We start from the raw sequence: 228,140 nt of genomic DNA on the forward strand, positions 1-228,140 counted from the left end.
ACAACCCGCCTGACGAGCAGGCATACCTCAAGCTTGTGCGCAGCCAATTAGAGCTGATCATCAACAAGCTCGGTGGCAATGGGAGGGTGAGAACCGTGGCTGGCAGTCTGGACACCAAGGAAAACGCCCGACAACTCACCGTCCGCATCCTGGAGCAGTTGCCGTGATCAAGATCAATGAGGGGCTGGCAGCGCTCTACGTTTCCCAAGAACCCGGGGTTCCCGGCTTTCTGTGGTGGCAAGGGGAGGTGGTACCCGAAAGCGACTTTCAGACGCGATATGACATGCATCAACTGTTCGCGGAGATCGTCCAGAGCTCTCGCTGCGACCGCCGGTTCAGCGGGGTCCGATACGCCCGAAACCATCGGAGGCTTCTGGTGGAGACGAATTTGAAGGGGTTCGACAGCGCGGTGGAACGCCCTCTGTTGGCGACTATGGTCATCGGTTTGCGGAAGGGCGCCGACCGGCTGGCAGGGGCCACCGACGACGCGGCTTTGGTGTTGCGCGACAACGACATCCCGCTTCCTGAGGTGCCGCTTCCGTACGCCCTCGGCCAAGCCGAGTGGAAGTCCAGGAACCCCTTCGATCGGCTCGTCGGGTGGGCGCGCGGCCAAGGCCCGCCGCGTCTCCCTGCCTAGGCGGGGTCACACGAGAAGGCAGGAGAGGAGAACCATGAGGCAGACCCCAGAGCTCAAACCGCGTCTTGTAGTCCTTGACCGAGACGACGAGATTCAGGCACGGCGTGACAACCCCGAGCTGCTCGCCGATAAGGACACCACTGTGGTCCCCCTGCCTCTCCGGCACCCTTATAGCGGCCTGGAGGAACTGCAACGGCTGGGCCCGGCCTTGCGGGAGGGGGCGGTTTTCGTACGCAATCCCTTTGACCAGAACCACTACACAGAGGTGAGCGACGCCTACGCGAGCATCGCCAAGGCGAAGTTCTATGCGTTCTCGCGCGTCTGCCAGCTCCTTGGAGCCGTCAGACTGGAAGTACTTGAGCTGCGCGAGTTGTCCGAGACCGGAGAACGGGCCGCCAGCGTCAAGATGTCAGCCGGTTCGGTCAGCGGTGGGCTCACCAAAGGAGCCAAGCAGCTTAAGGAGGTGGCCGAGAAGTTATTCGGCAGTTGGACCTGGGAAACTGGAGAGCCTGATCAGGAACTGGCAGAGCAAATGGCCATGAAAAGCGGGCTGCACACGGACATAACAGTCAACTCGCTTCTCGAGCAGCGCAGATACCGCACCAATCCTCTGAAAAGTCACGAGTTGCTTCTGGACATCTCCTCCGAGGCTCAGAAAGAGATCACGTTCGCTGCGGACCTGAATGCTCTCCTCGGGGGATTCATCAAGCCCAAGTTCGAGGCAAAGATGAATAGCCTCAAAGGACAGATGCACAATCTTCAATTGGAACTGTCGGTGGATTTCTGAGCAGGGCGGTCCTCGGGCGCGGCGGCGGCCGGGCAGGCGAGGGGAGTGACCGATGACGCCCGACCAGTGGGCCACGATCCGGCGGCTCGTGGACTGGCTGGACGCCGCCAACGGCGACGGCGAGCAGGAGACCGCGATGCGGCTGATGAAGCTCGCGGAGGAGTCGGGCGAGGTGATGCAGGCGTATATCGGTGCCATGGGGCAGAACCCGCGCAAGGGCCGTACCCACACCCCGGACGACGTCGCCGCCGAGCTGTGCGATGTCATCCTGACCGCCGCGGTCGCGCTGCACCGCTTCACGGACGACCCGGCGGGCGCACTCGATGCGAAGATCCGCGAGGTGGCCCGGCGTTCCCTGCCGCCGGGGCCGCGTACCGCCCGGGACGAGCGGAAGTAGCGGCCGATGGCAGCGGCCGGGTCCGCTCTTACGTAAAACGAGCAGGGCCGTAGGGCTCGGAGGAGCGGAGGGCCCACAGCGCGGCCGAACCGCGGCCGGGACGATGACCGGGGCGACGGCCGAACCGCGGCCGGGACAAGGGCGGGGACGACGACCGGGACGGCTCGCCGCCGCATGCCCCCGCAGTCGCCCGCGTTGACGGACGAGTCCCGCCTGTCTAGCTTTCGCCGAGACGGCCCGCCCGTTTCGTCCGAAGGAGAGCCACATGCGCCAGGGGAACCCGACGGCAGCGGGCACCGGCTCGGCGACGGGCTCGGTCACGGGCAGGGCGCTGCGCGTGCTGGAGGCGTTCTCGCCAGCGGCGCCGGTGCTGACGCTCACGGAGATGTCCCGGATTACGGGGCTGCCGCTCACCACCACACACCGCCTGGTCGGCGAACTGGCCGGGTGGGGCGCCCTGGAGCGCGACCCGGGCGGCGGCTACCGCATCGGGCTGCGCCTGTGGGAGATCGCCGCGCTCGCACCGCGCGGCCTGGGCCTGCGCGAGGTCGCCCTCCCCCATCTGTCCGACCTGGCACGAGTCACCGGGGAGAACGTACAACTCGCGGTGCGCGAAGGGCTGTCGGTGGTCTACGTGGAGCGGCTGGCCGGATGCGCCTCGGTGCCGGTGCTCACCCGCGTCGGCGGCCGTTTCGCGCTCACGCCGACCAGCGTCGGCCGCGTACTGCTGGCACACGCGCCCGCGGACGTACAGGAGCGTGCGCTGGCGCAGCAGCCGGTGCGCTACACCGAGCGGACCGAGTGCGATCCGGTGAGGCTGCGGCAGGCGCTCGCCGAGGTGCGGCAGACCGGGGTCGCGGTGTGCGAGCGGCAGGTCACGATGGACAGCGTCTCGGTGGCAGCGCCCGTGACCGGGCCGGGTGCCCGCCCCGGCGAGGTCGTCGCGGCGGTCTCGGTGGTCGCGCATGTGGAGACGGTCCCGGCGCACACACTGATTCCGCTGGTGCAGGTCGCCGCGGCCGGGATCTCACGTGCGCTCGGCGCACCTCACACGCCTCACGCACCTCACACGGCCCACGCGCCTCACTCTCCCCGGCAGGCTGCTCGGGCCCCTCACTCGGAGCCGGAACCTCGCGCCGCCGACTGCCCGCCGGGCGCGGGCAGTTCACGCAGCCGTACCGACAGGCAGGTCACGCAGCCCTCCAGCTTCTCGAACTCGCCGATGTCGACCAGGACCGGCTCATAGCCCAGCGACGCCAGGAGTTCCGCGCTGCGCGGCGCGCTCGACGCCATCAGCAACCGCTCGCCGCCGAGCAGCACGACGTGGGCGCCCGGCTCCTCCGGCACACCGCGGAACCGGGGGAAGTACGAAGGGTCCGGAGCGAGCGGCGCATGACCGATGACCGTGCCGTCGGGCAGCGCGGTGACGGCGGACTTCAGATGAAGCACCTCCGTGACGGGCACGGGCACCACCCGGGCCCCCGACGGCTCGAAGGCGGCGCGCAGTTGGCGGACGCCCTCGTCATTGGTGCGTCCCCCGGTCCCCACGTACACGGTGCCGCCGCTCTTGAGCACGTCGCCGCCGTCGAGGGTGCCGGGGGCCTCGACGCGGTGGACGGCGTAGCCGAGCGCACGCACCGTCTCCTCGACGGCCTGTGTCTCGGGCCGCCGGGAGGGCGCTCCCGGGCGGCAGATCAGCGCCCTGCCGCCCAGCACGACCACGGCGTCCTCCACGAACACGCTGTCGGGGCAGCCCTCTTCGGGCGCCACCTCGACCGTCTGCCAGCCGTTGTCCCGCAACGCCCTTACGTATCCGTCCCATTGGCGCACGGCGAGTTCACGGTCGACCGGCACCCGTTCGACGTGGGTGACCAGACCCTCCGCGAGGCGTGACGCGGGCGGTCTCACCAGGGCCTTCGGCTGCGTCTGCACGGCATGCCCTCTCTCGTCGTGCGGGATGTACGGGTCTCGTCGTACGGGATGTCTCGTCGGAGTACGGGTGAACCGGGCCGGTGCCGGGGCGCGTTCACCCCGGTGGTGTGGCCGCATGCCCTACGGCGGTGTGATCGCGCCCAGCAGTGCCCGCGCGCACAGATCGCGTACCTGGTCCCGGGGCATGCGGGGCTCCTCCTTCAGCCACTCCAGGCACACGGTCACCATGAACGACAGCCAGCCGCGCACGGCGATGCGGAGCGCCGGCACGTCCGTGGCGATACTGGCCGCCTCCGGGTCCGCGGCGAGTGCGTCCAGGATCTGGCGCTCCTGTGCCGCCAGACCCTGCTGGTAGACCCTGCGGACGGCCGGGTCGCCCGCGGCCTCCGCGCGGTGGAAGGCGCGGAAACCCTGCGCATGGCTCTCGACGTATTCGAGGAAGCAGTCGAGCCCGCTGGTCAGTTGGTCCCGTACGGGCACGTCGGGCACGGCGGCCGTCAGCCGCAGCATCCGGCGGCTCTCACGCTCGACGACGGCGGCGAAGAAGTCGTTCTTGGTCGGGAAGTAGTGGTACAGCAGTCCCCGCGAGACACCGGCGATCTCGGCGACGCGGTCGATGGAGACGTCCTCGTGCGCACTGCCGGCGAACAGCCGCGCGCCCACGGCCAGCAGCTCCTCGCGGCGCTCCTCGGTGCTGAGCCGGCGGCGGGTCCGCTCGCGGGCGCGCCCGCCCTGACTCTCGCCCATGGCCGTCACCTTACTTGCTGCATGACGCCTCACTTGACGCCCGTACGGCGGTCTGCTCAGACTGGGAGCCTTATTGAACCCATGTACAACAAGCCCACGGCAAGCCATGCGGCCGTACGGCGCGGGGAGTTGAGGCGGATGGCCCGGACCCAGTCACGGGAGACTCAGGCCGAGGCGGGGGCCGAACGCGCCACCGTGATCAAGGGGTTCCGCAGCGCCCGTCTCGGCTGGCCCGAACTGCACCGCATTCCGCACCCGCCGCGCCGCATACCGCTGCTGGGCGACATCGCGGGCGCGAGCGTGCGGTCGCCGGTGCAGGACTCGATGCGCATCGGCCGCGAGCTGGGGCCGATCTTCCGCCGCAAGGCGTTCGAGAAGGAGATCGTCTTCGTATGGGGGGCGGACCTCGCGGCGGAACTGGCCGACGAGTCCCGCTTCGCCAAGCACGTCGGACTCGGGGTCGCCAATCTCCGCCCGCTCGCCGGCGACGGCCTCTTCACCGCCTACAACCACGAGCCCAACTGGCAGCTCGCGCACGACATACTCGCCCCGGGCTTCAGCCGTGCGGCCATGGAGGGCTATCACCCGCTGATGCTCGACGTGGCCCGTCAGCTCGCCGCCCACTGGGACGAGCGCAGCCGCGCCGGTGACGACGTCGACGTGCCGGGCGACATGACGAAGCTGACCCTGGAGACCATCGCCCGCACCGGCTTCGGCCACGACTTCGGGTCCTTCGAGCGCTCACGGCCGCATCCGTTCGTGACGGCCATGGTCGGGGCGCTGTCGTACGCGCAGCGCCGCAACACCGTGCCGCCGCTGCTGGGGCCGCTGCTCCAGCCCGGCGCCGCGAAGCGCAACGCCGCCGACCGCGCATACCTCGACGGCACCGTCGACAAGGTCGTGGAGGCCCGCCGCAAGGCCGGTGCCACGGGCGCACACGGCGACCTGCTGGACCGCATGCTGGAGACCGCCCATCCCACCACCGGCGAGCGGCTGTCCGCCGAGAACATCCGCCGCCAGGTCGTCACCTTCCTCGTCGCCGGGCACGAGACCACCTCCGGCGCGCTCTCGTTCGCCCTCCACTACCTCTCCCGCAACCCCGGCGTCATGGCACGAGCGCAGGCCGAAGTGGCGGAGGTCTGGGGCGACGTGGAGGAACCGGCGTACGAACAGGTCGCACGGCTGCGCTACGTGCGGCGCGTGCTGGACGAGTCGCTGCGGTTGTGGCCCACCGCGCCCGCCTTCGCCCGCGAGGCGCTGCACGACACGACGCTCGGCGGCGTCCACCCGATGAACAAGGGCGCCTGGGCACTCGTACTGATCATGCTGCTGCACCGCGATCCCTCCGTGTGGGGCGAGGACGCGGAGGTCTTCGACCCGGACCGCTTCGAGCCGAAGGCCGTACGGGGCCGCCCGCCGCACGTCTTCAAGCCGTTCGGCACGGGCGCACGGGCGTGCATAGGGCGGCAGTTCGCGCTTCATGAGGCGACGCTCGTGCTGGGGCTGCTGCTGCGGCGCTACGACTTCAGCGCCGACCCGGACTACCGGCTGCGCGTGGCCGAGCGGCTGACGCTGATGCCGAGCGGACTGCGACTGCACCTCACGAGGCGTTCACCGGCGGCCCGTACGGCTGCGGCGGTAGGGGCCTGAGACGGGCGGTACGGGCCCTGACGCCGGGCGGTACGGGCCTGACGCGGCGCCGGAACGCGGGTCGTGTACGCGGGCGGGCCGCCGGGCCCCGGAGGGCCTCAACCGCCTTGCACGGCAGGCGAATCGTCGGGCAGCGGCGTGTCCCAGTCGAGCTGGAGCGCGAGTTCCTCGTCTCCGGCGGACGCGGACGAGGGGGGACCGGCCGCGCCGTTGCGGCTCTTCCATCTGGCGCGGTAGTTGTCGAGCGTCCGCTGCATGCGGCTGGGTGCGCGGCGGGGCGTCAGCCGTGCGCTGTTGACGATGTTGCGTTCCACTCGTGGTCTGCGCAGCCGCTCGTAGCGCTCCAGCGCCGTGGCCGTATCGGGCGAGTCACGCAGGGACTTGGCCAGCACCACCGCGTCCTCCAAGGCCATGGACGCTCCCTGCCCGGTCGCGGGCGAGGCGGCGTGCGCGGCGTCGCCGACGAGGAGCATGCGCGCCGTACGCCACCTTGTGACGGTCGACAGATCACGGGCGTTGGTCACCATCAGCCTGCCGTCCGTGGCCGCGACGATGTCGGCCGCGGGCGTCGAGTCCGGCCGCAGCAGCGGCAGTAGCTGATCGCGCCACTCCGCGGGCGTGGTGCCGGAGATCTCGGCGTCGCTCAGCTCCTCGGCCGAGACCCGTGCGAACCAGAAGGTCTCGCCCGCCGGGGAGACCGCGTACCCCATCGCGGAGGAGCTGCCGCGCAGCATCTCGATGCGGCCGGGTTCGTTCGGCGGCGCCGCCTCGGTGGTGTAGCCGTAGAAGACGCGCTGCCCCGCATAGCGCGGACGCGCGGCGTCCGGATCGGTCAACGGCCTTACGACGGAGTGGATTCCGTCCGCGCCGAGCAGCAGATCGCCGCGTTCGGTGCTGCCGTCGGCGAAGCGTGCGGTGACTCCGTCCTCGTCCTCGGTGGCCCATACGAACCGCTCTCCGTAGCGGACGGGAATGCCGCGTGAGGCGGCCTCCTGCCGCAGTACGGCGCCCAGTTCGGCTCGGCGCAGACAGCGGAACCGCCGGAGCGGGTCGCCGGTCTCGCCGAGCGGAACGGTGGAGACCACGGACCCCTTGTCGCCGGTGAGGCGCATCGCCGTCAGCTCGAAACCGGCACCGGCCACGGCCTCCGCTGCGCCGAACTGGGCCAGCGCCAGCATGCCGTTGCTCGCGAGAGTCAGAAATGCGCCGATGTCGGCACCGCTGCCGGGATGGGCCTCGTGGACGCTGACCTCGATGCCGGCCTTGTCCAGGGCGAGCGCCGCGGCGGTTCCGGCGATGCCGCCACCGATGATCAGGATCCGCATCTTCGAAGCCCTCATTCGCTGGTCGGTGCGCCGGCCGCCGCCGGTCGCGGTGCCGTCCCGGCGGTGCGTGCCGTCCGTGTCCGGGTGAACGGTACCCGTCGCGCCCCTTCTCCGCCCGGGAGCCCGGAGGTCTGACGGCTTCCGGCCGTTGTCCCGTCGTGTACGGCTGGTGCACGGCGGTCGTCGGCGCACGCCGGGCTCGCCGGACGAGCGCCCGCCCCCGCCCGTACTGCGTCACCGGACGGCCGGTTTTCGCGAGCCGGTATACCAGGGTGCCGCGGCGCACGGGCAGTAGTTCTGCACCTCGCACCAGAGCGGGGCTCCGGCGCTGTGTGCGGCGAGCCCGACTCGGCGCGGCAGAACGGCTGTTGAGAGCCGCGGAGGCAAGCACGGGTGGCCGTAGCTCCGCCGTCGAGCCGACGGGAGGCCGCTTGAGTCGAGCGTGCCGGGACGACACGGACTCGCGGCGGCGGCCCGACTCCCCGTGCACAAGCGGAGGTTACGGGCCTCATGCGCCGGTGGTGGCAGTTGTCGGCAGGAAGCCGCACGCCCCGGCGGCCGACGGGCCGCCGCTCCCGGACTGTCTTCGCAGGCCGCAGCAAAGCAGCCCGGGAGCGGCGCCCTTCGCGGGCCGGATAGCGCTTGGACGACGCCGCACTGCCCGCAGTACGACACCGCACCCCCCAAGCCCGGCCCTGCCCCGGCAGGTTGGCGGGCCGAACACCGGGCACCCGGTGTTCAGCATCACGTTGACACTATGTCGTTGTGGGCTTCAAGCCGCAAGCATCGTTCTGATAATTTCAAAGCAAGTCGCAAGGAAAACGCTTGTGCTGACGCTCATACAGCAGCGCCGTGCGGTCTGTCCTGCCGGGCGGCCGGGGTCAGGGGCCGGCCCTCTGGAAGCGCTCACATGTGTCTCGTTGCCGGCGCACCACGCGTACGTGCCTCGACCTGCACGTACTGATCAACCCGCGTAAGGAGTTCGGAAGATGAACCCTGATGCTGTAACCCCCTGCACCGGACACCTCCGTAACGGAATGCCCGCGCGTGAACTGGGCAGCGAGGGCTGGCACAAGCCATGGAGCGGGCAGAACGGCGGTGCCTGTGTGGAAGCGAAGAAGCTTCCCGACGGGCGGGTCGCGCTGCGGCAGTCCACCGATCCGGAAGGGCCGGTGCTGCTCTACACCCCTGAGGAGATCACCGCTTTCATCGAGGGAGCCAAGGCAGGCGAGGCCGACTTCCTCACCGTCTGAGACCGTCTGAGACCGTCTGAGACCGTCGAAGACGCTCAACTGCCTTCCGGTCCGGTGCCGTTCGGTGTCGCCGTGCGGTGCCGGACCGGAGGCGTTCATAGGAGGGCCGTTCACAGGAGGGCCCGTTCACACGAGGGTGCGGTGCGAGTGGACTTCCGGGAACAAAGGCGGAGGGCGCGAGGCGTACCGGCTCGTCGTTTGCGCTGGAGCGCACTCCAATTCGTAGCGTTCGCTCCATGACCCGATCTGCTTCTTCACCTGCTTCATCCGATTCATCCGCGCCGACCCCGCAGCGCGGCATCGGTTCGGGCTTCGGCGCCCGCACCACCGCCTCGGAGGTTCTCCGCGGTATCGATCTGACCGGACGGCTCGCACTCGTCACCGGCGGCTACTCGGGGCTCGGCCTGGAGACGACGCGGGCGCTCGCCGCGGCGGGGGCCGATGTCGTGGTGCCCGCCCGCCGTCCCGAGGCCGCGCGGAAGGCGCTTGAGGGGATCAGCCGAGTCGAGACCGACGTGCTCGACCTCGCCGACCTCGACAGCGTCCGTTCGTTCGCCGAGCGCTTCCTCGCCACCGAGCGCGGCATCGACATCATGATCGACAGTGCCGCGATCATGGCCTGCCCCGAGACACGCGTCGGGCCGGGCTGGGAGGCCCAGTTCGCCACCAACCACCTGGGGCACTTCGCCCTCGTCAACCGCCTGTGGCCCGCTCTCGTACGAGGCGGCGGCGCACGTGTGGTCTCCGTGTCCTCGCGGGGACACCACCGTTCCGCGATCCGCTGGGACGACGTCCACTTCGAGCACGGCTACGACAAGTGGCAGGCGTACGGGCAGGCGAAGACGGCCAACGCACTGTTCGCCGTCCAACTCGACGCGCTGGGCCGCGAGTCGGGCGTACGGGCCTTCTCGCTGCACCCGGGGGGCATCCTCACGCCCCTCCAACGCCACCTGCACACCGAGGAGATGGTCGAGGCCGGGTGGATCGACGAGGACGGCAACCCGCTGCAACCGTCGTTCAAGTCTCCCGAGGAGGGCGCCGCCACACAGGTCTGGGCTGCGACGTCGCCGCAGCTCGACGGCCTGGGCGGCGTCTACTGCGAGGACTGCGACATCGCCCCGGTCGCACCCGGCGACCAGACGTCCGTCACCACGCCGGGCTCGGCCTCTGGCGTACGGGAGTACGCGACGGACCCGCAGGAGGCGGCCCGGCTCTGGGCGCTCTCCGCCGAACTCACCGGTGTGGACGCCTTCTCGGAGGCAGCCGGGGCCGGGGGCAGGTGAGCGGCCGACAGGTGCCCGACGGGCGGCGGCACCGGCACCGGGCGCCGCCCGGCCCCGGGGCGTCGGCTGCCGCTCGCACGGGCGCAGGTCCTCGGAACCCCGTGCGCCGGCGCACCGTCCGATCCCCAGTACGCGGCCGCGCCCCGCTCCCCTTCCGCACTGAGCGGGGCGCCCCGCGTGCCGACGCGGCCCGGCCGCCCCTCCGGCCGGGCCGACCGGACGACGGGAAGCCGAGGGCACGAGAGACGTCTGGCGGGCGGCGACGCGGGGGAGAGAACTGGCAGGGAGTCAGCTGACACTCCGCCAGCCCGTCCCCCTGACGCGCCGCAGCGTGCTTCCAGAGGGCCGACCACAGGAGGCGGAGCCCGGTTCGCTCTGCTACAGGTGATTCGTGGCCCGCGTTTCTTTCAGAACTCCCAGAAAGTGACAACGCGTTGGACCGATGGGGTTGTCGCGTTCATGGCGTGCTGCTTTTACTGGCGAAGCGCGGAATCCGATTTCAGCCCGCGCGGGGCGACGGCGTCAGCCGTCTCCCCGCGCGGGTCCCCCCACGCATCGGTGACCGAACTCCGAGCGCGGGAGTCACCGTTCCTTCCTACTCCCGAAGGAGACCGAGATGGCCGCACAGCCAGGCTTCGACCGTCGTGCGCTGCTGCGCGGCGGCGTGGCCGCCACGGCCGCCGGTGCCATCGGCCTCGGCACCGCCGGTACCGCGCACGCCGCACATGCCGCTCCCGCCGCCGGTACGGCGCATACGAGGGCGTCCCGTGCCAGGGCCGCCGAGCCGCGCATCTACACCACGGAGGAGTGGGGCGCGCGTCCCGCCTCCGAAGAGATCGTCATCGAGGACCACGTGCCGACGTTCATCGTCGTGCACCACACCGCCGACCCCGGCAACAGCGAGGACTACTCGCTGGAGCACGCCAAGCAGATCTGCCGGGACATCCAGAACCACCACATGGACGACAACGGCTGGTCCGACACGGGCCAGCAGTTCACCAACTCCCGCGGCGGCTTCCGCCTGGAGGGCCGCCACCAGAGCCTCGCCGTCGTACGCGGCGGCACCCAGCACGTGCAGGGCGCCAACGTCGGCGGCCACAACAGCGAAGTCATCGGTATCGAGAACGAGGGCCTCTACACCGACGTCGACGTGCCCGCCGCGCTGTGGGACTCCCTCGTCCAGCTCGTCGCGTGGATCGCCTACCAGTACGGCACGGACCTGAAGAACATCCAGGGCCACCGCGACTTCAACTCCACCGAGTGCCCCGGCAACGTCCTCTACGGCCGCCTCCAGGAGCTGCGTGACGCCGTCGGCGGCGTCCTCGGCGTCTCCTCCCCCTCCGCCGACGACGTACTGGCGTGGCCGCTGCTGAAGCCCGGTGCCGCCGGCGCACATGTGCGGGCCGCCCAGCATCTGCTTCGCGGCAAGGGCTACAGGGTGCCCGTCGACGGCGTCTTCGGTACGGACACCAAGCGCGCCGTGGCCGAACTCGCCGACCGGCACGGCGTCGAGCGCCACACCTGCTCGGCCGCGCTACACCGCACGAATGACGAGACGGGCTATCTGGGCTCCGACATCTGGCCCCTGATCACCCCGTCCTCCCGCACGGACGGGGGCGAGGACACCGGCGAGGCGGTCAGCACGCTGCTGCGCAAGTCCCGCCGCCGCACGAAGCTCCCCACGGACGGGAAGCTCACACAGACCGACTGGAAACGGCTGCTGTCCTGACGCGGCAGCCCTGAAGAGGGATGCGGCCGGGTCGCGCTCCCCGGCCGCATCCCTCGCTTTCTCTGCCCGCTGCCGTCTCTCTGCGCGCTGTCGCCTGTGCGCTCCCCGGCGCCGGGCGGTCGCCGCCCCTCTGCGATCCTGACCGGGTGCCGCACTCGTCGCGCGAACCGCAGCCCGTCACACCGGACCCGCCGAGCGTTGCCGGGGCCGCAGGCTCCGCCGGAGGGCCCGATCGGTCCGGCTCCCGCGGGCCCTTCGGCGCCTCGGGCCGTTCCGGCTCTCGGGAGCGGACGCCGATGCCGCTGCTCACCCAGTCCTGGCTGGATCTGGCGTTCGTACACTGGGCGGCCGACCCCCGCGACGTGGCGCCCCTGCTGCCGCCCGGCACCGCCCCCGACGTGCTGCACGGCACGACATACGTGGGGCTCGTGGCGTTCCGCATGCATCGGGTCGGCTGGTTCCGGCTGCCGGGCGTGCCCTATCTGGGCAGCTTCCCCGAGACGAACGTACGGCTGTACTCGGTGGACGAACACGGCCGTCGCGGCGTGGTGTTCCGCTCGCTGGACGCCTCGCGGCTGATCCCCGTCACCGTGGCGCTCGCGGCGTTCCGCATGCCCTACAGGTGGGCGCGGATGTCCGTACGCAGGCACGGCTCGGAGATCACCTACACCAGCCGCCGCCGCTGGCCCGGCCCCCGGGGCGCGCACTGCCGTATGACCGTGCGCGTCGGCGACCGGATCGAGGAGCCCACGGAGCTCGAACACTTTCTGACCGCACGCTGGGGGATGCACAACGCCTTCTTCAACCGGCCGGTGTATCTGCCCAACGACCATCCGCGCTGGCCGCTGCACCGGGCCGAACTCCTCGAGTGCGAGGAGGACTTGGTGCGGTCCGCCGGTCTCCCCGCCCCGGACGGGGAGCCGTTGAGCGTGCTGTATTCGCCGGGTGTGGCCGTGCGGTTCTCGCGTCCGGCGCGCCCGGCGGGTGTGCCGACTCCGTGAGCGGCCGCCTTGTGGGGCGCCAAGTCGCCTGCGTAGAGACCGGGTTCGGGGGAGGCAGTCGAACTCCCCGCCTCTCAGGGCAGGTTGAACTTGCGCCGCCTTCCGCCCTCAGAGCGGGCCGCGCCGCAGCCGCACCCTGTAGGAGTACTGCTCCGGCAGGAAGTGGCTCACCGCCAGCTCTACGCGCTCCCCGTCGCCCGTCGCATACAGGCGGTCGATGCGCAGCAGCGGGCGGCCCGCCTCACATCGCAGCTCCGCCGCGACCTGTCCGGGTGCCTCCGCCACCGTGATGCTCTGCTCGGCGTCGGTGACGGGCGAGGGCAGCCGCTCGTCCAGCAGCCCGATGACGGTGACGTCGCCGACGGCGCCGTGCTCGGTGAGTTCGGGCACGGAGTTGAGCAACTCCCCCACGCGGGGCGGCAGCCAGACGGCCGTGTGGCAGAACGGCACCTCGTCGTGCAGCCGCAGCAATGCGGCCGTGTGCACCACATCGCTGTCCAGCCGCAGCCTGCCCGACGCGTCCAGGTCGACGCGTCGCCGCAGCGGCGCCGTCAGCCGCATCGTGGTGTCGGCGGACAGGCTCATCAGGTCGTCCACGGAGCCGAATTGACGCAGATAGCGGCTCCCGCGCGGTGCCGCGAAGGTTCCGCTCCCCGGCACCCGGCGCACCAGCCCCTCCGCGACGAGATCCTGGAACGCGCGCCGCACGGTCTGCCTGCTGACGTCGTAGGTGCGGGCCAGCTCGGCCTCCGTCGGCAGGCGGGCCCCCTCGGGATAGCGCTGAGAGAGCAGACCGGCACGCAGATCGTCGGCGAGACCGCGGTACGCGATGCGCGGGCGGCCCTCGCCGGGGGCGGCGTCGCGGCTCGTCATGCGAGCGTCACCTCCGCCGTGGCGTGCGCCGCCTCGCGCGAACTCGCCACCCACAGCCGCATGTCGGTGCCGTCTCCCCCGCCCGCTCCTTCCTCACCGTCGCCGCCGGCACCGCCCCCCGGGCCCGCCGGTCCGCCGTCCCCGCACGTCAGCAGCCGCTCACCGCAGAAGACGGGCCTGCGCAGCCGGTACGACAGCGAGCGCACCGTACGCCCGTGGGCCTCGCGCCGTACCAGCTCCAGCATCGAGAGCACCAGCAGCGGTCCGTGCACGACGAGGCCCGGGTAGCCCTCGGTGTCCATGGCGTACGGGGCGTCGTAGTGGATGCGGTGGGCGTTGGCGGTGAGGGCGCTGAAGCGGAAGAGCAGAGCCGGGCCGGTGGTCCAGGGCGACCGCAGGGGCGCTTCGTCGCTCGGCGCGTTCGCCGTGTCCGGGACGGTTCCGGCGGGGACGGGCGCTCCGCCTCCGCTGCGGTAGACCAGGTCCTGCTCCTCCGTCACGCACAGCTCGCCGCCCTGCCGGTACTCGCCGCGTACGGTCACGAACAGCAGCGGTCCCGAGCGGCCCTCCTTGGCCTCGACTCCGCTTACGTGGCTGGTGAGTTCGGCGCTGCGGCCCAGCGTCAGCGGCGACCGTACGTCCAGCCGGCCGCCCGCGAACATCCGGCGCCGCTGCGGGATCGGCGGCAGGAAGTGCCCGTCGCGGGGGTGTCCGTCGGTGCCGAGTTCCTGCTGCGGCGGCCAGCGCAGGAAGTGCAGCCAGTGCCACAGCGGCGGCAGCGGCTCCCCGGCGGTCGCCGCCGGTCCCGGCAGGCCGAGCACCGCGGACAGCGCGGCCGAGGGGCCCGGGTCGAGTGCGTCGGTGGCCCGCTGGGGCGCGGGGCGCCAGTTGCGCGCGGTCTCCCGCAGCACCTCCGCCGCGCCGGGCCCCTCGGACTCGTCGCGCGGACCGGACCCTACGGACGCTTCATCGCTCGGCTGGGGCACGGCATCCCTCGCTCTCGGGCTCGCGCCGAGTGCCCGGGCCTCGCGGCCCGTTCCCGGACCGTGCCGCGGAACACCGCGCGAATCGGTACGTACAAATTCGGCGGACATTCTCCGCAGGCCGCACCGGGCCGTCAATCCGACCGTCAATCAGTCCGTCCACCGACCTGGCCAGACCTGTTCAAGACCTGTTCAGACCTGGCCAGCCGCCAAAACCCCGCGGTTCACAGCGCCATTGACAGCTTCCGAGATATGGCCGTACAAATCGTGGGCGTACGGCTGACGGCCGGAGAACCGCGCCACCGGCCGCGACGGCACCCGGCCGGTGCACCCGGCCGGCCGCGACCGGCGCACCGGAACGAACGGAGAGGGCCCCATGACCGACGTCCGGCCGCTGGACGGCATCACCGTCGTCAGTCTCGAACAGGCCGTGGCCGCACCCTTCGCCACCCGCCAACTGGCCGATCTGGGCGCCCGGGTCATCAAGATCGAGCGGCCGGGCGGCGGGGACTTCGCCCGCCGCTACGACACGGCCGTGCACGGGCAGTCCAGCTATTTCGTCTGGCTGAACCGCTCCAAGGAGTCGCTGACCCTCGACGTCAAGGACGAGCGTGGCCGCGCCGTGCTCGATGAACTCCTCGGCCGCGCCGATGTGTTCGTCAGCAATCTCGCTCCCGGCGCCGCCGGCAGGCTGGGCCTCTCCCCCGCCGAACTCACCGCCGCCCACCCGCGTCTGATCCCCTGCACCGTCACCGGCTACGGCACGACCGGCCCATGGGCCGACCGCAAGGCGTACGACCTGCTAGTCCAGTGCCAGACCGGCCTGGTGTCGCTCACCGGCAGCGGCGACGAGTCCGCACGCGCCGGGGTGTCGGTCGCGGACATCGCCGCCGGAATGTACGCCTACAGCGGCGTGCTCACGGCCCTCTTCACGCGTGCGACGACCGGCGTGGCCCGTCCCGTCGAGGTCTCCCTCTTCGAGGCGCTGGCCGAGTGGATGGGCCAGCCCGCGTTCTACACCGCGCACACGGGCACCCAGCCGCCGCGGCTCGGCACCCAGCACCCCACCATCGCCCCGTACGGCGCCTACACCGCGGCCGACGGCAGGGAAGTGCTCTTCTCCATCCAGAACGAACGCGAATGGGCCGCGCTCTGCGAGCAGTTCCTGGAGGACCCCGGGCTGACCGGCGATCCGCGCTTCGCCACCTCCTCCGCCCGCGTGGCACACCGGCGGGAGCTGGACGCCGTCGTCGCCGAACGCTTCGCGCGCTCCTCCTCCGAGGAGGTCATCGCCGTACTGGACCGGATCGGGGTCGCGTGCGCGGGGGTCAACTCCGTAGCCGAGTTCCTCGCGCATCCCGTGCTCGAAGGGCGGGACCGCTGGCGCGAAGTGGCCGTCCCGGGCGGTGAGTCCGTGCGGGCGCTGCTGCCGCCCGTGGACATCGCGGGGACCGCGGCCCGCATGGACCCGGTGCCGGCGCCGGGCGGGCACACCGCGTCCATACTGGGCGAACTCGGCCGCTCCGAGGCGGAGTTGGAGGAGCTGCGGGCCGACGGGGTGGTCTGACACCGGCCTGATCGGGACCGCGAACCGGTGCCGGGAACCGGTGCCGAACCGAAGCCGGCCAACCGTTGCCGCGAACCCGGTGCGGCGAGCAGCCGGGCGGCGGACCGCGCGGCCCGGCGCCCGGTCGCCCTCGTACTCCTGCTCCTTCCCCTCAGCCGCCCTGGACCGGCGCCGGACGGTCCGGCAGCCCCGCCTTCGCGGCCTCGTGCCCGTCTGCCCGCACCAGCGTCGGAATGACCTCCTCCGAGAGCGGGCCCTCCTGGCGCCTCCCCGCGGAACGCACGTAATAGATGCCGCCGGAGAGCAGCAGCCCGAAGACCCAGGCGAACGGCGCCACATCGGAGAACGCGGGCACGAGCGCCAGCACCGCGGACACGGTCGCCGACGGCACGAACGCGACGATCGCCTCCGGGTTGAAGCCGCGCCGGAAGTGGTAGGCACCGCTGCGCTCGGCGCTGAAGAGGGCGTCGACGTCGATCCTGCCGCGGCGGATCAGGTAGTAGTCGGTGAGCAGTACGGCCACCATCGGCCCGAGGAAGGCGCCCAGCCCGCCCAGGAAGTACTGGATGATCACGGGGCTGGAGTAGAGCTTCCACGGCAGCACGACGATCGCCAGCAGCGCCGTGACCATGCCGCCGCGCTTGAAGTCCAGGTACTTCGGCAGCAGGTTGGCGAAGTCGTAGGCGGGCGAGACGAAGTTGGCGACGACGTTGATGCCGATGGTGGCGATCATGAAGGAGATCGCGCCGATGACCGTCACCCACGGATTGTCGATGCGGTGGATGACCTCGACCGGGTCGGAGACGGCCTCGCCGAAGACCGAGACGGTGCCCGCGGTCATCAGCACGGCGGCCACGGCGAACGCGGTGAAGTTCACCGGCAGCCCCCACAGATTGCCGCGCCTGTAGGCCCGGTGGTCCGGTGTGAAGCGGGCGAAGTCGGCGTAGTTGAGGACCAGCGTGAGGAAGGTGGTGACGGTCAGCGAGACCGCGACGGCGCTCTCGTGGAACTGCTCGCCCGCGCTCAGCCCCGTCACGGACTTCGTCAGCGAGATGTCGCCGCCCGCCTTCACCAGCAGCCACGCGGCGAGGGCCAGCATCACGATCCACACCACGGGGCCGGTGGCGATGTCCTGGACCTTGCGGATGAACTCCATGCCGCGGGTGAGCAGTACGGCCTGCGCACCCCACATCACGAGGAACGAGATCCAGCCCAGCCTCGTCTGCCCCAGCAGCCCGCCGGTGTCGAGGCTCTCCAGGCCGGGCGATATCTGGACGGCGAGCAGCACCAGCGCCTTGGATGCGAGCCAGGTCTGGATGCCGTACCAGGCGACGGCCATGATCGCCCGGAGCAGCGCGGGGATGTTGGCGCCGTAGACGCCCCAGCTCGCACGGGCGAGCACGGGGAAGGGGACCCCGGTGCGGTGCCCGGCGTGTCCCATTCTGTTCATCATCCACTGGAGGATGCAGACGCCCGCCAGGAGCGAGAGGAAAACCTCCCAGGGCGGCAGCCCGAGCACGAACAGGCTCGCGGCAAAGGCGTAGTTGCTGATGGCGTGGGTGTCGGACATCCACAGCGCGAAGATGGAGTACGCGCCCCACTTGCGTTCCGACGCGGGCGCGAGGTCCGCGTTGCACAGGCGGGGGTCCGGGGAGGGCGAGGGGGGATTCGTCACGTGCGGGCCTTCCGTCGAGCCGGCGCTCCGGTAAGCGGAAAACGGTTTCCGCCAGACCGCGTTCGGGGCGCACCCTACGGTCCACGCCCCTCGTGACGACATGCCCGCGACGCGTTCGTCGCGCCGGCATCGGCATCCATCGGAAGGGAAGTCCGCTCAGTTTCCGCCGGGACCCGGAAGGTGCCTGCTCAGCGGCCACGACGTGATGGTCTTCGGCCTCGGCGGAGCGAAGCCGCGCACCTTGCTGGTGGACAGTCCGAGGCCCACGACCGCCTCGGCGAAGCCGACGGCGGCGGCCACTCCGTCCACGACGGGGACCCCGAGTTCCGCCTCGACGCGTTCCCGCAGCCCGGCCATTCCGCCGCAGCCGAGGCAGATCACCTCGGCGTGGTCCTCCTCCACGGCCGCACGCGCCTGCGTGAGGATCTCCCGCACGGTCCGCTCCGTGTCCTCCTCCAACTCCAGTACGCCCAGGCCCGTACCGCGTACGGACGCACAGCGCTGGAGCAGCCCCGCGGTCAGCAGCCGGTCCTGGATCTGCGGCACGGCACGGTCGAGGGTCGTGACGACGGCGTAGGAGTGGCCGAGCATCATCGCCATCTGGGCGGCGCACTCGGTGATGTCGAAGACGGGGACGTCGAGCAGTTCCTGGGCGGCCTCCCTGCCCGGTTCGCCGAATCCCGCCATCACCAGCGCGTCGAACTGCTCCTGGAACGTGGCGAGTCGGTCGAGCACGGCGACCGCGCTGAGCTGCCCCTCGAAGTGCCCCTCGATCGACTCGGGGCCCCAGAGGGGCTGGGTGGCGGTGATCTCGGTGCCGGGGCGGGCGCTCTCCTCGGCGAGCGCCCTGATCGTCGCGGTCATGGAGGCGGTGGTGTTGGGGTTGAGAACGAGGATGCGCACGGCCGCTCCAGACGTCGGGTGATCCGGCGGACGACGGCGAGACTACCGGCGGGCTCGGGGCCTCTGCCGCGGCCCTGCGGGACCCGGCTGCCGGGGTCTCGTGCGCAGCCCGTCGGGCCCGGCAAGCCGCCGCCGCTGCGCAGGCGGCCCGCCACCGCCGGGTCTATCGTCGAAGGCATGCGTCCCGGAGAGCCCAGCTACGAAATCCTCCTCCAGCCGCAGACGGCCGACTTCGAGGGCCACCCGGAACACGGCCCGGTGCTGCGGGTGATCACCGTTCATGCCACGGGCGCGGTGGGCGAGAGCGGCTATCCGCGCTACGCGGGCGAAGGGGTCGAGGCGGACATCGATCCCCGCACCCGCACCGTCGAGGCGATCACGGTCGACAACGAGGAACTGCCTTACGGATGGGTGGCGTCGGTGGCCGAACCGGGCCACGAGGCCGAGGCGAGCTGACCGGGCCCTGCGCCCGCCCGCAAGCCGTGCGGGCCTCTCATGGACGCCACGGGGCAGCGCCCCGCTCATGAGCACACCCCGGCCAGTGCTCGTCCTCTCCGCGCTAGTGCCCCATCCTGTCCGCCCGGAGCCGCACCTGCTCCGCCAGCCTGTCGAGGCTCTCGTCGAGCGCCGCGTCCACCTCGCTACCGGGCGGCGCCTGCCGCTCGTCGAAGAAGGAGAGATGCACGGTGACCGCGCTCGCACCGCCGCCGATGCCCTCGACCTGGAGCCAGCCCGCGTAGCGCCCGTCGCCGCGGGTGCCCCACTCCAGCCGCAGCCGGTCCCGGTGGGCCCGCAGCAGCGCCTGGCTGTCCCTGCCGGTCTCGTCGTCGTGCACGGTGACGGCGGGCGGTTCCCCGCTGCACACATGCAGCTCACGAGGGATCCATGTCTCGATCTGGCCGACGTCGCGAGCCTGCGCGAAGACCTCCTCGGGAAGGGCGGCCACGGTGCGGGAACGCTCGTGTTCGCTCATCGGCTCCAGGTTCCCGCCCGTATCGGGGCGAAACAGACGCCGTAGGGGCGCGGAGCCTACGCCGGCACCTCCGTCAGCCCGCCCGCACTCCCGCGACCGTCAGCTCCGTGATCCGCCGCGCGGCATCCGTGCGGAAGAGCGCGCGTCCCCGCTCGACAAGCCGGTCACGCACCGGGCCCTGCCTTACGGCACTCCCCAGTGCGGCCGTCAACTCCCGCCCGTCGCGTGCGAGTTCGGCCACCCCGGCCGCGGCCATCGCCCGCAGCCCCTCGGCGCCGTGACCTGGAAGCGGGCGGTAGCCGACCACGGGAACGCCCGCGGCGAGCGCCTGCGCGGCGGTCTGCCCCGCCGCGTTGTCGACGAGCGCGTGCGCGGACGCCATCAGGCCCGCCATGTCCTCGACCCAGCCGAGCGCGAGTGTCCCGGGAAGCGGCGCCGCCCGTCTGCGCAGCCGCTCGTCCCGGCCGCACAGCACTACGGGGCAGAACCCGGAGCCCGCCAACTCCCGCGCCGTACGCACCAGTCGGGACCCCACGCCCCACGCGCCGGCGGAGAGCAGCACCACCGGCCTTCCGGGCGCCACACGTTCGAACTCCGCTCGCCACCAGCCGGAGGCGGCAGTCCCCTCGCGCCCCGCCTGGGCCAAGCGTGCGAAGCGCTCCGCCACCACCGGCCCGGCAGCTTCCGCGGTGCTGCCCGTGACGGCCGCCGCCGTACGGGCCGCCTCCCCGGTCACGCACAGATACACGTCGTTGCCCGTATGGAGCCAGCCGCGGTGCGCCGCGAAGTCGACGACCGTCACCACGCTCGGCACCCGCAGCACTCCGCGGCGGCGCAGCCTCCCCGTCACCTGCGCCGACAGATGGAACGTGGAGATCACGGCGTCCGCCCGCCAGCGGTCGACGACGTTCATCAACTCCCGCTCGGCGAGCGCCGCCAGGGGGGCGCTGCCCGGTCTCGGCACCACCACCCCGTCCGCCGCACCCGGCTCGCGGCCTCCCGTCCCCTGGGGCCCGGACGTTCCCCGGGGACCGGACGCGAGGAAGGCCGCGTAGATCCATGCGTAGAGCCCGGGTGCGTGCCGTACCGCTCCCCGATAGCCCGCCCTCAGCGCGGGCCCCACCCCCGAGGGGAGCAGTGCCAGAACATCCTGGACGCGGGCCTCGTGGCCCTGTGAGCGCAGCCGCTCGGCGAGTTCGCCCGCGACGGCGTCGTGGCCCGCGCCCATGCTCGCGCTCAGCAGCAGAAACCGTCGGCGCACAGTGCTCCCCCAGGTCCGAGGATCGACGCCGGCCCCCGGACCAGACGTTCTTACGGAATGGCTGGGTGCCGCGCCGGGGCCCGGCGAACCGGGCCCGATCGAGTGACGCGGGCTGCTGTGCGCGGGAACCCCCACAGGCGGCCCGCGCCGATAGCCAGCATTCTGAGAGTCCTGCCCCTGATCACCCGGAGGGTGTCATGTTCGAGGGTTCTGGGCGGCTCCCGGCGCGCGGCACACAGCGCCCGGTGGCGCTCATCACCGGTGCCTCCTCGGGCATCGGGACGGCGCTCGCCGAGCTGCTCGCGACGGAAGGAAGCTGGCGGCTGCTGCTGAACGGACGTGACGAGGAACGGCTGAGCGACGTCGCGGTCCGTACCCGGGGCACGTCCCTGCCCGCCGACGTCACCGATCCGCAGGCCCGCGCACGCCTCGCCCGCGAGGCCGTCGCGCACGGCGGCCGGGTCGACGCTCTCGTCGCGGGCGCCGGCATCGGCTGGGCGGGACCCTTCACGGCGCAGCCCGTCGAGTCCATCGACAGGCTGCTGGCGGTCAACCTCTCCGCCGTGGTGCATCTGGTGCGGCTGCTGCTGCCCGGAATGGTCGCCCGCCGCATGGGCCGCATCGTCCTCATCGGCTCCATGGCGGGCAGCGTGGGCGTACGCGGCGAGGCCGTCTACGCCGCGACCAAGGGCGGTCTGATGGCCTTCGCGGACAGCCTGCGCTACGAGCTGGCCTCCACCGGCGTACGGGTGTCGATCGTGCTGCCGGGTGCCGTGGACACGCCGTTCTTCGGACGGCGCGGAGCCCCGTACCACCGCACGAGACCGAGGCCGGTACCGCCGGCGCAGGTCGCGGAGGCGGTGCGCAGGGCCATGGTCCGCGGGCGGCCCGACTCCTATGTGCCGGGCTGGCTGGGGATGCCCGCCCGGCTGCACGGCGCCGCCCCCGGCGTCTTCCGTTCTCTCGCCCAGCGCTTCGGCTAGGAGTCGTACCACGTGTGGCTGTTGGTGCTGTCCGTCGCGCTCGCCCTGCTGGCGGCCCTGGCGAACGCCGCCGCGTCCGTGCTCCAGCGGCGTGCGGCGGCGGCGGAACGGCTCGCCCCGAGCGGCGGGAGGTTCTCCTGGCTCACTCACCTGCTGCACCGGCCGGTGTGGATGTGGGGCTCGGCGATGCTGATCTTCTCGGGGATCTTCCAGGCGGGGGCGCTGGCCGCGGGCCCGCTGGCCGTGGTGCAGCCGGTGATGGCGACGGAGCTGCTGTTCACGCTGGTCGTGGGCAGCGTCTTCTTCCATCGCCGCCCGGACACCCGCGCGTGGTGGGCGTTCCTGTCGATGGTGACGGGCCTGGGCGCCTTCCTGGTCCTCATCGACCCGACGGCCGGTACGACCCGGGTCCCGGTCGGGCGGTGGCTGGCCGTGGGCGCGGTGCTGGTGGTCGTGATGGTCCTGCTGGTGCTGCTCGCGACTCGGCTGCCTTCCTCGCCGCGCGCCACCGTGCTGGGCGCGGCCACGGCCTTCGGCTTCTCCGCCACGGCGGCGCTGATGAAGGACGCCGTGGCCCGGCTCTCCGACGGGCTGGTGGCGCTGCTCACGGCATGGCAGACCTACGGCGTGGGCGTGGTGGGGCTCGGCAGCTTCCTGCTGCTTCAAATGGCGCTGCGCGCGGGGACGTTGGTGGCCTCCCAGCCCGCGCTCACCCTGGGCGACTCCCTGATGAGCGTCGTACTGGGCGCGGTCCTCTTCGACGAGCATCTGCGGGTGGGGCTGCTGGCCCTGCCGGAGCTGGGCGCGCTGGCCCTGGTGGGCGCGGGCAGCTATCAGCTGGCCAGGACCCCTGAGGTCTCAGGCGATGAGCAGGGACAGGCGTGGTGAGCACGGGAGCGTTCCGGCGCGTGCGCATGGAGCGAGCCGCCCGCGCCGCCCACGCCGCTCATCTCGCCCGTGCCGCTCGTGCCGCCCGTGCGGTGCGGGAGGGCCTGCTGGGCGCGGGGACCGCCGCGTTCACGGCCGCCGCCTGGCACATGGCTCCGGCGGCGAGCTGGCTGCCCGGCGTACGCAGGGTCGTCAGCCCGGGGCTGGACGGCCGCGGCGACCCCGGTCATGTGGCGCTCACCTTCGACGACGGGCCGGACCCGCTCAGCACCCCGTACTTCCTGGAGGAGCTGGACCGGCTGGAGGCCCGCGCCACCTTCTTCGTCCTGGGGAACCGGCTGGAGCGCTACCCGCACCTGGGGCGGCGCATCGTCGCCGAGGGCCATGAACTGGCCGTACACGGCTGGCGGCACGAGAGGTTCTGGCGCCCGAGGCCGCGCGGCGACGTGCGCGATCTGGCACGTGCGGCGGGGACGGTGCAGCGGATCGCCGGTACGAGGCCGCTCTGGTACCGGCCGCCCTACGGCGTGCTCACCGCGACCCGCCTCGCGGCGGCACGGCGGCTGGGCCTGCGCCCGGTGCTGTGGACGGCGTGGGGCCGCGACTGGACGGCGAAGGCCGACGCGGAGAGCGTCCTGCTGGAGCTGGCGAGGCGGATGGGCGGCGGCGCGACCGTGCTGCTGCACGACTCCGACCACGCCTGCGCTCCCGGCGCCTGGCACTCGGGCCTTGAGGCGCTCCCGCACCTGGTGATGCGCTGCCGTGCCGAAGGCTGGACTGTGGGGCCGCTCGCCGAGCACGGGCTGCGGTCGGCGTGAACTCCGCGTGAACTCCCTTGCCGGGTAAGGCCTTTGGCCTCGCCGAAGGCAGCGAACGCAGAGCGCCGCCCGCCCCTCCTTCCGTGCCGGGAGGCCGTTGATGCGTCCTCGTAAGGGGACGATGCGACGGTCGTACGGAGAAGGAGGCGGCGGGCGGCGGGGGCGGTGCCGAGGGCGGCGGGCGGGCGGCGGCGTCAACTGGCGTGCCGCCGCGGCCCGTTCAGCAGATGCGCGGCAGTTGCTCCCCCAACGGCAGGTCCACCACACGTGTGCCGCCGAGTCCGGTACGGGCGACCACCATGCCGGGATGTGCCTCGACGCACTCCCCGACCACCGCGGCCTCTGCTCCCAGCGGGTGGGCCCTCATCGAATCCAGGACCGCCTCGGCGTGTTCGCGCGGCACGAAGGCGACGAGCTTGCCCTCGTTCGCCACGTACATCGGATCGAGGCCGAGCACCGCGCAGGCGTTGGCCACGGGCGGCGGCACCGGCACCGCCTTCTCGTTCACCACGACCCCGACGGCCGCCGCCACCGCGATCTCGTTGAGCGCCGCGGCGAGCCCGCCCCTCGTCGGGTCGCGCAGTACATGCACATCCGGCGTGACGGCGAGCATCGCCTGCACGAGGCCCCCGAGCGCCGCGCAGTCGCTCTCGATCTCCACGCCGAACTCCAGCCCGTCCCGCACGCTCATGACGGCGACCCCGTGCGCGCCGATGGCACCGCTGACGATGACGACGTCGCCCGGCACGGCACGCTGCGGCCGGATGTCCACGCCTTCCGGGATGAGCCCGATGCCCGCGGTGTTCAGGTAGACGCCGTCGCCTCGTCCGGCCTCGACGACCTTGGTGTCTCCGGTGGCCACCTCGACTCCCGCCGTACGCGCCGCCGCGCCCAGCGCCTCGGCGACCCGGGAGACCAGCGGCACCTCGACGCCCTCCTCCAGGATGAATCCGCAGGAGAGGTACGCGGCTTGAGCCCCGCTCATGGCCAGGTCGTTGACCGTTCCGTTGACGGCGAGGTCGCCGATGCTGCCGCCGGGGAAGAACAACGGCCGTACGACGAAGGAGTCGGTGGAGAAGGCCAGCCGGGTGCCGCCGAGCGTGAGAGCCGCCGAGTCCGGCATTCCGGCGAGCAGTTCGCCGCCGAAGGCGGGCGCGAAGATGTGCTGCACGAGTTCCGAGGAGAGCGCTCCCCCGCCGCCGTGTCCCATCACCACACGTGGCTGATCGCGCAGGGGGGCGGGGCATGTCCAGCCGGAGAAGTCGGGCGCTGCGGGTTCGGTGCCCGGCTGTGCCAGGCCGGTGGTCTCAGACAACGGGGCTCCCCTCCAGCGATACGGACGCGGACTCGGCACGCTCGGCGGCCTCGGCATGCTCGGCATGCTCGGGTTCAGCCGCGGGATCGGGCTCGGCTCCCTGCCCGGGTCCGGATTCGGGTGCGGATTCGGGTGCGGACACGGGCTCCGGCACGCGCCTGGGACCGGAGACGGCTGTGTGCGCCGAATCCCGTTCACGCTTCGAACCGGGCCCGGACGCAGGCGAGTTCGCCCCCGCGGACGCGGCGTTCGTACCACCCGCGCCACCGCCCAGCCGCCGGTACAGGTAGTACGCCGCGCAGGCCCCCTCGCTGGAGACCATCGTGGCGCCCAGCGGCGTACGAGGAGTGCACACGGTGCCGAACGCCTCGCACTCATGCGGCTTCAGCAGCCCCTGAAGCACCTCGCCGCTACGGCACTCCGCAGGCTCACGGGTGTCGATGCCGCTCACCTGGAAGCGGTGCTCGGCGTCGAACTCCCGGTAGCGGGCGGCGAGTCGCCATCCGCTGCCGGGGATCACGCCGATGCCGCGCCAGGAGCGGTCGGTGACCTCGAAGATGTCGGCGAGCATCGCCTTCGCCGCCGGGTTCCCCTCAGGCGGCACCACACGTGCGTAGGCGTTGTCCACGGTGTGCTCATCGCGTTCGAGCTGCCGCACCGCGCGCCGTACGCCCTCCAGCACGTCCAGCGGCTCGAAGCCCGTCACCACGATCGGCACCCCGAACCGCTCGGCCAGCGCCGGATATTCGCCCGTGCCCATCACGCTGCACACATGCCCCGCGGCGAGAAATCCCTGCACCCGGCAGGACTCGGAGCGCATGATCGCCTCGATGGCCGGGGGCACGCGTACGTGCGAGACGAGCATGCTGAAGTTGCGGATGCCCAGCTTGCGCGCCTGATGCACCGTCATGGCGTTGGGCGGTGCGGTCGTCTCGAACCCGATGCCGAAGAACACCACTTCACGTCCGGGGTTGTCCTGCGCGAGGCGCAGCGCGTCCAACGGCGAGTAGACGACGCGCACATCGCCGCCCTCGCCGCGCACCTGGAACAGGTCTCGCCCGCTGCCGGGCACCCGCAGCATGTCGCCGTAGCTGCAGAAGATCACCTCCGGGCGGGAGGCGATCTCCAGAGCCTTGTCGATGACCTCCAGCGGTGTGACACATACCGGGCATCCGGGCCCGTGGATCAACTCCACCTCGCCGGGCAGAAGTTGGTCGATGCCGTGCCGGATGATCGAGTGCGTCTGACCGCCGCAGACCTCCATCAGCGCCCAGGGGCGGGTGACGGTGGCGTGGATGTCCTCCACCAGCCGCCGCGCCAGCTCCGGGTCCTGGAACTCGTCGATGTACTTCACTTCGCCGCCTCCTTGGCCGCCGACTCCCAGGGGTCGCCGAACTCCTCCTCCAGCAGACCGAGTTCCTCGAACAGCGCGAGCGTCTGCCGCGCCGACTCCTCGTCCAGCCGCTGCAACGCGAAGCCGACGTGGACGATCGCGTACTCCCCGGGCCTCAGGTCCGGCAGGTACTCGCAGCACACCTCCTTGGCCACGCCGCCGAAATCGACGGTGGCCATGCGGGTGCCGTCCCGCTCCTTGATCTCCAGCACCTTGCCGGGTACCGCCAGGCACATGGTGTTCTCCTCGCTCTTACGGGGTGGGGGTGGTCGGAGGGCGTCCGGTCCCGGCCGCGACGTCAACGGGCGGAGCTTGTACGGGTGTTCGCGGCCGGTGCGCTCATGTCCGCGTACGGCCCGTGGACGGTCCGGCGTCCGGGGGCCCGTCCGCCCCGGCGCGCGCCGCGATCATCAACTGGCCCAGCGCGAGCCCTCCGTCGTTGGGCGGTACGAGGCGGTGACGCAGCACCGTGAAGCCGTCCTCGCGCAGGCGCCTCGCACAGTCCGCCGACAGCAGGGAGTTGGCGAAGACGCCGCCGCTGAGCGCGACCGTGCCGAGGCGGTGGCGCTCCCTTGCGATACGGCACACACGCAGTACGAGCGCCGCCACGGACCGGTGGAAGCGCAAGGCGGTCGCCCCGGCCGGGACACCCGCCCGTACGTCCGCGACGATGCCCTCCAGCACCGGCGCCGGATCGCAGGCGAGGGCTTCCCCCGCGGTCGTCGCGATCCTGAACGCCCAGTCGTGGCCGCCCAGTTCGCCACCGTGGCCGCAAGGTCCGCCGGGCTCGCCGTTCGCGCTCTGCCCCCCGTGCCTGTCGTGCTCGCCGTGCTCGTAGCGGGACGCCGCCGCCTCCAGCTCCATGGCCGCCTGCGCCTCGTAACCGGCGTGGTGGCACACGCCCGCGAGCGAGGCGGCCGAGTCGAAGAGGCGCCCCATGCTGGAGGTCGGCACACAACTGGTGCCGCGCTCCAACTGCACGGCCAGCGCCTTCAGTTCGTCGTCCGGGCAGGCGGCCACCGGAGGCAGATCCGCGTCCCACGGCATGCCTGCCGCATGGAGATGGGCGAGCGCCATCCGGTACGGGCGGCGCACCGCCGCGTCGCCGCCGGGCAGCGGCACCGGGCTGAGATGCGCCAGCCGCCGGTAGCCGTCGTAGTCGGCGAGCAGGAACTCACCGCCCCATACGCTCGCGTCGTCCCCGTAGCCCGTACCGTCGAAGGCGACGCCGATGACGGGCGCACTGCCGTCCAGACCGTGCTCCGCCATCACCGAGGCGACATGGGCGTGATGGTGCTGCACCCGGCTCAACTGCCGTCCGCCCGCGTTGCGTTCGGCCCAGCCCACGGAGCGGTATCCGGGGTGCCTGTCGGTGACCAGCAGCGACGGCGACACCCCCGTGATGTCCGCCAGTTGGCGTGCCGCACCGTCGAACGCCGTCAGCGTCGCCAGGTCGTCCATGTCGCCGATGTGCGCGGAGAGCCATGCGTGGTGGCCCTCGCCGACGCAGAAGGTGTTCTTCAGATCTCCGCCCACCGCGAGCGCCGGCACCACTGGCCGGGGCAGATTGACGGGGAACGGCGCATAGCCGCGTGAGCGCCGCACGGGCAGTTGCTCCCCGTCGGTGATCCGGACGACCGAGTCGTCACAGGGCACTTGAATCGGCCGGTCGTGCGTCAGCCAGGCGTCGGCGAGGGGAGCGAGCCGCTCCATGGCGTCGTCGTCGCGGGTGACGATCGGCTCACCGCCGAGGTTGCCGCTGGTCATCACCAGCAGCCGCGGTCCCCCTTCGTCGCCGGGAAGACCGAGCAGCAGATGGTGCAGCGGCGTGTACGGCAGCATCACCCCCAAGTCGGCACTGCGCGGCGCCACTTCGCCGGCGACGGCGAGACCGGGCGCATCTGCCGCGGGTACGTCCAGGCGACGGCGCAGCAGCACGATCGGGCGGCGGCCTCCACTGAGCAGACCTCGTGCGACGGCGTCGAGGTGCACCAGCCGCTCCACGTCGTCCAGATCGCGCGCCATCAGTGCGAACGGCTTGTCACCGCGCTGCTTGCGCCGCCGCAGCAGCCGTACGGCATCGGGGTTCGAGGCGTCGCAGGCCAGGTGGTAGCCGCCGAGTCCCTTGACGGCGACGACCGCGCCCTCGGCGAGCAACTGCCGTGCGGCGGCGACCGGTTCGGCGTTCGCGGAGGGCCCGCCGTGGCGCGAGCCCGAGTCCGCGCTCCCGGCTGCCTCCCGCCCACGCATGCGCAGCCGCAGCCGCGGCCCGCAGTCATGGCACGAGACGGGCTGCGCATGGAAACGCCGGTCACCGGGGTCCGCGTACTCGCGTGCACAGCGCTCGCACATCGCAAAGCGGTCCATGGTGGTGTGGGCACGGTCGTAGGGCAGCCCCGTGACGATCGTGAAGCGCGGCCCGCAGTGCGTACATGTGATGAAGGGGTGCCGGTAGCGCCGGTCGGCCGGATCGCTCATCTCGGCGAGGCAGTCGGCACAGGTCGCGGTGTCGGGAGCGACGAGAGTGCGGGCGGTGCCGCCGCTGCCTCGCGACTCCGCGATGCTGAAGCCGCGCCCTCCTGCCGGCTCCATGGGCTCGTGGGTCACCGACTGGACCACGGCCAGCGGCGGAGCGTCCGCCGTCACGCGGCCGCAGAACGCGGCGAGCGCATCGGGCACGCCCTCGACCTCGGCGACGACGCCGTCCCCGGTGTTGGCGACGTGCCCGGTGAGCCCCAGCTCCCCGGCCAGCGCGTAGACGAACGGCCGGAATCCGACGCCCTGTACCACTCCGCGCACGGTCACCTTGCGCCGCTCCACTCCGCGCCGGCGCCCACTCTGCGGGCGTTCCGTACGGGCACCCGCGGCGCGATCAGCGCCCGTCGCGCCTGCTGCGCCCGCCGCGTCTCCCGCACCGATGCGCGCGTCCGTCGCCGTGCCCTGCCGCGGGTTCACGAGCGTCCGCGGACCGGCACGCCGCCCGCCATCGCGTCGTCCACGCCGCCGGGTTCGACGCCCGTACCGCCGCCGGCCACGGAATCGCCCACGCCGTCGGACCCGTTCCGTGCCATGACCGGCCGGTGCACCGCCCCGCCCGCGGCGACGGCCAGCGCCCGCTCCAGTACGAGCCCCACGCCCGTCCCTCTCCGCGCCGAGGTGACCGCCACCTCGACCCCCGGGTTGACCTGGCGGACGTTGGCACGGAAGGCGTCCTCGTCGAACCCGGCGGCCTCGGCGATGTCGTCCTTCGTGACGACCACCAGGTGCGCCAGCCCGAACGCCGTCGGGTACTTCAGCGGCTTGTCCTCGCCCTCCGTCACCGACGCCAGTACGACACGCAGCGACTCCCCCAGGTCGTAGGAGGCGGGGCAGACGAGGTTGCCGACGTTCTCCACGAACAGCAGCCGCGTCCCGTCCGGCAGCCAGCCGTCCAACTGCGCCCGCAGCATGTCGGCCTCCATATGGCAAAGCCCGTCCGTGAGCACCTGCTTGACGGGCACACCGGCACGTGCCAGCCGTTCCGCGTCGTGCTCGGTGGCCAGATCCGCCGTCAGCGCCGCCACCGGCACTCCGCGCGACGCGGCGAGCGCCAGTTCCGCTTCGAGCAGCGCCGTCTTCCCGCTTCCGGGGCTTGAGAGCAGATTGACGACCGTGGTTCCGCGCGCCGCCAGTTCGGTGCGCAGCGCCCCGGCGCGCTCGTCGTTCTTCACGAGCACCGCCTGATGCAGATCGACGACTCGGCACATGGGTCTCAGCTCTCCTCGGCCTGTACGGATGCGGGGTGTGCGGTGCGGGCGGGCGGTTCGCCGTCCGCGTGGCGGAGCCCGGTGATCTGCAACTCGCGTCCGGCGACGAGTTCTGTCCTGCCGCCTTCGCACTGTGGGCAGCACAACTGGGGCGGCATTCCCGTGGCCCATTCCGCTCCGCACGGTTCGCAGCGGGCGCGGCCCGGCACGAAGTCGATGAGGAGCGAGGCGCCGTCGAGCGGGGTGCCGGCACAGGCGAGTGAGAAGCAGAAGCGCAGCGAGTCGGCCACCACACCGGCGAGTTCGCCGAGCCGGAGCCGTACGGCGGTCACCTTTTCGTGCCCCTTCGCAGCGGGGGCCTCCGTCGCCTGCTCCACCATCGCGACCGCGATGGACATCTCGTGCATCTCATCCCTCCGCTTCGCGGTTCATTACAGGCACGGGCCCGGGGGCCCTTTCCTGACACGCCGCCCTCCCGGGACAAGGTGATCCGTTCGGCCCCCTTGTCCCGGCGCGCTTACGTTGTGGCCTATCTATGCATATGTCAGATTTTTCTACGGCTCTGCTCTGAGAGCCGTACGGGCGGTCGGCGACGGTGCGAAGGGATCGGTCCCATGAGCGACGAGGCGGCAACGGCGACCACGGCCACGGCGGTAGCGGGGACGGGGACGGAGGGGGAAGCGCTCGACGAGATCCACATTCTCTGGACCTCGGAGGGCATGAGCTGCGACGGCGACACCGTGTCGGTGACGGCGGCCTCGCTGCCCAGCCTCGAGGACGTCGTGCTCGGCGCGATCCCCGGTCTGCCCAAGGTCCATCTGCACAACAAGGTCCTGGCGTACGAGACCGGCGAGGACTTCATGACGGCGTTCCGCAAGGGCGCCGCGGGCGAACTCGGCCCGTTCATCCTCGTCGTCGAGGGGTCCGTACCGAACGAGAACATCAACGGCGACGGCTACTGGACGTCGATGGGCAACGACCCGCACACCGGCGAGCCGATCACCTTCAACACCTGGATCGACCGCCTCGCCCCGCAGGCATGGGCCGTCGTCGCCATCGGCACCTGTGCGACGTACGGCGGGATCCACGCGATGGCTGGCAATCCCACGGGCTGCATGGGGCTGGTGGACTACCTCGGCTCCGAGTACCGCTCCCGTGCGGGCCTGCCGGTCGTCAACGTCCCCGGCTGCCCGGTCCAGCCGGACAACTTCATGGAGACGCTGCTGTGGGTGCTGCACCAGGCGGCGGGGCTCGCACCGACCATCCCGCTGGACGAACAGCTGCGGCCCACCTGGCTGTTCGGCAAGACCGTCCACGAGGGCTGCGACCGAGGCTCCTACTACGAGCAGGGCGACTTCGCCAAGGACTACAACTCCCCCAAGTGCCTGGTGAAGGTGGGCTGTTGGGGCCCGGTCGTCAACTGCAACGTCACCAAGCGCGGGTGGATGGACGGCATCGGCGGCTGCCCCAACGTGGGCGGCGTCTGCATCGGCTGCACCATGCCGGGCTTCCCCGACAAGTTCATGCCGTTCATGGACGAGCCTCCCGGGGGCTCGCTCTCGTCTGCGCTGGTGAGCCTCTACGGGCCGTTCATCCGCAGCATGCGGTCGATCACCAACCGGTCCGCGGACCGGGAACCGAAGTGGCGGCACAACGAGCCCGCCCTCACCTCCGGCTACCAGCCCCGCTGGACCGGCCGCGAGTAGTCAGCGAAGCGACCTGCGAGAGGAACGAGAAGTGGCCACCGCCCAGCAGTCCGCCAAGAAGCCCGCCAGCGGGGAACGTGAACTGACCGACGTGGCCTTCGATCCCATCACCCGGATCGTCGGCAACCTCGGCATCTACACGAAGATCGACTTCCCGGGCCGGCAGGTGGCGGAGTGCCGCAGCACCTCGTCGATCTTCCGCGGATACAGCGTCTTCATGAAGGGCAAGGACCCGCGCGACTCGCACTTCATCACCAGCCGCATCTGCGGCATCTGCGGCGACAACCACGCCACTTGCTCGGTCTACGCCCAGAACATGGCCTACGGCGTGAAGCCGCCGCCGCTCGCCGACTGGATCATCAACCTCGGCGAAGCGGCCGAGTTCATGTTCGACCACACGATCTTCCAGGACAACATGGTCTTCGTCGACTACTGCGAGCGCATGGTCAGGGAGACCAACCCGGGCGTCTGGGAGCGTGCCGAGCGCACCCCCGCGCCCCGCGCCGGGGCCCACGGCCACCGCACGATCGGCGACATCATGCGCTCGTTCAACCCGTTCGAGGGCGAGACGTACAAGCAGGCGCTGGTGATGAGCCGGCTGACCCGTGAGATGTGCTGCCTGATGGAGGGCCGCCACGTACATCCGTCGACGCTCTACCCGGGCGGCGTCGGCACGGTGGCCACACCGCAGCTCTTCACCGACTACCTGGTGCGGCTGATGCGCTGCCTGGACTTCGTCAAGCGCGCGGTCGCGATGAACGACGACGTCTTCGACTTCTTCTACGAGGCACTGCCCGGCTACGAGGAGGTCGGCCGCAGGCGCACGCTGCTCGCCTGCTGGGGCTGCTTCCAGGACCCCGAGGTCGTCGACTACGACTACCGCACGATGAACACCTGGGGTAACTCGATGTTCGTCACCCCGGGCATCGTCGTCGACAACGAGCTGGTCACCACCGACCTCGTCGACATCAACCTCGGCATGCGCATCCTGCTGGGCAGCAGCTACTACGAGGACTGGGCCGCCGAGGAGACCTACGTGGACCGTGACCCGCTCGGCAACCCCGTCGACCGGCGCCATCCCTGGAACCAGACGACGCTGCCGCAGCCCCAGAAGCGCGACCTGGAGGGCGGCAACTACAGCTGGGTGATGAGCCCCCGCTGGTACGACAGACGCACGGGCGACCACCTCGCCCTCGACACCGGCGGCGGCCCCATCGCACGCCTGTGGGCGACGGCCCTGGCGGGCAAGGTCAGGACCCCGCACGTGCGTTCCACCGGGCGCAGCGTCCAGATCGACCTGCCGAAGACGCCCTCGACGCCCGAGACCCGGCTGGAGTGGAAGCCGCCGGCCTTCCCCAACACCCTGGAGCGCAACCGGGCGCGGATGTACTTCGTGGCGTACGCCGCGGGCATGGCGCTGTATTTCGTAGACCGCGCGCTGGCGGAGGTACGCGCCGGACGCACCAAGGTCTTCGAGGACTTCAAGGTGCCGGAGGAGGCCATCGGCGTCGGCTTCCACGAGGCGGTACGCGGAGTCCTCTCCCACCACCTCGTCATCCGCGACCGCAAGATCGCCAACTACCACCCGTATCCGCCGACTCCGTGGAACGCCAGCCCCCGCGACCACTTCGGCACGCCCGGCCCGTACGAGGACGCCGTGCAGGGGATGCCCCTGTTCGAGGAGAACGGCCGGGAGAACTTCAAGGGCATCGACATCATGCGTACCGTCCGCAGCTTCGACCCTTGCCTGCCGTGCGGCGTGCACATGTATCTCGGCGGTGGGCGGACCGTGCGGGAGAGCCACTCGCCGACCTTCGGCGCACTCGCGTGACGGCGGCGGGCATGGGATGGAACGAGCGTGAGGCACGTCGACACGTCGCCCGCACCGAGGAGTTGCTCTCCGGGCTGGACGCCCTCGCCGACACCGCCGCACGCGAGCAGGCACTCGACGCCCTGCACGCACTCGCGGAGATGTACGGGGAGTGCCTGGCCCGGGTGATGAACCTGCTGGACGAGTCGGCACGTTCGGCCCTCGCGGACGACGAACTGGTGGGACGGCTGCTGCTCGTGCACGAGTTGCACCCCGAGACGGCGGAGCAGCGCGTGCGCAGGGCGCTCGCCGACGTGCCGGGTGTGACGGTGGTGTCCGCCGGCGAGGCGGAGGTGAGGGTGCGCCTCGCCCCGCAGGGCTGCGGCTCCCCGCCCGTGGAGGAACTCGCGCGGAACGTACGGGAAGCGGTGGCCTGTGCGGCGCCCGAGGTGGACCGGGTGGAGACGGAGGAGGCGCGGCCGGAGCCTTCCGTGATTCCGGTGGACGCCCTGTTCCGGGGAACGTCCCCTGCGGCCTCGCCGCAGCCCGCCGGGTACCGGTGACGGGCGTGACGTCCGCAACGCCCTTGGGGGCGACGGAGGTTGAGGCCACGGAGCTCGGTGGCGGGCCCGGCGGCGGGCTTCGCGCGCTGCTGCGCCGCCCCGCCGCCGAGAGGCCGGCACCGGGAGAGGCAGCGGAACGGGACACGGCCGAGCGCTGCGATCTGTGCGCCGAGCCGCTGCCGGAGGGCCACCGCCACATGCTCGACGTACAGCGGGGCGCGGTGCTGTGCGCCTGCGGACCGTGCGGGCTGCTCTTCCCGCAGTCCACGGCGGGCGGCAGGCATTACAAGCCGCTGCCGGAGCGCAGGCTGCCGCTGCCGGACCTGCGGATGGACGCGATGCTCTGGGCCCGGCTGGGTGTGCCCGTGGGCCTGGCCTTCTTCGTACGCGACGGGGCGAGCGGCGAGATCCGCGCGGGGTATCCCAGTCCGCTGGGCGTGACCGCCTCATCCGTGGAAGCGGAGGTCTGGGAAGAGCTCGCACGGGGGTACCCGGAGCTGGCAGAACTCGCGGACGACGTGGAGGCACTGCTGGTGCACCGCACGGACGGCCCGGCACCGGGCCAGGAGGGCACGAGGACGGGCCGGGGCGCCGAGCCCGGTGACGGCGGAACGGCCGCCGACAGCGGCGCGACCGGGCTGGACCGTCCGCGCCCGGCGGGCACCGCGCACGCCCCCTGCCGGCAGTGGATCGTCCCGCTGGACGACTGCTACCGGCTCGCCGCGCTCGTCCGTACGCACTGGCGGGGCCTGTCCGGCGGCCCCGAGGTACGCGAGCACATCGACGCGTTCTTCGCGGGACTCGCATGCCCGTCCCGCACCGCAGACGAACCGAGGAGTGAGCATGGCTGAGATCGAGGTCGGCAAGCCCCATGTACGGATCGACAAGGCCGCACATGTGAGGGGCGTGCGGCAGGGCAACCACGAGGGCGCCTACAAGAAGCAGCCGGGGCATCTGCCCGACGACACCTCCACCGCGCGCAGGTCGACGGGCGTCCACTCGAAGTCGAAGGACCCGATCGTGCCCGGCATGCCCAACCTCTCTCTCCCCCGCGTGAGCGCGCGGACCATGCCCGGCGCCGGTACGCGTACCGGCGCCGGGCGGCGTATGGACCTGCCGGACCTGGAGTTCGCCGTCACCGGGGCCCGCGCGCTGCGTGACGCTGCCGTGCCGACGCTGGTCTTCCGGCTGGCGGTCCGGCGTACCGGAGGCGGCGTGATCCGCTCGGTCTCCCTCGCCACGGACGTGAGGATCGCGGCCGCCCGGCGCGGCTACGAGCATGCCGATCCCCTGGTCATGGCCCGCCTGTTCGGCCAGCCGGAACAGTGGGCGACGAGCATGCGTCCGCTGACGTGGGCCCGTCTCACCACGGTCGTCCCGGCCTTCGACGAGCACACCGAGACGGAGCTGCCGGTGCCGTGCAGCCGCGACATGGACCTCGCCGTCACCTCGTACTTCCATGGCGTACGCGACGGCGAGGTCCCGCTGGAGTTCCTCTTCAGCGGGACCGTCTTCCACGACGGGCCCGACGGACGGCTGCGCACCGCGCAGATCTCCTGGTCCAAGGACGCCTCCTGGCGGCTGCCCGCCGCCCTCTGGCACGAGACGACCGGCCGCTACGACGGCGGCACGAGCTGGCTGCCGCTCTCCCCCGGCGCCTACGGCGGGCTCGCCGCACACCGGGACCGGCACGCGCTCACCGGCTGGGACGAGACGGTCGCCGATCTGCTTGCCCGCGCGGGCGGCGGCACCGCCGTGGGAGGTGCGTCGTAGTGGACGCCGTGGAGAAGATCGCGAGGGCGTGCCTCTACGAGGGGTACCTGCTGTGGCCGTACCGCAGGGGCGCGTTGAAGAACGCACGGCGCTGGACCTTCGGCGGGGTCTATCCGAGGCGCTGCGCCGAGGCGATCGGCGAGCCGTCGCGCATGCGGGCGCAGGTGCTGCTGCGCGGCGGCCCGGCGGCGAAGCTGCGGGTGCACGTGCGGTTCCTGCATGTCGTGGACCGTCAGGTGTACCGGAACGGGCCGACCGGTCCGGCGCCGGTGGACGAGCTGCGCGTCGAGGGGCACAGCCATCTGACGTGGCAGGAGGCGACCGAGCGCCGCTGGGTGTGCCCTCCGTGGTCGCCGCGGCGCGGGCCTCGCACCACGACGATCGACATCGCGGCGGGCGCGGACCGTGAGGCGCTGCGCGCGGAGTCGGGCAGCGTCGCCGGAACACTCGTACGTAGCTGGCAGCGCCTGAGCGGCAGTGTGCGGCTCAGCTCCGAGCCCGTCACGGACACGGTGATGCGCGTGACGGCGGACATCCAGAACACCTCTCCGTGTCCGGTTCCGGCGGCGGGGGCGCGGGGCGCACGTGACGCACTGGCGCCGTACGCCTTCGCCTCGACGCACATCGTGCTGCACACGGACGCCGGTGAGTTCGTGTCGCTGACCGACCCTCCGGAGGAGCTGAGGGAGCCCGCCGCGGCCTGCGAGAACGTGGGCGTATGGCCCGTACTGGTGTCGGAGGACCCGGACGCCGCGGTACGCAGCCCGCACTACTCGACGGGAGTGCTCTGCTCGCCGATCACGCTCTACGACTATCCGGCGGTCGCGCCCGAGTCGCCCGGCGACCTCTTCGACGGCGGTGAGATCGACCAGTTGCTGATCCTCAGCGTCCTGAGCCTGACCCCGCAGGAGCAGGAGGAGGCCAGGGCCAGCGATCCGAGGGCGCGGGAGATCCTGGACCGCTGCGCGTCGCTGGAGCCGGAGGAGCTTTCGGCCCTGCACGGCACGATCCGCGCCTTCGGGCCGACTGCGGAGATCCGATGAGCACGGGCGGCGAGCGGACGAGCCGGGGGACGGACCGCGGACGGGCAGGAAACGGACGGGCGGACAACAGGCCGCCGGCAGGCGGCGAACCGGCGGACAGTGAGCGCACGGTCGGCGCCTCGCGCACGGTTGTCGCCGGAGGCGTACGGATCGGCCGCGGCAGCCGGGTGCGGCTGCGCCCCGGGCGGTCTGCCGACGTGCTCGATCTGGCGCTCACGGGCCGCACTGCCGAGGTCGTCGCCGTCGAGGAGGATCTGGAGGGCCGGGTCCAGGTGGTGGTCACGGTCGACGGGGACGAGGGCCGGGACTTCCGAACGGGACTTGGGCACCGGTTCTTCTTCACCCCCGCCGAAGTGGAGCCCGTAGAGCCGGGCACGCGGGGGCCACGCATCCTGGTCGCGGGCATCGGCAATATGTTCATGGCCGACGACGCCTTCGGGCCCGAGGTCGTGGCCGCGATGCGCGGCCGGTCTCTCCCGGACGGCGTGCACATCGCGGACTTCGGAATCCGCGGAATGGATCTCGCCTACCGGCTTCTGGACGGTTACGACGCGGCGGTGCTCGTCGACGCCGCGCCGCGCGGCCGTGAGCCCGGCACGGTCCAGGTCATCGACCCGGGCCCGATGCCCGCCGCGTCCGGGTCCGCCCGGCGCGCGCTTCCGCAGGCGCACGGCATGGACCCGGTGCAGGTGCTGGCGCTCGCGCGTCAGCTCGGCGAGGGGACTGACCGGCCGCAGCCGCTGCCCCGTGTGCTCGTGCTGGGCTGTGAGCCGTCGGTTCGGATGCGCGGCGACGAGCCGGATGTGGTGGTCGGGCTGAGCAGGCCGGTACGGGAGGCGGTGCCGCGGGCCGCCGGGATGCTGGAGTCGCTGGTCGGCGAGCTGCTGCTCGATCCGCACCGCGACCTGAGCCTGCCGGTCGGCCGTACCGGGTCTCCGGCAGCCGGTGCCGAGCCGAGGAGGGAGGTGAGGAGATGAGGAGAGGGATCTTCGTTCCGGCGGTCGCGGTGCGAGTGGCCGTCGGCGCCGTGGTCGTGGCGGTGGCGGCGATGGCCGCCGTGAGCGCTCCGGACGCGGTGCGCTACTTCAAGATGAAGACGATGTGAGCGAGGGGGCGCGCGGGACTCGCCACCGCACGGCGGGGTATGCCGGGGGCGGCCGGTCACCTCATCCGTGAGTGCACGGTGAACAGGCCGCCCTCGGGGTCGAACAGCCCGGCCGTCCGCCCGAAGGGATTGTCGGCGGGACCGGTGGCGACGGCGCCGCCCGCCGCGACAGCGCTCTTGACGGCGTCGTCGACGTCGTCCACGGAGAACGAGGCGTGCCAGCGGGGACGGATGTGCGGGTCGGGCGCCGACTCGATGGCGCCGCCCCGGATGGTGGCCACCGCTCGCCCGTCGACCCTTACGACGACCGCCTCGTGCTGGTAGTCCACCTCGCAGCGTCCGGACTCGGACGCCCAGTCGAAGACCTCGGCGTAGAAGATGGCAGCCGCGAAGGCGTCCCTGGTGCGCAGTTCGAGCCGGGCCGGGAGGTCTCGGTTCGCGGCGTCCCAGCTTGAGAGCACTCCCCCTCCCAGAAACCGAAGGTCGCACCGGCGAGGTCGGCCGCCAGCGCGGTACGGCCCTCGCCCATGCGGATCGGGCCGACCGCGACGGTCGCGCTCCGCTCACGTACGCGTGCGGCGGCGGTGTCGGCGTCCGTTACGGAGAAGAACGGCGTCCACTGGACGGCGACGCCCATGGTGCGGGCGATGGCGCCGAGCCCGGCAACGGGCACACCGTCGGCGTAGGCGACGCTGAACTCCTCGCCCATGCTGCCCGGCCGGAAGGACCAGCCCAGCACCTCTCCGTAGAAGCGCTGGGCGCCCTCCAGCCCGCCGGTCGCCAGGCTCACCCAGCACGGCGCTCCGTGGACCGGTGGCGCTTCGCGGGCCATGCCCGTCCTCCTCGCTGCCCCGGCCGCGTATCCGATCAGCGGCCCAGTGCCTTCTGAAGCTGGCGCTTGTTCATCGAGGAGCGGCCCTCGATGCCGCGCTGACGGGCCTCGTTGTAGAGCTGGTCGCGGGTGGGACCGGACTTGGGGCCCATGCCCCTGCCGGAGCGGGTGCCGCCGCGTGCCGCCGCCGACTTGCCCTGGGTGGACGTGCGGCTGGCGCGCTGCGCCTCGCCCGTACGGGCACGCTCCTTGTTGACGGTACGGGAGGCGATCTCCTTCGCCCTGCCCTGGGAGGCGCCGCGCTTCTTGGCGCCCTCCTTGATGTGCTCGTACTGCCGTTCACGCTTGGCGTTCGACCCTGCGGGCATGACTCCTCCAATTTCGCGTTGGAATCAGTGGCCCGGTTACCCCTCCACCAGGATTGCTAACAACTACGGGCGAAACGCATCGGACGTCTGCTCGAATGCCCGACCGGGCGCCACGGGGCGCAAGCGGGCCTCCGGGCCGGTCAGGGCTTGCGGGCGACCGCTCCGTAGCAGGCCGCTTCGACGTCGGTGACCTGGGAGAGGTCGTGCTCCGGGTCGGGGCGCCAGCGGTGGGTGACGGTGATCCCCGGGTCGAGCAGTTCCCATCCGTCGAAGAAGCGCGTGAACTCCTCGTGCGTACGGGCCTGTACGGGCGTGCCCGCCGCCTCGTAGGCGGCGAGGGCGCGTGCCAGGCCCCCGGGGTCGAAGTCCGGCGTGACATGGCTGATCGTGAGGGTGCTGCCGGAGGGCAGGGCCTCCTTGAAGTACTCGACGACGCCGTGCGCGGTGTGCTCGCCGGGGATGAAGTGGAGCAGCGCGATCAGGCTGAGCGCGACCGGGCGGCCGAGGTCGAGCGTCTCGCGCACTTCCGGTGAGTTCAGCAGGGCCTCGGGGTCACGGGCGTCGCCATGGGAGTAGGCGGTGCGGCCCTCGGGGCGGCTGCGCAGCAGGGCGTGGGCGTGGGTGAGGACGATGGGGTCGTTGTCGGTGTAGACGACGCGGGCGTCCGGGGCGGTGGCCTGGGCGATCTCGTGCAGGTTCGGCGAGGTGGGTATGCCGGTGCCCACGTCGAGGAACTGGCGCATTCCGAGCTGTGACAGATGCCTCACGGAGCGGTGCATGAACTGCCGGTTGGCGCGGGCGGCGACGAGCACCTGGGGGAAGACGGCCATGGCCTTGCCGGCGCTCTCGCGGTCGGCGGGGAAGTTCGTGGTGCCGCCGAGGAAGTAGTCGTACATCCTCGCCGAGTGGGCCCGGTCCAGCTCCAGATCCAGTTCCACTGCGCCCTCGTCAACGGCCACCGGTTTCCCGCCTTTCTCCGATTCGTCGGCGTGTGCGCACGCCGTGGCGGCTATCGTGCGCCACTTGTGCGAACTTGCCCAGGGCACATGGGATTTGGGGGCGCGGACCGGCCATGGGGCGGCGTGAAGGCGCCGGCGCGGATGGCCGTGGCAGGGGGCGCACAGGGGAGGGCGAACGGGGCACGGTAGCGGGGCTTTCACTCTGTGTAGTATTTTGGCCGGACTTCCGTGGACACGGGCCGCTGCGGCCTGTTCGCGCCTTCTGACCGATGCACTCCCACGAGAGGCTCCTCGATGAGCGCCGAGGACCACCGACCGCCGGGCACGGGAAGTCTCAAAGCCCGGCTCGCGAGCACGACCGCTTCCACGACCTCTGCCAGGGCCGCTGCCGCGGCGGCTGCCGCCGGCGACGCCCCGGACGTCGCCGACAGGGCGGGCGGGGAAGTGCCGTACAGCACTGAGGAGTTACGCGAGGGCGAGCACGCGCACCAGATGCACGGGGGCGAGGCGCAGGACGAGGACGCCCGGCGGCGGCTGATGCTCTCCTTCGACGCTTTCGACGCCTCCCACCACCGGCTGTGGCTGCGCTACGCGCACACCCAGGCCGGAAGCCGGGAGGCGGCGCGGCAGATCGTCGAGGACGCCTGCCGCCATCTGCTGGAGCACTGGGAGCACGCGCTGCGTCAGGAGTCGCTCACCGAGTACGCGTGGACGGTGCTCAAGGAGCACGTCGCGCACTGGCTCAAGGAGCGGGGGCTGCGGCCCCGGCTGGCGGAGACGGCGGCCTTCCACGCGGCCGTCCGCAAGGCGCTGCTGCATGAACTGCGGGACGAATTCGCCGTGCTGGAAGGCGAGATGGGGCTCTACGCGGCGATCGGGCGTCTGCCGGAGCGGCAGTACGACGTGGTCGTGCTGCGGTACGTCCTGGGCTGCTCCGAGGAGGAGGTCGCGGGGTTTCTCGGTTTCGAGACCGCCTCCGTGCGCTCGCACATACGCTATGCGAAACGGAAGCTCGCCCGGGAGCTGCGTACGGCGCCGGGGCCCGGCACAGGGGACGGCTGATGCGGGGGAGGTTCGAACACCGCACCATCGACGCGCTGTTGAGTGACGCGGAGGTTCTGACCGAGGACTACGACGACGGCGACGTGGACGCGGTGCGCCGCCGGTTGCTCGCGGGCGCGGACCCGGGGGCGGACCCAGGGGCGGCCGAGGCCGGTGAATGTGCGGCGGGTCCTGCGGCGGCGTCTGCGGTGCCGGCCGGAGGTGTGCCTCCCGCGGTTTCGGCCCGTACGGGCGTACGGGCGCGGCCGTATCCGACCGAGTGCGAACAGGCGGCGCACGACCTCGACTTGGCGGTGAGCCTCGTCGTCAACGCCCCGGAGGCGGCGGCCGGTCTCGCGCGGCTCGTCGACGACCAGGACTCCATCGCACCCGAGGGCGCACTCGTCTTCGGCTGTCTGCTGCATCTGGCGCGCTATCGCGAAGCGGCGCAGTTCTGGTGGCAGTTCGCCGCCGGCGGCGGTTCCAGGACCGCCGCCTTCTGTCTGTGTCTGCACCATCGGCGGCACGGGGAGTTCCGGGACGCCGACTACTGGCGTGCCCAGTCGGCGAGGCTGGCACAGCGGGCCCATACGCCGGGAGTTGCCCCTCCCCGGCGGCAGCGGCCGACGGCCAGGCCCCTCCTTCCCGACGGGGTGCGGCACGGTCTGCTCAGCCAGTGCCACGGCGGCGGGCATCCACGGCTGCCGCATGCGCTGGAGGCGGTGATCCACCGGCTCCCCGTCCTGGACGACGACGAGGACTTCGGTGAGATCCCGCAGCCCGCAAGGGACTTGGCGGGACATCTCACAGCCCTGTGACCTGACTCGGCTCACGAGGCGAGGCTGAGGCACGCGCAACGCGGTGGCCTGCGCAGAACGCTTCGGGGCGCTGATGGATGTGCCCGCTTGCCGGACGGCGATCAGGGATCTGCGGTGGCGCACGAGCGGGCGTTCAAGTCCGTGCTGACCGAGGTCCGTCACCGCCGTGGCCGGTGCCAGTGCCGGTGCCGGTGCCGGTGCCGGTGCCGGTGCCGGTGCCGGGATGATCTCCGAGCCCGCCCGTGAAGGCATCGAGGGCGCCGGACCCTTGAGCCGACTCAGATCACAAGAGCCACGATCATCACCTGACAGGACCCGCCTGAGCTTTGACGCATGCCGATATGGGCATATGATGAGCCCATGGCACGAGCAGCGACGACGTCGGACGTCTTCAACGCGATCGCCGAGCCGCGGCGCCGGGAGATCCTGGTGCTGTTGCGGGCAGGTGAGCGGCCGGTGACCGACCTGGCCCGGGAGCTGGGGATGGACCAGCCGCGCGCGTCCAAACACCTGCGGGTACTCCGGGAGGTCGGGCTGGTGCGGGACCGCAAGGCAGGCAAGCAGCGCCTCTACGGCCTTGACGCCCGCGGGCTGCGGCCGGTCCACGAGTGGACCGGCGGATTCGAGCGGTTCTGGAACGAGAGCTTCGACCGGCTGGACACATACGTGCGGGACCTGAAGCAGGCAAGGCAGGAGGAGTAGCCGATGAGCGCGACGGGACGAGGAACGCCGGGGCAGTCCGCGACGGCCGACCGCGAGATCGTCATCTCCCGGGTCATCGACGCCCCACGAGAGCTGGTGTTCGAGGCGTTCACCGAGGTCCCGCATCTGTCGATGTGGTGGGGGCCGGAGGGGTTCACCACCACCACGCGGGCTTTCGAGTTCCGCGTCGGCGGCGAGTGGGACTTCGTGATGCACGGACCGGACGGGACGGACTACCGGGAGTGGATCTCCTGGACCGAGATCGCTCCGCCGGAGCGGATCGCGCTGCTCCACGGCGAGTCCCGCGGCGACCCGGACGCCTTCGAGTCGGTCCTGACGTTCGAGCCCGACGGCGCGGCGACCCGGATCGAGATGCGCACGGTGTTCCCCACCAAGGAACTGCGCGACGAGGCGGTCGAGAAGTACCACGCGATCAAGGGCGGCGAGCAGACCCTGGGCAACCTGGCTGCCTACGTCACCGAGACCCTTCGGAAGGGAGCCGAGAGCTGATGGCCGGGAAGGTGTTCTTCAGCGTGTCCATGTCGCTGGACGGCTTCATCGCGCCCGAGTCCCCCGAGGAGTTGATGGGGCAGCAGTGGATGGAACTGCAGCAGTGGATCTTCCCGCAGCGCTTCATGCGGGAGAACCTGAAGCTCGGCGAGGGCGGCGAGGAAGGGCGCGACAACGACATCGTGCGGGAGACGTTCGAGCGCACCGGAGCGAGCGTGATGGGCAAGCGCATGTTCGACGCAGGCGAGCACGCGTGGCCGGAGGAGGCGCCGTTCCACACGCCGGTCTTCGTCCTGACGCACGAGAGGCGTGACCCCTGGGAGCGGCCGGGCGGCACGACCTTCCACTTCGTCGACGACGGCATCGAGGCCGCGCTCGACCGGGCCCGCGAGGCCGCCGGCGACCGGGACGTGCGCATCGCGGGCGGCGGAGCGACGATCCTTGAGTACGTGAACGCCGGGCTGATCGACGAGTTCTCGATCGCGCTCTCACCCGTGCTGTTCGGCTCCGGCATCCGCCTGTTCGAGGGCGTGGACGCGGGACGCGTGGCCCTGGAGCAGGTCCGCGCCGAGCCCACCCCCAGGGTGGCGCACCTGACCTACGCCGTCCGGGAACGGTAGGCGCGGCGGACGACACACGGCGGACGCTGGGGGCGATTCGCGCGGCGCAGGCAGGGCGTCGGGGAACGCATTCGGCAGGTGCCCGCCTGCCCTGCCGGGCACCTGCCGAATGCCGCCTTCATCGCGAGGCACGCCCGCGCACGTACCCCCCACGGATATGCATGGGGCGCAACCACCGGGGTCCGAGGCCGAGTTGAGGAGCGGGAGCAGGGTCGTGGACCCGGAACTACAGGCGTCCGCCGGTCCGCCGGGTGAGCGGCCCGTTCTTACGCCTGACCGAATAGCGGCCTGCCGCGAAGGACGCGGCGACGGCGGTGAGCGCGCCGGAGCCGAGACCGGCGACGACTCCCTTGCGGTTCTTCACGGCCGTCCACGTCGCGCCGGCGGCGGTCGCGGCGGTGCTGGACGCGGAGGCGAGCTTCTGGCGTCCCACTTCGGCGCCCCGGCTCGCGGCGTGCCCCGCACGCTTGGTGGCGTCGCCGAAGCTCCTGCCGCCGTTCTCCACCGCGTCACCGACCGCGTGAGTGGCCGAACCGGCCTTCGTGGCGGCCTTCTTGACCCCGCGGTCCGCCGTGTCGGCCGCCGCGACGGGCTTCTTGGTGCTGCTTGCTGCCTTTCCTGCGGTGCTTGAGGTCTTGCCGTTCTCAGTCATGGCCAACGGGTTGCCCTGTGCCGGGGCTTGAAACATTCGGTGTACGGGGTGTGGAGGCGTGACAGAAGTCCCTCCGGAAGGGGCGGACAGCACTTCGCCGGCTGGGGTCGTGGGCCGGTTCGCCAACTCGGTTCTCACGGCGCCGAGTTCGGCACTCCGGGCTTGTCGGCGGTTCCGTACGGGCGTACGGGCGTACGGGCGCGTGCTATCCGTCCTGGCGGGGCAGCAGCGAACCGAGCGGTCCCAGATCGAGGTTGAGGTCCTCCATCGTCAACCCGTAGCGCTCACACAGCTCGTTCATGCGGTCGTGGAGGATCATCAGCGTCATGCCGATGCGTTCCTCCTGGTCGTCGGTGAGATCGCCCTGGTCGACCCTGTTGAGCGCGGTGCGTTCCATGAGCTGACGCAGCAACTCCACGATGGTCAGGACGAGTTTCATCAGATCGCGTTCGACGGTGTCCGGATCGGTGCGCAGTCGCTGGGCCAGTCCGCCGTCCCGGCGTGAGCCCGCCTCGTCCGGGCCCGCGGGCAGCAGATCGAAGGCGCGGGCCGCCGAACGTGCCACCTCGTCCAGTCGGGCCTGGTTCGGGGGCCCCTGATTCGGGGGCCGGCGCTGCGACTGGCTCCGGGGCATGCCCTGGGGTTTGTCTTCTTCGGTCGTCTCCGGCCGCATCCAAAACTCCTGTCCTGCTCACCACGGCGCCGGGTCGTCGGCCGTGACCGCGTGGATGACGGCACGCAGATTGACGCGTACGAGATCCACGTCGGCGATGGAGAGCACGAGGTCGCCGGTCAGCACCGCGCCTCCCGACAGCAGCCTGTCCAGCAGGTCGACGAGGGCGACTTGGCGGCCCGCGAGCCCGCTCTCCTCCGCGATGCCCTCGGGGAATCCGTCGGCGAAGCCGTTGGCGAAGCCGTCTCCGGAATCGCCCGGGAACACGTTCAAAGGACCGTTCGCGAGGCCGTTGCCGGGACCCTTCCCGGGGCCTTTCGGGCAGCGGTCCTCGCGGCCGTCCTTACGGGGCGGTTCAGACATCGTCCGCGGTTCCCGCGTACTGGACCTGCCGTGCCTGTCGTTCCTGCGGCTCCCGCGCGGCGGACGGTGGCGTGGCGAAGGAGTACGGCGCCCATGGCCCGGTCAGCTCCACGCGTACGCCGGGCACGTCCTCGGCCAGACCGCTGATCGCCGCCCTGAAGTCCTCGCTGCGGTCCTCGGGCACGAGATACGCGTCGTTGGCGATGTTCTCGCCGGGTCCGGCGGCGAGTTCGCCCTGCTGAGGGCGGTGGGCGACCTTGGCCGCGGCGATGCCGCCGGCGAGTGCCGTCACACGTTCGGCCACGGCACCGGCGGCACGGTAGGTGTCACGGTGTGTGCTGCGCTGCTGCTGCCGCCGCCGTAGATACGCGCGGCCGGGGCCGCCGCCTGTCCGCGCCGCACCGTCGGAGGGCTGGGCGGAGGACTGGCCGGAGGGCTGCGGGGCGGAGCCGACGGCCGCCTCGCGGGGGTCGGCATAGACCTTCACCCCCCATTCGACATGGCCCTCAAGTCGCGAGAGCAGAGCGTCGAATTCGCCCTGCCGCTGCTCCAGCATGGCCATGACGCGACTGTCGTCGAGGTAGACGGTGGCCAGCCGCATGGGCAGCACCGTCGCATGCTCGTACGCGGCGGCTACGACGGAGTGGTGGCAGCGGGCCAGCGCCTCCAGCCTTTCCAGATCCTCCAGTTGGGCCTTCAGCCCGGACTCGTCGTACAGCCCGGCCGGTACGTCCGACACGAGCGCGCTGAGCCCGGGGCCGTCGACGGTACGTACGGGCGCACCGGAGGGGCCGCACAGCCCTGCGGCGGCCGCCTCCAAGTCCCCGCCCGTAGCGCCGTGTCCGTTCGGGCCGCCCGCCCTGCCGACCGCGAAGACGTAGCAGACCCGTTCACGCTGCTGCTCCGCGTCCGCCGAGGGCTTCTCCTGCGCCGAGGGTGCCGTCGGCGTCAACGACCGTGACTGCTCAGGGCGTTGAGGGTGCTCCGTGTGCTCCGTGCCCGCCGGGGTCGGGGCCTCGGGCTCGGTCCCGGGAATCGGCATCAGTCTTTCCGCCTTCCTGCGCGCTTTGTCGTGCCGTCGCCGCCGGAACCGCCGTCCACCGCGGCCCTTGGGGCGGACTTGCCCTGCTTGCCGTCGACTGCCCCTGTGTCCGCGGGGAGTTCGGCCGCCGAACGCAGCCGCTCGATCTCCCGGCGCAGCCGCTCGTTCTCCTCGGCCAGGGCAGAGCCCCGGCCTTCGGGCGCGGCGCCTTCACGGTTGCCGTCGCCGATGCCGTTGCCGTTGCCGTCGGCGAGCGCCGGGCCGCGCTGCTGTGCGCGTGCCGACGCACGGGAGGAGAGCGACGGGTCGTTCTCCCACCAGTCGATCCCCATCTCCTTCGCCTTGTCGACGGAGACGACGAGCAGCCGGAGCTTGATCGTCAGCAGTTCGATGTCGAGCAGATTGATCTGGATGTCGCCCGCGATGACGACGCCCTTGTCGAGCACGCGCTCGAGAATGTCCGCCAGGTTGGCGGAAGAGCCCTGCTGTCCGTACGGGACCGCCCTGTTCGGGGACGGACCCATACGGGCGGCCAGTGAATCGGACACGTGGAATCAGCCTTGCCTGTCGATGGTCGTCGGTCGGGAACCACCCGGTACGCATGGGCACTTGGGCCGGCACCGGGCGGCGGCGCTCTCAACGCCGGGCGGCGGCACGGGAGTTGCGGCGACGGCCGGAGTCCCGGTCGGCGTCGTCGGCCTCGTCTACCTCGTCGGGTTCGTCGTCGTACTCGGGCGGCTCGTCGTAACCGTCGGCTTCCTCCTCCGGCTCGTCGTCCTCGTCCTCGTACTCGTACTCGTCCTCGTACTCGCCCTCGTAGTCGCCCCCGGCGTCGGCCTCGGCCCCGTCCCGGTCCTCGGGGACGTCCTCTTCCGCGTATCCCTCGCGGTCGGCGTACGCCACCTCCGCCTCGTCACGGACGTCCCCGGCATCCTCGAAGTCCTCGAACTCCCCCGAGTCCTCCAAGTCCCCCGAGTCCTCGAACTCGCCCGCATCCGTGGCCTCTTGGGCCTGCTCGGCGGCCTCCTCGGCGGCCTGCTCCTCCTCCACGGCCTCGTCGTGGCCGACGACCACCTCGCCGTCGCGTATCTCCCCGCGCCAGCCGTCGGTCGCCTCGCCGCGCATCGTGATGAACCTGCGGTAGAGCTTCAGGTCCAGCCGCGCCCGGCGGCCCTGGGCACGCCAGATGTTGCCGGTCTTCTCGAAGAAGCCGACCGGGAAGTACTCCAGGACGAGCAGCACCCGGGTCAGGTCGTCGGTGAGGCGGTGGAAGGTCACCACGCCCTTCACCGAGCCCTTGGCACCCTCGGTGGTCCATGCGATGCGCCGGTCGGGGATCTGTTCGGTGACGGCGGCCTTCCAACTGCGGGTGGACTTGGCGACCTTGACCCTCCAGTCGGTGCTGACCTCGTCGGACTTATCGACGCTTACGACGCCCTTGGCGAAGGTGCTGAACTCCTGGAACTGCGTCCACTGGTCGTAGGCCACACGCACCGGCACACCCACGTCGATGTCCTCGACGATCGTCACGCTCTTGGACTTGCCGCCGCCGCTCTTGGCCTTGCCGCCCATGCCGAACAGTCCCTTGACCTTGTCCTTGAACATCTCCTTCACATGCGCGGTGCCTGCGCTCATCGCCGCCTGCGCGGGCGACTTGCCCTCGCTCAGGGCCTCTCCGCCCTTCGCCAGGCTCTGGGCCAGCCCGCCCGCGCGGCCCTCACGCGGGTCGGCGAGCTTCTCCAGACCCTCGCCGATCCTGCTGCCGAGGCCGGTCACCGCATGGTGGGCCCGCGCCTGGAGGTAGTCGCGCAGCTCGTCCTTGAGACGGTCGGCGGCCGGGCTGTTCGCCACCTCGTCCCTGAACCTGCTCAGGGTGGACTCAGCCATCGCCGCCTCCTCGTGCCGGTGCCTTACGGGTACGGGCGGGGGCGCGCCCGGCCGAACTTCCGGACTTCTTCGACGCGTTGGTCACGGCCTTGGTCGCAGCGCCCGTCGCCTTCCCGGCCGAGCCGGTCGTCTTCCCGGCCGAGCCGGTCGCCTTCCTCGCACCGGCCGCCGCCTTGTTCGTGCCGACCGCCTTCCTTGCACCGGAGGTCTTCCTCTCGGCCGGTTTCCGTGTCCGGGCCGCCGGGGCACCGCCCGTGCCGCCGCCCGAACGCCGGGTGTCCGCCGGGGACTTGGCGGGTTCCGCTGCCTCGCGGTCCTCGTCGTCGTCCTCGTCGTGCCGACCGCCGCCCCGGCCCTCGTCACCGCGCTCGTCATCGGGCTCGTCACCGGGCTCGTCACCGCTCAGCGCCGCCGTACGCCGGTGCAGGGAGTCGGCCAGGCCGTCGGCGCGCTTGGTGACAGCCGAGGTCAGGGCCGACTTCGTACCGTCGAGGAGCTGTCGGCGCACCTGATCGCTGAGGCCGGCCAGTGCCGGGGAGTCCGCCGCGAGCTTCGCGAGCCGCTGAGGGCTGAGGTCGAATTTCCTTCCGGCCAGGAACATGCCCAGGCCGATGGCCAGTCTGGCCTTCTTCGTACGCCCGAGGAGGTAGCCCCCCACGAGCGCCAGGCCGGTTCTGCTGTTGCTGTTCATCTCCGGGTCACCTCGATCTCCCGGCGCCCGTGGCGCGGGACGGTGTGCGGGTGTTCATGTGCGTGTCCGTGCGCGTGCGCAAGCGCGTGTTCGTCAGGGCGCCCGAAGCTGCCGCTGGTACGCCTGACGCCATTCCAGTTCGTCCAGCAATTCGTCCTCACGCCGGTCGAACTCCTCCTCCGTGATGCGGCCGTCGAGCAACTCCCGCTCCAGTTCGGCAAGTTGCAGACGCACCGGTTCCGGGTCGCAGTACTGCTGCTCCGCGGTCAGCACGAGCTGGTCCATGACCCACACCGCCCCGCGTACCGGCGCGAGCGGCAGGGTGAGCAGCTGGGTGATGAGGCCCATGCGAAGGCCCTCCGATCAGGGCCGTCCGTACGGACGGCCGTCGTGTACGCCCGGCCTGTACGGACGCCCGTCGCGGACGCCGTACGCCGATGTCAGACGAAGCTGTACGGCGGCAGCGGCCCGTTGAGGCTGAAGGTGTAGGCGTCTCCGCACCGCTCCGACTCCTCGTGCACGGTCTGGGCGAACGCAGCGGCGTCCTCCCGCCGTACGAGGAACGAGGCGTTGAGGAAGTGCGACTGCGTCGGCTCGGCGACCGTGTGCCGCCGTGCGCCGGGCGCCAGCCGGTCCGCGACCTCTTGTGCCTCGGCCTGTCCGCGGGCGTGGACCTCGCCGGAGACCAGCTCGCCCAGCCGCACCTTCTCGTCCTGCGCCTCGGGGTGCTGCCTGGTGGTCTCGCGCAGGCGCTGGATCTCCTCCGAGCCCGCGACGATCTCGCGGAGCAGGTCGTCCTCGTCCCTCGCGACCTTGAGGTTGTATTCGAGGCAGTCCTCGAGTTCGGAGAGGCGCTGCGCGTAGGCCTCCTGGTTCTCCTCCAGCACCGTCTCCACGGCTCGGTCGTCGGGGCCGACCAGGCCGAAGCGCATCGGCAAGGTCGCGCCGTCCTCCATCACCTGCTCCAACACGGCCTGGTGCGCGGCGAGATCGCGGCGCTTCGCGCGCAGGTTCTCCGGCGCGTCGCTGACGACGGCGCTCAGCTTCCCTGCCTCGACCGTACGGAGCGGGCCGCCGGGCTCCCCCACGCCGCTGAGCCCTTCGAGGTTCCGCGGGTGGTCCGCGGCCGTGATCGCGTAGATGTACGTGGGCATGTGTCAGTCCTCCTTGCGGCGGGTGGTGCGGCGGCTGCCGGAGGAGGCGGACGCCTTCCTCGGTTCACGCTCCCGCTCCTCCTCGTCGCCGTCGCGCCCGCGCTGGAGGGATTCGCTGAACGCCTCGACGGCGCCGGTGAGCGCGCCCTTGGACTTGCCCTTCGCGCCGTTCTCGGTGACGTCGCCCACGATCTCGGTGAGCTGGGTGGGGGCCTTGCGTCCGGCTTCGAGGTCAAGCCTGTTGCACGCCTCGGCGAAGCGCAGATACGTGTCGACGCTCGCGACGACCACGCGCACGTCGATCTTGAGTATCTCGATGCCGACGAGGGAGACGCGCACGAACGCGTCGATCACCAGGCCGCGGTCCAGGATCAGTTCGAGGATGTCGTAGAGGTTTCCGCCGCCGGAACCGGCGGTCGGCTGGCTGCTGGTCTGCGGGACTACCGTCACGTTCTTCGTCCTTTCGTAGAGCTTCGGACGCGTTCATGAGAGTTCGGAAGAGTCGGAAGGTGCAGAAGAGTCGGAAGGTTCATCGAAGGTGCAGTGATTCAGGGGCAGTTCGAGATGCTTGGACGTCGTTCGAGGACCTGGGAAGTGTCCGTATGGATCGGCCGATCCAGGCGGATCAGGCGGATCAGGCGGATTCAGCAGTCCGCCCGGGCGGCGGCGACGACGCGTGACCGCTTCCGCGGGTCACGCCGCGCTCATTTCCGCTGGTCGATCTGGCCGCGTGCGTAGCGGCGGGTCCGCTCGTAGCCGAGCAGGTTTCCCTGGCCGTCGAGTTGTACGCGGTAGGAAGCCATCACGCTGGTGGTGTCGGGGACTCGCTCGACCTCTACGACCTCGATGTCGGCGGTCCAGCCGTCGCCGGACGCCTTGAGCGAGGACACGGAGGCCGGTTCGCGTTGCAGGAGTTCGGCGAGCTGCCCGGCGGCGAGACGCATGGCCTCGGCTATCGGAACGCGTGCCGTGTGCGTCCCGTCGCCCCGGTGCCGCTTCGGATCGCCTTGCCTCTGCTGCGAGTTGCTCTCGTCGCCCGGCCGGTCTCCGCTGTCGTGGCCGCTGCTCTCGCGGGTCTCCCGGCCCTTGCTTTCGCGGCTCTTGCTCTCTTGGCCCTCTTCATACCGTCTGGCCTGTTTGTCACCAGTTGTCGCCATGCCCTCACCCCTTTCCCGGCAAGCGGTTCGTAGACCTGTGTTCCGGGTCTCACCCGCATTCCGCGGAGGGTGTGTTGGGTGCCCCGACGGTGAAGACCTATGCGCAGCGGTTTACTTCGCCGCCACGACCGCCCTGTTCCACCAGGTCCTTGGTGACGAGGCTCACGCCCGGGCGCTCTCCCGTACGACGAGCCGGTGGGCCACGGTGACGCGCCTGGCGGGGAGATGGCCCAGGCGTCCGTAGACGCGGTCCGCGAGGCACTGGAGGGCGCGCTCGGCGATCTGCTCCTTGTCCGGGGCGACGGTCGCCAGTGAGGGCACCGAGTAGCGCCCGTCCTCGATGTCGTCGAAGCCGACGACCGCGACATCATGGGGCACCCGCAGCCCGCGGTCGCACGCCGCACGGATCGCACCGAGGGCGAGTTCGTCGCTGAAACAGAAGACGGCGTCCGGGACTTCGCCCGCGTCCAGCAGGTCGCGCATCGCCCGGTGGCCCTCCTCGCGGTGGAGCGTCGCCACGGAGCGGGTCGAGCTCTCCGCCATGGGCAGCCCGGCGGCGGCCAGCGCCTCGCGGTAGCCCTGGGCGCGCTGTTCGGCGGTGCCGTTGGAGAGCTGGGGCTGTAGGCCGATGGCGGCGACGCGGCGGCGGCCGAGGGAGATCAGATGGGCCGTCGCCTCACGTGCGGCGGCGACGTTGTCGATGGCGACGTGGTCCGCGATGCCGCCGGTCTCCTGTTCGCCGAGCACGACGAGGGGCAACGTGGCGCTGTGGCGGCCGAGTTCCTCCGGTGTGAGCGACCAGGGGCTCATGATCATGCCGTCGACGGTGTGCCGTTCGGAGCCTTCGAGCAGCCGGCGTTCCCGCTCGGCGGCGCCGTCCGTACGGTCGATGAGCACCGTCCAGCCGCGGTGCCGGGCGGCGTCGATGAGCAGTTCGGCGATCTCGCCGAAGTAGGGCGAGCGGACCTCGGGGACGGCGAGGCCGATCAGTCCGGTACGGCCCTGGCGCAGGTTGCGGGCGGCGAGATTCGGGCGGTACTGAAGCTCCTCTATCGCGGCGAGCACCCGCTCCCGGGTGGCGGGGGCGACGGCGGGCGCGTTGTTGACGACGTTGGAGACCGTGCGCACGGAGACGCCCGCCCGTGCCGCCACGTCCTTGAGCTTCGTCGCCACCTCGAACCTTTCCGCTCGGCTGCCGCAGGTCTGCCACCCGCTGTTCGCGGGGCCGATCATCCCATGCCGCCGGGGGCGGGGGAGAAAATCCCGCGCACCTGTTGCGACGCTGCATGCAACGTTGCAAAGTGGCAGGCCGAAACGACAGTACTAGCGAAGGGATTCCGCCAGTGGCCACAGTGAGCACTCCGTCGTCGTACGACAGCGACACCGGGACCGGCGTCGGCGCCGGTCATGCGGCGGATCAGGGCGGGAAGGCCGCCCCCGTCGACTTCGCGACCGTCGGCGCCGTGGTACGGGACCTCTACACCGACGGCATCAGCGCACTGCGGGGCGCGTTCAGCACCGAGTGGGCCGACCGCATGCGCGAGGACATCGAGGCGGCCTTCGAGGAAGCGCGTCATCGCCCCGGCGGCGCCGTGGGGCGCGGCCCGAGCCGCTACTACGTGGAGATACACCCCGAGCAGTTCCGCGGCTTCGTCGAACTCGTCGACCACCCATGGGTGCGGGCGGTGTGCGAGGCCGTGCTCGGTCCGCGCTACTCCATCGTCGAGCTGGGCTTCGACATCCCCTTCGAGGGCGCGGTGCATCAGCCCTGGCACCGGGACTTCCCGATGCCCGACGTCACACGGGACAGGCACCACCTCAACTCGCTGGCCTTCAACCTCACCGGTGTCGACACCACCGAGGACATGGGGCCCTTCGAGATCGCGCCGGGCACTCAGTGGGACGACGGCACCCACTTCGAGCACGAGATGTTCCCGCCGCGTGAGGACTACGACCGCTACCGCGAGCTGGGCGTGAAGAAGTATCCGCAGCGCGGCGACATCTCCGTACGCTCGGCACTCACGATCCACCGGGGCACCGCCAACCACTCCGCGCTGTCCCGGCCGGTGCTGGTGCTGGGGGTCGACGCCCCCGGGGCGGGCAACGACGGGCACCACGACATGGCCGTGACCCACGGCTACTGGGAGAGGCTGCCCGAGCGGGTGAGGGCGCACCTGAACTGCCCCGTCGTCGACTCGCTGACCCCGATCGTGCAGAAGCACACCATCGAGGGCCTCGTCATGGGCGACGCCGATCCGGACGGCGACGCCGGGTCCGCCTCCCCCGCCGCCGGGATGGCAGGCGCCGCTCCGGAGTGAGAGCCGGAGCGGGAAACCCCCGGAGAGAGAACCGGAGAGAGAGCCCGAATGACAAGTCGCTCCGCCCCGTAGTGAGGGGCGCGGCGAGCGGCCTCGTGCGCCCGCGACCCGCAGTGAGCGCCGGCGACGCCGGACGAGCGCATCAACGCCATACGACCTCGGGCGAGCGACCGCAGCGGGCGGCCGAACTGTCCCGTCCCGCTTCTCCGGCGAGCCCGAAATCCGGGCACCGGCCACCAGACGACCCCCGAAACCACCCCCGGATCGACCGAGTTCCCCCGGCCGAGGCGACATCGGCCCAGGCGGACCACCAAGGAAAGGCGCCACGTGACCACCTCAGCTCCAGCGCGGACGGCCCAGGCCGCCGCACCCCTACGCCAGCCCCCGCTGCTCTACGCCGTCGCCGCGATCTCCGCGCTCGGCGGCCTGCTCTTCGGCTACGACACCGGCATCATCTCCAGCGCGCTGCTCGACCTCGGACGCGATCTCCAACTCTCCTCCCGCGCACAGGAGATCGTGGTCAGCGCGATCCTCGTGGGCGCCATGGCGGGCGCGCCGGTCTCCGGCACGCTCGTCGCCCGCCACGGCCGCAAGCCGGTGGTGACAGGTGTCGCCGTGCTCTTCGCCGCGGGGGCGGTGGCGGCGGCCGTCGCGCCCGGCACGGGCACGCTCATCGCGGCGCGCTTCGTGCTGGGTCTGGCGGTCGGCGCGGCGTCCAACACCGTGCCCGTCTATATCGCCGAGACCGCGCCCGCCGCGATACGCGGGCGGCTCATGGTGCTCTTCCAGCTCATGGTGGCGATCGGGCAGCTCATCTCCTACCTCGTGGGCTACGCCCTCGCCGGACCCGGAGGCTGGCGGTGGATGTTCGCGCTGGCGGCGGTGCCCGCCGTGGTTCTCGTCCTCGGGATGCTGCCGCTGCCGGAGAGCCCGCGCTGGCTCGTGGGGCAGGGTCGTACGGAGGAGGCGGCCGGAGTGCTGCGCAGGCTGCGGCGGCCCGGCTCGGACATCGCCGGTGAGATCGCGGACATCCAGGCCGTACGCACCGAGGAGCGCGGCGCGGGCTGGCGGGCGCTGCGCGGCTCGTGGGTGCGTCCCGCGCTGGTCGTCGCCCTGGGCATCGCGGCGTTCTCGCAGCTCACCGGCATCAACGCGATGGTCTACTACGCGCCGAAGCTGCTCACGGACGCCGGGTTCGGCGACTCCACGGCGCTGCTGACGGGCGTCGGGATCGGCGTGATGCTGGTGGCCGCCGGGATCGCCGGGACGCTGCTCGTCGACCGTACGGGGCGGCGGCGTCTGCTGCTGTGGCTGCTGCCCGGGTCGGGGCTGGCGATGGCGGTGCTGGCGCTGGCGTTCCTCGGCAGCGGCGGGTCCGGGGCGCAGAAGTGGACGGTGATCATCGCGCTGTTCGCGTACATCTTCCTCAACGGGGCCGGCATGCAGGCGGTCGTCTGGCTGATCGGCCCCGAGGTGCTGCCGCTGGCGGTGCGCGGACCGGCGATGAGCGTGGCCACGACGGCCGTCTGGGGCTTCGATCTGCTGATCGCGCTCACGGCGCTGACCGCCGTCGACACCTTCGGCCGCACCGCCACGTTCCTCGTCTACGCGCTGATGAACGCCGCGTGCTGGGTCTTCGTGCTGCGGCGGGTGCCGGAGACGCGGGGGCGCACGCTGGAGGAGATCGAGCAGGCGCTGCGCCGTCCCGCGCGCAGGAGGAAGGAACCGGCGGGCGTCTAGGGCGACTTGGCGGGCTCAGACAGCTCAGCGGATTCGACCCGCGCGGCCGGGGCGAGCGCGCCCGTCCCGGCCGCGGCCACGGACCCGTCCGCGTCCGCCCGGCCGCTCACTCCTTGACGGCGCCCGTCAGCATCCCCTCGATGAACCGCCGTTGCAGCGCCACGTACACCACCACGACCGGCAGCGCGATCAGCACGGACGCGGCTGCCAGCAGTGCCGTGTCGGAGCTGTACTGCCCCTGGAAGAAGGCGAGTCCGAGCGGCACGGTGCGGTGGGCCTCGTCGCTGACCATCACCAGGGCCATCAGGAACTCGTTCCACGTCCACATGAAGACGATCACGGCCATCGTCGACAGGGCGGGGCGTCCCATCGGAACGAGCACGCGCCACAGCGTCGTCCAGCTCGACGCCCCGTCGATACGGGCGGCCTCGATGACGGAGCGGGAGCTGTTGCGGAAGTAGGTGCGCATCCAGAACACGCCGAACGCCAGCGACTGCGCCGTCTGCGGCAGGATCAACGCCCAGTAGGAGTCGGTCAGTTGCCAGTAGCGCAGATCGAAGTAGAGCGGCACGACGAGAGCTTCCTCCGGAAGCGTCAGACCGAGCACGAAGAGGTAGAAGAGCAGGTTCGAGCCGGGGAAGCGCATCACGCCGAAGGCGTAGGCGGCGAGCACGGCGAGCACCGTCGTGGCCGCGACCACGGCCACGGCGACCAGGACGGAGTTCGTCAGATACGAGCCGAAGTGCCCTCGGCTCCAAGCCTCGGCGAAATTGCCCCAGTTGAGGCCGTCCGGCAGTGAGAAGCCCGTGTCCAGGGAGGAGCGGCTGCCGAAGGCGGTGGACAGCACGCCCACCACGGGCGTGAGGCTGATTACGGCGAAGAGGGCGAGAACGCCGTAGGTGGCGCTGCGTTCGAGGCGGCCGGTCATGAGTCGTCTCCTCCTCGTTCCCGGCGCTCGTCGCCGCGTCCTCCGCGTGCTCCGGGTTTGTCCCGTCCTCCGCGTCCGCCTTCGACGAGCCGGGCCACAGTGACCGTCAGCGCGAAGATCAGCACCGTCAGGGCGATGCCCATGGCCGCCGCCGAGCCGACCTCGTTCGTCTCGAAGGCTCGGTGGTAGACCTCGTAGGCGGGTACGGAGGTGGCGTTGCCGGGGCCGCCGCTGGTGGTGATGTAGATCAGGTCGAAGTTGCGCAGTCCGGCGACGATGGTGAGCGTCAGCGCGACGGCGATCTCGGCACGCAGCGCGGGCAGCGTGACGGCGAGGAACTCCCTTAGCGGGCCCGCCCCGTCGACCCGCGCCGCCTCGTACAGCTCACGCGGGATGCGCTGCGCCCCGGCGAGGAAGAGCACGACGCACAGACCCGTCTCCACCCAGGTGCCGACGGTGCCGACGGCGGGCAGCGCCCACGTCTGGTCACCGAGCCACGAGCGGGCGAGGGAGTCGAGCCCGACGGCGCGGAGGGTGTCGTTGAGCAGGCCGTCGGTGCCGAGGATGGAACGCCAGGCGACGCCCACGACGACCATCGCCAGCACCTGTGGCAGGAAGAGCACCGTGCGGAAGAACGTCATGCCGCGCACCCGGAAGCGCGAGAGCGCCGAGGCCAGCAGCAGCCCCAGCGCCACGGGCAGCGCGGCGTAGAACAGCAGCAGCGCGAGGGCGTGCAGGAACGGGCCGCGCAGCGACGGATCGGCGAGCAGCGCGCGGTAGTTGTCCGCTCCCGCCCAGGTGGCGACGGTCAGCCCGTCCCAGTGGAGCAGCGACAGCCACGCCGTCTGTCCGAGGGGGAAGAGGAGGAAGACGGCGTAGAGCAGCAGGGCGGGCAGCACGTAGAGATAGCCGACGGCGCGCGGCTGGCCCGGCGCCTGGCGGCGGTAGCGGTCGCCCGCGCGGCGCCGCAGCACGCCCCTTACGCCCTGGGGCCCGGCGGCGGCCCGGCCGTTCCCGGTCTCCGTCGCGTCCGTCCCGCCGGGTCCGTAGGCGCCGGGTGCCGTGGGTGCGGCGCTCACCGCTCCGGCTTCCCTTCGCTGCGCTTCTTCTCCTGGAAGCCGCTGTAGGAGCGCTGCATCTTCGAGGAGAGTTCGCCGGGCGTGAGCGAGCCGTCGATGACGCCCTGGAGGTCGGCGGAGAGCGAGTCGTAGAAGTCGGGCGTGGTGTAGTCTAGATACGGCACGAGGCCGTCGGCCGCGTTGAGCTGCTCCCAGCCCTTCACCATCTGTGCGTCGACGCTGCCTTCGGGGATGTCGCGGGCGGCCTTGCCGGGCACGGCGGGCAGCACGCCCTCCTCGGTCATCACGTCGGCCGCGTGCCTGCTGGTGATGAAGTCGAGGTAGGCGGCGGCCACTTCGGGGTGGCGGGACTTGGACGTGACCGACCAGGCGAGGCCCTGGCCGCCGGTGGTGACGGGCTCGGCGTCCTTCTCGACGGGCGGCGGCGGCATGAAGCCGAGCTTGTCGCCCATGGACTTCTTCAGGTCCGGGAGCTGCCAGGTGCCGGTGATGAGGAACGCTCCCTTGCCGTCGGCGAACTTCTTAGCCGCGTCGTCGTATCCCGTTCCGTTGGCGCCCTTGGGTATGTAGCCCTGCTTCCTCCAGTCGGCGAGGGTGCGTGCGGCCTCCTTCGTGGGCTCGTTGTCGAAGCCGTCGCCGCGTCCGAAGACGCTCTCGCGGGTCTCCTCCGCACCGCCGGCCTGGTTCTGGAGGACTCCGAAGGTGTGGATCGCGGGGTACTTGTCCAAGTTGCCGAACTGGACGGGGAGTTCGCCCTCGTCCTTGAGGCGCGGCAGCGCGTCCGTCAGCTCGCCCCAGGTCTCCGGGGGCTCCACTGAGGCCTTCTCCAGTACGTCCTTGTTGTAGTAGACGCCGATGTACTCGCCGGTCTGTGAGATGCCGTACAGGCGTCCGGTGCCGAAGTCGCGGGCGTCGGCGGAGACCCGGTTGAGGTTGAGCAGCGTCGACGGATACCGGGTGTTCCAGGCGTAGATGCCCGCGTAATTGTCGAGCGGCGTGAGCAGACCGGCCTTCACGAAGGCCACCATGTCGGGGTAGCCCTGGTTGGCCTGGATGACGTCCGGCGGCTTGTTGCCCGATATGGCGAGCTTCAGCGTCGTCTTGAGGTCGGAGAAGCTGCGGGCGACGCGCTTGATGCGGACGTTGGGGTACTTCTTCTCGAACTCGGCGTTCAGGCGCTCCAGTTCCTCGTTCTGGCCGCCGCGTACCTCCTGGTCCCAGACGGTCAGTGTGGCCTTCCCCGCCTTGGACGGGTCGGGCTTCGACGTGGCCGCCGCTCCGGGCACGCCCGCGCCCGCCGCGCCGGAGCCGTCGGTCCCGGGCACGCAGGCCGAGGCCGAAAGGGCGGTGCCGAGGGCCAGTACGAGCAGGGCCGTCCGGCGTGGGCGGGCCCTGCGGGAGGGCGCCGGTGCCGATCTCGGTGCCGGTGCCCTGCGGCGTGCCGGAGGGCTGTGCGGGCTCGTGCCCCTCACTCGCTCAGAGCGCATGGAAGTCTCCTCTCGGCGTCCACCGCCGACTCGGCCCGCCTCCGCACGGGGGCGTCGGTCATGGCGCACGGAATCCGATGGTGGGCGTGGCCCGGCGCAGCGCCGAGCCACGGTTGGCCCCGGGAAGCAGATCGGACAGGAAGGCGTAACGGCGCATCACGTCCTCGCTCTGTCCGCCGCAGCGGGTGGCGTACTGCCACCACGCGGACACCTCCGGCCAGCCCGGCGCGGACAGCGAGCCCCCGAAGTGCTGTACGGAGAGCGCCGCCGTGAGGTTGGCGAAGGCGAGCCGGTCGGCGAGCGGCCAGCCCGCGAGCGTCCCTGTGATGAAACCGGCGACGAACACGTCGCCCGCGCCCGTGGGGTCGAGGGCCTCCACGGGCAGTGCGGGAAGGTCGGCGCTCTCGCCGCTCAGCGAGTCGACGGCGACGGCACCGCCGGAGCCCTTGGTGACCACGGCGATGGGCACCAGTTCGGCCAGCGCCCGTACGGCCTCCTCGGGACTGGCGGTACGGGTGTAGTGCTGCGCCTCGGCCGCGTTGGGCAGAAAGGCGTGGCAGTAGGAGAGGTCGGCGAGGGTGTCGGGGTCCCAGGCGCCGGTGTCGTCCCAGCCGACGTCGGCGAAGATCTTGCTGCCCTCGTCGTGGGCCTCGCGTACCCAGCTCTCCAGCCGTCCGGGTGCCAGATCGGTGAAGCAGGCGCGGGAGCGCGGGCGTTGGGCGGACCGCACGCAGGGGGCGGGGGCCTCGTGGCCGTGCGAGACCATCGTGCGCTCGCCCTCGTAGGCCATGGAGACGGTGACGGGCGAGTGCCAGCCCTGTGCGCGGTGGGACGGGGCGAGGTCGATGCCCTCGCTGTCGGCCAGCGACTCCCAGCAGTAGTCGCCGTAGACGTCGTCGCCGAAGGCCGCGGCGAGCGAGGTGCGAAGTCCCAGGCGGCGCAGGGCGGTTGCCATGTTGGCGACGCCGCCGGGTGATGAACCCATGCCGCGCGCCCAGGACTCGGTACCGCGCACGGGTGCGTGGTCGAGCCCGGTGAAGATGATGTCGAGGAAGACGGTGCCGGTCAGGAAGACGTCCTGCTCGGGTCCGCCGTCGCCGCGCAGGGCCGACAGCGGGTCCAGAGCCGCTGAAGTCGGCGCCGGCTGCGCGCTCCCGGTCGTGCTCACTGCTGATCTTCCCGCCCCTTCTGCGGTCCCACGGCTCTGCCCTGCCGTCGGCGCAGCGCCGCACGGCAGCCGTGGAACCCTCGATTCTTTGAGCGACACCTTGCACGTCAGAGGCGTTGAGTGCAAGACCCCGGTCACACTCGCGCAAAGACGCTCAGTCGCGCTACATTGCCCGGCATGTTGCGCGACACCCGGCACGAGCAGTTGCTGAGACTGCTCCGCGAAGAGGGCGTGCTGCCCGTCGGGCAGATCGCACAGCGCCTCGGCGTCAGCGAGGCCACCGCGCGCCGCGACCTCAACGACCTCGGCAACGCCGGCCTGTTGACCCGCGTCTACGGCGGCGCCGTCGCCCGCGGCCCCGTCGAGCGGCCCTTCGCGGAGGAGGAGGTCGACGACCGCGAGGACAAGGACGCGATCGCCCGGCGGGCGGCGGCGACCGTCGAGGACGGGGAGGTCGTGCTGCTCGACATCGGCACCACGACTCTTCAGCTCGCCCGGCGGCTGCACGGCCGCGCCATCACCGTGGTGACGAGCAACCTCGCGGTGTACGAGGAGCTGAAGGACGACCCGGAGGTGGCGCTCGTGCTCCTCGGCGGCCAGGTGCGCCGCAACTACCGTTCGCTGGTGGGAAATCTGACCCGGTCGAGCCTGACCCAGCTCTACGCCGACCGGCTCTTCCTCGGCACCAGCGGCGTACTGCCCGACGGACGCGTGCTGGACACCACCGACGTCGAAGTGCCCGTGAAGCAGGCCATGCTGGGCTCGGCACGGCACGTGGCGCTGCTGGCCACCGCGCGGAAGTTCCCCGGCAAAGGCACGGCCCGCATCTGCGGGCCCGGGGACGTCGACACCCTGATCACCAATCGCACCTCCGATCCCGGGACGCTCGCGCTCTTCCGCGAGGCCGGGGTGGAGGTGGAGACGGCCGCGGAGACGACGGCCGCGGAGGCGAAAGCTGAGATGGAGGGCCGATGAGGCTGACCGTGCTGGGTGGCGGCGGATTCCGGGTGCCGCTGGTGTACCGGGCGCTGCTGGAGGACGAGGGCGACGAGGCGGGCCGCATCACCGAACTCGTCCTCCACGACACCGACTCGGGCCGCCTCCGCGCGGTGACGGCGGTACTCGCGCATCAGACGGCACGCCACAGGGGCCGCCCCGCCCCCGCCGTACAGGCCACGACGGATCTCGACGAGGCCCTGCGCGGCGCCGACTTCGTCTTCTCCGCGATCCGCGTCGGCGGCCTGGAGGGACGTACGCGCGACGAACGGATTCCGCTCGCCGAGGGCGTGCTCGGCCAGGAGACGGTGGGCGCCGGCGGTGTCCTCTACGGGCTGCGTACGCTGCCCGTCGCCGTGCACATCGCCGAACGCGTCGCCGAACTCGCCCCGGACGCCTGGGTCATCAACTTCACCAACCCGGCCGGAATGGTCACCGAGGCGATGAGCCGCGTCTTCCGCGAACGGGGCCTGGGCGAGCGGGTGATCGGCATCTGCGACTCCCCCGTGGGCCTGTGCCGCCGTGCGGCCCGCGCGGTGGGCGCAGACCCGGAGCGGGCCGACTACGACTACGTGGGGCTCAACCACCTCGGCTGGCTGCGACGCGTCGTCGTCGACGGGCGTGACGTCCTCCCCGCGCTGCTGGCCGACCCCGCGCGGCTGGAGTCGTTCGAGGAGGGCAAGCTCTTCGGCGCCGGCTGGCTGCGCGCCCTGGGCGCGCTGCCCAACGAGTATCTGCACTACTACTACTTCAACCGCGAGGCCGTCGACGCGGTGCGTGGATCGCGGGCCACGCGCGGGGAGTTCCTGCACGAGCAGCAGTCGCGGTTCTACGAGGAGTCCCGATCGGCCGAGGCAGCCGCCGCGTACGCCGCCTGGGACCGTACTCGCAGGGAACGCGAGGAGACCTATATGGCCGAGAGCCGTGAGGCCACCGGCGGCTGGCAGCGCGACAGTTGCGACCTGGACGGCGGCGGCTACGACAGGGTGGCGCTGGCGCTGATGCGCGCGGTCTCCCGCAACGAGCGCACCACGCTGATCCTCAACGTGCCCAACCGCACGGCGGTTTCGGGCCTGGACGCCGAGGCGGTGGTGGAGGTGCCGTGCCTGGTCGACGCGGGCGGTGCCCGTCCCCTCTCCGCGGGCGCGGTGTCACCGGACCAACTGGGCCTGATGCTCCAGCTCAAGGCGGTCGAACGCTCGGCGATCGAGGCGGCGGCCGACGGCTCGCGCCCGGCGGCGCTTCGGGCGCTGGCGCTTCATCCGCTGGTGGATTCGGTACGGGTCGCGGAACGCATCCTGGACGCGGCGGGCGGTCTCTGAACCGGACTGACACCCGGGCGACGGGGACCAGGACGGAGCAAGCGGCCGTCGTCCGGGGGCAGTCGGCAAGCAGAGGGCGGCGTCGGGCTGCCGTGGCCCGAAGGTGCCCGTACGGCGTGCGCGGGCGTGGACCCCGGGCGTCGGCAGTCGTACTTTGATTGCACGAAGCCGCCTCGCGGGCACGCCCGGCAGCGAAGAGCCTCCGAACATCAGGCCGGTGGTGATTCCCATGGTGCTGAAGGATCTCTGGCGAAGACTCCATGAGTTCCACGAGGAGCAGATCGAGATCTGGGAGCGGATCAACCTGCTCAACCGCCCATGGGAGGAGGAGATCCTCCACTGGGCACGTGCCGAGGAGGGGTGGGTGCTGCACGGCCGCATCCCGCCGCCCGCCCGTGGACACCGGACGAGCGTGACCCGCAGGGGCTGGTGCCCGGGGCTGAGGCCCCGAGGGGGCGCCGGGCAGCCGCCCTCCGCGTCCAGTTAGCGACGCCGGGGCGGCCGCCCATGGACGGCCGCCCGCGCTCAGATCCGGCGGCCCCTTCGGGCCAAGGCCGGGTCAGGCCCGTGGACAGGCGTTGGCGAGCGGTTCCCCGCTGGCGTAGCGGCGCACCTGGTCGACGATGAGACGTTCGGCGCGCGGACGGAACAGGCCCGAGCCGCCCGCGACATGGGGAGTGATCAGCACGCCTGACTGCTGCCTCAACGGGTGGTCGCCCGGCAGCGGTTCGGGATCGGTCACGTCGAGCGCGGCACGCAGCCGCCCCGCGCGTACCTCCTCCAGCAGCGGCCCGGTCTGAAGGGTCACGCCCCTGCCGACGTTGACGACGAGCGCGCCGTCGGGCAGCGCCGCCAGTTCGTCCTTGCCGAACAGGCCCGCCGTGGCGGGGGTTTCGGGCAGTACGAGGACGGCGATGTCCACCTCCGGCAGCAACTCGCGCAGCCGGGTGACGGGATGGACGTCCTCCTCGGGCCGTGCCCGCCTGGCGACGCGTACGACCTCCGCCTCGCACGCCAGCAGCCGCCGCTCCAGCGCCTGCCCGATCGATCCGTAGCCGACGACCGCCACCCGTGAGCCGGCGAGCGAGCGTGTGAAGTGCGGTTCCCAGCGCCCGGCCCGCTGGTCCTCGGCCCAGCGCGGCAGCTCACGCTGGGCGGCGAGGATCAGTCCGAGGGCGTGCTCGGCGGTCCCGGCGTCGTGCAGGCCACGGCCGTTGTAGAGGCACGCGGTCTCGGGCATCAGCGGCAGCAGCTTCTCCACGCCCGCGCTGAGCGACTGCACGGCGCGTACGGAGGTGAGCTCCGGCAGCAGTCGTTCCGCGCCCGGCACCGCGTAGGGCATCACCCACAGTTCGGCCGACTCCCTTGTCTCGGCGGGCAGTTCGTCGACGGGGGTGTGCCCGTCCCAGATGTGCACCCGTACGTTCGCGGGCCACGGCCCGTGCCGTACGTCGAGGCCCGCCCAGGGCAGCAGCACATGGACGGCGGGCCCGGCGGACTCGGCGGCGCCGGTCGCCGGGGTCGTGGCCGTGGTCTCGGTCGTCGAGGGCATCGGCGGACCTCTCCTTCGAATCGTCCTTCGTCCGTGCGTCGGTCTTCGTCCGTGGCCATGCCATTGACCCGGCAAGCACGCACTCGTAGTGTCCTTCCCGCCTAGTGAAACACTTTCCATCTCACGGAAACACCTCATCTCACTGAAAAAAAGGGGGGTCGGGAATGACAGCGGCGTCTCCCTCCCGCGCCGGAAGCGTCGGCTTCTGGTCGTCCACCCGCGCCCGGTATCTGATGCCGATCGCGTTCATCACGTACTCGCTCGCCTATCTCGACAAGTCCAACTACGCGATCGCCTCGGCCGGAGGCATGGCCGAGGAACTGCATCTGTCCGCGGGCCTCGACTCCCTGATCGCCGCCTCCTTCTTCCTCGGCTACTTCTTCTTCCAGATCCCCGGCACGATCTACGCCGAGCAGCGCAGCGTGCGCCGCATGGTCGCCGGTTCCACCGTCGCGTGGGGTCTGCTCGCGACCGCGCAGGGCGTGCTCAGCAGCCCGGGGCAGCTCATCGCGGTGCGCTTCGCGCTCGGCGTGGTGGAGGGCGCGGTGCTGCCGTCGCTCGTGCTGCTGCTGAGCCGCTGGTTCACCAAGGGCGAGCGCAGCCGGGCCAACACCCTGCTGATCCTGGGCAATCCGATCACGGTCATGTGGCTCTCGGTGCTCTCCGGCTGGCTGATCGAGGTCTCGGACTGGCGGACGATGTTCGTCGTCGAGGGGCTGCCGTCCGTCGTCTGGGGTCTGCTGTGCCTGAAGCTCATCAAGGACCGCCCGGACGAGGCCCGTTGGATGAGCGCCCATGACCGCGAGGAGCTGCGTGCGGCGCTCGCCGCCGAGCAGCGGGCGACCGCCGAGTCACCCGGATCGGCCCTGACCGGCGCCGAGATCGCCGCCGCTGCGGACGGTTCGCAGGGTCCGGGCGTACCGGGCGGCACCGGCGCCCCTGCCACCACCGCCGACGCGCCGCGGGCCGGCGCGGCTGACTACAAGAAGGTGCTGCGCTCCCGTCCGGTCGTCGTGCTGGCGGCGCAGTACTTCTTCTGGTCGTTCGGCATGTACGGCTTCATCTTCTGGCTGCCTTCCATCGTGAAGAAGGCCTCCGGCGAGGGCATCGGCGCGACCGGGCTGATCTCGGCGATCCCCTACGCCTTCGCCGTCGTCGCGATGCTGGTCAACTCCCGTATGTCCGACCGCACCGGGCGCCGCCGCGCGGCCGTGTGGCCGTGGCTGGCCACGGGCGCGCTCGCGCTGTTCGCCTCGTATCTGGCGGGCGCGAACTTCCCCCTCGCGCTGACGCTGCTCACCGTCGCCGGGCTGTGCATGTACGCGCCCTACGGCCCGTACTTCGCGTTCGTCTCGGAGCTGGCACCGGCCGGTGTCGCGGGCGCGGCCGTCGCCGCCGTCAACTCCTTCGGTGCGCTGGGGTCGTTCGCGGGCACCTATCTCGTGGGCTGGGTGCGCGGCACGCCGCTCGGCGACGCGGGCGCCTTCGGCTTCATGGCGGCGTGCACGCTGGTCTCCGCCGCGTTGATGTTCGGCGTACGGGAGCCGAAGGTGACGCCGTCCGCTACCGGTACGGTGAGCGGGCGTCCGCACACCGCCGCCCCCACGGCGGCGAGCGGCGGCGGACGCGGCTGACGACCGGCGACGGGCCGCCGAGCGAGGGGCCGCACAGGGGCCGGACGGTTACGCCCGGGGCGGCCCCGGCCCCGAACGGCCCTGCCGCACACGACACTTCGAGGGAGCACGACGGTGACCGCACCGCCCGGCGACGACATGCTCGGCCGGGGCCTGCGCCTGCTGACCGTACTGGCGGACCACCCTTCGGGCATGGGCGTCAGTGCCGCCGCACGCGGCGCGGGCCTGCCGGTCAGCAGCGCACACCGGCTGCTGGGACGGCTGGCCGCCGAGCGCTTCGTCGCCTACGACGAGGACACCCGCCGCTACTCGCTGGGCGTACGCGTCCTGGAGTTCTCCCGCGGCTTCCAGCGCTCCCCCGCGGGCTACTCGGCTGCCGCCGCGCCGATGCGGCGCCTCGCCGCCCGTACGGGACTGCCCGCCATCGCCGGAATCCTCGACGGCAGCGAGGTGCTGCTGGTGCTCAGCGCGGAGGGCACCCAGCACCTCCAACTGCGCAGCGCCGAGGGCACCCGCAACCCCTGGCACGCCACGTCCATGGGCCAGGCCCTCGCCTCGCTGCTCCCCGAGGAGGAGCTGGCGGCGCTGCTCGGCGCCGGGCTGCCCTCGCCCACGAAGCACACGGTCACCGATCCGGAGGCGCTGCGCGAGCGGCTCGCCCTCGTAAGGGAGCGGGGCTGGGCGGAGGTCGACGAGGAGAACGAGGTCGGGGTGCGCTCCATCGCCACCGTCGTCCCCGATCTCAACGGCGGTCTGCGTCCCCGGCTCGCGGTATCGCTCGGCGCCACCGTCGTGCTCACCACGTGGGACGAACTCCACGGCCACGTACCGGCGTTGCGGGCCTGCGCGGAGGAGATCGCGTCACTGCTGGGGTGACGGCGCCCGCCGGACGGGGCGAGCGCTCCACTCGTCTCCCCGGTCCGCCTGGGCACCCTCGTCCGCCTGGTCCCCGTGATCTCCCTGGCCTCCCTGATCTCGCCCAGCTCACTGACGAGGTGACTCCACCACGCGGACGACCGCCCCGCGACCCCTTCGTGTGATCACGAGCGATACCGGGACGCCCGGTGCCCGCGAAGGTGAGACTGGTGGCGATCAGTAGCCGAACGGCCCGCCGCGGCGGACGGGCCGAGGGGGAGGAGACCACCGTGCGGACGGGCATCAAGACCCTGACCTTCGTCGTCGGCACCGGGCGCAGCGGCTCGACGGCGCTGTCACAGGTGCTGCGGCTGCATCCCGACGTGCTCAGCCTCAACGAGCTGTACGCCTCCATCGACGGCCCGCCCGCCCTGTCCGAACAGCCGCTGACGGGCGAGGAGTTCTGGCGATGCCTGCGCGAGCCGATGCCGGTCTTCGACACGATGGTGCGCAGCGGCACCCCGCTGCCCGAGTTCATCTACAGCCGCCACCCCGAGTGGCGCTACGACGCCGAGACGACCGGCATCCCCGCGATCAGCATGATGGCGCTGCCGCATCTCAGCGACGATCCGGACGCCTTCCTCGACGCGCTGGAGCCGGAGGTGCGCGGCTGGCCCGAGCGGCCCGCGCCCCAGCAGTGGCACGCCCTCTTCGGCGCCATCGCCTCCCGGATCGGCGGTAGGGAGGCCGCCGTCGAGCGCTCCGGATACTCGCTGCACCGCGTCGGACTGCTGCACAGGCTCTTCCCCGAGGCCCGCTTCGTGCATCTGTACCGCCACGGCCCGGATTGCGCCCTGTCGATGAGCCGCCACAACGGCTACCGGATGATCTCCCTGCTGCGTGAGATCGTCCGCCGCTCCGGCGTGGAGTCCGCGTCCGAGCTGACTGACGACCACATCAAGCAACTCCCGGACGATCTGGCCCCGTTGCTCAGCCCCCGTTACGATCCGTCGCTCGTGCTGGACCGGGAGATGCCCGTGCCGGAGTTCGGCACCCTGTGGTCCGAACTCGTCTGCGAGGGCGTGGAATCGCTCTCGGAGATCCCCGCCGGGCAGCGCACGTCGCTCTCCTACGAGCGTCTGCTGGACGCGCCCCGGCAGGAGCTGGCACGGCTGGCCGACTTCATCGGCGTGCAGCCGTTCGCGGAGTGGCTTGAGGAAGGCGACGAACTGCTCGACGGCACGGGCCGCCTGGGCTCCTCGCTGCGCCTGCCCGAGCGGGTACTCGCCGAACTGCGGGAGAACTGCGCACGCGGCGAGGAGGCGTTGGGCGTCAGCGGCTCCGACTCCCCTCGCCTGCCGCAGAGTTGACGCTCTGTCCACCGCGTAGGAAAGCTGTCGACGGCGAACGAGCCCCCGGCCGGCCGGCGTCCCCGCGCGGGACACCGGCCGGCCGCCCCCTCCAACGGGCCCCCGTAGGCCCGCAAGTCCTCTTACGCCCCCGCCCTCGTCGGTCGGTCCCGTCCCAAGTCCCGCCCCGCCCGGCCGCGTTGAGCCGTCTTACTCCGCCGCCGCGTCCACCGGCAGCGCCGCCGCCGGCACGCTCACCGTGCCCCGCTCACCTGCGGTGAAGCACCCGGTCGAGGACCGCGCCCAGGACGTGCGCCGCCGACGAGGGCGCGGCCCGGTCAGTACGCCAGGCGACATGGCCGTCCGGACGTATGAGACAGGCACCCGAGGGACCGGTGCCGTAGGCCGCCTCCCATGTGACGGGTCCAGCAGCGGCCTCCACCGCGGGCCCCGCCCCGAGGTCCGCAGCGACACCCACCGCGAGATCCGCCAACTCCCCGTCGGGCGCGATCCGTCGGCAGCCGAGCGGCAGCCGCCGCTCCGCCGCCGCCTCGCGCGCCGCCCGTACCCAGCCGCCCCCGTCGGAGGCCGCGAGCAGCACGAACGAGTCGCCGAACAGATCGAGCGTGGACAGCGCCCGCCCGTCGCGGTGCAGCACATGGTGCGGCGCACGGAAGCCCGGCCCGGCCAGCGCCGTGAAGCGAAGCTGCCGCTCCTCGGCGGACGGCACCGGCACGCCGTCGGGGACCAGCGCCCCCTCTTCGTAGCGGAAGCCGAGGTCCTGACCGAGCGCGTCGAACTGGGAGAGCTGCCTGGGCAGCGCCGCACGGATGCGCCGCCGTGCCTCCCGTGCCGACTCATCGTCGGCGCTCTCCAGTTCGGCGGCGACGTCGTAGACGCCGGGCCCGAAGCCGGTCTCGGCGAGCGTCGCCGCGTTCTGGCTGCTCTGCCTGCTGTTGAACTCCGCGATCGGCCGCCGCTCCTGCTCATAGGTGTCCAGCAGTCCGGGCCCGGCCCGCCCCTCCAGTACGAGGTGGAGCTTCCACGCCAGGTTGTGCGCGTCCTGGATGCCGGAGTTCATGCCGAAGCCGCCAGTCGGCGGGAAGCGGTGCGCGGCGTCCCCGGCCAGGAACAGATCCCCCCTGCGGAAGACCCCGGCGACCTGTGACTTCATCCGCCACGGCAGCACCCTGCGAATGCGTACGTCCAGATCGTCGACGCCGACCGCGTCCCCTTACGAGCCTTACGCAGCGGTCCTCGCCGTGCGGACCCGCGGTCGGCTGGGCCGCCTGCAACAGCCACCGGTGACGGCCGTCGAGGGTGATCAGGCCGCCGCTGGAACGGGAGTTGAGTATCCAGTGCAGCATCGGCGGCGTCGCACCGACCCACGGACGAAGATCCGCCTCGAAGTAGACGCTGAGGAACTCCGCCGCCAGGTCGGAGCCCTCCATGGCGATGCCCGCCGAGGTCCGTGCGGGGCTTCCCGCGCCGTCGCACGCCACGGCGTAGCGTGCGCGCAGCCGCCGCACCGCGCCGGTGCGCACATCGCGCAGCGTCGCTGTGACACCGCCCTCTTCGTGGATCTCCAGTCCGGTGACCTCCGTGCCGAGGCGCACGCCCACGGAGGGCTGCGCGCGGACCGCGTCGAGCATCACCGGCTCGATGCGGTCCTGCGGGCAGAAGACCGTACGGGTCGGGGAGGCGCGGAGACGGGACAGCCGGTCGTCGAGGCCGCCTCCGACGACCAGCCGCCCGATCTCCTCCCCCGCTACCGTGTGCACCCAGGCGAACTCCGGGCCGTCCGGCGACGGAAGAGCCTGCTGCTGCACGGCGGTCTCGATGCCCCACTGACGGAAAAGCTCCATCGTCCGGGTGCGCACTCCCGTGGCCCTGGGGTGGCCGCCGACCTCGGAACGTGCCTCCACGAGCACGCACGCGGTGCCGTGGCGGCCCAGTGCGAGGGCGGTGGCGAGCCCGGCCGGTCCGGCGCCGACGACCAGCACCGGGACCCCCGTCACGCCGCTCATGTCTGTCACGCCGCTCATGTCTCCCACGCCGCTCACCGGGCCGGGAGGCCCACGCCGCCAAGCTGCTCGAAGAGCGTCATGCGGTCCCAGTAGAGCTGCTCCCCGGCGATGAGGCCGTCCCTGAGCGTCACGAAGATCGCGACGGGCAGCTCCAGTTCACGGTACGTCGCGGGGAGGCCGAGGAACGTCTTGACGTGCAGGCCCCGCCACCAGGTACGTGCCACCGCCCTCCCGGAAGACGTGAAGCGCAGATCCTCGGCACTCACCTGTACGTCGAAGGCGTCCCACCACATCGCGTAGTACTCGGCGGCCCCGCCGTGGCCCTCGTAGACCCTCCCGAGCGCACGGTCGTCGAAGCGGCAGTCCTCCGTCAGCGTCGCCAGCGTCTCCTCCAGCCGGTGGGCGTTCTCGACGTCCATGTGCCGCCGCAGCAGCTTCGCGTAGTGGTCCTCGTCGGGCATCGGGCGCAACCTCCCTGTGTGTTCGCCGCGTTCAGTGTCGGGGGAGGCGGCCGCTCGCGTCGTTGCCGCTGGACGTACACCGGTTGCGCGCCCGCGCACTCACGGGCACGGCAACGTCACGGGAGTCCGGTGCGGCGGCGGGGCTCAGAACGGCGTCGTCTCGGACAGGCGTCATCTCGGACAGGCGAGGGCTCGGACCGCCGGGCGCTCAGACCACCGGGCCTGCGCGCTCCAGCCGGTACCGGCCGGGCGGCACGTCGTAGGCGTCGCGGAAGAGCCTGCTGAAGTGTGCCGCGTTGGGCAGCCCCCAGCGCGCGGCGATCGCACCGACCGGCCTGTGGGCCAGCGACGGATCGAGCAGGTCACGACGGCAGCTTTCGAGGCGGCGGCGTCTGATCCACTCCGAGACGGTGGTGCCTTCGGGCTCGAAGAGCTTGTAGAGGTAGCGGACGGAGATGTGGTGTGCCGCGGCGATCACCGCCGGGGTCAGCTCCGGGTCGCCCAGCCGCCGCTCGATGAAGGCGTAGACGTCGGCCAGCAGCGCGCGCTGCCGCGGCTCCAGGGGCACACGCCGTACGTCCTCCCCCAGCCTGGCCGCCATCGCCACCGACAGCAGATCGAGCACGGCGCCGCCCAGCCTGGCCCCGTCCGCGGCTTGGTGCTCGACGTGCTGGGGCAACTGCCGTACGAGAGCGGACAGCAGCGCACCCGTGCCTTCGTCGCCGGGGATGCGCAGGGCCGTCAGCCGCGTGAGGTCCCTGGGCGGCAGCCTCAGCATCGACCTGGGGAACATCACGGCGACGCCCTGGCTCATCGAGGCGTTGGACCAGCCGCACGGCCGCGACAGGTCGACGAAGGCGAAGTCTCCGGGGCCCAACGAGGCTTCCCGGCCGCCCTGTTCGACGACGAGCCGCCCCCGTACGACCAGGTCGATCTTGCACAGTTCGGGGTCTGAGCGGCGGATCAGCCGTGGCGTGCGCAGCGCGCTGCCCGGTGAGAGGGTCGCGGCTACGACGCGCAGCGAGCCGATCTCCTTCATCAGTATGCGGTCGGCGATCTCACCGTCGTCCAGCGAGGGCCGTACGTCGATGGGCGCGACGGTGTCGCCGACGGCGTGCCGCAGGCGCTCCACACGCGACGCGGCCGGCTCTTCGTCCGCCCGGAAGACGAGGCTCATCGAAACCGCCCTGGCTCGGCATCCCCCTGACGTCTTCCAGGCTAGCGATCCCGGCGCGGTCAGGACCCTGCTCCGTGGCCCGCCGAGGGCGTTCGTGCAGCGTCGGACATGGGTCGTGCAGCCCTGTGCAACGCCTCCGCGTCCTGTCTGCCGCAGCCTCGTCGGCAGAGCGAAGGGAGCACGGAAATGACCGTCCACGACCGGCTGTTCATCGACGGTGACTGGACCGAGTCCACGGGCACGGCCACGCTGGAGGTGATCTCGCCGCACACCGAGGAGGTCGTCGGCCGCACACCGGCCGGGACGCGCAAGGACATCGACCGTGCGGTGGCCGCCGCCCGCCGGGCCTTCGACCAGGGGCCCTGGCCGCACACGGACCCCGGGGAGCGGGCCGCCGCCGTGGGACGGATCGCCGGACTCCTCGCGCAGCGCCGCGACGAGGTCGCTGAGCTGATCACCGAGGAGATGGGCTGCCCCGTCACCGTCTCCCGTCTGGGGCAGGTCGGCGAGGCGCAGGCCGTATGGAGCTGGTTCGCGGAGCTGGGCGCGGGCTTCACGTGGGAGGACGAGCGGGCGGCGCCCATGGGCACGGTCACCGTGCGTCGCGAGCCGGTGGGCGTGGTGGCGGCTGTCGTGCCGTGGAACGGGCCGCAGATCGTCGTCGCGGGCAAGCTCGCGGCGGCACTGGTGGCCGGGTGCACGGCCGTGGTGAAGCCGTCGCCGCTCGCGCCGCTCGACTGCTATCCGCTGGCGGAGATGATCCAGGAGGCGGGGATACCGCCGGGGGTCGTCAACATCGTTCCCGGAGGCGCCGACGCCGGGGCACACCTCGTGGCGCACCCCGGCGTCGACATGGTCTCGTTCACCGGCTCGGTGGCCACGGGCCGCCGCATCGGCGCGGTCTGCGGCGAGCACCTCAAGCGCTGCACGCTCGAACTCGGCGGCAAGTCCGCCGCGATCGTCCTCGACGACGCCGAACTGACCGCCACCATGGGCTCGTTGCGGACGGCGGCGCTGATCAACAGCGGCCAGACATGTGTGGCGCAGACCCGCGTCCTCGCCTCCCGTGCCCGCTACGACGAGGTGGTCGACGCCCTCGCGGAGACGGCACGCGCCATGCGCACCGGTGACCCCTCCGACCCGGCGACCGAACTGGGGCCGCTGGTCAGCGAGTCGCAGCGGGAACGCGTCGAGGGCTATGTGGAACTCGGCCGCAAGGAGGGCGCCCGCCTGGTCACGGGCGGCGAACGCCCCTTCCCCCGCGGCTGGTACGTCACGCCGGCGGTCTTCGCCGACGTCGCCAACGACATGCGCATCGCCCGTGAGGAGATCTTCGGGCCGGTGCTGTCGGTCATCCCCTACGACGACGAGGACGACGCCGTACGCATCGCGAACGACAGCGAGTTCGGCCTGGCCGGCTCGGTGTGGACGGCGGACAGGGAACGCGGCCTCGCCGTCGCACGCCGCGTCCGCACCGGCACATACGGCGTCAACACCTACGGCGTCCAGGCGTGCGCGCCGCTCGGCGGCTACAAGTGCAGCGGTGTGGGACGGGAGTTGGGGCCGGAGGGCCTGGAGTCCTATCTGGAGTGCAAGTCGATCCTGCACGAGGGGACAGCGTGTACGACTACGTGATCGTCGGCGCCGGGAGCGCCGGTTGCGTGCTGGCGGCACGGCTGAGCGAGGACCCCTCGACGCGGGTGCTGCTGCTGGAGGCCGGGCCGCCCGACGACGCCAGGGAGATCGCGGTGCCCGGCGCGATGTTCGCGCTGTTCAAGTCCGAGCGCGACTGGGACTACTCCACCACCGGCACACGGGCCCTCTACTATCCGCGCGGACGCACCCTCGGAGGCAGCTCCTCCGTCAACGGCACGCTGTACGTCCGCGGTCACCGTGCCGGATACGACGGTTGGCGCGACGACCACGGCTGCACCGGGTGGGGCTACGACGACCTCCTCCCGTACTTCCGCAAGGCGGAGGACGGGCCGCTGAGCGTCGAACCCCAGCGTCATGTACATCCCCTGCACCACGCCTGGGTGGCTGCCGCCAGGGCACAGGGACTGGCACCCGCCGACGACTTCGACGCGGCCGAACCGGACGGCGGCGCCGGGCTGTTCCGTACCACTCAGCGCCGCGGCAGGCGCTGGTCCACCGCCGACGCCTATCTGCGGCCCGCCGCCGGGCGCGGCAACCTCACCGTCACCACCGGTGCGTTCGTGACCCGCGTCGACTTCGAAGGCCGCCGGGCGCGCGGCGTGCGCTACCTGCACGAAGGACGGGAGCTGCGGGCGGAGGCCGCCAGGGAGGTCGTGCTGTGCGGCGGCGCCGTCAACTCGCCCCATCTGCTGATGCTTTCGGGCATCGGCCCGCCCGCCGCGCTGCGCGCTCACGGCATCGGCGTGGTCGCCGCCTCGCCGAACGTCGGCGCGAACCTCCAGGACCATCCGCTGTGCACCCCGATGTGGCACCTGCCGCACACCCGCAACCTCTGGGAACAGGCGACGTTTCGGAACATGCTGGCCTGGCTGCTGCTGCGCCGCGGTCCGCTCGCGTCCAACGGCGGCGGTTCCCTGGCCCTCACTCGCAGCCGAGACGGCCTCGCCGCGCCCGATCTGCTGCTCGGCGCCATGCCGACTCCCGTGATCGACCAGGGACTTCGGATGCCCACGGAGCGCCGGATGACGATGCTCGTCGCGGCCCTGGCGCCCCGAAGCCGCGGCGGCGTCTCACTGCGCTCGCCCGACCCGGCGGTGCCTCCCGCGATCGACCCCGGGTTCCTCTCCGACGAGAGGGATCTGGACGTGCTGGTGACCGGCGTACGGCTGGCCCGGCGGATCGCCGCGCGTGAACCGCTCGCGGGGCTGACGCCCGGCGAGGACGTCCCCGGAGACCGGGACGTCGCCGAGTGGGTCCGCTCGACGGTGCACACCCTCTTCCACCCGACGAGCAGTTGCGCCATGAGCTCTTCCCCGGCGTCGGTCTGCGACCCGCTGCTGCGCGTACGAGGCGTGGACGGCTTGCGGATCGTGGATGCCTCCGTGCTGCCCGCCGTACCGCACGCGCCTCCCAACGCGGCCGTCATCGCGGTCGCCGAACGGGCCGCCGACCTCATACGGGGCGCGGTCCCGCTGAGCGTCTGACATGCGACGGGCAGCGGCAGGCTGCCTCAACGGCCGTGCGGGGCAGCGGCGTTGGGAGGCGCGTGCGCCCATGTCCTGCGGTCCCTGTGCACGACGCGCATCCGTCCGTGTCATCTGCGGTAGACCAGCAGATAGCGCCAGAAGAGAAGCCTGCGGACCGTGGACCCGGGCAGCAGCTCGGCCGCCTGCTGCCGGATCTGCTTCAGCGGCACCTCGGGCCGTGCGACGGGAGCCCGTACGCGGGGCGGTACGCCAGGCGACAGGCGGGGCAGTACGGACCGGCCGCCGGCGCACCGCTCCCGTACGGCGACCGCGGCACGCGCCACCGCGTTCACCGGGATCGCCGCCCCGCTCCATGCGTAGTCCACGGGCGACCGCTCGGGGTAGCAGCCCAGGACGACGAGGGTGCCGCCGGGGGCGAGCGCGCCGCGCAGAGCCTCGACGGCGGGGCGGAACGGCATGTGGTGAACGCTCGCCAGGCAGGAGACGAAGTCATAGCGCCCCTGCGGCAGTTGGGCGCTGGTGACGTCGGCCAGGCGGAAACGCGGGCGGTTCCCGGCCTCGTCGTCCGGCGCGGCGGACACGGCCGCCTCGATCACCTGCGCCGACCGGTCCACCGCGTCCACCTCGATCCCCCGCTGTGCGAGCCTCCGCGCGAACCGGCCCGTACCGCAGCCGACGTCCAGCGCCGTGCGGCAGCCGTACGGGACATGGCGCAGCAGCAGCCGGTGGTAGTGGTCGTTGTGGTCGAACGGCATGAGCGGACGATGCCATCACCACCGTAGGGAAAACCACCAACACCCCTTTGCAAAGGACTCTTTGCAAAGAACTCTCCGGCTTCTAGGCTTCCAGCCATGACCGGCATGGATCGCGGCGCCGAGAGGGACGCCGTCGTACTCGACGCCAAGGGGCTGCGTGCACTCGCACATCCCGTACGCGTGCAGCTCGTCGGACTGCTGCGCAAGCACGGGCCGTCCACGGCCACACGCCTCGCCGAGCGGCTGGGGGTCAACTCCGGTACGGCCAGCTACCACTTGCGCCAGCTCGACGCCGCGGGCTTCGTGGAGGAGGACGCCGAACGCGGCAACGCCCGGGAGCGGTGGTGGCGTTCGGTCCACCGCTCGACACGGTTCGACGACATCGACCTGGCCGAGCAGGAGCCGGAGGCGACGCTGACGTATCTCCACTCCGTCGCCGCCGCATACACGCTTCGGGCGCAGCGGGCGGTGAACGAGTACCACACGCTGCCGCGCGCCTGGCGCGCCGTCGCCGACATGAGCGACTGGGCGCTGCGGCTGACACCGGCCGAAAGCCGTTCCCTTTACGAGGAGTTGGCCGAGGTCATCGGCCGCTACCGGCGCGACTCCCCCGGGACCCCGGCCCCGGACGGCGCCGAACGCGTCATGCTCGTCACGCAGTTGTTCCCCGAACTGGACACCGCCCCGGAGGGGCCCGAAGACACCGCCCCGGCGGGGCTCGCAGAACGCATCCCGGACGGGCCGGACGCCGCCCCGGCGGGCCCGGAGTGACGGCGACGGCGACGCGGTCCCTGCGCCCCCTCGCGGGTGTGCTCACCGCGATGGCGCTGGCCCTCACCGGCACCCGCATATCGGTCATCGCCCTGCCCTGGTTCGTGCTCGTCACCACCGGCAGCGCGACACGCACCGGACTGGTGGCCTTCTGCGAGATGGCCCCCTACGTCCTGGTCAAGGCGCTCATCGGCCCGCTGCTGGACCGCAGTTCACCGAGAACGGTCTCCTGGTCGGCGGACGCCGTCAGCGCCACGGCCGCGCTGACGATCCCCGCGCTCCACACCGCGGACCTGCTGTCCTTCCCCGTCCTGCTGGCGCTCGTAGCCGTCATAGGGACGGCACGCTCCCCCGGCGACCTCGCCAAGGAGGTGATGATCCCGGAGGCGGCGGAACGCGGCCGGATACCGCTGGAGCGCGCCACGGGGCTCGCCGGAGTCACCGAGCGGCTGGCCTTCACCGTCGGCCCCGCCGCGGGCGGCTCGCTCGTCGCACTCCTCGGTCCGCTGGCCGGACTGGCCGTCAACGCGGCCTGTTTCGCGGCCGGTTCGGTCGTCATCGCCCTCGTCGTCCCGCGCGGCATAGGCCGCGGCGCCGAACACCCCGGACACGACGAGGACGCCCCCGGCTACTGGAGACGCCTCGGCGAAGGCATGCGCTTCCTGCGGCGCGACCCGCTGCTCCTCACCGTCACCGCGATGATCGCGATCACCAATCTGCTGGACGCGGCCTTCTCCTCGGTCCTGCTGCCGGTATGGGCGAAGGAGTCCGGCAACGGCCCCGCCGCCGTCGGCCTCATCGGCACCGTCTGGGGACTCTCGGCGGTCGCCGGGAGCCTGGTGGCGGCGGCCGTCGCCCACCGGCTCAAGCGCCGCATCGTCTTCTTCGCGGGTTTCCTGCTGGCCGGTGCGCCCCGTTTCCTGATACTCGCCTTCGACATACCGGTATGGGCGATGCTGACGGTCTTCTTCCCCAGCGGCTTCGGCGCCGGATTCCTCAACCCGATACTGGGCGCCGTCCTCTACGAACGCATACCGCGCCGACTCCTCGGCCGTGTCCGGGGGTTGGGCACCTCGCTGGCATGGATGGGCATACCACTCGGCGGCCTGGTTGCCGGAGCGGCGGTCTCCTCCTTCGGCCTCCTGCCCGCACTGGTGACGGCGGGCGTCACCTACTTCCTCACCACGAACCTCGCCGGGCTCCGCCCGGAATGGCGCCAGATGGACCGCAAGCACACCCAGGGAAGGAACCTCCCAGAAGAGCAGGTTCCGGCCCGTAAGGACACCGCGGACACATAAGCTTTCCGCGACAGATCCAGCACTCTGGGTGAGGCACAGCCATGACCGACATCGACGACCTCGACACCGAGGCGAACACATCGGACCCCGTACACAAGATCCTCGGCAAACAGATCAAGCACCTGCGCGAGCAAGCGGGCCTGACCCAGGCGGAGTTCGGCAAAAAGGCGGGCTACGGCACGGACCAGGTCTCCTCGGTCGAACGCGGACGACGCCCCGCGAAGCCGCAGTTCATCGCGGCAGCGGAACGGCTCCTGGACGCGCGGGGGTTGCTGAAGGCCGTCGAGGACGAAGTGGACAAGGCCCGCCTTCGATACCCGGCGTTCTTCCGCGAGTTCGCGAGGCTGGAGTCTGAAGCGGTCGAACTCCACGAGTACGAGACCATGGTCGTTCCCGGACTTCTCCAGACCGAGGACTATGCGCGGGCGGTGTTCACGCTGCGCCGCCCGCTTCTCGACGAGGAGACAATCGAAGCGCGGGTCGCAGCCCGTCTCGCCAGGCAGGAGATTTTCAACCGCTGGCCACCGCCGACCCTGAGCTTCGTGCTGGAGGAAGTCATCCTCCACAGGCCGTTCGGCGGTGCGACGGTCCTCCGAGAGCAACTTCAACAACTGGTGCGGTTGGCAAAATTGCGCCACGTCGAGCTTCAAGTGATGCCGACCCACCGCACCGATCACCCGGGGCAGGCCGGGCCGCTGATCCTGCTTGAGACCGACGACCAGCCCAAGGTCGCCTACGGTGAAATCCAGGACCGCAATGTCTGGTTCACAAAGAGGGAAGCCGTGCGCGCTGTCGAGGCCCGTTATGGAATCATCCGGGCGCAGGCGCTCACGCCTGACGAATCCCTGGGTCTCATCGAGAAGTTGCTTGGAGAAGCATGAACACGACGCGGCACTGGTTCAAAAGCAGCTACAGCAGCGGCGAAGGCGGCGCCTGCCTCGAAGTCGCCCTGGACTGGCGCAAGTCCACGTACAGCAGCCCCGAGGGCGGCAACTGCGTAGAGGTCGCCGACTGCCCGAGCACCGTGCACGTCCGGGACTCCAAGAACATAGCCGGGCCCCAACTCGCCTTCCCCGCAACGCAATGGGAAGCGTTCATCGCGTACGCAACACGCTGACAGGCCGGGCGGCCCAACGAGGAACGAGAAACGCGCAACCGGGGGCGGGACGCCCGAAGTCCCGCCCCCGCCGCGCGACTTACGCCTTCATGTCGGCGAACGACGGCGCCTTGTCCACCAGCTTGCTCTCCTGGTGGAACCGCCGCGCCGTCTCGTAAGGCCGCTTCTCGACCGTGGGCGACTGCGGCATCTCCCTGCGCAGCATCGGCACGAGCGCGTTCAGTGCCTTCGGCGAGGTGTCCTTGAGATACTTCTCCAGCAGCTCCCGCACCTTGTCCGGGTCGCCCTGCACGTCCTGCTGAGCGCGCTTGATCGCGTTCTGGAACGCGTCGGTCTCCTTCTGCTTCTTCTTCAGCAGCTTCTGCGTGGAGAAGACGACGCCGTGCAACGCGCCCATCATGTCGGCCACATCGCCACGCGCGGGCGAGATGAGGATGCGCCCCGACCCGTCCGCCTCGGCCTGCTGGCCGATCGGCTGGAAGAACGAAAGCGCGTCGACCCGGCCGGACTTGAGCGCGCCGATCGCGGACGTCGCGGCGCTGCCCAGGTTGACCAGCGTCGCATCGGTCTTCGCCTTCTTGCCGATGCGGTCGAAGAGGTAGTTGACGAGGGCTTCGGTGCCGCTGCCCGGCCCGGTGATGCCGATCTTCTTGCCGACCAGCGCCTTCACACGGGACTCCACGCTGGCCGCCTCGCTGGGCGCCTTGAGCGACTTGCCGACGACTATGTCGACGTAGTACTCGGTGACGAGGCTGGAGAGGACCTTCGTACCGCCGGGCTCGGAGGACTTCGCGAGGTTGAACGCGTCGGTGAGGACCCCGCCGCCCAGGTCTATGGAGCCGGACTTCAGCGCCGCCGCCACCTTCGCGCCGGTGCCCAGGCGCGGGCGCTCGCCGAGCTTGAGCCCTTCGTCCTTGAAGTAGCCCTTCTCCTCCGCCACGAAGAGCGGGAAGAACGCCACCGAGTTGCTGATCTGGCCGACGTTGAGCGTGCCCGCCGACGTCGAGGACCCGTGCTGGGCGCATCCGGCAGCGAGGGGAGAGAGGAGGACGGGGGTCGCGGCGAGGGACTTCAGAAGGGTTCTGCGCTCGATGTGCTTGCCCATGGTTCAAGCTCCAGTTGCAGTTTTCCGCTTCGTCCGGGGCGGACGGGTGGAGGGTGAGCGGTGGGACGTGAAAGGGACTCAGATCGGGGACTCGAAGATCGGCGACGCGGAGGCTATCAACCCGCTCACCCCTGCGACTCCACGGGTTTCCACCGGTTGACCCGGCGCCCGATGAGGCCGACGAATACGTTCAGCAGGCCCGCGATGACGCTCAGCACGACGAGCGTCGCGAAGACCCCGGCGGTGTCGAACTGCGCCGCGGCGTCGTTGATCAGATAGCCGAGGCCCTGGTTGGAGGCGACCAGCTCGCCGATGACGGCACCGATCAGCGCGTAGGGAACGGCGACCTTCAACCCGGTGAGCACCCCCGTCATCGACGCGGGAAGCACGACCTTGCGGGCGATCTCCCTGCGGGAGCCGCCCATGAGCCGTACGGCGTCGATGAGTCCGCGGTCGACTTCCCGTACACCGGCGGCGGTGTTGAGGAAGACGAGGAAGAAGACGGTGGCGGCGGCGAGCAGCACCTTCATGTGCATCCCGATGCCGAACCAGACGATGAACAGCGGCGCCAGCGCCACCTTGGGGATCGAGTACAGCGCCATCACGAACGGGTCCAGCACCCGGTAGGCGAGCTGGGCCGACGCGAGTGCGAACCCGGCAAGCGCCCCGGCGACCGCTCCGAGCAGGAAGCCGTAGACGATCTCCTGGATGGTCACCCAGCTATGGGTCCAGAGGGTGCCGTCGGCCCACCACTCCCCGAGCCGTTCGAAGATGGCGCTGGGCTTGCTGGTGAAGGTGATGTCGAAGAGGGAGCCGCCTGTCAGCTCCCAGGTCGCGAGCAGCACGATCACGAGGAGCGCCCGCAGGCCCCAAACAGTCATCGTGGTGCCGTGCCGCTCCCGCCAGGTGCGGTTCAGCGGTATCCGTACGGGTCCGGAGGCCGGCGCGCCGCCCTCCCCCGGGGCGCCGCTGCCGTCGGACGCCTTGCGCCTGCGGCCGGACGACGGCGTCACGGTCTGCTCGGTCATGACGAGCCCTCCTTCAGCGCGGCGGCCATCGCGGTGTGCAGGCGCACGAACTCCGGGTCCACGCGCAGGGCGTCCACGTGCCGCGGGCGTGGCAGGTCGATCCTCTCGTCGGCGACGATGCGCCCGAGTCCGCCGAGCACGACGATCCGGTCGCCGAGCAGCAGCGCCTCTTCGATGTCGTGGGTGACGAACACGACGGTCTGCCCGCTGCCCTGCCACAACCGCAGCAGCTCCTCCTGGAGTTCGGTGCGTAGCTGGGCGTCGAGGGCGCCGAACGGTTCGTCCATCAGCAGCGTGCGGGGGGTGCCCGCGAGCATGCGCGCGAGGGACGCGCGCCTGCGCATGCCGCCGGAGAGTTCGCGCGGGTAGTGCTTCTCGAAGCCTTCGAGCCCGACGCGGCGCAGCAGCCCGGCGGCGGTCTTGCGGCGCTCGCGGGCCTTCACTCCGCGGATCTCCAGAGGCATCTCGACGTTGCGCCGTACGTCGCGCCACGGCATGAGCGTGTCGGACTGGGTGAGGTAGCCGATGTCGATGTCCGGCCCCTCCAGCTTCCTGCCGCGGTGGGAGACGGTCCCCTCGGTGGGTTCGGTGAGCCCGGCGAGGAGGTTGAGCATCGTGGACTTGCCGCATCCGCTGCGTCCGAGGACGGTGAGGAAGCTGCCCTCCTCGACGCTGAGGGCGAAGTCGCGCAGGGCGACGATGGCGCTGTCGTCCTTGGTGAACTGCTTGGTCAGCCGCTCTGCGCTCAGCACGGCGGTCATGTCCCCACCCCCGGTCGCGGGTTCTCGTCGGCCTCGCGCAGGCCGTAGGCGTCGTAGCTGAATTCGCCGGCGGCCCAGCGTGCGCGCAGGCCGTTCTCGTTGGCGATGCGGCGGCGCACGGCCTCGACGGTGGCGGTGACGTCGGCCGCGGCGACGGCGGTGGCCCCGTCGTCGTCGAGGACGACCACGTCGCCGGGTGCGACGGTCGTGCCGCCGACCTCGACGCGGACGTTCACGCTTCCGCGCTCGTCCTTGGTGGCTCCGCGGGCGCGGCGCCAGCGCGTCCACACCCCGTAGTCGAGGCGTGCCAGGTCGGCGCTGTCTCGTACCGCGGCGTCGACGAGGACCGCCGCGGCGCCGCAGGCCGCGGCCTGGGTGGCGAGGAGGTCCCCGAAGAGGGCCACTGGTTCCGGTTCGGGCATGGTCAGCACGAGGACCTCGCCGGGCAGCAGATGCGTCATCACCTCGTGCACCGCCCGGTTGTCGCCCTGTCCGCAGCGGGCGATACGGGCCGGTCCGGCGGCACGGCGGCCCGGCTGGAGCGGTATCCACTCCGCGTCGAGCAGGCCGCGGCGTCCGTACGCCTCGTAGACGGTGGCCACGCCCGCGGTGGCCAGCTCCTCCAGTGCCGACGCGGCCGGTGCCGGGGGCTTCGCCGCGCTCACAGCGCGTCCACGACGTTGGGCAGCAGCCGCTGGAAGGCCTCCGCCTGACGGATGCCGTCGTCGCCGGTGACCTTGCGGGCGTGGTTGCCGCGCTGGTCGGCGCGCTGTGCGTAGTACTCCTGGAGATACTGCTGAGCAGCCATGCAGCTCATGGCCTCGACCTTACGAGCGAATACGGGCGTGATGTCCACGTAGACGGTCGGTGTGAAACCGCACAGTTCCGGCTGGTGCGGCTCGAAGGCCAGGAACTGCGAGGGGGGCGCGGTGCGGAAGCCGCTGGCGACTCCGGCGCCCGAGGTCAGCAGCCGCGCCTTGGCGACCGCCTCGTGTGCGACGGGGTGGTCGGGGTTGAACGGGTCCTTCTCGGGGTGGGTGAGGACCACGTGGGGCGCGAAGTCGCGCATCAGCTCCGCGAGCCTGCCGACGGACTCCGCGGAGACGTGCAGCGGGTAGTCGCCGAGGTCGAAGGCGCGGAAGTCGGCGCCCACTGCGGCGGCGGCCTTGCTCGCCTCCTCGTGGCGTATTCGCTTCACGTTCTCCTCGGTCTGGCCCTCCTGCTTCCACAGCACCCCGGACTCGCCTCGCTCGCCGTAGGAGAGGGCCACCACGAGGGCTTCGCCGCCCGCTGCCGTGTGGGCGGCGACCGTGCCGGCGGAGCGCCAGACGAAGTCGGCGCTGTGCGCGCCGACGACCAGCAGGCGCCTGTCGTCCTTGCCGTCGGCGCTCATGCCGTGCCCTCCTTCCGGTGCCGGGCGGGGGCGTCGGCGAGGGGTTCGGCGCCGACGAGCCACCGGCTGTTGTGGACCGTCATGGTGCGTACGTCCTCCTCGGTGAAGCCCTCGGCGAGGAGCCGGTCGGCGCAGATCGCCAGGCCGTCCTCGACGGGCGGGTTGAAGGGCTGGCCGAGGTCGCTGGAGATCACGGAGTTCTCCGGTCCTGCCTCGCGGATGGCGCGGTACCAGGTCTCCCACTCGACCTTGCCGGTGTAGGGCGTGGTGAAGCAGCGCTCCAACAGGGCGCCGTGTGCGGCCAGTTCGCGCTGGCGCTCGACGGCGACGCGCTGCGAGGTGAACTCCGGGTGCGTGACGACCATGCGCTCGACGCCCTCCTGGGCGGCGGCCTCGACGACGACGGCGATCTCGTCGGCGTGCAGATGGCCCGTGGCGAGGACCATGCCGTGCCGGGCGATCAGCCGGAAGACCTGGCGGGCGGCGGGCACGACGTCGCCGTCGGGCGTGAGGACGTCGACGGGGTCGGCGGCCATGCCGTCCGCACGCAGATCGTCCTGGAGCCTGGCCCACATCGGCGGGGTGGCGCCCTCGGGCTCCCGGGCCTGGCACTGGCGCTGGTTGGCGCTGTCGACGGTGGGCAGCCAGACGAACTTGGCGCCGCCGCGGCCCGCGATCTCGACGGCGATGGGGTTGAGGCCGCCGACGGAGGCGTTGAGGGTGACGGCGCCCAGGGCCTCCGCGCCGGGGGCGGCGCGGCGGACGACCGCGGCACGTTCGGCGGTGGGCGTGTAGTGCGACTTGAGCACGAAGCCCGCCATGCCGACGTCCGCGAAGCGCTCGGCGAGCGCCACGTCGTCGATGCGGCGGCGCATCACGTCGGGCGCCACGTGGATGTGTACGTCGTACGCGCCGCGCACCAGCTCTCTCGCCCGGCCGGACGGCTGGGGGTGCTCCGTCATGTCTCTCCTTCGCGACCCTTTGCAGCCATAATCTCAGCTCAGATTGTTAACAATCTTGGCTACAGAGGTCAAGAGGTGAGGTCGGACGGAAAGTGCGGAGAGGCCTGGGACCTGGAGTGCGGGGCGGCTGCGGGAGCCGCCGGAGCGCGGTTCCCGGCGGCGCAACGCACGGGGGCGCGAGCCGGGCGCTCAGCGACGCGGCCGGCCTGCCGCCTTGTCGACCTGCTTCAACGCCTCGATGACGCTGAGGAGATGGGCACGCGCGGCCTCCTCCGCCGCGTCCGCGTCGTGCGTGCAGATGGCCTCGATGATCGCGAGATGCTCCGGCAGCGACACCGAGGGCCGCCCCGGGTGCATCGCCAGCCGGAACTGGTGGCGTACGTTCTGGCCGCGCAGCCGCTCCAGCAGCCGCGACGCGGTCCCCTGGCCGCCGATCTCCCGTACGCGTCTGTGCAGCCGCTGGTTGAGCGAGGAGTAGCCCAGCAGATCGCCGTCGGCGACCGCCTCCCTCATCTCCGCCCCGATCGACTCCAGTTCGCGGATCTCCTCACCGGTGACGGACTGCGCCGCCTTCGCCGCGCAGAGCCCCTCCAGCACCATGCGGACCTCGGAGATCTCGACCGCCTCGTCGAGGGAGACGGCACGCACCCGGGCACCGCGATTCTGTATGCGCTCGACGAGTCCCTCGTTGGTCAGCTCCAGCAGCGCCGCCCGCACGCTCGCGCGGCTGGCCTCGAACTGCGTGGACAGATCGGCCTCGACGAGCCGCTGGTTGGGTACGAACTCGCCGCGGATGATCGCCTCGCGAATGGCTTCCACCAGGGGGACTCCTGTCCCGTTTCGCGTGCCGTCCTCTGCCACGTCCGCTCCGGTTCCTCTTCGCTCCACAGATGCACACCGATATTGTCAACAATTTTGTGCGAGCTTAGTGTAGCGGCATGGCCCCTGACACCAGCCCCGGTTCCGTCATCGCCGTACTCGGCCTCGGTGAGGCGGGCGGTGCCATCGCCGCCGGCCTCGCACGGGCAGGACGGGCAGGACGGGCAGGACGGGCAGGACGGGCAGGACGGGCAGGAACAGTCGTAAGAGGCTACGACCCCGCCCAGGTGCCCACACCCGAGGGCGTGACCCGTACGGGCAGCGAAGCGGAAGCAGCCGCCGGCGCCCGGATCGTGCTCAGCGTCAACAGCGCCTCCGCCGCGCACGACGCGCTGCGCTCCGCCGTGGAGTCGCTGCCCGCCGACTGCGTATGGGCCGACCTCAACACCGCCTCGCCCGGGGCGAAGAGGGCCCTCGGCGCCACGGCCGCCGAGCACGGGGTGGCCTTCGCGGACGTCGCGATCATGGCACCGGTGCCGGGACGCGGACTGGGCGTGCCGATGCTGGCGTGCGGCCCCGGTGCGGCACGTACCGCCGAACTCCTCGCCCCCTTCGGCGCCTCCGTGGACGTCACCGAGGGCGGAGCCGGTGCGGCGGCCGAACGGAAGCTGCTGCGCAGCGTGTTCTTCAAGGGGATGGCGGCTGCCGTGGTCGAGGCGCTGGCGGCCGCGCGTGCCGCGGGCTGCGAGGAGTGGCTGCGGGAGAACATCGCCGCCGAACTCGCGCGTGCCGACACCGGCACCGTCGACCGGCTCGTCGACGGCAGCCGACGCCATGCGGTCCGCCGCAGGGAGGAGATGGCCGCCGCCACGGACATGCTCTCCGAACTGGGCGTAGTCCCCGCGGTCTCCGCGGCCAGCCGCGATCTCCTGGGGCGGCTGGCCGCGGATCGGTAGCGGCCCGCTACGCAGGAAGCCGGGACTCGGGGGCCTGCGGGAGAGTGCGCCCGGGGCGGGCGTGGCCGATGTGCGCCACACAGCAGGACGTGGCCGGGATTCGTCGACTGACCCGGTACGCGGTCGGGTTGGGCCGCCCCTCCCCCGGTGCGCGGCCCCGGGCTCCCGCACGACAGCCAAGCGCGACGGTCCGGCCCCCGCCCGACGGCCAAGCGCGAGGGCCCGCCCGAAGGCCCCCTCCTACCCCACCGCCTTCGCCGCCGCCCTTCCCGCCGTACGCCCGGAGAAGATGCACCCGCCGAGGAACGTGCCCTCCAGCGACCGGTATCCGTGCACGCCGCCGCCACCGAAGCCCGCGGCCTCACCCGCCGCGTACACACCCGGAAGCGGCTCGCCGCCCTCGGCGAGGACCCTCGCGTCCAGGTCGGTCTCCAGCCCGCCGAGCGTCTTGCGCGTGAGGATGTTGAGCCGTACGGCGATCAGCGGCCCGGCCTTCGGGTCGAGGATGCGGTGCGGCGACGCCACACGGATCAGCTTGTCGCCGAGGTACCGGCGCGCACCGTGGATCGCCGTCACCTGGGAGTCCTTGGTGAAGGGGTTGCGGATCTCCCGGTCGCGAGCCTCGATCTCCCGCCGCAGCCCGGCCTCGTCGATGAGCTTGTCGCCGGTCAGTTCGTTCATCCGCCGTGCGAGAGCGCCCAGTTCACGCTCGATGACGAAGTCCACGCCGTGATCCATGAACGCCTGTACAGGGCCGGGCGCCCCGGAGCCGACACGGGCGAGGAGCAGACGCAGGTCCCGTCCCGTCAGGTCCGGGTTCTGCTCGGAGCCGGAGAGCGTGAACTCCTTCTCGATGATCTTCTGGCTGAGCACGAACCACGTGTAGTCGTGCCCGGTGTGCATGATGTGGTCGAGCGTGCCGAGCGTGTCGAAGCCCGGATAGAGCGGTACGGGCAGCCGCTTGCCGGTGGCGTCCAGCCACAGCGACGACGGGCCGGGCAGGATGCGGATGCCGTGCAGGTTCCAGATGGGGTTCCAGTTCTCGATGCCCTCGGTGTAGTGCCACATCCGGTCGCGGTTGATGACGCGCCCGCCCGCCCGCTCGGTGACACCGAGCATCAGGCCGTCGACGTGCGCGGGCACCCCGGAGAGCATCCGGGCGGGCGGAGTTCCCAGCCGCTGCGGCCAGTTGGCGCGTACGAGTTCGTGGTTGCCGCCGATGCCGCCGGAGGTGACGATCACCGCCTGCGCCCGCAGCTCGAAGGTGTCCGCCACGTCGCGGCTGCTCGCGGTGCCGCGCTCCGCGTCGCTGGGCACCAGCACCTCCCCGCTCACGGTGTCGACGCTGCCGCCGCTGCGCGAGAGACCCGTGACCCGGTGCCGGAAGCGCAGTTCGACATGGCCGCGTTCGACGCCCGCGCGCACCCGCCGCTCGAAGGGCTCGACGATCCCCGGGCCGGTGCCCCAGGTGATGTGGAAGCGCGGGACCGAATTGCCGTGCCCGGTCGCGCCGTAGCCGCCGCGCTCGGCCCAGCCGACCACGGGGAAGATCTTCAGGCCCTGCGCCCGCAGCCACGGCCTCTTCTCGCCCGCCGCGAAGTCGACGTACGCCTCGGCCCACCGCCGCGGCCAGTGGTCCTCGTCGCGGTCGAAGCCGGCGGTCCCGAGCCAGTCCTGCCAGGCCAGTTCGCGGCTGTCGCGTACGCGCATGCGGCGCTGCTCCGGCGAGTCGACGAAGAACAGGCCGCCGAAGGACCAGTGCGCCTGGCCGCCGAGCGACTGCTCCGGCTCCTGTTCGAGGAGGATCACCTTCCGTCCCGCGTCGGCCAGTTCGGCCGTCGCCGCGAGCCCGGCGAGCCCCGCTCCGATCACGATGACATCGGCGTCGTACGCCATGCGTCCCACCTGTTCCACGTCCGGTTCCGCGCCGGTCCGCATCGGTTCCCGTCCGGTCCCGCATCGGTTCCGCGCCCGGCCGTCCAGTCCGCCCTGAAGATCCGGTGACCGGAGAGTAGCCCTCTTTCGTGTCCCGGCGGCACCCCGGGCCGGTGGTGGAATGGGGCGCATGAGGGAGATCCGATGACCGAAGAGCCGCGCTCGGCGGAGGAGTTGATCGACGTGGTCGACGAGGAGGACCGCGTCGTCGGCCAGGCGCTGCGAGGGGACGCCACGGCACGGCGGCTGCGGCACCGCTGCACCTCCGTGCAGGTACGCGATCCGCTCGGCCGGATCTTCGTGCACCGCCGCACGCCGCAGAAGCTCGTCTTCCCGTCGATGTACGACGTGGTGGTCGGCGGCGTCGTCGGCGCGGGCGAGAGCTACGACGAGTGCGCGCGGCGCGAGGCCGAGGAGGAACTGGGCGTACAGGGGCTGCCCGCGCCCCAGCCGCGCTTCACGTTCCTGTACGAATCGCCGCGCCACACCTGGTTCCTGCGGGTCTACGAGCTGGAGTGCGAACTGCCCGTACGGCCGCAGCCCGAGGAGATCGACTGGTGGGACTTCCTCCCCGGGGCCGAGCTGGAACGGCGGCTGAGCCTGCCCGGGTGGGAGGTCGTGCCTGACGGCCTGGAATGCCACCGGCGGCTGCGTGCCTGGCACGAGCGCCACACGTGAGCGGGCACGGACACGGACACGGGCCTGGGCGCGGGCGGGCGGGCGCACGGTCACATGAACGCCTGCGGACCGCCGCACGTGAGGCGCCCGGCGCGAGGCAGCGGCGCCGTGGGCGGCGGCGCGTACCCGTAGGCTCGTGCGCATGATCGACCGGCTCAGGGCGACACTACGGCTGTGGTTCGCGCCGCAGCTCCTGCGGCGCGAGGGCAGCACGCCCGACTACCGCTTCTCGCTCGCCAACGAGCGCACCTTCCTGGCGTGGATCCGCACGGCGCTGGCGCTCGTCGCGGGCGGCATCGCCGTGGACCAGTTCCTGACGGGCCTGAGCTGGGGCGTGCGTACGGCGATCTCGGTGGCGGTGCTGGCCTGCGCGGCGCTGTGCGCGTTCCGCGCGGTCAACCACTGGATGCGCTGCGAGCGGGCGATGCGGCGCGGTGAGGATCTGCCCGCATCCCGCTTCCCGGTGCTGCTGGCGACGGCGACCGCGCTGGCCGCGGTGCTGGTCCTGATCGCGGTGGTGCTGGGGGGGCGGGCGGTGAACGGGCCCCAGGTGAACGGATCGCCGATGAACCGGTCCCCGGTGAACGGGTCCCATGTGAACGGGTCCCCCGCGAGCGGGTCCCCGGCGAACGGTGCCCGGCCGTGAGCGGGAGCGAAGGCACGGCCGGCAAGCGCACCGGAGACCAGGGCGCGCAGCCGGAACGTACGCGCTTCGCCTGGCGCCGCACCACCCTGACGTTCGCCGTCGCGGTGGCACTCGGCGTACGGGAGGCCCTGTACGGAAGCGGCGGCGTCTCCCCGACGGAGGCGGCGGCAGCGGCGGCCGGGGTGCTGTCGTGGCTGGCGTTCCTGGTGGTGGCACACCGGCGCATCACGGCCATGGAGGTGGACCGCCCGGCGGCGTTGGGGCCCGTGGCCGCCGGGACCGCGCTGCTGTGCACACTGGCGGTGGCGACGGTTGGAGTGGTGCTGCTGTGGTGAGCGAGGAACAAGGGCGCGAGGGCCGCGAACGCGCCCGGCGGGGACCGCTGGTCGTGGTGATGGGGGTCTCCGGCTCGGGCAAGTCCACCGTGGGCGAACTGCTCGCCGAGCGCCTGGACGTGGCGTACGCCGAGGCCGACTCGTTCCATCCGCCCGCCAACATAAGGAAGATGGCGGCCGGTACGCCCCTGGACGACGAGGACCGGCGCCCATGGCTGGACGCCATCGCACGCTGGCTCTCCGAACGCTCCGGGCAGGGCGGCGTCGTGAGCTGCTCCGCGCTGCGGCGCCGCTACCGCGACCGGCTGCGCGACAGCGGCGCGCCGCTGTTCTTCCTCCATCTCGACGGCTCCGAGGAGCTGATCGCCGGTCGGCTGAAGGACCGCAAGGGCCACTTCATGCCGCGTTCGCTGCTGCGCTCGCAGTTCGCGACGCTGGAGCCCCTCGAACCGGACGAGCACGGCGCGGCCGTCCCCATCGGCGGCACCCCCGCGGAGGTCACGGAAAGGGCACTGGCCGTTCTCGCACCGTAGCCGCGGGGCAGGACGCACTGACAAGCTTTGGGCGTCGCTGTACGCGGCCGCCGCCGACCGGCCCGCCGGGCCCGGCGGCGGGCGTGAGAACGAGGGAGAGATCCGCGCATGACCTCTGCGTCAGCGCCGGGGGCGGTCGAGGACATGCCGCCGTCGCGTGAGCCGTACACCGAGAAGGTCGCCGAGGGCGTGCACGCCTACATTCAGCCCGACGGAGGCTGGTGCCTCAACAACGCGGGCTGGATCAGCGACGGGCACGACACGCTGCTCGTGGACACCGCCGCCACGCACCGCAGGGCGAGAGCGCTGCGCGAGGCGCTGCTGGGCAGCGGCGTGCCCGCGCCGTCCTACGTCGTCAACACCCACCACCACGGCGACCACACCTACGGCAACTCCCTCTTCGCACACGGCGCGACCGTCATCGGGCACGAGGCGTGCCGCAGGGAGACACTCGCCGCGGGACGCCAACTCCACGCCCTCTGGCCGGAGGTGGACTTCGGCGACATCGACGTCACCGCGCCAGGACTGACCTACCGCGACGAACTGACCGTGCACATCGGGGAGTTCGAGGTACGTCTGCTGCACCCCGGCGTCGCGCACACCACCGGCGACACGGTGGTCTGGCTGCCGCAGCAGAGCGTGGTCTTCACGGGCGACATCGTCTTCCACCACGGCACACCGTTCATACCCATGGGGTCGCTCAGCGGTTCGCTGCACGCGCTGGACCGGCTGCGGGCGCTGGGCGCACGAACGGTGGTGCCCGGTCACGGACCGCTCGCCGGTCCTGATGTCTACGACACGGTGGAACGCTATCTGCGTTACGTCGACGCACTGGCACGCTCGGCTCGTGAGCGCGGGCTCACACCGCTGGAGGCGGCACGCGAGGCACGGTCCGGTGACCGCGCCGGGTTCGCCGAGTTCGCCGAACTGGCAGAGAGCGAACGGCTGGTGGCCAACCTCCACCGGGCCTACGCCGAACTCGACGGGCGTCCTCCCGGCGACCCGCTCCACATCCCCTCGGTGTGGGGAGACATGGAGCAGCTCAACGACGGCAGGCCGGTCGCGTGCCACGCGTGACGATCCGCCTCCGCCGCCCGGCGGCCCTCGGCCCTTCGGCAAGCGACGTGCGTGCGGGGCGTGACGCGCATGCGGTGCGTGACGCGCATGCGGTGCGTGACGCGCATGCGGCGAATTCGGCAGCGGCCGTGCGTGGGTCTCGTCACATGTGGGCCGTTCCGTGCGGTCCGGGGCCGTGCACCCCTAGACGCCATACCGACTAGTCGGCATGATCGTGCCGACAAGCGTTCCCGTCCCCTCAGTTCGAGATCCCTTCTGGTTCCCCGAGTCCTTCGAGCCCCTTCGAGTCCCTGTCAGTCCCTACGAGTTCCTGCGAGATCCGCACCCGTAGAGCCCGCCGGTCCGGGGCCCGTACCCCGTCAGAACCCGTCCGCCCCAGACCCGCCGCCCCTCCGACCCACGCTAAGGAGCGCGTACGCATGAGCATCGAGAATCCGCCCGGGCTCGATCCCGAGCGGCTCGCCGCACATCTCGACCGGGAGCGCCCCGGCCTGGTGCGGGGGCCGCTGCGGGCCGAGGTGATACAGGGCGGCCGGTCGAACCTGACGTACCGGGTGACCGACGGGGTCGGCCGCTGGGTCGTACGCCGCCCGCCCCTGGGCCATGTACTGGCCACGGCGCACGACATGGCCCGTGAGTACCGCGTGATCAGCGCGCTGCGCGGCACGGACGTGCCGGTGCCCGCGACGGTGCTGCTGTGCGAGGACGACGACGTGCTCGGCGCGCCCTTCTACGTCATGGAGCAGGTGGACGGCACTCCGTACCGCACCGCTGACGAACTGGCCGCGCTCGGACCGGAACGCACCCGTGCGCTGACGCTGGCGCTCCCGGACACGCTCGTAGCACTGCACTCGGTCGACCCGGCGAGCGTGGGGCTGGAGGACTTCGGACGCCCGGAGGGCTTCCTGGAGCGGCAGTTGCGCCGCTGGGGCAAGCAACTCGACGCCTCCCGCAGCAGGGAGCTGGACGGCATCGACGAACTGCACGCCATACTCGGGCAGCAGCTTCCCGTCTCGCCCGAACCGGCCGTCGTACACGGCGACTTCAGGCTGGACAACGTGCTGGCGGACGCCGACGACCGCATCGCCGCGGTGCTCGACTGGGAGATGTCCACGCTCGGCGATCCGCTCACCGACCTGGGCCTGCTGGTGATGTACAGCGAACCGCTCAACGTCCCCGGCGCACCGGTCAGTTCGACGGCCGAAGCCCCCGGGCACCCTTCGCCCGAGGAGCTGATCGAACGCTATGCCGCCGGATCGGGACGCGACGTGTCCCGGATCAACTGGTACACCGCCTTCGCCTGGTTCAAGCTCGCGGTGATCCTGGAGGGCATCCACTACCGCTACACGCTCGGGCAGACGGTCGGTCCGGGCTTCGACCGGATCGGCGGCCTCGTCCCGGTCTTCATCGACAACGGACTCACCACGCTGCGGAAGGGATGAGGTCTCAGTGGACTTCGCATTCGACGCCCGTACGGAAGAGCTGCGCAAGAAGCTCCAGTCCTTCATGGACGAGCACGTCTATCCGGCGGAGGCCGTCGCCGACGAGCAGCGCACCGAACTGGACTCGCCCTGGCAGACGCCGCCCGTGGTGGAGGAGTTGAAGAAGAAGGCCCGCAAGTACGGGCTGTGGAACCTCTTCCTTCCCGACCGCACCTATGGCGCGGGCCTGACGAACCTCCAGTACGCGCCGCTCGCCGAAATACTGGGCCGCAGCCCGAAGTTGGCGCCGACGGTGGTCAACTGCGCGGCACCCGACACCGGCAACATGGAAGTGCTCACCGAGTTCGGCAACGCCGAGCAGCGCAGGACGTGGCTGGAGCCGCTTCTCAGCGGCGAGATCCGCTCCGGCTTCGCCATGACCGAGCCCGATGTCGCCTCGTCCGACGCGACGAACATCGAGACCCGCATCAGGCGTGACGGCGACGACTACGTCATCTCGGGCCGCAAGTGGTTCATCTCCGGTGCGATGAACCCCGACTGCAAGATCTTCATCGTCATGGGCAAGACCGACCCGGACGCCCCCGACATCCGCCGCCAGCAGTCGATGGTGCTGGTGCCGCGGGACACCCCCGGTCTCGAAGTACGCCGCGCCATGCAGGTCTACGGATACGAGGACCACTACCACGGCGGCCATGCCGAGATCGTCTTCGACGGCGCCCGGGTGCCGCGCAGCAACCTCATCGGCGAGGAGGGCGGCGGCTTCGCCATCGCACAGGCACGGCTGGGCCCCGGGCGAATCCACCACTGCATGCGGCTGATCGGCATGGCCGAGCGTGCGGTTGAACTCATGTGCCGCCGTGCGCAGTCCCGTACGGCCTTCGGCAGGGAGCTCGGCGGACAGGGCCAGGTACGGGAGTGGATCGCCGACGCACGGGTGCAGATCGAGCAGTTGCGGCTGCTGGTGCTCAAGACGGCCTGGCTGATGGACACCGTGGGCAACAAGGGCGCGCACACGGAGATCCAGGCCATCAAGATCGCCACTCCGCGTGCCGTCGTCGGCATCCTCGACCGTGCGGTGCAGCTCCACGGTGCGGGCGGCGTCAGCCAGGACTTCCCACTGGCGGAGCTGTGGGCGGCGGCCCGTACGCTCCAGCTCGCCGACGGCCCGGACGAGGTGCACCAACGATCGCTGGCGCGGCGCGAGTTGAAGCGGCACACGTCGGGCGAGGAGTGAGCGGCCGCGTGCGCTGACGGCGGCCCGCACACGCTGACGGCGCCCCTGGGGCCGCGTTCCCGCGCCCGGTCCCCTCCGCGGCAGGAAGGGGCCGGGCGCAAGCGTGTGCGGTGTAATCTCACCGGCCATGACATCGCAAGCACGCAGCGCCGGGTCGGTGATCTGCATCGTTTTGGCGACGGTCAGCCTGCTCGCAGCGCTGATAACGGCCATCGTCGCAATCAACGCGACCTCTCACGTGTCGGACAAGCTGGAGCCGGGCCTCGCGCAGGGCTACTACGACCGGGCCGACGAAGGCACCGGCGGCTACGAGCCCTTCCAGCCTTCCGAGGTCGGCGACGAGTCGACGTGTCACGACGGTTCCGCGGACGACCAGCCCGATCAGGGCTTCTGGTCCTGCGTGCAGAAGGACTCGGCCGCGTGGTCCGCTCAAGTCGCGGCACGGCAGGCGGACGCTCAGGCGAAGGGCCAACTGGCCATCGTCCTCGGCCTGTTCGGGCTGACATTCGCGATCGGCGCCGTAGCGTCGAACGCAGGCGCGAGGTCCGCAGCACAGACCGCCGCCCCGCCGGCGGGCGATGGCCTCCGTGCCGAAGCCCGACCAGCCGCGAACACGCAGGACATGGGCTAAAGTCGTTCACATGACTGCCGGGTCGGCCATGTGCCGCACACAGAACGGACGCCCGGCCGGCGTTTGATCACCGCGCGGGCGAGAGGCCCGCCCCCGTTACGAGCAGCACACAGCGACATGTGCAGCGACTCGTAACGGAAGGAGGTGAATTCATGAGCTGGCAGGAATTCCTCGACCGCCACCGGGCCGGTGACGTCATCGAAGGCGTGGTCACCGGGGAAGTGCCGTTCGGTTCGTTCGTCGAATACGAAGGCGTCACGGGCCTCGCCTACCAGGAGTCCTGGCCCGTAGGCAGCCGCGTCTCGGTCCGCATCCTGGAGATCGACCCCGGCGGACAGCGGTTCAGCCTGGCCTCGGCCTCCGAGTGAAGCAAGCGCTGATGATCCAAGCGCTCATGTTTCAGCGCTGATCCGGGGGAAGAGGACTCCCCCGGATCAGCGCCTCACATTGTCCCTCCCGCGACACCGCGGGCGCGACCGCGCCGTTGCACACGCACCGCGTGCATCGAACGCCTGATGTCCCCGAGCCGTACTTGCCGACGGCGATTTCCAACGGCGCCGCTACGCACGGGAGTTAGCATGGGGGACCGAGTTTCGATGTACGGGGGAAAGTCTTGGGCGCCGACGGCATGGGGACGAGCGGCGAAGAGCGGCCGCGCCCGCACCCTCGGCTTCCGCGAACTCGCAGCCCTCGCCCGCCCCTTCGTCTCCGGCACTCGCACCGGCACCGAAGGAGTCCGGCACGGACGAGAAGGAGCCCGAATCCCGGAAGAGACGCCGAAGTCCTCGGCCCCGTCCGGCGATTCCGCACCGTCGCCGGGAACTCCGCAGCACACCACGGAAACCAAGACGGTGCCGCTCGGCCGGATCTACGACGAGCCGGGCAGCAAAGGGAATACCGCCTCGCCCAGAGCCGGAAGATGCTCTACGGGTGGGAGGACTCGCCTTCTTCTCATACTCCGCGCCTTGATGTGCCGACGTCCGCTGCGACGGCGAGCCGATGCCCGCGCACGCCGACCGCCACCGAGGAGGACCCATGGAACCCGAACTGATGACACTGGCGGCCTCCGGCGCCACCGCGCTGGTCGGCCTCATGGTCGACGAAGCCTGGACCGCGACGAAGTACCGGGTGGCCGCGCTCTTCGGGCGCGGCCGAGCCGACAGCGAGTCCGTGGAGGCCGAACTGGAGGAGTCGCGCGGCGAATTGGTCGCCGCGCGGGACGCCTCCGACGAGAACGCAGCGGCCGACGTCGAGGCCGGACTGCGTACGAGGCTGCGCAGGCTGCTTCGCGAAGACCCGGACGCCGCACAGGAGTTGAGGTCGCTGATCGCCGAGGCCGGACAGCACACCGCCCCTTCCGCGCCGGTGACCAACACCATCACCGACGCGGACATCCGGGGCCCCGTCATCCAGGCCGGAAGTATCGAGGGCGGCATCAACATCGGCGGAGACGGCAGGCGTTCCTCCTGACGCGGAAGGGACGCCGCCCTCGCCCTGTCCCCCGGCCGCTCAGGGCTGCACGACCACACGCCCCGTCGTGATGCCGTCGAAGACGCGCTGCACCGCGTTCGCGCCCTCCTCCAGCGGGACGCGTTCGCTGATGAGCGGCTTGACCGCGCCGTCCGCCGCGAGTGCCGTGAGTTCCTCGTGGCAGGCCTCGACGGCGGCCGGGTCCTTGGTGTTGTACAGGCCCCAATGCAGGCCCAGGATCGAGTAGTTCTTGATCAGCGCGTGGTTGAGGCCGGGTGTCGGGACGGCACCGCTCGCGAAGCCGACGACCACGATGCGGCCCTCGAAGGCGACGCACTTGACGGACTTGGCGTAGGCGTCGCCGCCGACCGGGTCGTAGATCACGTCCGCGCCGCGCCCGCCCGTGGCCTCCTTCACGGCGGCCACGATGTCGTCCTCGCGCCTGTCCACGACGACGTCGCAGCCCAGTTCGCGTGCCGTCTCCGCCTTCGCCTTGCCGCCGACGACGCCGATGACGCGTGCGCCCGCCGCCTTGCCGAGCTGTACGGCGGCGCTGCCGACGCCACCGGCAGCCGCGTGCACCAGCAGCGTCTCCCCCGGCTGGATGCGGGCACGGCGGTGCAGCCCGAACCAGCCCGTCTGATAGCCGATGTGGAGCGCGGCGGCCTCGGCGTCGTCCAGGGCGTCGGGGGCCTTACGTGCGCTCGCCGCGGTGACGAGCGTACGTTCGGCGAACCCGCCCATGGGAAGCGCGGGTTGGGCGATGACGCGGGAGCCCGGCACGAGGGCGGGGCCCTCGGTGCTCTCGGTGCCCTCGCCCACCGAGACGACCTCGCCGCACAGTTCCACGCCGGGTGTGAAGGGGAACGGCGGCTTGATCTGGTATTCGCCCCGGCACAGCAGCGCGTCGGGGAAGTTGACGGCGGCGGCGCGCACCCGCACGAGCACTTCGCCCGCGCCGGGTTCGGGGTCGGGGATCTCCTCCAGCCGCATGACCTCACGCGGCTCGCCGTTCTTGTGGACGCGCCATGCCTTCACCGGTGCTACCTCCGGAACGTAGTTGCCTGCTCTTCGCTTCGCTCGTCTCGTGACGGCCGGGGCCGCCGGGCTACGGGCGCCGCCCGGCGCTCGCCTTCCGCCGCGTGCGGTCTGCCGTCTCTGCCGGCTGCCGACCGCGGCCTGCCTGTCGCCTGCTTGCCAGTTGCCAGTTGCTTGTTGCCAGTTGGCGCCTGCCGATCGGCTCTTGCCTGTCGCCGCCTCCGTTCGGGGCCCGCCGCGTACGGACCCGGGTGCGGCTGCCTACCCAGCCGCGCAGGGACGCATGACCGTACGCACCCGCGTGTCCTTACGGCCGCGCGCCCCTCAAGTCGCCGTCCGCTCCTCGCCCTACGGGCGCAGCGCCCGCAGCAGCAGATCCGCGAGATGATCCGCGACCTCCTGCGGCGTGAGCTTCCCGTCGGGCCGGTACCAGGTGCTCAGGTGGTGGACCGAGCCGAAGTGGTAGTCGACGACGAGGTCCGCCGGAGTCGAGGTGGTGAAGACACCGGTGCGCTGCCCCTCCGCGACCAGGTCGCGGAAGCGTTCGTGGTACCGGCGCCGCTCGGCCCGTACCTGCTTCTGCTTCTCCGGGCTGAGCTGGTGCATGGAGCGGAAGAAGATCCGTGCGTCGTCGAGGTTGTCGATGGTGGTGACGACGACGTCGGCGGCGGCGCGGCGCAGCCGCTCCTCCACTGGCTGCTCCGCGTCCGCGTATGCGTCCAGCCGCTCCTGCTGGAGCCGCAGCAGCCGCCCGTAGATCTCGTGCAGGAGATCGTCCTTGGAGCCGAAGTAGTGGTAGAGGGCGCCCTTGGTGACGCCCGCGGCCTCGACTATCTCCTGCACGGACGTACGGTCGTAGCCGCGCTCGGAGAAGAGGCGCGTGGCCGCTGCCATCAGCCGCTGCGGTACGGGCGCCGGCGGCGGGGACGGCTGCCCCGCGGGTGCCGCCCTTCCGTGGGTACCGCTCTTCCTGCCCCCGCCGGTGCGGGACGCCGCTTCGGGTGTGGCCATCTGCCCTCACCTGCCTCTCTTCGTGCGCCCGCTCACCGCGTCACCGCGCCGACCGCCGCCGCTGTCTCATTCGCCGCTGTCACCGCGGGAACGCAGTTCCCGCCTGAGGATCTTCCCACTGGTCGTCTTGGGCAGGTCGTCCAGGATCTCGACCTGCCGCGGATACTTGTACGCCGCCAGCCGCTCCTTGCAGTGGCCGATCAGCTCGTCCGGCGCCGCCGGGGTGCCGGGCCGGAGGCTGACGTAGGCCCTGACCGTCTCGCCCCGGTAGGCGTCGCCGACGCCGACGACCGCTGCCTCCCGTACGGCGGGATGACTGTAGAGGACGTCCTCCACCTCGCGCGGCCACACCTTGAAGCCGGAGGCGTTGATCATGTCCTTCTTGCGGTCGACGACGTAGAGCCAGCCGTCCTCGTCCATGAACCCGATGTCGCCGGTGAGGAGTTCACCGTCGGGTATCGCCGCGGCGGACTCCTCGGGCCGCCGCCAGTAGCCGGGTACGACCTGCGGGCCGCGCACGGTGATCTCGCCCTGCTCCCCCAGCGGCACGGGCCTGCCCTCGTCGTCGACTATGCGCACCACCGTGTCCGGGCCCGGCACGCCCACCGCCAGCGTGCCCGAAGCGGGGTCGACGGGCGCCTGCTTCCCGGGCGGTACGGACGCGCACGGCGCGGTGCACTCCGTGAGCCCATAACCGTTGCGCAGATACGTACCGAAGGCGGCCCCCAGCTTCTCCACGAGCGCGGGCGGCAGGGGCGCCCCGCCGGAGGAGAGGACGTGGAAGGAGGCGAAGTGCTGCCGTGTCGCCGCCGGATGCGCGGCCAGCGCCATATAGGCGGTGGACGGGCCGACGGCGAAGGCCGGTTCGTGCTCCAGGAAGGCGTCCAGCACGACACCGGCCTCGAAGCGGTACGCGAGGGCGAGGGTGCCTGCTCCCGCGATGCACGCGGACAGTTCGCACACCATGCCGGTGATGTGGAAGAGCGGTGCGAGGGCGAAGATGCAGGCGCCTTCGGGGAGTTGCAGCCCGGTGTGCTGCCTCTCGGCGTTGTAGGCGATGTTGGCGTGGGTGTTCATCGCGCCCTTGGGGGCGCCGCTCGTGCCGGAGGTGTAGCTGATCAACGCTATGTCGCCGCCGGTCAGCTCGCGTCCTGCGGGGGCCGCGCCCCCGGCGCGTGCGACGGCGAGGAGGTCGTCGGCGTCCTCCGCGGGCTCCGTACGGGCGAAGTCCAGCACGCGCTCGTCGTCACGTGACTGGAGGTCGAGTTCGCAGACGGTCAGCGCGATGCGTACCGGCGAATCGGCCGCCGCCGCTCGCAGATACCCCTCCCAGGCCCGCTCGCCGCACACCAGCGCCGTCACCTCGGCGTCGTGGAGCACGTGGGCGACCTCCGCCGCCTTGTACATGGGGTTGACGGGCACCACCACCGCGCCCGCCTTCCATGCGCCGAGCAGCGCAAGGACGTAGTGCGGGGTGTTCTGGAGCATCAGCGCCAGCCGGTCGCCGTGCCCGAGGCCGCGTGAGGCGAGGTGGGCGGCTATGCCGTCGGAGAGGCCGTCGGCCTCGCGGTAGCTGATGCGGCCGTCGAAGTAGGCGAGGGCCGTGCGTTCGGGGACGGTGCGCACCGCCTCGCGGAAGGCGTGCAGCATCGTCTCCGGCGGCTGGACGGGAGCACGCTGGGCCTCGTCGAGCTGCTTCAGCCACGGCATGTCCTCGTACGTCACCGCGGGCGTCACCCTTCCTCCGCTTCGAGAAGGGCCTCCAGCTTGCGCTGCATCTTGTTCATGCCGCCGATCCAGTGGTCGGGCTCGGAGGCGCGTGCTGCGTAGAAGCCGGCGGTCTCGGGGTGGGGCAGCACGAGGAAGCGCTGCTTCTCCATCGCCTCGAACAGCGAGTCGGCCACGGCCTCCGGTTCGATGGCGGTCTCGGCGAGGATCAGATCGCCCGCGGTGCCGCTGCCGGCCAGCATGTCGGTGCGTACGCCCTGCGGGCACACGGCGTGCACCTCGATCCCGCGGTGCTTGTACGTCACGGCCAGCCACTCCGCGAACGCGAGCGCCGCGTGCTTGGTGACGCTGTAGGGGGCCGAGCCGAGCATCGTGAGCAGACCGGCGGCGGAGACCGTGGCGACGAACCGGCCGTGGCCCTGTTCCAGCCAGCCGGGCACCAGTTCGCGAGCGGCCCTCACATGCGCCATGAGGTTGACGTCCCAGGCCTTCTCCCACTGGTCCTCGCCCGCTTCGGGGCCGCCGGCGGTGCCGACGCCCGCGTTGGCGCAGAAGGTGTCGATGCGGCCGCCGAGGGCCTCGCGTGCGACCGGGACGATCTTGGAGGCGTCGCCGGGGACGGCGATGGCGCCGATCTCCTCCGCGACGGCCTGGGCCTTGGCCGCGTCGAGGTCGTTGACGGCCACACGGGCGCCCTCGGCCGCGAACCTCCGGGCCAGTGCGGCCCCGATGCCGCCGCCCCCGCCGGTGACGACCACTGTGCTGTCGCGCAAAGACTCCATCCCCGCAACTCCCCTTCGCTGTTCAGCGTCTCGGCTCATCCCGCGGCGGCAGACTAACCAGTCGGTATGGCGGTGGGAAGGGCCGGATCCGGCCCCGGGCAGGGGGTGGCCGGGCTCCATGGACCGCGCAGAAGGCCGGGCCGCGCTGGACACGGGACGGCCGCGCGGCGGCTGACCAGGGGATCTTCGAGGGGCGGCGCCCCCGCTCCCGGTCAGGTCTTGCGGCCCACGCCTCCGTACGTGGTGACGGGAGTCACCGGGAACGGCGTGTGGTCGGGACGCCACTGCGTCACCGGGACGAGTCCGGGCTCCAGCAGTTCGAGGCCGTCGAAGAGGTGCCCCAACTCCTCGGGGCTGCGCAGGTGGTACGGCACGGCGCCGCTGCTGTTGTACTTCTCGTGCGCGGCCTGGCGTGCGGCGCTGATGTCCGTGCCGTCGCTGAGCGTGAGATAGCTGCCGGACGGCAGTGCGTCCAGCAGCCGTCCCACGAGCGACCGGGCGAGTTCGTCGTCGGGGATGTGGCCCATGATCCCGAGCATCATCAGGCCGACGGGACGGCTGAAGTCCAGCGTGCGCGCTGCCGCTTCGATGATCGTGTCCGGATCGCGCACGTCGGCGTCGATGTAGTCGGTGGCGCCCTGGGGCGTGGAGGTCAGCAGCGCCTGTGCGTGCACGAGCACCAGCGGGTCGTTGTCCACGTAGACGATGCGGGAGTCGGGGGCGACGGACTGGGCGATCTCATGGGTGTTGTCGACGGTGGGCAGGCCCGTGCCCACATCGAGGAACTGCCGGATACCGGCCGGGCCCGCGAGATGCCGCACCGCACGCGCGAGGAAATACCTGGAGCCGCGGGCCGCGTCGACGATTCCGGGGAATGTCTTTGCGAACTCGTCGCCCGCTTCGGCGTCGACGGGATAGTTGTCCTTGCCACCGAGCCAGTAGTTCCAGATCCGGGCCGAATGAGGCACGGAAGTGTCGATCTTCGGCGGCACATCCGGTCGGGACTCGCCCTCGGCCATGCTGATCCTCTCCCCCTCGGCCCGTCGGTTTCGCTCCCCACCCTACGACCGGCCGCCGCACGCCGGGAGATGCGAGGGACACGGCGGAGCGGTCCCACGCCGGCCTGTGGCGTGATCTCGCGCCCTCAACTACGCGTGCTCCGGCGGGCGTTGACCCGTCCGGAGCGGATCATGTATCCGTGCGGGGAGGGAGTACGTTCCGCCGGGCAGTTACGCCGGGGATTTCACCGGTGTGCTCAAGGCGGGCCCAAGGGCGTGCTCGTGGGCCTATTACGCGCCGGTACTCGTGCTCGTCGGCGTATTCGGCGCCGTACTCTTGGCGTACCCACTGGGATACGCGGCGGTACTCACCGGTACTCATCGGTGCCGAGAAGCGGGACTCGTCGTCGCAAAGTGTTCACGTCCTGGTGACTGATGAGTGTTCTGTGAGAACTCATGAGAGCCGCGTGAGAATTCAAGCCGCCGAAGAGTGCGTACGCGTTGCCGGGGTAGCTCACGAGCCCGGGGAGCCCGACGAGCGGAACGCCCGGACAACCTGAAAGAAATGACTTCGCAACGGGGGGATCCGATTGCGCGGCACTTACGTCATATCGCCGACGAGTCGGGTCCACTCCGTCGGAGGTGGGATGATTGGCCGGTTTCAGAGCCCTCGCAGAACAGGTCCGCGACCCTGACAGGGCACCCTCCCAGCGTCGCCAGGCGCTGCGTAAGTGCCTTGAGCGCTTCGCCCCTTACGGACACCGCGCGACGTGGCAACACCTTTGCGCCCGCGCCGGGTTCCACCCGGACGACCGTGAGCCCGACCCGGCGCTGCTGGTCTCCGCGCTCGAAGAGCTGGAGGAGGCGCGCTCGGTGTGGCTTGAGTACGAGTCGCAGGTCGCGATGCGCCGCAGAGCCGAGAAGCGCCACGGAATCAGACAGCCGGCGCCGCACGACGAATGGCACCGACTGACGTGGGGCGGCAGGTCGCTGCTTCCCTGTGACCCTTCGACTCCGCCCACTCCGCGCCTCGCGGAAGTGCTGCGCCGGATGATCACGGCCATGGACAAGGACGTGGGCAAGGACGTCCTCCGCCTTGCCGGGCGCAGCCGCGGCGTACGCGGCGGACTCGGTTCGATGGCGGCATCGCAGAGCTGACGGCACCGGCCGGCAAGCGGGCCGCACGGGTCCGACGCACCCTCTGCGGCCCCGGTCCCGCGGCCCGGCCCGCTGCACGGCCGAGCGCACCGGCTGACGCCGAAGCACCGCCGTCACGCGCCTTACGGCCTCCGGGCGTTGACACGCGCGACAACACCGCAGCATGCTGAGCGAGCGCTTAGCATCGGCGGCGCGCGACACGTCTGCGGGAGGTTGTACGGATGGCGGAGCCCCGGGTCTTCACCTCGACCAGTGAGCTGTCGGCCGCGGTCGGCCAGGAACTGGGCGTCAGCGACTGGCTGGAGATCGACCAGAAGCGGATCGACCTGTTCGCGGACGCGACGGGCGACCACCAGTGGATTCACGTCGACCCTGCCCGCGCGAAGGACGGCCCCTTCGGCACGACCATCGCCCACGGCTATCTGACCCTCTCCCTGCTGCCCGATCTCGTACCGCAGATCATGCGCGTCGAGGGGGCCCGCATGGGCGTCAACTACGGCGTGAACAAGGTGCGTTTCCCCGCGCCGGTGCCCGTCGGCTCCCGGCTGCGCGCACGCGCGGAACTCGTCGACGTGAGCGAGGCGGGCGGCGGAGTGCAGGTCGCCGCCAAGGTCACCGTCGAACGGGAAGGCGGCGACAAGCCGGTGTGCGTAGCGGAGACCCTCAGCCGCTACTTCTGGTAGCGAGCGGCCCCCGGCGGGCGGTCAGCCGCCCCGCCGGGCCCTGGGGGCGACCATGCGCAGCACGAGATCCGCGTACAGGGCGCCGATCTCGTCCGGTGACCTGCGGCCCGAGGGGCTGTACCAGCGGGCCACGTCGATGCACAGCGACATCACCGCGAGCGTCGTGCCGCGCAGATCGGTCACCTCGAACTCGCCGGAGGCGTGGCCGCTTTCCAGCACGCCGCGCAGGATCTCCTCGCTGCGCCGGCGCAGCCCGACGATCTCCTCGTAGTGCTCCTCGCCCAGCGCCGCCAGTTCGTACTGCACCACGCGTGCGGTGGTGTGGTGCTCGGCATGCCAGCGGACGAAGAGCCGCACGGCGCGGGCCAGCCGCTCCGAGTCGCCGCCTCCGCCCTCGGCCGCTTCGGCGAGGACGCCGACGGAGCGCTCGTGGCCCACCTTGCTGATCTGGAAGAGCAGTTCTTCCTTGGTCTTGTAGTGGATGTAGAGCGCGGCCGGGCTCATGCCCGCGCGGCTTGCGATGTCGCGGGTCGTGGTGGCGTGGAAGCCGCGCTCCGCGAACGCTTCGACGGCGCCCAGCAGCAGCCTGCGGGCGGCGTCCGGGGATACCCCCTCGAAGGATTCGTCGGCTGTCGCGACCTGGGGTTCCGCCTCCGATGCCATTGCGCGTGCCCTTTCCCGTCGACCGGTCGAACACCATACATCGGTGGCTGAGCATCTGCTTAGAGCATGTGTTACGGGCACCGAAAAGCACGGCCTGCGGCACGGGCGTCGGCGGGGGCAGCGCTCTGCGGCTCGTTCCGCGCGTGGTGCGCCGTAAACGACCACTGCTAGTTTCCGCGTCCGGCCGCCGCTACCGTTTACGCATGGCCAGACCTTCCAGACCCCTGCTCAGCCGCGAGCGGATCGTCGCATGTGCGCTGGGACTCGTGGACGCGGAGGGCCTGCAAGCGGTCTCCACCCGGCGGCTCGCCGCCGAACTCGGCGTGAGCGGGCCGTCGTTGTACAACCATTTCCGCAACAAGGACGAGATCCTCGACGCCGTCGCCGACACCGTGTGCGCACAGGTCGAGGTGTCGATGTTCACCGACGGCACCGACTGGCGCCGGGCGCTGGTGGATTGGGCGCGCTCGTACCGTGCGGCGCTCAACGCGCATCCGAACATCGTGCCCTTTCTGGCGCAGGGGCCCGGCCGCCGGCCCAGCCAGCTCCGGATGGCCGACGCCGTCTTCGGCGGGATGACCCGTGCGGGCTGGCCCAATGCGCAGGCCACTCATATCGGCGCTCTGATGCGCTACTTCGTGGCCGGTTCGGCTCTCGGTTCGTTCGCCCGGGGCTTCGTCGGCGACGCGTCGCTGTACGAGGGCGACTATCCGCACCTCGACCAGGCGCATCTGCTGGCGCGGCACCAACGCTGGGTGGACGACGGGGCGTTCGAGACGGGCCTGGCGGCGATCGTCGACGGGCTCGCCGCCCGCTTTCCCGGCGAGGACGGCGGGTCTCCCGAGCGGCCTCCGTCTCCGGATCAGGCCCAGGCCCAGGCACCGTCTCAGGCTCAGGCACCGTCTCAGGCCCAGGCACCGTCTCAGGCTTAAGTTCAGGCTCCGTTCGGATGCGGGCTCATGCGCAGGCTCGGGCGGGTGCCCTCCATGCCGGTCACCCGCGCAGGAAGTACAGGACGGTCGTCGTCACGGCGGTGACAAGCAGGATGCCGCGCAGCAGCGGCGCGGGAAGACGCCGGGCGAGGTGCGCTCCGGCGAAGCCGCCGGCCACGGCGCCGCACAGCATCGCGACGAGCAGCAGCGGAGCGCTCAGGGCGTCCGAGGCGACGAGGAACAGCACGGTCGCGCTGAGAAACACGGCCGCGAGCTGTGCGACCCGCATGGGATTCGCGGCGGCCGCGTCGAGTCCCAGGCCGATGCTCCATAGCGCCAGCATCATGATGCCTACGGCACCGCCGAAGTAGCCGCCGTACACGGCGAGTACGAACTGTCCCGCGACGACCGCCCTGGCGCTCATGCTCAGCGGCCGTCCGAACGCGCTGCCCAACGCGCGGGACAGGCGCCGTCCGAAGGCGAGCACCACCGTGGCGAAGGCGAGCAGCCAGGGCGCAGCCGCCTCGAAGGACGACGCGGGCAGCATCAGCAGCAGTACCGCACCGACGCCGCCGCCCGTCGCGCTCGCCGCCGTCAGGGAGCTCATGGAGGCGGCGCCGACCGGGGCGAGTTCACGCCGGTAGACCCAGGCACCGGCGACGGCCCCCGGCACGAGGGCGATCCGCGACAGAGCGTTCGCGGTGACAGGCGGCAGTCCGAATGCGACGAGAGCGGGCAGCGCCACGAACGTGCCACCGCCGCCTATGGCGTTGAGCGCTCCGGCGGCGGCACCGGTCAGCATGACGAGCGGTATCTCCAGCACTGGTCGAGCATCCGGCCGCCAGGGGCGGTCCACAATGCGTCATCGACGTAGCCGGACTGAGGCTGTGCCTAAGGCACGGCGCCGATCGCTGTGCGTCCGGCGGCCGTTGGGCCGTCGAGCGGCGCGGCCCTGCCTGCGAAGGCCCTTGAACTGCTCGATCCGGGCGCTCGAACCAAGCGCCCGGCCCAGCTCGACCCAAGCGCTCGATCCGGCTCGATCCAGGTGCTCGATCCGGCTCGACGGCGGCGCCCCCTGTTTCGGGCTGGGCCGAATCGCCTGGAACCCGCGCATCGCGGTCGGCGAGCGTGGCGACGGCAGCGGCACACGCCCCTCCATACGGGCCGGGCGGACGCGCGCTGCTCGAAACGCGGAACGACAACGCAGAACGACAATGGGGGAACGAAATGCTCAAGATGCGTACAGCGGCGATCAGTGTCACTTCGCTGCTGCTGGCGACCGGGGGTCTCATCGCAGGGGGCATGCCTGCCGCCGCCCAGCCCGCCGGGAACGGCACCGCGGCGTCGGCTGCCGACGGCTCGCGGCCGGTCACCGGCACGGGAACCCGCGGGGAGTTCGAGCTCGGCTGCGACGCCCCGCTTCTCTTCGGCTACTACGGCGTCACCGAGACCTTCAAGCACAAGGGCCGCAAGACCCGGCTTGAGACCGAGAAGTCACCGGACTGGCACGCCATCACCACCGTGAAGGACGTCGCGTACGGGGACGCGATCTCGGTTCAGCGGAGCCTCAAGCCGTTCAAGATGGGCGACAAGCCCAAGCACCCGTCGACGGTCGAGGTCACAGGCGAGGGCGGTGGCATCAAGTCCTGCGTCCACGAGGTGAGTTGGTGGGAGGCAGGCGTCAAGGACAAGGCCAAGACCGACACGGTGTGGCTTCAGAGCAGCAGCACACGCAGCTACGCGGTGCGTGCCTGCGTCCACCCGTACGCGGAGCAGACGGAGTGCAGCCGCTGGTTCGTCGACCACAAGTAGGCCGGGGACAGGGGCCCCTCGAATCGGCGGATGCGCCCGAGCCGTGCCGGCGGATCGGCGAGACGGCGGCAAGGGGCAAAGGGCAGCAGGACAGAGGTGCAGCGCCCCCGTGGGCCTCTAGGCTGCGGCCGTGCGCTACGACTTGGACGACCTGCGGCTCTTCCTCCGCGTCGTGAACGAGGGATCGATCACGGCGGGCGCCCGGCGGATGCATCTCAGCCTGCCCTCGGCCAGTGCCAGGGTGCGTTCGCTGGAGCGCCAGGCCGGTGTGGCGCTGCTGGTCCGCGGTCGCCGCGGCGTGCGGCCCACACCGGCCGGGGCGACCCTCGCCCGCCATGCGCGCGACGTGCTCACGCGGACCGCGCTGCTGGAGAGCGCCGTCGCCGGTTACAGCCGGTCCCGGGTGGCCCAACTGACCCTGCTCGGCGGCGGTTCCGCGATGCACCGGCTCGTGCCGCGGGCCCTGGTCTCCTTCCTGCGGGCGCATCCGGACATCGACGTGACCGTGTCGGAGAGCCGTACACCTCACACGGTGCGGATGCTCGCGGACGGCGAGGCTCATCTCGGGGTCGTCCTCGACGGCGAGGCCCACGGCTGCGGCCTGCGCACGGAGCCGCTCGGCGACGACTCGCTCGTCGTCGTCGGCCAGGCCGGCGGAGTGCTCGCCGGGCGCGGCCCGCTCACCTACAGCGAGGTCGCCGAGCATCCTCTCGTCGGGCTCGACGCGGGCTCCTCGCTGCGCCGCTGGATGGAGAAGCACCTGGGGCCGCACGCCTCGGCGGCACGTCATCGCACCACGGTCGCCGACCTCGGCGTTCTGGTCTCCCTTGCCGCCGCCGGCGCGGGACTCGCCGTCGTTCCGCGGCGGGCCGTCGACCCGCGGCAGCCACTCGACATGTGCGAACTGCGGGAGCCCTGGGCCCGCCGCCGTCATCTGCTGGCCTGGGGCGTCCCGGACCCCTCCACGTCTGCGGCGACCGAGGAGCTGGCCGCCCGTCTCCGTGCGGCAGCGGCCTCGGACGGTTCAGCGTCGGACGGTGCGTCTTCGGACGGCGCGCCTTCCGACGGTGATTCGGAGGGGCCTGCGGACGGTGCTCCCCCGGAGGGTCAGGACGGTACGGCCTGATCGCCGAAGACGACCAGCGCGCGCCCGCCACGCCCCGCGAGCATCGCTTCGAAGGCCGCGGGGATGCCCTCCAGACCGATCCGTTCCGTCACCAACGCGCCCAGATCCAGGCGTCCTTCGCGTACATGCTCCGCAAGTACGGGCAGATCGCGCGCCGGGTCGCAGTTGCCGTAGACGCAGCCGGTGAGGGTGCGGGCGAAGTGGAAGATCTCCAGGGCCGAGAAGGTCACCTGCTCCTCCTTGCCGCCGATTCCCACGACCGTCGTACGGCCGCCGCGCCGCGTGGAGTTCCAGGCGGTGCGGATGGTCGCGCCACGGCCCACGCACTCCACGGCGACGTCCGCGCCGAGCCCGCCGGTGAGCTTGCGGATCTCCTTCGCGGTCGTGTCCGAGGCGACGACGAAGTCGCTCGCGCCCGCCGCCCGCGCCAACTCCTCCTTCTCCGGGGACACATCGACCGCGATCACCGCGCCGGCGCCCGCCAGCCTCGCCGACTGCACGGCCGCCAGACCGACGCCGCCCACTCCGAACACGGCCACCGACTCGCCCTGGCGCACCCTCGCGCTGTGGTGCACCGCGCCGTATCCGGTCAGCGCGGCACAGCCCAGCAGAGCGGCCTCGGTGAGCGGCACCCCCGCGGGCAGCGGCAGGACCGAGCGTGACGAGACGACGGTCTCCTCCGCGAAGACCGCCGAACTGAGCCCCGGATAGAGGTCTTCGCCCTCCTTCGTACGTGCATAGGGCACGGTCGTACCGGAGTTGGCGTCCACACACAGCCACGGTTCGCCGAGGGCGGCGCAGAAGTGGCATTCGCCGCACGAGGGCGCCCAGTTGAGTACGACCGGGTCGCCCGGCGCATGCCCCTGGACGCCCTCGCCTACGGAGACGACCGTGCCGGCGCCCTCGTGCCCCAGCACGGCGGGCACGGGCTGGCGCAGCGTGCCGTTGGACAGGGAGAGGTCGGAGTGGCAGACACCGGCGGCGGCCAGCCGCACCCGCACCTGGCCGGGGCCGGGCTCGGGCAGATCGATCTCGGTGACGTCGAGCGGCCTTCCTACGGCGGGGAGTACGGCTGCGCGGACCATGTCGGGCTCCTGGCTGGTGAGTCGGGACGGCGTGGAAGCGGCGGGCGGTGGAGCGCCCCGCGGTGTCATGCGCGCGGCGGGGCGGCCGGGCGCGGCGGGTCGCGTGGATTCGGGCCGTGAACGGCCTCAGAACTGGAGGGACTTGGTCTGGAGGTACTCCCCCAGACCGTGCGGACCCAGTTCCCTGCCGACGCCGGACTGCTTGTAACCACCGAACGGCGCAAGGGGGTTGAACCGTCCGCCGTTGATGTCGACCTGCCCCGTCTCCAGCCTGCGTGCGAAGGCGACGGCCTCCTCCTCGTCCTTCGCCCATACGGCACCGGCGAGCCCGTAGACGCTGTCGTTGGCGATGCGTACGGCGTCGTCGACGTCCTCGTACTTCAGGATCGACAGCACGGGCCCGAAGATCTCCTCCTGGGCGATGGTCATCTCCGGGGTCACGTCGCGGAAGACGGTGGGGCGCACATAGCAGCCGCCCTCGTAGCCCTCGGGTGCCTCCGGGCCGCCTGCCACGACCTCGGCGCCCTCCTCGACTCCCTTGGCGATGAAGCCTGTTACGCGTGAGTGCTGCTTGGCGTTGACGACAGGGCCGAGGCGGGTCGACTCCTCCTTCGGGTCGCCGGGGAGGTACTTGCCCACGGCCTCGGCGGCGATCCTCACCGCCTCGTCGTACTCGCCGGAGTGGACGAGCATGCGGGTCCAGGCGCTGCATGTCTGGCCGGAGTTGGCCATGACGTTGGCGACGCCCTTCTTGACCGCCTGCGTCAGATCGGCGCCCGGCAGGATCACGTTGGCGGACTTCCCGCCCAGTTCGAGCGCGACGCGCTTGACGGAGCCGCCCGCGGCGGCGCCGATCGAGCGGCCGACCGCGGTGGAGCCGGTGAACGACACCAGGTCGACGCCCTCATGAGCGGCGAGCGCCTGGCCCGCCACGGGGCCGAGGCCCGTCACGAGGTTGAACACGCCCGCGGGGAAGCCCGCTTCGTGTACGGCCTCGGCGAAGAGCTGGGCGACGAGCGGAGTGTCCTCGGCGGGCTTGAGCACCATGGTGCACCCGGCGGCGAAGGCGGGTGCGCCCTTGGCGACGATCTGATGCAGCGGATAGTTCCAGGGCGTGATCGCGCCCACGACGCCCACCGGCTCATGGAACACACGGGAGTTGCCGATCTGCTCCTCGAAGGGGTACTCGGCGGCGAGCTTCGCGTAGCTGCCGCAGACGGCGACCGGTACCGAGGCGTGCACCATCTTGGAGAAGCCCAGCGGCGAGCCGAGTTCGGCGGTGACCGTCTCGGCGATCTCCTGGTGGCGGTCCTTGAGCACGTCGTGCAACCGGCCCAGCAGCGCGGCCCGTTCGGCGGGCGGGGTCGCCGCCCAGCTCGGCAGCGCGGCGCGTGCCGCACCTACCGCGGCGGACACGTCCTCCTCGCCGCCGGCCGGCACCGTGCCGACCAGATCGCCTGTCGCGGGGTCGATGTCCTCGATCTTCTCCGCGGCTTTCGCGGGGCGCCAAGCGCCGTCGATGTACAAACCGTCGTGTGCCTGCATGGACCCAAACTAGCGCCGCTAGTTTGAGGTGTCAGTACGGCGTCGGGTGCCATGGGTCACGCGTGCCGACCGGGCGCCCCGGGCCACGCGTGCGACGCGAGCCACACGGCTCCTCACCACCCGGGCCCGAGTGCCTGGCGCATCGGTCTCCGTCGGCGTCTCTGTCTCCGTCGGATTCTGCGTCTCCGTCGGCGGCGTGCGCGGGCGTGCCTCGTCCGCGGGCCCCGCACGCGCGGCGGTGCCGGACGCGCCCAGCAGCAGCGCGCCCAACAGCACGAAGGGCGCTGCCGCTCCGGCGGCCCCCGCGAGCAGACCGGCGAAGGCGGGCGCGGCGACCTGCCCGAGCCGGTTGCCCGTCAGCCGCAGCGCCAGCGCCGTCGAGCGTGCGCTGCCGGGCGCCGCCTGTACGACGGTGCTCATCGTCAGCGGCTGGCCGACGCCGAGACAGAAGCCGAGCAGCACGAGTGCCGACGCCAGCGCCCACACCGGTACGGGCACGGCCAGCAGCACACACAGCGCGCCCGCCGTGAGGCAGCTCAGTACGAGCAACGGCTGTCTGCCCAGGCGTGCGCTCATCGCGGGCAGCGCCGCACGCGACAGCACGGACGCGGCGGCCCGAAGACTCAGCAGCAGGCCCACCACGCCCGGTGCGATGCCGCGTTCCTCACCGACGACCGGAAGGTAGGCGGTGAGCACGTCGGTCGTGGAGAGCACGGCGAGTGAGGCGAAGATGCCCGCGGGGACTCCGCGTGCGCGCAGTATCCGCGCGACCGGTACATGCGCGGAGGCGCCGGCGGAAGCACCCGCGGGCGGCTCGGCGGCGGACGGCGGGGACGCGGACGGCTCGGCGTCGGGCGACTCGAACGCGGACGGCTCGGGCCGCGCTTCCTCGACTCCCGGCCGCTCCCTGGGCGTTCGGCCTTCGATGCGCCAAAGCGTCGCGTACGAGCAGAGCGTCAGCGCGCCCGCCGCGAACAGGGCGACGGCGCTGCTGTGCTGGGCAGTCCCGTGCGGTCCGGACGGGTCGCCCGCACCGCCCACGACCCAGCCGGAGAGCAGGGGCCCGATGAGCTGGCCCATCGAGCCGCCGATGGTGAAGTAGCCGAAGTTGCGGTCGTGACGGTCGGGGCTGCTCTGCCGCGCCACCAGCGACTGCGCACCGATCATGAACACCAGATGGCCCAGCCCCAGCAGTGCGCTCCACACGGCGAGCAGTACGAGCGTCGGCGCCGTACCGGCAAGCGCACAGCCCGCCGCGATCAGCGCGGCACCGGCGGGCAGCAGCGGCCCGCAGCGCCGCCGGTCGGTGCGCCGCCCCAGCGGTACGGCGACTGCCAGCGGCAGCAGCGCGAAGACTGCACCGACTGCCCGCGGCCCGGCGCCCAGTTCGAGCGCGTGGTACGAGACGGCGGGCCTCGCCATGCTCACGGCGCCCTGTGCGAAGACGAACGAGGCGACCAGGCGCAGCAGCCAGCGGCGCGGAGGCGGCCAGGGCGAGACCGGCTCGCGTACCGCGTCCCCCTCCGGTACCGCGTCCGGACCCGGCGCCCGGCCACGGTCCGCAGCGCTCACCCCGAACCCGTGCCCGTCGTTCGCACCGGCGGAACGGCTGTCCCGTTGGAGGGCGCAGCCTCGGAGGGCCCCGCACCGGGGGCACCCGCCGCCGGACCCGCGTCCGCCAGGTTCAGGTCAGACGGGCCCACGCCGACTTGCTCCACGTCGGACGGGTCCAGCGCCGCCACCCGTACCGGAAAGCCGTTGAGTACGGCGGTGCCGGAGAGCGGGTCGACGAGCGTGCCGTCCAGGAGCTGGTTGACGTTGACCCCGGGATCGTCTGCGGCGACCCTCATCCGCGTACCGGGACGGTCGTGGCCCCAGCCGTGCGGCAGGCTGACGACGCCGCTGCGCACCGCGTCGGTCACCTCCACCGGTGCGGTCAGCGCTCCCCCGTCGCCCGTGATCCGGGCGCTGTCGCCGTCCGCCAGGCCGAGCCTCGCGGCGTCGTGGGGGTGCATCTGGAGGGTGCAGCGGTTCGAACCGCCGCGCAGCGCGGGCACGTTGTGCATCCAGCTGTTGTTCGAACGCAGGTGGCGCCTTCCGACGAGCACCAGCTCGCCGTCCTCGGTGCGCCGCCGCAGCGCCGCCCGCAGCCGCGGCACGTCGGCACGTATCGGCTCGGGGCAGAGTTCGACCGTGCCGGAGCGGGTGCGCAGCAGCCCCGGCAGCCGGGGGCGCAGCGGGCCCAGGTCGATGCCGTGCGGGTGGGCGAGCAGCTTCTCCAGGCTGAGTTCACCGGGCCCGGCGCCGAATCCCTCTCCGTAGGGGCCGAGTCGCAGCATCATGTCCAGGCGCCGCTCGACTCCGTCCCTTCCGGTCAGCCGCTCCGCCAACTGCCCCGGGTCCTGGCCGTGTACGGGCGACCCGGGGTCGGCGACGGCCTTGCCGAGGGTGCGCGAGATGACGGCCTCGTCGACGGTGCCTGGCGGGGCGTCGGGCGTACCTGCGAGGGCGAGCAGCAGCCGCGCCAGGATCTCCGCCTCCCCCGGCTCGTCCTCGCCGGGTTCCACGACGGCACGTGTGTAGCGGACCTGGTTGCGTACGGGCAGCGCGTTGAAGGCGAAATCGAAGTGCGGGGTGCGGCTGGGCCTCGCGGGCGGCAGTACGACGTCGGCGTGCCGGGTGGTCTCGTTGAGATACGGATCGACGCTGACCATGAACTCCAGGTCGGCCAGGGCCTTCTCCAGCCCCTCGCCGTCCGGTGCGGAGAGCACCGGGTTGCCCGCGAGTGTGATCAACGCCCTTACGCGGCCCTCGCCGGGGGTGGTGATCTCCTCCGCGAGCACCACGACGGGCAGCTCCGACTTGGCTTCGGGACGGCCGCTGACCCTGCTGCGCCAGCGGCCCAGCGCGAATCCCCTGCCGGGGGCGGCTGGTCGGCCCGGTTCTGGCGCGGGGCGGGGCGCCCGTGCGGTGGCCGACAGCGGGAACATGGAGCCGCCGGGCCGGTCGAGATTGCCGGTCAGTGCGCTGAGCACGTCGACGAGCCAGTTGGTGAGGGTGCCGAACTCGACGGTGGAGGAGCCGACCCTGCCGTAGACGGCGGCGCTGCGGGCGGTCGCCAGCTCGCGCGCCAGGGCACGTATCTCCGCGGCGGACACGTCGCAGGCGTCCTGCACCGCCTCGGGGCTGAACTCCCTTGCGAGGTCGCGTACTTCGTCGACGCCGGTCAGGTGCGGCCCGAGTTCGCCGGTGTCGGTGAGCCCCTCTTCGAAGAGCACGTGCACCATCGCCATCAGCAGCAGCGCGTCGCTGCCGGGCCGTACGGCCACGTGCCGGTCGGCGAGCCGGGCCGTACGGGTGCGCCGCGGATCGATCACGGTGAGGCGGCCTCCGCGGCGGCGCAGCCGCTTCAGCCTGCCGGGGAAGTCGGGGACGGTGGCGAGCGACCCGTTGGACTCGACGGGGTTCGCGCCGATGATCAGCAGGTGGTCCGTGCGGTCGACGTCGGGGACCGGGATGGCCTGCGGATCGCCGTAGAGCAGGCCGCAGGAGACGTGCTTGGGCATCTGGTCGAGGGTGCTGGCCGTGTAGAAGTTGCGTGTGCCCAGCGCGCCGAGAAGCTGCGGCGGGTAGAGGGCGCCGGCCATGGTGTGCACGTTCGGGTTGCCGAGGTAGACGGCGACGGCGTCGCGCTCGCCTGCCGCCAGCACGCCGCCGAGCCCGGCGGCGACCGCTGCGAACGCCTCGTCCCAGCCGGTCTCCTTGAGTTCGCCGTCGGCGTCGCGCACCAGCGGACGCGTCAACCGGTCGGGATCGGAGTCGAGTTGGCCGAAGGACGCGCCCTTGGGGCAGACGAATCCCTGGCTGAAGACATCGTCGCGGTCACCGCGTGCACGGGTGACGCGGCCTGCCTCGACTGTGATCTCCAGTCCGCAAGTCGCCTCGCACAGTGGGCAGATGCGCAGGCCGGTGCGGCTGTCCTCGTGGGGGTGGCTGCCGTTGGGGGTCGCTTCGGCGGACTCGTCCGATGTACCGGTCGCGGTCATGGGGCTCCCTCGGACCGTGCTGTTGTCACTCCGTGCCACGAACTGTAGGCCCTGCCGAGGGGAGTTCACCCGCGAGAGCGGAGGAACGTGACGGGGGTTACGGGTGGCGACACGGGTGGCGTCGCCGACGGTCCGCCGCGGGACACGATCGCGCCACGCGTGGCCCGCCGCCTCTCCGCCTCATTGACGCGGACACCCCGGATTCCTATGGTCAAGTACAGGAATCCAGGGGGACCAGAGGCGGCAGGAGACCCGATGACCATGGGCAGCGGCACCGGCACAGGCACCGAGAGCGGCACGGCGGCACAGGAACAGGCACGCAAGACGGCCGACGGACTGTCCTATCTCTCCGGCTTCGGCAACGAGCACAGCAGCGAGGCCGTCCCCGGCGCACTCCCCCTGGGGCGCAACTCCCCGCAGCGCGCCCCGCTCGGCCTCTACGCGGAACAGCTCAGCGGCACGGCCTTCACCGAGCCCCGCGCACACAACCGCCGCTCATGGCTCTACCGCATCCGCCCGTCCGCGGCGCACCCCCGCTTCGTACGCACCGGAAACGGCGGACTGCGCAGCGCGCCCTTCACCGAGACCGTGCCCGACCCGAACCGCATGCGCTGGAACCCGCTGCCCGACCCCCCGGCGGGCACGGACTTCGTCGACGGCCTGTGGACCCTCGGCGGCAACGGCGACGCCACGCAGCGCTCCGGCATGGCCGTACACCTCTACGCCGCCGACACCTCCATGACGGACCGCGTCTTCTGCGACTCGGACGGCGAGCTGCTGATCGTCCCCGAGCGCGGCGGGCTGCTGCTGCGCACCGAGTTCGGTCTGCTGGGAGTCGAGCCGGGGCATGTCGCGCTGATTCCGCGCGGGGTGCGCTTCCGGGTCGTACTGCTGGGGCCCACAGCCCGCGGCTACGTCTGCGAGAACTACGGACAGCCCTTCACGCTCCCGGAGTTGGGCCCGATCGGCGCCAACGGCCTGGCGAATCCACGCGACTTCATGGCTCCCGTCGCCGCGTACGAGGAGGACGCCGCGGTGGACGCGCCCGTCGAGGTGGTCAACAAGTACTGCGGCAACCTCTGGGCGGCCCGCTACGACCACTCGCCGCTGGACGTCGTCGCCTGGCACGGCAACCACGTCCCCTACGTCTACGACCTGCACCGCTTCAACGTGATCGGCACCATCAGCTACGACCACCCCGACCCGTCGGTCTTCACCGTCCTCACCTCGCCCTCCGACACCCCCGGCCTGGCGGGCGTGGACTTCGTGGTCTTCGCACCACGCTGGCTCGTCGGCGAGGACACCTTCCGCCCGCCGTACTTCCACCGGAACGTGATGAGCGAGTACATGGGCCTGATCGAGGGCGCCTACGACGCGAAAGCGGAAGGATTCGTCCCGGGCGGTGGCTCGCTGCACAACATGATGTCCGCACACGGACCGGACCGGGAGACCTTCGAGCGGGCCAGCTCCGCCGAGCTGAAACCGCAGAAGATCGACGACGGCCTTGCCTTCATGTTCGAGACGCGCTGGCCCGTGATCCCCACGGGGCAGGCCCTCGCGGCCGGCCATCTCCAGTCCGGCTACGACGACGTGTGGCAGGGTCTCCAGCGCCGATTCCGCCCGTAGGGGGTGCCAACGTGTCCGTCTTCGCTCCCGACTCGCTGGAGCTCAACCGCAAGCTGCCGCTGTGGTATCAGGTCTCGCAGTCGCTGCGTGCCTCGATACTCGGGCGCACCCCGCAGGCCCCCCTGCGGCTGCCGACCGAGGAACGCCTCGCCGAGCACTACGGCGTGAGCGTGCTGACCATGCGGCAGGCGCTGAAGGAGCTGGAGACGGAGGGGCTGATCTCCAGGCACCGGCGGCGAGGCACCTTCATCGAGCCCGAGGCGTGCAGAAGCAGACCCGTACGGCTGCTCGGCTCGGTCGACACCATCGTGGCCCAGCAGTCCGGCGACCGTACGACGCTGCTCGGCCATGGGCCCGCGCAGCTTCCGCCGGAGCTGGCCGAGCACTTCCCCGACGTCACGGAGGCCACGGCGTACCGGAGGCTGCGCCACGACCCGGAGAGCGGCGAGGCGACCAACTGGGCGGAGAATTACATCCATCCACGCGTCGCCCCCCGTATCGACCCCGCGGATCTGGAGCGCGGCTGGCCGATGACGAAGGTGCTGCGCGACGGCGTGGGCGTGCGGATCAGCAGGATCACCGACACCGTCGAGGCGCGGCTGGCGGACCCGGAGACCGCGAAACTGCTCGAAGTGCCGCTGCTCAGCCCGATCCTGCACTACACGGGAGTGACGTACGACGAGGACGGGCAGGTGGTGGACGTCGCCCTGATCCACTACCGCGGCGACCGCTTCTCCTTCTCCGTGACCCTCCAGGCACACTGAGACGGGCGCCCCCGCCACTGTTGAGACGGACGGCCCGCGCACGTCGAGACGGACAGGGCGCGCCGGGACGGAGGCGCTTCGACAGGCACGTAAGGAGAGCCGCCCATGGCCGGAACCGCAGCCGCGTACCAGTCCGCCGAGGGCGGCGCCCTCGACGTCGACCGCGCCTTCTACGACGAGATCGCGACCGGGGACCGCGAGCCGGTCGAGTCCTTCACCGTGCCCATACGTTCGGGCCTCGCGTGGGAGGTCCCGGCCGGGCATGTGTGCCGCCTGGTCACCCTCGACGGTCCCCAGGTCGGCGACTTGAACATATGGAACCTGCACGACCCGCGCGAGCGCCTGTGGGCTTCCCGCACACGGCAGTTGCAGCGCGCGCATGTAAGCACCTACGACCGGCTGTGGTCGACGCTGCCGTTCCTGCGTCCGCTGGTGACCGTCACGAGCGACACTCTCGCCGGGTACGGGCAAGACGCCGAAGGCGGCAGGGTGCACGACCTGCTGGGCACGCGGTGCGATCCGTACGTCAACCGCATGCTCACCGGCGAGGACTTCGACCACCACTGCCACTCCAATCTGGTGCGGGCCGTACTGCCTTACGGGCTCACCGAGTTCGACGTGCACGACGTGCTCAACGTCTTCCAGTGCACCGGACTCAACGACGACGACCGGTACTTCATGAAGGACTGCCCGGCGCGTCCCGGCGACCACTTCGAGTTCTTCGCCGAACTGGACCTGCTGTGCGCGCTGTCGACGTGTCCCGGCGGCGATCTGTCCGTACCGATGTGGGGGCCGGGCTCCGATGTGGACCCGCTGGAGTTCTGCCACCCGATCGGGGTCGAGGTGTACCGCGTCGATCCCTCGCTGCTTGCGGGCTGGAAGTCCCCGGAGCGGGCCGCTTACGGCGGACTGCACGGCATGAGACGTCCGCAGTGGGGCCGTTGAGGGTCTTCGTACGGGGCTGAGGACGGGCCGGGACTGGCCCGTCGGCGGGCCCGGCCGCTGACTGGGGCGCGGGCACGCTCGTAGCATCGAGTGGTGAGCGACGACCGACCCGGCACGGACAGCGGCCCCGGAATCGGCACACGTGTCAGCAGCGGCGCGGACGGCGGCTCCGAGGACGCACTCGGGCCGCACGCGCCCCTGCTCGACGAGTTGATGCCGTGGTCCGTCGCGCCCCTGCGCCTGGGCCGCGACTGGGTCGCGGCGCCGGACTCCGCCACGCTGCGCGCCCGTTGGAACGCCCTGGTCCGCACCGAGGACGAGGCCGCACGCGAGGCGTTGTTCGTACCCAGCCGCTCCCGCACCCTGCACAGCGCCGTCGCACCGCTGCCCGGAGTCCCCGCGCACGACGGGCCGTTGGTCTCGGAGCGCGGAGGCTGCCCGGAACCGGTGCGGTTCCTGCACGGGCCGTACGACCAGCAGTGGCTGATCCCCGACCACCGGCTCATCGACGTGGCACGCCCGCAGTTGTGGCGCGTGAGCGACGGCCGTCAGACGCATCTGGTGGAGACGGGGCACGACCACCGGCGCCCCGGACCGCTGTTCACCTTCACCGCGCTGCTGCCCGACGGGCGCCCGCCCGCGGGGCGGCCCGGGCGCATCCGGCCGCTGCACAGAAGACCCGGCGGCCGTGAACCCAACGTGCTGCCCGGCCTGTTGGAGCACCTCGCCGGACGCCTGGGTGTGCCGGTCGGACCGGAGGACATGCTGGCCTGGATCGCCGCCGCAGCGCGGCCGGGGCCCACGGGGCGTGCGGTGCCGCTGACGGCGGACCCGGAGCTGTGGCGGCGTGGGGTGGCGCTGGGCCGTCGGCTGATCTGGCTCCATACGAGGGGTGCGCGCTGCGCGTCGGCGGAGGGCGGCGCTGACGCACTCACGGGCAGGCCACGGCTGCCGGGCGGCCAACGTCCCTATGTACGGGCCCCGTTGCCCGCCACTGCACCCGCAGACGGTGAAGTGCTGCACGACGCCGAGGAGCGCTCGCTGCACATCGGGGACGGGCGTGTGGCACCGGTGGCACGGGCGGCCTGGGAGTTCGAGGCGGGCGGCGCTCCCGTACTGGAGGCATGGCTCGCACAGCGGGCGGAGGCGCTTCCGGCTCGGGCGGCCCGAGCAGGACCGGCCCCCGCAACCGGCCGCCGGAGTGGACGTCGGAGCTGCTGGAACTGATCACGGTGCTCACGATGATCGCCGAACTACGCCCGCAGCAACGCGACTTGGCGCGCGATCTGGACGCCGGAGCCGCGGCGGCAGCCGGGATGGCGGGGGCCGCCGCCGGCGCCGGAGCGGAAGCTGACGGCTCGAAGCAGGGGCCGGTGCCGATCGGGCGGGCGGAGCTGCACCGCGCGGGCCTGCTGCCCGTACCGGCGGCCTCTCGCCGCCCGGCGTCGGTCCTCGACGTACCGGAGGAAGGGCCGGGCGGCCAACTGGCCCTGCTGTAGGGGAGGTTCACAGGCTCGCGGCACGGACGAAGCACGATGGGGCCGAGGCCGGGACCTGAAGCAGACGGAACGCACACACGCAAAGGGGCGGCGGCCGGAGGACCGGCCACCGCCCCTGGGCACAGGGTTGGGGCCTCCCCGGGCCGAAAGGCCCAGGGAAGATGTCTACGAAGGAAGCTCAGCCGCGACCGCCGAAGAGCGTGCGGCGCAGTTTGCGCAACGGCGCGAACAGCGAGACACGTGCGCCCCGGACTGCCGTCCGGTGCCGCGCCGAATCACGCTGGGTGATCTCACGCATCAGCGAAGTCGCTTCTTCCGTCTCACCCTGCGGCACGGCGGGGCCGGCGAGCACAGCCAGATGCCGGTCGAGGCGCGAACTCGTCGCGCCCGTACCGCATTTGATCGCAGGCACTCGCGCCCTGCCGCTCACTGTTATCTGTTCCATGACACTCCCCACCCGTACGAGGGCACGAGGCCCGGGCACAGCAACCCTAACGCCCGACTGCTCCACCCGTGTATCCCGGTCACAGGATTCACCTGCCCCACAGGCGCGTTGACGAACATTACCGGCACCCTGTGATACCCGCCCGTGTCCTGACCGACCGGGCAGAAACGTACGTGCGCCGAGGCCGGGTATGCCGGATCATGTGAGCCATGTCAGCACAGGCACGCCGTTCGGCCGCCGACGACAGGAGTGAGATTCTGACCTCTCCGACCCAGCCCGAGCACGCGATTACTCCGTATCTGACCATCGACGACTCCGACTCGCCGTCCGACGTCATCGACGCCTTGTTCCTCGGACGGTTCACCAACGGGGAGCAGCCGTACTCCCGCAGCCACTCGGTCGACCGTGTCAAGAAGGGCCGCACACTGCTGCCTTCGGACGCCACGGTGCTGCGTGAGGCGCAGGCCGACGGCCGCAGCACGGTGCTCGCGGAGGGCGAGGGCTGGACGGTGCTGGTCTCGCGCTGGACCCACGGCGCGGACGTCACGGTGACGGCGGTCAGCGGCGAACTCGCCCAGCGGCGCCTCGACGAGGCCGTCAAGGGCGCGGAGGACGAGCCCGAGCCCCGCTCCGACAAGGTCTCCATGGGTTTCTGGTACCACTCGCCGATGCGGGGGCCGCGCCGTACGACCCGTGCCATCACGGCCGGTACGTGGCAGGAGGTGCGCCCCAACTACACGGCGCGGGTGGCCGATGCCATGGACGGGCTGATGAAGGTGACCCCGGACGAGATCTCCGGGCGGCTTCTGCTGCTCCATGGCCCGCCGGGCACGGGCAAGACCTCCGCGCTGCGCACGCTGGCACGTTCGTGGCGCGACTGGTGCCAGGTGGACTGCGTTCTCGACCCCGAGCATCTGTTCAACAACATCGGCTATCTGATGGACATCGCCATCGGCGCGGACGACAGCGACTCCGACGAGCAGCGCTGGCGCCTCCTGCTTCTGGAGGACTGCGACGAGTTGATCCGTGGCGAGGCCAAGCACGCGGCGGGGCAGGCACTCTCGCGCCTGCTCAATCTGACCGACGGCCTGCTGGGCCAGGGACGCAACGTGCTGGTGGGCGTCACCACGAACGAGGACCTGGAACGGCTGCACCCCGCGGTCGTGCGCCCCGGACGCTGTCTCGCCCGTATCGAGGTGGGCGCGCTCAGCCGCACCGAGGCGGTCGGCTGGCTCGGCACGGAGGAGGGCGTCGGCCGCGAAGGGGCCACGCTGGCCGAGCTGTTCGCGCTGCGCAAGGGCTCTTCGCCCGCGTCGGTCCCGGCCCGGCACGACGGCGAGGGCTCCGGGCTGTATCTGTGAGGGGCGTGTCGGGAGGACGCGGCTGCGAGGCCGTGGTCGTGAGGCCATGTCGGCTCTTATGTCCGTGAAGGCGCGCTGCTGAGGCGGGAGTTCCAAGGCGCGTCCTTGAACTCCCGTCCGCGAGGGCCTGGTTGGCGGGCGCCACCGGTGCGGCCGGATGCGGGGGCCCCACGCGGGTACGAGCCGTATGAGCGGGAAGCTCAGGGGCGGGGGCGCATCGCGCCCCCGCCCCGTCCCCGTGCCGCCGACGACGCCCTGCCGTGACTCGCCTCGCCGGATAAACGGTCGAGCGGCGGGCCCCGCACTGCCAGAATCACGCCATGGTCGCCGATGTCGCCGAACTCGCCGAGCGCGCCGCAAGCGGTGAGCGCTTCAAGTACCTCTACTTCTGGGGCCATCGGCCACGGCGGGACGGCAGCGTCGGCAAGGGCTGTCTGAGCCAGTGGTGGCACGCGCCGTTCGTGGCGGAGGGAGTCGAGTACGCCACGACGGAGCACTGGATGATGGCCCGCAAGGCCCGGCTGTTCGGCGACGCCGAGGCGGAGCGCAGCGCTGTCGAGGCCCGCCATCCCCGGCAGGCGAAGGCCGCGGGACGCTCGGTGCGCGGCTTCGACCAGAGCGTGTGGGAGCGCGAACGCTTCGCCATCGTCGTCGAAGGCAGTCTGCGCAAGTTCGAACGGCACGGTGAGCTGCGGGAGTTCCTGCTCGGCACCAACAGCCGGGTGCTGGTCGAGGCCAGCCCGCTGGACCGGGTGTGGGGCATCGGCCTCGCCGCCGACGACGAGCGGGTGCGGGACCCTTCGCAGTGGCGGGGGCTGAATCTGCTGGGCTTCGCGCTGATGGAGGCCCGTATGCGGCTGCTCACTCGTACGGGTACGCCCATGTGAAGCTCGGCCCGCGAGGCGGGCGCGGGCGGCGGCCTTGGCACGGCCCTGCGAGGCCCGTAGGGCTTCGAACCGCTAGATTCCGTGAACTCCCCTGTGTGACAGGCCCGTTCGGGCTCCCGAGCGTCCGGCAGCGGAGGCCGACCGCCGCATACCGCCGCGTCGCCGCATACCGCCCCGTCGCTCACCCGTAGACGGCCCGCAGTGCGTCCTCGACCGCGGCGAGCGCCGCCTCCCGTTCCAGGCCGAGCCTGCGGGCCCGCTGAGCGTAGGTCTGTGCCGCAGCGGAGATCTGCCGGGCCGCCGCGTCGCCCGCCGCCGCGACGAAGGTGCCGTGACGCCCTCTGGTCTCGATGACTCCGTCCGACTCCAGTGCCCGGTACGCCTTGGCGACGGTGTTGGCGGCGAGGCCCAGTTCGCCCGCCAGTCCCCGTACCGTCGGCAGCTTGTATCCGGTGGGCAGACCCCCGCCGCGCGCCTGCTCGGCGATCTGGGCACGGAGTTGCTCGTAAGGCGCGTCCGGCGCGTCAGGGTCGATGGTGATCTGCAACGCCACGTGGTCTCCGGTCTGTTCGCGTTTCTTCGATCGCGGGCTGTCGCCGCGCGGGCCGACGGCGGGGATGTGCCGGCCGATGCGCGGACGCCCGGCGATTCTCCCCCAGCGGGCGGAAATTCAGCAGCGGCGCCACCGCCGGGCCCGTAGCGTGCCGCTCCATGACGTCGAAGGTCACCGTCGAAGCCTTCCGCACGGCAGACGCCGCGGGCGTGGCCGAGGTGCGGCGTGCGGCCGTGCCCTATCTGGTGTGCACGGCCGAATCGGTCGTCTGGGAGGCCGAGTCGGCGCCCGCGGCCTGCCGTGTGCGCTGGCTGGTCGCCAGGGACTCCGGCGGGCGCATCGTGGGCTGCGCCGATACGGGCCTGATCGCCGGCAGCACCGAGCCGGACCAGGGGTATCTCCACGTCGCCGTGCGCCCGGACGCGTGGGGTCTGGGCGCGGGCGGCGCGCTGGTCGCGGAGGCGGAGCGCCGCCTTGCCGCGCTGGGGGCGAGCCGGGCGTGGACGTGGGTCCCGGACGACGGCCGCTCCCCCGGGTTCGCCGAACGCCGCGGCTATGTGCGGGGGCGGCGTGCCTGCTTCCTCGGTCTCGACCTCGCGGACGCCCCGCTCCCCGAACCCCCGTCGCCGCTGCCCGACGGCGTCGAACTCCGTACGTACCTCGACTTCGCGGACGACCGACGGCCCCTGTACGAGGCCGACTTGGAGGCGACCGCCGACGAACCCGGCGATGTGCGGCACGGGTTCGTCCCCTACGACGACTGGCTGCGGCTGAACTGGGACCGCCCGGACATCGACCACCGGCTCAGCTCCGTCGTACTGGCGGACGGCGAAGTGGCGTCGTACTCCGTGGCGCAGACGGACGGACGTGAACGCTACTGGTCGGGCATGACCGGAACCCGCCGGGCCTACCGGGGCCGGGGACTGGCGCGACTGGCCAAGCTCGACTCGCTGCGCCGCTCACGCGAGGCGGGCCGTACGCGGGCCTTCACGGGGAACGACGCCATGAACGTACCGATGCTGGCTCTCAACAGGAGCCTCGGCTATACGGAGGCGGCGGCCGAGTGGCGCTATTCCAGGGCGATTTGAGGGGCGCGGCGCGCAGGCAGAGGCCGGGCGGGGCCTGCCCTGCCGCCTCGGCCGTACTGGGACGGTGGTTCAGAGTGCCGAGCGGTTGCCCGTGTCGACGGCCTGGGTGGCGCTCGCACCGCGGCGCGCGTGCTGCTGCACCTGCTCGGCGGTGAGCGCGTAGCCGGTGCCCGCGTCCGTCGTGGAGCGGGCGAAGATCACGCCGAGGACCCTGCCGTCCTTGGTCAGCAGCGGGCCGCCGGAGTTGCCCGGCCGGACGGTGGAGCGGATGGCATAGATGTCACGGGTGCTGAGGTCGTCACCGTAGATGTCCTGGCCCTGGGCCTGTACGCGCTGGGCGACGGCCGCGGCACGCAGATCGAGGCTGCCGTTCTCCGGGTATCCGGCGACGACACCGGGGGCACCCCGCGCGGCATTGCCCGCGAACTCCAGGGCGGGCGCCTGAAGTCCGGGCACGGCGAGGACGGCCACGTCGGTGTTGGGGTCGAAGAGCACGACCCTCGCCTCGTAGCGCGGGCCCACGCCTCCGACGCGTACGGTCGGCTCGTCGACGCCCGCGACGACGTGCGCGTTGGTCATCACATGCTGCTCGGTGTAGACGAAGCCGCTGCCCTCCTGGCCGCGTGCGCTGCCGCTCACATCGGCCACTCCCTCGACCTTGACCGTGCTGCGCTTGGCCGCCTGGGTCGCCGCCGGGGTGACCGAGTCGCCGGATGGCTTGGCGACGGCGGTGCCCGGTTCGTGCTCGAAGGGGTTGAAGACCGGGGGGAATCCGGCCGTGGTGAGCGCGCCCGTCGCGTCGTTGAACCAGGTGGCGGCCTGGTCGGGCATACGGTCCTGGACCGTGCCCAGCACCTGCGAACCGCGGATGGTCTGGTTGAGCACCGGCGACGGCGAGACGGACAGTGCGCTCGCCGCGACCCAGCCGACCACCAGCACGGCTATCGCGTTGACGACCACTCCGCCCGCGCCGTCCGCCCAGCGCACCGGGGTCCAGCTCAGCGCGTCGCGCAGCCGCCAGCCGAGCGGGGCGGCCACGGCCTGCCCCAGCGCCGCCGGTACGAGCACGGTCAGCAGCGCCACCACGGTGGCCTCCGTGGTGCCGGGCGGCACCTTGCCGAGTACGAACGGCAGGGCCCACACACCGACGACGGCTCCGCCCACGAAGCCGGCCAGCGAGACGAACCCCGCGACAAGGCCACGCTGATAGCCGGAAACGGAGAAGACCAGCACTGCGAGCAGCAACAGCACATCCAGCAGGTTCACCGCACACCCCTTCTCGCCCCACGCGGGTTACTCATCGTGCTCATGTTGCGGCCCTGTCCTCCGATTGTGCCTCGGCCTTCCGTCGCATCTGCCCCCTGGTCGCAGAACACACGCGAAACGGAGCAGGGTTGGTTCCGTATCACCGCTCGGAAGCGAGCGGTTCGCCAACGTTGGGGATTCTTCGCGTCTTTCATGCGTCATGCCCTTGTGGCCCGCTCTTCGTGTTCTTCGTCACTCGCCGTCCCGCCCGCCGGTGCGGCCGGCCGTCCGGTCCCGGTCCGGCTCGTCCGTCCGGGCTCCTTGCGGGCCCTCCAGGCGGCGGGCCACACGACCGAGCGCTTCCGCCAGCAGTTCCAGCTCTTCGACTTCGAGCACGTCTATCAGCACCTCGCGCACGGCGGCCACATGGCCCGGGGCAGCCTCGCGCAGGGCGCGCCTGCCGTCGCCGGTGAGCACGGCGTAGACCCCGCGCACGTCGCTCTCGCATGTGCGGCGCCGCACCAGGCCGCGCTTCTCCAGGCGCCCGATCTGGTACGTCAGGCCGCTTTTCGAAGTGACCAGGCTCTTGGCCAGCTCCGTCATACGGATCTCACCGCCCGGGGCGTCGCCGAGGCGGACGAGGATCTCGTACTGCGGGTGGGACAGGCCGCCGCCCTCTCTCAACTGCTGGTCGAGATGCTGCCCGACCCGGTTGCCCGCCCGGAGGAAGCTCTGCCAGGCCGCCGACTCGCGCTCGTCCAGCCACTTCACGTCTGCCATGGCGCAATCGTACGCAGTTGTTCGAATTCGAATCATCGGCTATCGTCGCGGAGCAGGTTGTTCAAATTCGAACCACATTCGGACGGCTCCGGACCTGCACCGAGCCTGAACCGGCAGGGGAAGGGCTGAAGCGAACGTGACCACCGAGAGCGGCACAGAAGACGGGACCGGGAGCGGCACCCGGACCGGCCCCGACGAGGCCCCCGGCGCGGCGGCGCGACGAGGCCCCCGGCGCGGCGGCGCCCTCCCGTATGCCCGTGCTCTATCTCAGCCACGGCGCGCCGCCGCTGGCCGACGACGAGCTGTGGACCTCACAACTGGCCCGCTGGAGCGGCCGGTTGCCCCGGCCGAAGTCCATCCTGATGGTCTCGGCGCACTGGGAGTCCGCCCCGGTCACGCTCTCCGCGACCCGTACGGCGCCGCTGGTCTACGACTTCTGGGGCTTCCCGGAACGCTACTTCCAGGTGCGCTATCCGGCGCCGGGCGCGCCCGGACTGGCCCGGCGCGTAAGGGCGTTGCTCTCACGCCCAGGCGAACAGGTCCATGACGCTCCCGAACGCGGCCTCGACCACGGGGCGTACGTACCGCTGGTGGAGATGTATCCGGACGCCGACGTGCCCGTGCTCCAGATGTCCATGCCCACCCTCGAACCCGAGGAGCTGCTGCGCCTGGGACGCAGGCTCGCTCCCCTGCGCGACGAGGGCTGCCTCGTCATCGGCAGCGGCTTCTTCACCCACAATCTGAGCGAGCTGCGGTGGGGCGCGGGCGTGGACGAAGCGCCCGCCTGGTCAAGGGAGTTCGACGACTGGGGGCGAGAGGCGCTGGAGCGCGGCGACGTCGACGCGCTGCTCGACTTCGAGCACAAGTCGCCCGCGGGGCGCCGCGCCCACCCGCGCAGCGAGCACTTCGCCCCGCTCTTCGTGGCCCTCGGCGCGGGCGAGCCGGAACTGGCCCGGCAGCGCACGGTCATCGACGGCTTCTGGGCCGGGCTGGCCAAACGCTCCGTGCAGTTCGGCGGTTGAGACGGCACGCACCCTCGGACCCTTCGGACCTGCCGTGGCGCCCCGGCACCGGACTCGCCCCCGGTGCGGGGCCACGGCTCAGCGCGGTGCCGCCCATGAGTGCGCCACGTCCACGACGAGACGGTCGCCCAGCCCCGTGACGCGGAACGGCAGCCGCGCCCTGACCCCGAGGCCGAGCTGTGTCGTCCCCTCGTAACTCGCGCCGAACCTGGCGTCGCGGAAGGTCTTGTAGCCGGTGAGGTCGACCCCGGGCAGCGGCTTGCCGCCACGGCCTGGATACGTCGGCTCGAAGGTCTCCGGGTCGTAGCTCGGTGCGTCCGCGACGATCTCCAGGATCGCGCCGCCGCCGATCGTGATGGGATGCCCGGAGCCGTCCTGGTAGAGCTTGTCGACGTAACGGACCCGGTAGCCGGGGGAGTCGGCGGACGACCCCGGCCGGATGTCGAGGACCATCCGGTCGTAGCAGGCGTGGCGCCCGGTCCGTACGTCGGTGAGCGGACGGTCGGCCGCACCCTGGGCGGTCTTCGGGGTGCTCCCCCACATGACGCCGCAACTCGTCGACGCGGTGGAGGAGACGGCGGCCGTGCCGGTACCGGCGGACGCGGCCGAGGAGGCGGGCGCTGCGGTCAGAAGTCCCGCACTGACGAGCGCTGTGACGGTGAGCAGGCGGATTTTCCTCATGGGAGGCCCCCTTTGGGCGCGTTCGCTGTGGCATGAGGCTAGACCCATGAAAACGCCCCGGAGTTGCACAGACACGGGCACAACTCGTAAGTCGCAGAAAACAGATGGAGCGCGCACAACGCCGCGCCCCGAGGGGCGGCGTCTGAGGCCCCGCTTACCCCCGCCTTAACGCCACCATAAGGATGGCGAGCCGGCGCCTCGGAGCGTCGAAAGGGCTGCTGAGCGCGGCTAACGTGCAGCGTGCACACCGCACCGGCCCGGCTCGCCCGGCACCAACTGGCGCGCGGGGCAAGGGGCGGCTCGTACCCCCCACATTCAGGAGCCCGAAGATGTCCGCTCGTCGCACCTTCGCCCGCATGGCAGCCGTCTCGGCCGTGCCGCTAGCGCTGTCCATGGCAGGCGCGACCCCCGCCTCCGCACACGGATCGATGACGGACCCGGTCAGCCGCGTATCCGGATGCTTCGCGGAGGGACCGGAGAACCCGCAGTCCGCAGCGTGCAAGGCGGCCGTGAAGGCAGGCGGCACCCAGGCGCTGTACGACTGGAACGAGGTCAACATCCCCGACGCGGCCGGGAAGCACAAGCAGATCATCCCGGACGGGAAGCTGTGCAGCGCCGGGCGCGCCAAGTACAAGGGCCTGGATTTGCCGCGAAAGGACTGGCCCGCCTCGAAGATGAAGGCCGGCTCGCACTCCTTCTCGTACAAGACGACGGCTCCGCACAAGGGCTCCTTCGAGCTGTACATCACCAAGTCCGGCTACGACCCGTCCAAGCCGCTGAAGTGGTCGGACCTGGAGTCGAAGCCGTTCGCGAAGGTCAAGGACCCCCAACTCCAGGGCGGCGAGTACAAGTTCAAGGGCGACGTGCCCAAGAGGAACGGCCGTCACCTCATCTACAGCATCTGGCAGCGCTCCGACAGCCCCGAGGCGTTCTACACCTGCTCCGACGTGACCTTCTCGGGCGCGGGTGCCGCGGCCTCCGGCGCGGAGACGAAGTCGGCGAGCGGAACGCCCGACGCGCCCAGCGACACACAGATCGCCGCGGGCGCGCCCAAGTCGACGGTGGAGCACGGCGGTCGAGGCCACGCTTCCGTGCACGGGCACAGCACGCACGGAACGCAGCACGGCACCCGCACCGACGGCGCGCACTCGTCCCACAACGCCCCCGCGACCAAGAGCGACGGCCAGGGCGACCGCCTCGCGCAGACCGGCGGCGACGACATGACGTCGAACATCGCGCTCGCCGGCGCGGGCGTGCTCGTCGTCGGTGCCGCCCTGGTGTGCCTCGGAGCACGCCGTCGTGACCTCGGCCGCCGCGGTGGCAACTGACCGCATGATGATGAAATGCCGTTACGAGCAGGACGAGGAGGAGACCTGCGTGGCCTGCGGAGAAGGTGAGGCAGGGTGGCACATGTGGAACCGCCGACGGCGACGCGGGAAGTCACTTCGGAGGCCGAGCTGCGGGAGCTGCTGGGCGATCCGGCCCCGCACGCAGCACGGAAGGTCCGGAGCACGCTGCACGCGCTGGACCGGGAGTGGCTTGCACACTCGCCGCTGTGTCTGATCGCCACATCGGGACGCGACGGTTCGTGCGACGTCTCACCGAAGGGCGACCCTCCGGGCTTCGTCAAGGTGCTCGACGAGCGCACGATCGCCGTCCCCGAACGGCCGGGCAACAGACGGGCCGACGGGTTCCGCAACATCCTTCAGAACCCTCGGGCCGGCCTCGTCCATCTGCTGCCCGGCCGCGGTGACACCCTCCGTATCAACGGCAGGGCACGGATCGTGCGCGAGGCGCCGTTCCTCGACGAGATGACGGTCAAGGGACACCGGCCCGTACTGGCGCTGGTGGTCCAGGTCGAGGAGGTCTTCTACCACTGCTCGAAGGCCTTCCTGCGCTCCGCCGCCTGGGACCCCGGCACTTGGGAGCCGGAGGCGCTGCCGGGCCGGGCGAGGATGTCCAAGGCGCTGGAGCGCCAGGACGATCCGCTGGAGCTGCTGGAGGAGCACTACGGGCCTGCTTATGCACGGAGGCTCTACGGGAGCTAGCGCTTCACGGGAGCCGATGTGCCGACGTGACGGTGAACGCGGCAGTGCCGGGGTTCCGCTCTCCGCGGAGCCCCGGCACTGCCGTATGTGCTCTGTTCCGTATGTGCACTGTTCTGTTCGTGCGCAGCTCCGTCTGTGCGCAGCTCCGCGGGTGCGCGGCTGCGTACGCGCCGGCGGATGTCTACGAGGTGCAGGTGGTGGGCTCGGCGTTGGCGGGGTCGAGCGCGTTGGCGGTCTCGTGGAAGGCGAGCTTGTCGAAGAGGCCGACGGCCAGGTGCTCGGAGATGTCCGCCGGGCAGAGGTCCTGGAGCAGAACGTTGTTGACGTTCGGGCCCTGGAGGAACTGCGACTTGTAGGGCGTGACGACCTCGTCGAACTTGGTCGCGATGACCGTGTACTTCACGCCGGGCAGTGTGTCGCCGCCCTCGTTCAGGCGGTTGAGGAGTTCCGAGCCCTCCTTCTGCTGCATCAGCGACGGTGCGAGCCCGTCCACGGCGTCGCCGAGCCCGGGAATGAGGTCGACGAGCTTGGTGAGCCCGCTGAGCGTGGTGCCGTGGTTGCTCGGTGCGATGCCGACGAGCGCGTTCACCTTGTCCGCCCCGTCGAGGAACTTCATGTAGTAGCGGGGCATCATGCCGCCCTGCGAGTGGCCGACGATGTCGACCTTCTCGGTGCCGGTGGCTCCCAGCACCTTGTCCACGAATTCGTCGAGCTGCTCGGCGGAGTCCTCGACGGGGCCGAGGCCGTGCAGCAGCGGAATGTTGTTGTACTGGCCGTAGTCGAGGGAGAAGACGCAGTAGCCGCGGTCCTTCAAGTACGGCGCCAGACCGAGCCAGTTGTCGACCGCGTTGCCTCCCGTGCCGTGCACGAGAACGACGGGGCGGGGGTGCTCCTTCGAGGGCTTGCAGTCGTAGTCGTTCCAGCCGCCTCCCTCGGACTTCGCCGACTTCTCCGACTCGGCCGCGGACGAGTCCGCCGCGGGCTTGTCGGCCAGCTTGGCCTGCGCGGCGGCCTGACCGGCCGCACGGTCGTCCGCTGACGAGGCGGACTCCGAAGGCGACTCGGCTGACTCGGCCGAACCAGCCGACTCGGCCGCCGACTTGGACGAGACAGGCTCCGACGGTGCGGTCTCCGACGCCGAGGCGCCTGACGCCGTGAGCGGAAGGGCCGTGATGACGAACGCGGCCGCCGCGGCGACTGCCGGGGTGCGGGAGTGCTTCCAGGACAGTTTCACTGCCGTCTCCTCGTGGGGGTGAGGGGGCGTTTTCTCGTGATCGCCGCGTGGTCGCCTCGTGGGGGGTGGTGCGGATGCGCTCCAAGTGGTGGCTGTGGGGGGTGGTGGCACTGTGGGGGGTACCGAGTGAGGCAGACCACATTGACGAAGTCACGTCAATTAACGCAGCGGTAACATTGAAGGGCCATAACCGCGACTGTGAAGATTCGGTGACCGCCCCGATCCCGTGTAGGCTGCCGCGGCGGTACGGAGTCAAGAGCGGGAGGACACGGCGGTTTTGAAGATCACTTCCCGCAACGCCCGCTTCCAGCAGTGGAGTTCGCTGCTGACCAACCGGAACAAGCGGCAGCGCGCAGGGGAGTTCCTCGTCCAGGGCGTCCGCCCCATCACCGTCGCCGTCGAACGCGGCTGGCCCGTACGTACGTTGATCCACTCCACCCGCCGCCCGCTGTCCCGCTGGGCCGAGAACCTGCTGCGCGACGTACGGGCTGAACGGGTCGCCATGGCGCCCGAACTCCTCGCCGAGCTGGGCGGGAAGGACGAGACCGCGCCCGAGGTCGTCGCCGTGCTCGAAATGCCGGAGGACGACCTGTCCCGCATCGACGCCACGGGCGACGCCTTCCTCGGCGTCCTCTTCGACCGCCCCACCAGCCCGGGGAACATCGGCACCGTCATCCGCTCCGCGGACGCCTTCGGCGCCGACGGCGTGATCGTGTCGGGGCACGCGGCCGACGTCTACGACCCCAAGTCGGTGCGGGCCAGCACCGGTTCGCTCTTCGCGCTGCCGGCGGTGCGGGTGCCCTCCCCGCGCGACGTCGCCGGCTGGCTGGAGCGGCACAGGGCAGCCGGGCGGCGTATCGCCGTCGTCGGTACGGACGAGGCAGGCGACGCCGACCTGTTCGACGCCGATCTGACCGGGCCCGCACTGCTGCTCGTAGGCAACGAGACGTCCGGTCTGAGCGCCGCCTGGCGCGAACTGTGCGACCGCACGGTACGCATCCCCATGGCCGGGTCCGCGAGTTCGCTCAACGCGGCAGGCGCCGCGACCGCCGTGCTCTACGAGGTCTTCCGGCAGCGCATCGCCTCCCCCGGCTAGCGCTGGGCGGTACCCCCAGCACGCGCCGTGTCCTGACCGGCCGCCGGGCCGGGTCGTACCGAGGCACAGGGGTGCGGGGGCACGGGCACGGGTGGTCCGGTGCGGAACCCGGGTCCGCGCCTTGGGGGGCCGACCGCCGCCGGCCGGACGGTGGTCGAGGATCTACGCCGCGTCGTGGAACAGCCCCGCGGGATGCGCCGCCGACGGGCCGAACCGCAGCCGCGCACGGTCCGCCGCCGCCTCCGCGCGCCTCGCCTTCTCCTCGCGGGAGTCCAACGAGAGCTGCCGGGCGGCCAGTTCGGCGGGCATCAGCTCCTCCGCACGCAGCCCGACCGCCCGTACACGTGCCCGCTGCAACCCGAGCCCGTCGTGCAGGGCGTAGGCGGCGGCGGTCAACACCGGTGTGTGCGCGGAGGGTTCGCCGAGCCTGCGGGTGCGCGTGGTGGCGGAGCGGTCGGCGTAGCGGACGGTGAGGGTCAGCGCGCGGGCCACCTGGCCGCCGGTGCGCATACGGAAACCCAGTTCGTCGGCGAGGGTGAGCAGCGCACGGCGCCGCGCGTCCGGATCGAGCTCGTCCCGGCCGAAGCGGAACCCGGCGCTCTCCGAAGCCGCGGGCTCGTCCGGAACCACGGTGGCCGGATCGACGCCTCGCGCACGCTCATGGAGAAGGCGCCCGCTCTTCGCGCCGAGGATGCGCTGCAAGGTGACGGGCGCGGCCTGCGCTACACGGCCGACGGTGTCCAGCCCGTAAGAGCACAGGGTGCGGGCCGTCGCCGGGCCCACGCCGTGCAGCGCCGCCACTGGCTTGTCCGCGAGGAACCCGGCGGTCTCCTCTGGGCGTACGGCACGGACCGATCCCGGCGGCCCGGAGTGCGCGGCCATCCGCGCGAGCAGCGGGTTGACGGCGACCCCGACGGTGCAGTCGGTGCCGTACAGGGCCAGCGCGCGGAGCCGTACGAGCCGGGCCAGACCTGGTGCGTCGCGGTCGAAGTAGCGCAGCGCACCCCGTACATCGGCGAGCGCGGCGTCGGGCGGCAGCGCCTGCACCACGGGGGTGAAGTCCGCGAGGAGGCCGAGCAGCGCGGAGAACCCCTCTTCCGTCTGCTCCCCGAAGTGCACGTACAGCACGTGGAGTTCGCCGGTCCCAGCCCCGGTCCCAGATCCGGTCTCCGTACCGGCCCCGCTCCCCGTACCGGTCCCGGTCCCGGGGGTCATCCCGCGCTCCCCGGACTGGAGTGCCACAGCTTGCGCAGCGCCTTCGGGGAGTCGGCGGCGTCACCGGGGGGACGCAGGTCCGCCCACGGGTGCATCTCGTACCCCTTCGCCACCTCCACGGTGCGGCCCCCGGCGCCGTCCTTCTGCTCCTTCCGCTTCCTCCGCTTCCCCTGTTCCTTCCCCTCGTCCCCTTCTCCCTCGCCCCGCTTGTCCCCGTCGTCCCCGTCGTCTCCCTCGCCCTTGCTGCCCTCCTGCTCCCCCTCAGGCACGGGCGCGGGCTCCGCCAGCCTGGCCGCGACCGCGTCCAGGCCGCCGGTGCGGCGCAGTTCGGCCAGTTCGGCCAGATCCCACGCGGCCGACCCGACCACGCTGAGGCTGCGCGGGCCCCGCCGCTGCACCACTCCCCGTACCAGCAGCAGCCAGGAGTGGAAGACGGTGTGCGCGCACGCGGCATGGCTGTCGTCGAAGAAGGCGAGGTCGACCAGTCCGGTGCCGTCGTCGAGGGTGCTGAAGATGACGCGCCGCCCCGAACGGATCGGCGGCGTCTGGGTCGCGGCCTTGGCACCGGCGACCAGCACCGTCTCGCCGTGCCGTGCGTCGCGCAGCGCGCGTGCGGAGTGCGCGCCCAACTCCCGCAGGAACGCGGTGTGTTCGTCCATGAGATGACGGGAGGCGTCCATGCCGAGGACCCTCAGCTCCGCGCCCAGCCGCTCGCCGTCGTCGAGGTCGGGAAGCCCGGCCGGTTCCGGTACGGCGGCGCCCGGAGCCAGATGGTCCAGCGCGAGCTGCCCCTCACGGGCACCGGAACCGCGCTGTCTGCGGTGGAGTTCGGCGATCTGGAGCAGCAGGTCTCGCCGGTTCCCGTCGGGCGCGAAGGCGTCCAGCGCCCCCACCTGTGCGAGCTTCTCGGCCACGGGACGCGGCGGCCGTGCCCTTCGCCAGAGATCGGCCAGCGAGTCGTAGGGCCGTCCGGCGGCGATGCGTTCCGCGTCCGCCTCGCTGATGCCCTGCACCTCGGAGAGGGCGAGACGCAGTCCCCAGCGGGACCGCCCCCGCTGCTCCGGCCCACCGGCGTCCGGCGCGGCCGCGTGCCCGGCATCCCCAACACCCCTGCAATCAGACACCAGTTCGATCCGATAGGACGCCGACGACCGGTTCACATCCAGCGGCAGCACCGGCACCCCCTGCCTGCGCGCGTCCGCCAGCAGCAGCCGCTTCGGGTACATCCCCGGATCGTGCTCCAGCACCCCCGCGAAGAAGGCCGCCGGGTGGTGCGCCTTCAGCCACGCCGACTGATACGTCGGTACGGCGAAGGCGACGGCGTGCGCCTTGCAGAAGCCGTACGAGCCGAACGCCTCCACGATCTCCCAGGTGCGTCCGACGACTTCGGGCTCGTAGCCGCGCCGGGACGCCTCCTGCGCGAACCAGGCCCGCACCCTCCCCTGACGCTCGCCGTCCGAGAGCGCACGCCGCGCCTCGTCGGCCATCGCACGGTCGCATCCGGTCATCACCGACAGGATCTCGATGATCTGCTCGTGGAAGACCACGACGCCGAACGTCTCCCGCAGCGCGGGCTCCAGATCCGGGTGCGGATATCCGGCGGGCTTCCGCCCGTGCCGCGCCTCGATGAACGGCCGCACCATGTCGGCGACTACCGGACCCGGCCGGAACAGCGAGATGTCGACGACGAGATGGTGGAAGCTCTCCGGTTGCAGCCGCCCCACCAGATCGCGCTGTCCCGGCGATTCGATCTGGAAGCAGCCGAGCGTCTCGGCGGAACGGATCAGCGCATACGTCTTCGGATCGCCCTCCGGCACCTCGTCGAGCACGACGCGGCCGGCGCCCGCCCGTTCGATCTCGGTGACCGCGTGCGCCATCGCCGACTGCATGCGCACCCCCAGCACATCCAGCTTCAGCAGCCCCATCTCCTCCACGTCGTCCTTGTCGAACTGCGACATCCCGATGGGCGCGCTCCCCGACCCCGGAGGGCTGAGGGGCACCTCGCCACTGGTGGGCACCACGGGCGTACGGGCGCGCAGCGAGGAGTCCGAGAGCAGAACCCCGCACGGGTGCATGGCGATTCCGCGTGGCAGCGCGTCCAGCGACTCGACCAGATCCCAGAAGCGGGGCCCGTACTGCTCGGCGTCCACGCCGCGCAGCTCGGGGAGTTCGTCGAGTGCGGCACGCGCGTCTCGTGCCCGTATGTGCGGGAACGACTTGGCGAGCCGGTCGGTCTCGGCGGGGTCCATGCTCAGCGCCGCGCCCACGTCGCGGATCGCGTGCCGCACCCGGTAGGTCTCCGGCATGGCGACGGCGGCGACGCGCTCCTCGCCGAAGCGGTCGAAGATCGCACGGTAGACCTCCAGCCGCCGTGCCGACTCCACGTCGATGTCGATGTCCGGCAGCGCTCCGCGGCGCGGCGAGAGGAACCGCTCCATCAGCAGGCCGTGTTCGAGGGGGTCGGCGTGTGCGATGCCCAGCAGATGGTTGACCAGGGAACCGGCGCCCGAGCCGCGCGCCGCGACCCGCACCCCCATCGCCCGTGCGTCCTCGACCACCTTCGCGACGGTGAGGAAGTACGAGGAGAAACCGAGCCCTTCGATGATCCGCAGCTCGTGTTCGAGCCGGTCCCAGCGCTTCCGATGGCCCTCGTAGCGGCGGGCGACCATGCCGGCCGCGCACCGCGAACGCAGCACGCGCTCGGCGCTTCTGCCGCCGCCGGCGCCGACCAGCCACGGCTCCGGGAAGTGCACCCGCCCGATGCCGATGTCGTCCTGCGGGTCGACGCGGCAGCCCTCGGCGGTCTCCAGCGTCAGCGCCAGCAGCCGCTTCGCGGTGTCGCCGCGGAAACCCGCGGCCTGTGCGATGCGTTCCGCGGCAGCCGCCATGGGCTCCGGGCCCTTGAGCCACCGCTCGCCGCCGTCCAGCCCCTTCCGCGGGTCCACGGGAACCAGGCGGCGTGCCGCGTCCAGTACGTCGGCGACCGGGCCCTGGCTGGGGTCGGCGTAACGCACCCCGTTGGCGAGTACGGGCTTGACCCCCTGCTGCGCCGCGAGCCCCAGCATCCGCGCGGACTCCCGCAGCGGAACGTGCCCGGCGACCTCCAGGCGCAGCGCGTCCGTGCCGAAGACCTCCCGCCAGCCGTCCAGCCTGCGTGCAGCACGGTCGGGGCGTCCGGCGGCCAGTGCACGGCCGACGTCGGACTCGGGGCCCAGCAGCACGGTCAGGGCGTCGGCTCCGGAGCCTGTGTGCGAGCGTGCGGCACCTCCGCCCGCGCCTCTGCCCGCGCCTGCCGCCGCGCCGGCGCCCGTCCCGCCGGCGATCTCCGCCAGGTCCTCCCACTCCAGCCGGGGGCGCTCGCCGCCGCCGGAGTGCGCCGCGGTGACCAGCCGGCACAGCAGCTCCCATCCGGCGGCTCCCCTGCCGGCGAGGAAGACCACGCGCTGCGCCGGTTCGTCGATGAAGGCACCGCCCCTGACGGGCGTACGGCGGCGGCGTACCGCGGTCCTCTTCTCCGGCCGCTCCGCCACGGCCAGATCCACCCCGTACACCGGACGTACGCCCGCGCCCGCGCTCGCACGCGCGAAGCGGACCGCTCCGGCGAGGGTGTCGCGGTCGGTGAGCGCCACCGCGTCCATGCCGCGTTCGGCGGCCCGTTCGGCGATCGTCTCGGGGTGTGAGGCCCCGTATCTCATGGAGAACCCGGAGGCGACATGCAGGTGCACGAATCCCGGCATCGCACGCACCTCCCGCCGCATCCGCACCTTGGCCCGTCCTCAGGCACACACCCACCATAGACCAGCTCTCGAACTCGCGTTCGAGTAGTGCGTGTGATGTCTCTCCGCAGCTCATCGGCGGTACGCGGCCGGAGGAGGCCGCCGCCGGGCGGCAGGTTCGAACGGCCGCCCCACGACGGCCGGTTGCGGGTTTTCCAGCCCGGCCGGGAGCCCAGAAACCCGGCCCCGGAGACCCGGGAAGTCAGGACCCCAGGGCTCAGAGCACCGGGACTCAGGGCGTCACGAAATCAGGGCCCCGGCGGACCCAGGACCCCGGCGGACCCAGGACCCCGGCGGACTCAGGCGTGCTGCGGTACGTCGTCCTTGAGCATGGAGCGGATCTGCTCACGCAGTTCGCGGGTGTCGGCGTGCCCGTGCACGGAAGCGGCGTGCTCACCGGCGGCACGTACCACTTCCTCCTCCTCGCCCGAGATCCTCAGGGTGCAGTTCATCTCGCTGGGATAGTCCCGGCAGTCGGCCACCTTACGCATCACGTACACCTCCTCCGTTCCCAGTGTCGGCCCACGTCATCGCGCCGCCAAACGGTCACCGGGCAGGCCCGCGGCCCCCGTCGCCGGGCTCCCGCCTCCCCGCCCGTACGGCCCCCGTGTGACCGATGTCAAAGAAGTGGCCGATCGTAGAGGCGGCAGTGCAGGGTAGAAGAGCCTGCGCCCCCGGAAGGCGCCGGCCTGGTGCCTCCCCGCCGAAGGCAGGGGAAGCCACCCCGCATGCACACCGCAATCGGGACACGACGGAAACAGCACAGAAGGAGCCCCATGAGGATCGGGATCGTCGGAGCCACCGGCCAGGTCGGCAGCGTGATGCGGGAGATTCTGGCCGAGCGGAAACTCCCCGTCGAGGAGCTGCGTCTGTTCGCCTCCGCCCGTTCCGCCGGGCGCACCCTGCCCTGGCAGGGCGGCGAGGTCACCGTCGAGGACGCGGCCACGGCCGACTACTCGGGGCTGGACATCGTGCTGTTCTCCGCGGGCGGCTCCACGTCGAAGGCCATCGCGGAGAAGGTCGCCTCGCAGGGCCCGGTCGTCATCGACAACTCCTCCGCCTGGCGGCTCGACCCCGAAGTGCCGCTCGTCGTCTCCGAGGTGAACCCGGAGGCCGCCAGGAACCGCCCGAAGGGCATCATCGCCAACCCGAACTGCACCACCATGGCGGCCATGCCCGTGCTGCGCCCGCTGCACGACGAGGCGGGGCTGACGGGTCTCGTCGTCGCCACGTACCAGGCGGTCTCCGGCAGCGGCCTCGCAGGCGTCGCCGAGCTGAACGAGCAGGCGGGCAAGGCCGTCGAGAGCGACGCGACTCGCCTCACCTTCGACGGCGACGCCGTCGACTTCCCCGAGCCGGACAAGTACGCGCGCCCGATCGCCTTCAACGTGCTGCCGATGGCCGGCTCGATCGTCGACGACGGCCTGGACGAGACGGACGAGGAGCACAAGCTCCGCAACGAGAGCCGGAAGATCCTCGGCATCCCAGGCCTGAAGGTCTCCGGGACCTGTGTGCGCGTCCCGGTCTTCACCGGCCACTCCCTCCAGGTCAACGCCCGTTTCGAGCGGGCGATCACACCGGAGCGCGCCCGTGAACTGCTGGCGGCGGCGCCGGGCGTGGAGCTGTCCGACATCCCCACGCCCCTTCAGGCGGCGGGCAAGGACGCCAGCTACGTCGGCCGCATCCGTACGGACGAGACCGCCGAGCACGGCCTCGCTCTCTTCCTCTCGAACGACAACCTCCGCAAGGGCGCCGCACTGAACGCGGTGCAGATCGCGGAGCTGGTCGCCGCGGAGTGAGTGCCATGACCGGGTGACTGCCCATAGCAGCGACGGAAACGGCAGAAACGCGGAAAGGGCAGAAACGGCAGAAACAACGAAACGACGGAACCCCCGGGCAGCGCCCGGGGGTTCCGCATGAGTGACAGTGCCCGTCGCCGGGCGGGAGGCACCCGGTGCGAACTCGACGCAGTTCAGCGCGAGTTCACACCGGAGGCCTCGGATGCGCCGAAGGCGCCGGATGCGTCAGGGAAGCTGAGCACCCGTGGCCTCGAGGGCCGTGGTCACCGGCTGGAAGAAGGTCTCGCCACCGGCGGAGCAGTCGCCGCTGCCGCCGGAGGTCATGCCCAGAGCCTTGTCACCGGCGAAGAGGGAGCCGCCGCTGTCGCCGGGCTCGGCGCAGACGTCGGTCTGGATCAGACCGTCGACGGTGCCCTCGGGGTAGGTGACGGAGGCGTCCAGGGCCTTGACCGTGCCGTCGTGGACCTGGGTGGTGCTGCCGCTGCGGGTGACCTTCTGGCCCACCTCGGCCTCGGCCGGACCCGAGATCTCCTGGGTGCCGCCGTCGTACAGGTTCACGGCGCTCGGGTGGTCGACCTCGGCGGTGTACGAGGCGATGCCGTAGTCGGCACCCGGGAACTTGCCGTCGCCGCTCTTGGCGATCTCCTGGCCGCCCTCGCTGTCCGACCAGCTCGCGATGGCCGTGGTGCAGTGGCCCGCGGTGAGGAAGGCCGGCTTGCCGTCGAGGGTGACGTTGAAGCCGAGCGAGCAGCGTCCGCCGTCACCGTGGATGGCGTCGCCACCGGCGATCTTGGTGGTGTACTTGCCCGCGCTGCGCTTCAGTTCGACCTTGCTGCCCTCGGCCTTGGCCTGCTTCTTGAGCTGCGCGAGCTTCTCGCCCTTGACCGTCTTGTCGGCGGTGATCACGACCTTGTTGGTCTTGACGTCGACGACACGAGCGGTACCGGCGATCTCCTTCGCGGTGAAGGCGTCCTTGACCGAGTTGAGCTGGGCCATGGTGTGCTGGACGATCTTCGCCTCGGCGCCCGCCGCCTCGACCTTCTCCTTGGCGGCCTGGTCCGTGACGTTGACGACGAGCTTCTTGGCCTTCGCGTCGTAGAACGAGCCCGCGTCACCCTTGATGTCCGAGGTGAGCTTCGAGGCGAGCTTCGAAGCAGACGTGCTGGAGAGCGTCTTGAGGCTCGGCGCGCTGTCTTCCGCAGCGTTGGCCGTCGACAGGGTCAGCGATCCGGCGACGAGCGCTGCGACACCCGCGCCCGCTATGACCATCTGCCGCTTCGATATCTTCTTCAACTCTGAACCTCCAGTGGGGGGTTGAGGCCGCCCTTGCATTTTTTGGGGGAGGCCCCGGAGGAAGTACGGACACGGCCTTGCTTGCCCGATGAGGTCGCGTCCATGCCAACTCGTACCAACGAGTATTACGAGAACGACTGTTTCCGCACAAGGCCGAGTCGGCGGCGACCGGTGAAAAGCCGGGCTGCCGCAGGTCGACCGTACACATCACAACTGACAACGTCGATCCCTTGTTTGAATGCAAGGGACGACAACGGAAGATGATGGCCTCAACTGCCGCAACAAGCGCACTTGTCCCGTTCTGTCCGCCGATTGCTGTTCTAGATACGGGATTTCGTTTCGTTCTCCGGGCGGGGAAAGCAAGTGCGGGTGCGTCTGCTGCGATTCGGCGGCTGCCGGCGTTTGTCTGAGCGCGTATGTCCCAGCGCGTGTCCCAGCGCGTATGTCCCAGTGCGTAGGACTCAACACGCATGACTCAATGCGTAAGTCTCAGCGCGTATGTCTCAGCGGGGTAACGACTTCGGGTTTCCGGCGGCCTCCGCCGGGCCGGACGGGGACGTCCGCCGACGACGGGCGCGAAGCGATCACGGAGGACGGCCCCGGGACTTCGGCGGTGCGGCGGTGGGCGTCCGGACGGCGCCCGCTTCCGAACGGTCCGACAGCCCCTCAACTCGCGGAAGACCGGCGGAACATGGGCCACAAAACCCGAGCGCGGACCCGAACACCCCTTCTCCGCCTTGCTGTTGACACCTCGCACAGTGTTTCGCACGCGTCGCAGAGCGGCATCACAAAGGCGGCAGGACACCATGGTGCAGGGGCTGCCCCGCACCCGTCCGCCCCCCGGCCGGCACCCGGCAGGAGGTGCACAACCTGCACACCGTCACCACGCGTGCCCCACAAGTTCCTTGACCCGGCGCCATATGTTCTGCACCAGTACCGTCACGAATCCAGTTCTGGGCATGTATCCACTTGGCGCAACATCCGCATCATGGACGACCATAGAGATGCGGACTCCGGGGGGAGCTGCTCGATGTGACTGCGGACGGACCGCGCAGAGGAGAGGAGGCGTCCATGGGATCGGTGCGCAAGGCGAGTGCCTGGCTGGGCCTCGTCGACGACAGCGAAATGCGTTACTACGACGACGACTACGCCGAAGGGCCGGAGCCCGGGGACGCCGCCCAGGAGCCCTGGGTCACGGACCCGCGGATCCGGGTGACGGCGGAGGCCGCACAGGATCAGGGCACCCGGATCGCGACGGTCACGCCCGACGGCTTCCGCGACGCACGCGGCATCGGCGAACTGTTCCGCGACGGCGTGCCCGTCATCATCAACCTCACGATGATGGAGTCGGCGGACGCCAAGCGCGTCGTGGACTTCGCGGCCGGACTCACCTTCGGACTGCGCGGATCCATCGAACGGGTCGCGACGCGGGTCTTCCTGCTGACGCCGGACGACTACAAGATCGTCGGCAACGAGAACCGCCGTGCGGCGGAGGGCGGCTTCTTCAACCAGAGCTGACCGGGCCCGCACGGCGAAGTCGGGCCTCTCCCCCCGGAGTTCGGTTCAGCACCGCTTCAGCGCCGCTTCGGCGTCGCTTCAAAGCCCGGTTCCACCCGTTGAGTCGGAACAGCGTCGGGGCGGACCAGCGTCGGGTCGGGGCCGGTGTCGAGTCGGACCGGTCGGGTCCGGCCGGTTCGGGCGGGCTCGTTCGATCAGGGCCGGGTGCTGCCGCTCGGCAGCAGGTCGCTGCCGCCGCCCTGTCCCGTGTCGCGAGAAGCACGGTGCTCCCGCGCGTCACGGCCGTCACGCCCGTGGCCGTTCGTCTGGTCGCCGCCACGGGCACCCTGGACGCCATGCCCCTCGCCCTTGCCGTTCGCGCTCGTGTGGCCGCTTCCGTCGCGGTTCACGGAGTCGCCGGACGACGCGGGGACCTTCCCGTTCCGCTGCCGGCTGCGGTCGGCCTGACGTGGCAGCCGTCCGCGCACCGCCGCCGCCGTGACGCGCCGCTCGTCCCGGCCGCCCGGGGTGACGGACCCGGTCCCGTCGCCCGCAGCCGCCTCCGCGGCCCCGGCACCGGCCGCCTCCGCGGCCTCCGTACCGACCGCCTCCGTACCGACCGCCTCCGCGGCGACCGCCTCCCCCTCGACCGCCTCGATGTCGGCCGCCTCGACGGCCTCGTCGCTCGCGCTCCCGTTCTCCATCGTGCGCGGCAGCCTCAGCGCCGCCAGCGCCCCGAACAGCAGCAGCACGGCGCTGGCGATCAGCGTCACATGCATGCCGTGTACGAACGCCTCGCGCGCCGCCGAGCGCAGCGCCTCCCCCGCCGAGCCGCCGAGCCGGTGTGCGATCCCGTAAGCCTCGCCCAGCGAGTGGCTCGCGTCGCCCTTAGCGGCGGCGGAGACGCCCGGCACATCGCGCACACCGGGCGCGTACGCCGCGTTCATCACGCTGCCGAGCACGGCGATTCCCATGCCGGCGCCGAGCTGGTACGCCGTCTCGCCGATCGCCGCCGCACCGCCGGAGCGGGACGGAGGCGCCTCGTTGAGCATGGACTCGTAGCAGCCGAAGAGCGTGGTCTCCAGCCCGAAGCCCAGCACTACGAAGCCTCCGACGAGCAGTGCGGGCTTGTCCTGCTGTCCGAGCCCCGTGAGGGCGAGCACGGCGACGATCGTGAGCAGAAAGCCGAGGACGACCATGCGCCGCGGCCCCAGCAGACCCAGCAGCCGGGAGCCCGCGAGCCCGGCGGCGATCGCCGCGAGCGACAGCGGCAGCAGCCGCAGTCCGGTCTGTAGCGGCGAGAGGCCGAGCACGAGTTGCAGATACTGCGCGGCGATCAGGGCCAGGCCCACCAGGGCGAGCACCGTGAGCACGATGCAGCCCACGGAGGTGCCGAAAGCCCGCCGCGCGACCGTACGGACGTCGATGAGCGGATACGTGCGCCGCCGCTGCCTGCGTACGAACACCCCGAGCAGAACCACACCGGTAAGCAGCGGCACGGCCGTCGACGGCGAGAAGGGATGGCCGCCTCCTGCGTGCTTGACGCCGAGGATGACGCCGAAGAGACCGGCCGCGGCGACGACCGCTCCCAGCACGTCCCAGGGGCCCTCGCGGGAGCCGGTGGACTCCGGGAGCAGCCAGCGCCCGACGAGGAATCCCGCCGCCATCAGCGGCAGATTGACCAGGAAGACCGAGCCCCACCAGAAGTGCTCCAGCAGCAGCCCGCCGACGAGCGGGCCGACCGCGGCTCCCACGGCGGCGACGGCGCTCCAGATGCCGATGGCGACGGCCCGCTCACGCCGGTCGGGGAAGACGTGGCGGAGGATCGAGAGCGTCGCGGGCATGATCATCGCGCCGCCGACGCCCAGCAGGGCCCGTGCCCCGATGAGCATGCCCGGTGTCTGTGAGTAGGCGGCCAGGGCCGAGGCTCCCGCGAAGAAGGCGTAGCCGAAGAGCAGCACCCGTCGTCGTCCCACGCGGTCGCCCAGCGTGCCGAAGAGGATCAGCAGGGACGCGCACACCAGCGGATAGGCGTCCACGATCCACAGCAGCTCGACGGAGCCCGGCCGCAGTTCCTCGGAGACGGCGGGCACCGCCACGTGCAGCACCGTGGCGTCGATGGCGACCAGCAGCAGGCTCGCGCAGAGGACGACGAGGACGGTCCAGCGGTTCACGCGGGGCGCGGCACCGGCGAGGGGCCGGGCAGCCGCGTGCGCGGCGTCCGCCGTCTCCCCGGCTCCGGCCGTGGTCGTCCCGGACATCTGCGCACCTCCTCTCGCGCTCGCTCCTTCAAGGTGGGGGGATCACCGGGTCCGCTCCCGCGGCTTCCCCGGCGAGCGGGGGCGTACGCGAGGGCGCCCGGAGAAGGGACGAGTGGCCGTCAGGGTACGCGAGTCTGTCAGGCGACCGCGTGGCGCATCTCACCAAGGCCCCCGCAGCGCACCTTCGCCGCACGGTCACCGCAGGATCGCCACACGGCGGCGGCACCGCGGCGGTACGGCGGAGGCACGGCCCCGGGACGGCTCGGTGCGGCCCCGGCACGGCGGCCAACCTGCCCCGGTACGGCCGCCGTACGCCGTCCCGGATCAACCGCCGCCGCCGTCGCGGCACTCGCGTCCCGGCTCTGCACCGCGCTCGTACGGCCGCGGGCCGCACGGCAGCCGGTCCAAGGACCCGCGGCACTTCTCCGCGTCAACTCCCGGACGCGGCAGGCGAATCCGATGGGAAAAGAAGAACCGAATTCCTCATCGACCGCCGGTGAACGGAATTCACGGTGCGGCATGTACGCGGCGGCGCACGAGGGCATCCGGAATGCGGCGTCTAAACCCCGGATAAGCTGGGGGAATTCACCGTCACAAAGCCTTGGTGAGACACACTCCACATCACATCGTCATCACGAACGCCCGTCGCGTGTGCGGTTACCTCACGCAGCCGTTGTAACGTCGACTGGGTGCGTACCGACCGACTACTCGCCCGGCTTGAACAAGAGCCCGAGCGACCGAGCAACCGCGATGTCCCGCGGATGAGCCGAACCCGCAGGCTGTTGTTCGGCGTCACTTCGGTGCTCTATGCGGTGATTGTCATCGCCGTGCTGGTCCGGGCGGATCTGGTGCGGCTCGACTGGCAGGTCATGCTCTTCCGGCCCTACAAGCAGTGGCCGCAAGTGCACGAGTTCCTCGACTACTTCGTGGTGCTGGGCCAGCGTGGCCCGACCGCCGTGCTGGTGGCGGCCTGGCTGGGCTGGCGCTCCTGGCGGCAGCGCACGCTGCGCCCGCTGCTGGTGCTCGGTACGGCGCTGCTGGCCCTCAACGTCACTGTGGGCGCTGTGAAAATCGGCCTCGGAAGACTCGGGCCGCACTACGCGACGACCGTCGGATCCGCCGAACTCTTCGCCGGCGGCGACATATTCCCCTCGGGTCACACGGCCAACGCCGTTGTGACCTGGGGCATTCTGGCGTATCTGGCCACCACTCCGCGGGCCCGCAGGGTGCTGTCGGTGGTCGCCGCGAACTTCGCCCTCGGTGTCGGCGCGACCACGGTCTACCTCGGTACGCACTGGGTCAGCGACGTACTGCTCGGCTGGGCGGCCGGACTGCTGATCCTGCTGGGGCTGCCGTGGGCGGAACCGGTCATCGCCTGGGCCGAGGCTCGGATACAGGCGTGGAGGGACCGCGGACGCAGCACCGTGCCCGGCCGTCGTCTCGTGCCTTCGCCGCTCTCCCCCGTCACCCGGCAGTCGCTGCTGCCGTCGGGCAGGGGCTTCGCGACCGAGGAGATGGCGGCGCAGGACGAGGCACAGCACGGCGAGGCGGCCGTCATCGGCGGCCGTGCGCCCGCGTCGTCCTCGTCGGGCACGGGCATAGGCGCCGCCAGGCTCCACCACGCGCCAGGACGCCAGCACCCGCTGCGGGCGGAGCGGGCGCCGGTCAGCCCGCAGCCCCCCGCCGGCCCGCACCGCCCCTACTCGGACCGCACACAGCCGCGCACGGCCCATCTCGGGCCGCGCAGCAAGTGAGCGGCCGGGCAGGAACGTTGAGCCGGGCGGGTCGGACACTCGCACATGGCCGGACGCCGAGCGGCCCCGGTGCCCCGAGTCGGGCACCGGGGCCGCTCGCTGCGTCGCACGGCCGGGCGGGATCAGCCCTTCCAGCAGCGCACGACGTTCCCCGTGTTCTTCTCCACGGCGAAGTTCAGGCGCCCGCTCAGATACTCCATGGTGATGATCGCGTCCGGCGGCAGCGAGCGCACGGTCGTCCAGCCACGTGCGTACGCGCGCTCCTCGGCCGCTTCCGCCGTGAGCCCGACGTAGCTCTCCGGGTCGTCCTGCGGGTTGTCCTGAGCTGAAGATTCCGGTGCCATGCGGCCACCGTACCGCCGGAAGTACGGGCCGTATCGTCGGCTCGTCACACTCTTGTCACAGGCATCCCCGCGTCGTTCACCGTTCACCGTGTCACTCGTACGGGGCTTCTACGGCGGCGCCCATTGCCGCCTTCACCGGCCCTGGATTCCTCAACCGGAATTCGCTTCCCGGCCTGCCGCCGGAAATGGCGGAGAGCGTTCCGAATTCCTGCGGGGACTCCGGGGTCCGGTAACTCTACGGAGGCAAACGGGACTTGTGAGTTGCAACCGCTTGCACAATTCCGGCGTAACGAGCCTTCCCGCCCTTCGTGTCCCGTCCCGCTACGGACATCCTCCTGTGGAAGGAGGAGACGTACGGAACGGGACGGGAAGCGAGCGGGAAGGAAGTGACTCGGCGCACAGAACGCGGAGTTGAGAGAGACGTCGAGAGTCGAACGAGACGAGTGGAGAGAAGGACACGCGCGGCAAAGAAGAGGAAGCGGGTCCTCAACTTCCGCCCAGCGCCCGGTCAAGCCTGTCCCGCAAGGCCCTGACCTGGGTGAACAACCCCTCGGGCGCTCGTACTTCGAAGTCGAATCCGAGCATCAGGATGTAGGGAAGGATGACTTCGAGCGACGGCCCGCCCGTACGCAGCAGACAGCTCTGCTCGTCGACCGCCTCCAGTGCGCCCGTCGAAATCGTGACCGCCCCGGCAGCCTGCTCGATCGGCACGCGCAGCAGCACCGTCACCTGCGCCGGATACGCACGCACTGCCACGCCTTCGGACACCCACGCCGCGAGATCCTCGGCCGGCGGCTGTCTCGGGGCGAAGCGCGGGCCGTGCGGGGGCGTGAGCGTGATGCGGTCGAGCCGGAAGGTGCGCCAGTCCTCCCGCTCGGTGTCCCAGCCGACGAGATACCAGCGCCGATGGGTGCTCACCAGCCGGTGCGGCTCCACGATGCGCCGCCCCACGGTGCCGTCGTGGGTCTCGTAGGAGAAGCGAAGCTGCTGGTGATCGCGGCAGGCGTGGGCGAGTTCGGTGATGACGGACGCCTCCACGGCCGGTCCCCGGTGGGCGCGTGTCAGAGGGACGGTGTAGGCGTTCAGCGCGTTGACGCGGCGGCGCAGCCGGTGGGGCAGCACCTGTTCGAGCTTGGCCAGCGCGCGGTCGGACGACTCCTCGATGCCCTGTACGCCCCCGCTCGCGGCGCCGCGAAGGCCCACGGCGACGGCCACCGCCTCCTCGTCGTCCAGCAGCAGCGGCGGCAGTTGGGCACCGGCGCCCAACTGGTAGCCGCCTGCCGTGCCCGTGCTGGAGTGCACCGGGTAGCCCAGGCCGCGCAGCCGGTCGACGTCGCGGCGCACCGTGCGCGGCGTGACACCGAGCCGTTCGGCCAGTTCGGCGCCGGACCATTCGCGCGGGGACTGGAGAAGTGAGAGCAGACGCAGCAGTCGTGCCGAGGTCTCGACCATGGTCATGAGTCTGTCACCGGTTGCGGACACCCTTCGTCCGCAACCGGTGACGGCTCACATCTTCCTGGTGCCGGCGCACGAGGCGCCCGGCACTGCTTTCACGAGTCGGCTCGCTCCAGGTCGCCGGGCACTGCCGGCCCTGTCAGCGACCGCCCGGAGGGCTACCAGCGGTACCAGCGCGCCCTCTTCCCGCCGGCGCCCGTGCTGCGCAGCAGGAAGCCGAGCAGCCAGATCACCAGGACCGCCACGGCGATCCACCACAGCGCCTTCAAAGCGAAGCCGGCGCCGAAAAGGATCAGAGCCAGAAGCAGTACGAGCAGTATGGGAACCATCGGGTGAACACCTCCTCGACCCAACGAGTGGCCCTCATGCGGGCTTTCACACCGGCTCCGCACAACTCACGCGTATGGAGAGGTCGTTGTCGAGCGTGTAGTAGGGCCTGACCGAGACGGCGGAGCCGTCAGCGGCCGTCACACGCTGCGGCGGATAGCTGAAGATCCGCTTCTTGTCCGGTACGTCGTCCAGTATCCGGGCGAGACGCACCGGCTCCTCCCCGGCGGCCGGGCGCACCCACAGATCCCATACGCGGGGTCCGGACGGCGACGGCAGGGCCTCCAGGGGCAGCCGGGCGGTGAAGCGGGGGGCCGGACCGCTGTGTTCCGTCCGTACGGTCCCGCCGTGATCGGGCTGTGCGGATGTGCCGTGGCCGGGCCGTACGGGGGTGCCGTGGCCGGACCGCGCGGAGGGGCCGTCGCGTCGGTCGCAGGCGTCCTCGTGCAGCGGCACGCTGACCGGGGCCGCTGCCGGATCGCGTGGATGCGCCTCCAGGGTGGCCGTGGCGGAGAGCCGGGCGCCGTGGAGCGTGCCGCGCAGGGCCACGCTCCCGTTCGCGACCTCCAGCGGCCCGGCCTCGGCGTGCGGCCAGCGCAGCCATGAACGGACCGTGAGATTGCCGTACTTGGTGGCGTAGGGGATGCGCACTCCCAGCCACGTACGGCCCTCACGGGGCACGCGGCCGATGAGCGAGCGCAGATCGTGCACGCCGGGCAGCAGGCGGCGGGGCTCTTCGTCGCCGAGGGCGAGATAGGCGTCCCAGCGGCCCTCGGGGAGGCTCATGATGCTCGGCAGCACGGCGCGCAAGGTGCCCTCCGACTCGGCCGGGGCGAGCGGCAGCCGCACGGTGCCGGAGGGGCCTTCGCCATCGCGCAACCGAAGCAGCAGGGCGGCGTCGTCGGGCGGCCTGGCCGCCGGTGCGCCGCCGGTGAGTCCTTCCTCGGGTCCTTCGTCGGGCCCGGCGTCGGGCCCGGCGCCGGACCCGGCGGGGAGCACGTCGCCGAGTCGTACGTCGAAGGTCAGGCCGCCCGCGCTGTCGGCGGTGCAGTCGGCACGAGGGTGCGGGGGCACGGGACTCGGCGGCGACGCGGACGAGGAAGGGACCGAGGCCGGGGCCGCGGACGGCCTGGGCGACGCGGTGTGCGGCGCGAGCCGCGACGGGAGCGGAGGCGTGGCGGAGGAGCCCTTGCGGAGCCGTCCGTTCGCCGTCCGTGCCTTGCGTATCGCTCCGGGCCCGCCGGTGACGTGTGTGCTCATGCTCGTCCTCCCGCCAGGGCCGGTCTCATGCCGACGAGGGCGTCCTTGGCCGCGTAGGCACCGCCGAGGAGCGCCGCTCGCGCCCTGTGCACCGCGCCGCCGTGCCGTACGGTCAGAGCGGTCAGCAGCTCCTCGTAGCGCGCGCCCACCCGCGCGGGGTCGAAGCGGGCGGAGGAGGCCAGCGCGGCCTGCCCCATGCGCTGCCGCAGTGCGTCGTCGTTCATGAGGCGCAGCAGCGCCCCGGAGATCGCCGGTACGTCGCCCGTGGGGGCGAGCAGCCCGTCGACGCCGTCGCGGATGATCTCCTTCGGCCCGTGCGGGCAGTCGGTCGCCACCACCGGCAGTCCGCACCGCATCGCTTCGACGATGGTCATGCCGAACGACTCCAGGCTCGAAGTGACCGCCCCTATCGCGCCCTTGGCCCATTCGGCCTCGATGGGATGTGCGGGCCCCATCAGGAACACATGGTTGTACAGGCCGAGTTCGTCGATGAGGGCACGGAGCCGGTCGCGTTCGCGGCCGTTGCCGTAGATGCGCAGTCCCCAGTCGGGACGTTCGGCCGCGGCCTGCGCGAAGGCACGTATCAGCACGTCGTAGCGCTTCGCGGGTGCGAGCCTTCCGGCCGCCACCACCCACTTCCCGGTGCCGTCGGAGGGCCTTACGCCGGGGGCGGGCACGCTGTTGGGCAGCGCCTCGACGCGTACACCCGGCAGCCGCAGAATCCGGCGGTAGTCGCGTGCGTCGGCCTCGGTGACCGTGGTGACGGCGTCCAGCCGCGGATAGGTGTCGCGGAGCATCAGCTTCAGCCGCGCCGGATGCGTGGAGATGGTGAGGTGCTCCTGGCCGATGCGGGCCGGGCCGCGGCGCGTCTGGCGGGCTATGTGCGCGTTGAGCCCGGGACGGGTGCCGATGACGACGTCCGCCGTGGTAGTGCCCAGATACTCGCCGATGCGGCGGTCCGTGAGCGCGCTGTACTGCGGATACCGTCCGTCGCCTGCCGGGAACACCCGGGCGGGCAGGGCGTGTTCGGGATCGTCGCCCTCGTAGGCCGGGCTGTGGCGGCGCATGTCGACCAGCGACCGCAGGCGCACCCCCGGACCGGGGTCGAAGAACGGCCTGTCCCGGTAGCGGAAGACCGATACGACCTCCACGTCATGCTGTTCGGCCAGCGTCCGCGCCAGATTGAACGTGGTGCGGATCGTTCCCCCCATGCCGTACCCGCTGTTGATCAGAAACGAGATGTGCATTCTGCCCCGACTCCCACGCTTGTAGAGCGTTCATCCCCCGACTTACCGTCTGTCACTGGCTAGACCGGCTCGGGTGGGTGATGGTTGGCCGCTATCGGGGTTTTGTTCCAGAGAAGTTCCGACATCGTGAAGAAACTCCCGGAACCGTTGCGGGAGTTCGCCGTCCGGCGCACCGTTTCTGCACTACGGGCGGTGCGGGGCGCGGAGCTTGGGCATGAGCGTTCCCCGGCGCCGCGATTCCGCCTCCGCTCACGCGTGACCGGGGCCACGGCTCCCCCGTTGTTCAGACGGACAAGAACCGAACGCCCAGGGAGCCCCCGTGTCCCCCATGCTCGATGTCAGCGACGACGTACGTGCCGAGATCGGCGATGATGAAGCCGACAGGCTGCTCGCGGGCGACAACGCCCCGGGCCGCTACGACTGCACCTCGTGCCGCACTCCCGGCGACCCGGGCCGAGTACCCACCAGCACCGTGCTGTTCGTCGGGGACGAGACCGCGGTACTCGCCTTCGCGCACGCCGCCTGCGTCCCCTCCCAGGTGATCAGGGTCTCGGAGGAGGAAGTGCAGGGCGCCGTCCGTACGATCACCGCCGAAGCGGCGGCGGGGGCGGAGACGCAGCAGCCCGGTGCCGGTCCTGGTGCCGGTGCCGTGACCGGTCCCACTCCCGTCGGGCCCAACGTGACGCCCGCTCCCGGGCCTTCGCCCGGGGTGTCGCCAGGGGTCTCCCCGGCGCCTTCGGTGCCCGCGCCGTCGGCCGCCCCGGACGGTGCAGCCGGCGCCCCTGTACACGCTCCGGTGGCTCCACCGGCAACTCCGCCTCCCTATACGGCTGTTCCTCCGCACGGCGGCCACGGCGCCGCGCCTCCGCGCACGCCCTCGCCCGGTGCGGGACCCGGTGCGGGGCCGGGCGCAGGACCCGGCGTGGGGCCCGGCGCCGCACCGGCTCCCGGCGCCCCCGCCGCCGCGAACGCCGGGCAGCGCGCTCCGGAGCGTGCCGTGCTCGGCGTCACCTGCGGTCAGGTCCTCATCGACGACACGGTGCACGCGGCCGTCGCCGTAGAGCCCACCTCACGCATCGCCCGCCCCGGCTCCGACGGACAGGCCGACGACTTCCTGCCCCTCCTCCTCGAACAGGGCTTCCTCCCCGTCACCGGCCTCACCCGGCCCCCGGCGCCCGTACCGGGCTGGTCGGTGCTCGTCGCGATGGGCCAGCTCCACGCGATCCTCCAGCCGCCCACGGGCAACTCGCCCCAGCAGAACATCTGGTGGCAGGCCCACCAGGCCCTGCCGGTCACCGACGGCTGGCGCAACGCGGCGAACCAGAGCAACACCGTGCTCGTCTACGCGGCACCCGTCGGCGCCATCGGACAGCAACCCCGCGAGGATCTGCTGCGCGAAGCGCTGGTGCAGGCCGCCGCACGGGGAGTCCTCGTCGGTGCGGCGATGCCGCTCGCCGGTTCCTGACACCGTCCGCGCCCCGGCCCCGACGGGCCGCCGCCTGCGGCGGGTTCGTACGCACGGCCGGGGCCCCACCCCCACGAGCCCCCTGCGCCCCTACGCGAACTCCGACGACCCCTGCGAACAGGTCATTCGCCGCGCCGCCCCGCATCCGTGGGGCGGCGCCGTCGTTGGCCCAGACGTGCAGCCATACGAACCTTCACGATCCCACCGTCCCTACCGCGACCAGGGCAGAGGCCCCGGCCTGGGCATCCCGGCGATGCGCCCGAGCCACGACGCCCCCTCGGCCCACTCCTCCCCTACGCCCATCTACGACGCGTTGTACGCGGAGTACGGCAGGCTCTTCCGCACCCTGCCGGGCGACCGCAGCGGCGAGGAGGAACTCCGCTTCCAGGGCTTCGGGACCGTGCACGGCACCGGCACCGGAAACTGGGGCGACGAGGGCCGCCACGGCGACGACTGGTCGGCGCACGACGCCCTCCCCCGGCACGGCAGCCGCGTACCGGCGCTGCCGCCCGCACCGCGCGACGGCCAGTCACCGCGGTACTGACCGCTCGACGGGGCCCGGGACAGACACCGGGAGGTCGAGGGCCCCGGCCCGCGGCAGGTCGAGGGCACCCGGGCCGCTAGCGCTTCCTGCCGCGCTTCTCCCGCACCCGCACCGACATGTGCAGCGGCGTCCCCTCGAAGCCGAACTCCTCGCGCAGACGCCGCTCCACGAAGCGCCGGTAGCCCGCCTCCAGGAAGCCCGACGCGAAGAGCACGAAGCGAGGCGGCCGGGTGCCCGCCTGCGTCCCGAAGAGGATGCGCGGCTGCTTGCCACCGCGTACGGGGTGCGGGTGCGAGGCGACGATCTCCCCGAGGAACGAGTTCAGCTTCCCGGTCGGCACCCGCGTCTCCCAGCCCTCCAGCGCCGTCTCGATGGCGGGCACCAGCTTCTCCATGTGCCGCCCCGTACGGGCCGAGATGTTCACGCGCGGCGCCCAGCGGACCTGGACCAGGTCCCGTTCGATCTCACGCTCCAGATAGAAGCGGCGCTCGTCGTCCAGGTTGTCCCACTTGTTGTACGCGATGACGAGGGCCCGTCCGGCCTCGACCGCCATGGTGATGATGCGCAGGTCCTGCACGCTGATCGGCTCGGTCACATCGATCAGTACGACCGCGACCTCCGCCTTCTCCAGCGCCGCCGCGGTACGCAGGGACGCGTAGTAGTCGGCGCCCTCCTGGAGGTGCACACGGCGGCGGATGCCTGCCGTGTCGACGAACATCCAGCTCTTTCCGGCCAGTTCGATGAGTTCGTCCACCGGGTCGCGGGTCGTCCCGGCGGTCGCGTCGACGACGACGCGCTCCTGCTTGGCGACCTTGTTCAGCAGCGAGGACTTGCCGACGTTGGGGCGTCCGATGAGCGCGATCCGGCGCGGACCGCCAGGCCGCGCTCCCCCGAAGGTCTGCTCGGGCGCCTCCGGCAGCGCCTCCAGCACGACGTCCAGCAGATCGCCCGTGCCCCGTCCGTGCAGCGCCGAGACGGGGTGCGGCTCGCCCAGTCCGAGCCCCCACAGATAGGCGGCGTCGGCCTCCCCCGTCGGGCCGTCGACCTTGTTGGCGCACAGCACGACGGGCTTCCCGGCCTTGCGCAGCATCCGTACGACGGCCTCGTCGGTGTCGGTCGGGCCGACCTGGGCGTCCACGACGAACACGACGGCGTCCGCCGCCTCCACCGCGAACTCCGCCTGGGCGGCGACGGTCGCCTCCATGCCGAGCACGTCCTGCTCCCAGCCGCCGGTGTCGACGACCTTGAACCGGCGTCCGGCCCAGTCGGCCTCGTAGGTCACGCGGTCACGGGTCACCCCGGGACGGTCCTCGACGACGGCCTCACGGCGGCCGAGAATCCGGTTGACCAGTGTCGACTTGCCGACGTTGGGGCGTCCTACGACGGCCAGCACGGGCAGCGGGCCCTGTGCGGCCTCCTCCAGGGCGCCCTCCACCTCCTCGGCGTCGAACCCCTCCTCGGCGGCGAGTTCCATGAACCGGTCGAACTCGGCGTCGTCCAGCTCGCCGTGGTCGTGCCCGGGCTCGTACACGCCGTGCTGTCCGTTGTCGTCCATGCGGTCTCGTCCTCGTCGTTCACATCAGGTGGTCCGCCGCGGTACGGAGGTCCGCGCCGCGGCTACTTCAAGTCTGCCGGGCCTTCGGCGGCCCGCTTGCCGTGTGCTGTTCGCCGTGTGGCGTGTGCCTTGAGCCTTGTGCCCGGGCGGGAGGGCGGCAGGCCGGCCGGCGTTCGCGTCCCGTCAGCGCTCCGTGGTCCGGCGTGCGTCCGCCAGGTGGTCCGAGAGCCGCTTGCGGATGCGTACCGTCGCCTCGTCCAGCGCCGCACGCGTACGCCGGCCGCTGCCGTCGCCCGCCTCGAACGGGTCGCCGAAGACCACGTCGATACGGCTGCGCACCGCGGGAAGCGCCTTGACGCAACGGCCCGGACGGTCGTTGCTGCCGAGCACCGCGACCGGCACGACGGGCGCCCCCGAGCGTACGGCGAAGTACGCGAGCCCCGAGCGCAGCGAGGCGAAGTCCCCCTCGCCACGGGTGCCTTCGGGGAAGATGCCCAGAACCCCGCCGCGCTCCAGCACGCCGAGCGCGGAGAGTACGGCGGCACGGTCGGTGCCGCCGCGGTCGACGGAGATCTGCCCGATGCCGCGCAGGAACGGGCCGAGCGGCCCGACGAACGCCTCCTTCTTGACGAGAAAGTGCACGGGCCGCGGGGAGGTGCCGATCAGCATCGGGCCGTCGACGAAGTGCGAGTGGTTGACGGCCAGGATCGCGGGCCCGCTCGGCGGTACGCGCCAGGCGCCCAGCACGCGCGGACGCCACAGGCCGTGCATCACGGCCAGACCGATACGGCGTCCGGCCACTGCCCCTCGCGTACCGGGGGCGGAGCCGGTCGAAGTCACTTGGAGATCTGCCCCGCCTTCTCATCGGCCGCCTCGGCCGCTTCCGCTCCGACGGTGCCGCCGCCCTTGGCGGCCGCGGCCTGCTCGACGAGCGTGACGACGCACTCGACGACCTGCTCCAGCGTCAGCTCGGTGGTGTCCACCTCGACGGCGTCGTCGGCCTTCTTCAGCGGCGAGGTCTTACGGCCGCTGTCGGCGGCGTCGCGCTTGATCAGCGCCTCGCGGGTCGCCGAGAGATCCGTGGCGTCCTTGCCCTTCAGCTCACCGCTGCGCCGGGACGCGCGGGCCTCGGGCGAGGCCGTGAGGAAGATCTTGAGGTCCGCGTCGGGGAGGACGGTGGTGCCGATGTCCCGGCCCTCGACGACGATCCCGCCGGGCGCCTCGGCCGCGATGGCACGTTGCAGCGCGGTGATACGTGACCGCACCTCGGGTACGGCGCTGACGGAACTGACCGCCGCCGTGACCTCCTTGGAACGGATGGGCCCCGAGGCGTCCGTACCGTCCACGGCGATGGTGGGCGCCGCCGGATCGGTGCCGGAGTCGATCACGGGCTTGGCGGCGGCTGCCGCGACCGCCTCCGCGTCGTCGGCGGGCACGCCGTTGCTCAGCATCCACCACGTGATCGCCCTGTACTGCGCTCCGGTGTCCAGGTAGCTCAGGCCCATGGCCTCCGCGACGGCCTTGGAGGTGCTGGACTTGCCCGTGCCGGAGGGGCCGTCGATGGCGACAATCACTGCAGACACGCTGTGGGGGACCTTTCTGGAGCACGGGCAGGAGCGGTCGGGGCCGTGCCGTACCGGCCCGGGCACAAGGCTACCGGCTCACCGGGGGGCTCCGGCCCGCCGCCCTCGCACGGCCTCCGCGGGGACGCCGCGGGACCGTCGGGGGCGTCGCGGGACCGCCGGGGGGCGTCGCGGGGTCCCGCACGTCGTTCGCGCGTGCACCGCCGTGCACGCCCTCGCGCTCACTGCTGCCGCAGCGACCAGCCGCGTTCGCGAAGCGCCGTCTCCAGCACGGGTGCCGCACCGGGTTCCACCATGAGCTGCACATGGCCGGCCTGCTGGCCGGTCGCGTGCTCGATGCGTACGTCCTCGATGTTGACGCCGACCGCGCCCGCGTCGGCGAAGATACGGGCCAGCTCGCCCGGCCGGTCGCTGATGAGGACCGCCACGGTCCGGTACGCCGCCGGTGCCTGCCCGTGCTTGCCCGGCACCCTCGCCCGGCCCGAGTTGCCCCGGCGCAGCACCCGCTCGATGCCCGCGACGCCGCCGCCCCGCTTCTCCTCGTCCGCCGAGCCGAGCGCGCGCAGCGCCCGTACGGCCTCGTCGAGGTCGGTCGCCACCTCCGCGAGGATGTCCGCGACCGGGCCCGGGTTGGCGGAGAGGATCTCCACCCACATCGCCGGGTCGGAGGCCGCGATGCGCGTGACGTCGCGGATGCCCTGGCCGCACAGGCGCACGGCCGTCTCGTCGGCCGCCTCCAGACGGGCCGCGATCATGCTCGACAGAAGCTGCGGGGTGTGCGATACGAGGGCCACGGCACGGTCGTGCGCGTCGGCGTCCATCACCACCGGGACGGCGCCGCACAGCGCGACCAGTTCCAGCGCGAGGTTGAGCACCTCGGTGTCGGTCTCGGCGGTGGGGGTGAGCACCCAGGGACGTCCCTCGAAGAGGTCGGCGGTCGCGGCCAGCGGCCCGTTCTGCTCCCGGCCGGACATGGGGTGGGTGCCCAGGTATCCGGCCAGGTCGCCGCCGAGCCCGGCGAGTTCGCGGCGCGGTCCGCCCTTGACGCTGGCCACGTCGATGCAGGCCCTGGCGAGGCCGGCGCGCTGGACGTCGCCGACGGTTCGTGCCACGTGCGCCGGCGGTACGGCCACGATCGCCAGGTCCACTGCGCCCGACGGCTCCGCGTCGGTGCCCGCGCCGAGCGCCGTCGCCGTACGTACGCGCTCCGGATCGAGATCGCGCAGGTGCACCCGCACTCCGCGTCCGGTGAGGGCGAGGGCCGCGGAGGTGCCGATGAGGCCCGTGCCGACGACGAGAGCTGTACGCATTACCGGTCGACGTCCTCGTGGATCGCTGGATGCTTGCGGATCGCTGGGTGCTTGCAGGTCACTGGGTTCTCGCGGGTCCTGAGTGCTCGCGGGTCACTGGGCGATGTCCTTGCGGAGCGCCGCCGCGGCCCCGAGGTAGACGTGGTCGATCCGCGACTTGGGCAGATCGGACTCGATGTGCGCCAGCACCCGCACCACGCGCGGCATGGCACCGGCGACGTCGAGTTCCTGGGCGCAGATCAGCGGGACGTCCACGATGCCGAGCTTACGTGCGCCCGCGGCCGGGAAGTCGCTGTGCAGATCGGGGGTGGCCGTGAACCAGACGCTGATGAGGTCGTCGGCGGTCAGGCCGTTGCGCTCCAGCAGGCTGGTCATCAGCGCCGACACCCGCTCGTGCATATGGGCGGACTCGTCCCGTTCAAGCTGGACGGCTCCCCGCACCGCTCGTACCGCCACGCCTGCCCCGCTCCCCTGCCGCTCTCCGCTGCCTTGCCCCGGCGTACGCCCGAGGGCGCGGCCGACGTCGCACAGCGTAGATCGACGGGGAGAGCGGACGTCCGTACGGACCGCACACTGAGACGACGGCCCGGGGAGGAGCGCGGCGGGAGGCCGGGGAGGCGCCGTTAGAGGCCGACCTCGTTCATGAGCATGCCGACCTCGGTGTTGGTCATACGGCGCAGCCAGCCCGACTTCTGGTCGCCGAGCGCGATGGGTCCGAAGCGGGTCCTTACGAGCCGTTCGACGGGGAAGCCCGCCTCGGAGAGCATGCGGCGCACGATGTGCTTGCGCCCCTCGTGGAGGGAGACCTCGACGAGATAGTTCTTGCCGGTGTTCTCCACGACGCGGAAGTGGTCCGCGCGTGCGAAGCCGTCGTCCAGCCTGATGCCGTCCTTGAGGCGCTTGCCGAGGTCGCGCGGTAGCGGGCCCTGGATCGCGGCGAGGTACGTCTTCTTCACGCCGTAGCGGGGGTGGGTGAGGCGGTGGGCCAGCTCACCGTGGTTGGTGAGGAGTATCAGCCCCTCGGTCTCGGTGTCGAGGCGGCCGACGTGGAAGAGGCGGGTCTCCCGGTTCTGGACGTAGTCGCCCAGGCACTGGCGGCCCTCCGGGTCCTCCATCGACGCGACGACGCCCGAGGGCTTGTTGAGCGCGAAGAAGACATACGACTGGGAGGCGATCGTCAGCCCGTCGACCTTGATCTCGTCCTTGCCGGGGTCCACCCGGAGGCCCTGCTCGACGACGATCTCGCCGTTGACCTCGACCCTCGCCTGCTCGATCAGCTCCTCGCACGCACGCCGTGAGCCCATGCCCGCGCGTGCCAGCACCTTCTGGAGGCGCTCGCCCTCCTGCTCGCCGAAGGTCTTCGGAAGCTTCGCGGCGGGCTTGGTGTGGCGGGCGCGGTTGCGCTCCTCGATCTGCGCCTCGTACTCGCGGGGACGCGAGGGCGCTGACGCGTTGCGGGCGCGGGCCTTGGGGGCGCCGCTGCCGGTGACCTTGCGGGGTCCGCTCTTGGCGGCGTTCCTCGCCGCTACGCCACGGGCTGCCGCGCCCCGTGCCGTGCCGCTCTTCGGGGCGCTCTCGGGGCCGCTCTTGCGGCCGCCCTTGGCGCCGGGCCTACCGCCGGGCTTGGCAGTGGACTTGGGGCCGGACTTGGCGCCCGGCTTCGGTGCGCTCCCGCTACGGCCGCCGCCTCGTGCGCCGGGCTTGCCGCCTCCGGCGCCGCTCGCGGAGCCGGGTCCCTCGCCCCTGCCGTAGCGGCGTTCCTCCGGGCGCGGGCGCTCCGTGCGCTTCGGCCTTCCTCCGCCTCCGCCGGCCGGGCGGGGGGACTGCCTGCCGCCCGTGCCCCTGTTCTTACGGTTGCCGCCGGTGTTGCCGCTGCTTCGCATCAGTGTTCCGTCTGCGTTCTGTCGTGGACCGCGTCGCCGCCGTCGTCTGCGTCTACGTCGAACGACGGCACCCCCTCCTGGGAATCCCCCTCCACGGCGTCCGCCTCGGGAAGGAAGGGCGCCAGCTCCGGAAGCTCGTCGAGTCCTCTCAGGCCCAGACGCTCCAGGAAGTAATGCGTCGTCGTGTACAGGATCGCACCCGTCTCGGGTTCCGCGCCCGCCTCCTGGACCAGCCCCCGCTGGAGGAGCGTACGCATCACGCCGTCGCAGTTGACTCCTCGTACGGCCGAGACCCGGGAGCGGCTCACGGGCTGGCGGTAGGCGACGACGGCGAGCGTCTCCAGGGCGGCCTGGGTCAGCCGTGCCTGCTGGCCGTCCAGTACGAAGCTCTCCACGGCCTCGGAGAACTCGGCACGCGTGTAGAAGCGCCAGCCCTCGGCGACGAACCGCAGCTCGAAGCCGCGCCGCTGCCGGTCGTACTCGTCGGCGAGTTCGCGCAGGGCGTCGGAGATCTCACGGCGGCGGCGCTGGAGCACCTTCGCCAGGTGCTCCTCGGTGGCCGGTTCGTCGACGACCATCAGCACGGCTTCGAGAGCGGGCTTCAGCTCGAGCGCGGCGACACCCTCGGGTTCCTCGGGCGCATCGGATACGTCCGGGAGTCCGGCACCGTCGGGGACCTCGTGGGTCTCGGCGGCCTCGTCAGCTTCGCTCTCCTCACCCGCATCGGTGGCCTCGGCGGTCCCGTCACCGGCGGACCCCGCGGCGGTCTCGGCGGCGTGCTCGTCCGGTTCGGGGCCGGTCGCTGTGTGCCGGTCCGCGGCTGTGGCCGCTTCCGCGCCGCGCGCTGGTTCGTCCGGCACGTCCGCCGCCGCCTCCTGGATCTCGTACGTCTCCCCGCTCATGCCTTCAACTCCTCCTCGGGCGCGGACTCCCGCCCGTACTCCTCCCGGGAGCCCGCCGCCGGCTCCGGCTCGCCGTCGTGCGTGCCGTCCCCGTCCTGCGGTCCGGGCTCCTGGTCGAACTCGTCCGTCACCAGCGGCTCCTTGCCGTCCTCGCCGCTCCAGCGGACGGTGAGCGAACCCAGCGCCTCCTCCTGTTCGAGATCCACGGCACGTTCACGGAAGAGTTCCAGCAGCGCGAGGAAGCGCGCGACGACCGTGAGGACGTCCGGGGCGTCCTGCGTGAGCTGCTGGAAGGTCGCCTCGCCCAGCTCCCGGAGCCGGGCCACGACCACCTCGGCCTGCTCGCGCACGCTCACCAGCGGTGCGTGGATGTGCTCCACGTACACCTGCGGCTTCGGCTTCGGCCGCATCGCCTTCACCGCGAGCCGGGCGAAGCCCTCCGGGCCGATGCTGATGGCGACTTCGGGCAGCAGCTCGGCGTGATGAGGTTCGAGGCCGACCGTACGGGGGTGGCGGTGCGCCTCCTGTGCCATGCGCTCGGCGAAGATCCCGGCGATCTCCTTGTACGCACGGTACTGGAGCAGGCGGGCGAAGAGCAGGTCGCGGGCCTCCAGCAGCGCGAGGTCCTCCTCGTCCTCGACCTCCGCGGCGGGCAGCAGCCGCGCGGCTTTGAGATCGAGCAACGTCGAGGCCACGACGAGGAATTCGGTCGTCTGGTCGAGGTCGTAGTCGGGGCCCATGGCGTGGATGTAGGCCATGAACTCGTCGGTGACCTTGGAGAGCGCGACCTCCGTGACGTCCAGCTTGTGCTTGGAGATGAGCTGGAGCAGGAGGTCGAAGGGACCCTCGAAGTTGTCCAGTACGACCTTGAACCGCCCGTCGTCGGGCTGCTCTTCGGCGCCGTCCTCGGTCCCGGCCCGTCCGTCGCCCCGGCCGTCGTCCTGGCCGCCGTCCCGGCCGGGGTCCTCCCGGGTCCCGGGGTCCTCCCGGGTCCCGGGGTCCTCCCGGGTCTCGTCATGCGGAGACGATTCACCGGCGGCGGGCTCGTCGTCGTCCGCCGGTTCGTGCGACGCGGGTCCGTCCGACACCGGTACGTCCGGCTCGGGTTCGGGCTCCGGTACGCGCTCCCGCGTGTGTGCGGGCCCGGGTTCGGTCTCCGGCTCCGGCTCCCGTACGGCCTCGGACCCGGACGCGGGTTCCGGCCCGGGCGCGGTCCCCTGCTCGACTACCGGCTGCCGCACGGCTTCTCGCTCGGCCACCGGGTCCCGTACGACCTCCGCCTCGGGCTCGGCCTCCCGCACGGCCCCCGGGTCCCCCGCCCCGGCGGCAGGTGTGCCCGGCCCGCGCCCCAGGGCGCGGCGGGCGGCGCGGGGCGTGGGCTCGGGGCGGTCGTCAGGAGTGGGCATCGCGGGGCAGCGTACTGGGGAGGAGCCGGACAGGGCGTTCCGGCTCACTCAAGTGCCCGCGCTTTCGGATGTGGTGGCGCACAGGTCGGTTCAGCGCCCCCGCAGCCGCCGTACGAGGATGCTCGCGTCCCCCCGGGATTCCAGGTCGGCCAGTACGACCGCCACGGCCTCGCGCACGATACGGCCGCGGTCCACGGCCAGGCCGTGCTCGCCGCGCAGCACGAGGCGGGCGTGCTCCAGGTCCATCAGCTCCTCGGCGGAGACATAGACCGTGATCTTCTCGTCGTGCCGTTCGCGTCCGCTGGGGCGGCGGTTGGCGCCGCGTCCGCCGCGCCTGCCCGTACTGCCCGCGGGCTGGCGGGTCCTGGGCTCGGCGGTGCGTGAACTCTTCGTCTGCTGCGGGGACTTGGCCGCCGGGCCGCCGACGGGGCCCGCGCTCTGACGGGGCGGGACATCCATGGCTCCCGCGCTTCCGCCCTGGCCGCCGCCCGAACGCCCCACGCCGCCTTGGGAGTTGCCCTGGCCGGGGACCGAACGGCGCGGTCCCGGCTGCCTGTCCGGTCCCTCGCCGCTGTCACGGCCCGTGTGCTCGCTGCCGCCGGAGGCGGGGCCGCCGGGCGTCGCGCCCCCTTCGGCGCCGGACTCGTCGCCCTCTCCCGCCGCGCTGTGCTCGCTGCCGCCGCCGTCCCCGGCCTCGGAGTCGGCGTCCTCGCCGATGCCGGAGTCCGTCTCCTCCGCCGCGTCCACGGACGAGGAGTCGGCGGAGTCCCGTCCCCCGGCCGGTGCCGGCACCCGGGTCGTGGACTGTGCGTTCTTGTCGGCGGACTCCTCACCGTTGATGTGGTTCTGGTTCGAGGGGGTCGACGGCTGAACCGCGGAGCCCCCGGTCGTGCGGAAGAGTTCGTCAGCAGCCGGAAGACTCACTCGGCGTGGCACCGGGCGAGCACCTCCCTGGCGAGCTGGCGATAGGCGGCGGCACCTACGGAGTTGGAGGCGTACGTCGTGATGGGCTCGCCGGCGACGGTCGTCTCCGGGAAGCGGACGGTCCGTCCGATGACGGTGTGGTAGACGTTGTCGTCGAACGCCTCGACGACGCGGGCCAGCACCTCGCGGCTGTGCACCGTGCGTGAGTCGTACATCGTGGCCAGGATTCCGTCGAGTTCCAGCTCCGGGTTGAGCCGTTCCTGGACCTTCTCGATCGTCTCGGTGAGCAGGGCGACGCCGCGCAGCGCGAAGAACTCGCACTCCAGCGGCACGATCACCTTGTGCGCCGCGGTGAGCGCGTTCACGGTCAGCAGGCCGAGGGAGGGCTGGCAGTCGATGACGATGAAGTCGTAGTCGCTCAGCAGCGGTTGCAGGGCGCGCTGAAGCGTCGACTCACGGGCTACCTCGCTCACGAGCTGCACTTCGGCGGCCGAGAGGTCGATGTTGCTGGGCAGCAGGTCCATCCCCGCGACGGCGGTCTTCAGCAGCACCTCGTCGGGTGCCAGACCGCGCTCCATCAGCAGGTTGTAGACCGTGAGTTCGAGCTCCATCGGATTCACGCCGAGGCCGACCGACAGCGCGCCCTGCGGGTCGAAGTCGACGAGCAGCACGCGACGTCCGTACTCCGCCAGCGCGGCGCCCAGGTTGATGGCGGAGGTCGTCTTGCCCACGCCGCCCTTCTGGTTGCACATCGCGATGATCTTCGCGGGGCCGGGCTCGCTGACGGGTCCGGGGATCGGGAAGTACGGCAGCGGGCGCCCTGTCGGGCCGATCCGTTCGCGGCGCTGCCGTGCGGCGTCGGGTGCGAGGGTCGCCGCGTACTCGGGGTCGGGTTCGTAGTCCGCGTCCGGGTCGTAGAAGTGCCCTTCGGGCAGCTCGCCGTAGGGGACGCGGTGCGGGTCACTGTAGTCGGCGAGCTCGGCGGACTCGTCGCCCGCGGAGTTCCCGGCCATGGCGTTCACTTGGCGGCCGTCCATGCTCTGTTGGGCTGTTGATGTCGGTGATGCGCTCTGGTGGGCGGCGAAGGTGCGGACAGCTACGGAGCCGACATCCTCGGACCCCGAGGACCCCTGGCCCCGCACAGGTGCTCCTGGTTGACCACCCCCGGGAGAAAATGTCGACTCATTCACAAGTCGTCCTACCTCCTTGGTGACCAGGAAACTTCTAGACAGGTCAGCGTGACAGCATGCCGACGATTGGCGACTCTATGGCGTGTCGGCGGTTCGCAGCAACACAATCCACCGGAGACGGCACGATGTGTCGAGGTGCGAACACTCCGCTGTCAAGAGGCAATGTGCGTCACGGCACACTCCCGGAGGGGTCGCACGGCGGCGCACAGACGCGCGAACTCACGGGAAAAAGCCCGCAGTTGAGCCCCTGACCGGCCTCGTCAGCACTGCCCGGACGTGCCACCGGCCCCCTTGACGCGGGGGCCGACGACATCCGGTGACATGGTCCGGAGCGGGACGGGCGCGATGACTCGACGACAGGTCAACATCGGTCCGGGGTGGCCGAGTTGCGCGATTGACGCGGGCGGCTGCCCCTGAAGGGGCGTGAATCAGCCCAGCAGCGTGCCGAGTTCGCGGCTTCCGAGTCCGTGCGCCTCGGCCACGGGCCCGTAGAAGACCTCTCCGTCATGGACGTTGAGCCCCTTGGCGAGCGTGGCGTCCCGGCGGAGTGCCTCACGCCACCCGCATCCGGCGAGTTCCACGATGTAGGGCAGCGTGGCGTTGGTCAGCGCGTACGTCGACGTACTGGGCACCGCGCCGGGCATGTTGGCGACGCAGTAGAACACCGACTCGTGGACCTGGAAGGTCGGCTCGGCGTGCGTGGTCGGGCGTGAGTCCTCGAAGCAGCCGCCCTGGTCGATCGCGATGTCGACAAGCACACTCCCCGGCTTCATGCGCCGCACCAGGTCGTTGCTCACCAGCTTCGGCGCCTTCGCGCCCGGGATCAGCACCGCGCCGATCACCAAGTCCGCTTCCAGTACGGCACGTTCGAGCTCGTAGGCGTTGGAGGCGACCGTGCTCACCTTGGTGCCGAAGATGCGGTCGGCCTCGCGGAGCTTGTTGACGTCCTTGTCGAGCAGTGTGACGTGGAATCCCAGGCCGATGGCGATCTGTGCGGCGTTCCAGCCGGAGACGCCGCCGCCGATGACGACTGCGCGTCCCGCCGGCACACCCGGGACCCCGCCGGGCAGCACGCCGCGGCCCCCGGCCGAACGCATCAGGTGGTACGCGCCGACCTGCGGCGCGATACGGCCCGCGACCTCGGACATCGGGGCGAGCAGCGGCAGGGCGCGGCCGGCGGTCTCCACTGTCTCGTAGGCGATGGCCGTGGTGCCCGACTCCAGAAGGGCGTCGGTGCACTCCTTGGAGGCGGCCAGGTGGAGATACGTGAACAGCGTCTGGTCCTTGCGCAGCCGCCCGTACTCCTCGGCGACCGGCTCCTTGACCTTCAGCAGCATGTCGGCGGTGGCCCAGACCTCGTCGGCCGAGCCGAGAACGGTGGCTCCGGCTGCGACGTACTCCTCGTCCGGGATGGAGGAGCCGATCCCGGCTCCATGCTCCACGACGACCTGGTGTCCGTTGCGTACGAGTTCGTGCGCACCGGCCGGGGTGATGGCCACGCGGAACTCGTTGTTCTTGACCTCGCGGGGGATGCCGACTCTCACGTCGATCACGGTCCTTGACTTCGGGTTGTTTCGGAAGCGCCCGCGCCTGTGGGCGAGGGAGGCATCCGTGGCGCACATCCCGATACGGCAGCACATGAGGCACATGACGGATGTATGCCGGTTGTCGCCTGGAGGGCCACGGCTCCGCCAGTCTAATGAAGGATCGCGCGCTGTCCAGCCTTACAAACAAGCAATTTTTTGTGCGGCGACTATTGGTTTCTTAGGTCTACTCCACGTCGACCGTCAGGTTGTGCGAATTCAGCAGGTCAGAAGCCGTCTGCCGGTGCCTGCTGCCCTCGCGTACGTCGCCGGTCCTTTCGCAGGCGTCGGCCAGCCTCAGCAGCAGCGCGGCACGCAGCCGTTCGTCCTCCGCGTCCCCCGCGACCTCCAGGGCCTGACGACACAGGCGCACCGTCTCCTGCGGTCGTCCCGCCCGCTCGTGCACTCCTGCGGCCTCGGCCAGCGCGCGGGCGTGTGCTCCGGCGTCGCCCAGCCTGCGGAAGTTCGCCGCGGCGGCGCGCCACTGACGCAGCGCCTCGTCATAGCGGCCCTGACCGGTGTGTACGGCGCCCAGGCGGCCGTGCAGCCGGGCCGCGGCGGCGCGGTCGTCGCGGATCTGGTGGTGGGCGAGGGCCCGCCCGTACCAGTCGGCTGCGCGTTCGGCGTCGCCCATGTCCTCGTATGTGGAGCCGATGGACTCCAGGGCGCGGGCGGCGGCGGCAGGATCCCAACTCCCGGCACGGGCGCGGGAGGAGGCCGCCGCGGTCCCGCTCTCCTCGCCTCCGCGTGCCGCCTCCAGCGCCGCGCGATACCGGGTGAGGGCCCGCCGGTGCCTGCCCGTGCGGGCGTCCAGATCACCGAGGTTGAGCAGCGCCGCGGCCCGCTCGCGCCGAAGTCCCGCGCGTACGGCGACGTCCAGCACCAGCTCGTGCAGCCGGTACAGCTCGGGGGCCGCCTCCTCCTGCGAGCGGTGAGCGTCGAAGGCGCGTGCCAGCGCGGAGATCAGCCGCCGTGCGAGCCCGTCGAGCCTGCCGCCGCCCTCCGCTACGGCCAGCCGCGCGGCGGCGAGTATCGCCGGACGCCTCGCCTCCAGCCAGTCGCGGGCCTCACGCCGCGAGGCGAAGCGGACGGTGCGCGGCAGGAACGCCGCACGCTTGCGTGCCTCGGAGCCCTCCGGCTCGGTCACGGCGTGGCACGCACGCAGGCGCCGTACGGTCCGCTCCAGCATCCGCGCACGGGCGAGCACGGTCTCCTCCGCGCTTTCGTGCTCCGCGAGCAGGGCGCGCAGCAGCGGGTCCAGGCAGCGCGGTACGGCGTAACAGCCGGAGGCGAGCGTGCTGTTGCGCAGCAGCCCCAGCCGCAGGAAGTCGTCCAGGATCTGCCGGGCGGTGGCCACAGGGCAGTTCGCGAGCGACGACGCGGTGTGGGCGTCGACGAGGCCGTCCGGTGCGAGGGCCAGCATCCGCAGCACCCGGGCCGGCGTCCTGGTCAACGAGCCGGCGACGAGGCCGAAGGCACGCTCCAGCGGATCGGTGGCGGGCGACTCCCCTAGCTGCTTCGCCGCCTCGGCCACGGACAGCTTCGGGCGGGCCGCGAGCCAGCCGCCGGCGAGGACCAGTGCGGCGGGCAGATGCCCGCACGCCTCGGCGACGAGTTCCGCGCTACGGGGGTCGACCGTCGTGCGGTGCGGTGCACCCGCCCTCGCGGCGAGCAGCGACACCGCCGCGTCACGTCCGAGCCCGCCCAGCGTGCAGGGCCGTACATCCGGAACTCCCCGCAGCGGACCGGCACTTACGGCGACGACGAGGCAGTCGCGGGTGTCGGGCAGCAGATCGAGCACCTGCTCGGGAAGGGTCACGTCGTCCAGGAGCAACAGCACGCGGCGGCGGCCCAGTTCGGCGCGCAGCGCCTCGGTGAGTTCGTCCTCGTCGGCGCCCGCGGGCACGGGGTCGGGACCGAGGGCGGCGAGCAGTTCGCGTGCGGTGCGTTCGGTGGGTACGGGGGTGCCGCCGGGCTCGGTGAGGCGGGCGCGCAGCACTCCGTCGGCGAAGTCCGCGGCGGTCTGCGCGGCGAACGCCTCCGCCAGGGCCGTACGTCCCGAGCCGGGCCTTCCGGCGATGAGGAGCACACGGCTGTGCGGGGAAGGGCGCCCGGAGAGGGTGTGCAGACCTGCCTTCTCCAAGTCGGCCCGCATCTGGGCCAGTTCGGCCTCACGGCCCGCGATGTGCCAGCCGCCGCAGGGGACTTGCGGTGTGCCGCCCGGCGGGGACCCCGGTGTGCTGCCGCCCGGCAGGCGCCCCGGTGTGCCGTCCGCGCCCGCGGGCTGCACCGCTTGATCCGTCACGGGCCACGCTCCCGTCCGCCTGCGTCCGCCGTACGAGCCCCGGCGCAGCCGCTGCCGGGACGCGTCGAGCGTAGTTCACCGCGGGCGGCGGCATGCGCTGCGCGCGCCGCACAGACGGGCCGCGTACGACCGTGTACGACCGGGGGTGACGGCGCCTCGCGCGGCGGGTACGGGCACGGCGGGCAGGCCCACCCAACGCGGCCCCCGCGGCGGCTAGTTCTCGAACGGGCGGGCCGGCCAGGGCGCGTCCGCGGGACGCAGCGAGTCCAGACCGGGACCGGAACGGGCGGCGGTGAGGGCCAGAACGCCCACCACCAGGCAGTTGTTGTGCAGCTCCCCCGCCAGCACGCCGCGCACCAGATCGGGCACGGGCACGCGTGCCAGCTCCATGTCGGCCTCCTCCTCGGAGACTTCGAAGCGCTCCCCGTCGGCCGCGCCGATGTCGCGGGCGAGGAAGATGCGTACGGCCTCGTCGGAACCGCCGGGCGTGGTGTAGACGTCGGTGAGCACGCGCCAGTCACCGGCCTTGACGTGCGCCTCCTCGTACAACTCCCGCTGTGCGGCGCGCAGCGGGTTCTCACCGGGGACGTCGAGGAGTCCGGCCGGGATCTCCCACAGCTTCTCCCGCACGGGGTGGCGGTACTGGCTGAGCACCAGCACCCGGTCGTCCTCGTCGAGGGCGAGCACCGCCACGGAACCGGGGTGCACCTGGTAGTCGCGGCGTACGACCGAGCCGTCCGGCATGACGACGTCGTCGGTGCGCACTCCGGTCTTCGCGCCCTCGAACGGGAGCGCGGTGGCGGTGACTTCCCATGCCTCGGGGGCGTCGGCGATGTGCTTTCCGTAAGCCTCCGGCAGCGTGTTCCGCGTCATGCCTCAGCCCTCGCCCTGCTGCCGTGCCACCGCGGCCGCGACCAGCCCGGCGAAGAGCGGATGCGGGCGCGTGGGCCGCGAGCGCAGCTCGGGATGCGCCTGCGTGGCGACGAGATACGGGTGGACCTCGCGCGGGTACTCCAGGAACTCCACCAGCTTGTTGTCGGGCGAGGTGCCGGAGAAGACCAGCCCGGCCTTCTTCTCCAGCTCGCCGCGGTAGGCGTTGTTGACCTCGTAGCGGTGCCGGTGGCGTTCCTCCACGTAGGGTTCGCCGCCGTAGACCTCGCGCACGATGGAGCCCTCGGCGAGCTTCGCGGGATAGAGCCCGAGCCGCATGGTGCCGCCCATGTCGCCGTCGCCCGCGACGATGTCGAGCTGCTCGGCCATGGTGGAGACGACGGGGTGGGCCGCGCCCTGCTCGAACTCCGTGGAGTTGGCGCCCTCGATGCCCGCGAGGTTGCGGGCGGCCTCCACGACGATGCACTGAAGACCCAGGCAGAGACCGAGAAGCGGAATCCGGTTCTCACGTGCGTAGGTGATGGTCGAAAGCTTGCCCTCGACGCCGCGTTCGCCGAAGCCTCCGGGAATGCAGATCGCGTCGCAGTCGCCGAGTCTGCTGCGGGCGCCCTCCGGTGTGCGGCAGTCGTCCGAGGTGACCCACTTGACCTTCACGCGGGCGTTGTTGGCGAAGCCGCCCGCGCGCAGCGCCTCCGTGACCGAGAGATACGCGTCGGGGAGGTCGATGTACTTGCCGACGAGCGCGACCGTCACCTCGTGGTCGGGGTCGTGGACACGGCGCAGCAGGTCGTCCCACTGCGTCCAGTCCACGTCGCGGAACGGCAGGTCCAGCTTGCGCACGACATAGGCGTCGAGGCCCTCCGCGTGCACGACCTTGGGGATGTCGTAGATGGAAGGGGCGTCCTTGCAGGCGATGACGGCCGGGTCGTCCACGTCGCACATCAGCGAGATCTTGCGCTTGATGGAGCGCGGCACCTCGCGGTCGGCGCGCAGCACGATGCCGTCGGGCTGGATGCCGATGCTGCGCAGCGCCGCCACGGAGTGCTGCGTCGGCTTCGTCTTCAGCTCGCCGGACGGGCCGATGTAGGGCAGCAGCGAGATGTGCACGACGAAGACGTTCTCCCGGCCGACCTCGTGGCGCACCTGCCGGACGGCCTCCAGGAACGGCAGGGACTCGATGTCGCCCACGGTGCCGCCGACCTCCGTGATGACGACGTCCACGTCGTCGGTGGCCATGCGGCGGATGCGGTTCTTGATCTCGTTGGTGATGTGCGGGATGACCTGCACGGTGTCGCCGAGGTAGTCGCCGCGGCGCTCCTTGGCGATCACCGACGAGTAGATCTGCCCGGTGGTGACGTTCGCGGAACCGTCGAGGTCGACGTCGAGGAAGCGCTCGTAGTGCCCGATGTCCAGGTCGGTCTCGGCGCCGTCGTTGGTGACGAACACCTCGCCGTGCTGGAAGGGGTTCATCGTCCCCGGGTCGACGTTCAGATACGGGTCCAGCTTCTGCATGGTGACGCGCAGACCCCGCGCCTTGAGCAGCGCGCCCAGGCTGGAGGCGGTGAGCCCCTTGCCGAGCGAGGAGGCCACACCCCCCGTGACGAAGAGATGCTTGGTCGTCGTGGACGTGGGCGGCAAAGCCAAGACGTGCTCCCGTGGTAGCGAGGTGAGGTGCGCAACCGGCGCCCTGACCTCGGTACGCAGCGCTGCGCAGCGGATGCTCAGGGATACCGTCGCTGCGGCTCGGGGGGCTTTCCGTGCCGGAGATTCGAGGACGAATCCGGGAACTCTCGCCCACCCGGTCCACGGGCCACCAGGGTATCAGCGACGTTTCGGGGCCGTATCCCGCCGTGTGCGGGACTGCGTCGGGCATCACAGCTCAGCGGCTTCGGGAAGCCGCCCTCGGTCCCCTACGGTGAGGGCATGGTCGCACCTGGTGAGCGGCTACGTACACGCTCACCGCATCGGCTCATCCGTCCTGGCTAGAGCGCGACACGGACACCTTCGCTCCGTCGTATCCTGCTCGGACGCTCGATCGGACACACGATTGGGCTTGACGGAAATCCGCAGGTCATCGCACGTCCCACGGGGCGAGCCACAGTTCGACTGGAGATATACGTGGCTGGGCGCATCGAAGATTACGCACTCATCGGGGACATGCAGACCGCAGCCCTGATCGGCCGGGACGGCTCGGCGGACTGGCTGTGCCTGCCGCGCTTCGATTCCCATGCTGTCTTCGCGAGCCTTCTCGGCACCGGAGAGCACGGCTGCTGGCGGGTGGGGCCCGCGGCCGCCGAGGGCGCGGAGCCGCCGAAGGCGAACCGCCGCCGGTACCGCGGCGACTCCCTCATTCTCGAATCCGAGTGGGACACACCGCGCGGCACCGTCCGCGTCATCGACTTCATGCCGCCCCGCGAGCAGCACGCGCCTCAGCTCGTGCGGATCGTGGAGGGGGTCAGCGGCCGGGTGCCGATGCGCTCGGCGCTGCGCATGCGCTTCTCCTACGGCTGGGTCGTGCCGTGGGTGCAGCAGATCGAGGGCCGTACGGTCGCGGTCGCCGGGCCCGACTCGGTGTGGCTGGACACCGACGCGGAGACCTACGGCAAGAACCTCACCACCTACTCGGACTTCACCATCGCCCCCGGTGAACGCGTCGCCTTCACCATCAGCTGGCAGGCGTCGCACAAGAGCCCGCCGGCGGAGCCGGACGCCGAGGCGGCGCTGGAGGCCACGGCGGAGTTCTGGCGGGAGTGGGTCGACCACTGCACGTACCACGGCCCCTACCGTGAGGCCGTCGTACGGTCGCTGATCACGCTCAAGGCGCTGACGTACGCGCCGACGGGAGGCATCGTCGCCGCCCCGACGACGTCGCTGCCGGAGTGCATCGGCGGGATGCGCAACTGGGACTACCGCTTCACATGGCTGCGTGACGCGGCGATCACCCTCTCCTCGCTGCTGCGCACCGGCTACCACCAGGAGGCGCTGGCGTGGCGCGAGTGGCTGCTGCGCGCGGTGGCGGGCGATCCGGAGAACCTCCAGATCATGTACGGCATCGCGGGCGAGCGGGAGTTGGGCGAGGCGGAGCTGAACTGGCTTCCCGGGTACGAGAATTCGACGCCGGTGCGGATCGGCAACCAGGCCGCGGGTCAGCTACAGCTCGACGTCTACGGCGAGGTCACCGAGGCGCTGCATCTGGCGCACATGACGGGTCTGTCCCGCAACGACTACGCCTCGCTTCTCCAGCTCAAGCTCATCGGCTACCTGGAGGACCACTGGGACGAGCCGGACGAGGGGATCTGGGAAGTACGCGGCCCGCGGCGGCACTTCGTGCACTCCAAGGTGATGGCGTGGGTCGCCGTGGACCGTACGGTCAAGCTGATCGAGTCCGGCGACGTCGACGGCCCGCTGGACCGCTGGCGCGATCTGCGTGACGAGATCCACCGCGACGTGTGCGAGAAGGGCTACGACAAGGAGCGCAACACCTTCACGCAGTCCTACGGTTCGAAGGAGCTGGACGCCTCGCTGCTGCTGATCCCGCAGATGGGCTTCCTGCCGCCGGACGACAAGCGCGTCATCGGGACGATCGAGGCGATCCAGCGGGAGCTGTCCACGGAGGACGGCTTCGTGATGCGCTACCCGACCTCCCAGGTCGAGGGCGACAACGTCGACGGGCTCCACGGCGAGGAGGGCGCGTTCCTCGCGTGTTCGTTCTGGCTCGCGGACGACCTGGCGATGATCGGCCGGGTCGAGGAGGCACGGAAGCTCTTCGAGCGGCTGCTGTCGCTCCGTAACGACCTGGGGCTCCTCGCGGAGGAGTGGGACTCGCGTCAGCAGCGCCAAGTGGGCAACTTCCCGCAGGCGTTCAGCCATGTGCCGCTGATCGACACGGCGCTGCGGCTGACGGCCTCGGGCGCGTACGGGGGCTGACGGGCTCACGGCCGCGGTACGGCGAGCACCACCGGCGGCGGGACGCGCGGCAGACGCGTTCCGCCGCCGTCGTGTGTCCGCTGCTGTATGCCCGCCGTCTTGTGTCTGCCGTCTTATGTCTGCCGTCGTACGTCCGCTGCCGCGTGTCCGCCGCCGTACGACGCGTACGGCACGCAGCGCGGTACGCGGACGCGACCACGCCCGCTGCCCGGCGACAACCGGCAGCGGGCGTGGCGTTGAGGGACGGGGACCCCCAGGCGGGGCGGGGGTGCACCCGTTAGGCAGGTTCCCTCAGAACGGGGTCAGCGTGAGCGTCATTTCGCTGGCCCCGCCGTCTTCGATGTAGGAGGCGAAGCTCGCGACGTCGTCGAACGCGAAGCCGTAGGCCTTGCCGTCCTCGGTGGCGGCGTGCATGGCCTTGACGTACTCGTGGACGACGTCGCCCTTGTAGAACTCCTTCGGGTCGGTGGAAGGCTGCTCGGCGATGGAGGCGAGCGTGGACCGGTTGAACGCGGCGCCCACGATGGCGGCCACCGGGCCTGTGGTCCCGTCGTTGGGGGCGGCCAGCTCGCCGTCGCAGAAGAGGATGTCCTTCGTGCTGGGCTTGTTGAAGGAGACCTCGCCGGGACCGGTGAAGGACAGCTTGTCGCCGCTGACCTTGCCGGTGAACTTGCCCGCGTTGGTGGTGACGACAAGCTCCTTGGAGGAGTAGGTCTCCCACACCTTCTCGACGTAGGAGTCGAAGAAGTCCTTCGCGAACTTGCCCTCGCCCAGGCCGTGTCCGGGGGCGATGACGCGCTTGTCGTCGATCACGAGGTCGCCGAAGCCCTTGGCCTCCTTGACGGCCTTGAAGATCTGGTCCCGGCCGCCCTCCTTCAGGAAGCCGGTCTTCTGGTCCTTGTCGCCCTTGAGCTGGATGCCCATCGGCACGCTGAACATGTCGACCATGGTGGTGTTGCAGTACATCGCGCCGTTCTTGTACGTGAACTCGGCGCAGTCGTGCATCACGTCGAAGTTGGGGTCGTTCGACACCCAGCCGGCCGGGTAGGCCAGCGCGGCCTTGCCGTCGCCGCCCTCGACCGCCTTGATCTTCAGCTTGTCGCCGCAGGCGACGTAGATGCGGCCGGACATCTCGGGGAGCTTGAGCGTCGTCTCCTCGCCCGAGAGCGGGATGGCGTAGTCGGTGAAGCCGTCGCCGCCGTTGTCGCCGGCGGAGACCGGCTTCAACTCGCCCTCCGGGGTGACGTGGACCTGGTTCGTGCCGTCGTTGCCCACGATGTACACGTAGATCGACTTGCTGTCGAACTCACCGCTCTTGTTGACGATCTTCAACGACAGCGGTCCCGCGGCCTTCTTGGCCTGTTTGCGAGTCACACCGCCGGCCTGCGTCACGAGGAGTCCGGCCGCCGGTGCGGCGATGGCGGTCGCGGCCGCACCGCGGATGAGAGACCTGCGGCTGATCACTTGGAGGCACCTCCGGTGCTTTCGACGGACACGTAGTCCACGGTCAGGGAGCCGCCGGACTTGGTGGCGGCGGTGGGGGTCTTGCTTCCGGCGACGCCGTCGGGGAAGGCGCCGCCGATGGCCAGGTTCAGCAGGATGAAGTGGCCGTGGCCCGTGGCGTCGGACCAGGTCTTGGCGTCCACGTCCGACTGTTTGACGGAGTGGAACTGCTCGCCGTCGACGTACCAGCGCAGCTCTTCCGTCCCGCCGCTGCGGTCGAATTCGAGCGCGTACTTGTGGAAGTCCTTCTTGCAGCCGCCGGAGCACTCGTGAGACTTGCCGATGCCGGTCGTCTCGTTGCATGGCCCGCCCGGGTTCGTGCCGCAGTGCAGCGTCCCGTGCGTGGTGTCCTGGCCGTTGACGTTCTCCATGACGTCGAACTCGCCGATGCCGGGCCAGTTCTGGTAGTTGCCGCGGAAGGGCTCGCCGAGGGTCCAGAACGCCGGCCAGTAGCCGAGCGCCTCGTCGCCGGAGACGTCCGGGGTCTTGAGGGCCGCCTCGATGCGCATCTTGCCGCCCTTGGGGGCGGTGAAGTCGGTGCGCTTGGTCTCGATGCGGGCGGACGTCCAGTTGTCACCGTTCTTCAGCGCGGTGATCTTCAGGTGTCCGTCGCCGTCGAGCTGGAGGTTCTCCTTGCTGTCGGTGTACTCCTGGATCTCGCCCGTGCCCCAGTTGTCCGCCCCTCCGGGGTAACTGTGGCCCTTGTCGATGATCCAGTCGTCGCCCGGGCCGGACCCGGCGTCTCCGTTGAAGTCGGCGCGGAAGACCTCTTCCATGGCCGGCTTCTTCTGCGCCTGTGCTGACTTGCCGCCGCCCTCTTCGGCCTGCGCGTACGGCGCCACGCACGTGCCGATGACGGCCGCCGCCGCTATACCGGCGAGTGCCCAGCGCCGTCTGTCGCTCTTCAAGAGCATGACTTACGCTCCTCGTTGGTGGGGGGTGAGAGCGCTCTCACGTCATGGGCAGCACACTGCCTATTGAACGCTGATTGGTCAAGACCTAGGCAAAGAAAGAGGGGTTGTCTGTGCACACATTCCGAGGGTCCCGCCCGACCCTGGAAGCTGTCGCGGCCCACGCCGGGGTCTCGCGGGCAACGGTGTCGCGGGTGGTCAACGGGGGTGCGGGCGTCCGTGCGGAGGTGCGTGAGAAAGTGCGCCACTCCGTCGAGGAGTTGGGCTACGTGCCCAACAACGCGGCCCGTACTCTCGTCACGCGGCGCACCGGCGCCGTGGCCGTCGTCATCGCGGAACCGGAGAGCCGCGTCTTCGCCGACCCGTTCTTCGCACAGCAGTTGCGCGGTATCAGCCGCGAACTCTCCGCCCATGACACGCAGTTGCTGCTGATGATGCTGGAGCGCGGCAAGGACTACGAACGCATCGGGCGGTATCTGTCGGCCGGACATGTCGACGGCGCCCTGATGTTCTCGCTGCACGACGACGACCCGCTGCCGGGCATGGCGCGCCAGACCGGGCTTCCGGCGGTCTTCGGCGGCAGGCCCGGCTGGCCGGGCGCCGAGGACGAACCGGGTCTGCTCTACGTCGACACCGACAACCGGAACGGCGCACGCCAGGCCGTTGCTCATTTGCAGTCGCGAGGACGACATAAGATCGCCATCATCAACGGCCCCCTCGACCAGACCTCGGCACTGGACCGGCTGCACGGCTACTGCGACGCCCTGGGCATCGCCGCCGGCGAGGCCGACCCGTCGCTCGTCGCACAGGGAGACTTCACCGCCGAGGGCGGCGAGCTGGCGATGGCCCGACTCCTGGACTCCTGCCCGCAGTTGGACGCCGTCTTCGCCGGCAACGATCTGATGGCCTCGGGGGCGCTGCGCACGCTGCGGGCACGCGGGCGCAGGGTGCCGGAGGACGTGGCCGTCGTCGGCTACGACGATCTGGAGCCGGCGGCATGGGCCGAACCGCCGCTGACGACGGTGCGCCAGGACGTCGAGGGCATGGGCGAGATGATGGCGCGGCTGCTGCTGCGGCGCATCGGACTCGCCGAGGAGGCATCGGACGCGGCGCCGCCCGCGCCGGTGGTGACACCGGCCACGCTGGTCGTACGGGAGTCGAGCTAGCGGGGCGGGAGCCGGGGCATGGGCCGCCGCGGCGTGTGCGCGACGTCGGGCGTATGGCGTCCCGACTCGGGCGTAGAGCAGGTGAGGGGCAGTGGCGGGCCGGACGCCGCCGGGAGGTCGGTGCGGTGGCAGGCGAGGACGGCGGTACGGCGGTACGGCGGTACCGGTACGCCGTTACGCAGCGGGGTCAGGGGCGTCCCGGGCCGGTCAACTCGTCGTAGACGCTGAGGACATGGGCGACCGTGGACTCCTCGGTCGGCCATTCCGCGGCGCGTGCCCAGCCGTCGGCGACCGATCGCTCGCGCCGTGCGGGATCGGCCAGCAGCCGGCCGACCGCGGCGGCGAGTGCGTCCGCGTCACCGTATGGGATCAACTCGGCGGCGCCGCCGACCAGTTCGGGCACTCCCCCGACCGCCGTGGCGACCAGCGGCACTCCCTGGTGCAGGGCCTCCTGTGCCAGCAGCGGCCTGCTCTCCCAGCGGGAGCTGAGGACCGCCACATCCGCTCCTGCCAGCAGCTCGAAGGCGTCCTCGCGGCGCCCCAGCAGACGTACCGGCAGCGCCTCGTCGTCGATGCGGCGCTGCAACTGCGCCCGCTGCGGCCCCTCTCCGGCCACGGCCAGCAGCGGCGGCGGCTCCAGATGCCGCCAGGCGCGGGCCGCGCTCAACGCCGTGCCGTAGCCGTGGCGTTCGTCGAGCCGTCCCACGGAGAACACCAACGGCCGCCCCACGGCGCCCACTTCGGCACGCGACTTGTGCTGTGCCCTTCCCTCGACCGCGGCGCGCGGTGCCGGCGGAGGCTCCTCGCAGCCCGGCCTCGGAAGGACCACGGGGGCGAGCCTTGCGTCGCGTGCGCCACGCCGCCGGGCCCGGTCCACCAGATCGGTCGTGACCGCGAGCACGACCGAGGCGCTGCGGGCCACGCGCCGCTCCACCAGCCGCCGCACATGCGACCTCGCGCCCGTGGCGAGCCCGCGGTGGTGCCAGGTGACGACGAGCGGCACCTGCCGTGCGCGTCCCGACAGGGCGAGCGCGGTGAGCGCCAGCAGCCCTGCCCGTACGCCGTGTGCGTGCACCAGGTCGGCGTCCGCGCAGAGGCGGCGCAGCACGGCCGCGGTCTCCGGTTCGCCGCAGGCGGGCAGCGGCGCGAAGTGGGCGCCCGCGCCCCGGAATCCGTAGACCGCCTCGGCGCCGGACGGCGCGCAGACCGTCACCCGCAGTCCGCGTGCCACGAGCCCCTCGGCGAGCGAACGCACATGCGCGCCGGTGCCCGCACTGGCACCGTCCACGACCTGGACGGCGTGCTGCGGCGACTGCCCTGCGGACGACGGGGACGGGCTGGGGGAAAGGGACACGGAGGGTCGAGCTCCAAAGCGGTTTCGGAGAAGGTGCCGTGGGGCTCCGGCACTTCGGGGACGGGGCGGTGGTCGGTATCGGATCGGTGTCGGTCGGTATCGGATCGGTGTCGGTCGGTATCGGACGGTGCGGTCGAAGGCGGTCGAGGGCGTGGACGGGGTCGGTCGGGTCGGTCCGGGGGTCCGGCGGCGATGCCCGGGGACGGGGCGGTCCCGCCGGGAACGTACGGGCCGGGCCCAGCATGCCAGCCGCCGCGGGTGCCGCGTCACCGTGCGGGGGCGAACGCTGCGCGACATCGCGCCCGTACGGTACAGCTATCACTCACTCGGGTGACTGCCCCGCACGGCCTCCGCGCGGTACGGCGAGGTCACGGCCCCGCACGGTCGCCCGCGCCGCTCCCGGGCGTCCCTCGCACCCCGGCGTCCCGGTCGTCCCGATCCCCCGCGTTCCCTCCCGTACGGGCGGCCGTCAGGACCCCCGCCGCATGGCGCCCCGCTTCAGGGACGACTCTCAGGACGGCTTTCAAGACGGCTTTCAGGACGACGTACGCGCCGCCTCCAGCAGCTCCTCGGCGTGCGCCCGCGCGAGTTCGGAGTCCTCCTGCCCGGCCAGCATCCGGGACAACTCCCGTACCCGCTCCTCGCCTTCCATCGCCTTCACACCGCTGCGGGTGACGGAGCCGTCGTCGGTCTTCTCCACCACCAGATGACGGTCGGCGAACGCGGCGACCTGCGGAAGGTGGGTGACCACCACGACCTGCGAGGACCGCGCCAGCCGCGCCAGGCGGCGCCCCACCTCGACCGCGGCCTTGCCGCCGACGCCCGCGTCGACCTCGTCGAAGAGATACGTGGGCACCGGGTCCGCGCCCGCGAAGACGACCTCGACGGCGAGCATCACACGGGACAGTTCGCCTCCCGAGGCGCCCTTGGCGACGGGACGGGGCTGCGCCCCCGGGTGCGGGGCGAGCAGCAGCTCGACCTCGTCGGTGCCGTGCGGCCCGAACGCGACGGCGCGGCCGTCCAGTTCGAGCCCGGCGGCGCCCGCGGCGGCGTCGCTGCGCCCGAGCGAGAAGGACACCCGGGCGTGCGGCATGGCCAGTTCGGACAGCTCCTGGGTGACGGCGTCCGCGAAGCGCTTGGCCGCGTCCGTACGGGCATCCGTCAACTGCTGTGCCAGGCCGGTGAGTTCGGTCAGCAGGGCGTCGCGTTCGGCGGTGAGTTCGCCGATCCGCTCGTCGTCGCCCTCCAGCTCGGCGAGGCGCGCGGCGCTCTCCTCGGACCAGCTCAGCACGGCGGCGATGTCCTCACCGTACTTGCGGGTGAGCTGCGCGAGGGCGGCGCGCCGCTCCTCGACGGCGGCGAGGCGCAGCGGGTCGGCGTCCAAGTTGTCGGCGTATCCGGCGAGTTCGCCCGCCACATCGCCCATCAGGATCGAGACCTCGCCGAGGCGGTCGGCGAGCGAGGCCAGCGCCGGGTCGTGGGCACGCTGGGCCTCCAGCGCACGGTGAGCGGCGGAGACCAGCGCGGCCGCGTCGACGCTCTCCGGGTCGGCCGGGTCGCCCGCGAGGGCGCCGTGCGCGGTCGTGGCGGCGGAGGCCAGCGCCTCGGCGTGGCCCAGGCGTTCGGCCTCGGCGGCGAGTTCGGTGTCCTCGCCCGCGCGGGGCTCGACGGCGGCGATCTCCTCCAGGCCGAAGCGGAGCATGTCGGCTTCCTGCGCACGCTCGCGGGCGAGGGTGGTGATCTCGTCGAGTTCGCGGCTCACGGTGCGCAGTCGCTGGTACGCGGCGGTCCACTTCTCCATCGGCACCGCGACGGACTCGCCCGCGAACCGGTCGAGCGCCTGCCGCTGCCGTACCGGCCGCAACAGCCCCTGCTGGTCGCTCTGTCCGTGCACGGCCACCAGGTCGTCGCTGAGTTCGCCCAGCAGCCCCACGGGCACGGACCTGCCCCCGAGGTGCGCACGCGAACGGCCTTCGGCGGAGAGCGTACGGCTCACGAGCAGCGCACCGTCGTCGAGTTCGGCACCTGCCTCACCCGCGCGCACCGCGGCGGGCGAGTCCGGCGGCACGACTATCCGCCCCTCGACGACGGCGGCGCTCTCCCCCGCACGCACGAGGGCGGCGTCGGCACGTCCGCCGAGCAGCAGCCCGAGGCTGGTGACGACCATGGTCTTGCCCGCTCCGGTCTCACCGGTCACCGCGGTGAAGCCTGGGGACAGTTCGACGACGGCATCGTCGATGACGCCCAGGGACCTGATCCGCATCTCCTCCAACACGGGTACGACCATACGCAGTCCACGGGAGCGCCCCCACCCTCCCCCAGAGACTTCAACCTGGCCGGGGTCCCTGGGGGCACCGCCCGGCGAAGCCAGGGGGAGGAGCGAGGGGTACCCCAGACCCCTCGGGCCGCGGTCGCCCGGGGACGGGGAACGGCGCGCGTCAGCCGGGCGCGCCCCGCCAACCCGCCACCGGGAGCGCGAACTTGGCGACCAGCCGGTCCGTGAACGACGCATGGTGCAGACGCGCGAGCCGCACCGGCACCGATCCGCGCCGCACCTCCACGCGTGCGCCTGCCGGGAGTTCGACGCTGCGGCGCCCGTCGCACCACATCACTCCGTGCGGCGTCTGGGGCTGGACCTCCACGGCGAGCACCGAATCCGGCGCCGTCACCAGCGGTTTGGCGAAGAGCGCGTGCGCGCTGATCGGCACCATCAGCAGCGCTTCGACCTCCGGCCAGACGACGGGGCCGCCGGCGGAGAAGGCGTAGGCAGTGGAGCCCGTGGGGGTGGCGCAGACGACGCCGTCGCCGCCGAAGCGGGAGACCGGCCGGTTGTCGACCTCGGTGACGACCTCCAGCATCCGCTCGCGGGACGCCTTCTCCACGGACGCCTCGTTGATGGCCCAGTCGTGGTGGACGACGCGCCCGTCGGTGCGTACGAGCACGTCGAGCGTCATCCGCTCCTCGACCTCGTAGCCGCGGGTGACGACGCGATGGACGACCCGCTCCAGGTCGTCGCGCTCGGCCTCCGCGAGGAACCCGACCCGGCCGAGGTTGACCCCCAGCATCGGCACCCCGGAGGCGCGTGCGAACTCGGCGCCGCGCAGCAGGGTACCGTCGCCGCCCAGCACCACGATCAGCTCGCAGCCCTCGACGGCGTCCGCGGTGGCGGGCACCCTGCGCACCTCGTCCGGCAGCGGCAGATCGGTGGCCTCGTCCTCCAGCACGCGTACGCCGATGTCCTTGCGCAGCAACCCCTGTACGACGAGTTCGGCGCTGCGTACGGCGGCGGGACGTCCCGTGTGCGCGAGGAGGAAGACCGTACGGGCGTCACCGGCTGTCGTCATTTCGGACCCTCCGCCACAGCTCGCTCGACATCGGCCGCGTCGATCCCGGGTGCACCGGCGCGCAGCCACAGAAAGTACTCGACATTGCCCGAGGGCCCGGGCAGCGGACTCGCCGTCACTCCGAGCGCGCCGAGGCCGAGCCCGGCCGCCTGCTCCGCGACGCCGAGCACCGCCTCGGTGCGCAGCGCGGCGCTGCGCACCACGCCTCCGCTGCCGAGCCGTTCCCTGCCGACCTCGAACTGCGGCTTGACCATCAGCACGAGGTCGGCGTCGGGTGCGGAGCAGCGCACGAGCGCGGGCAGTACGAGTCCCAGCGGGATGAAGGACAGGTCGCCCACGACGAGGTCCACGGGGCGGTCGTCCACGTCCTTCAGCGTCAACTCGCGTACGTTCGTACGGTCCTTGACGACGACCCGGTCGTCGCTGCGCAGTGACCAGGCGAGTTGTCCGTAGCCGACGTCGACGGCCACGACCTCCGCGGCACCGGCGCGCAGCAGCACGTCGGTGAAGCCGCCCGTGGAGGCTCCCGCGTCGAGGGCGCGGCGTCCGGCCGTGCGCAGGCCCAGCGGCACGAACACCGCGAAGGCGCCCGCGAGTTTGTGGCCGCCGCGTGAGACGTAGTCGGGGTCGGAGTCGTCGGCCTTCACGACCACGGCGGCGCTGGTCTCCACCTGGGTGGCGGGCTTGGCGGCGACGTTGCCGCCGACGGTGACACGTCCCGCGGCGATCAGTTGGCCGGCGTGCTCACGTGAACGTGCCAGTTTGCGGCGCACCAGCTCCGCGTCGAGTCGGCGTCGGGGCAACGGTCAGCTCCGCGGGTGGTGAGGTCCCGGCACGGGGCGGCCGGGCGTGTGGCCTGGTGTGGCGCCGGGAGTGGGGCCTTGGAACCGGTCCGGGCCAGGCCGGGGGCCGGTACCTTGCCGGTGGGGGCCGGGGGCAGGAGGGCCGGAAGCAGTGGGACCGCCCGGGGGCTGCCGGTCGAGACCGGCCAGCTCTTCGCGCAGCCCGCGGTGTACGTCCTCGTACACCTCCAGATGGCCGGAGACCGCGAGGTGGTCGGCGTCCTCCAGGCGCCTCAACTGGTCGTCCACGGGGGCGTATCCGGTCGGTTCGACACGCAGGCCCAGGGGGCGCGGCCCTTCGTCGTCCTCGCCGGGTCCGCCGGTCTCCGGGGTGTCGGCGTGGGCGTCGACTTCGGACGGGTCGGCGTGGGCGTCCCCTTCCGAGGAGGCGGTGTGGGCGTCCCCTTCCGAGGGGTCGGCCCCCGCTCCTCCCGATTCCGCTCCGAAGGCTTCCGGTCCGTAGGTCTCCGTTCCGAAGGCTTCCGGCCCGTCGTCCGGCTGCACCGCCGGGAGCGCTGGGACCGCCGGGCCCCCGAGGCCCTCGGGGGCCTCGGGCTCCGCCGCCGTCGCTCCGTCCTGCTGTGCCGGCACTGCGTCCGGCATCGGCTCGCTCATGCCCCCGACGCTACCGCTTCCGACCTGCTCTCATGGCGCCGCCCGCAAGCTGAGTGGTCAAGCTCCCCTCGCGGCGCGCGCACGCTCCCGCGCGGCCGGTACGACGAGCGGCGTCCCCGTCTCCGGGTCGTCTATCACCCGGCACGGCATGCCGAAGACGTCCTCGACGAGTCGCGCGGTGACGACATCGCCGGGAGCGCCTTCCGCTACGACCTCGCCGCCGCGCATCACGATCAGATGTGTCGCGTAGCGCGCGGCGTGGTTGAGGTCGTGCAGCACCGCCACCAGTGTGCGGCCCTCCTCCTCGTGCAGCCGGGCGCACAGATCGAGGACCTCTATCTGATGGGCGATGTCGAGATATGTGGTCGGCTCGTCGAGGAGCAGCAGCGGCGTCTGCTGTGCGAGCGCCATGGCGATCCATACGCGCTGCCGCTGGCCGCCGGAGAGTTCGTCGACGTAGCGGTTCTCCAGGTCCGAGACTCCGGTCGCCTCCATCGACTCCCGAACGACCCGCTCGTCCTCACGCGACCACTGGCGCAGCAGGCTCTGGTGCGGGTAGCGGCCACGGGACACCAGGTCTGCGACGGTGATCCCGTCGGGGGCGACGGACGACTGTGGCAGCAGTCCGAGGGTGCGGGCGAGTCTCTTCGCGGGCATGCCGCCGATGTCGGCGCCGTCCAGCAGCACGGTGCCCGCGGTGGGCCGCAGCATGCGCGGAAAGGGCGCGCAGCAGCGTGGACTTGCCGCATGCGTTGGGTCCTACGACGACCGTGAAGGAGTTGTCGGGTACGGCGACGCTGAGCTGTTCGGAGACGGTACGCCGGTCGTAGGCGAGGGTGAGGCCGTCGCCGGTGAGACGGGCGGCGGAACGGGAAGCGGCGGCCGACGCCATGTCCGGCGCCATGTCCGGCGCGACGTTCGAACTCCCCTCGGCGGCAGGGGACTTCGGGCCGGACTTCAAGCCGGACTCGGGACGGGACTTCGGGCGGGACTCCTGGCCTGCGGCGGTCGCCGGGCCCGTGTCCTCGGCCGGCCGCATACCCGACCCGGGCCCCGACTCCCGCTCCTGCTCCGGACTCTGCTCCCCCGAGACCTGCTCTCCGGGACTCTGCTGCCTCGTCACAATCGCCGTCCTCGCCTTCGCAGTCGTCCTCGCGTCGCGGCCCGGCGTACCGCCGTTCCCCATGCTCCCGCCCCCGGTACCGCTCGCGCTCCCGGTACCGTCCGGGGTACCGCGCCCGCTGCGGGCACCGCCGCTCATATCCGCCCCGCCCTGCGCTCCGTGGCCAGCAGCCACACCAAGTACCCGCCGCCCAGTACGCCCGTGACCACGCCCACCGGCAACTCATGTCCGCCGAAGGCACGTTGGGCCGCGAAGTCCGCCGAGACCAGCAGCGCGGCCCCCATGCACATCGACGGCAGCAGATTCGGTCCCGGCGCCTTCGTCAGCCGCCTCGCGAGCTGCGGCGCCGTCAGCGCCACGAAGGCCACCGGCCCCGCGGCCGCGCAGGCGAGGGCCACCAGCAGCACTGCCGCGCACAGCAGCACCATCCGCACCCGCTCCACCCGTACGCCCAGCGCACCGGCCGCGTCGTCGCCCATCTCCATCATCCGCAGCCCGCGTTCGCATCCGAGCAGTACGAGGGGTACGAGCACGGCCATCGCGGCCAGCAGCGGCCCCGCGTCGCCCCAGCCGCGTCCGTCGAGGCTGCCGGTCATCCACAGCACCGCACGGCCGGCCTCGGTGATCTGGGCCTTGGTGAGCAGATAGCCGTTGGCCCCGGTGAGCATGGCGGCGACACCGATGCCGACGAGCACCAGGCGGTAGCCGTGCATGCCTCCGCGCCAGGCCAGCCCGTACACGGCGATTCCCGTGAGGACGCCGCCGATCACCGCGCCGCCCGCGAGTGCCGTGCTGCCGCCGCCGACGATCACGATGGCGGTCAGCGCGCCCGTAGCGGCGCCGTGTGTGAAGCCGAGCACGTCGGGGCTGCCGAGCGGATTGCGTACCACCGCCTGGAAGACGGCACCCGCGAGCGCGAGCGCGGCGCCCACGGCGAGTGCGGTCACGGTGCGCGGCAGCCGCAGCTCGTACACGATGAAGGCGTCGGCCGCGGCGCCCCGCCCGACGAGCGTGTGGAGCACGTCACTTGGCGACATCGGATACTCGCCGCTGCCGATCGCGAGCACTCCGACGACGAGCGCCAGCACCGCGCACGCCGCGCCCGCGGCCACCGCTCGCGGCCGGAAGGTGAGGGAGTAGCCGCCCGCAGTGCGCACCACACCCGCCGTACGCATCGCGCTCATGCCTGTGCCGCCCTTCCGCGACGTACGAAGTACAGGAAGAACGGCCCGCCCAGCACGACGGTGACGATCCCCACCTGCAACTCGCCGGGACGCCCCAGTACCCGCCCCAGCACATCCGCGCCGAGCATCAGCACGGGCGCCAGCAGCGCGCAGTACGGCAGCATCCAGCGCAGGTCTGGCCCCGTCAGCGAGCGCACCATGTGCGGCACCATCAGCCCTACGAAGACGATGGGCCCGCAGGCGGCGGTCGCCGCCCCGCACAGCAGGGTCACGGCCACGATGGCGGCACCGCGGGTGAGTTCGGGGCGTGAGCCGAGTGCGCGTGCCGCCTCGTCGCCCAGGGCCAGCGCGTTGAGGGGCCGTGCCAGCGCGAGGGCCACCAGCACACCGGCGGCGACGAACGGCAGAGCCTTCCAGTTGATGTCGTCCTGCGCCCGCGCCAGGGAGCCGACGGTCCAGAAGCGCATGCGGTCCAGCGACGCCGTGTCCAGCAACTGCACAGCGTTCACATAGGAGATGAGCGCCGCGTTGAGCGCCGTACCGGCGAGGGCGAGCCTCGCGGGGGTCGCTCCGCGTCCGCCGCCCACCGCGTACACCGCGACCGAGACGGCCGCCGCACCCGCGAAGGCGAAGCCGATGTAGCCGGTGTACCCCGAGACCCCGAAGAAGGAGATCGCGGTGACGACGGCCGCGGCGGCACCCCCGTTGATGCCCAACAGCCCTGGGTCGGCAAGGGGGTTGCGGGTCAGTGCCTGCATCACGCCGCCCGCGAGGCCCAGCGCGGCGCCGGCGAGCAGCCCGAGAACGGTGCGCGGCAGCCGCATCTCGTGGACCACGGAGTACGACGCGGAGCCCGGGTCCGTGAGGCCCTGAACCACCTCGGGCAGCGAGAGCTGCTTCGCGCCGACGGCGATGCTCAGGGCCGCCACGAGCACCAACAGCCCTGCCGCGCCCAGCAGTCCGGCGGCACGCAGCAGCACGCCGGAGCGGCTCGCGCCTCCGGCGGACTCACCGTCGCGCTCCGCCGCGAGGGCCCGGTCGCCCTTCCCCCGCTGACCGGTCTGCCCCGACTCCGGGGGCCGTTCGGAGCGCCCGGGGTCTGTGGCGCACGAACTTCCGTGTGTCTGGCGGGACTTGATGAGAGTCACGTACGGGCTCCGGTCGGGGACGAGGGCACTGGGCGCGGGACCACTGGACAACAACGACTTTGGTTAGGTTAACCTAACTCGGCATTCCGGCCCACAGCCGGCCACCGGTCGGCTCCGAGCACCGTAAGACCCGCAAAGAACCGAGAGAGAGGGCCCAAGTCATGCCCCATCCGTCCGCGCCGTCAGCGTCGTCCCCCAGCCTCTCCCGCCGTGGTCTGCTGGCCGCCGGGGGTGCCGTAGGGCTCGGCGCTCTGCTCACCGCCTGCGGAGGTTCAGGGTCCAACTCCGGCAAGGGCGGCGGCGCCTGGTCCTTCACCGACGACCGCAAGAAGAAGATCAGCCTCGACGCGGCGCCGAAGCGTGTCGTCGCATACGTCGGCACCGCGGCGGCCCTGCACGACTTCGGCGCCGGCGACGTCATAGCGGGCGTCTTCGGCCCGACGAAGAAGAAGAACGGCGACCCGGACGTCCTGGCCGGCGACCTGGACGTGAAGAAGCTGGAGGTCATCGGCAACGCCTACGGCGAGTTCGACATCGAGAAGTACGCAAAGGTCCGACCTGACCTGCTCGTGACGAACATGTACGTCAAGGACGCCCTCTGGTACGTCCCGGAGGAGAGCAAGTCCAAGATCCTCAAGCTGGCACCGTCGCTGGCGCTCAAGACCGCCGAGACGTCGATGCTGGACTCCATCGAGCGCTTCGCCGAACTCGCACGGTCACTCGGCGCCGACCTCGAGGCCGAGCGCGTCACCTCCGCCAAGGCCCGCTTCGAGAAGGCCGCCGAGAAGCTGCGCAAGGCGGCGAAGGCGAGCGGCGGCCTGAAGGTGATGGCGGCCTCCGGAGCGCCGGACCTGATGTATGTCTCGGACCCCTCCGCGAACGCCGATCTGCGCTACTTCAAGGAGCTCGGCGTCGACCTCGTCGTCCCGGAGAAGATCAGCAAGCAGGGCTTCTTCGAGGAGCTGAGCTGGGAGAACGCCGACAAGTACAAGGCGGACCTGATCATTCTCGACAACCGTACGCAGGCGCTCCAGCCGCCCGCGCTGAAGTCCAAGCCGACCTGGTCGGACCTCCCCGCGGTCAAGGCGGACCAGGTCACGACGTGGAACGCCGAACCCCGCTTCTCCTACGCCGGTGCCGCGCCGCTGCTGGAGGAGCTCGCCGAGGCGATCGAGGGCGCGAAGAAGGTCAGTTGAGGCAGCCGCGGCCCGCGGCGGCCGGGGTGACGGCGCGGTCAGGGCGGTCGCTACGACCGCTCCGCGCCCCGTCCGCCGTTTCCGCCCACCGCCCCGGCCTCCGGCCGCGCCCCGTCCGCCGTTCCGGCCTACGCGCCGCGTCCCGTCCCGTCCCGCACTGCGACCACCCCGTACGGCCCATCCGGGAAGAGAGCCCAGCATCATGAGCACCGCAGCACCTGAAGCCCCGGCCCGCACCGCACCGTTCGAGTTCTTCGACGCGTATGTCGTACGGACCCGGCGGCTGGGCCCGACCATGCTTCGCGTGACGTTCGGCGGCGAGGCACTGCGCCGGCTCGCCTCCGGCGGCCGGGACCAGCGGCTCAAACTCTTCCTGCCGCACCCGGGCCAGGACGCCCCGCTCGTGCCGACGGACGCGGGCGACGCGTGGTTCACCGCCTGGCGCTCGATGGACCCCGCCGTGCGCGGCATCATGCGCTCGTACACGGTGCGCGAGCAGCGCCGCTTCCCGCAGGACGAGCTGGACATCGACTTCGCGCTGCACGGCGTCCCCGGTCCGGCTGGCGCGACGGGCGCGACAGCCTCCGTACCGGCGGGCCCCGCGTCCCGCTGGGCGGCGAACGCGCGCCCCGGCGACCGCGTCACCGTCCTCGGGCCCACCGAGGCCGACAACGCAGGCGTCGACTTCCGCCCCTCGCCCGGCACCGACTGGGTGCTGATCAGCGGCGACGAGACGGCGCTGCCCGCGGTGGCGGGAATCCTGGAGTGGCTGCCGCCGGGCACCCAGGCGAAGGTGTGGCTCGAAGTGCCGCACGCCGAGGACATCCAGGAGCTGCCGACGGTCGCCGACGCCGACGTCACCTGGCTCGTCAGGGAGAACACCACGGCACACCGCACGGACCTCCATCTCGCCTCGGTCGCCTCCGCCCACCTGCCCGCGGGCACGCCCTACGCATGGATCGCGGGCGAGGCGGGGACCGTCAAGGCGCTGCGACGCCACCTGGTGAACGAGCGTGGATTCGACCGCAAGAGGGTCCGGTTCACCGGCTACTGGCGGCTGGACGCGACCGAGGAACAGCTCGTGGAGGAGGCCGTGTCGGCCTCGGCGAGCGCCGCCGGCGGCTGAACAGCCCAGCGCCGACGGCTACTTGGGCGACCCGTACCGGAGCGCGCCACCGCGTGCCTCAACCGGACAGCGCCCGCGGTGACTTGGGCAGGCGGCGGCGCTCGGACAACCGGTACGCAGCCCGTGCGCCGCCTCCGCGCGGGCCTCAAAGCCCCAGCCGCGCCAGCGCCTTGCCCGCGTCCAGTCCGCAACCGCCCCTGTCCCCCGCAGCCGTCCACGCCGCGGCGCACAACGCCCGCAGTCCGTCCGGAACTTCGCCCTCACCCTCCAGTACGAGTGCGTCCGTGCCCGCCCTGGCCGTCCAGCCCCCGCATCCGAAGCCCGCCTCCGCGTCACCGCTCGGCTCCGGGTGCGGCTGCGCCAGTCCGCGAAGATCGAGCGCCACATAGGCCGGCCGGTGCTCGGGGCGCGCGGCCAGAAGCTGCGCCGCATCGGTCACGCCCGTCATCACCAGCAGCGAGTCCACGCCGCCCACATGCGCGCCCTCGATGTCGGTGTCGAGGCGGTCGCCGACCACCAGCGGCCGTCGCGCCCCCGTGCGCAGAATCGTCTCCCGGTGCATCGGCGGCCTCGGCTTCCCCGCGATCTGCGGCTCGGGGGCGTCCCGCATCCAGCGCGTGGCCATCCGTACGACCTCGACGGCGGCGCCGTTGCCGGGGAGGACTCCCCGTTCGCCGGGGACCGTCACATCGCCGTTCGCCGCGAACCACGCCACGCCCCTGCCGACGGCGATCGCCGCCTCGCCGAGCCGTCCCCACTGCAACCGCGGGCCGCCGTAACCCTGCACCACCGCCGCCGGTTCGTCGTCCGCCGAGTCGACGACGCTCATCCCCTGCTCGCGCAGCGCCTCCCGCAGTCCGTCGCCGCCCACCGCCAGTACACGCGAGCCGCGCGGAAACCGCTCTGCGATCAGACGTGCCACGGCCTGCGCCGAGGTGATCACGTCCTCCGCCTCCGCGGGCAGGCCCAGTTCACCGAGGTGCCGGGCCACTGCCTCCGGTGTGCGCGAAGCGTTGTTCGTCACATACGCGAGCCGCATTCCGGCGTCCCGCGCCTCCTCCAGCGACCGGACCGCATGGGGCACCGCGTCCCCCGCGACGTACACGACACCGTCCAGATCCAGCAGAGCGGTGTCGTACTCCTCCCTCAGCGCCCCGCCGCTGCCTGAAGGGCTCGTACGCACAGTGCCCGCCATGGTCTCTCGCTCTCCTCGCAAAGCTTCCCTCTCCTCGTCCGCACCGACGGGCGGCACGGATCAGCGCATCCCCGGACGGTACGCACCGCCGCCGGAAAGCCACCCGGGGCCGCCCGGCGGCGCCCTCGTCCCTGTCCCCTCTCTCCGGTGCCGGTCCCGCCGTGCTCCGCCATGGCGCCCTCCCGGCGCCCGTCGACTCCGGCATAGCATGCGGTGATGACCCACGACGGCCTCCGGCTCAAGCCCTTCCGCGGCCTGCGTTACGCACCCGGGAAGGTGGGCTCGCTCTCGGCCGTGACCTCGCCGCCGTACGACGTCGTGGTCCGCCCGGACGAGCTGCGGGATCTGGAGACCTCGGACCCGTACAACATCGTCCGGCTCATCCTGCCCCAGGCCGCCGGCGCCGCCGAGCGGCAGGCCAAAGCCGCCGCCACACTGCGCACTTGGCGCGCCGAGGGCGTACTGGAGCAGGACCCACGCCCCGCCCTCTACGTCTACGAGCAGCGCCGCGGCGGCCTCCTCCAGCGCGGCATCATCGGCGCGCTGCGGCTCTCCCCGCCCGAGGAGGGTGTCGTACTGCCGCACGAGGACGTCATGGACGACGTGGTCGAGGACCGCGCCGCCCTGATGCGCGCCACCGGTGCGAACCTCGAACCGCTGCTGCTGTCCTACCGCGGCGACGGCACCGTGACGGGCGCCGCCGCCGTCGTCGAACGGGCCGTAGGCCGCACGCCGTTGCTGTCGACGACGACGGAGGACGGCTTCTGCCACAAGCTGTGGCCGGTGACCGACTCCGCCGAACTCGCGGAGATCGACGCCGACTTGGGCGGCCGTGACGCCCTCATCGCGGACGGGCACCACCGCTGGGCCACATATCTGCGGCTGCGCGCCGAGCACCGCGACGCACGCGCCCGCGAGGACGAGCATGGGAACGCCGCCGGCTCCCTTCCCGACGGCCGTACGGAGAGCGCGAATCGGGCGGATGCGGAAGCGACGGCCCCGGACGGAGGCCCGGACCCTGCCTCTTCCTCCGATCCCCCCGAGCCCTACGATCCCTCCGGCCGCGACTCCCCCTGGGACTACGGTCTGGTCCTCCTCGTCGACACCGTCCGTCATCCGCTGCTCGTGCAGGCCATCCACCGGGTGCTTCCCCGGCTGCCCCTCCAACGGGCCCTGGACGCCGTCGAGTCGGAAGCCGCCTTCGATGTAAGGGCCGTGGAGACACGGTCGTTGCCCCAGGCGCTTCAGATCCTGGACGACGCCCCCGGCAACGCCTTCCTCCTCACCGACGGCACCGGCGCCTTCCATCTGCTCCAGGCGCGCTCGTCCGGCCTCTCCGCTCAGAGTCCGGACACCGAGCATCCCGACGCCGGACGCCCCTACGCCGAACACCCCTACAGCGAACGCCCCTACGCCGGGCAGCCCGCCGCCTGGCGACACCTGGACGCCGCCGTGCTGCACTCGGTGCTGCTGGACGAGGTGTGGCGCGTACCCGACCGTCCCGAGGACATCTCCTACATCCACGACGCGACCGCCGCCGCGGGCAAGGCCGCCCAGACCGGCGGCACTGCGGTGCTGATGCGTCCCGTAAGCGAGGAGACCGTACGGGAACTGGCGGAGCAGGGCGTGATGATGCCGCGCAAGTCCACGTCGTTCGGCCCGAAACCGGCAACGGGCCTGGTGCTGCGCACTCTTGAGGACAACGCCTGAGGGGCGGCTCCGGAAGGACAGTTCCTGACGGGCGCTCATAACAACCGCGCCGTGCCGGTGCAGGAGAGCGCCGCCCCCGCCGACGCTCGCCGTCTCCTCAAGGCCCACCGAGGCCGACCGAGGCCCACCGGCACCGGCCCGCCCCCGTTTCTCCTCCTGTCCCTCCCCACCCTGTCACCACGACCGCATAGTTAGGGTAGCCTTACCTCACCGCACTCCCGTGCGGTGCAGACGACGCCCGTGTCAGGGAGGACAGTTCATGAGCAGCAGGTCTCACCTGCTCAACGACAGGACGGCGGAGCACTACCGGCGTTCCCTCACGGAGGGCGTCGGCCGCGTGGCGGAGAAGATCGCCGCCGCCGACCGCCCCTTCACCGGAGTGACCCCGTCCCAACTCGCCCCGGCCGTCTCGAGAATCGACCTGGAAGAGCCCCTGGGCGACCCGGCCGCCGCCCTGGACGAACTGGAGAACGTCTACCTCCGCGACGCCGTCTACTTCCACCACCCGCGCTATCTCGCCCACCTCAACTGCCCCGTCGTCATCCCCGCCGTCCTCGGCGAGGCCGTGATCTCGGCGGTCAACTCCTCGCTCGACACCTGGGACCAGAGCGCGGGCGGCACGCTCATCGAGCGCCACCTCATCTCCTGGACGGCGGAACGCATCGGCCTGGGCACCGCCGCCGACGGCATCTTCACCAGCGGCGGCACCCAGTCCAACCTCCAGGCGCTGCTGCTGGCCCGTGACGAGGCGTGCCGCGTGGCGGAGAAGAACTCCCCGACGCCGCTGCGCAAACCGGAGATCCTGCCGCGCCTGCGCGTCCTCACCTCCGAGTGCAGCCACTTCAGCATCGAGAAGGCCGCGACCCTGCTGGGCCTCGGCGCGGAGGCCGTCATCTCCGTGCCCTGCGACGACGACCGCAGGATGCGCCCCTCGGCCCTCGCCGCCGAACTCGACCGCTGCGAACGCGAGGACCTGCTGGTGATGGCCGTCGTCGCCACCGCCGGCACCACGGACTTCGGCAGCATCGACCCGCTGCCCGCCGTCGCCGACCTGTGCGAGCGCGCCGGTACGTGGCTGCACGTGGACGCCGCGTACGGCTGCGGACTGCTGGTCTCGCGGCGCCGCCATCTGCTCGACGGGATCGAGCGTGCCGACTCGGTGACCGTGGACTACCACAAGTCCTTCTTCCAGCCGGTCAGTTCGAGTGCCGTGCTCGTACGCGACCAGGCGACGCTGCGCCATGTCACGTACCACGCGGACTATCTCAACCCCGCGCGGATGGCCGAGAACGCCATCCCCAACCAGGTCGACAAGTCCATCCAGACCACGCGCCGCTTCGACGCGCTCAAACTGTGGCTGACGCTGCGCATCATGGGCGCCGCGGGCGTCGGCGAACTCTTCGACGAGGTCGTCGACCGTGCCGCGGACGCCTACCGGCTGCTGCGCGACGACCCCCGCTTCGAGGTCGTCACCCGGCCCCAGTTGAGCACCCTCGTCTTCCGCTATCTGCCGCCGCAGCCCGTGGGCGGACCCCTGACGGACGAGGTCAATCTCCACGCCCGGCATGCGCTGTCCGCCTCCGGGGAGGCAGTCGTGGCGTCCACCGTCGTCGACGGGCGGCACTATCTGAAGTTCACGCTGCTCAACCCGGAGACGTCCCTCGACGACATCGCCGCCGTACTCGACCTCGTCGCCGAGCACGCCGGCCGCCGCCTCACCGGACGTCAGGGCGGCCTCGACCCCCGACGGCCGGGCACGGACCCGGAACCGGTCCACCCCCGCGCAAGCTGACCGCCGCCTGCCCCCGGAGATCCGGAGACTCACTCACGTGTCCACCCCACAAGACACCTCCCACGTCCACGACTTCGTAGCCGTCGGACTCGGCCCGTTCAACCTGGGACTGGCCTGCCTGACCGAGCCCATCGGCGAACTCGACGGGCTCTTCCTCGACGACAAGCCGGAGTTCGACTGGCACCCGGGAATGCTGCTCGAAGACAGCACCCTCCAGACGCCGTTCATGTCGGACCTCGTCACCCTCGCCGACCCCACCTCGCCGTTCTCCTTCCTCAACTACCTCAAGGAGAAGGGCCGCCTCTACGCCTTCTACATCCGCGAGAGCTTCTATCCGCTGCGCGCCGAGTACAACGACTACTGCCGCTGGGCCGCCGGGAAGCTGGACTCGATCCGCTTCCGGCACCGCGTCACCAGCGTCGAGTTCGACGAGTCCGAGCAGCTCTACCTCGTACACGCCGACGATCTCGCCGACGGCTTGCAGCGCACGTACCGCGGCAGAAGGCTCGTACTGGGCACCGGCACACCGCCCCACATCCCCGGCCCCTGCCAGGACCTCGGCGGCGACTTCATCCACAACTCCCGCTATCTGCAACACCGTTCGCAGCTCCAGCGGAAGAAGTCCGTCACCGTCATAGGCAGCGGCCAGAGCGCGGCGGAGATCTACTACGACCTGCTCCAGGACATCGGCGCGCACGACTACCACCTGACGTGGGTCACCCGCTCCCCGCGGTTCTTCCCGCTCGAATACACCAAGCTGACGCTGGAGATGACCTCTCCCGAGTACGTCGACTACTTCCACGGCCTTCCACCGGCCACCCGCGACGAACTCGTCGCCTCGCAGAAGAACCTCTACAAGGGCATCAACACCGAGCTCATCGACGCCATCTTCGATCTGCTCTACCAGAAGAGCCTCCAACGCCCGTGCCCCACACGGCTGATGACCAACACCGCGCTCACGGACGCCTCTTACGACGCCAAGTCCGGCTCGTACACCCTCGGGCTGCGCCAGGAGGAGCAGAAGCAGGACTTCACCCTCACCACCGAGGGGCTCGTCCTCGCCACCGGATACCGCTACAGCACACCGGATTTCCTCGCCCCCGTCGAGCACCGCATCGACCGGGACGAGCAGGGCCGCTTCGCCGTACGGCGCAACTACCGTGTGGACACCGGCACTTCGCCCGGCGGGGAGATCTATGTGCAGAACGCCGAACTGCACACCCACGGCTTCGTCACACCCGACCTGGGCATGGCCGCCTACCGCAACTCCTGGATCATCCGCGAGATGCTCGGCCGCGAGCACTATCCCGTCGAACGCTCCATCGCCTTCCAGGACTTCAGCGCACCGGTACCCGACGCGGCACCGGCCACGCCCGTACGGACGGAGGCCCCGCACTCATGAGCAACGCCCGGACCAACGACCAGGACCGCGCCCGCGAGCACGGCGCCGTGCACACCCGCACCGACGCCCGCCTGGGCCGCTTCGCACTGCGGCCCGTGGACCCGGCAGGCGACGCCGAGCTGCTGCACGGCTGGGTCACCCACCCCAAGTCGGTTTACTGGCTGATGCAGGAGGCCACGCTCACCGACGTGGAGCGGGAGTTCATGGCCATCGCCGCCTCCGAGCACCACGACGCCTTCCTCGGCCTCCACGAGGGCGAACCGCGCTTCCTCATGGAGCGCTACGACCCCGCACACGTCGAGCTGAAGGGCCTCTACGAGGCCCAACCGGGCGATGTCGGCATGCACTTCCTGTGCGCACCGACCGACACCCCCCTGCACGGCTTCACCCTCGCCGTGATCACCACGGTGATGGACATGCTCTTCGTAGACCCGCACACCCGCCGCGTCGTCGTCGAACCCGACGTGCGGAACACGGCCGTGCACGCGCTCAACGAGGCCGTCGGCTTCCGCGTCGAACGCACCATCGCCAAGCCCGAGAAGAACGCCTACCTCAGCATGTGCACCCGCGAGCAGTTCGAAGCCGCCCGTGCCACCCTCGACAGCCGCGACGCCCCAGGAGGGACGAAGAGCCGATGACCGACACCGCCGCCCTCTCTCCCCGCGAGGCCGTCGCCCATCTCACCCCCGAACGCTGGGAGTCGGCCAACCGGCTGCTGATACGCAAGGCGCTCGGGGAGTTCGCCCATGAGCGCCTTCTCACGCCCGACCCGCTGACGCCGCCCGACGGCCGGTACCGCGTGCGCAGCGACGACGGGGCCACCGAATACCGCTTCACGGCAAGGAAGTTCGCCCTCGACCACTGGCAAATCGACGCCGAGGGCATCACCCGCCACCGCGACGGTACTCAACTCCCCCTCGACGCCCTGGAGTTCATCACCGAACTACGAGGCTCACTCGGCCTAGGCGAGGACGTACTGCCGGTCTATCTGGAGGAGATCAGCTCCACCCTCGCCAGCACGGCGTACAAGCTGGCCCGTGAGCCCGTCAGCGCAGCCCGCCTCGCACGCTCCGGCTTCCAGGAGATCGAGGCAGGCATGACGGAGGGCCATCCCTGCTTCGTCGCCAACAACGGCCGCCTCGGCTTCGACATCGCCGAGTACCGGGCCTACGCCCCCGAAGCCGGCGCCCCCGTAAGGCTGATCTGGGTCGCCGCCCACCGCGACCACGCCACCTTCACCGCGGCGTCCGGCCTCGGCTACGACAAGCTGCTGCTGTCCGAGCTGTCCGCGGCGACGCTGCGCCGCTTCTCCGCCGCCATGAAGGAGGAGGGCCTGGACCTGGACGACTACTTCCTCATACCGGTCCACCCATGGCAGTGGTGGAACAAGCTGTCCGTCACCTTCGCCGCGGAGGTCGCCAAGCGCAACCTCGTCTGTCTGGGACACGGCGACGACGAACATCTGCCCCAGCAGTCGATACGTACGTTCTTCAACGCCACCAACCCCGCGAAGCACTACGTGAAGACGGCGCTGTCCGTGCTCAACATGGGCTTCCTGCGCGGCCTTTCAGCCGAATACATGAAGGCCACGCCCGCCATCAACGACTGGCTCGCCGACCTCGTCGCGGGCGACGAGGTGCTTCGCGAGTCGGGCCTGGCGATCCTCCGCGAGTGCGCCGCCGTCGGCTACCACCCCGCGCCCTACGAGGCCGCCGCCCCCAAGGGCTCCCCGTATCTGAAGATGCTGGCCGCCCTGTGGCGCGAGAGCCCCGTCCCGCTGCTCACACCGGGCCGCCGCCTGGCCACGATGGCGTCCCTGCTGCACACCGACCGCGAGGGCGCCTCCTCCCTGGCCGGCGCGCTGATCGAACGGTCGGGTCTCGACGCGGCGACATGGCTGCGCAGATACCTCGATGTGTATCTCACCCCGCTGCTGCACTGCTTCTACGAGTACGACCTGGTCTTCATGCCGCACGGCGAGAACGTCATCCTCGTACTCGACGAGGACAGCGTCCCCGAACGGGCGATCTTCAAGGACATCGCCGAAGAGATCGCGGTGATGAGCCCCGACGCCCAACTCCCGCCGGAGGTCGAGCGCATCCGCGCCGACGTCCCCGAAGAGATGAAGATCCTCTCCCTCTTCACCGACGTCTTCGACTGCTTCCTGCGCTTCCTCAACGGAACACTCGCCGCCAACGGCACCCTCGACGAGGACACCTTCTGGTCGACGGTCGCCGAGTGCATACGCGACTACCAGAAGTCGGCACCGCACCTCGCCGAACGCTTCGCCCGCTACGACCTCTTCGCGGAAACGTTCGCCCTGTCGTGCCTCAACCGGCTCCAACTACGCGACAACCAGCAGATGGTGGACCTCCAGGACCCTGCCGGCGCCCTTCAGCTCATCGGCGAACTCGACAATCCCCTGGCGCGCTTCGCCCCATAGACGGCGGAGGCGGTAGCCCGTGAACCGGGGGCACGGGCTCCCGCCTCCCCGACCCCGCCCGAACCTCCGTGGCCGCTCTACTCGCCGGCGTCCTTCTCGGGCGAAGCGGACCCGCCCCGGCCCTCCACGCGACCGTCCTCCCGGCGGTCCTCCCGGCGGTCCTCGGCGAATTGTGCGCTCTCCTCATCGGCCTCGGGGTCGAGAGCGTCGATGAACTCCACGCCGTCCAGCTCCGCCAGTCGGTCCGACGCATCCGTCGAGCCGCTCTGGTCGGCCTCCAGCGCCTTGGCGAACCACTCCCGCGCCTCGTCCTCGCGCCCCACCTCAAGCAGCGCGTCCGCATACGCATAGCGCAGACGCGCCGTCCACGGCTGCTGCGAACTGGACGCCAGCTCCGGGCTCTGCAACGTCACCACCGCCGCCTCGGCCTGGCCCATGTCCCGCCGCGCACCGGCCGCCACCAGCCGCATCTCCACCTGCCCGGCCTTGTCCAGCTTCTGCACCTCGGCCTCACCGGCCATCGCCAGCGCCTTCTCGGGACGGCCCATGCCCCGCTCGCAGTCCGCCATCACCGGCCACAGATGCTGCAAGCCCGTCATGCGCCGCGCAGCGCGGAACTCCGCCAGCGCCTCCGCGTACTTCTGCACCGCATACGCGGCGAATCCCGCCGCCTCACGCACCGACGGAACGCGGGAGGCCAGCCTCAGTGCGACCCTCGCATAGCCGTAGGCCGCCTGCGGATCCTCATCCAGCAGCCGCGCCACCATCACCAGGTTCTTCGCGACGTCCTCGGCGAGCGTCTTCGGCAGGCTCATCAGCTCCTGCCGGACCTCCTTGTCGATCTCGGCGCCGGTGACGTCCTCGTCGATGGGCAGCCGCTTCGTCGGCTCACGATCCGAACGCCGATCGTCGCGCCGCTCCGGGCGATCGTCGCGCCCGAAGCGACGAGGCGGTCCGCTCCGCCCCTCATCGCGGCGCCCACGGAAGCCACCGCCTCGACGGTCCCGGTCGTCCCCACGGCCTCGGTCACCCTGACCATACGGCCGCCGCCCCCCGCTGCCACTGCGCTCATCGTCCCGCCGGGTCCCACGGGGCCGGTCGTCACGCCTGGGCCCGCGAGGCTTGTCATCGCGACGAGGCCCACGGGGCTTCTCATCACGGCGTCCCTGACGCGGCCCGTCATGACGGCCCCTGTCCGGCCGCTGACCGCCACCGCGCCGCTCACCCCGGCCCTCTGCCCGGCCGTCCCGCTCCCCCGGACGGAAACCGCCACCACGCGGCCGATCACGATCGCCCCGCTGATCACGCCGGTCGCTACGACGCCCGTCATCGCGCCGGTAACCGCCCCGGCCGCGGTTCTCACCGCTCCCGGCACGGTCATCGCGCTTACCACCCCGCGGCCGGTCGTCACCGCTGCGCGGCCCGGACCGACGCGGCTCGCTCTCCGGCCGCTCGTCTGGCGAATCGGTGGACATCGACGTGACTCCCGTCTGTGCTCCAAGGCTTTTCCAAAAGCCCCGCACATGATTGCTCTCTTAAAAAACAAAAAAGCCCGTGGCCCACAGCGCATGCACGCTGCGGGCCACGGGCCCTCAATAGTTGTTCGGCGGTGTCCTACTCTCCCACACGCTCCCGCATGCAGTACCATCGGCGCAGTAAGGCTTAGCTTCCGGGTTCGGAATGTCACCGGGCGTTTCCCTCACGCTATGACCACCGAAACACAACCCCCACATTGCTCAACGCAACAAGGGGAAACCTTGTGTGTCGTGTTCAGCGCACTCTTCACATATCAACCAACCAGCCAGCACGGTTTGCCGGGGTTGTTGTTTCAGATACCGGACAGTGGACGCGTAGCAGCTGTGGTCAAGCCCTCGGCTTATTAGTACCAGTCAACTCCAACCCTCACGGGTCTTCCATATCTGGCCTATCAACCCGGTCATCTCCCGGGAGCCTTAACCCCACAACGGGGGTGGGAGTCCTCATCTCGAAGCAGGCTTCCCGCTTAGATGCTTTCAGCGGTTATCCCTCCCGAACGTAGCCAACCAGCCATGCCCTTGGCAGGACAACTGGCACACCAGAGGTCCGTCCGTCCCGGTCCTCTCGTACTAGGGACAGCCCTTCTCAAGACTCCTACGCGCGCAGCGGATAGGGACCGAACTGTCTCACGACGTTCTAAACCCAGCTCGCGTACCGCTTTAATGGGCGAACAGCCCAACCCTTGGGACCGACTCCAGCCCCAGGATGCGACGAGCCGACATCGAGGTGCCAAACCATCCCGTCGATATGGACTCTTGGGGAAGATCAGCCTGTTATCCCCGGGGTACCTTTTATCCGTTGAGCGACGGCGCTTCCACAAGCCACCGCCGGATCACTAGTCCCGACTTTCGTCCCTGCTCGACCCGTCAGTCTCACAGTCAAGCTCCCTTGTGCACTTACACTCACCACCTGATGACCAACCAGGCTGAGGGAACCTTTGGGCGCCTCCGTTACCCTTTAGGAGGCAACCGCCCCAGTTAAACTACCCACCAGACACTGTCCCCGATCCGGATCACGGACCCGGGTTAGACATCCAGCACGATCAGAGTGGTATTTCAACAACGACTCCACACCCGCTGGCGCGAATGCTTCACAGTCTCCCACCTATCCTACACAAACCGAACCGAACACCAATATCAAGCTATAGTAAAGGTCCCGGGGTCTTTCCGTCCTGCTGCGCGAAACGAGCATCTTTACTCGTACTGCAATTTCACCGGGCCTATGGTTGAGACAGTCAAGAAGTCGTTACGCCATTCGTGCAGGTCGGAACTTACCCGACAAGGAATTTCGCTACCTTAGGATGGTTATAGTTACCACCGCCGTTTACTGGCGCTTAAGTTCTCAGCTTCGCCCGACCGAAATCGGACTAACCGGTCCCCTTAACGTTCCAGCACCGGGCAGGCGTCAGTCCGTATACATCGCCTTACGGCTTCGCACGGACCTGTGTTTTTAGTAAACAGTCGCTTCTCGCTGGTCTCTGCGGCCACCACCAGCTCCGAGTGCAAGACTCATCACCAGCCGTGGCCCCCCTTCTCCCGAAGTTACGGGGGCATTTTGCCGAGTTCCTTAACCATAGTTCACCCGAACGCCTCGGTATTCTCTACCAGACCACCTGAGTCGGTTTAGGGTACGGGCCGCAACAGCACTCGCTAGAGGCTTTTCTCGACAGCATAGGATCATCCACTTCACCACAATCGGCTCGGCATCAGGTCTCACCCTCAACGAAGAGCGGATTTGCCTACTCTCCGGGCTACACCCTTACCCCGGGACAACCACCGCCCGGGCTGGACTACCTTCCTGCGTCACCCCATCACTCACCTACTACAAGCTCGGTTCACCGGCTCCACCACACCGGCCGCTGTCCGAAGACCAACCACCGGGGGCTTCACGGGCTTAGCATCACCTGATTCAGCGCTGGCGCACTGCCACGGGTACCGGAATATCAACCGGTTATCCATCGACTACGCCTGTCGGCCTCGCCTTAGGACCCGACTTACCCTGGGCAGATCAGCTTGACCCAGGAACCCTTAGTCAATCGGCGCACACGTTTCTCACGTATGTATCGCTACTCATGCCTGCATTCTCACTCGCATACCGTCCACAACTCGCTTCCACGGCTGCTTCACCCGGCACACGACGCTCCCCTACCCACCCCAACAGGCGTTAGCCCTTCACGTTGGAGTGACACGACGTCGGCGGTGTGCTTGAGCCCCGCTACATTGTCGGCGCGGAATCACTTGACCAGTGAGCTATTACGCACTCTTTCAAGGATGGCTGCTTCTAAGCCAACCTCCTGGTTGTCTCTGCGACTCCACATCCTTTCCCACTTAGCACACGCTTAGGGGCCTTAGTCGATGCTCTGGGCTGTTTCCCTCTCGACCATGGAGCTTATCCCCCACAGTCTCACTGCCGCGCTCTCACTTACCGGCATTCGGAGTTTGGCTAAGGTCAGTAACCCGGTAGGGCCCATCGCCTATCCAGTGCTCTACCTCCGGCAAGAAACACACGACGCTGCACCTAAATGCATTTCGGGGAGAACCAGCTATCACGGAGTTTGATTGGCCTTTCACCCCTAACCACAGGTCATCCCCCAGGTTTTCAACCCTGGTGGGTTCGGGCCTCCACGAAGTCTTACCTCCGCTTCACCCTGCCCATGGCTAGATCACCCCGCTTCGGGTCTTGAACACGCTACTCAATCGCCCTCTTCGGACTCGCTTTCGCTACGGCTCCCCCACACGGGTTAACCTCGCAACATGCCGCAAACTCGCAGGCTCATTCTTCAAAAGGCACGCAGTCACGACCGTATGTGCAAGCACACACGGCGACGCTCCCACGGCTTGTAGGCACACGGTTTCAGGTACTCTTTCACTCCGCTCCCGCGGTACTTTTCACCATTCCCTCACGGTACTATCCGCTATCGGTCACCAGGGAATATTTAGGCTTGACGGGTGGTCCCGCCAGATTCACACAGGATTTCACGGGCCCCATGCTACTCGGGAAAAGAACAAGCAAGTTGATGACGTTTCAGCTACGGGGGTCTTACCCTCTACGCCGGGCCTTTCGCATACCCTTCGCCTACACCACCAATTTCTGACTCACCCAGCCGCCGGCAGACAACTGAAGTCCCATCCCACAACCCCGTACATGCAACCCCTGCCGGGTCTCACACACATACGGTTTAGCCTCATCCAGTTTCGCTCGCCACTACTCCCGGAATCACAATTGTTTTCTCTTCCTGCGGGTACTGAGATGTTTCACTTCCCCGCGTTCCCCCCTACACCCTATACATTCAGATGCAGGTGACAGCCCATGACGACTGCCGGGTTTCCCCATTCGGACACCCCCGGATCACAGCTCGGTTGACAACTCCCCCGGGGCCTATCGCGGCCTCCCACGTCCTTCATCGGTTCCTGATGCCAAGGCATCCACCGTGCGCCCTTAAAAACTTGGCCACAGATGCTCGCGTCCACTGTCCAGTTCTCAAACAACAACCAGCCACCCACCACCCCAGACCAACAAGCCTGAGTACACCAGGACCGGCAACCAAGAGACACCAACCGCACACACGGCCGCACTCTCAGACACCCAACAGCGTGCCCAACACCACCAGCCCACCGCGCTCCCGTTCCACGCCCCGAAACCACCCGGGCAGAAACCCGAGACCGAGACAGTACTGAAGAACACGACCCGACCGGCCATGCTGAATAGTCAACGTTCCACCCATGAGCATCCCGGCATCGGACGTGCGCCGATGAACCAGGCTCCTGGACACCACCACCGGGACATCCCGGCCGATAGATGGTGTCTGGCTGCTCCTTAGAAAGGAGGTGATCCAGCCGCACCTTCCGGTACGGCTACCTTGTTACGACTTCGTCCCAATCGCCAGTCCCACCTTCGACGGCTCCCTCCCACAAGGGGTTGGGCCACCGGCTTCGGGTGTTACCGACTTTCGTGACGTGACGGGCGGTGTGTACAAGGCCCGGGAACGTATTCACCGCAGCAATGCTGATCTGCGATTACTAGCGACTCCGACTTCATGGGGTCGAGTTGCAGACCCCAATCCGAACTGAGACCGGCTTTTTGAGATTCGCTCCACCTCACGGCATCGCCACTCATTGTACCGGCCATTGTAGCACGTGTGCAGCCCAAGACATAAGGGGCATGATGACTTGACGTCGTCCCCACCTTCCTCCGAGTTGACCCCGGCAGTCTCCCGTGAGTCCCCAGCACCACAAGGGCCTGCTGGCAACACGAGACAAGGGTTGCGCTCGTTGCGGGACTTAACCCAACATCTCACGACACGAGCTGACGACAGCCATGCACCACCTGTACACCGACCACAAGGGGGGGCTCTGTCTCCAGAGCTTTCCGGTGTATGTCAAGCCTTGGTAAGGTTCTTCGCGTTGCGTCGAATTAAGCCACATGCTCCGCCGCTTGTGCGGGCCCCCGTCAATTCCTTTGAGTTTTAGCCTTGCGGCCGTACTCCCCAGGCGGGGCACTTAATGCGTTAGCTGCGGCACGGACAACGTGGAATGTCGCCCACACCTAGTGCCCAACGTTTACGGCATGGACTACCAGGGTATCTAATCCTGTTCGCTCCCCATGCTTTCGCTCCTCAGCGTCAGTATCGGCCCAGAGATCCGCCTTCGCCACCGGTGTTCCTCCTGATATCTGCGCATTTCACCGCTACACCAGGAATTCCGATCTCCCCTACCGAACTCCAGCCTGCCCGTATCGAATGCAGACCCAGGGTTAAGCCCCGGGCTTTCACATCCGACGCGACAAGCCGCCTACGAGCTCTTTACGCCCAATAATTCCGGACAACGCTCGCACCCTACGTATTACCGCGGCTGCTGGCACGTAGTTAGCCGGTGCTTCTTCTGCAGGTACCGTCACTTTTAAAGGCTTCTTCCCTGCTGAAAGAGGTTTACAACCCGAAGGCCGTCATCCCTCACGCGGCGTCGCTGCATCAGGCTTCCGCCCATTGTGCAATATTCCCCACTGCTGCCTCCCGTAGGAGTCTGGGCCGTGTCTCAGTCCCAGTGTGGCCGGTCGCCCTCTCAGGCCGGCTACCCGTCGCAGCCTTGGTAGGCCATCACCCCACCAACAAGCTGATAGGCCGCGGGCTCATCCTGCACCGCCGAAGCTTTCCACCACCAGACCATGCGGCCGGCAGTCCCATCCGGTATTAGACCCCGTTTCCAGGGCTTGTCCCGAAGTGCAGGGCAGATTGCCCACGTGTTACTCACCCGTTCGCCACTAATCCACCCCCGAAGAGGCTTCATCGTTCGACTTGCATGTGTTAAGCACGCCGCCAGCGTTCGTCCTGAGCCAGGATCAAACTCTCCGTGAATGCCTTAAAAGAAGACACCCGAAGAGCAGCACAACCCAGGGGAATAACCCAGGCCATGCCAGCGTCCTCGCTGTGTTCAAAGAAATCCCCACCCCTACCAGCCAATACAGCCATAGGGGCACGGGGTATCAACATATCTGGCGTTGACTTTTAGCACGCTGTTGAGTTCTCAAAGAACGGACGCTTCCATCACAACCCTCACAGGCTGCTCCGGGCGCTTCCCTCTCGGTGTCGCTACTTTAGCGGATTTCCTCGCGGGCTCCTAATCGGAGTCTTCGGGGCGACTTTATGGCACGCCAAAAGCCGACCCCGTTGGGGAAATCGTAAGTAGTGTTTGGTCGCTTACGGGGCGGCGTCTGCTCCGGCTACACGGGCCGTGGCTGCCGCCTATCCGTTTCTGCGACTCTGTCAACATTAGGTCGTGGGTCCTTGAGAGTCAAGCGGCTTCCGGCGGCGCCTGGGCTGGTGTGGCCGGTAAGGACTCACCGTGGGGTCCTGGTCGATCCAGTAACGCCACGGGTGCACCGCTCCCGCGCCGCCCACACCCGTGCGCGGGCCGCTCCGTAGACGTTCGGCGTCGCAGGTTTCACCAGTGAGGATCCGGAGCGGAGCGCGTTCGTCCGGGGTGCAGACGTCGGTGCCGTTCAGGGTGCGGTCGACGTCGAGGGCGGTCGCCAGGCGGGCCGGGCCCTTGGCCAGTTCCGAGTGGTTGCGTGCCTTCGGGCGGCGCTTGCGTGCGTGCTCCTCGCCCGTCAGAACCTCGCCGGCGCGCAGCAGCACACCGCTCGCGTGGCCCTCGGCTCCGCAGACCAGGTTGAGGCTGAACCACATCCCGTAGATGAAGTACACGTACGCGTGACCGGGAGGCCCGAACATCGAGGCGTTGCGCTGGGTCCGCCCCCTGTACGCGTGCGAACCCGGGTCGGACTCGCCGGCGTAGGCCTCTACCTCCGTGATGCGGAGCAGGATCCGGCCGTCGGGTGCGGTGCGTACGAGATAGCGCCCCAGTAGTTCCGGGGCGACCTCCAGGACCGGGCGGTCGAAGAAAGAACGGGGTAGCGGGGTGTGGGTGTCGTCGTTCCTTCGCGTACGGTCAGCGCCGGTGATCATGCCGACCGAGGGTAACCGAGGCCCGGGGCTGTGCATCCGGGCGGTGGCTCGATCATCCTGCCCGGTGGCTGGAACCGTCTGCCGTCGCCGGGCGTACTCGTAGCGACGGAGTACGGGAGCGCGCCGGCGCCGTCACGAGTGTTCGAAGAGACGCACGGAAGTGCCTGGGAGGGACTTGAAGATGGGATTCAAGAAGCTGTTCGCGAGCTTGGGGGTCGGGAGTGCGTCCGTGGACACCGTGCTTCACGAGCCGAACGTGGTGCCCGGTGGTGTCGTACAGGGGGAGGTGCACATCGAGGCCGGGTCTGTCGATCAGCAGATCCAGGGACTGTCCGTCGGTCTCATGGCGAAGGTAGAGGTGGAGACGAACGACGGTGAGCTGAAGCAGAACATCGAGTTCGGCAGGCAGCAGCTCGGCGGCGCGCTGGATCTCAAGGAGGGGGCCAGGCACACCGTGCCCTTCCAGCTCGGGGTGCCGTGGGAGACGCCGATCACGACGTTCATGGGCCAGCAGCTCACCGGCATGAGCATCGGGGTGTCGACGGAGCTGGCCATCGCGCAGGCGGTCGACTCCACGGACATCGATCCCGTCAACGTCCATGCGCTGCCTGCTCAGCAGGCGATCCTGGACTCCTTCGGGACTCTGGGCTTCCGCTTCCGTTCGGCAGACATGGAGAAGGGGCGTATCCGCGGTACGCGGCAGCAGCTCCCCTTCTACCAGGAGATCGAGTTCACCGCGCCCCCGCAGTACAGGGGGCTGTCGCAGGTCGAGCTGTCCTTCGTGGCCGACGGGAATCAGATGGACGTCGTCATGGAGATGGACAAGACGCCGGGGCTCTTCACCGGTGGCAGTGACTCGTACCGGGCGTTCCAGGTGGATCTGAACGACTTCCACCAGACCGACTGGACGGCGTTCATCAATCAGTGGCTGACGGAGGTCGGGGGGCGCCGCAACTGGCTGTGAGGCCCCGGGCCGGTTCTTCGGCGGTCCGGCCGCGCCAGGGCACGCGCCACGTCGTAGACCGGGTCGTAGGCCGGCTCGTGCGCTGCGTCGCCGGCCGGGCTCAGCCGAGTAGTACGGAGAGCGGTGCGTCACGCACCGACCAGTAGCCGACCGCCGCCGTGAACACGTTCACGGCGGTGGCGGCCGACTTCGGGTCGGCCTGCTCGAAGCCCGGCCAGCCCGCGGTCATCAGCAGATAGCCGTCGGTCTCCCCCCACCAGGACAGGTCGGTGAGGGAGTCGGCGAGCGCGTCCCAGTTGTGGCCGAACCAGCCGGGGAGTTCGAGACCGGTGGCGCAGCGGTTCATGAACTCGGCCTTGTCGGTGGTGTCGCTGAGGTCGATGACGGCGCCGGTCCAGTTCGCGGCGTCCGCCTGCATCAGTACGTCCGGGCCCACGGATTCGCATCGGTACACCCCGGGAGGCACGGTGCCGTCGAAGAGGCCAGGCAGACCGCCGTCGGGCAGTTCGGGGAGTTCGGGCAGGTCCACGGGACTGGTCATCGTCGCACCACCGCTTCGAGGTCTCGTCGTGGCTCCCATGGTGACAAAGACCCTGTCAACGGCTCGTTAGGCTGGCCGTGCAGCGATTCGCGCCATCAGGAGGTACCGACGTGACCGAGCAGAAGCAACCGCCGCTCCCCCACGACTTCCATCCGCCCGTCGCCTCCTTCGAGGTGGTGAGCGACGACGTCTCGGAGGGCGGCCGGCTGCGCCCGGACCAGCTCTACTCGGAGGGCAATACCTCTCCTCATCTGCGCTGGGAGGGGTTCCCGGCTGACACCCGGAGCTTCGCCGTGACGTGCTTCGACCCCGACGCTCCGACGGGCAGCGGCTTCTGGCACTGGTCCGTCTTCGACATCCCCGTCTCCGTCACGGAGCTTCCCGCGGGCGCCGGGACCGGGGACATGAAGGGGCTTCCCGAGGGTGCCGTGCATGTACGCAACGACTTCGGCACGCGGGACTTCGGCGGGGCCGCGCCGCCTCCCGGGGACGGGCCGCACCGCTATGTCTTCACGGTCTACGCCGTGCAGGACGAGAAGCTCGGGCCGGACGCGGACGCTTCTCCGGCCTACGTCGGGTTCAATCTGCGGTTCAAGGCGATCGGACGGGCTCAGCTCATCGGCGTCCATGAGGAGACCGGGGGCTGAACCGGCGGGAGGAGCCCGGGAGTCGGGCTGAAATTCCTTTGCGCCCCGTCGTCCCGGGGTCGCACAGTGGTGGCCGGGCAGTCGGCACCGCAGTGCGGGGACGGCGGGGCTCTTGTGTCTGCGCCGTCGCCGTCCGCCGGAGCCTGGCCCGGGGGCCGGCGACCGCGCCGGCTGCCCTCAGTACTGGTGCGCAGATGGTCCTCGCGTGAAAACGCCGCGTTCTGCGGTGAGTTCACGATGCGTTCGTGGTGAGTTCGTGGTGAGTCCGCTACGGCCGCAATTCCCGCGGGTTTTTGAGCGGCTGCTTCTCGGTCGCCCGGCCTCTACTCGACTTCCGTGCCTTCCTCCTCGTTTGCCTTGTCGTTCGGGTTGTCGTTCGCCATTCCGGTCTCCTTTCCCTTCACGGTTCTGCCGTACCGGCCTGAATCGGCGTACCAGGGGCGGAAATTGCGTTGTCCGGTGATTGCCGCGACGGCAGAGTGGAGCGCACCGCCGCAGGGGCGGAGGGGAACCGGGAGGTGCGGGATGCGCGAGACGCTGATCCTGAACGCCAGCTTCGAGCCGCTGTCGACGGTCTCGCTGCGCCGGGCGGTGGTGCTGGTCATGCAGGACAAGGCCGTCGTCGAACACGCCCATCCCGGGCTCCGTATCCGGGCGGCCGACATCGATCTTCCGGTGCCGCGGGTGATCAGACTCTGCCGCTATGTACGGGTCCCGTTCCGACAACGGGCGCCGTGGTCGCGTCGCGGCGTCCTCGTAAGGGACCGGCACCGTTGTGCGTACTGCGGGCGCCGTGCAACCACGGTGGACCATGTCGTACCGCGTTCGCAGGGCGGCGGCGACACGTGGCTGAACACGGTCGCGGCCTGCGCGGCGGACAACCACCGCAAGGCGGACCGTACTCCGGCGCAGGCCGGAATGGCCCTTGAGACGAAGCCGTTCGAGCCGACGCCCGCGGACGCGCTGCTGCTGGCGCTGGGGCTCCAGGACGGGGAGGGGCTGCCGGAGTGGCTCGCCGTGCGCGGAGCACGCAGCGGGTCCGGCGCGCGCAACGCGTCCGGTGCGCGCCACGGGTCCGTTGCGCGGGCTGCGCCAGGGGCGCGGGCTCTGCCCGCCACGGCATGACCGCGGGCAGTGCGGGCCATGCAGTAGAAGAGAAGCAGCTCAGTAGAAGAGCAGTAGAAGAGAAGGTGCGCCCGACTCCCGCCGTCAGCGCAGGAGTTGCTGGACGATCGCGGCAACGCCGACCGTGACGACGATCGCCCGGAGCGCGGTCGGTGGCAGTCTGCGTCCCACGAGGGCGCCGAACTGGCCGCCGACCGCGCTGCCCGCGGCGATCAGCACTACGGCCGTCCAGTCGAAGTCGGCGACGAAGAGGAAGAACGCGGCGGCGGTGGCGTTGACGAGGGCGCCGAGGACGTTCTTCACGGCGTTGGTGCGCTGAAGGGTCTCGTCGAGGAAGAGTCCCATGAGGGCGAGGTAGATGATGCCCTGGGCCGCGCCGAAGTAGCCGCCGTAGGCGCTGGCGCAGAGCATCCCCCCGGAGAGCAGGAGTCCGCCGTTCTGGCGGGCCTTGGTGCCGCGCTTGGCACGGCGGCGTTCCGCGACGCGTGCCAGCCAGGGCTGCACGGCCACCAGCAGCAGCGCGACGCCGATGAGCGCCGGGACGATCATGTCGAAGGCGCTGGAGGGCAGCGCCACCAGCAGCACCGCTCCGGTCAGTGCGCCGACGAGTGAGACGGCGCTGAGGATCAGCACGCGACGCCGCTGGCCGCGCAGTTCACGTCTGTAGCCGATGGCGCCGCTGACCGATCCGGGTACGAGGCCGAGGGCGTTCGAGACGTTGGCCGTCACGGGCGGCAGCCCGACGGCGAGCAGCACAGGGAAGGTCAGCAGGGTGCCCGAGCCGACGACGGTGTTGATGGCGCCCGCTCCGACGCCCGCGGCGCAGACCGCCACCGCCTCCCAGATGGTCACGCGAAGCCCCTTCGAGATCAGTGCCGTACACACTGATCATGCCGGAGGGGCTTTCGGCGTGCCGGTGCGGGGTGCGCCGAACCCGGATCGAGCCCTGGTTCGACGCGACGAGCACCACAGGACCGGCTCGACGGGCCCGGCTCGAACGCAGCCGGGCCTCGGCGAGCGGGAGTTCAGTCGAGCTCGGGAGTTCAGTCGAGCTTCGGGCTCTCCCTCGGCGGCTTCACCATGCCGGCCGCCTGGCTCGCGCCGCCGCCACCGCCGTTGCCGTTGCCTCCGCCGGGCTTGAAGCCGTCGAGCGCACCGCCCAGACCCTTCAGCGCGTCGCCGATCTCGCTGGGGACGATCCAGAGCTTGTTGGCGTCGCCCTCCGCGATCTTCGGCAGCATCTGGAGGTACTGGTACGAGAGCAGCTTCTGGTCCGGGTCGCCGGCGTGGATCGACTCGAAGACCGTACGGATGGCCTGGGCCTCGCCTTCGGCTCGCAGCGCCGCCGAGCGGGCCTCACCTTCCGCGCGCAGGATGGACGACTGCTTCTCGCCCTCCGCGGTGAGGATCTGCGACTGCCGTACACCTTCGGCCTGGAGGATCGCCGCGCGCTTGTCGCGGTCGGCGCGCATCTGCTTCTCCATCGAGTCCTGGATGGACGTCGGCGGCTCGATCGCCTTCAGCTCGACGCGGTTTACGCGGATGCCCCACTTGCCGGTGGCCTCGTCGAGCACGCCGCGCAGGGCGGCGTTGATCTCCTCGCGGGAGGTGAGGGTCCGCTCCAGGTCCATGCCGCCGATGATGTTGCGCAGCGTCGTGACCGTGAGCTGCTCGATCGCCTGGATGTAGCTGGCGACTTCGTACGTGGCGGCGCGGGCGTCGGTCACCTGGTAATAGATGACGGTGTCGATGTTGACGACCAGGTTGTCCTGGGTGATGACGGGCTGCGGGGGGAACGGCACGACCTGCTCGCGCAGGTCGACCCTGTTGCGGACCGTGTCGATGAAGGGGACCACGATGTTGAGGCCCGCGTTGAGGGTGCGGGTGTAGCGGCCGAAGCGCTCGACGATCGCGGCGCTCGCCTGCGGAATGACCTGGATCGTCTTGATGAGTGCGATGAAGACCAGCACCACCAGGATGATCAGGACAATGATGATGGCGTCCATCCGCCCCCCTGCATGTATGTCACTGATATGACGTCGGCGTCCTCGGGACCGACAGATGTCGTCGGGACCAAGAGATATCGTCCCACCGCAAGTCGCCGTGTACTCACGGTTGTTGACAATAACTGCCGTCTGTCATCCCATCACGACCGCGGTCGCGCCGTCGATCTCAGCCACGTCGACCTGGGCGCCCGGTTCGTATGCCGCGTCGGGGTCCAGCGCCCGTGCCGACCAGACCTCGCCGCCGAGTTTGATACGGCCGCCCTGCCCGTCGACCCGTTCCAGCACGGTGGCCTGCCGGCCCAGCAACGCGTCCACGCCGCTGCTGAGTTTGGGGTGCTGCCCGCGGGAGCGGCGCGCCACAGGCTGCACCACGACGATCAGAGCCGAGGAGACGACGGCGAAGACGAGGACCTGCGCCACCATTCCGCCGCCGAGCCCCGCCGTCACGGCACCTGCCACGGCTCCCATGGCGAGCATGCCCAGTTCGGGCATCGCGGTGACGACGAGAGCGATTCCCAGTAAGGCGGCGCCTATCAACCACCAGATCCATGCGTCCACATGGACATGGTAGGCGCGCGATCAGCTCAGCGGCAGACCCTGAGCGGTCCAGCGCTCGCCCCGGTTCTCCACCACGAGCGGCAGTCCGAAGCAGCGGGAGAGATTGCGGGAGGTCAGTTCGGTCTCCAGAGGCCCGGCGGCCAGCACCTGTCCCTGACGGATCATCAGTACGTGCGTGAAGCCCGGCGCGATCTCCTCGACATGGTGGGTGACCATCACCATCGAGGGGGCGTAAGGGTCGCGGGCGAGGCGCCCCAGTCTGCGCACCAGGTCCTCACGGCCGCCGAGGTCGAGCCCTGCCGCGGGCTCGTCCAGCAGCAGCAGTTCGGGGTCGGTCATCATGGCGCGGGCGATGAGGGTGCGCTTGCGTTCGCCTTCGGAGAGGGTGCCGAACTTGCGGTCGAGGTACTCCGTCATGCCGAGCCGGTCGAGGAAGGCGCGAGCACGCTCCTCGTCCAGGGCCTCGTACTCCTCCTGCCAGTGCGCCGTCATGCCGTACGCGGCGGTGAGGACCGTACGCAGCACGCTCTGGGAGCGGGGAAGCTTCTCCGACATGGCGATGCCCGCCATGCCGATGCGCGGGCGGAGTTCGAAGACGTCGACGGCGCCGAGCCGGTCGCCGAGGATGGTGGCGGTGCCCTTGCTGGGGTAGAGGTAACTGGAGGCGAGGTTGAGCAGGGTGGTCTTGCCGGCGCCGTTGGGGCCGAGGATGACCCAGCGTTCGCCCTCTTTGACCGACCAGGAGACATCGTCCAGCAGAGCGTGGCCATCGCGGACCACGGATACGTCCACCAGCTCAAGTACTTCGCTCATGAGCGCGTTGTCTCCCAATGCAGTCGCCGTTACCCGTGCCTTGTGAGCAGAGTCCCCCGCCAAACCTACGCCACGCGTTCGAGGGTGCGTTCCCTAGGCTGTAGACATGCTCGATGAACCTCGGTCGGGGCGTCTGGCCGCTTGGGGAAATGCTCTTTTCGCCGCTCTCGTCTCCCCCGACGACGCCGCGCAACGGATCGTCGGGGAGGACGTGGTGCACCGCGTGGTGGGACTTCCCGCATCGTCCGGTCCGTACGCGCAGCAGGAGCCGGAACCGGTCGGACTGACCCTGGCGCTGGGGCGGTTGAGGTCGCTGGGGGCGCTGGGGCTGCGGGTGGCGCTGCCCGTGCCGGGGCATCCGCTGGGCCTGAGCGGTCCGCCGGAGTTCAACTCCCTTGCCCTGGACGCCGGTGAGGCGGTGATCGCCGCCGGTGCCGCCCTCGGCCTGGTGCCGGAGGCGTACGAGGCCGGGCCTGAAGGCGATGTGCACGCGGAGATCACCTGGCACTGCATGCCCGTACGGGAGGCGCCGCCCGCCGACGTGCCCTCGCTGGGCGAAGCCGAACGCGAACTGGCCGAGGCGATGAGGGACGCCACCGAGGTGCTGACGAAGCTGGACGTCGCGGGCTCCGGGCCGGCGGCGGACGCGGCGCTGGAGGCGTACCGGGCCCGCATGGAGGCCGGGAGGCGGCTGCTGGCCCCGGGATATCCGCCGCGTGCGGTACGGGTGCTCGAACTGGCGCAGCGGGTACGGGCGCTCGTGGCCATCGCCTACGGGGAGGAGGACGGTGGGCGCGGAGCGGCGACCGGCGTCGGCGGCAGCGCGGGGGCGGGACGTGAGCACGGCGGGGCGGTGAGCGCCTCGCAGATCGCGGCCCGCGCGGAGGCGCTGCGGCCGGTGGAGCGTACGGCGAGGCGGGCGCAGGTCGCCGCGTACAACGCCTATGCGGAGGAGCTGGAGCGCAAGCGGTCGTGAGCGGTGCGGTGCGCCGCCGCGCTGAACCGCCCCGGAAGCTCGGGGTCCGCCCCCGCGCCACGCGCAGACAGCCGCCTGTCAGTCGGCCCCGTGTGCCGGTGCCGGCCCGTGTTCCGGTCGGCCCCGTCAGTCCGTGAGCCCGTGCCGGACCGCCCACAGGGCGGCCTGCGTACGGTCGGCGAGGTCGAGCTTCATCAGGATGTTCGACACATGTGTCTTGACCGTCTTCTCCGACAGCACCAGGACCCTGGCGATCTCGCGGTTGGAACGGCCGTCCGCGATCAGCTCCAGCACCTCGCGCTCCCGCTCGGTCAGTACGGAGCCCCTGCCGCCGCCCGTGGCGCCTCCCGTGTCGTCCGCGAGCAGGGCGCCCGCCACCTCGGGCTGGAGGAGCACATGCCCGGCATGTATGGAACGGATGGCTCCGGCCAGGGCGTCGGGGTCGACGTCCTTGTACACATAGCCTGCCGCCCCCGCTCGCAGCGCCGGTACGACCGTGCGCTGCTCCGTGAAGCTCGTGACGACGAGGATCCGTGCCGGGTTCTCCAGGCGCCGCAGCTCCCGCAGCGCCTCGATGCCGTCCGTGCCGGGCATCTTCACGTCCATCAGGACGACGTCGGGGCGCAACTCCTCGGCGCATGCGACCCCTTCGTCCCCGTCGACCGCCTCGCCGACCACCTCGATGTCGTCCTGGATCTCCAGGAACGTGCGCAGCCCGCGCCGTACGACCTGGTGGTCGTCGACGATCAGCACACGGATCGGATCAGCCACCGGGCACCTCCAGTTCGACCGACGCTCCCTTGCCGGGTTCGGATTCGACGGTGAGGGTGCCGCCGACGCCGCCCGCCCGGTCGCGCATCGAGACCAGGCCCAGATGCCTGCCCGCCTTCCGTACGGCCCTCGGGTCGAAGCCGCGGCCGTCGTCGGTGACGCGCAGCCGCGCGCCCGTACGGCCGTAGGAGAGCGTGACCCCGACGTGTGAAGCCGCCGCGTGGCGCAGTGCGTTGTGCAACGCCTCCTGTGCGACGCGCAGCAGCGCCTCCTCCTGCGCGGCCGGAAGAGCCCGCGGGGCGCCCTCGCTCGCGAAGGCGACCTCCGCGGAGTGGGCGCGGTCGAGGACCTGGGTCTGCGTGCGGAGGGTGGCGACGAGCCCGTCCTCGTCGAGCGCCGCGGGACGCAACTCGACGACGGCGGCGCGCAGTTCCTCGGACGCGTCGGCGGCGAGACGGCCGATCTCGTGCAGTTCGCCCTTGGCGCGGTCGGGGTCGCGGTCGACGAGGGCGGTGGCGGCCTGGGCGGTGAGCCGCAGTGAGAAGAGCTTCTGGGCGACGGCGTCGTGCAGATCGTGCCCGATGCGTGCTCTCTCCCCGGCGATGGTCAGCTCCCGACTGCGCTCGTACAGGCGGGCGTTGGTGAGGGCGATGGCCGCGTGCTGGGCGAGCAGCCGAAGCAACTGCTCGTCCTCCTCCGTGAAGGCGCACGCGGACCGCCGCTCACCGTCGGCTTCCGCCTGAGGCGGGGTGACGGTGACCTGACCTCCGGGCGTGCAGCGCTTGTTGGCGAGGAAGAGGGCGCCCAGCACCTCCTCGCCGTCGGCGACGGGCATGCCGAGGAAGTCGGCGAGTTCGGGGTGTGCCCGTGGCCACCCCTGGAAGCGCGGGTCGGTACGTACGTCGGCGAGCCGCTGGGGCGTCGCCTCGTGCAGCATCGCCGCGAGTACGCCGTGCTGCCGGGGCAGCGGCCCGATGGACTTCCACTGCTCCTCGGTCACTCCGTCCACCACGAACTGTGCGAAGCCGCCGTGGTCGTCGGGCACCCCGAGGGCCGCGTACTCGGCGTCCAGCAGCTCACGGGCCGAAGTGACGATCGTCTGGAGTACGTCGCGCACTTCGAGCTGTCTGTTCATGGAGAGGATCGCGGCACTGACGGCCGCGAGCCCTGAGCTGCGGAGCATGCCGTCACGGTACTCGCGGGCGGGGCGCGGCGGATCGGGCCGCGGAGGGGCGGAGGCGGGGGTCCGTAGACCTAGGACCTGAGGCCAGCAGTGTGACCCTGCGTTTATAGCTTCTACACACTGCGTAAATGTAACCGGGTGTGTGGTGTGAGTCGCCGCATAGGACCCAGATCACTTACGAACGCGCTTAGTAGTCGATACTCAATGACCGGACGTGCAGTGCAGTCACGTCAAGGCATCCGTTCTGCTCCGAATCCACTACCAAGGTTAGTAATGGTGATTTTTGCCCGGTGACTTAACGGCAGCTGAGAATGTCTGCCGCCGCAGCGGCCACCGTCGCTGCGGTCCGCGAACTGGAAGAGGTTTCCTCCCATGAGCGTTCCAAATCCCGAACGCCACGGCAGGCTTTCCCGTCTGCACAAGATCTCTGCGGCAGGAGCCGCAGCCGTCGGTGTCACGGCCATCGCGTTCACCGTCGTACCAGGTCAGAAGAGCAGCGGGAGCGTGACTGCCGGATCGGAGATGGCTGCCAAGCCCGTCGCACTTCAGACAGCGGCGGACGGACCCGCGGAGCAGAAGGTGGGCATCGACGCCCAGACTTCCGCCGCCGACGCACGCGCACGCGCCCACGCCAAGGCGGAGGCCCGTAAGAAGGCCGAGGCCAGAGCGGAAGCGCGGCACGAAGCAGCCAAGAAGGCCGAACGGGACCGTGAGCGCAGGCTGGCAGCCAGCCGCTCGGCGGAGCGCGCCAAGGCGTCGCCATCCGGCTCACCACAGCAGATCGCCAGGCAGATCATCGGGGACGAGTCGCAGTTCCAGTGCTTCTCGCAGATCGTCGAGCGGGAGAGCGGCTGGAACGTGCACGCGCAGAACCCCAGCGGGGCGTACGGGCTGGTGCAGGCGCTGCCCGGCTCCAAGATGTCCTCGGCCGGGCCGGACTGGCGCAACAACGCCGCCACACAGGTCAAGTGGGGACTGAACTACATGAAGGACCGCTACGGCAGCCCCTGCGGCGCCTGGTCCTTCTGGCAGTCCAACAACTGGTACTGAGCCCGTACGGCGGTGAGCCGACGCGGCGCTGAACCGGTCACGGACCGGTGCTGAAGCGGCGCTGGGCGCTCGGAACGGACGGCACCACAGCACAAGAGCCGGAACGGCGAGGCGGCGGCATCCACGAGGGTGCCGCCGCCTCCTTGTCGTCGGTCTCGGTTCTCAGGCAGACGCTTCGCATGCGCCGCTACTTGCGCATGACCTCCGGCTCATGGCGGCGCAGCAGGCGTGCCACGACGAAGACCAGGGCGACGCCGAGGCCCAGCAGAACGATCATGTCCAGCACATAGGTGCCCGCGGTGTGCTCCCACAGCGGGTCCGGGTTGCCCTTCTCCCACGGCAGCAGCGTGTTCATGTCGGCCGTGGCGCCCATCGCGGCGACGGCCCAGCGGGACGGCATCAGCCAGGAAAGCTGCCCGACACCCGGGGTGTCGAAGAGCTGGAAGAGCACGCCGGTGAAGACCACTTGGACGATGGCGAACATGACCAGCAGCGGCATGGTCTTCTCCGCCGTCTTCACCAGCGACGAGATGATCAGGCCGAACATCATCGACGTGAAGCCGAGCGTGATCACGGCGAGGGTCATCTCGACCGCGGGCAGGTCCTCACCGATGACGCCCTCCGCGGGCATCTCACGCGGCGCGAAACCGATCGCGGAGATGATCACGCCCTGCACGGCGGTGACGATGCCGAGCACGAGCACCTTGGACATCAGATATGCCGAGCGGGAGAGGCCCGTGGCGCGTTCGCGCTCGTAGATGACCCGTTCCTTGATCAGCTCTCGTACGGAGTTGGCCGCGCCCGAGAAGCACATGCCGACGGCGATGATCAGCATGATCGTGCTGGCGTCGCGGTTGGTGCGTCCCTTGGTCAGCGGGCCGTAGCCCAGTCCGTAGTCGCTGGGAATCAGTGTGCTGACTCCGCCGAGGACGAGGGGCAGGATCACGGTGAGCGCGAGGAAGCCCTTGTCGGAGGCGATGACCGAGACATAGCGGCGGACCAGCGTCCAGAACTGCGAGCCCCAGCTCTGCGGTTTCTGCGTACGCGCGGGCGGGGCGTGGACCTGCTGGGCCTGCTGGGGGCCGACGGAGTCGAGGTCGGCGGCGTACATCTGGTAGTGCTGCGAGCCGTGCCAGCGGCCCATCCAGTCGTAGTCGCGGTAGTTCTCGAAGGCCGAGAAGACGTCCGCCCACGTGCCGTAGCCGAAGAAGTTCAGTGCCTCCCCGGGCGGCCCGAAGTAGGCGACGCCGCCGCCGGGGGCCATCACCAGCAGCTTGTCGCACAGGCCGAGTTCGGCCACGGAGTGGGTGACGACGAGGACCGTGCGGCCGTCGTCGGCGAGGCCGCGCAGCAACTGCATCACGTCGCGGTCCATGCCCGGGTCGAGACCGGAGGTGGGCTCGTCCAGGAAGATCAGTGACGGCTTGGTCAGCAGCTCCAGGGCCACGGAGACGCGCTTGCGCTGGCCGCCGGAGAGGGAGGTGACCTTCTTGTCGGCGTGCACGTCCAGCTTCAGCTCGGCGAGCACCTCCTCCACGCGGGCGTTGCGCTCGGCCTCGGCCACGTCGCCGGGGAAGCGCAGCCGGGCCGCGTAGCGCAGGGCCGTACGGACACGCAGCTCCTTGTGGAGAATGTCGTCCTGCGGTACGAGGCCGATGCGCTGCCGCAGTTCGGCGAAGTGCTGGTAGAGGTTCCGGTTGTCGTAGAGGACCTCGCCGACGTCGGCCGGGCGGTATCCCGTCAGGGCGCGCAGCAGCGTCGACTTGCCGGAGCCGGACGGGCCGATGACGCCGATGAGCGACTTCTCCGGAACGCCGAAGGTGACGTTGTCGAGGATCACCTTCCCGTTGTCGACCTTCACCGTGAGGTGGCGGGCGGAGAAGGTGACCTCGCCGGTGTCGACGAACTCCTCCAGGCGGTCGCCGACCAGCCGGAACGTGGAGTGCCCTACGCCGACGGTGTCCTGCGGAGTGATCACCGTGGACCCGGACTTGGGGAGCGGCTGGCCGTTGACGTACGTGCCGTTGTGCGACCCCAGGTCGTGGATCTCGAAGCGCCCGTCGGGCGAGGCGTGGAACTCGGCGTGGTGGCGTGAGACCTGGAGGTCGGAGACGACGAGTTCGTTCTCCAGGGCACGGCCGATGCGCATCACCCGGCCAAGGGCGAGCTGGTGGAAGGTCGTCGGGCTGCGGTCGCCGCCGTGCTGGCCGCCCTGATGGGGGCCCTGATGGGCCTGCCGGCGGTCCTGCCCGGGTGCGCCCTGCGGGGGTATGTGTCCCTGCTGGGCCTGGGCGGGGGCGTGCGGGTGCATGGGCTGCGCGCCGTGCATGGGCTGCCGGCCCTGCTGCTGCGGTACCGCGTGCTGCTGGTGCTGCTGCGGCGGCTGCTGTTGGGGCGGCTGTTGCTGCCACCCCGGGTGCTGCTGGCCCTGCTGCTGCCAGCCGGGCTGCTGGGGCTGCTGCGGCGGTTGCTGCTGAACCGGCTGCTGCGGCGGCGCCTGTGTGGCCCCCGCCTGCGGCCCCCCGGGGTGACCCGCCCCCTGCTGCCTCGGCTCGGCGGCCTGGGCACCGGGGCCTCCCCCGCGGGGAGCCTGCGGCGTCCCGCTCCCGGACAGGTCCAGCCTCGGCCCGTCCTCGGCGTTGCCCAAGTGCACGCTCATGCCCGGGCGCAGCTCCATCTGCTGGATGCGCTGCCCTCGTACGTACGAGCCGTTCGTGCTGCCCTGGTCCTCGATCACCCAGCCGTGACCGCCCCACCGGATGGTGGCGTGACGCCAGGAGACCCTGGCGTCGTCGATCACCACGTCCCCCTGCGGATCGCGTCCCACGCGGTACGGTCTGGACGGTTCGAGGGTCCAGGTCTTTCCGTTCAATTCCAGTACGAGTTCCGGCACTCCATGCCCCACAAAGTTGTTCCCCCGAGTGACTCCCTGCGCGGGGAGCCTAGGGACGGCGAACGTCGGGGGAACTATTTCAGGCCCTGGCCCCTGACAGGAAGTCGCCCCATGTCACAACCCCTCGTCAGGTATCACAGGACGGCGACGGCCGCCGCCCGGGAGGCCCCGGAGGGGCTTGATCACCCGTAGCCCGCCCATTGCGGCCCGGGCCACAGGGCCCTGCGGAGAGCTTCCCGCCTGCCGGGAGCCCCCGGAGGGTGTCCCACGCCCCGCAGCGATACCGTTGGACACACCATGACCACATCGCCGGCCATTCCGCCCTCGTACGCCGACATCCCCACCCTCCTGGTGAAGATCTTCGGAAGGGACCGGCCCGGCATCACGGCCGGACTGTTCGAGACCCTCGCCGCCTTCGCCGTGGAGGTCGTCGACATCGAACAGCTAGTGACCCGCGGTCGCATAACGCTATGCGCCCTGGTCACCGCACCAGGAGCGGGACCGGGCGAAGCCGCCGCCCAGTCCACCGCGAGCGAGGGCGAGCTGCGGGCCACCGTCCACGGCTGGGCCGAGTCGATGGGCCTCGAGGCCGAGATCATCTCCGGTACGGGCGACAACCAGCCGCGGGGTACCGGCCGTTCACACGTGACCGTGCTCGGGCAGCCGCTCACCGCGGGCTCCACCGCCACGATCGCCGCCAGCATCACCGCCACCGGCGGGAACATCGACCGTATCTTCCGGCTCGCCAAATACCCCGTGACCGCTGTGGAGTTCGACGTCTCCGGTGCGGAGACGCCCACGCTGCGCACCGCCCTCGCGCTGGAGGCGGCCAAGCACGGCGTGGACATCGCCGTGGTCGCCTCGGGCCTTCAGCGCAGGGCGCAGCGGCTGGTCGTGATGGACGTCGACTCGACGCTCATCCAGGACGAGGTGATCGAACTCTTCGCCGCACACGCCGGATGTGAGGACGAGGTCGCCGAGGTCACCGCGAAGGCGATGCGCGGCGAGCTGGACTTCGAGCAGTCGCTGCACGCGCGGGTGGCGCTGCTGGAGGGGCTGGACGTATCGGTCGTGGAGAAGGTGCGCAAGGACGTACGGCTCACGCCGGGCGCACGCACTCTCGTACGTACCCTCAAGCGTCTCGGCTACCAAGTGGGCATCGTCTCGGGCGGGTTCACGCAGGTCACCGACGCGCTACAGGAGGAGCTGGGCCTCGACTTCGCCGCGGCGAACACCCTGGAGGTGGCGGACGGCAAGTTCACCGGCCGCGTCACGGGCGACATCGTCGACCGGGAGGGCAAGGCGCGGCTGCTGCGCCGGTTCGCCTCCGAGGCGGGCGTACCGCTGGCGCAGACCGTCGCGATCGGCGACGGCGCCAACGACCTCGGCATGCTCAACACAGCAGGTCTCGGCGTGGCGTTCAACGCCAAGCCCGTGGTGCGCGAGGCAGCGCACACGGCGGTCAACGTGCCGTTCCTCGACACCGTTCTGTATCTGCTCGGCGTGACGCGCGAAGAGGTCGAGGCGGCGGACTGCACGGTCGAGGGCTGAGCGTCAGCGCTCTCCGGCGTGCGCCGGAGGGGCGAGCGGCGGTGCGAGGAGCCCGGACAGGCCGGTGGCCCCGGCTTCAATTCGGGCCGGGGCCACGGGAGTCGGCGCAGGGAAGCCGGGACGGTTCGCGTAGGGATCACCTGGGGACGCGCGTAACGAGCGATCCGCAGGGAGATCTGCCGCCCTGCCCGGACGCGGTCACTCCGGGGGCTCGTGCGGCTCCCAGTAGTCGGTGAGCGTCGCGACGCCGGGCTCGACGGACTTCCACGAGCCGTCGAAGCGCAGCACCGCGACCGTCGAGGTGGGGAAGCCGTTGCGCGTCATGCGCTCCAGCGAGTCGCCCTTGGCGTCGGCGGTGAGAGTCTCCGCGACGCCCTGGATTCCGGGGTTGTGACCGATGACGAGCAGATCGTGGACCTCGTCGGACACCCCGTTGAGCACGGCGATGATCTCGCCGGGAGAGGCTTCGTACAGACGCTCCTCGTAGACGGTCTTCGGTCGTTGCGGGAGGCGGGGGGCCGCCAGTTTCCAGGTCTCCCGGGTGCGGACGGCTGTCGAGCAGAGGGTCAGTCCGGGGGCGATGCCATGCGTGGCGAGCCACTCACCGACCGCCGGGGCGTCCTTGCGGCCACGGTCCGCGAGGGGCCGTTCGTGATCTGCCACATCCGGCCAGTCGGCCTTGGCGTGCCGGACAAGGACGATACTGCGGGGCACTTCGACGCTCATGTTCTCCAGCTTCGCACGAAAAGCGGTGCCGGACGGAGGGTGTTGACAGAGCTCAGCGGCAGGCGGGGACAGGTGTTCCCCTCGTACCGGAAGCTCTCCGTCCATATCTTCGCGCCGCGACGGGCCCCGCGCATGCGCTGCCCCGGGTTCTACGTCCGCCCCGCCGCAGCCCCGATGTCCGCCCCGCTCCGGGGCCGTGCAACCCGCTCCGCCTCAGCCCAGCAGCGCCTGGGCCACACGCTCCAGCACCGCGACGACCACCGCTCCCCCGTAGTCACCGGCCTGCTGCTGTGCGGCGTTCGCCTCCGAGCCGAGCAGCAGCGACAGCAGCACTACGAACGCGAGCACCGGCATCGCGGCGGCCCACCAGGGAAGTCGCGCACGTCCCGGCCCGTGCGGAAGGCGCCGGCGCGAGGACGCGGACGCGGAGGCGGGACGTCGGCTGCGGGCCCGGGTCGTGGTCATGGGGCTCGTCTCCCTGATCCGTGGTTCGTCGGCGTCGATACGACGCTACGGAACCGGGGCCGGGCTCCCCATCCGGTGATCCACCCACTTACCCCTGACTCAGCCCCCCTAGGGGTGGTGGGGTCAGCACCACCCCGTGCCGGGAGAACACCGCCGGGACGCCACCGCCCTTGCCGCCGCGGCCCGTTGAGGAGCCGCCCCGACTCGGGTGCACGGCGTCGGAGCGTTCAGGGTGCCGCGATGGTCGCGACGATTCCGACGACGATCATGATGCCGAAGATCGCGGCGAGGATGAGGAGCAGCTTCTTCTGCCCGTTCTTCGGATCGGGTTCGAGCACTGGCATGCGCTCAGTCTCGCACCTTGCGGTCGTCCTCGATCACTCGGTCCCGCCCGGCCAGTACGCCCGTCACGGTCTGCGCCAGCAGCAGCGCCGTCATCAGCAGCAGCGGTACGTGCCAGCCGCCCGCGGCATCGTGCAGGACGCCTACGAGCAGGGGCCCGGGGATGGAGAGCAGATAGCCGGTGCTCTGCGCGAACGCGGAGAGCTTGACCACGCCCGCGCTGGTACGCGAGCGAAGGCCGATCATCGTAAGTGCCACCGGGAACGCGCAGTTGGCGACTCCCAGCAGCAGCGCCCACAGCCAGGCGCCCGCGGCGGGAGCCAGCCACAGCCCCGCGTAGCCGGTCAGTCCGCACAGCCCGAGGGCGACGACGAGCGGGCCCTGGTGCCGCATACGGGCCGCAAGCCGCGGCACCACGAACGCCAGCGGCACGCCCATCCCCATGGTGACGGCGAGCATCAGACCGGCCGAGGAGGCGGATACCCCGGCGTCGCGGAAGATCTGCGGCAGCCAGCCCATGATGATGTACGCGGCGGACGCCTGTAGCCCGAAGAAGACGCCGAGCGCCCACGCGGTGGGCGACGTGCCGATGCGTATGCGCGTGGTGTCCCGCGCCGAACTCTTCGCCCCGGCAGGCGACTTGGCCGCCGGTTCGGCCGCCGGTTCCGTCTCCGTCCCCGTGGCTGCCTCTGTCTCGGTCTTCGTCCGCGTCTCGCGTACGGGCGCCGTGCGCGGTTCGACTCGGCGGCTGTAGGGGTCCTTCAGCACCACCGCCCACGGCAGCATCGCGAGCACCCCGAGCAGTGCCCACGCGCCGAGCCCGGCACGCCAACTGCCGCCCAGCGCCCCGGTCATGGGCACGGTGACGGCCGCCGCGCACGATGTGCCCAGCGCAAGGCCCATCGAGTACAGGCCCGTCATCGAACCGACCCTGGTGGGGAACCAGCGCTTGACCACCACCGGCATCAGCACATTGCTCACGGCGATACCGGCGAGCGCGAGGGCGCTCGCGGCGACGAAGAACGCCGTGCCGCCCGCCAGAGGCCGCAGCGCGAGACCGGCGGTGATCGTGACCATCCCGACGAGTACGACGGGGACGGGGCCGCGGCGGCGCGCGAGCCGGGGCGCCAGGCTTCCGAAGACGGCGAAGCACAGGGCGGGCACGGAGGTCAGCAGGCCCGCCACGGCACCGCTCATGCCGAGGTCGTTGCGTACTTCCTTCAGCAGCGGGCCGAGGGCGGCGATGGCGGGACGCAGATTCAGCGCGGCCAGTACGAGCCCGACGGCGATCACGCGCACCGCCCAGCGCGGGGCGCGCGCCTCTACGGCAGCGGCGTCGGCCCTGGGCAGGCCGTTGCCGTTGCCGCCGCCGTCACCGCGCGAAGAGGTCCCGGGACCCCCCGGAGCCCCGCAGGTCCCGTGGGCCCGGGACTTCGCATCGCGTTGGTTGCGCTTCAGGCCGTCGTCCGTCATCACCATGCGCCCCATCATAGAATCATGGGATGAATAGACTCTAACTGGTCCCTCCCTGCCGGAGAACCCGTCGTGACGGTCCGGCGCCGCACCTCACCAGGCGCTCACCGACTCCCTTGCGGATACGGCGAGTTGCCGCACCGGACGGTCCCGGCCGTTCCCTGCCCTTACCATCCGGCCCGTACGACCCGGGTCCGTGCCACCCGGCCCGTACCGCCTGCCAGTGCCACCCGACCCCTACGACCTGACTCGTACCGCCGACCCGCCGGACTGCCGGACCCCCGAACCGCCGGTCGGCCGGACTGCCCCAGGAGTTTCAGATGACCCTCTCCTCGCCGCAGCGCTCCGCCCTCGCCGACCAGGTGATCGCGGCGCTGCGTACGCAGATCACCACGGGCGAGTGGCCGGTGGGCACACGTATCCCCACGGAGCCGGAGCTGGTGGAGGAGCTGGGGGTGGCGCGCAACACGGTGCGTGAGGCCGTGCGCGCGCTCGCACACAACGGGCTGCTGGACATCCGGCAGGGCTCGGGCACCTACGTCGTGGCGACCAGCGAGCTGGCAGGGGTCATGCACAGACGCTTCGCGGACGCCGACCCGCACCATGTCGCCGAGATGCGCGGGGCGTTGGAGACCACAGGGGCGCGGCTCGCTGCCCAGCGGCGCACGGAGCAGGATCTCGCGCAGCTCGGCGCGCTGCTCGAACGACGCGAGTCCGCCTGGGAGTCGGGCGACGCGGAACGCTTCGTGGAGGCCGACGCCTCACTTCATCTGGGTGTGCTCGCGGCGTCGCACAACGACGTGCTGACGGCCGTGTACGCCGACCTCGGCGAGGTGATGCGGGACTTCCTGCGGCTCGACATCGGCGACGAGCTGCGTCCCGAGGCGCACATGGACCATGCGCGGCTGATCGATGCCATCCGTGCGGGCGACGCGGAGGAGGCGGCGAGGGAGGCCGCCTCCCACACTCAGGAGTGGCGCTGCGGTACTGATCCGGGCGGCGCGGAGACCGGCACGGAAACCGGCACGCGGAGCGCGAGGAGCCCCCGGGCGCCGCAGACCCCGCAGGCCTCGTAGACCCCGTGTCCCTCGTTCCGTGGCGGAGTTCGGAAAATCCGCCCGAACTCCCCACGGAACACGGGGAGTCGGAGTCTCACCCCGGCGGGGCGGGACCCGCGTTCGGGCCGCCCCGCTCCCGTACGACAGGCCCGCGCTACGCGCCCATCATGTGCACGCCGCCGTCGACGTGCACGATCTCTCCCGTCGTCTTCGGGAAGAAGTCGGACAGCAGCCCGACGACTCCGCGTCCCGCCGGGTCCGGGTCGGCCAAGTCCCAGCCGATGGGGGCCCGGTGGTTCCACACGTCGGCCAACTCCTCGAAGCCCCGGATGGACTTGGCGGCCATCGACTTGATGGGACCGGCCGAGACGAGGTTGCAGCGCACGTTCCGCGCGCCCAGGTCGCGGGCCAGATAGCGGTTGGTGGACTCAAGGGCCGCCTTGGCCACGCCCATCCAGTCGTACTTCGGCCATGCGATCTGCGCGTCGAAGGTCAGGCCCACGACCGAGCCGCCGCGCGGCATCAGCGGAAGGCAGGCCATGGTCAGCGACTTGAGCGAGTACGCGGAGACCTGTACGGCCGTGCCGACGTCCTCCCAGCTCGCCTCCAGGAAGTTGAACGCGCCCTGCGGCCCGAAGGCGATGGAGTGCACGATGCCGTCGAGCCCCGCGCCCTCCCCCAGGTGTTCGCCGATCTTCCCGGCGAGGGAGTCCAGATGCTCCTGGTCGGTGACGTCCAGCTCGATCACGGGCGCCTCCTTCGGGAGGCGCTTGGCGATGCGCTGCACCAGGGTCAGCCGGCCGTAGCCCGTGAGCACGACCTCCGCGCCCTCCTCCTGCGCGATCTTCGCCGCATGGAAGGCGATCGACCCCTCCGTCAGTACGCCCGTGACGAGGATGCGCTTGCCTGCGAGGATTCCGCTCATCTTCTCAGTGACCCATGCCCAATCCGCCGTCGACGGGAATGACGGCTCCGGTGATGTACGCGGCCTCGTCCGAGGCGAGGAAACGGACGGAGGCGGCGACCTCCTCCGGCTGGGCATAGCGGCCCAGCGGCACCTGCTCGACGATGTTCGCGCGCTGCTCGTCGCTGAGCACCTTCGTCATGTCGGTGTCGACGAAGCCCGGCGCGATCACATTGCAGGTGATGTTACGGGAGCCCAACTCACGGGCGAGCGACCGCGCGAAGCCGACGAGCCCGGCCTTGGAGGCCGCGTAGTTGGACTGTCCCGCGGAACCGAGCAGCCCGACGACCGAGGAGATCAGCACGATGCGGCCGCTGCGGGCGCGCAGCATGCGCTTGGTGGCCCGCTTGACCACCCGGAAGGTGCCGGTGAGGTTGGTCTCCAGGACCGTGGCGAAGTCCTCCTCGGACATCCGCAGCAGCAACTGGTCGCGGGTGACACCGGCGTTGGCGACGAGCACCTCCACCGGGCCCTGCTTCTCCTCGATCTCCTTGTAGGCCCTCTCCACCTGTTCGGGATCGGTGATGTCGCACCTGACCGCGAGGCAGCCGAGATCCGCGAGTTCCTTGGGGGGCTCTCCCGTACGGTAGGTGACGGCGACGTCGTCCCCCGCTTCGGCGAAGGCCCGTGCGATGGCGAGGCCGATGCCGCGGTTGCCTCCCGTGACGAGTACCGAGCGGCTCAAGGTCGGACCACCCTTTCTGCGGTCTGGGCGCCGTTCTCCGCGCTGTTCGCGTGCGCCACGAGAGAGGGCGGCCGATGTTGTCTGTCCCTACGAAAGCTATACGCGCAAGGCGCGAATCAGGGAATCGGGCTGTGACAGGGGGCCGCGCGGGCTCCTGTCGGGTCTCCACAGTTGCGGGCGTGCACGGGCTCTCCGCGTGGACGTACGTGCGCGGTCCCGGCGGATACGTACGTACGCAGGGGCCGATGGCGACGCGGATGCCGGTGACGGTGACGGTGCCGATGCCGCCCCGATGCCGACGGCGGCGCACCTCCCGGTGCCCGCGCGGCAGACCACGGCCGACGCCGGTGGCCCGCCGGAGACCAATAGACTCTGCGGCGACAACGATCCGCTCCTCATCACCAGGACAGAACGTGACACGCCTCGGCGACTCCGTACAGCGCGCCAGCCGGCTGCTGGCCCAGGACCTCTCCTCCGACACCACCGTCGAGCGACTGCTCGCGGAGACGGGGTCGCGCCGCTATCTGGATCTGAGTGATCTGCCCGCGAAGGAGCAGGCCGCGCTGATCGGTGCGCGGGCGGTGGAGGTGCTGCCGTCGGTGGGGAAGCTCGCCGAGGCCATCGAGGCGAAGCAGGCCGAGGGCAAGGGCCTCCATGTGAAGCTCGGCATCGACCCGACCGCCGCCGACGTGCACCTCGGGCATGCGGTGCCGGTCATCATCCTCAGCCGCTTCCAGCGCATGGGGCACGATGTCACGCTGATCATCGGCGACTTCACGGCGAAGATCGGCGACCCGTCGGGGCGTACGGCGGAACGGCCCGCGCTGACGGACGAGGACATCGCCAGGAACCTCTCCGGGTACCAGGACCAGGTGCGGCCGTTCTTCGACTTCGAGAACGTCAGCTTCCGCAACAACAGCGACTGGCTGGGCGAGATCGGCTTCGCCCGGCTGATCACCCTGCTCGCCCAGGTGCCGGCGTCGGCGCTGCTTCAGCGCGAGGACTTCCGCAACCGGCTCGCACAGGGCTCCGGGCTGACGATGTCCGAGCTGATCTACCCGGTGGCGATGGCGCTCGACTCCGTCGAACTCGACTGCGACATCGAACTCGGCGGCGTGGACCAGTTGTTGAACATGCAGATGGGCCGTCGGCTGATGGAACTGCACGGCCAGCGCCCGCAGATGATCGCCACCATGCCGCTGATCGAGGGCACGGACGGCTCGGGCGCGAAGATGTCGAAGTCGAAGGACAACTACATCAGCCTGACCGCCGGCGCCGACGACGTGTACGGCAAGGTCATGTCGATTCCGGACCGGCTGACGGCGCCGTACCTGCGTGCCTGGACCGAGTGGACGGACGCGGAGATCGACCAGGCCGTAGCCCGCGTGGAGGCGAAGACGCTGCACCCGATGGATCTGAAGAAGGTCCTCGCGGGCGAGGTCGTCATGGCGCTGCACGGCGCGGAGGCCGCGCACTCGGCACGTGCGCACTTCACGGCGCAGTTCTCGAAGAAGTCCTTCGCGGACGTCGAGACGCTGCCGGTCGTGGACGTCGGCGAGCACGGTGCAGAAGGGATCGCGGCGATCCTCACGAAGGTGCTGGAGTTCACCCCGAGCGCCTCGGCCGCGCGGCGCATCGCCAAGCAGAACGGGCTGCGCCTCGTGATCGAGCCCGCCGAGGGCGGCGAGCAGCACGCCGTCGTTCTGCCGGAGGCGGACGCGCTGCGGCCGCTCGCCGAGGTGGTGCCCGAGAAGCTGAATGAAGCAGGCGTCGCCGGGACGGTGTACCTCAAGGCAGGCCGCAAGATCGCGCAGATCGAGGGTCTGTGAGGCCCGAGGAGCTGTGAGGCCCGGGTCTTTGCCCCAGGGGGCGCTGAGACGCGAGGGCCGCTGAGACGCGAGGATCGTCAGGGCGAGCCCGGAAGGGCGTGGGGGCGGAGACCATGGACGGCGCGCCGGTCCGGCCAGCCGTCACATACGGGCCCGCTGCCCCCTCGCCCGGTTCTTCCCCCTGATGCTCGCCCACAGCGGTGTGCCGAGCGCCACCAGCAGGAGGGCGCCGCCGAGTTGGAGCCCGTGGCGGATCCAGTCGAAGCCTTCGGTGGTCTCCACACCGGCCCAACTGGAGACGGCGTTGCCGAGCACGGCCCCGAGGAGACCGAGGATCACCGTCAGCCAGAGCGGGATCGCCTGCCTGCCCGGAAGGATCGCGCGGGCGAGGACGCCCAGCACCAGCCCCACGATGATCGCCCACAACCAGTTCATCGGACCTCCGTGTCCTCGCGCCGCGCTGTGTGTGCGGTGCACCGTGCGCCGTCAGCTTGGCCCCGCGGGGCCTACGGCGCATTGCGGAGTAGCCCGTACGGGCCCCGTCGCAGACCGCCCGGTCCGCTCGATCGGGCCGCCCGGTCTCGAACCCGTCCGAGTCGGGGCGTACGGTTGAAGAAGCCGGAACCCTGGCGCACGGCCGGGCGACCAGGCCTCCGGGTTGGGTGGTGAGAGCGATGCGGAAGCGGCGTGAGGCCGAGGTCTTCCAGATCACCGGCGCCCGGCAGTCTCTGGCCGACGACGTACGGGGCAGGCAGCGGCGCTATGTGATCTCGATGCTGATCCGCACGGTCTCTGTGCTGCTGACCGTGATCCTGTGGAACGTCGAGCGTCCGTTGGCCGTTGTGACTCTCGTAGTGGGCGCCTTGCTGCCGTACGTGGCGGTGGTCGTCGCCAACGCGGGCCGGGAGAACCCGACTTCGATGCCTTCGGCCTTCGTGCCCACGCACACGCGGCCGGCCCTCACGGCTTCGGACGCACGACCGGAACCCAGTGGGCAGAGCCCCGACGGGCAGCCGGGCGACCGTAGTTGAGCCTCTCGCGGCGGCCCGCGCGGTAAAAGCTCAAGAAAAGCTCAGATCAATCATGTTGTTCGGCTGCACCTCGAGGGTGTCCCCGTGCCATACTTCATAAGCGCTCCGCATCCCCCGTCGGAGCGACAGACCGACGCCGGGCGGCTCCCCCCGTGGCTGCCCGGCGTCGCTTGTCGTCCGGCCCCGGGTGTTGGATAGGGGCCGTGTCTTCTTCGTCTTCTCCCAACTCCCCTTCGCAGCCGCCTGAGTCGCAGTCACCGGCGGGCGCCACGGGCGACGAGGTCCCGATCTGCTCAGCCAAGGGCTGCCGTGCGCCCGCGGTGTGGGTGCTGGCCTGGAACAACCCCAAGCTGCACACACCAGAGCGCCGTAAGACATGGCTGGCGTGCGACGAACACCGGGAGCACCTCTCGTCCTTCCTGAACGTGAGGGGCTTCCTGAAGGACGTCGTACGGCTCAGCGAGTGGGAGGAGAACGGCGGACGGCCCCGGCCGTCAGCCTCCGATGGCTGACATCGGACGGTCGGGCTGAACGAAGGACGGGTCGTCGATGCCGGCGCCCGCCTTCTTGCCCCACATCGCCAGGCGCCAACGCGCGGCGATCTCGCCGTCCTCCGCGCCCGAGCGGAGCGCCCCGCGCAGATCGGACTCCTCGGTGGCGAACAGGCAGGTGCGCACCTGTCCGTCGGCCGTCAGCCTCGTACGGTCGCAGGCCCGGCAGAAGGGCCGGGTGACCGAGGCGATGACGCCCACACGGTGCGGCCCGCCGTCGACGGTCCAGCGCTCGGCGGGGGCGGAGCCGCGCTGCTCCTCGCCCTCCGGCGTGAGGGTGAAGCGGGTGCGCAGCGACTCCAGGATGTCCCCGGCGGTGATCATGCCGTCGCGCTGCCAGCCGTGCTGGGGGTCGAGCGGCATCTGCTCGATGAAGCGCAGCTCGTAGCCCTCGTCCATGGCCCAGGCGAGGAGGTCGGGCGCCTCGGTGTCGTTGAGCCCGGGCATCAGGACGGAGTTGACCTTTACCGGGGTGAGCCCGGCCTCCTGTGCGGCGGCGAGTCCGCGCAGCACGTCGGCATGGCGCTTGCGGCGCGTC

203 protein-coding genes, 3 rRNA genes and 9 pseudogenes (2 of these 215 running past the window's edge) are annotated in these 228,140 nt (G+C 71.0%); 94 read left to right on the top strand and 121 right to left on the bottom strand.

Annotated features, from left to right (window positions below):
* The 5 genes and pseudogenes from MMA15_RS02720 to MMA15_RS02740 form a co-directional block, all read left to right on the top strand.
* Positions 1-167, top strand: the end of a protein-coding gene (locus MMA15_RS02720) for a Rab family GTPase (RefSeq protein ID WP_241057324.1). It extends 475 nt beyond the left edge of the window; the window shows 167 of its 642 coding nt (coding positions 476-642); its start codon lies beyond the left edge, outside the window; its stop codon occupies positions 165-167.
* Positions 164-637 carry a hypothetical protein gene (locus tag MMA15_RS02725; protein WP_241057325.1) on the top strand — a complete coding sequence of 158 codons (474 nt, stop codon included), beginning with the start codon at positions 164-166 and terminating at the stop codon, positions 635-637. Before MMA15_RS02720 ends, MMA15_RS02725 begins: the two co-directional genes overlap by 4 nt.
* Before the next feature lie 34 nt (positions 638-671).
* A complete protein-coding gene (locus tag MMA15_RS02730) occupies positions 672-1,424 on the top strand; it encodes a hypothetical protein (protein WP_241057326.1) in 753 nt (250 codons plus the stop codon).
* Between the two features lie 52 nt (positions 1,425-1,476).
* Positions 1,477-1,821, top strand: a complete 345-nt coding sequence (locus MMA15_RS02735; protein ID WP_241057327.1) for a MazG-like family protein — start codon at positions 1,477-1,479, stop codon at positions 1,819-1,821.
* A 265-nt stretch (positions 1,822-2,086) separates the two neighbouring features.
* Positions 2,087-2,839 (top strand): annotated as a pseudogene (locus tag MMA15_RS02740) (IclR family transcriptional regulator); the annotation flags it as partial.
* A gap of 95 nt (positions 2,840-2,934) precedes the next feature.
* On the opposite strand, the gene ddaH reads toward MMA15_RS02740, so the two are convergent.
* Together ddaH and MMA15_RS02750 are read right to left on the bottom strand one after the other, a co-directional pair.
* Positions 2,935-3,753 carry a dimethylargininase gene (gene ddaH / locus MMA15_RS02745; protein WP_241057328.1) on the bottom strand — a complete coding sequence of 273 codons (819 nt, stop codon included), beginning with the start codon at positions 3,751-3,753 and terminating at the stop codon, positions 2,935-2,937.
* A 120-nt stretch (positions 3,754-3,873) separates the two neighbouring features.
* Positions 3,874-4,500 (bottom strand): TetR/AcrR family transcriptional regulator, encoded by a 627-nt coding sequence (locus tag MMA15_RS02750; protein ID WP_241057329.1) that lies wholly within the window; start codon positions 4,498-4,500, stop codon positions 3,874-3,876.
* A 138-nt stretch (positions 4,501-4,638) separates the two neighbouring features.
* On the opposite strand from MMA15_RS02750, the gene MMA15_RS02755 reads away from it, so the two are divergent.
* On the top strand, positions 4,639-6,150 hold the full coding sequence (locus MMA15_RS02755) for a cytochrome P450 (RefSeq protein ID WP_241062935.1): 1,512 nt from the start codon (positions 4,639-4,641) through the stop codon (positions 6,148-6,150).
* Between the two features lie 98 nt (positions 6,151-6,248).
* Here the strand turns inward: MMA15_RS02755 and MMA15_RS02760 are convergent, their stop codons facing one another.
* The gene (locus MMA15_RS02760; protein ID WP_241057330.1) at positions 6,249-7,475 is read right to left on the bottom strand and encodes an FAD-dependent monooxygenase; all 1,227 of its coding nucleotides are present in this window, start codon (positions 7,473-7,475) and stop codon (positions 6,249-6,251) included.
* A 989-nt stretch (positions 7,476-8,464) separates the two neighbouring features.
* On the opposite strand from MMA15_RS02760, the gene MMA15_RS02765 reads away from it, so the two are divergent.
* From MMA15_RS02765 to MMA15_RS02780, 4 genes are all read left to right on the top strand, one after another.
* Entirely contained in the window at positions 8,465-8,728 is a 264-nt protein-coding gene (locus MMA15_RS02765; protein WP_241057331.1) for a DUF397 domain-containing protein, read from the top strand.
* A 236-nt stretch (positions 8,729-8,964) separates the two neighbouring features.
* Positions 8,965-10,011: an SDR family NAD(P)-dependent oxidoreductase gene (locus MMA15_RS02770; RefSeq protein ID WP_241057332.1), complete on the top strand. Its 1,047-nt coding sequence runs from the start codon at positions 8,965-8,967 to the stop codon at positions 10,009-10,011.
* A 616-nt stretch (positions 10,012-10,627) separates the two neighbouring features.
* Positions 10,628-11,740 (top strand): peptidoglycan recognition protein family protein, encoded by a 1,113-nt coding sequence (locus MMA15_RS02775; protein ID WP_241057333.1) that lies wholly within the window; start codon positions 10,628-10,630, stop codon positions 11,738-11,740.
* Between the two features lie 296 nt (positions 11,741-12,036).
* A complete protein-coding gene (locus MMA15_RS02780) occupies positions 12,037-12,741 on the top strand; it encodes a YqjF family protein (protein ID WP_241057334.1) in 705 nt (234 codons plus the stop codon).
* 108 nt (positions 12,742-12,849) lie between these two features.
* Here the strand turns inward: MMA15_RS02780 and MMA15_RS02785 are convergent, their stop codons facing one another.
* The gene (locus MMA15_RS02785) at positions 12,850-13,614 is read right to left on the bottom strand and encodes a GntR family transcriptional regulator (RefSeq protein ID WP_241057335.1); all 765 of its coding nucleotides are present in this window, start codon (positions 13,612-13,614) and stop codon (positions 12,850-12,852) included.
* Complete coding sequence (locus MMA15_RS02790; protein WP_241057336.1) at positions 13,611-14,600, bottom strand: HTD2 family dehydratase; 990 nt, start codon at positions 14,598-14,600, stop codon at positions 13,611-13,613. Before MMA15_RS02790 ends, MMA15_RS02785 begins: the two co-directional genes overlap by 4 nt.
* 373 nt (positions 14,601-14,973) lie before the next feature.
* Between MMA15_RS02790 and MMA15_RS02795 the strand changes: the two genes are divergently transcribed.
* The gene (locus MMA15_RS02795; protein ID WP_241057337.1) at positions 14,974-16,164 is read left to right on the top strand and encodes a CaiB/BaiF CoA transferase family protein; all 1,191 of its coding nucleotides are present in this window, start codon (positions 14,974-14,976) and stop codon (positions 16,162-16,164) included.
* Between the two features lie 151 nt (positions 16,165-16,315).
* Here the strand turns inward: MMA15_RS02795 and MMA15_RS02800 are convergent, their stop codons facing one another.
* Together MMA15_RS02800 and MMA15_RS02805 are read right to left on the bottom strand one after the other, a co-directional pair.
* Positions 16,316-17,839 (bottom strand): NCS1 family nucleobase:cation symporter-1, encoded by a 1,524-nt coding sequence (locus MMA15_RS02800; RefSeq protein WP_241057338.1) that lies wholly within the window; start codon positions 17,837-17,839, stop codon positions 16,316-16,318.
* A 156-nt stretch (positions 17,840-17,995) separates the two neighbouring features.
* Positions 17,996-18,742, bottom strand: coding sequence for an aspartate/glutamate racemase family protein (locus MMA15_RS02805; protein ID WP_241057339.1), 747 nt, complete (start codon positions 18,740-18,742; stop codon positions 17,996-17,998).
* 177 nt (positions 18,743-18,919) lie between these two features.
* On the opposite strand from MMA15_RS02805, the gene MMA15_RS02810 reads away from it, so the two are divergent.
* Positions 18,920-19,198: a hypothetical protein gene (locus MMA15_RS02810; protein WP_241057340.1), complete on the top strand. Its 279-nt coding sequence runs from the start codon at positions 18,920-18,922 to the stop codon at positions 19,196-19,198.
* A 103-nt stretch (positions 19,199-19,301) separates the two neighbouring features.
* Here the strand turns inward: MMA15_RS02810 and MMA15_RS02815 are convergent, their stop codons facing one another.
* Together MMA15_RS02815 and MMA15_RS02820 are read right to left on the bottom strand one after the other, a co-directional pair.
* Positions 19,302-19,715: an SRPBCC family protein gene (locus MMA15_RS02815; protein ID WP_241057341.1), complete on the bottom strand. Its 414-nt coding sequence runs from the start codon at positions 19,713-19,715 to the stop codon at positions 19,302-19,304.
* Positions 19,716-19,788: 73 nt separating this feature from the next.
* Positions 19,789-20,976 (bottom strand): MGDG synthase family glycosyltransferase, encoded by a 1,188-nt coding sequence (locus MMA15_RS02820; protein WP_241057342.1) that lies wholly within the window; start codon positions 20,974-20,976, stop codon positions 19,789-19,791.
* A gap of 197 nt (positions 20,977-21,173) precedes the next feature.
* On the opposite strand from MMA15_RS02820, the gene MMA15_RS02825 reads away from it, so the two are divergent.
* Genes MMA15_RS02825 through MMA15_RS02835 form a run of 3 tightly spaced genes read left to right on the top strand, consistent with a single transcriptional unit; the run spans position 21,174 to position 23,665 of the window.
* A complete protein-coding gene (locus MMA15_RS02825) occupies positions 21,174-21,959 on the top strand; it encodes an SDR family NAD(P)-dependent oxidoreductase (protein WP_241057343.1) in 786 nt (261 codons plus the stop codon).
* A gap of 18 nt (positions 21,960-21,977) precedes the next feature.
* Positions 21,978-22,847, top strand: coding sequence for a DMT family transporter (locus tag MMA15_RS02830; protein ID WP_241062936.1), 870 nt, complete (start codon positions 21,978-21,980; stop codon positions 22,845-22,847).
* A gap of 26 nt (positions 22,848-22,873) precedes the next feature.
* Positions 22,874-23,665, top strand: a complete 792-nt coding sequence (locus tag MMA15_RS02835; protein WP_372498314.1) for a polysaccharide deacetylase family protein — start codon at positions 22,874-22,876, stop codon at positions 23,663-23,665.
* A 220-nt stretch (positions 23,666-23,885) separates the two neighbouring features.
* Here the strand turns inward: MMA15_RS02835 and hypE are convergent, their stop codons facing one another.
* The 6 genes from hypE to MMA15_RS02865 form a co-directional block, all read right to left on the bottom strand.
* Positions 23,886-24,980: a hydrogenase expression/formation protein HypE gene (gene hypE / locus MMA15_RS02840; protein WP_241057344.1), complete on the bottom strand. Its 1,095-nt coding sequence runs from the start codon at positions 24,978-24,980 to the stop codon at positions 23,886-23,888.
* On the bottom strand, positions 24,973-26,334 hold the full coding sequence (gene hypD / locus MMA15_RS02845) for a hydrogenase formation protein HypD (protein ID WP_308290497.1): 1,362 nt from the start codon (positions 26,332-26,334) through the stop codon (positions 24,973-24,975). Before hypD ends, hypE begins: the two co-directional genes overlap by 8 nt.
* Complete coding sequence (locus tag MMA15_RS02850) at positions 26,331-26,609, bottom strand: HypC/HybG/HupF family hydrogenase formation chaperone (RefSeq protein ID WP_241057345.1); 279 nt, start codon at positions 26,607-26,609, stop codon at positions 26,331-26,333. The genes hypD and MMA15_RS02850 overlap by 4 nt, the downstream gene beginning before the upstream one ends.
* 103 nt (positions 26,610-26,712) lie before the next feature.
* Positions 26,713-29,193, bottom strand: a complete 2,481-nt coding sequence (hypF, locus tag MMA15_RS02855) for a carbamoyltransferase HypF (RefSeq protein WP_241062938.1) — start codon at positions 29,191-29,193, stop codon at positions 26,713-26,715.
* Positions 29,194-29,324: 131 nt separating this feature from the next.
* A complete protein-coding gene (gene hypB / locus MMA15_RS02860) occupies positions 29,325-30,119 on the bottom strand; it encodes a hydrogenase nickel incorporation protein HypB (RefSeq protein ID WP_241057346.1) in 795 nt (264 codons plus the stop codon).
* A gap of 5 nt (positions 30,120-30,124) precedes the next feature.
* The gene (locus MMA15_RS02865) at positions 30,125-30,526 is read right to left on the bottom strand and encodes a hydrogenase maturation nickel metallochaperone HypA/HybF (RefSeq protein ID WP_241057347.1); all 402 of its coding nucleotides are present in this window, start codon (positions 30,524-30,526) and stop codon (positions 30,125-30,127) included.
* 207 nt (positions 30,527-30,733) lie between these two features.
* Here MMA15_RS02865 and MMA15_RS02870 point away from each other — a divergent pair, with 207 nt between their 5' ends.
* From MMA15_RS02870 to MMA15_RS27755, 8 genes are all read left to right on the top strand, one after another.
* Complete coding sequence (locus MMA15_RS02870; protein WP_372498165.1) at positions 30,734-31,825, top strand: NADH-quinone oxidoreductase subunit B family protein; 1,092 nt, start codon at positions 30,734-30,736, stop codon at positions 31,823-31,825.
* Positions 31,826-31,907: 82 nt separating this feature from the next.
* A complete protein-coding gene (locus tag MMA15_RS02875) occupies positions 31,908-33,656 on the top strand; it encodes a nickel-dependent hydrogenase large subunit (protein WP_277400709.1) in 1,749 nt (582 codons plus the stop codon).
* Between the two features lie 11 nt (positions 33,657-33,667).
* Positions 33,668-34,198, top strand: a complete 531-nt coding sequence (locus MMA15_RS02880; RefSeq protein ID WP_241057349.1) for a NifU-related iron-sulfur-binding protein — start codon at positions 33,668-33,670, stop codon at positions 34,196-34,198.
* A 5-nt stretch (positions 34,199-34,203) separates the two neighbouring features.
* Positions 34,204-35,049, top strand: coding sequence for a DUF5947 family protein (locus MMA15_RS02885; RefSeq protein ID WP_241057350.1), 846 nt, complete (start codon positions 34,204-34,206; stop codon positions 35,047-35,049).
* Positions 35,042-35,971, top strand: a complete 930-nt coding sequence (locus tag MMA15_RS02890; RefSeq protein WP_241057351.1) for a DUF6084 family protein — start codon at positions 35,042-35,044, stop codon at positions 35,969-35,971. Before MMA15_RS02885 ends, MMA15_RS02890 begins: the two co-directional genes overlap by 8 nt.
* Entirely contained in the window at positions 35,971-37,014 is a 1,044-nt protein-coding gene (locus tag MMA15_RS02895; RefSeq protein ID WP_241057352.1) for a hypothetical protein, read from the top strand. The genes MMA15_RS02890 and MMA15_RS02895 overlap by 1 nt, the downstream gene beginning before the upstream one ends.
* Positions 37,011-37,991: a hydrogenase maturation protease gene (locus MMA15_RS28140; RefSeq protein ID WP_308290498.1), complete on the top strand. Its 981-nt coding sequence runs from the start codon at positions 37,011-37,013 to the stop codon at positions 37,989-37,991. The genes MMA15_RS02895 and MMA15_RS28140 overlap by 4 nt, the downstream gene beginning before the upstream one ends.
* A complete protein-coding gene (locus MMA15_RS27755; RefSeq protein ID WP_277399998.1) occupies positions 37,988-38,119 on the top strand; it encodes a DUF6893 family small protein in 132 nt (43 codons plus the stop codon). The genes MMA15_RS28140 and MMA15_RS27755 overlap by 4 nt, the downstream gene beginning before the upstream one ends.
* A gap of 56 nt (positions 38,120-38,175) precedes the next feature.
* On the opposite strand, the pseudogene MMA15_RS02905 reads toward MMA15_RS27755, so the two are convergent.
* The 3 genes and pseudogenes from MMA15_RS02905 to MMA15_RS02915 form a co-directional block, all read right to left on the bottom strand.
* A pseudogene (locus MMA15_RS02905) lies at positions 38,176-38,951 on the bottom strand (VOC family protein).
* Between the two features lie 35 nt (positions 38,952-38,986).
* Positions 38,987-39,319 carry a plasmid stabilization protein gene (locus MMA15_RS02910; RefSeq protein WP_241057353.1) on the bottom strand — a complete coding sequence of 111 codons (333 nt, stop codon included), beginning with the start codon at positions 39,317-39,319 and terminating at the stop codon, positions 38,987-38,989.
* 140 nt (positions 39,320-39,459) lie between these two features.
* Positions 39,460-40,278, bottom strand: coding sequence for an SAM-dependent methyltransferase (locus MMA15_RS02915; protein WP_308290499.1), 819 nt, complete (start codon positions 40,276-40,278; stop codon positions 39,460-39,462).
* Positions 40,279-40,572: 294 nt separating this feature from the next.
* Here MMA15_RS02915 and MMA15_RS02920 point away from each other — a divergent pair, with 294 nt between their 5' ends.
* The 5 genes from MMA15_RS02920 to MMA15_RS02940 all read left to right on the top strand — a co-directional run bounded on the left by MMA15_RS02920 (position 40,573) and on the right by MMA15_RS02940 (position 43,969).
* Positions 40,573-41,340 (top strand): sigma-70 family RNA polymerase sigma factor, encoded by a 768-nt coding sequence (locus tag MMA15_RS02920; RefSeq protein ID WP_241057354.1) that lies wholly within the window; start codon positions 40,573-40,575, stop codon positions 41,338-41,340.
* The gene (locus MMA15_RS02925; protein ID WP_241057355.1) at positions 41,340-42,137 is read left to right on the top strand and encodes a UPF0561 family protein; all 798 of its coding nucleotides are present in this window, start codon (positions 41,340-41,342) and stop codon (positions 42,135-42,137) included. The genes MMA15_RS02920 and MMA15_RS02925 overlap by 1 nt, the downstream gene beginning before the upstream one ends.
* A 360-nt stretch (positions 42,138-42,497) precedes the next feature.
* Positions 42,498-42,839 (top strand): ArsR/SmtB family transcription factor, encoded by a 342-nt coding sequence (locus tag MMA15_RS02930; protein WP_241057356.1) that lies wholly within the window; start codon positions 42,498-42,500, stop codon positions 42,837-42,839.
* A gap of 3 nt (positions 42,840-42,842) precedes the next feature.
* Positions 42,843-43,349: an SRPBCC family protein gene (locus MMA15_RS02935; RefSeq protein WP_241057357.1), complete on the top strand. Its 507-nt coding sequence runs from the start codon at positions 42,843-42,845 to the stop codon at positions 43,347-43,349.
* Positions 43,349-43,969: a dihydrofolate reductase family protein gene (locus MMA15_RS02940; RefSeq protein WP_241057358.1), complete on the top strand. Its 621-nt coding sequence runs from the start codon at positions 43,349-43,351 to the stop codon at positions 43,967-43,969. Before MMA15_RS02935 ends, MMA15_RS02940 begins: the two co-directional genes overlap by 1 nt.
* A 226-nt stretch (positions 43,970-44,195) precedes the next feature.
* Here the strand turns inward: MMA15_RS02940 and MMA15_RS02945 are convergent, their stop codons facing one another.
* The 12 genes from MMA15_RS02945 to MMA15_RS03000 all read right to left on the bottom strand — a co-directional run bounded on the left by MMA15_RS02945 (position 44,196) and on the right by MMA15_RS03000 (position 52,761).
* Positions 44,196-44,621: a hypothetical protein gene (locus MMA15_RS02945; RefSeq protein WP_241057359.1), complete on the bottom strand. Its 426-nt coding sequence runs from the start codon at positions 44,619-44,621 to the stop codon at positions 44,196-44,198.
* A 205-nt stretch (positions 44,622-44,826) separates the two neighbouring features.
* The gene (locus MMA15_RS02950) at positions 44,827-45,255 is read right to left on the bottom strand and encodes a gas vesicle protein K (RefSeq protein WP_241062942.1); all 429 of its coding nucleotides are present in this window, start codon (positions 45,253-45,255) and stop codon (positions 44,827-44,829) included.
* A gap of 57 nt (positions 45,256-45,312) precedes the next feature.
* On the bottom strand, positions 45,313-45,657 hold the full coding sequence (locus MMA15_RS02955; protein WP_308290500.1) for a gas vesicle protein: 345 nt from the start codon (positions 45,655-45,657) through the stop codon (positions 45,313-45,315).
* Entirely contained in the window at positions 45,650-46,699 is a 1,050-nt protein-coding gene (locus MMA15_RS02960) for a GvpL/GvpF family gas vesicle protein (protein ID WP_241057360.1), read from the bottom strand. Before MMA15_RS02960 ends, MMA15_RS02955 begins: the two co-directional genes overlap by 8 nt.
* Positions 46,699-47,223 carry a gas vesicle protein gene (locus MMA15_RS02965; RefSeq protein ID WP_277400715.1) on the bottom strand — a complete coding sequence of 175 codons (525 nt, stop codon included), beginning with the start codon at positions 47,221-47,223 and terminating at the stop codon, positions 46,699-46,701. Before MMA15_RS02965 ends, MMA15_RS02960 begins: the two co-directional genes overlap by 1 nt.
* 112 nt (positions 47,224-47,335) lie before the next feature.
* On the bottom strand, positions 47,336-48,586 hold the full coding sequence (locus tag MMA15_RS02970; RefSeq protein WP_241057362.1) for an SRPBCC family protein: 1,251 nt from the start codon (positions 48,584-48,586) through the stop codon (positions 47,336-47,338).
* Positions 48,579-49,277, bottom strand: coding sequence for a hypothetical protein (locus MMA15_RS02975; protein ID WP_241057363.1), 699 nt, complete (start codon positions 49,275-49,277; stop codon positions 48,579-48,581). Before MMA15_RS02975 ends, MMA15_RS02970 begins: the two co-directional genes overlap by 8 nt.
* A 93-nt stretch (positions 49,278-49,370) precedes the next feature.
* A complete protein-coding gene (locus MMA15_RS02980) occupies positions 49,371-49,625 on the bottom strand; it encodes a gas vesicle protein GvpG (RefSeq protein ID WP_241057364.1) in 255 nt (84 codons plus the stop codon).
* A 92-nt stretch (positions 49,626-49,717) separates the two neighbouring features.
* Entirely contained in the window at positions 49,718-50,431 is a 714-nt protein-coding gene (locus MMA15_RS02985; RefSeq protein ID WP_241057365.1) for a GvpL/GvpF family gas vesicle protein, read from the bottom strand.
* A gap of 3 nt (positions 50,432-50,434) precedes the next feature.
* The gene (locus MMA15_RS02990) at positions 50,435-50,881 is read right to left on the bottom strand and encodes a gas vesicle structural protein GvpA (RefSeq protein WP_241057366.1); all 447 of its coding nucleotides are present in this window, start codon (positions 50,879-50,881) and stop codon (positions 50,435-50,437) included.
* 254 nt (positions 50,882-51,135) lie between these two features.
* Complete coding sequence (locus tag MMA15_RS28145; protein ID WP_308290501.1) at positions 51,136-51,588, bottom strand: gas vesicle protein GvpO; 453 nt, start codon at positions 51,586-51,588, stop codon at positions 51,136-51,138.
* Positions 51,589-51,750: 162 nt separating this feature from the next.
* Positions 51,751-52,761: a LacI family DNA-binding transcriptional regulator gene (locus MMA15_RS03000; RefSeq protein WP_241057367.1), complete on the bottom strand. Its 1,011-nt coding sequence runs from the start codon at positions 52,759-52,761 to the stop codon at positions 51,751-51,753.
* A gap of 290 nt (positions 52,762-53,051) precedes the next feature.
* Between MMA15_RS03000 and MMA15_RS03005 the strand changes: the two genes are divergently transcribed.
* Both MMA15_RS03005 and MMA15_RS03010 read left to right on the top strand, forming a co-directional pair.
* Entirely contained in the window at positions 53,052-53,906 is an 855-nt protein-coding gene (locus MMA15_RS03005; protein WP_241062945.1) for a phytanoyl-CoA dioxygenase family protein, read from the top strand.
* 327 nt (positions 53,907-54,233) lie between these two features.
* Entirely contained in the window at positions 54,234-55,646 is a 1,413-nt protein-coding gene (locus MMA15_RS03010) for a sugar porter family MFS transporter (protein WP_241057368.1), read from the top strand.
* Between the two features lie 106 nt (positions 55,647-55,752).
* On the opposite strand, the gene MMA15_RS03015 is transcribed toward MMA15_RS03010, so the two are convergent.
* The 4 genes from MMA15_RS03015 to MMA15_RS03030 all read right to left on the bottom strand — a co-directional run bounded on the left by MMA15_RS03015 (position 55,753) and on the right by MMA15_RS03030 (position 60,308).
* Positions 55,753-56,574, bottom strand: a complete 822-nt coding sequence (locus MMA15_RS03015; RefSeq protein WP_241057369.1) for a carbohydrate ABC transporter permease — start codon at positions 56,572-56,574, stop codon at positions 55,753-55,755.
* Positions 56,571-57,545, bottom strand: coding sequence for a carbohydrate ABC transporter permease (locus MMA15_RS03020; RefSeq protein ID WP_241062946.1), 975 nt, complete (start codon positions 57,543-57,545; stop codon positions 56,571-56,573). Before MMA15_RS03020 ends, MMA15_RS03015 begins: the two co-directional genes overlap by 4 nt.
* A gap of 104 nt (positions 57,546-57,649) precedes the next feature.
* A complete protein-coding gene (locus tag MMA15_RS03025) occupies positions 57,650-59,140 on the bottom strand; it encodes an extracellular solute-binding protein (protein WP_241057370.1) in 1,491 nt (496 codons plus the stop codon).
* 58 nt (positions 59,141-59,198) lie between these two features.
* Positions 59,199-60,308, bottom strand: a complete 1,110-nt coding sequence (locus tag MMA15_RS03030; RefSeq protein ID WP_241057371.1) for a carbohydrate kinase family protein — start codon at positions 60,306-60,308, stop codon at positions 59,199-59,201.
* Between the two features lie 177 nt (positions 60,309-60,485).
* Here MMA15_RS03030 and MMA15_RS03035 point away from each other — a divergent pair, with 177 nt between their 5' ends.
* The 3 genes from MMA15_RS03035 to MMA15_RS03045 all read left to right on the top strand — a co-directional run bounded on the left by MMA15_RS03035 (position 60,486) and on the right by MMA15_RS03045 (position 63,113).
* Complete coding sequence (locus tag MMA15_RS03035; protein ID WP_241057372.1) at positions 60,486-61,283, top strand: DeoR/GlpR family DNA-binding transcription regulator; 798 nt, start codon at positions 60,486-60,488, stop codon at positions 61,281-61,283.
* Positions 61,280-62,626, top strand: coding sequence for a 6-phospho-beta-glucosidase (locus MMA15_RS03040; RefSeq protein WP_241057373.1), 1,347 nt, complete (start codon positions 61,280-61,282; stop codon positions 62,624-62,626). The genes MMA15_RS03035 and MMA15_RS03040 overlap by 4 nt, the downstream gene beginning before the upstream one ends.
* A 217-nt stretch (positions 62,627-62,843) precedes the next feature.
* Positions 62,844-63,113 (top strand): hypothetical protein, encoded by a 270-nt coding sequence (locus MMA15_RS03045; RefSeq protein WP_241057374.1) that lies wholly within the window; start codon positions 62,844-62,846, stop codon positions 63,111-63,113.
* 72 nt (positions 63,114-63,185) lie between these two features.
* On the opposite strand, the gene MMA15_RS03050 is transcribed toward MMA15_RS03045, so the two are convergent.
* Complete coding sequence (locus MMA15_RS03050) at positions 63,186-64,178, bottom strand: 2-hydroxyacid dehydrogenase (RefSeq protein WP_241057375.1); 993 nt, start codon at positions 64,176-64,178, stop codon at positions 63,186-63,188.
* 164 nt (positions 64,179-64,342) lie between these two features.
* Here MMA15_RS03050 and MMA15_RS03055 point away from each other — a divergent pair, with 164 nt between their 5' ends.
* The 3 genes from MMA15_RS03055 (at position 64,343) to MMA15_RS03065 (ending at position 68,037) form a co-directional block, all read left to right on the top strand.
* On the top strand, positions 64,343-65,812 hold the full coding sequence (locus MMA15_RS03055) for an MFS transporter (RefSeq protein WP_241057376.1): 1,470 nt from the start codon (positions 64,343-64,345) through the stop codon (positions 65,810-65,812).
* Between the two features lie 114 nt (positions 65,813-65,926).
* Positions 65,927-66,688 carry an IclR family transcriptional regulator gene (locus MMA15_RS03060; RefSeq protein WP_241057377.1) on the top strand — a complete coding sequence of 254 codons (762 nt, stop codon included), beginning with the start codon at positions 65,927-65,929 and terminating at the stop codon, positions 66,686-66,688.
* A gap of 209 nt (positions 66,689-66,897) precedes the next feature.
* Positions 66,898-68,037: a sulfotransferase gene (locus MMA15_RS03065; protein ID WP_241057378.1), complete on the top strand. Its 1,140-nt coding sequence runs from the start codon at positions 66,898-66,900 to the stop codon at positions 68,035-68,037.
* A gap of 247 nt (positions 68,038-68,284) precedes the next feature.
* On the opposite strand, the gene MMA15_RS27760 is transcribed toward MMA15_RS03065, so the two are convergent.
* The 4 genes and pseudogenes from MMA15_RS27760 to MMA15_RS03080 form a co-directional block, all read right to left on the bottom strand.
* Entirely contained in the window at positions 68,285-69,190 is a 906-nt protein-coding gene (locus MMA15_RS27760) for an FAD-dependent monooxygenase (protein WP_277400000.1), read from the bottom strand.
* A 127-nt stretch (positions 69,191-69,317) separates the two neighbouring features.
* Positions 69,318-70,061 (bottom strand): annotated as a pseudogene (locus MMA15_RS27765) (FAD-dependent monooxygenase); the annotation flags it as partial.
* Between the two features lie 14 nt (positions 70,062-70,075).
* A complete protein-coding gene (locus tag MMA15_RS03075) occupies positions 70,076-70,504 on the bottom strand; it encodes an ester cyclase (RefSeq protein ID WP_241057379.1) in 429 nt (142 codons plus the stop codon).
* A gap of 208 nt (positions 70,505-70,712) precedes the next feature.
* On the bottom strand, positions 70,713-71,681 hold the full coding sequence (locus tag MMA15_RS03080; RefSeq protein ID WP_241057380.1) for an AraC-like ligand-binding domain-containing protein: 969 nt from the start codon (positions 71,679-71,681) through the stop codon (positions 70,713-70,715).
* Between the two features lie 186 nt (positions 71,682-71,867).
* On the opposite strand from MMA15_RS03080, the gene MMA15_RS03085 reads away from it, so the two are divergent.
* Both MMA15_RS03085 and MMA15_RS03090 read left to right on the top strand, forming a co-directional pair.
* Positions 71,868-73,316 carry an aldehyde dehydrogenase gene (locus MMA15_RS03085; protein WP_241057381.1) on the top strand — a complete coding sequence of 483 codons (1,449 nt, stop codon included), beginning with the start codon at positions 71,868-71,870 and terminating at the stop codon, positions 73,314-73,316.
* On the top strand, positions 73,301-74,821 hold the full coding sequence (locus MMA15_RS03090) for a GMC family oxidoreductase (RefSeq protein WP_241057382.1): 1,521 nt from the start codon (positions 73,301-73,303) through the stop codon (positions 74,819-74,821). Before MMA15_RS03085 ends, MMA15_RS03090 begins: the two co-directional genes overlap by 16 nt.
* Positions 74,822-74,931: 110 nt before the next feature.
* Here the strand turns inward: MMA15_RS03090 and MMA15_RS03095 are convergent, their stop codons facing one another.
* Complete coding sequence (locus MMA15_RS03095; RefSeq protein WP_241057383.1) at positions 74,932-75,579, bottom strand: class I SAM-dependent methyltransferase; 648 nt, start codon at positions 75,577-75,579, stop codon at positions 74,932-74,934.
* 96 nt (positions 75,580-75,675) lie between these two features.
* On the opposite strand from MMA15_RS03095, the gene MMA15_RS03100 reads away from it, so the two are divergent.
* The 4 genes from MMA15_RS03100 to MMA15_RS03115 are packed head-to-tail and all read left to right on the top strand — an operon-like array spanning position 75,676 to position 78,765.
* Positions 75,676-76,350, top strand: a complete 675-nt coding sequence (locus MMA15_RS03100; RefSeq protein WP_241057384.1) for a winged helix-turn-helix domain-containing protein — start codon at positions 75,676-75,678, stop codon at positions 76,348-76,350.
* A 50-nt stretch (positions 76,351-76,400) separates the two neighbouring features.
* Positions 76,401-77,648, top strand: coding sequence for an MFS transporter (locus tag MMA15_RS03105; RefSeq protein WP_241062947.1), 1,248 nt, complete (start codon positions 76,401-76,403; stop codon positions 77,646-77,648).
* 41 nt (positions 77,649-77,689) lie between these two features.
* Complete coding sequence (locus MMA15_RS03110; protein ID WP_241057385.1) at positions 77,690-78,529, top strand: helix-turn-helix domain-containing protein; 840 nt, start codon at positions 77,690-77,692, stop codon at positions 78,527-78,529.
* A complete protein-coding gene (locus tag MMA15_RS03115; protein WP_241057386.1) occupies positions 78,526-78,765 on the top strand; it encodes a DUF397 domain-containing protein in 240 nt (79 codons plus the stop codon). The genes MMA15_RS03110 and MMA15_RS03115 overlap by 4 nt, the downstream gene beginning before the upstream one ends.
* Positions 78,766-78,844: 79 nt before the next feature.
* On the opposite strand, the gene MMA15_RS03120 is transcribed toward MMA15_RS03115, so the two are convergent.
* The 7 genes from MMA15_RS03120 to MMA15_RS03150 form a co-directional block, all read right to left on the bottom strand.
* Positions 78,845-79,870, bottom strand: a complete 1,026-nt coding sequence (locus MMA15_RS03120) for an ABC transporter substrate-binding protein (RefSeq protein WP_241057387.1) — start codon at positions 79,868-79,870, stop codon at positions 78,845-78,847.
* Between the two features lie 125 nt (positions 79,871-79,995).
* Positions 79,996-80,898: an ABC transporter permease gene (locus MMA15_RS03125; RefSeq protein ID WP_241057388.1), complete on the bottom strand. Its 903-nt coding sequence runs from the start codon at positions 80,896-80,898 to the stop codon at positions 79,996-79,998.
* Entirely contained in the window at positions 80,895-81,659 is a 765-nt protein-coding gene (locus MMA15_RS03130; RefSeq protein WP_241057389.1) for an ABC transporter ATP-binding protein, read from the bottom strand. Before MMA15_RS03130 ends, MMA15_RS03125 begins: the two co-directional genes overlap by 4 nt.
* Entirely contained in the window at positions 81,656-82,324 is a 669-nt protein-coding gene (locus MMA15_RS03135; protein WP_241057390.1) for an RraA family protein, read from the bottom strand. The genes MMA15_RS03130 and MMA15_RS03135 overlap by 4 nt, the downstream gene beginning before the upstream one ends.
* Positions 82,321-83,052, bottom strand: a complete 732-nt coding sequence (locus MMA15_RS03140; RefSeq protein ID WP_241057391.1) for a PIG-L deacetylase family protein — start codon at positions 83,050-83,052, stop codon at positions 82,321-82,323. The genes MMA15_RS03135 and MMA15_RS03140 overlap by 4 nt, the downstream gene beginning before the upstream one ends.
* On the bottom strand, positions 83,049-84,014 hold the full coding sequence (locus MMA15_RS03145; protein ID WP_241057392.1) for a DUF6282 family protein: 966 nt from the start codon (positions 84,012-84,014) through the stop codon (positions 83,049-83,051). The genes MMA15_RS03140 and MMA15_RS03145 overlap by 4 nt, the downstream gene beginning before the upstream one ends.
* 189 nt (positions 84,015-84,203) lie before the next feature.
* Positions 84,204-84,833, bottom strand: coding sequence for a GntR family transcriptional regulator (locus tag MMA15_RS03150; protein ID WP_241057393.1), 630 nt, complete (start codon positions 84,831-84,833; stop codon positions 84,204-84,206).
* A 119-nt stretch (positions 84,834-84,952) separates the two neighbouring features.
* Here MMA15_RS03150 and MMA15_RS03155 point away from each other — a divergent pair, with 119 nt between their 5' ends.
* A complete protein-coding gene (locus MMA15_RS03155; RefSeq protein ID WP_241057394.1) occupies positions 84,953-85,789 on the top strand; it encodes a DUF1932 domain-containing protein in 837 nt (278 codons plus the stop codon).
* Positions 85,790-86,029: 240 nt separating this feature from the next.
* On the opposite strand, the gene MMA15_RS03160 is transcribed toward MMA15_RS03155, so the two are convergent.
* Positions 86,030-87,685, bottom strand: coding sequence for an FAD-binding dehydrogenase (locus MMA15_RS03160; RefSeq protein WP_241057395.1), 1,656 nt, complete (start codon positions 87,683-87,685; stop codon positions 86,030-86,032).
* 183 nt (positions 87,686-87,868) lie between these two features.
* On the opposite strand from MMA15_RS03160, the gene MMA15_RS03165 reads away from it, so the two are divergent.
* The 10 genes and pseudogenes from MMA15_RS03165 (at position 87,869) to MMA15_RS03210 (ending at position 95,770) form a co-directional block, all read left to right on the top strand.
* Positions 87,869-88,402 carry an NUDIX domain-containing protein gene (locus tag MMA15_RS03165; RefSeq protein WP_241057396.1) on the top strand — a complete coding sequence of 178 codons (534 nt, stop codon included), beginning with the start codon at positions 87,869-87,871 and terminating at the stop codon, positions 88,400-88,402.
* A gap of 142 nt (positions 88,403-88,544) precedes the next feature.
* Positions 88,545-88,928, top strand: a pseudogene (locus MMA15_RS03170) (YidH family protein); the annotation flags it as partial.
* Between the two features lie 116 nt (positions 88,929-89,044).
* On the top strand, positions 89,045-89,383 hold the full coding sequence (locus tag MMA15_RS03175) for a DUF202 domain-containing protein (RefSeq protein WP_241057397.1): 339 nt from the start codon (positions 89,045-89,047) through the stop codon (positions 89,381-89,383).
* Positions 89,384-89,442: 59 nt separating this feature from the next.
* Positions 89,443-89,916, top strand: a complete 474-nt coding sequence (locus MMA15_RS03180; protein WP_241062948.1) for a gluconokinase — start codon at positions 89,443-89,445, stop codon at positions 89,914-89,916.
* A gap of 108 nt (positions 89,917-90,024) precedes the next feature.
* The gene (locus MMA15_RS03185) at positions 90,025-90,993 is read left to right on the top strand and encodes an MBL fold metallo-hydrolase (RefSeq protein ID WP_241057398.1); all 969 of its coding nucleotides are present in this window, start codon (positions 90,025-90,027) and stop codon (positions 90,991-90,993) included.
* A gap of 419 nt (positions 90,994-91,412) precedes the next feature.
* Entirely contained in the window at positions 91,413-92,435 is a 1,023-nt protein-coding gene (locus MMA15_RS03190; RefSeq protein ID WP_241057399.1) for a phosphotransferase family protein, read from the top strand.
* A 7-nt stretch (positions 92,436-92,442) separates the two neighbouring features.
* Positions 92,443-93,669: an acyl-CoA dehydrogenase family protein gene (locus MMA15_RS03195; RefSeq protein ID WP_241057400.1), complete on the top strand. Its 1,227-nt coding sequence runs from the start codon at positions 92,443-92,445 to the stop codon at positions 93,667-93,669.
* Between the two features lie 127 nt (positions 93,670-93,796).
* Positions 93,797-94,300 (top strand): hypothetical protein, encoded by a 504-nt coding sequence (locus MMA15_RS03200; protein WP_241057401.1) that lies wholly within the window; start codon positions 93,797-93,799, stop codon positions 94,298-94,300.
* Positions 94,301-94,452: 152 nt separating this feature from the next.
* Positions 94,453-94,668: a hypothetical protein gene (locus MMA15_RS03205; protein ID WP_241057402.1), complete on the top strand. Its 216-nt coding sequence runs from the start codon at positions 94,453-94,455 to the stop codon at positions 94,666-94,668.
* A 667-nt stretch (positions 94,669-95,335) separates the two neighbouring features.
* Positions 95,336-95,770, top strand: a complete 435-nt coding sequence (locus tag MMA15_RS03210; protein ID WP_241057403.1) for a hypothetical protein — start codon at positions 95,336-95,338, stop codon at positions 95,768-95,770.
* 39 nt (positions 95,771-95,809) lie between these two features.
* On the opposite strand, the gene MMA15_RS03215 is transcribed toward MMA15_RS03210, so the two are convergent.
* The 5 genes from MMA15_RS03215 to MMA15_RS03235 form a co-directional block, all read right to left on the bottom strand.
* Positions 95,810-96,808, bottom strand: coding sequence for an NADPH:quinone oxidoreductase family protein (locus MMA15_RS03215; protein WP_241057404.1), 999 nt, complete (start codon positions 96,806-96,808; stop codon positions 95,810-95,812).
* A 348-nt stretch (positions 96,809-97,156) separates the two neighbouring features.
* A complete protein-coding gene (locus tag MMA15_RS03220) occupies positions 97,157-97,702 on the bottom strand; it encodes a TetR/AcrR family transcriptional regulator (RefSeq protein WP_241062949.1) in 546 nt (181 codons plus the stop codon).
* Positions 97,703-97,885: 183 nt separating this feature from the next.
* On the bottom strand, positions 97,886-99,529 hold the full coding sequence (locus tag MMA15_RS03225) for an AMP-binding protein (RefSeq protein ID WP_241062950.1): 1,644 nt from the start codon (positions 99,527-99,529) through the stop codon (positions 97,886-97,888).
* A 23-nt stretch (positions 99,530-99,552) separates the two neighbouring features.
* On the bottom strand, positions 99,553-100,329 hold the full coding sequence (locus MMA15_RS03230; RefSeq protein ID WP_241057405.1) for an SDR family oxidoreductase: 777 nt from the start codon (positions 100,327-100,329) through the stop codon (positions 99,553-99,555).
* A 212-nt stretch (positions 100,330-100,541) separates the two neighbouring features.
* Positions 100,542-101,348, bottom strand: a complete 807-nt coding sequence (locus MMA15_RS03235) for an SAM-dependent methyltransferase (RefSeq protein WP_241057406.1) — start codon at positions 101,346-101,348, stop codon at positions 100,542-100,544.
* Between the two features lie 630 nt (positions 101,349-101,978).
* On the opposite strand from MMA15_RS03235, the gene MMA15_RS03240 reads away from it, so the two are divergent.
* Both MMA15_RS03240 and MMA15_RS03245 read left to right on the top strand, forming a co-directional pair.
* Positions 101,979-102,485, top strand: a complete 507-nt coding sequence (locus MMA15_RS03240; RefSeq protein ID WP_241057407.1) for a hypothetical protein — start codon at positions 101,979-101,981, stop codon at positions 102,483-102,485.
* Positions 102,486-102,706: 221 nt separating this feature from the next.
* Entirely contained in the window at positions 102,707-103,168 is a 462-nt protein-coding gene (locus MMA15_RS03245) for a MaoC family dehydratase (RefSeq protein ID WP_241057408.1), read from the top strand.
* 21 nt (positions 103,169-103,189) lie between these two features.
* Here the strand turns inward: MMA15_RS03245 and MMA15_RS03250 are convergent, their stop codons facing one another.
* Entirely contained in the window at positions 103,190-103,831 is a 642-nt protein-coding gene (locus MMA15_RS03250) for a TetR/AcrR family transcriptional regulator (RefSeq protein ID WP_241057409.1), read from the bottom strand.
* Between the two features lie 203 nt (positions 103,832-104,034).
* Between MMA15_RS03250 and MMA15_RS03255 the strand changes: the two genes are divergently transcribed.
* Positions 104,035-104,763 carry a TetR/AcrR family transcriptional regulator gene (locus MMA15_RS03255; protein WP_241057410.1) on the top strand — a complete coding sequence of 243 codons (729 nt, stop codon included), beginning with the start codon at positions 104,035-104,037 and terminating at the stop codon, positions 104,761-104,763.
* Between the two features lie 61 nt (positions 104,764-104,824).
* Here the strand turns inward: MMA15_RS03255 and MMA15_RS03260 are convergent, their stop codons facing one another.
* Positions 104,825-105,586 carry a sulfite exporter TauE/SafE family protein gene (locus tag MMA15_RS03260; RefSeq protein WP_241057411.1) on the bottom strand — a complete coding sequence of 254 codons (762 nt, stop codon included), beginning with the start codon at positions 105,584-105,586 and terminating at the stop codon, positions 104,825-104,827.
* A gap of 404 nt (positions 105,587-105,990) precedes the next feature.
* On the opposite strand from MMA15_RS03260, the gene MMA15_RS03265 reads away from it, so the two are divergent.
* Together MMA15_RS03265 and MMA15_RS03270 are read left to right on the top strand one after the other, a co-directional pair.
* Positions 105,991-106,575: a hypothetical protein gene (locus MMA15_RS03265; protein WP_241057412.1), complete on the top strand. Its 585-nt coding sequence runs from the start codon at positions 105,991-105,993 to the stop codon at positions 106,573-106,575.
* A gap of 130 nt (positions 106,576-106,705) precedes the next feature.
* On the top strand, positions 106,706-107,701 hold the full coding sequence (locus tag MMA15_RS03270) for a LysR family transcriptional regulator (RefSeq protein WP_241057413.1): 996 nt from the start codon (positions 106,706-106,708) through the stop codon (positions 107,699-107,701).
* Here MMA15_RS03270 and MMA15_RS03275 read toward each other — a convergent pair.
* The 4 genes from MMA15_RS03275 to MMA15_RS03290 all read right to left on the bottom strand — a co-directional run bounded on the left by MMA15_RS03275 (position 107,683) and on the right by MMA15_RS03290 (position 114,377).
* Entirely contained in the window at positions 107,683-108,786 is a 1,104-nt protein-coding gene (locus MMA15_RS03275; RefSeq protein ID WP_241057414.1) for a Zn-dependent alcohol dehydrogenase, read from the bottom strand. The two genes, MMA15_RS03270 and MMA15_RS03275, sit on opposite strands and share 19 nt — an antisense overlap.
* A gap of 126 nt (positions 108,787-108,912) precedes the next feature.
* The gene (locus MMA15_RS03280; protein ID WP_241057415.1) at positions 108,913-110,331 is read right to left on the bottom strand and encodes an aldehyde dehydrogenase family protein; all 1,419 of its coding nucleotides are present in this window, start codon (positions 110,329-110,331) and stop codon (positions 108,913-108,915) included.
* An 18-nt stretch (positions 110,332-110,349) separates the two neighbouring features.
* A complete protein-coding gene (locus MMA15_RS03285) occupies positions 110,350-111,801 on the bottom strand; it encodes an MFS transporter (protein ID WP_241062951.1) in 1,452 nt (483 codons plus the stop codon).
* A gap of 98 nt (positions 111,802-111,899) precedes the next feature.
* Positions 111,900-114,377 (bottom strand): molybdopterin oxidoreductase family protein, encoded by a 2,478-nt coding sequence (locus MMA15_RS03290; RefSeq protein WP_241057416.1) that lies wholly within the window; start codon positions 114,375-114,377, stop codon positions 111,900-111,902.
* Between the two features lie 255 nt (positions 114,378-114,632).
* Here MMA15_RS03290 and hmgA point away from each other — a divergent pair, with 255 nt between their 5' ends.
* The 4 genes and pseudogenes from hmgA (at position 114,633) to MMA15_RS03310 (ending at position 119,211) form a co-directional block, all read left to right on the top strand.
* Positions 114,633-116,003 carry a homogentisate 1,2-dioxygenase gene (gene hmgA / locus MMA15_RS03295; protein ID WP_372498166.1) on the top strand — a complete coding sequence of 457 codons (1,371 nt, stop codon included), beginning with the start codon at positions 114,633-114,635 and terminating at the stop codon, positions 116,001-116,003.
* Between the two features lie 11 nt (positions 116,004-116,014).
* Positions 116,015-116,767: a GntR family transcriptional regulator gene (locus MMA15_RS03300; protein WP_241057417.1), complete on the top strand. Its 753-nt coding sequence runs from the start codon at positions 116,015-116,017 to the stop codon at positions 116,765-116,767.
* A 105-nt stretch (positions 116,768-116,872) separates the two neighbouring features.
* Complete coding sequence (locus tag MMA15_RS03305) at positions 116,873-117,712, top strand: urea carboxylase-associated family protein (RefSeq protein ID WP_241057418.1); 840 nt, start codon at positions 116,873-116,875, stop codon at positions 117,710-117,712.
* A 213-nt stretch (positions 117,713-117,925) separates the two neighbouring features.
* Positions 117,926-119,211, top strand: a pseudogene (locus tag MMA15_RS03310) (type ISP restriction/modification enzyme).
* Positions 119,212-119,389: 178 nt separating this feature from the next.
* On the opposite strand, the gene MMA15_RS03315 reads toward MMA15_RS03310, so the two are convergent.
* Entirely contained in the window at positions 119,390-119,656 is a 267-nt protein-coding gene (locus tag MMA15_RS03315) for a hypothetical protein (RefSeq protein WP_241057419.1), read from the bottom strand.
* Positions 119,657-119,865: 209 nt separating this feature from the next.
* Between MMA15_RS03315 and MMA15_RS03320 the strand changes: the two genes are divergently transcribed.
* Positions 119,866-121,017: a DUF5925 domain-containing protein gene (locus MMA15_RS03320; protein WP_241057420.1), complete on the top strand. Its 1,152-nt coding sequence runs from the start codon at positions 119,866-119,868 to the stop codon at positions 121,015-121,017.
* Between the two features lie 320 nt (positions 121,018-121,337).
* Positions 121,338-121,904 carry a riboflavin biosynthesis intermediates N-glycosidase gene (gene ybiA, locus MMA15_RS03325; RefSeq protein ID WP_241057421.1) on the top strand — a complete coding sequence of 189 codons (567 nt, stop codon included), beginning with the start codon at positions 121,338-121,340 and terminating at the stop codon, positions 121,902-121,904.
* A gap of 181 nt (positions 121,905-122,085) precedes the next feature.
* On the opposite strand, the gene MMA15_RS03330 is transcribed toward ybiA, so the two are convergent.
* Positions 122,086-122,457: a GntR family transcriptional regulator gene (locus MMA15_RS03330; protein ID WP_241057422.1), complete on the bottom strand. Its 372-nt coding sequence runs from the start codon at positions 122,455-122,457 to the stop codon at positions 122,086-122,088.
* A gap of 158 nt (positions 122,458-122,615) precedes the next feature.
* Between MMA15_RS03330 and MMA15_RS03335 the strand changes: the two genes are divergently transcribed.
* Positions 122,616-123,545, top strand: coding sequence for a GNAT family N-acetyltransferase (locus tag MMA15_RS03335; RefSeq protein ID WP_241057423.1), 930 nt, complete (start codon positions 122,616-122,618; stop codon positions 123,543-123,545).
* A gap of 69 nt (positions 123,546-123,614) precedes the next feature.
* Here the strand turns inward: MMA15_RS03335 and MMA15_RS03340 are convergent, their stop codons facing one another.
* A complete protein-coding gene (locus tag MMA15_RS03340) occupies positions 123,615-124,811 on the bottom strand; it encodes a MarP family serine protease (protein ID WP_241057424.1) in 1,197 nt (398 codons plus the stop codon).
* 231 nt (positions 124,812-125,042) lie between these two features.
* On the bottom strand, positions 125,043-125,570 hold the full coding sequence (locus MMA15_RS03345) for a MarR family winged helix-turn-helix transcriptional regulator (RefSeq protein WP_241057425.1): 528 nt from the start codon (positions 125,568-125,570) through the stop codon (positions 125,043-125,045).
* 251 nt (positions 125,571-125,821) lie between these two features.
* On the opposite strand from MMA15_RS03345, the gene MMA15_RS03350 reads away from it, so the two are divergent.
* Positions 125,822-126,592, top strand: coding sequence for a dioxygenase family protein (locus MMA15_RS03350; RefSeq protein WP_241057426.1), 771 nt, complete (start codon positions 125,822-125,824; stop codon positions 126,590-126,592).
* A gap of 78 nt (positions 126,593-126,670) precedes the next feature.
* Here MMA15_RS03350 and MMA15_RS03355 read toward each other — a convergent pair whose 3' ends face one another.
* Complete coding sequence (locus tag MMA15_RS03355) at positions 126,671-127,273, bottom strand: AMIN-like domain-containing (lipo)protein (RefSeq protein ID WP_241057427.1); 603 nt, start codon at positions 127,271-127,273, stop codon at positions 126,671-126,673.
* Between the two features lie 329 nt (positions 127,274-127,602).
* On the opposite strand from MMA15_RS03355, the gene MMA15_RS03360 reads away from it, so the two are divergent.
* A complete protein-coding gene (locus MMA15_RS03360) occupies positions 127,603-128,601 on the top strand; it encodes a lytic polysaccharide monooxygenase auxiliary activity family 9 protein (protein WP_241057428.1) in 999 nt (332 codons plus the stop codon).
* A 75-nt stretch (positions 128,602-128,676) separates the two neighbouring features.
* On the top strand, positions 128,677-129,321 hold the full coding sequence (locus tag MMA15_RS03365) for a pyridoxamine 5'-phosphate oxidase family protein (protein ID WP_241057429.1): 645 nt from the start codon (positions 128,677-128,679) through the stop codon (positions 129,319-129,321).
* 181 nt (positions 129,322-129,502) lie between these two features.
* Here the strand turns inward: MMA15_RS03365 and MMA15_RS03370 are convergent, their stop codons facing one another.
* Positions 129,503-130,315, bottom strand: coding sequence for an esterase/lipase family protein (locus MMA15_RS03370; RefSeq protein ID WP_241062953.1), 813 nt, complete (start codon positions 130,313-130,315; stop codon positions 129,503-129,505).
* A gap of 517 nt (positions 130,316-130,832) precedes the next feature.
* Between MMA15_RS03370 and MMA15_RS03375 the strand changes: the two genes are divergently transcribed.
* On the top strand, positions 130,833-131,651 hold the full coding sequence (locus MMA15_RS03375; protein WP_241057430.1) for an RNA methyltransferase: 819 nt from the start codon (positions 130,833-130,835) through the stop codon (positions 131,649-131,651).
* Between the two features lie 162 nt (positions 131,652-131,813).
* On the opposite strand, the gene MMA15_RS03380 is transcribed toward MMA15_RS03375, so the two are convergent.
* From MMA15_RS03380 to MMA15_RS03390, 3 genes are all read right to left on the bottom strand, one after another.
* Positions 131,814-132,866 carry a DNA polymerase Y family protein gene (locus MMA15_RS03380; protein WP_241057431.1) on the bottom strand — a complete coding sequence of 351 codons (1,053 nt, stop codon included), beginning with the start codon at positions 132,864-132,866 and terminating at the stop codon, positions 131,814-131,816.
* Entirely contained in the window at positions 132,863-136,603 is a 3,741-nt protein-coding gene (locus MMA15_RS03385; protein ID WP_241057432.1) for a DNA polymerase III subunit alpha, read from the bottom strand. Before MMA15_RS03385 ends, MMA15_RS03380 begins: the two co-directional genes overlap by 4 nt.
* 338 nt (positions 136,604-136,941) lie before the next feature.
* On the bottom strand, positions 136,942-137,133 hold the full coding sequence (locus MMA15_RS03390) for a DUF1059 domain-containing protein (RefSeq protein ID WP_241062954.1): 192 nt from the start codon (positions 137,131-137,133) through the stop codon (positions 136,942-136,944).
* Between the two features lie 285 nt (positions 137,134-137,418).
* Here MMA15_RS03390 and MMA15_RS03395 point away from each other — a divergent pair, with 285 nt between their 5' ends.
* Complete coding sequence (locus tag MMA15_RS03395; RefSeq protein WP_241057433.1) at positions 137,419-138,441, top strand: aspartate-semialdehyde dehydrogenase; 1,023 nt, start codon at positions 137,419-137,421, stop codon at positions 138,439-138,441.
* Between the two features lie 225 nt (positions 138,442-138,666).
* Here MMA15_RS03395 and MMA15_RS03400 read toward each other — a convergent pair whose 3' ends face one another.
* Complete coding sequence (locus MMA15_RS03400) at positions 138,667-139,710, bottom strand: S1 family peptidase (RefSeq protein WP_241062955.1); 1,044 nt, start codon at positions 139,708-139,710, stop codon at positions 138,667-138,669.
* A gap of 1,095 nt (positions 139,711-140,805) precedes the next feature.
* Here MMA15_RS03400 and MMA15_RS03405 point away from each other — a divergent pair.
* Complete coding sequence (locus MMA15_RS03405) at positions 140,806-141,252, top strand: cell division protein SepF (RefSeq protein WP_241057434.1); 447 nt, start codon at positions 140,806-140,808, stop codon at positions 141,250-141,252.
* 194 nt (positions 141,253-141,446) lie between these two features.
* On the opposite strand, the gene MMA15_RS03410 is transcribed toward MMA15_RS03405, so the two are convergent.
* Positions 141,447-143,492 carry an MFS transporter gene (locus MMA15_RS03410; protein ID WP_241057435.1) on the bottom strand — a complete coding sequence of 682 codons (2,046 nt, stop codon included), beginning with the start codon at positions 143,490-143,492 and terminating at the stop codon, positions 141,447-141,449.
* Between the two features lie 689 nt (positions 143,493-144,181).
* On the opposite strand from MMA15_RS03410, the gene MMA15_RS03415 reads away from it, so the two are divergent.
* A complete protein-coding gene (locus MMA15_RS03415) occupies positions 144,182-145,246 on the top strand; it encodes a phosphatase PAP2 family protein (RefSeq protein ID WP_241057436.1) in 1,065 nt (354 codons plus the stop codon).
* 122 nt (positions 145,247-145,368) lie between these two features.
* Here MMA15_RS03415 and MMA15_RS03420 read toward each other — a convergent pair whose 3' ends face one another.
* The 5 genes from MMA15_RS03420 to MMA15_RS03440 all read right to left on the bottom strand — a co-directional run bounded on the left by MMA15_RS03420 (position 145,369) and on the right by MMA15_RS03440 (position 149,879).
* Complete coding sequence (locus tag MMA15_RS03420; protein WP_241057437.1) at positions 145,369-145,590, bottom strand: hypothetical protein; 222 nt, start codon at positions 145,588-145,590, stop codon at positions 145,369-145,371.
* A 486-nt stretch (positions 145,591-146,076) separates the two neighbouring features.
* Entirely contained in the window at positions 146,077-147,042 is a 966-nt protein-coding gene (locus MMA15_RS03425; protein WP_241057438.1) for a helix-turn-helix transcriptional regulator, read from the bottom strand.
* A gap of 161 nt (positions 147,043-147,203) precedes the next feature.
* A complete protein-coding gene (locus MMA15_RS03430; protein WP_241057439.1) occupies positions 147,204-147,374 on the bottom strand; it encodes a hydrophobic protein in 171 nt (56 codons plus the stop codon).
* Positions 147,375-147,420: 46 nt separating this feature from the next.
* Positions 147,421-148,632 carry a hypothetical protein gene (locus MMA15_RS03435; RefSeq protein ID WP_241057440.1) on the bottom strand — a complete coding sequence of 404 codons (1,212 nt, stop codon included), beginning with the start codon at positions 148,630-148,632 and terminating at the stop codon, positions 147,421-147,423.
* Entirely contained in the window at positions 148,629-149,879 is a 1,251-nt protein-coding gene (locus MMA15_RS03440) for a glycosyltransferase family 4 protein (RefSeq protein ID WP_241057441.1), read from the bottom strand. Before MMA15_RS03440 ends, MMA15_RS03435 begins: the two co-directional genes overlap by 4 nt.
* Before the next feature lie 328 nt (positions 149,880-150,207).
* On the opposite strand from MMA15_RS03440, the pseudogene MMA15_RS28630 reads away from it, so the two are divergent.
* The 3 genes and pseudogenes from MMA15_RS28630 to MMA15_RS27770 form a co-directional block, all read left to right on the top strand.
* Positions 150,208-150,490: pseudogene (locus tag MMA15_RS28630) on the top strand (hypothetical protein); the annotation flags it as partial.
* A 320-nt stretch (positions 150,491-150,810) separates the two neighbouring features.
* Positions 150,811-151,344, top strand: a pseudogene (locus MMA15_RS03450) (DUF8842 C-terminal domain-containing protein); the annotation flags it as partial.
* Between the two features lie 253 nt (positions 151,345-151,597).
* The gene (locus MMA15_RS27770) at positions 151,598-151,888 is read left to right on the top strand and encodes a hypothetical protein (RefSeq protein WP_277401477.1); all 291 of its coding nucleotides are present in this window, start codon (positions 151,598-151,600) and stop codon (positions 151,886-151,888) included.
* Positions 151,889-151,964: 76 nt separating this feature from the next.
* Here MMA15_RS27770 and der read toward each other — a convergent pair whose 3' ends face one another.
* From der to pyrG, 14 genes are all read right to left on the bottom strand, one after another.
* A complete protein-coding gene (der, locus tag MMA15_RS03460) occupies positions 151,965-153,443 on the bottom strand; it encodes a ribosome biogenesis GTPase Der (protein WP_241057442.1) in 1,479 nt (492 codons plus the stop codon).
* A 183-nt stretch (positions 153,444-153,626) separates the two neighbouring features.
* Entirely contained in the window at positions 153,627-154,214 is a 588-nt protein-coding gene (locus MMA15_RS03465; RefSeq protein ID WP_241062956.1) for a lysophospholipid acyltransferase family protein, read from the bottom strand.
* A gap of 65 nt (positions 154,215-154,279) precedes the next feature.
* Positions 154,280-155,026 (bottom strand): (d)CMP kinase, encoded by a 747-nt coding sequence (gene cmk, locus MMA15_RS03470; RefSeq protein ID WP_241057443.1) that lies wholly within the window; start codon positions 155,024-155,026, stop codon positions 154,280-154,282.
* Between the two features lie 221 nt (positions 155,027-155,247).
* Complete coding sequence (locus MMA15_RS03475; RefSeq protein ID WP_241057444.1) at positions 155,248-156,336, bottom strand: prephenate dehydrogenase; 1,089 nt, start codon at positions 156,334-156,336, stop codon at positions 155,248-155,250.
* Between the two features lie 93 nt (positions 156,337-156,429).
* Positions 156,430-156,792: a chorismate mutase gene (gene aroH / locus MMA15_RS03480; protein WP_241057445.1), complete on the bottom strand. Its 363-nt coding sequence runs from the start codon at positions 156,790-156,792 to the stop codon at positions 156,430-156,432.
* A gap of 167 nt (positions 156,793-156,959) precedes the next feature.
* The gene (locus tag MMA15_RS03485; RefSeq protein ID WP_241057446.1) at positions 156,960-158,219 is read right to left on the bottom strand and encodes a pseudouridine synthase; all 1,260 of its coding nucleotides are present in this window, start codon (positions 158,217-158,219) and stop codon (positions 156,960-156,962) included.
* Positions 158,219-158,824 carry an SMC-Scp complex subunit ScpB gene (gene scpB, locus MMA15_RS03490; protein ID WP_241062957.1) on the bottom strand — a complete coding sequence of 202 codons (606 nt, stop codon included), beginning with the start codon at positions 158,822-158,824 and terminating at the stop codon, positions 158,219-158,221. Before scpB ends, MMA15_RS03485 begins: the two co-directional genes overlap by 1 nt.
* 293 nt (positions 158,825-159,117) lie before the next feature.
* Positions 159,118-160,527: a segregation/condensation protein A gene (locus MMA15_RS03495; protein WP_241057447.1), complete on the bottom strand. Its 1,410-nt coding sequence runs from the start codon at positions 160,525-160,527 to the stop codon at positions 159,118-159,120.
* 90 nt (positions 160,528-160,617) lie between these two features.
* The gene (locus MMA15_RS03500) at positions 160,618-161,451 is read right to left on the bottom strand and encodes a hypothetical protein (RefSeq protein ID WP_241057448.1); all 834 of its coding nucleotides are present in this window, start codon (positions 161,449-161,451) and stop codon (positions 160,618-160,620) included.
* Positions 161,448-162,641, bottom strand: coding sequence for a ParA family protein (locus MMA15_RS03505; protein ID WP_241057449.1), 1,194 nt, complete (start codon positions 162,639-162,641; stop codon positions 161,448-161,450). The genes MMA15_RS03500 and MMA15_RS03505 overlap by 4 nt, the downstream gene beginning before the upstream one ends.
* Before the next feature lie 428 nt (positions 162,642-163,069).
* Positions 163,070-164,185 carry an alanine dehydrogenase gene (gene ald, locus MMA15_RS03510; RefSeq protein ID WP_241062958.1) on the bottom strand — a complete coding sequence of 372 codons (1,116 nt, stop codon included), beginning with the start codon at positions 164,183-164,185 and terminating at the stop codon, positions 163,070-163,072.
* Between the two features lie 226 nt (positions 164,186-164,411).
* Positions 164,412-166,529: a tetratricopeptide repeat protein gene (locus MMA15_RS27775; RefSeq protein ID WP_372498168.1), complete on the bottom strand. Its 2,118-nt coding sequence runs from the start codon at positions 166,527-166,529 to the stop codon at positions 164,412-164,414.
* A gap of 213 nt (positions 166,530-166,742) precedes the next feature.
* Positions 166,743-167,402 carry an NUDIX domain-containing protein gene (locus tag MMA15_RS03525; protein WP_241057450.1) on the bottom strand — a complete coding sequence of 220 codons (660 nt, stop codon included), beginning with the start codon at positions 167,400-167,402 and terminating at the stop codon, positions 166,743-166,745.
* Positions 167,403-167,405: 3 nt separating this feature from the next.
* Complete coding sequence (gene pyrG / locus MMA15_RS03530) at positions 167,406-169,058, bottom strand: CTP synthase (RefSeq protein WP_241062961.1); 1,653 nt, start codon at positions 169,056-169,058, stop codon at positions 167,406-167,408.
* Positions 169,059-169,532: 474 nt separating this feature from the next.
* Here pyrG and MMA15_RS03535 point away from each other — a divergent pair, with 474 nt between their 5' ends.
* On the top strand, positions 169,533-171,347 hold the full coding sequence (locus MMA15_RS03535) for a glycoside hydrolase family 15 protein (RefSeq protein WP_308290606.1): 1,815 nt from the start codon (positions 169,533-169,535) through the stop codon (positions 171,345-171,347).
* Positions 171,348-171,638: 291 nt separating this feature from the next.
* Here the strand turns inward: MMA15_RS03535 and MMA15_RS03540 are convergent, their stop codons facing one another.
* Positions 171,639-172,811: a beta-1,3-glucanase family protein gene (locus MMA15_RS03540; RefSeq protein ID WP_241057452.1), complete on the bottom strand. Its 1,173-nt coding sequence runs from the start codon at positions 172,809-172,811 to the stop codon at positions 171,639-171,641.
* A complete protein-coding gene (locus MMA15_RS03545; protein ID WP_241057453.1) occupies positions 172,808-173,764 on the bottom strand; it encodes a glycoside hydrolase family 16 protein in 957 nt (318 codons plus the stop codon). The genes MMA15_RS03540 and MMA15_RS03545 overlap by 4 nt, the downstream gene beginning before the upstream one ends.
* Positions 173,765-173,874: 110 nt before the next feature.
* Here MMA15_RS03545 and MMA15_RS03550 point away from each other — a divergent pair, with 110 nt between their 5' ends.
* The gene (locus MMA15_RS03550; RefSeq protein ID WP_241057454.1) at positions 173,875-174,927 is read left to right on the top strand and encodes a LacI family DNA-binding transcriptional regulator; all 1,053 of its coding nucleotides are present in this window, start codon (positions 173,875-173,877) and stop codon (positions 174,925-174,927) included.
* A gap of 187 nt (positions 174,928-175,114) precedes the next feature.
* On the opposite strand, the gene MMA15_RS03555 is transcribed toward MMA15_RS03550, so the two are convergent.
* The 8 genes and pseudogenes from MMA15_RS03555 to MMA15_RS03590 form a co-directional block, all read right to left on the bottom strand.
* Complete coding sequence (locus tag MMA15_RS03555) at positions 175,115-176,281, bottom strand: glycosyltransferase family 4 protein (protein WP_241057455.1); 1,167 nt, start codon at positions 176,279-176,281, stop codon at positions 175,115-175,117.
* 535 nt (positions 176,282-176,816) lie between these two features.
* Positions 176,817-178,568, bottom strand: coding sequence for a DNA repair protein RecN (recN, locus tag MMA15_RS03560; RefSeq protein ID WP_241057456.1), 1,752 nt, complete (start codon positions 178,566-178,568; stop codon positions 176,817-176,819).
* 151 nt (positions 178,569-178,719) lie between these two features.
* Positions 178,720-179,625, bottom strand: coding sequence for an NAD kinase (locus tag MMA15_RS03565; RefSeq protein WP_241057457.1), 906 nt, complete (start codon positions 179,623-179,625; stop codon positions 178,720-178,722).
* Positions 179,622-180,428 carry a TlyA family RNA methyltransferase gene (locus MMA15_RS03570; protein ID WP_241057458.1) on the bottom strand — a complete coding sequence of 269 codons (807 nt, stop codon included), beginning with the start codon at positions 180,426-180,428 and terminating at the stop codon, positions 179,622-179,624. Before MMA15_RS03570 ends, MMA15_RS03565 begins: the two co-directional genes overlap by 4 nt.
* Positions 180,429-180,431: 3 nt before the next feature.
* Entirely contained in the window at positions 180,432-181,082 is a 651-nt protein-coding gene (locus MMA15_RS03575) for a hypothetical protein (protein WP_241057459.1), read from the bottom strand.
* A gap of 57 nt (positions 181,083-181,139) precedes the next feature.
* Positions 181,140-182,343: pseudogene (locus tag MMA15_RS03580) on the bottom strand (ABC transporter ATP-binding protein).
* A complete protein-coding gene (locus MMA15_RS03585) occupies positions 182,340-183,380 on the bottom strand; it encodes a FecCD family ABC transporter permease (protein ID WP_241062962.1) in 1,041 nt (346 codons plus the stop codon). The pseudogene MMA15_RS03580 and the gene MMA15_RS03585 overlap by 4 nt, the downstream one beginning before the upstream one ends.
* Positions 183,381-183,385: 5 nt before the next feature.
* A complete protein-coding gene (locus MMA15_RS03590; protein WP_241062963.1) occupies positions 183,386-184,369 on the bottom strand; it encodes a FecCD family ABC transporter permease in 984 nt (327 codons plus the stop codon).
* Between the two features lie 329 nt (positions 184,370-184,698).
* Between MMA15_RS03590 and MMA15_RS03595 the strand changes: the two genes are divergently transcribed.
* Positions 184,699-185,733, top strand: a complete 1,035-nt coding sequence (locus tag MMA15_RS03595) for an ABC transporter substrate-binding protein (protein WP_241057460.1) — start codon at positions 184,699-184,701, stop codon at positions 185,731-185,733.
* Positions 185,734-185,935: 202 nt separating this feature from the next.
* Positions 185,936-186,859, top strand: a complete 924-nt coding sequence (locus tag MMA15_RS03600; RefSeq protein ID WP_241057461.1) for a siderophore-interacting protein — start codon at positions 185,936-185,938, stop codon at positions 186,857-186,859.
* Positions 186,860-187,004: 145 nt separating this feature from the next.
* Here the strand turns inward: MMA15_RS03600 and MMA15_RS03605 are convergent, their stop codons facing one another.
* Positions 187,005-188,075, bottom strand: a complete 1,071-nt coding sequence (locus MMA15_RS03605) for an HAD hydrolase-like protein (protein WP_372498169.1) — start codon at positions 188,073-188,075, stop codon at positions 187,005-187,007.
* A gap of 195 nt (positions 188,076-188,270) precedes the next feature.
* Between MMA15_RS03605 and MMA15_RS03610 the strand changes: the two genes are divergently transcribed.
* The 5 genes from MMA15_RS03610 (at position 188,271) to MMA15_RS03630 (ending at position 195,401) form a co-directional block, all read left to right on the top strand.
* On the top strand, positions 188,271-189,764 hold the full coding sequence (locus tag MMA15_RS03610) for a DUF1015 family protein (protein ID WP_241057463.1): 1,494 nt from the start codon (positions 188,271-188,273) through the stop codon (positions 189,762-189,764).
* A gap of 259 nt (positions 189,765-190,023) precedes the next feature.
* On the top strand, positions 190,024-191,556 hold the full coding sequence (locus tag MMA15_RS03615; protein WP_241057464.1) for a pyridoxal phosphate-dependent decarboxylase family protein: 1,533 nt from the start codon (positions 190,024-190,026) through the stop codon (positions 191,554-191,556).
* 37 nt (positions 191,557-191,593) lie between these two features.
* Positions 191,594-192,958: a lysine N(6)-hydroxylase/L-ornithine N(5)-oxygenase family protein gene (locus MMA15_RS03620; RefSeq protein WP_241057465.1), complete on the top strand. Its 1,365-nt coding sequence runs from the start codon at positions 191,594-191,596 to the stop codon at positions 192,956-192,958.
* Positions 192,955-193,596 carry a GNAT family N-acetyltransferase gene (locus tag MMA15_RS03625; protein ID WP_241057466.1) on the top strand — a complete coding sequence of 214 codons (642 nt, stop codon included), beginning with the start codon at positions 192,955-192,957 and terminating at the stop codon, positions 193,594-193,596. Before MMA15_RS03620 ends, MMA15_RS03625 begins: the two co-directional genes overlap by 4 nt.
* Positions 193,593-195,401, top strand: a complete 1,809-nt coding sequence (locus MMA15_RS03630; protein WP_241057467.1) for an IucA/IucC family protein — start codon at positions 193,593-193,595, stop codon at positions 195,399-195,401. The genes MMA15_RS03625 and MMA15_RS03630 overlap by 4 nt, the downstream gene beginning before the upstream one ends.
* Before the next feature lie 77 nt (positions 195,402-195,478).
* On the opposite strand, the gene MMA15_RS03635 is transcribed toward MMA15_RS03630, so the two are convergent.
* The 5 genes from MMA15_RS03635 to MMA15_RS03655 all read right to left on the bottom strand — a co-directional run bounded on the left by MMA15_RS03635 (position 195,479) and on the right by MMA15_RS03655 (position 203,400).
* Positions 195,479-196,276 carry a tetratricopeptide repeat protein gene (locus MMA15_RS03635; protein WP_241062964.1) on the bottom strand — a complete coding sequence of 266 codons (798 nt, stop codon included), beginning with the start codon at positions 196,274-196,276 and terminating at the stop codon, positions 195,479-195,481.
* A 726-nt stretch (positions 196,277-197,002) separates the two neighbouring features.
* A 5S ribosomal RNA gene (gene rrf, locus MMA15_RS03640) occupies positions 197,003-197,119 on the bottom strand.
* 141 nt (positions 197,120-197,260) lie between these two features.
* Positions 197,261-200,389, bottom strand: a 23S ribosomal RNA gene (locus MMA15_RS03645).
* A gap of 368 nt (positions 200,390-200,757) precedes the next feature.
* Positions 200,758-202,290: ribosomal RNA gene (locus MMA15_RS03650) — 16S ribosomal RNA — on the bottom strand.
* Together the 16S, 23S and 5S rRNA genes form the textbook arrangement of a ribosomal RNA operon.
* Positions 202,291-202,704: 414 nt before the next feature.
* Positions 202,705-203,400, bottom strand: coding sequence for a DNA-3-methyladenine glycosylase (locus MMA15_RS03655; RefSeq protein WP_241057468.1), 696 nt, complete (start codon positions 203,398-203,400; stop codon positions 202,705-202,707).
* A gap of 181 nt (positions 203,401-203,581) precedes the next feature.
* Between MMA15_RS03655 and MMA15_RS03660 the strand changes: the two genes are divergently transcribed.
* Complete coding sequence (locus MMA15_RS03660) at positions 203,582-204,364, top strand: sporulation protein (protein WP_241057469.1); 783 nt, start codon at positions 203,582-203,584, stop codon at positions 204,362-204,364.
* A gap of 100 nt (positions 204,365-204,464) precedes the next feature.
* Here the strand turns inward: MMA15_RS03660 and MMA15_RS03665 are convergent, their stop codons facing one another.
* On the bottom strand, positions 204,465-204,905 hold the full coding sequence (locus tag MMA15_RS03665; RefSeq protein ID WP_241057470.1) for a barstar family protein: 441 nt from the start codon (positions 204,903-204,905) through the stop codon (positions 204,465-204,467).
* A 110-nt stretch (positions 204,906-205,015) separates the two neighbouring features.
* Between MMA15_RS03665 and MMA15_RS03670 the strand changes: the two genes are divergently transcribed.
* Positions 205,016-205,552 (top strand): YbhB/YbcL family Raf kinase inhibitor-like protein, encoded by a 537-nt coding sequence (locus tag MMA15_RS03670; protein WP_241057471.1) that lies wholly within the window; start codon positions 205,016-205,018, stop codon positions 205,550-205,552.
* A gap of 525 nt (positions 205,553-206,077) precedes the next feature.
* Positions 206,078-206,572 (top strand): annotated as a pseudogene (locus tag MMA15_RS03675) (HNH endonuclease); the annotation flags it as partial.
* Positions 206,573-206,761: 189 nt separating this feature from the next.
* On the opposite strand, the gene MMA15_RS03680 reads toward MMA15_RS03675, so the two are convergent.
* The 4 genes from MMA15_RS03680 to MMA15_RS03695 form a co-directional block, all read right to left on the bottom strand.
* Complete coding sequence (locus MMA15_RS03680; RefSeq protein ID WP_241057472.1) at positions 206,762-207,529, bottom strand: sulfite exporter TauE/SafE family protein; 768 nt, start codon at positions 207,527-207,529, stop codon at positions 206,762-206,764.
* A 191-nt stretch (positions 207,530-207,720) separates the two neighbouring features.
* Positions 207,721-208,683 (bottom strand): SPFH domain-containing protein, encoded by a 963-nt coding sequence (locus tag MMA15_RS03685; RefSeq protein ID WP_241057473.1) that lies wholly within the window; start codon positions 208,681-208,683, stop codon positions 207,721-207,723.
* Between the two features lie 132 nt (positions 208,684-208,815).
* Positions 208,816-209,241, bottom strand: a complete 426-nt coding sequence (locus tag MMA15_RS03690) for an NfeD family protein (protein ID WP_241057474.1) — start codon at positions 209,239-209,241, stop codon at positions 208,816-208,818.
* 21 nt (positions 209,242-209,262) lie between these two features.
* The gene (locus MMA15_RS03695; RefSeq protein WP_241057475.1) at positions 209,263-210,054 is read right to left on the bottom strand and encodes an ABC transporter ATP-binding protein; all 792 of its coding nucleotides are present in this window, start codon (positions 210,052-210,054) and stop codon (positions 209,263-209,265) included.
* Between the two features lie 106 nt (positions 210,055-210,160).
* Between MMA15_RS03695 and MMA15_RS03700 the strand changes: the two genes are divergently transcribed.
* Complete coding sequence (locus tag MMA15_RS03700) at positions 210,161-211,030, top strand: Rv1486c family protein (RefSeq protein WP_241057476.1); 870 nt, start codon at positions 210,161-210,163, stop codon at positions 211,028-211,030.
* A 126-nt stretch (positions 211,031-211,156) separates the two neighbouring features.
* Here MMA15_RS03700 and MMA15_RS03705 read toward each other — a convergent pair whose 3' ends face one another.
* Entirely contained in the window at positions 211,157-211,801 is a 645-nt protein-coding gene (locus MMA15_RS03705) for a response regulator (protein WP_241057477.1), read from the bottom strand.
* Complete coding sequence (locus MMA15_RS03710; RefSeq protein WP_241057478.1) at positions 211,794-212,984, bottom strand: GAF domain-containing sensor histidine kinase; 1,191 nt, start codon at positions 212,982-212,984, stop codon at positions 211,794-211,796. The genes MMA15_RS03705 and MMA15_RS03710 overlap by 8 nt, the downstream gene beginning before the upstream one ends.
* A 372-nt stretch (positions 212,985-213,356) precedes the next feature.
* Between MMA15_RS03710 and MMA15_RS03715 the strand changes: the two genes are divergently transcribed.
* Positions 213,357-214,034: an aggregation-promoting factor C-terminal-like domain-containing protein gene (locus MMA15_RS03715; protein WP_241057482.1), complete on the top strand. Its 678-nt coding sequence runs from the start codon at positions 213,357-213,359 to the stop codon at positions 214,032-214,034.
* A 187-nt stretch (positions 214,035-214,221) separates the two neighbouring features.
* Here MMA15_RS03715 and MMA15_RS03720 read toward each other — a convergent pair whose 3' ends face one another.
* The gene (locus MMA15_RS03720; protein WP_241057483.1) at positions 214,222-216,939 is read right to left on the bottom strand and encodes an ABC transporter ATP-binding protein/permease; all 2,718 of its coding nucleotides are present in this window, start codon (positions 216,937-216,939) and stop codon (positions 214,222-214,224) included.
* A gap of 285 nt (positions 216,940-217,224) precedes the next feature.
* Here MMA15_RS03720 and serB point away from each other — a divergent pair, with 285 nt between their 5' ends.
* Positions 217,225-218,478: a phosphoserine phosphatase SerB gene (gene serB, locus MMA15_RS03725; RefSeq protein WP_241057485.1), complete on the top strand. Its 1,254-nt coding sequence runs from the start codon at positions 217,225-217,227 to the stop codon at positions 218,476-218,478.
* A 198-nt stretch (positions 218,479-218,676) separates the two neighbouring features.
* On the opposite strand, the gene MMA15_RS03730 is transcribed toward serB, so the two are convergent.
* From MMA15_RS03730 to MMA15_RS03740, 4 genes are all read right to left on the bottom strand, one after another.
* Positions 218,677-219,204: a SixA phosphatase family protein gene (locus tag MMA15_RS03730; protein ID WP_241057487.1), complete on the bottom strand. Its 528-nt coding sequence runs from the start codon at positions 219,202-219,204 to the stop codon at positions 218,677-218,679.
* A gap of 213 nt (positions 219,205-219,417) precedes the next feature.
* Complete coding sequence (locus MMA15_RS03735) at positions 219,418-219,669, bottom strand: hypothetical protein (protein ID WP_241057489.1); 252 nt, start codon at positions 219,667-219,669, stop codon at positions 219,418-219,420.
* A gap of 227 nt (positions 219,670-219,896) precedes the next feature.
* Positions 219,897-220,013 carry an SGM_5486 family transporter-associated protein gene (locus MMA15_RS27780; protein ID WP_277400005.1) on the bottom strand — a complete coding sequence of 39 codons (117 nt, stop codon included), beginning with the start codon at positions 220,011-220,013 and terminating at the stop codon, positions 219,897-219,899.
* A gap of 4 nt (positions 220,014-220,017) precedes the next feature.
* Positions 220,018-221,484, bottom strand: coding sequence for a CynX/NimT family MFS transporter (locus MMA15_RS03740; protein WP_372498316.1), 1,467 nt, complete (start codon positions 221,482-221,484; stop codon positions 220,018-220,020).
* A gap of 320 nt (positions 221,485-221,804) precedes the next feature.
* On the opposite strand from MMA15_RS03740, the gene MMA15_RS03745 reads away from it, so the two are divergent.
* The gene (locus MMA15_RS03745) at positions 221,805-222,560 is read left to right on the top strand and encodes a FadR/GntR family transcriptional regulator (protein ID WP_241057492.1); all 756 of its coding nucleotides are present in this window, start codon (positions 221,805-221,807) and stop codon (positions 222,558-222,560) included.
* Positions 222,561-222,696: 136 nt separating this feature from the next.
* Here MMA15_RS03745 and fabI read toward each other — a convergent pair whose 3' ends face one another.
* Entirely contained in the window at positions 222,697-223,467 is a 771-nt protein-coding gene (gene fabI / locus MMA15_RS03750) for an enoyl-ACP reductase FabI (protein ID WP_241057493.1), read from the bottom strand.
* Positions 223,468-223,471: 4 nt separating this feature from the next.
* Positions 223,472-224,191 (bottom strand): 3-oxoacyl-[acyl-carrier-protein] reductase, encoded by a 720-nt coding sequence (gene fabG, locus MMA15_RS03755; protein WP_241057494.1) that lies wholly within the window; start codon positions 224,189-224,191, stop codon positions 223,472-223,474.
* A 413-nt stretch (positions 224,192-224,604) separates the two neighbouring features.
* On the opposite strand from fabG, the gene tyrS reads away from it, so the two are divergent.
* Positions 224,605-226,020: a tyrosine--tRNA ligase gene (tyrS, locus tag MMA15_RS03760; protein ID WP_241057495.1), complete on the top strand. Its 1,416-nt coding sequence runs from the start codon at positions 224,605-224,607 to the stop codon at positions 226,018-226,020.
* 141 nt (positions 226,021-226,161) lie between these two features.
* On the opposite strand, the gene MMA15_RS03765 is transcribed toward tyrS, so the two are convergent.
* The gene (locus MMA15_RS03765) at positions 226,162-226,455 is read right to left on the bottom strand and encodes a GlsB/YeaQ/YmgE family stress response membrane protein (protein ID WP_241057496.1); all 294 of its coding nucleotides are present in this window, start codon (positions 226,453-226,455) and stop codon (positions 226,162-226,164) included.
* A gap of 239 nt (positions 226,456-226,694) precedes the next feature.
* Here MMA15_RS03765 and MMA15_RS03770 point away from each other — a divergent pair, with 239 nt between their 5' ends.
* Together MMA15_RS03770 and MMA15_RS03775 are read left to right on the top strand one after the other, a co-directional pair.
* Complete coding sequence (locus tag MMA15_RS03770) at positions 226,695-227,051, top strand: DUF3099 domain-containing protein (RefSeq protein WP_241057499.1); 357 nt, start codon at positions 226,695-226,697, stop codon at positions 227,049-227,051.
* Between the two features lie 203 nt (positions 227,052-227,254).
* Entirely contained in the window at positions 227,255-227,563 is a 309-nt protein-coding gene (locus MMA15_RS03775) for a hypothetical protein (RefSeq protein ID WP_372498170.1), read from the top strand.
* Here MMA15_RS03775 and moaA read toward each other — a convergent pair.
* On the bottom strand, positions 227,546-228,140 hold the 3' portion of the coding sequence (moaA, locus tag MMA15_RS03780) for a GTP 3',8-cyclase MoaA (protein WP_241057502.1). It continues 395 nt past the right edge of the window; only the last 595 of its 990 coding nucleotides appear in the window; its start codon lies beyond the right edge, outside the window; its stop codon occupies positions 227,546-227,548. The genes MMA15_RS03775 and moaA overlap by 18 nt on opposite strands.

The organism is Streptomyces marispadix, from assembly GCF_022524345.1.
Classification (GTDB): domain Bacteria; phylum Actinomycetota; class Actinomycetes; order Streptomycetales; family Streptomycetaceae; genus Streptomyces; species Streptomyces marispadix.

Bases quoted from the DNA above. Each gene is read 5' to 3' on its own strand.
- MMA15_RS02975 (WP_241057363.1), bottom strand. From the start codon at position 49,277: ATGAACAGCAACAGCAGAACCGGCCTGGCGCTCGTGGGGGGCTACCTC.
- MMA15_RS28145 (WP_308290501.1), bottom strand. From the start codon at position 51,588: ATGGCGACAACTGGTGACAAACAGGCCAGACGGTATGAAGAGGGCCAA.
- MMA15_RS03100 (WP_241057384.1), top strand. From the start codon at position 75,676: ATGACCGGCATGGATCGCGGCGCCGAGAGGGACGCCGTCGTACTCGAC.
- MMA15_RS02970 (WP_241057362.1), bottom strand. From the start codon at position 48,586: ATGGCTGAGTCCACCCTGAGCAGGTTCAGGGACGAGGTGGCGAACAGC.
- ybiA (WP_241057421.1), top strand. From the start codon at position 121,338: ATGGTCGCCGATGTCGCCGAACTCGCCGAGCGCGCCGCAAGCGGTGAG.
- MMA15_RS27755 (WP_277399998.1), top strand. From the start codon at position 37,988: ATGAGGAGAGGGATCTTCGTTCCGGCGGTCGCGGTGCGAGTGGCCGTC.
- MMA15_RS03235 (WP_241057406.1), bottom strand. From the start codon at position 101,348: ATGGCCGAGGGCGAGTCCCGACCGGATGTGCCGCCGAAGATCGACACT.
- MMA15_RS03655 (WP_241057468.1), bottom strand. From the start codon at position 203,400: ATGATCACCGGCGCTGACCGTACGCGAAGGAACGACGACACCCACACC.
- MMA15_RS02965 (WP_277400715.1), bottom strand. From the start codon at position 47,223: ATGGGTCCGTCCCCGAACAGGGCGGTCCCGTACGGACAGCAGGGCTCT.
- MMA15_RS03485 (WP_241057446.1), bottom strand. From the start codon at position 158,219: ATGCGAAGCAGCGGCAACACCGGCGGCAACCGTAAGAACAGGGGCACG.
- MMA15_RS02780 (WP_241057334.1), top strand. From the start codon at position 12,037: ATGCCGCTGCTCACCCAGTCCTGGCTGGATCTGGCGTTCGTACACTGG.
- MMA15_RS02910 (WP_241057353.1), bottom strand. From the start codon at position 39,319: ATGCCCGCAGGGTCGAACGCCAAGCGTGAACGGCAGTACGAGCACATC.
- MMA15_RS03255 (WP_241057410.1), top strand. From the start codon at position 104,035: ATGGCCAGACCTTCCAGACCCCTGCTCAGCCGCGAGCGGATCGTCGCA.
- MMA15_RS03765 (WP_241057496.1), bottom strand. From the start codon at position 226,455: ATGAACTGGTTGTGGGCGATCATCGTGGGGCTGGTGCTGGGCGTCCTC.
- MMA15_RS03190 (WP_241057399.1), top strand. From the start codon at position 91,413: ATGAGCATCGAGAATCCGCCCGGGCTCGATCCCGAGCGGCTCGCCGCA.
- MMA15_RS03075 (WP_241057379.1), bottom strand. From the start codon at position 70,504: ATGCCCGACGAGGACCACTACGCGAAGCTGCTGCGGCGGCACATGGAC.
- MMA15_RS03565 (WP_241057457.1), bottom strand. From the start codon at position 179,625: ATGACGACAGCCGGTGACGCCCGTACGGTCTTCCTCCTCGCGCACACG.
- MMA15_RS03420 (WP_241057437.1), bottom strand. From the start codon at position 145,590: ATGGCACCGGAATCTTCAGCTCAGGACAACCCGCAGGACGACCCGGAG.
- MMA15_RS27780 (WP_277400005.1), bottom strand. From the start codon at position 220,013: ATGCCAGTGCTCGAACCCGATCCGAAGAACGGGCAGAAGAAGCTGCTC.
- MMA15_RS03695 (WP_241057475.1), bottom strand. From the start codon at position 210,054: ATGAGCGAAGTACTTGAGCTGGTGGACGTATCCGTGGTCCGCGATGGC.
- MMA15_RS02940 (WP_241057358.1), top strand. From the start codon at position 43,349: ATGGCCGGGAAGGTGTTCTTCAGCGTGTCCATGTCGCTGGACGGCTTC.
- MMA15_RS03360 (WP_241057428.1), top strand. From the start codon at position 127,603: ATGTCCGCTCGTCGCACCTTCGCCCGCATGGCAGCCGTCTCGGCCGTG.
- MMA15_RS03385 (WP_241057432.1), bottom strand. From the start codon at position 136,603: ATGCCGGGATTCGTGCACCTGCATGTCGCCTCCGGGTTCTCCATGAGA.
- MMA15_RS03015 (WP_241057369.1), bottom strand. From the start codon at position 56,574: ATGACCGGCCGCCTCGAACGCAGCGCCACCTACGGCGTTCTCGCCCTC.
- MMA15_RS02775 (WP_241057333.1), top strand. From the start codon at position 10,628: ATGGCCGCACAGCCAGGCTTCGACCGTCGTGCGCTGCTGCGCGGCGGC.
- MMA15_RS03035 (WP_241057372.1), top strand. From the start codon at position 60,486: ATGTTGCGCGACACCCGGCACGAGCAGTTGCTGAGACTGCTCCGCGAA.
- MMA15_RS03575 (WP_241057459.1), bottom strand. From the start codon at position 181,082: ATGAGCGAGCCGATGCCGGACGCAGTGCCGGCACAGCAGGACGGAGCG.
- MMA15_RS02735 (WP_241057327.1), top strand. From the start codon at position 1,477: ATGACGCCCGACCAGTGGGCCACGATCCGGCGGCTCGTGGACTGGCTG.
- MMA15_RS03180 (WP_241062948.1), top strand. From the start codon at position 89,443: ATGGGGGTCTCCGGCTCGGGCAAGTCCACCGTGGGCGAACTGCTCGCC.
- MMA15_RS03085 (WP_241057381.1), top strand. From the start codon at position 71,868: ATGACCGTCCACGACCGGCTGTTCATCGACGGTGACTGGACCGAGTCC.
- MMA15_RS02730 (WP_241057326.1), top strand. From the start codon at position 672: ATGAGGCAGACCCCAGAGCTCAAACCGCGTCTTGTAGTCCTTGACCGA.
- MMA15_RS03250 (WP_241057409.1), bottom strand. From the start codon at position 103,831: ATGGCATCGGAGGCGGAACCCCAGGTCGCGACAGCCGACGAATCCTTC.
- MMA15_RS03610 (WP_241057463.1), top strand. From the start codon at position 188,271: ATGACCCACGACGGCCTCCGGCTCAAGCCCTTCCGCGGCCTGCGTTAC.
- MMA15_RS02960 (WP_241057360.1), bottom strand. From the start codon at position 46,699: ATGCCGATTCCCGGGACCGAGCCCGAGGCCCCGACCCCGGCGGGCACG.
- MMA15_RS03700 (WP_241057476.1), top strand. From the start codon at position 210,161: ATGCTCGATGAACCTCGGTCGGGGCGTCTGGCCGCTTGGGGAAATGCT.
- MMA15_RS03245 (WP_241057408.1), top strand. From the start codon at position 102,707: ATGGCGGAGCCCCGGGTCTTCACCTCGACCAGTGAGCTGTCGGCCGCG.
- MMA15_RS27770 (WP_277401477.1), top strand. From the start codon at position 151,598: ATGCGCCCGAGCCACGACGCCCCCTCGGCCCACTCCTCCCCTACGCCC.
- MMA15_RS03390 (WP_241062954.1), bottom strand. From the start codon at position 137,133: ATGCGTAAGGTGGCCGACTGCCGGGACTATCCCAGCGAGATGAACTGC.
- der (WP_241057442.1), bottom strand. From the start codon at position 153,443: ATGGACGACAACGGACAGCACGGCGTGTACGAGCCCGGGCACGACCAC.
- MMA15_RS03130 (WP_241057389.1), bottom strand. From the start codon at position 81,659: ATGACCGCCGTGCTGAGCGCAGAGCGGCTGACCAAGCAGTTCACCAAG.
- MMA15_RS02785 (WP_241057335.1), bottom strand. From the start codon at position 13,614: ATGACGAGCCGCGACGCCGCCCCCGGCGAGGGCCGCCCGCGCATCGCG.
- MMA15_RS02795 (WP_241057337.1), top strand. From the start codon at position 14,974: ATGACCGACGTCCGGCCGCTGGACGGCATCACCGTCGTCAGTCTCGAA.
- MMA15_RS03595 (WP_241057460.1), top strand. From the start codon at position 184,699: ATGCCCCATCCGTCCGCGCCGTCAGCGTCGTCCCCCAGCCTCTCCCGC.
- MMA15_RS28140 (WP_308290498.1), top strand. From the start codon at position 37,011: ATGAGCACGGGCGGCGAGCGGACGAGCCGGGGGACGGACCGCGGACGG.
- MMA15_RS03735 (WP_241057489.1), bottom strand. From the start codon at position 219,669: ATGACCACGACCCGGGCCCGCAGCCGACGTCCCGCCTCCGCGTCCGCG.
- MMA15_RS02765 (WP_241057331.1), top strand. From the start codon at position 8,465: ATGAACCCTGATGCTGTAACCCCCTGCACCGGACACCTCCGTAACGGA.
- MMA15_RS03435 (WP_241057440.1), bottom strand. From the start codon at position 148,632: ATGAGCACACACGTCACCGGCGGGCCCGGAGCGATACGCAAGGCACGG.
- MMA15_RS02865 (WP_241057347.1), bottom strand. From the start codon at position 30,526: ATGCACGAGATGTCCATCGCGGTCGCGATGGTGGAGCAGGCGACGGAG.
- serB (WP_241057485.1), top strand. From the start codon at position 217,225: ATGACCACATCGCCGGCCATTCCGCCCTCGTACGCCGACATCCCCACC.
- MMA15_RS03280 (WP_241057415.1), bottom strand. From the start codon at position 110,331: ATGCAGGCACACGACGGTTTGTACATCGACGGCGCTTGGCGCCCCGCG.
- MMA15_RS03155 (WP_241057394.1), top strand. From the start codon at position 84,953: ATGGCCCCTGACACCAGCCCCGGTTCCGTCATCGCCGTACTCGGCCTC.
- MMA15_RS02985 (WP_241057365.1), bottom strand. From the start codon at position 50,431: ATGCCCACGTACATCTACGCGATCACGGCCGCGGACCACCCGCGGAAC.
- MMA15_RS03315 (WP_241057419.1), bottom strand. From the start codon at position 119,656: ATGGAACAGATAACAGTGAGCGGCAGGGCGCGAGTGCCTGCGATCAAA.
- MMA15_RS03040 (WP_241057373.1), top strand. From the start codon at position 61,280: ATGAGGCTGACCGTGCTGGGTGGCGGCGGATTCCGGGTGCCGCTGGTG.
- MMA15_RS02770 (WP_241057332.1), top strand. From the start codon at position 8,965: ATGACCCGATCTGCTTCTTCACCTGCTTCATCCGATTCATCCGCGCCG.
- MMA15_RS03400 (WP_241062955.1), bottom strand. From the start codon at position 139,710: ATGGTCATAGCGGGCGCGGGTGTCGCAGCGCTCGTCGCCGGATCGCTG.
- MMA15_RS03205 (WP_241057402.1), top strand. From the start codon at position 94,453: ATGAGCTGGCAGGAATTCCTCGACCGCCACCGGGCCGGTGACGTCATC.
- MMA15_RS03495 (WP_241057447.1), bottom strand. From the start codon at position 160,527: ATGCCCACTCCTGACGACCGCCCCGAGCCCACGCCCCGCGCCGCCCGC.
- MMA15_RS03265 (WP_241057412.1), top strand. From the start codon at position 105,991: ATGCTCAAGATGCGTACAGCGGCGATCAGTGTCACTTCGCTGCTGCTG.
- MMA15_RS02880 (WP_241057349.1), top strand. From the start codon at position 33,668: ATGGGATGGAACGAGCGTGAGGCACGTCGACACGTCGCCCGCACCGAG.
- MMA15_RS03050 (WP_241057375.1), bottom strand. From the start codon at position 64,178: ATGCCCTCGACGACCGAGACCACGGCCACGACCCCGGCGACCGGCGCC.
- MMA15_RS03210 (WP_241057403.1), top strand. From the start codon at position 95,336: ATGGAACCCGAACTGATGACACTGGCGGCCTCCGGCGCCACCGCGCTG.
- MMA15_RS02930 (WP_241057356.1), top strand. From the start codon at position 42,498: ATGGCACGAGCAGCGACGACGTCGGACGTCTTCAACGCGATCGCCGAG.
- MMA15_RS03335 (WP_241057423.1), top strand. From the start codon at position 122,616: ATGACGTCGAAGGTCACCGTCGAAGCCTTCCGCACGGCAGACGCCGCG.
- MMA15_RS03425 (WP_241057438.1), bottom strand. From the start codon at position 147,042: ATGGTCGAGACCTCGGCACGACTGCTGCGTCTGCTCTCACTTCTCCAG.
- MMA15_RS03115 (WP_241057386.1), top strand. From the start codon at position 78,526: ATGAACACGACGCGGCACTGGTTCAAAAGCAGCTACAGCAGCGGCGAA.
- fabI (WP_241057493.1), bottom strand. From the start codon at position 223,467: ATGAGCGGAATCCTCGCAGGCAAGCGCATCCTCGTCACGGGCGTACTG.
- MMA15_RS03355 (WP_241057427.1), bottom strand. From the start codon at position 127,273: ATGAGGAAAATCCGCCTGCTCACCGTCACAGCGCTCGTCAGTGCGGGA.
- MMA15_RS03350 (WP_241057426.1), top strand. From the start codon at position 125,822: ATGCCCGTGCTCTATCTCAGCCACGGCGCGCCGCCGCTGGCCGACGAC.
- MMA15_RS03305 (WP_241057418.1), top strand. From the start codon at position 116,873: ATGGCCGGAACCGCAGCCGCGTACCAGTCCGCCGAGGGCGGCGCCCTC.
- MMA15_RS03230 (WP_241057405.1), bottom strand. From the start codon at position 100,329: ATGGAGTCTTTGCGCGACAGCACAGTGGTCGTCACCGGCGGGGGCGGC.
- MMA15_RS03545 (WP_241057453.1), bottom strand. From the start codon at position 173,764: ATGCTCTTGAAGAGCGACAGACGGCGCTGGGCACTCGCCGGTATAGCG.
- MMA15_RS03405 (WP_241057434.1), top strand. From the start codon at position 140,806: ATGGGATCGGTGCGCAAGGCGAGTGCCTGGCTGGGCCTCGTCGACGAC.
- MMA15_RS03185 (WP_241057398.1), top strand. From the start codon at position 90,025: ATGACCTCTGCGTCAGCGCCGGGGGCGGTCGAGGACATGCCGCCGTCG.
- MMA15_RS03120 (WP_241057387.1), bottom strand. From the start codon at position 79,870: ATGGGCAAGCACATCGAGCGCAGAACCCTTCTGAAGTCCCTCGCCGCG.
- MMA15_RS03095 (WP_241057383.1), bottom strand. From the start codon at position 75,579: ATGCCGTTCGACCACAACGACCACTACCACCGGCTGCTGCTGCGCCAT.
- MMA15_RS03410 (WP_241057435.1), bottom strand. From the start codon at position 143,492: ATGTCCGGGACGACCACGGCCGGAGCCGGGGAGACGGCGGACGCCGCG.
- MMA15_RS03110 (WP_241057385.1), top strand. From the start codon at position 77,690: ATGACCGACATCGACGACCTCGACACCGAGGCGAACACATCGGACCCC.
- MMA15_RS03745 (WP_241057492.1), top strand. From the start codon at position 221,805: ATGACCCTCTCCTCGCCGCAGCGCTCCGCCCTCGCCGACCAGGTGATC.
- MMA15_RS03145 (WP_241057392.1), bottom strand. From the start codon at position 84,014: ATGACGGAGCACCCCCAGCCGTCCGGCCGGGCGAGAGAGCTGGTGCGC.
- MMA15_RS03770 (WP_241057499.1), top strand. From the start codon at position 226,695: ATGCGGAAGCGGCGTGAGGCCGAGGTCTTCCAGATCACCGGCGCCCGG.
- MMA15_RS03585 (WP_241062962.1), bottom strand. From the start codon at position 183,380: ATGCGTACGGCGGGTGTGGTGCGCACTGCGGGCGGCTACTCCCTCACC.
- MMA15_RS02955 (WP_308290500.1), bottom strand. From the start codon at position 45,657: ATGTCTGAACCGCCCCGTAAGGACGGCCGCGAGGACCGCTGCCCGAAA.
- MMA15_RS02810 (WP_241057340.1), top strand. From the start codon at position 18,920: ATGCGTCCCGGAGAGCCCAGCTACGAAATCCTCCTCCAGCCGCAGACG.
- MMA15_RS02815 (WP_241057341.1), bottom strand. From the start codon at position 19,715: ATGAGCGAACACGAGCGTTCCCGCACCGTGGCCGCCCTTCCCGAGGAG.
- MMA15_RS02935 (WP_241057357.1), top strand. From the start codon at position 42,843: ATGAGCGCGACGGGACGAGGAACGCCGGGGCAGTCCGCGACGGCCGAC.
- MMA15_RS03275 (WP_241057414.1), bottom strand. From the start codon at position 108,786: ATGGTCCGCGCAGCCGTACTCCCCGCCGTAGGAAGGCCGCTCGACGTC.
- MMA15_RS02750 (WP_241057329.1), bottom strand. From the start codon at position 4,500: ATGGGCGAGAGTCAGGGCGGGCGCGCCCGCGAGCGGACCCGCCGCCGG.
- MMA15_RS03055 (WP_241057376.1), top strand. From the start codon at position 64,343: ATGACAGCGGCGTCTCCCTCCCGCGCCGGAAGCGTCGGCTTCTGGTCG.
- MMA15_RS03200 (WP_241057401.1), top strand. From the start codon at position 93,797: ATGACATCGCAAGCACGCAGCGCCGGGTCGGTGATCTGCATCGTTTTG.
- MMA15_RS03465 (WP_241062956.1), bottom strand. From the start codon at position 154,214: ATGCACGGCCTGTGGCGTCCGCGCGTGCTGGGCGCCTGGCGCGTACCG.
- MMA15_RS03025 (WP_241057370.1), bottom strand. From the start codon at position 59,140: ATGCGCTCTGAGCGAGTGAGGGGCACGAGCCCGCACAGCCCTCCGGCA.
- MMA15_RS03080 (WP_241057380.1), bottom strand. From the start codon at position 71,681: ATGAGCCTCGTCTTCCGGGCGGACGAAGAGCCGGCCGCGTCGCGTGTG.
- MMA15_RS03440 (WP_241057441.1), bottom strand. From the start codon at position 149,879: ATGCACATCTCGTTTCTGATCAACAGCGGGTACGGCATGGGGGGAACG.
- MMA15_RS02980 (WP_241057364.1), bottom strand. From the start codon at position 49,625: ATGGGCCTCATCACCCAGCTGCTCACCCTGCCGCTCGCGCCGGTACGC.
- MMA15_RS02755 (WP_241062935.1), top strand. From the start codon at position 4,639: ATGGCCCGGACCCAGTCACGGGAGACTCAGGCCGAGGCGGGGGCCGAA.
- MMA15_RS03475 (WP_241057444.1), bottom strand. From the start codon at position 156,336: ATGCGTACAGCTCTCGTCGTCGGCACGGGCCTCATCGGCACCTCCGCG.
- MMA15_RS03140 (WP_241057391.1), bottom strand. From the start codon at position 83,052: ATGAGCGCCGACGGCAAGGACGACAGGCGCCTGCTGGTCGTCGGCGCG.
- MMA15_RS03125 (WP_241057388.1), bottom strand. From the start codon at position 80,898: ATGACCGAGCAGACCGTGACGCCGTCGTCCGGCCGCAGGCGCAAGGCG.
- MMA15_RS02870 (WP_372498165.1), top strand. From the start codon at position 30,734: ATGAGCGACGAGGCGGCAACGGCGACCACGGCCACGGCGGTAGCGGGG.
- MMA15_RS02925 (WP_241057355.1), top strand. From the start codon at position 41,340: ATGCGGGGGAGGTTCGAACACCGCACCATCGACGCGCTGTTGAGTGAC.
- MMA15_RS03105 (WP_241062947.1), top strand. From the start codon at position 76,401: ATGGCGCTGGCCCTCACCGGCACCCGCATATCGGTCATCGCCCTGCCC.
- MMA15_RS02920 (WP_241057354.1), top strand. From the start codon at position 40,573: ATGAGCGCCGAGGACCACCGACCGCCGGGCACGGGAAGTCTCAAAGCC.
- MMA15_RS02760 (WP_241057330.1), bottom strand. From the start codon at position 7,475: ATGCGGATCCTGATCATCGGTGGCGGCATCGCCGGAACCGCCGCGGCG.
- MMA15_RS03740 (WP_372498316.1), bottom strand. From the start codon at position 221,484: ATGACGGACGACGGCCTGAAGCGCAACCAACGCGATGCGAAGTCCCGG.
- MMA15_RS03395 (WP_241057433.1), top strand. From the start codon at position 137,419: ATGAGGATCGGGATCGTCGGAGCCACCGGCCAGGTCGGCAGCGTGATG.
- MMA15_RS02850 (WP_241057345.1), bottom strand. From the start codon at position 26,609: ATGTGCCTGGCGGTACCCGGCAAGGTGCTGGAGATCAAGGAGCGGGAC.
- MMA15_RS27760 (WP_277400000.1), bottom strand. From the start codon at position 69,190: ATGAAGTCACAGGTCGCCGGGGTCTTCCGCAGGGGGGATCTGTTCCTG.
- MMA15_RS03630 (WP_241057467.1), top strand. From the start codon at position 193,593: ATGACCGACACCGCCGCCCTCTCTCCCCGCGAGGCCGTCGCCCATCTC.
- MMA15_RS03320 (WP_241057420.1), top strand. From the start codon at position 119,866: ATGTCAGCACAGGCACGCCGTTCGGCCGCCGACGACAGGAGTGAGATT.
- MMA15_RS03665 (WP_241057470.1), bottom strand. From the start codon at position 204,905: ATGACCAGTCCCGTGGACCTGCCCGAACTCCCCGAACTGCCCGACGGC.
- MMA15_RS02945 (WP_241057359.1), bottom strand. From the start codon at position 44,621: ATGACTGAGAACGGCAAGACCTCAAGCACCGCAGGAAAGGCAGCAAGC.
- MMA15_RS03160 (WP_241057395.1), bottom strand. From the start codon at position 87,685: ATGGCGTACGACGCCGATGTCATCGTGATCGGAGCGGGGCTCGCCGGG.
- MMA15_RS03380 (WP_241057431.1), bottom strand. From the start codon at position 132,866: ATGACCCCCGGGACCGGGACCGGTACGGGGAGCGGGGCCGGTACGGAG.
- MMA15_RS03165 (WP_241057396.1), top strand. From the start codon at position 87,869: ATGACCGAAGAGCCGCGCTCGGCGGAGGAGTTGATCGACGTGGTCGAC.
- MMA15_RS03660 (WP_241057469.1), top strand. From the start codon at position 203,582: ATGGGATTCAAGAAGCTGTTCGCGAGCTTGGGGGTCGGGAGTGCGTCC.
- MMA15_RS02950 (WP_241062942.1), bottom strand. From the start codon at position 45,255: ATGCCCCGGAGCCAGTCGCAGCGCCGGCCCCCGAATCAGGGGCCCCCG.
- MMA15_RS03225 (WP_241062950.1), bottom strand. From the start codon at position 99,529: ATGCCGTGGCTGAAGCAGCTCGACGAGGCCCAGCGTGCTCCCGTCCAG.
- hypB (WP_241057346.1), bottom strand. From the start codon at position 30,119: ATGTGCCGAGTCGTCGATCTGCATCAGGCGGTGCTCGTGAAGAACGAC.
- MMA15_RS02890 (WP_241057351.1), top strand. From the start codon at position 35,042: ATGGCTGAGATCGAGGTCGGCAAGCCCCATGTACGGATCGACAAGGCC.
- MMA15_RS03290 (WP_241057416.1), bottom strand. From the start codon at position 114,377: ATGACCGCGACCGGTACATCGGACGAGTCCGCCGAAGCGACCCCCAAC.
- MMA15_RS03345 (WP_241057425.1), bottom strand. From the start codon at position 125,570: ATGGCAGACGTGAAGTGGCTGGACGAGCGCGAGTCGGCGGCCTGGCAG.
- MMA15_RS03685 (WP_241057473.1), bottom strand. From the start codon at position 208,683: ATGGACGCCATCATCATTGTCCTGATCATCCTGGTGGTGCTGGTCTTC.
- MMA15_RS03615 (WP_241057464.1), top strand. From the start codon at position 190,024: ATGAGCAGCAGGTCTCACCTGCTCAACGACAGGACGGCGGAGCACTAC.
- recN (WP_241057456.1), bottom strand. From the start codon at position 178,568: ATGGTCGTACCCGTGTTGGAGGAGATGCGGATCAGGTCCCTGGGCGTC.
- MMA15_RS03220 (WP_241062949.1), bottom strand. From the start codon at position 97,702: ATGGCAGCGGCCACGCGCCTCTTCTCCGAGCGCGGCTACGACCGTACG.
- MMA15_RS02835 (WP_372498314.1), top strand. From the start codon at position 22,874: ATGGAGCGAGCCGCCCGCGCCGCCCACGCCGCTCATCTCGCCCGTGCC.
- MMA15_RS03600 (WP_241057461.1), top strand. From the start codon at position 185,936: ATGAGCACCGCAGCACCTGAAGCCCCGGCCCGCACCGCACCGTTCGAG.
- MMA15_RS03715 (WP_241057482.1), top strand. From the start codon at position 213,357: ATGAGCGTTCCAAATCCCGAACGCCACGGCAGGCTTTCCCGTCTGCAC.
- MMA15_RS02825 (WP_241057343.1), top strand. From the start codon at position 21,174: ATGTTCGAGGGTTCTGGGCGGCTCCCGGCGCGCGGCACACAGCGCCCG.
- MMA15_RS03525 (WP_241057450.1), bottom strand. From the start codon at position 167,402: ATGACGCGGAACACGCTGCCGGAGGCTTACGGAAAGCACATCGCCGAC.
- MMA15_RS03625 (WP_241057466.1), top strand. From the start codon at position 192,955: ATGAGCAACGCCCGGACCAACGACCAGGACCGCGCCCGCGAGCACGGC.
- MMA15_RS03730 (WP_241057487.1), bottom strand. From the start codon at position 219,204: ATGAGCGTCGAAGTGCCCCGCAGTATCGTCCTTGTCCGGCACGCCAAG.
- MMA15_RS03430 (WP_241057439.1), bottom strand. From the start codon at position 147,374: ATGGTTCCCATACTGCTCGTACTGCTTCTGGCTCTGATCCTTTTCGGC.
- hmgA (WP_372498166.1), top strand. From the start codon at position 114,633: ATGACCATGGGCAGCGGCACCGGCACAGGCACCGAGAGCGGCACGGCG.
- MMA15_RS03710 (WP_241057478.1), bottom strand. From the start codon at position 212,984: ATGCTCCGCAGCTCAGGGCTCGCGGCCGTCAGTGCCGCGATCCTCTCC.